Raw genomic sequence first — 171,425 nt, 5'->3', positions numbered from 1 at the left:
CGCTTGTGCTGCGCCTCGATGCGCCGTTCGCCGCCGCCCTTGCGCGCGCCCTCGCGCCGCGATTCGAGCTGTTCGAGAATATCCTTCATGGCGGCAGGCTCCCGGCGGGAAAAACGCGTCTCGAAAGCCGGCTTAAGCGGGGCTGCCGCGAGAGTCCATTGCGACATTTGCCGAAGCGTGCGAGGGCATCATGCCGCCGGCTCCGGAACTCCCAGGCGTTCAGCCCTTCGTCAGCAGCAGCACGGCCGCGTCGAATTCTCGCCGGCGAATGGCGCGGCGCTCGGCCGCTTCCTCATCCTGGCCCCAGATCCCGATCTGGTAGTCCTCATCGAGATGGGCGGCGTTCCAGGCGGCGTCAGGATCGATCAGCCCGTTGGCCAGCGCCAGGGTGAGGATGGCAGAACCCGTCAACGTCATGACGTTGTGCGCACCGGCGAGCGCCAGCGGAGAGGGGATCGTCCCGACGTGCCGGGCGACGGCTGCGAGCGTGCTTTCCGGCTGCTGCGCGAAGACGACGCCCTCTGCCAGCAGGAAGCGGGCGCCGATCAGCGCCTCGATGTCGCCGAGAATGGGCTGCCAGACGTCGTTCTGGCGCGCGATCAGAGCCTCGGGCTCGCCGGCGCGATAGCAGAGCGCGTCGGAGCCGGCATAGCGGACGATCTCGGCGCGCACGGCCTCCTCTTGATCCGCGACGCCGTCCAGCGCCGAATTGACGAGCCGGGTCAGCGGCATCTGTGCCGGGTCGATCCGTTCGGCCTGCCGTTCCCACTCGGCCGCGAGGGCCTCCGCGACATCGCGCGAGCCGACCGCGAGCGGCTTGCGGGCAGGGGTGCGGGCGGTCTTGCCGTCGAGCGCGACATGGAACAGGCCATCGCGCTCGATGACGCCCGCTTCCTTGTAGAACCGGGCCGGCAGGGGATTGCGCATCGCCTGCTGGGCGGCTGCGACGGGGTCGGGCTGGCTGGCGCCGGGCGAGCCGAAGCGGGCGAGGAAATCGTCGGTGGACATGGCGCTGCCATAACGCATTCGCGCCCGGCACGAAACCACGTGGCTCAGGCGGCGCGCACGCGCCCGAGGAACTGCGCCACCTCGGCATCGAGATGCGAGGATTGCAGGGAGAGTTCATCGGCCGACAGGGCGATGTGGCTGGCCGCCTCGTCCGTCTCGGCCGCGACGCGGCTGACGATGTCGATATGGCCAGCCGCGGTGACGGTTTCGTCCGCGGCCTGGCGGATATTCTCGGCGATGCCGGCCGTCGCCACGTTCTGCTGCTCGACGACGATGGCGACCGCCCCGGAAATCTGGTTGAGCGAGCCGATCGTCAGGTTCATCGCGTCGATCGCGGCGATGGCTTCCGAGCCGGATTGGTGGATGGCATCGATCTGCCCCTGGATCTCCTCGGTGGCCCGCCAGGTTTGTGTCGCCAGGGATTTGATCTCCTGCGCCACGATGGTGAAGCCGCCGCCCGAGCGGCCGAGCCGTGCCGCCTCGATCGAGGCATTCAGCGCGAGCAGGTTGGTGTGCTTGGCAATCGTCGAGATCACACCGGCGATATTGCCGATCTCGTCGGCCTTGCGCGACAGGTCGCCGACGGTATGGAGGACGTTGCCGGCCTGCAGGGTCGCGGCCCCGACGATGCGCGCGGTTTCCGCCACCTGCCGGTCGACCTCGGCGAAGGATTGGGCGAGCTCCGTGGTGACCTGGGTCACCGCCACCACATTGGCCGAGGTCTGGCGCGAGGATCGCGACGCGGCCGTCGAGCGCTGCAGCACTTCGACGGCACCATGCTTCATCTGCTGCGATGCGGCCCGGAGCGATTGCACCGACGCAATCACGTCATGGGCGATTCCGGCGATGGCGTTCTCGAAATCATTCGCGACGCCGTTCAGGATTCTCTGCCGCTCGCTGGCGGCCTTCGCGGTCGTCTCGGCGACGTGGCGGCGGGCCTCGTCGGCAATCTCGCGCGCGGCGTCGGCCTGTCGGCGCTCCGTTTCGGAGGTTTCGAGCGCTTGCCGCAGGGACCATACCAGCAAGCTCAGCGCGGCCGACTGCACGGAGACGATCGCGCCATGCAGGAGCACCCGGCCGGTGTCGCCGCCATTCGCGAAGACGCCGGCAGGCTGGAAAAGGCTAAGGGCGAGATGATGGGCCGCGATCGCGACGGTGGCCGGCAGGAAGATGCGCCAGTCCAGCCAGCCGGCCAGGACGGCCAGCATGGCGAAGAAATACATGTGCATGTCGGATTGGTAGGGATGCCCTGCGAAGGCATAGACCAGCAGCATGACCTGGCCGAGCGTCGCCATGCTGGTGATCTGCCGCGCGGGCCAGTCGATGCGGTAGAGATACAGTGCCAGCGTGCCGAGTATCGCCAGGCCAAATCCCGCCAGCATGAGCGTATGCCGGCCGAGCAGGGGCTGGGTGCCAGGTGTCAGACCCAGCAGCCCGGCATTGATCCAGAGAACGATGAGCAGCAGGCGGGCGAACTGCGCACGGAACCGCGCGACGTCGTTCATTGGCCGCTCCCTTTCGCAGAGCCCACGCAGAGGCGGGCGAGACTGGCATCGATCACGAGCCAGGCGCCGGCGCGATAGAGCGCCGTGACATAGCCGTCGTCCTCGCCCAGCGTGATGGTGACGGCGGATCCCGCGTTGATCTCGATCAGGCTGCCGCCGGCTTCGGCGATGGCGGCCGACATCGCGCGGGCCGAACTGCCCGCCGGAAAGAAGGCCGCGACGGGGCGTCCCTGGGCGGGCCAGGCCGCGATCAGGAAGGCACCCAGCGCCATGACGATGCCGAAGGCCAGGCCAAAGCCGATCTCACGCATCCTGCACCCCCCGGCCTCGCGGCCTTGCAGGCCCAAAGCTATCGCTCAGGTTGCAGGGTTTGCCTTGCGAATTCGTAAATTTGAAATGATTACTTTACGGTATGCCCGCCTCGGTTGCGCCGATCAGCCCCCGAAGCGGTCGTGCCAGGCCGGTTGCGCCCCGGGGAAGGGCAGCGCCGTCGCGGCATGGACGCCGCGCGCTACGGCCCGCGCCAGCACATCGGCGGCGGTGGCGCAGAGCTCGGTCAGTGCGAAGGCGTCGGAGGGGGCTCCGCTATGGCCGGTTGCAGCGGCGAAGACGATGTCGCCGTCGAGTGGCGCGTGGGCCGGGCGCAGCGACCGCGCCAGTCCGTCATGGGCGGCGAGCGCCATGCGCTTCGCCTGCGCCTTGGTGAGGACGGCGTCGGTCGCGACCAGCGCGATCGTGGTGTTCTGGCCGGTGCCGCCCTTGAAGCGCAGGGCCGTCTCTGCGGGCGTGATCGCGGCCGGCCAGCCGAGGCCGCCGAACTCGGCGCTGTGCTCATAGGGAGCGGCCCAGAAATGCGGGCCGCCGCCGATGGTGGCGCTGCCGACCGCGTTGACGGCGACGAGGGCGCCGACGATCTGGCCGGTCGCCGCGCGTGCGCTGGCCGAGCCGAGGCCGCCTTTCAGGTTGACCGTGGTGGCACCGAAGCCGGCACCGGCCGTGCCGAGCGCGAAATCGGCGCCGGCGGCCGCCGCTGCCTCCATGCCGAGGCGGCGATAGGGCGTTTCCCCGTCGCCGCGGGCCCAGGGCTTGTCGCCGCCATTGGCGAGGTCGAACAGGATCGCCTGCGGCACGATCGGGATGCGGAAGCCACCGGCCGGAAAACCGCGTCCGTGACCCGCAAGCCAGCTCATCACGCCGTCGGCCGCGCCCAGACCCCAGGCGGAGCCGCCGGAGAGGACGAGAGCGTCGACATGTTCGACGGTCATTTCCGGCTCGAGCAAGGCAGTGTCGCGCGTGCCGGGCGCGCCGCCGAGCACGGCCATGGAGGCGACGGTGGGGCGTTCGAACAGCGCCGCGGTCACGCCCGTCGCCGCCGCCGCGTCATGCGCGTGGCCAATGAGAACGCCCCGGACATCGGTGATCAGGTTGCGCATGGAGGTCGGCACCGAACTGAATCGCGTTGAACGCGTTGACGTCACATTACGATCTTTTCATCCGCGGGCCATCGCCGGTTCACCCACCGACAGCCACCGTGGTGACATCGCCAATCGGCTTCGAGACCCGCTGAGCGACACGTTACAGGACTGTTCGAGGAGAGCTTCATGAAACCCATCGTCCTCATCGCCGCATCGTCGATCGCCGCGCTCGCCAGCACCTTCGCCCTGGCGCAGCCGCAGCCCGTGCCGCCGGCCGGCGGCGACCAGAAGCAGCAGAGCGCGGAGACGCGCGACCAGCGGCGCGACGAGATGCGCCAGCGCCGCGCCGAGCAGGCCAAGGTCCGGATGGACCAGCGCTTCGCCAAGGTGCGCGAGGATCTCAAGCTGAAGCCCGAGCAGGTGCCGCTCTTCGACAAGGTCGAGGCTCTCATCAGGCAGCGCGCCGAGCAGGGGCGCGAGCGTTGGACTGCGATGCGCGAGGAGCGTGACCGGCTGCGCAGCGCCGATCTGATGGAGCGGATCGATGCGCGCGCCAAGCGCCTGGGCGAGCGCGCCGCCGCATCGAAGGAACTGGCCGATACGGTGAGGCCGCTCTGGGCGACGCTCAGCGACGAGCAGAAGACCGTGCTGCGCCGTTCGGTTCGCCAGGCCATGTCCGAGGGCCGCGAGCGCTTCCGCGAAATGCGCGAATGGCGGGGGCGGCGCGACGGCGGCGATCATGGGCCGCGCCGCTGGCAGGACAACCGCGATCGCGACGACGGCCAGGACGACGAGTGAATTCGGCACCCGCCGGCTATCCGGCCCGGCGCGCTGACAACCTCTGACGACGACGCGCCCCCGGCGGCTTGCCGGGGGCTATTCTTCATGTCAAGCACCGCTGCCCGCCACGCGAGCCAGCGGCCATGCGCTTCATCCAGACCTTCGAGCTTCTGCCTTTCCTCGACACGGCCGTCAGCCTGAGCGCGGCGTTCGTGCTGGGCATGCTGATCGGCGCCGAGCGCCAGTACCGGCAGCGCACGGCGGGATTGCGCACTACGGTCCTCGTCGCGCTGGGCGCCGCCGCCTTCGTCGATCTCGCCATGCGCCTGGAGGGCACGGCCGGCGCGATCCGGGTGATCGCCTATGTCGTCTCGGGCATCGGCTTCCTGGGCGCTGGCGTGATCATGAAGGAGGGCATGAACGTGCGCGGCCTCAACACGGCCGCCACCCTCTGGGGTTCCGCCGCGGTGGGCGCCTGCGCCGGTGCGGACATGATCGCCGAAGCGGCGCTCGTCGCGACCTTCGTCATATTCGGCAACACGTTGCTGAGGCCGCTCGTCAACGCGATAAACCGCATTCCGCTCGACGAGCGGGCGCTCGAAGCGACCTACGAGGTCGTCGTCACCACGCGGGCCGAGGCGCTCGCCGATATCCGCGACACGCTCGTCGAATATCTCGAGGCGGCGCAATATCCGCTCAGCGACATCACGACGATCGAGCGCGGCGAAGACACCGTCGAGATTGTCGCCAAGCTCATCAGCACGGCGATAGACCGCAAGGAACTCGACCATGTCGTCGACAAGCTCGGGCGCCTGCCCGCGGTGAGCCACGCGACCTGGGAGAGCAGCACCGCCGACTGAGCGGTCGGCACCGTCCCGGCGGTCGCATGGCGATGCCGTGCGGTGGCCGGGCGCGGCGACCTCTCAGCCGCTGGTGGCGTCCGAGACGCATTTCTTGGTGAAGCTCGCCTTGGCGGCGCCAGCAAGCTTCTTGTCGGCGGCCTGCTTGTCGCAGGAGGCGCCGGCATCCTTCTCGCACTTCGTCAGGAAGCTGGTCTTGGCGGCGCCGGCGAGCTTCTTGTCCGTCGCCTGGACGGCGCAGCTCTGGGCGTGGGCGAAGCTCGACGCGCAGGTCAGCGCGAGAGCGGTCAAAACAATGCGAATCATGGCGATCCCCTAGCTGTAGGCCGGGCGACGCTAGGGCATCCAACCGTGGAGGGAAACTGCCCCGGCCGCTTTACGCCTTGCTTTCGCCCGACTTGCTAACGTACGAGAGGAAAAGGACGATTTCGTGATTCACCATATCTGTTCAAGTTGGATTCACGGCTTTCCGTTTACGCTTTGTCAGTCAATGCGATGCGAGGGTGAGCCATGAATGGAACCTGGCTGACATGGGGAATGCGAGCCTTTATCGGCTCCGTCTTCGTTATGTGTCTGTTCGGACCTTATGCGCTGTCGATCCTGATCGGCTGCCTGAGTCTCGGCTGCTATTATTTCCGCGACGAGGTCGGCTCGCATCTGTAGAGCCGGCGCGCGGCCTGCTTCCTGAAGGGGCAAAGAAAAGGGGCGGCCTGCCGGGCCGCCCCTTTTCTTTGCGGCGCGCTCAGCGGATGCGGCGCAGGTGGCAGATTTTGACCTTTCCGCCGCGTCCGTCGGAGCGCCAGACGCAGCCGGGACGGCTGGGCGTGCGGTCATAGATATGAATTAGCGCGCGCCGATGGCGATTGAAGCTCTGGTTCGAGAAATCATGGCCGCCGACGCGAACGTTGCGGCCGAAGCGCACCTCGGCCATGGCCGGCGTCGAGACGCTGGCGGCGAGCTGCACGGCAAGGGGCAGCATGATCGCGGCCAAGCGGAAAAGGAGCGAAGGTCTCGGCACAGCGGGCTCTCGGTCTGACGTAAGGGGGGCGTCCGGTTCAGCCCGCCGTTGCCCTGCGCGTCTTCAAGGTCAGGGTCGGCGCCGGTGGGGCAGGCCAGATCTGCAGCCGGTAGAAATCGTCGCCGTCCAGGGCGTCATCGCTCAGGGTGTCGAGCCCGACATAGGAAACGCGCACCCGATAGCTGCCGGGCGGCAGCGAGAAGCGCGCGCGCTCCTGCGGCGTGCCTTCCGTGCAGCCGAGCACCATGACCCGGCCCGTGCGCACACGGAAGGAGCATTCGTTGACGAGCTCCCATTCGTGGAAATCCGCTTCGGGCGCATCGTCGTGCACGGCAATGGCGACCGGGACGGACATGTTTCGCATTGTCGCGATGCCGACGCTGCAGTCGCCCACGGCGAGCATCCGCTCAAGCGTCTCGTCCGTCCAGAAGGCGCCCCAATCCTCGTCGACGCCTTCGTCCTGCAGATAGAATTGGAAATAGTCGGCGAAAATGAAGAGTTCGGCGCTGTGCAATATCGTCATGCCCAGAAGCTCCCGCAGGATTGTGACGGGAATGGGTTCGCCGCCGCCATGGCGGCTACGGTGGCAAAGACGCTGTTCACTGCCAGGACGGGCATAAAAAAGGGGACGGCAAAGATGCCGTCCCCTGTGTTCCGATATCGGCGGCGGCCGGAAGCCGCCGTGACCGCATCAGCGCGAGTAGAACTCGATGACGAGGTTCGGTTCCATCTGCACCGCATAGGGCACGTCCGTCAGCGTGGGCGTGCGGGTGTAGGTGGCGGTGAACTTGGTGTGGTCGGCGTCGATGTAGTCGGGAACGTCGCGCTCGGCGAGGGCGGCGGACTCGATGACGATGGCCAGCTGCTTGGACGAGTCCTTGACCGCGATCACGTCGCCCGGCTTCACCTGATAGGAGGCGATGTTGACGCGCTTGCCGTTCACGGTGATGTGGCCGTGGTTGACGAACTGGCGGGCGGCGAAGACGGTCGGCACGAACTTGGCGCGGTAGATCACCGCGTCGAGGCGGCGCTCGAGCAGGCCGATCAGGTTCTCGCCCGAATCGCCCTTGAGGCGGATCGCCTCGGCGTAATAGCGGCGGAACTGCTTCTCGGAGATCGAGCCGTAATAGCCCTTCAGCTTCTGCTTGGCGCGCAGCTGCGTGCCGAAGTCAGACGGCTTGCCCTTGCGACGCTGGCCGTGCTGGCCGGGGCCGTATTCACGACGGTTGACCGGGGACTTCGGGCGGCCCCAGATGTTCTGACCGAGACGGCGGTCAATCTTGTATTTGGCCTCATGGCGCTTCGACATGTCGCGTGTCCTCTCAGGTTCGCGAGTTGAGGACCGCGCCCTCCTGCTCCCCTGCATTGGCTGGGGCGACAGATCCGGCTTCCGAAGGAAAGCGGATCACGGGTGCGGAAAAAGCCACGCGGCCCCGTGAGGAGCCGCGTGACGAAGGGCCGTATGACGGAAAGCCGGCTTCGAGTCAATTCCGGGCGGGCCGGAAACGGGCATCAGCGCCAGTGGCGATGATGCCGGTGGTGATGACGATAATGGTGATGGCGCGGGTGGTGCTTGTACCAGCCGTAATGATGGCCGCGATGCCAGCCGTAATGACGGCGCGGGCCATGACGATAGATGGCATGATGTCCGTGGCCCCTGTGCCAGCCATGGGGCTTCGCCTGCGCCTCGGAGCCGGCGCCGAAACCGGCGAAGGCGAAACCGATGGCGAGCGCCAGCAGCAACAGCAACTTTCTCATGAGCTTTCGTTCCTCGGTGAGGGTCGCCATCGCCGCAACGCGTGGAGTGCGGCGGAGTTCCGTCAGTTCGCCAGCGGCATCGGCTCGATGGCGACCTGCGCGAGGCCATAGCCGGCCAGCGCGATGCGCAGCGGCCCCGTCAGGCCGGAGCCGTCGGTGAAGACGGCCGTCGCGTCGAGGCCGACCGGGCTGCCGTCTCTCGCTGCGGGCAGGAGGTCGGCGACACGGCGCGCGATCGCCGGCGCCGGGTCGATCCATTCGACGGGCCAGGGCGCCAGCCGCTTCATCCGCTCGAGCAGCAAGGGATAATGCGTGCAGGAGAGTGTGACGATGTCGGTGCGGCGGCCGTCCGCCTCGACGAAGCAGGGGGCGATCTCGGCGCGCAGGACCGCGTCGTCGACGGTCTCGCCCTTGAGCGCCTGCTCGGCGAGGCCGGCGAGCCGCGTCGCGCCGACGAGCGTGACATGGTGCCCGGCGGCGTAGGTCTCGATCAGCTCGCGGGTGTAGTCGCGCGCCACGGTGCCGGGCGTCGCCAGCACCGAGATCAGACCGCTGCGGGTCGCCGCCGCAGCCGGCTTGATTGCCGGGACGGTGCCGACGAAGGGGATGGCGAAGCGGGCCCGGAGCGCCGGCAGCACCAGCGTCGAGGCGGTATTGCAGGCGATCACCGCGAGGTCGGGGTGAAAGCGCGCGACGAGGCGCTCCATGACGGCGAGGACGCGGGCGACGAGCTCCTCCTCGCTCAGGCGGCCATAGGGGAAACCGGCGTCGTCGGCGGCGTAGACGATATGCGCCGCCGGGCAGGCACGCGTGGCGCGTCCGAGCACGGTGAGACCGCCGAGCCCGGAATCGAAGACGAGGATGGTGGGTTGGGGGCGGGGGGCCACAAGCGGGCGATAACCCGTTCCGGCGAGAAGATCGACCTGCATGACTACGCCGCGAAACGTCAAAGCCCGATTCCGCCAGAGAGCCGTTAAGCGACAGTCAATGCCGCCTGAAGCGGCTGTTTCAAATTTAGTTGACTTTGTCCACTAAATTGACCTTCGCTCGCGGCGGGAGGATGCCATGACAGAGAGCGAAGCAGCGGCTGTCGCGGCCATTCGCCGGTTCGGCCGGTTTCATACGCGCTGGATCGGTGCGCTGGGCGGCAATCTGCATGGCTCGGGCTTCGCGCTGACCGAGGCGCGGGTGCTCTACGAATTGGCGCAGCGGGATGGTTGCCTCGCGGTCGAGCTGGCGCGCGACCTCGATCTCGATCCCGCCTATCTCTCGCGCATCCTGAAGCGCTTCGAGGCGCAGGGCTGGCTCGACCGACAGCGCTCGAACGCCGACGGGCGCGCCTTTCGCTTGCGGCTCACGCGGGCCGGGCAGGCCGCCTTTCGGCCCCTCGACGAAGCGTCGCAAGCGCAGGCCGAGGCGATCCTGGCGCGGCTCTCGCCAACGGAGTGCGGCAGGCTCGTCAGCGCGCTCGCCGATACGCAGGCGCTTCTGTCCGGCGAGAGGGCGACCAGGTCGCGGCCTGTGATCCGCGAACATCGCGCCGGGGATATCGGCTGGGTGGTTTCCGCCCATGGCCGGCTCTATGCCGAGGAGTACGGCTGGGACCTGAGTTTCGAGGCGCTGGTCGCCGAGATCGCCGCGCAATTCCTGCGCGAGTTCAAGCCGGGACGCGAGCGTTGCTTCATCGCCGAGCTCGATGGCGAGCCGGCCGGCTCGAGCTTCGTGGTCGCGGAGGATGCGGCGACCGCCAAGCTGAGGCTCGTGCTGGTGGAGAAGCGTGCGCAGGCGCTGGTGCGGGAGGCGATCGGCTTCGCCCGCGCGGCGGGATACCGGCGCATGGTGCTGTGGACGAACGATATCCTGCATGCGGCGCGGGCCATTTATATTGCCGAAGGCTTCAAGCTGGTCGCAGAGGAGCGGCACCATTCCTTCGGACAGGATCTGGTGGGGCAGAACTGGGAGCTGGCCCTTTAAGACCGTCCTGATCTTGGACAGAACCACGCCGTCATCCGGGCTTGACCCGGGATCCATGCCAGAGCGCTTCCGAGGAAGGTTCAGGCATGGATCCCGGCTCTCCGCTTCGCTTCGGCCGGGATGACCCGCGTTTCCTTGAAAGAGCAGCTTTCAGACCTTCAGCCGCGCCAGCGCCGTGGCCGCCGCGCGTCCTGCCAGCGTCGCGCCGCCGACCGTCATGGCGCCGCCGCCGGCCGTGGCCTCGCCGGCGATGAGGAGGCGTCCGCCGATCGGCTGGGCGAGGGCGTCGCGCGCCGCGTCGTGGCCGGGGTCGCAGACGGAGTAGGCGCCGCGCGCGAAGGGATCGGTCCACCAGGCGGGAAAGGAGACGGCCTTCACGGTCTTGCGGAACTCGGCCCCGATCATCGTCGCCAGCAGCTCCGTGGCATGGGCCTTGGCCTCGTCAGGCCCGGCCTGCGAGAGCTGGCGCGCGAAATCGCCGCCGCAATAGCCGATGACGAGATCTTTGCCGTCCGGATACATGTCGAAATTGATCATTCCCTCGGGCTTGCCGGATTCGAGGAAGCTCGCGCCCGGCGTGATGCCGAAGCGGTCTCCCTCGACCTTGAGGGCGATCTTGGTCAGGGCGCCCATATGGAGGCCGGCCAGCGCATCGCGGGTCGCAGCCGGCAAGGCGGGGGTGAAGCGGATCGTCTCCGCCTTGAGCACGCCGACCGGCACGGTGAGGATGCAGATCCTGGCCCTTAGCGTGCCCGAGCGGGAGGTGACCGTCACGCCGCTTCCGCTCCAATCGATGGCCTCGACCGGTTCGTTCAGGCGGATGTCGAGACCGGCGGCTGAACGCGCGACGAGATTGCCGTAGCCGGAAGGCACGACGAGGTCGTCGCCGGACCAGAGCCGCTGGTAATCCCGGGCCGAGATGCGGCTGGACTCCTCGCCGATCGAGAGCAGGAGGCCGGAGGTGGCGACCGGCGCCATGTCGGGGCCGAGATCGCCGAGCAATTCGGCGATGGAGAGGTCGCGGGCGCCGATATCGACCGTCTCCAGCCGGCGGTCGATCTGCCTGAAGGCATCGCGCCGGCGCCGCCGGTCGGCGTCGGGCATGGGGCGGCCGTCAGCGAAGACCCGGAAGCCGCCGCCCATGGGCTCGGGGGCCGTCTCGACGCCGAGCTCACGGGCGAGGTCGACCCAGGGATTGCGCTCGGCCCAATGGATGAACATCGCGCCGGCGTCGTAGCTGGGGCCGAGCGAGGCGTCGGTGTAAGCGCGCCCGCCGACCCGGCCGCGGGCCTCCAGCACGGTGACGCTGCGCCCGGCCGCCTTCACCGCCCGGGCAGCGGCGATGCCGGCCGCGCCGGCTCCGATCACGACGACGTCGGTGTCCGCCGCGCGGGCCCTGCCGCCGGCGATCGAGAACGCCGCCGCCATGGCGCTGCCTCCCGTCAAGAGCTTGCGTCGATCGAGCGTGGCGTAGCGAGCGTTCATGACACGAAGATGCGCGGCTTTTCGCAGGAGGCAATGACGCGCGGCGTCACAGTCCGCTCCTGCGCGATCACGAGATCGGGAGCCGAATTCGGCGCGGCCGCTGGCGCGCTGCAGTTCTACATTAGAATAGTTATTTATTGGATCGATTCTATAGTTTTGCTTTGTGATGCATAGTAATTGACAGAATCTTTTGCAAACAATATCCGGATTGAAGTCTTATCTTCTCGTAAGGCGCTGTTTATATTCATTTTAATCTGCCAATGACGGCCGGGACGGGCCAGGCAGGATGGGACTGGGCGATGGGCGTGTATTTCGGCAAGCTGCGCGGGGGCGTGGCCCTTGGAACCTTGGTGCTGGCGCTGGCGGCCTCGTCGGCAGAGGCGCAACAACAACGTCGTCAGCAGCAGGTGGCCGCGAATACGCAGCCGAATGCCGGCGATGCGCCCGTAGTGCTGGACCAGATCAATGTGCAGGGCGAGGGCGTGCCCGGCGGGGCGCTGCTCAACGGGCCGACGACGACCCGCGTGACGCGCCAGGAGCTCGATCGCGAGCAGGTCCAGAACCTTACCGACCTGGCGAACCGCGTCGAGGCCGGCATCACCTTCAACCGCCAGAACAACTCGCTCAACATCCGCGGCCTCGACGGGGCGCGCGTGCTGACGACGATCGACGGCATCCGCCAGCCCTTCCTGATCGACACGCGCATCAATCGCGGCGCCCAGAACGCCTTCGATTTCGACTCGCTTTCGACGCTGGACCTGCTGCGCGGCGGCAGCGGGGCGAGCACGCTCGGCAGCGGCGCGCTCGGCGGCGCGCTGGCGGTGCGCACGCTCGACCCGGAGGATCTGCTGCGCAATGGCCGCTCCTATGGCGCGCTCGCCAAGACCGGCTATGACAGCACCGACCGGGCCTGGTTCGGCAGCGCCGCGGCGGCGGCGCGGATGGGGAACACCTCCGTCCTGCTGCAGGGCGGCTTCCGCGACGGCCACGAGATCGACAACAAGGGCAACGTCAAGACGATCGGCGCGACGCGCACCGCGCCCAATCCGGGCGACTTCAACCAGTACAGCTTCCTCGGCAAGATCTATCAGGAAGTCGGCGAGCACCGCTTCGGCCTCACCGGCGAATTCTTCAAGCGCGCCGACCGTACCCAGATTCGCAACAACACCGTTTCGCTTACCGGCAACTTCCGCCCCGGCTCCTATGAATCGGGCGAGGATGTCGAGCGCAACCGCGTTTCGCTGAGCTACGACTACAAGCTGCCGGGAGCCTTTATCGACGAAGCGCATGCGACGCTCTACTGGCAGCGGCTGAAGCGCAACGACATCACAAACGCCTGGCGCTACACCAGCATCATCGGGCCCTATGCTCGCAACAACCAGAACGAAGAGAATTCCTACGGCTTCAACGGCTATCTGCTGAAGAACTTCCAGACCGGCATGGCGTCGCATCGCCTGATGCTCGGCACGGAATTGCGGATGTCCTCGCTCGAGCAATACTCGGCCGGCGTCGACAACTGCCCTGCCAGGCCGGCCTCGGGTGTCTTCACAGGGGCGCTGACCACCTGCAACAACCTCCACACCAATCAGGCCGACCAGCCGAAGGTCGACGGAAAGCTCGTCGGCCTCTACGCGCATGACGAGATCGGCCTCATCGACAACCGCCTGCGCATCACGCCCGGCGTCCGCTTCGACTGGTATGAGGAAGCGCCGCAGAACACCCCGGCCTACTTTGCGGGCGGCTCGCGGCCGACGAGTCTGCCGCCGTCCTCCAGCGATTCCGGCTGGTCGCCGCGCATCCGGCTCGAATACGACATCCTGAAGAACGCGCCCTGGGTGAAGGACGTCACCGTCTTCGCGCAATGGGCCAAGACCTTCCGTGCGCCGACGGCGGACGAACTCTATGGCCGCTTCGGCGGGCCCGCCACCTATCTGCGCACCGGCAACCCGAATCTGCGCCCTGAAATCGGCAACGGCATCGATGTCGGCATGCGCTTCGGCGACAAGCAGCTCGGCGGCTCGATCACCTATTTCCACACCAACTACCGCAACTTCATCGATACCTACCAGATTCAGGCGGCGGGCGTCGGTGGCCTCTATCAGCAGGGCGGCATCCAGGGCTACCGGAACATCAACCGCGCCGAGATCCAGGGCGTCGAGATCAACGGGCAATACGCCTTCGCGCCGAACTGGCTGGTGCGCGGCTCCTTCGCCTATACCCGCGGCCAGAACAAGGACGACGACAGCTTCCTGAACTCGATCCCGCCGGTGCAGGGCATCGTCGCCGTCGCCTATGGCACCGATCGCTGGGGCGCCGAGGTCTCGGCCAAGATGGCGGGCAAGCGCGACGACGTCTCGACGACCGCGACGACGCCGCCGACCACCGGCTTCAAGGCACCGGGCTATGCGCTGTTCAACGCCTCGGCCTGGTGGCGCCCGGCGCCCGAGATCGCGGATCTTGAATTCCAGATCGGCGTCTACAACATCTTCGATCGCAAATACTGGGATGCGGTCAACGTCCCGCTCTCGCGGCCCCAGGCGCGCGATTACTACAGCGAGCCGGGCCGCACCGTGAAGGCGACGATGAAGTATCAATTCTGACCGGGACGTTTCGAGACCCCCCGACCAGCAGGAGAGGCCGGCCCTTCGGGGCTGGCCTTTTTCGTTCAGGAGGCGTCATTCTCGGACGGAGCGAAGCGCAGATCCGAGAATCTTTTCCCGAAAGAGGCGCCGTTTCCGCTCGGAGATGCTCGGGTCAAGCCTGAGCATGACGGCGCTCGTCAGCTTTCGGACTGCTCCGGCTCGCTCGCCTGCCGGGCCAGCAACCGCGCTTTCTTTGGCCCCTCGACCAGCGACTTGAAGACGCCGCGCAGCGTCCGCGCCTCCTGCTCGGTCATGTCGAGGCGGTGGAGGATGTCGCGCAGATTGGCGGTCATGACCGGCTTCTTGCCGGGCGGAAAGAAACCGCTGATGTCGAGCTCGCCTTCGAGATAGTCGAACATCGAGAGGATCGTCTCCCGCTTGGCCGGCGGGGAGGGGTTGTTCTCGCGGAAGGGCGGTTCGCCGCCGGTGGTCTTGAACCATTCATAGCCGGTGAGCAGCACGGCCTGGGCGAGGTTGAGCGAGGCGAAGGCCGGGTTGACCGGGAAGGTCAGGATCGCGTCGGCGAAGCTGATCTCCTCATTGGTCAGGCCGATACGCTCGCGCCCGAACAGGATGCCGACGCGCTCGCCGCCGCCGACACGCCCGGCGATCTCCGGCATCGCCTCGGCGGGGGTCAGCACGCGCTTCATCTGGCCGCGCTCGCGGGCGGTGGTGGCGAGCACATGGTTGAGATCGGCGACCGCTTCCGCCGCGCTTGCATAGAGGCGGGCGTTCTCGAGGATATGGGTGGCGCCGGAGGCGGCGGCGGTCGCGCCCTTCTTCAGCCCGCCGCCGGTCGGCCAGCCGTCGCGCGGCGCGACAAGGCGCATTTCGGAGAGGCCGAAATTCGCCATGGCCCGCGCGCACATGCCGATGTTCTCGGCGAGCTGCGGCTCGACCAGGATGACGACGGGGGCGGGCGCCTGGTGGGCGGGGCGGGTGCGGTCGGTGCCGGAACCGGTCATGGGAGAATGAGATCTTGTCTTCGTGAGGCTCACGTCACGGCCAGGATCGGCGGGCGCGACGGCAAGCTCATACGTCATGCTCGCCCTTGTGGCGAGCATCCACGTCCTGCACAGGACCTTGGGTCAAGGAAGACGTGGATGGTCGGGACAAGCCCGACCATGACGTGAAGAGCGGCAATCTCAGTCGGCCTCAGCCTCGACCGCGCGCAACACCCGCAGCGTGTTGCCGCCGGCGAGCTTGGCCAGATTCTCCTCGGTCCAGCCGCGGCGGATCAGCTCGGCGATCACGTTCGGGAAGGTCGAGGTGTCCTCCAGCCCGTCCGGATTGACCCAGCCGAAGAAATCCGAACCGATGCCGACATGGTCGTGGCCGATGCGCTTGGCCAGGTAGTCGAGATGGTCGCAATATTGGGAGACCGTCGCCTGCGGGCGCGGTCCGGCTTTGGCGACGATCTCGGCCTCGACCTTGGCGTAGTCCATCGTGTCAGGGGTCTTGCCGTACTGGTCCTTCGCCGGGCGGTGCCAGTCGCGCGAGGCCTGGCTGATGAAATCCGGCACGAAGGTCGCCATGACGACGCCGCCATTGCCGGCGACCCGGTCGAGCACATCGTCGGGCACGTTGCGCGGATGGTCGCAAAGCGAGAAGGCATTGGAGTGCGACCAGAACACGGGCGCGCGCGTGACGTCGAGAACGTCATGCATCGCCTTCGGGGCGACATGGGCGAGGTCGACGACCATGCCCAGCCGGTTCATCCGCCGGACGACCCGCATGCCGAAGGAGGAGAGGCCGTCATGCCGCGGGGCGTCGGTGGCCGAGTCGCACCAGTCGGTCGTGTCGTTGTGGCAGAGCGTCATCAGGCGCACGCCGAGATCGTAATAGGCGTCGAGCGCGTCGAGCTCGTTCTCGAGCGCGGAACCGTTCTCGATCGTCATGAACAACGCGATGCGCCCCTCCGCCTTCGCCGCCTCGACATCATCGGCCGAGAGGCCGGGCCGGAAGACATCGTCGTGCTGCTTGAGGATACTGCGCATCAGCGCGATCTGGGCGAGCGCGAAACCGGCGGGGTTGGGCTGGTTCGGCGGGACATAGGCTGCGAAGAACTGGCCGGCGAGCTTGCCCGCCTGCATGCGCGGGATATCGGTGTCGACTTGCGGATGGACCTTATCGAGCCCATAGGCCGCGACATCGCCCTTGGCGTTGCGGTCCTTGCGGATGACATAGGGCAGATCGTTGTGCCCGTCGATCAGCGGCACGCGGTCGAGCAGGGCGAGCGCGGCAGTGTAGGCATTGTCCTGGACGGGCGGTTTCGCGAGGGCCATGGCGGGGTCTCGGAGGGAATCGGAAGCGCCATCGTGGCAGGCCGGCTCGCGGCAGGCGAGAGGGCAGGGCGCAGGGCAGTCATCCGCAAGGCGTCATGCTCGGGGTCCGACCCGAGCATCTCGAGCAGGAGAGGGGGCCTTTTCCGCGAAGAGCTTCTCGGGTCCGGCAAGTGCGGCCCCGAGAATGACGCCGGTCAGACGAACCGCGACGGCGCGAAGGGCGACGGATCGACGAACACCTTCTGCCCCGTCACCATCTCCGCCATCATGCGGCCGGTGACGGCGGCCAGCGTCAGCCCGTGATGGGCGTGGCCGAAGGAGAACCACAGGTTCTTGTGCTTCGGGGCCGGGCCGATGATCGGCATCATGTCGGGCGTGCAAGGCCGGCGCCCGAGCCAGGGCTCGGCATCGAGGCGCTCGCCCAGCGGGAACAGCGTCTTGGCGATCGGCTCGGCGCGGGCGAGCTGCACCGGCGTCTTGGGGGCGTCGCGGTCGGCGAATTCGGCGCCGGTGGTCAGGCGGATGCCCTGCAGCATCGGAGCCAGGAAATAGCCGCGCTCGGTGTCGAGGACGGGGTGGTTGAGCACGGCATTGCCCAGCGGCTTGTAGTGCATGTGGTAGCCGCGCTTGACGGCGAGCGGCAGGCGATAGCCGAGCTGGTTGGTCAGGACGTCGGCCCAGGGGCCGAGCGCGACGACGACATCCTTGGCGATGGCCTTGGTGCCGTCGGCGAGGGTGACGCTCCATTCGGCGCCGTTCTGCGCCAGGGTCGTGGCGTCGCCGATGGCGAGCTTGCCGCCGAGCTTCTCGAACAGCGCGACATAGGCCTTCGACAGCCCGAGCGGATCGACGACGGTGGTCGGGTCGGTCCAGTGCAGGCCGCCGATCAGGCTGTCATGGTCGAGATGCGGCTCTTCGGCCTTGAGCGTCGCCCTGTCGAGGGCGCGGTAGTTCAGGCCGAATTCGCGGTTCCAGCGGGCGGCCTCGGCAAGGCGGGTGTCACGCTCCTTCTCGGTGCGAAACACCTTCATCCAGCCGTCGCGGCGCAACAGGCCGGTGGCGCCGGCTTCCTGGGCGAGGGCGTCGTGCTCGGTGACGCAATGCTCGATCAGCTTCGCGTATTGATGGGCGATGGCCTCGTGCTGCGAGGCGCGCGAATGCATCCAGTAGGAGAACAGGAAGGGGGCGAGCTTCGGGATCGCGCTCCAATGATAGGATGCGTCGATGGTGTTGTTCATCGCGTAGCGGAAGAGCGCGCCGAAATCATGCGGGAAGCCGTAAGGGTAGACGCCTTCGCGCTGGATCAGGCCGGCATTGCCGTAGCTCGTCTCCTCGCCCGGCGCGCGCCGGTCGATCAACAGCGTGGAGCGGCCCGCCTTTTGCTGGTGGAGCGCCACCGAAATACCGACGATGCCCGCGCCGAGAACGATCGTATCCACACGCATGGCCTGCTCCCGCCAACCCCTGTTTCCAGCTCTTTGCCGAGCAAAATACTGCTTTGCGCCGGCTTGTCAGCGGCGTGGCGAATTTTTGCGGCATATCGGCTGATCTTTCGCAATTTCTGCGCCAACTTCCGCAATTCCATCGTTTCACCGGCCATTTTGGCGATGTCCTTGCAATTTCATGCCGACGCAAGGGGTGCCTGCAGGATTAGCGGATGACGCCGCGGCGCCGTTCGGCCACTGTGCGGCACGATTTGCGAATGATTCCAGCGCGGTGCCGATGAATCCAGCAACCCTTCCCGCCGCCGGGCTCGCCTGGCTCGGGCGTTACGGCACGCAAGGTTTCGCGCTCTCGATCTTTCTCGGCCTGGCCTTGCCGCAATTCTCTGCGGCGGCGCGGCCGGTGCTGCCGATCACGATCTTCTGCTTCACCACGGTCGTTTTCCTGCGCCTCGACCTTGCCGTCACGGCGAAGCTGCTCAGGCGCCCGGCGAAACTCGCCGCCGCCTGCCTGTGGCTGATCGCCGGGCCGGTGCTGCTGATCGGCGGGGCGCTGCTGCTGGTCGGGCGGGAAAGCCTCGATCCGGGCATCGTGCTGGGGCTCGCCATCATGGGCGCGGCGCCGCCGATCATGTCCTCGCCGGCGGTCGCGATCCTCTACGGTTTCGAGCCGTCTCTCATCATCGCGAGCGTGATCGCGGCGACGATCGCGAGCCCGATCATCGCCCCCTTCCTCGTCGAATTGCTGGCCGGTGCCGCCGTGCCGCTCGACCGCTGGGTGCTGGCGCTGCGTCTGCTGATCTTCATCGGCGGCGGCATGGCGGTCGCCTCGCTGCTGCGCTGGTGGCTCGGCTTCGCCAGGATCAAGGCGATGAAGGCCAATCTCGATGGCTTCGGCGTGCTGATGTATTTCATCTTCGCCATCGCCGCGATGGATGGCGTCACCCATGCCGCGATCGCCAATCCCAGGCTCGTGCTGTTCGTGCTGGCCTGCGTCTTCGCCGTCTCGGCCGCGGGGCTCATCAGTTCCTGGTTGGTGCTGCGACTGCTGCCGGGCTCGGAGCGCTTCATGATCGGCTATGGCAGCGGCCAGCGAAACATGGGCCTCATCGTCGCCGCGCTGGGGGCGGGCGTCTCGCCGACGACCTTCCTGTTCTTCGCGCTGGCGCAGTTCCCGATCTATCTGCTGCCCTGGCTGCTGCGCGGGCTGGCCGCCCGGATTCGGCGCCAGGAGGCTTAGAGGCTCTCAGTCGGGCTGCTGACGGGCGCTGACGCGCCGCCTTGCGAGGTTTTCGCCATCGCAGGAGTTCGCGCCATGATCACATTGTATTCCGGGCCGCTGAGCCTGTTCGCCCGCAAGGTCGAGATCGCCTTGAGGGAGAAGGGCCTCACCTTCGAGCGCGTCATGGTGCCGTTCAACCAGACGACGGGCTATGATCCGAAGCATCCGGAGGTTCTGGCGCTCAATCCGAAGGGCCAGGTGCCGGTGCTCAGCGATTGCGGGCTCGTGCTCTACGATTCCACCGTCATCCTCGAATATCTCGACGAGGCCTATCCCGAGCCTTCCTTGATGCCAGCCACGCCGGTGGAGCGGGCGCGCTGCCGGCTCGATGAGCTCTATGCCGACGAGATCATGCTGCAGGCGCTGAAGCCGCTGATGCATCGCACCGGGCCGCCATCACCCGACCGCGACCGCCGCATCGTGCAGGAGGCCGACGCGCTGATCGCGGAGGAGGCGCTGGCGCGGCATTACGAGGTACTGGAGCAGAAGCTGGCAGGGCGGGATTTCTTCGGCGGCAGGCTCTCGACCGCCGATATCGCGCTGTTCATGAGCGTGCTGTTTTCGCTTCGGCTCGGCGGGCCGCCGCTCGACGGCTATCCCGGTCTTTCCGCCTGGTTCGCGCGGCTGCGGCAGCGGCCGGCCTTCGTGCAGGTCGCTGCCGAGATCGCGGAAGCGGACAGGCGGCTGTCCTTTCCGGTGAAATCGCGCTTCGCCTGATTGCAGCGGGGCCGTAGCGGGGCAAGTTTTTTGGCTTGCCGCATCATTTTTGCGGAAAACCGGTTCCCACTTTTCCGCATGATGCGTTAAACCGCCCGCCATGACCCGCCCGATCCGCATTGCCCCTTCCATCCTCTCGGCCGATTTCGCCAAGCTGGGCGAGGAGGTGCGCGCGATCGATGCGGCCGGTGCCGACTGGATCCATTGCGATGTGATGGATGGGCATTTCGTGCCCAACATCACCTTCGGCCCCGACGTGCTGAAGGCGATCCGCCCGCACACCAAGAAGTTCTTCGACGTGCACCTCATGATCGCGCCCGTCGACCCCTATGTCGAAGCCTTCGCCAAGGCCGGCGCCGATCTGATCTCCTTCCATGTCGAGGCAGGGCCGCATCCGCACCGCACGCTGCAGGCGATCAAGGCGCAGGGCAAGCAGGCCGGCATCGTGCTCAACCCCGGCACGCCGGCGAGCGCCGTCGAGGCATTGATCCAGGATGTCGATCTCATCCTGCTGATGACCGTCAATCCGGGCTTCGGCGGGCAGAGCTTCATCCATTCCGTCGTCGAGAAGGTCGCGCAGGTGAAGGCGCTGATCGGCGACCGGCCGATCACACTGGAGATCGATGGCGGGGTGACGCCCGAGACCGCGCCGCTGGTCGTCAAGGCCGGCGCCGATACGCTGGTCGCGGGCTCGGCCGTGTTCAAGGGCGGGCCTTCGGCCTATGCCGGCAATATTGAAGCGATCCGCAAGGCGGCCGAGGCCGCGCGCGGCGATTGGGTTTAGTTGAGAGGTTTCCGTCATCCGGGCGGAGCGAAGCGCAGACCCGGAAGCCATCGTAGAGCGTTTTGCCCTATGATGGATTCCGGATCTGCGCCGCTTCGCGGCTTGTCCGGAATGACGGCGGTTTGAACGTGAAAGGCTTGCGATGATCCCGCGCTATTCCCGCCCCGAGATGGTCGCCATCTGGGAGCCGCAGACCCGGTTCCGCATCTGGTTCGAGATCGAGGCGCACGCCACCGACAAGCTCGCCGAGCTCGGTGTCGTGCCGAAGGAGGCCGCCGCGACGATCTGGGCCAAGGCGAAGGACGTCGAATTCGACGTCGCCCGCATCGACGAGATCGAGCGCGTCACCAAGCACGACGTCATCGCCTTCCTGACGCATCTGGCCGAGATCGTCGGGCCGGAGGCGCGCTTCGTCCACCAGGGCATGACCTCCTCGGACATCCTCGACACCACGCTCTCGGTCCAGCTCGCGCGGGCGACCGATCTCCTGATCGCCGATGTCGACGCGCTGCTCGCTGCGATCAGGCGCCGGGCCTTCGAGCACAAGCTCACCCCGACGATCGGCCGCTCGCACGGCATCCATGCCGAGCCGGTGACCTTCGGGCTCAAGCTCGCCCAGGCCTATGCCGAATTCGATCGCTGCCGGGCGCGGCTCGTGGCGGCGCGGGCGGAGATCGCGACCTGCGCCATCTCCGGTGCGGTCGGCACCTTCGCGAACATCAATCCGCAGGTCGAAGCCTATGTCGCGCAGAAGATGGGGCTGACGGTCGAGCCGGTCTCGACGCAGGTGATCCCGCGCGACCGGCATGCGATGTATTTCGCGACGCTCGGCGTCGTCGCCTCCTGCATCGAGCGGCTGGCCACGGAGATCCGCCATCTGCAGCGCACCGAAGTCTACGAGGCGGAGGAGTATTTCTCGCCGGGCCAGAAGGGCTCCTCGGCGATGCCGCACAAGCGCAATCCGGTGCTGACCGAGAACCTGACCGGCCTTGCCCGGCTCGTGCGCGGCATGGTCACGCCGGCGCTGGAGAACGTCGCGCTCTGGCACGAGCGCGACATCTCGCATTCCTCTGTCGAGCGCATGATCGGGCCCGATGCGACGGTGACGCTCGATTTCGCGCTGGCGCGCCTCACCGGCGTCGTCGACAAGCTGCTGATCTATCCGCAGAACATGCGCAAGAACCTCGACAAGCTCGGCGGCCTGCACAATTCACAGCGCGTGCTGCTGGCGCTGACCCAGGCCGGGGCGAGCCGCGAGGATTCCTATGCCATGGTCCAGCGCAACGCGATGCGCACCTGGGAGCATGGCGAGGACTTCCTGACCAACCTGCTCGCCGACAAGGATGTGGCGGAAAAGCTCTCGGCCTCCGAGCTCAAGGCGATGTTCGACGAGGGCTATCACTTCAAGCATGTCGACACGATCTTCCGGCGGGTGTTCGGGCAGGCCTGACGGTCTGGACTTCGGCAACGGCAGGGCTATCTAGGCCTCATGAAATCTTCCGACGTCGATATCCTCATCATCCCCGGCTGGTCGGGCTCGGGCTCCGACCATTGGCAGACCCGCTGGGAGACGCGCCTGCCGACGGCCAGGCGCGTCGAGCAGGAGGACTGGTACAAGCCCACGCGCGACGGCTGGTCCGACCGGATCGTCGCGGCCGTGCGGGGGGCGACGCGGCCGGTCGTGCTGGTCGCGCATTCGGCCGGCGTCAGCGCGGTCGCGCATGCGGCCGAGCATCTCAAGCATGGCGAGGTCGCCGGGGCCTTTCTGGTGGCGCCGGCCTCCGAGCGGGCCAAGCGCGCGGTCCCGGGCATGGGGGAGGATTTCATCCCGCATCGGCGCGAGAAGCTGCCCTTTCCCTCGGTACTGATCGCCAGCGCGACCGATCCCTATTGCACGCCGGAGGAGGCGAAGGCGCTCGCCGAGGCCTGGGGCTCCGAATTCGTCGATGCCGGCGACAGCGGCCATCTCAACAGCGAGTCCGGGCACGGGCCCTGGCCAGACGGACTGTTGCGTTTCGCGGGTTTTCTCAAGAGCTTGGGCGCGGTTCCGCAGAGAATGAATCATTGAGGAATTGCCCGGCTGCGGGCTTTCTCGACGATCAACGGTGCGTTGCCTCGACCATGCGCCGGCACTCGGGAGATGCCTCCGTATGATTGCTGCGACGGGACGGTTTTCGTTTCGCTGCAGGTCAGTGCTGCGGCGGATCGAGCCCGGCCCTCGCCACAAGATGATCACGAAATGGCCGGCTCGACTTCAGGCTACGACCCCATTTGGGCTGTCAAATTCGACGTTCATTCGCAACAGGTGGAAGGAAAACTCCATGCGCATGAACATGATCGCGACCGCGGCCGCCGCAATTCTGCTGGCGGGAGCTGCTCAGGCCCAGGCGCCAGCTCCGGCGCAAAAGCCGGCCCAGCCGCCGGCTTCCTCGACGCAGGATCAATCCTCGAAACCGGGGATCAGATCGATCAACGTGGTCGAGATCAACGAATTGTCCGACGCCACCAAATCGCAGGTGAACGATCTGGTCGGCAAGCGTACGGCCGATGAGCAGCAGCAGCTCCAGAAGGCGATCGAAAACGCTCCGATGGTGAAGTCGGCGGTCGAGGCGAAAGGGTTCAAGTCCAGCGACGTGCTCATCGCCCAGCTGAACAATGACGGTGTCCTGACGGTCGTCACCAAGCGGGCGGGCTGACCGGGTTTGCTGATTCCATGGATGCATGAAAGGCCCGGTCTCCGCGTGGAGACCGGGCCTTTTTTTGTCGTCGGTCGCCACCGCCCGGTTTCCGACGGTGCTTTGAGAACCGCGAGAAGCTGGCTATGGCCACTCCTTGAAGAACAAGGAGCGGCGCATGACGTGGTCCATCGTTGCGCAGGACGCGCGAACCGGGGCGTTTGGCGTCTTGTGCGCGTCGAAGGCGCTGGCGGTTGGGGCGATCGTCCCCTACGGAGCAGGCCGGACCGGCGCCATCGCGACGCAGGCCTTCGCAAATCCATTCTTCGGCGTCGACGGGCTGAGGATGCTTCAGGAAGGTTGCTCTGCACGCGACATCGTCTCGGCTCTGTCGGCGTCGGACGAAGGGCGCGATCACAGGCAGCTGCATGTGATCGATCGCGCGGGCGATGTGGCGGCTTATACCGGCCCGGCATGCATCGCATGGAGCGGCAGCGTTTGCGGTCCGCAGGTTTCCGTCGCGGGAAACATGTTGGCAGGACCGCAAGTCGTCGAGGAAACGCTCAAGGCCTATATGGCCGCGCCCACGCTCGATTTCGACGAGCGCCTGATCGTGGCCATGGAGGCTGGCGAGCGAGCGGGCGGCGACAGCCGGGGCCGTCAGTCCTGCGCCATTCGCATCTGGACCGAAGCCCCGTTTCCGAGCTTCGATCTGCGTGTCGACGACCATCCCGAGCCCCTGAACGAGCTCCGGCGGCTTTGGCGGCTGGCCCATCAGGGCTATGTGCCCTTTCAGACTGCCCTGCCGTCCCGCTCGCATCCGGCGGGCTTTACGGATCGAGATGCCGTCTATCGCAAATGCGCCGAATATGCCGAGGCGTGGAACGCTGGGCATCCCGAGTAGCCGCCGGTCCCATTTGCAGGATATTCCGCTGTCCGCCCGATAAAACCTCCGCTGCGCCGAGCCTCCCGCCCCATAGAAAAAGCCCGCCCCGGAAGGTCCGGGGCGGGCTCTTTTCCGCGAGGGTTGCGATCAGCCGTCGAGATCAGTTCTCGACATAGGTGATCTTGCCGTCGGCACCCTTCTTCCAGGTGTAGACGGTGTAGTCCGGACGGGTGATGTCGCCCTTCTTGTCGAAGCCGATGTCGCCGATCACGGTCTTGACCGGCTGGCCGCCATGCAGCGCGTCGGCGATCTTCTTCGGATCGACCGAGTTGGCGCGCTTGGCGCCCTCGGCCATGATCTGGACCGCGGCGTAGCTGTAGAGCGTGTAGGCTTCCGGCTTGAAGTTCTTGGCTTCGAACTTCTTGATGACGGCGGCCGCCTCCGGGCGCTTCTGCGGGTCCGGCGGGAAGGTCATCAGCGTGCCTTCGACGCCGGGGCCGCCGATCGTGGCGAACTCGTCGGTGGTGATGCCGTCACCCGAGACGAGCACGGTCTTCAGGCCCTGGTCGCGCATCTGGCGCACGATCAGGCCGCCTTCGGTGTGCAGGCCGCCCCAGTAGAGATAGTCGGCGCCGGCCGCCTTGATCTTCGAGACGAGGGCCGAGAAGTCCTTCTCGCCGGCGTTGACGCCTTCGTAGAGCACTTCCTTGACGCCGCCGGCGTTGAGCCCCTTCTTGGTCTCGTCGGCGAGGCCCTGGCCGTAGGTCGTCTTGTCGTGGACGATGGCGATCTTCTTGTCCTTGAAGTTCTTCAGCAGATAGGCCGAAGCGACAGCGCCCTGCTGGTCGTCCCGGCCGCAGGTCCGGAAGGTGTTCCAGAGGCCGCGCTCGGTGATCTTCGGATTGGTGGCCGAAGGCGAGATCATCAGGATGCCGTTCTCGGCATAGACTTCCGAGGCCGGCATGGTGACGCCGGAGTTGAAGTGCCCGACCACCCACTTGACGCCGTCGCCGACGAACTTGTTCGCGACGGAGACGCCCTGCTTCGGATCGGAGACGTCATCACCGGTGCTGACGGTGATCTTCTGGCCGAGGACGCCGCCGGCGGCGTTGATATCCTCGACCGCCTGCTCGGCGCCGTTCTTGAGCTGAGCGCCGAAAGCGGCGTTCGGACCGGTGATCGGGCCGCCGACGCCGAGCTTGATCTGAGCATTGGCCACGCCCGAGAAGGCGAGGACCGCGCCGAGCGCGATGCCGCCCAACAGCAGTTTCTTCATGAGATGCAACTCCCCTCTAAGGATCCGTTCAAACGGGCCAATCTCCTTAGGCCCGTCTCGGCGCGTTTTGCCGCTCCAAACCGCAGTCTTGCGCGTTTCGAGCAGCCTGTCACGCGACAAGCTCGTCAAACTTTCAGGTCAATTCCGGCTTGATCACGGCGCCCGGGCGGGGCTTCCAGCCGAAGGGGCCAGCGCGCTCGAACAGCCAATGATATTGCCGCGTCATCTGCTTGGCGCGGTTGTAGCGCCAGCCCGCGAAGCCGAAGACGAGCAGCACCACTACGTCGACCAGATAGTAATGGATCGTCAGCAGCGTCGCCTCGAACAGTGCGAAATGGATGAAGCGCACGAACAGGCCCAAGACCAACATGTAGACGACGAGCTGCCAGTTCGGCCGCCAGGTCAGCGCGATGGCGCGGCCCGACATCCAGGCGAGCCAGCCGCCCATTACCACCGTGACCAACAGGAAGAGCCAGATCGTCGGTTCTTCGTAGACGATGCCTTGCATCAGATGCTCCAGGCTTCACCGGGCTTCCAGAACCGCCGACATCACCCTAGCGATGGCATGGCGGGCAAGGAGCCGTCTCTCATCAAAAAGTTGCAGCAGAGACCATTCGGTTTCCGCTGCCGCGATCAGTGCCGTCCGCCTTCGAGATAGGCGGCGCGGACCTGCGGGTTGGCCAGCAGTTCCTTGCCCGTGCCGCTCATGGTGATGACGCCGTTGACCATGACATAGCCGCGATGGGCGAGCTTCAGGGCATGGAAGGCGTTCTGCTCGACCAGGAAGACGGTCAGGCCTTGCGTCCTGTTGAGCTCGCGGATCGCCTCGAAGATCTGCTTGACGATCAGCGGTGCCAGGCCGAGCGAGGGCTCGTCCAGCAGCAACAGCTTCGGCCGGGCCATCAGGGCGCGCGCGATGGCGACCATCTGCTGCTCGCCGCCCGACAGGGTGCCGCCGCGCTGCTGCAGCCGCTCCTTGATGCGCGGGAAGAGCACGCAGATCTTCTCGAGATCCTCGTCGAAATGCTCGAAATTGCGGACGGCCGCGCCCATCTGCAGGTTTTCGAACACCGTCATGCGCGGGAAGATGCGTCTTCCCTCGGGGGATTGCGCGATGCCCAGGCGTGCGATCTCGTGGCTCGGCAGCCGGGTGATGTCGCGGCCCTCATAGGTGATCGTGCCTTCGCGGGCCTGCGGATTGCCGAAGATCGTCATCATCAGCGTCGATTTGCCGGCGCCGTTGGCGCCGATCATCGTGACGATCTCGCCGGCATTGACGTCGATGTCGATGCCCTTCAACGCGATGATCTTGCCGTAATAGGTCTTGACGCCGCGGGCGGCGAGGAGAGGCTGGGTCATAGTCACGAGATGCCGACCTCCGCTCCGACCTCTTCGATCTCCTCGTCATCCACGCCGAGATAGGCGGCGATGACCTTCGGGTCGGCCTGCACCTCGGCCGGCGTGCCGTCGGCGATCTTGGTGCCGTAGTCGAGCACGACGACGTGGTCCGAGATTTCCATGACCACCGACATGTCGTGCTCGATCAGCAGCAGGGCGGTGCCGAGTTCGCTGCGGATCGATTGCAGCAGCGTGTTGAGATCGTGGCTCTCGCGCGGGTTCAGGCCGGCGGCCGGCTCGTCGAGGCAGAGCAGGACGGGGTCGGTGCACATGGCCCGCGCGATCTCGAGCCGGCGCTGATCGCCATAGGGCAGGTCGGCGGCGGGATCGTCGGCGCGTGCGGTCAGGTTGATCTTGTCGAGCCAGAACTTGGCCTTCTCGATCGCCTCCTTCTCGCGCGCCTTGTAGCCGCCGATGCCGAGCACGCCGAGGAAGGTGAAGCCCGATGCGATCATCAGCGGGTTGTGCTGGGCGACGAGCAGGTTCTCCAGAACCGTCATGCCGCCGAAGAGGCGGATGTTCTGGAAGGTGCGGGCGACCTTTGCCCTCCAGGAGATGCGGAAGTCCGGCATCCGCTCCAGCAGAAAGCTCGCGCCATCGTCCTGGGTCAGGGTGATCATGCCCTGCGTCGGCTTGTAGAAGCCGGTGATGCAGTTGAACACCGTGGTCTTGCCGGCGCCGTTGGGGCCGATCAGGGCGGTGATCTCGCCCTTGCGCGCCTCGAAGGAGAGGTCGTTGACGGCGGTCAGGCCGCCGAAGCGCATGGTGACGTGCTCGACCTCGAGGAGAGGGCGGCCGTGGGCTGCGGGAGCGCTGGCCATCAGCCGTGACCCTCCTGCACGAGGTCGGAGGAGATCGTCTTCTTCTCCTTCAGGAAGGCGGTGGGCTCGCGCACCGAGATCAGGCCGCGCGGCTTCCAGATCATGATGACGACCATGGCGAAACCGAAGATCAGCATGCGGTATTTGGTCGGGTCGAAATCGGCGCCGAAGATCGCCTTCATCCATTCCAGCTCGCGCAGCAGCTCGGTGCCGCCGATCATCGCGATCGCCGCGATGGCGCAGCCCCAGAGCGAGCCCATGCCGCCGAGCACGACGATGGCGAGGATCACCGCCGATTCCATGAAGGTGAAGGATTCAGGCGAGATGAAGCCCTGGCGCGCGGCGAAGAAGGAGCCGGCGAAGCCGCCGAACATGGCACCGATGGAAAAGGCGGTGAGCTTGGTGTTGGTGGTGTTGATGCCGAGCGAGCGGCAGGCGATCTCGTCCTCGCGCAGCGCTTCCCAGGCGCGCCCGACCGGTAAGCGGCGCAATCGCAGCGTCACGAAGGCCGTCAGCAAGGCCAGGCACAGGATCAGATAGTAGAGGAAGATCGTTCGGTACAATGGTGAGAATTCGAGTCCGAACACCGCGGCGAAGCCGTCATCATTCGCTGTGAAGGGGATGCCGAAGAAGCTGGGGCGCGGGATGCCGGAGATGCCGGCATAGCCGTTCGAGAAGCTCGTCCAGTTCACCAGGACGAGGCGGATGATCTCGCCGAAGGCCAGCGTCACGATGGCGAGATAGTCGCCGCGCAGGCGCAGCACGGGGAAGCCGAGCAGCATGCCCCAGAAGGCGGCGAGGAAGCCGGCGAGCGGCAGCAGGATCCAGAAGGACAGGCCGAAATTCTTGGCGAGCAGCGCGTAGGAATAGGCGCCGACGGCGTAGAAGGCGACGTAGCCGAGATCGAGCAGGCCGGCGAGGCCGACGACGATGTTCAGCCCCCAGCCGAGCATGACGTAGATCAGGATCTGGACGCCGAAATTGTCGATCCATTTCAGCGAGCCGCCCCAGCCGGTGAGGCCGATTGCGATCGCCGGGAAAGCGACGAGGAAACCGAGGCCGAAGAGCGAGAACAGGCGCGAATGGCGCTGGAAGAAGGCGATCGTGCCATGCGGCAGGAGGCGCACCGCCGGCTTGCCGGGGACCCGGCTCTGCTGGCGCAGCGCCACCAGGAAGCGGCCGATGAAGACGATGGCGACGGCCCAGGCGACAGCCTCCCAGCGCTGGTCGAGGACCAGCACGTTGTCCATGTTCTGGCGCGTGCCCCAGGCGATGATGGGAATGCACAGGCCGAAGGTGACGAGGGCGGCGAAGCCGGCCTCCTTCAGCGCGGCCTTGATATCGCGGCCCCGGGCCGGTGCGGCGGCCTGGCCGGTCTTGGTCTGGATCGTCGCCATGGCGTCAGACCTTCTCGACTTCCGGCCGGCCGAGGATGCCGGAGGGCATGAACACCAGCACGATGGCAAGGATGCAGAAAGCGGCGACGTCCTTGTAGTCGATGGTGAAATAGGCCGACCACATCACCTCGATCAGGCCGATCAGCAGGCCGCCGAGGACGGCGCCGGGCAGCGAGCCGATGCCGCCGAGCACCGCGGCCGTGAAGGCCTTGACGCCGGGCGTGAAGCCGTCGGCGAAATTCACCACGCCATAGAGCACGAGGTACATCACGCCGGCGACGGCTGCGAGCGCCGCGCCCATGATGAAGGTGATCGAGATGGTGCGGTCGACGTCGATGCCGAGCAGGGCGGCCATCTTGCGGTCCTGCTCGCAGGCGCGCTGGGCGCGGCCGAGCGGCGTCTTCTGGACGATGTACCAGAAGGCCAGCAGCAGCACCGCCGTCGTCACGATGATGACGATCTGCTTGTAGGAGATCTGGACCGAGTAGGTCGCGCTGTCGATCAGCGTGATCGACTTGTTCAGGATCGGCGGGATCGACTTGTTGCGCGGGCCCTGCGCCACCTGCACGAAATTCGACAGGAAGATCGACATGCCGATCGCCGAGATCAGCGGCGCGAGCCGGAAGGAGCCGCGCAGCGGCCGGTAGGCCACCCGCTCGATCGTCCAGTTCCACAGCGAGGTGAAGAACATTGCCAGGCCCAGCACGATGACCAGCGCCAGAAGCACCATCCCGGCGCTGGTGCCGAGGACCGCCGTCACGAGCATGAAGAAGATCAGCGCGATGAAGGCGGACAGCATGAAGATGTCGCCGTGGGCGAAGTTCACCATGCCGATGATGCCGAAAACCATCGTGTAGCCGATGGCGATGAGACCGTAGATCGATCCCAATGTCAGCCCATTGATGAGCTGCTGCAGAAATACTTCCATTGAAGACGCCGACCCCTCGAACCAGCTCCCGTTCTTGTCGTCAGCATGTCGCTGGCGCATGCGGGATGCGATTGCCGCGCAGAGCTACCAACGGCTTGCGCTGACGACAATCACTCCGGGCCGTATTTCTGTCAAAAGCAATCTCGCGCGAATTGCCTCGAGAATGTGCAGAACTCTCTGCGGCGCCGCGCGCATTTCACGCATGATGATTGTGCGCTGGGCGCGTGGATTTTGGCGTGCGATGAGCCGGGGACTGCGATTTTCGCCGCCCGGGGTCGCTTCACGGGTCTGGCGCCGGGACGACGACCGGACGCGAATCCATCTGACGCAAGCGTGATTGTGGCTCCTCCCTTCATGCGAAGGTATGATGCTGGGACGGATCCCCGGCCCATCCTGGCCGTCGAGGGCAGGAGAGCGTCGAGGTGGGCGCCGACTCGGGTGCGGGGCTGTGGCGGAGCCATGGTGGGCTCCGGCAGTGCCTCTCGGAAGAGCGGCTCTCCCTGCGGTGGCGCGACGGGCCGCGCGAGCCGGGCTCGTCTGGCAATCGCCGCTGCGAGCGGCTACATGGGCAGGGTTGCGCGCCAGTCGCAGCATGAGCCGCAGAGCTGATGACAAAGACCATCCAACCTCTCCCGCCGCTGGCGGAACCACTCACGGGACAGGCTTATCGCGATGCGATGGCGCAGGTCGCCAGCGCCGTGCATGTGGTGACCGCGCGGGGGCCGGCGGGCCGGCTCGGCATGACGGCGACCGCCGTCGCCTCGGTTTCGGACACGCCGCCGACCGTCCTCGTCTGCATCGAGCGCTCCAGCCGCACGCTGGCCGCGATCGAGGCGAGCGGCATCTTCTGCATCAACACGCTGCCGGCGCACGGCGTCGAGACCGCCGAGATCTTCGCCAGCCGGCGCGGCCTCCAGGGCGAGGAGCGGTTCGCGGCCGATCGCTGGACCGAGCTCGTCACCGGCGCTCCGGCCCTGCTCGATGCGCTCGCGGCCTTCGATTGCCGGCTCGTCTCCGTGCATGACATCGCCAGCCACCGTGTCCTGATCGGGGAGGTGGTCGGGCTCGGCGGCCGGGCGCCGGAGAACGATCTGGGCGGCAGCCTGATCTATCGTCGCCGCCGCTTCGAGGCGGTCTGAGTCGGCTACCCGCCGGACGTTTCACCATCGGCAGCGGCGAATGCGAGCCGCCCAGCTGCCGACAGCATGATTCTGCGGCCGGAGAGGGCCTTCTGTTCTTCCGCGGAGAGGCGGAAGGCGGGCGGCGTCGGCCAGCCCATCTCGCGGGCGACGATCAGGCCGAGCAGCAGGATGGCGTCGGGCTCATCCATCAGCAGGGCGGCCGGCGCCTTGCCGGCATGGACGAGCTCCAGCAGCACGGCGGAAGCGGAAGACGAGCCGATGGTGCCGGGCAGGGCCAGCACCGTGCCGGCGATGTTGCGGCCGCACTCGGGATGACGCGCATCGATGATGGTGCCGCTGCGCGGATCGACGCCACCCCAGAAGCTGATAGGCGCCGTAAGGGCGAGGCAGAGGCCGCTTGTCGGCGCGCCGGGGATGAGCGGCTCGGCGGTCAGCTCCATTGCCGCGGCTCCCTGACGAGACGGCCGGCGACGGCACTCTCGACGCATTCGCTGAGCGAGCCGTAGATCACGGCGTAGCCGGTGTTGCCGGGCGCGTAATGGGCGAACTTGCCGGAATTGGTCATCAGCACCGCGCCGTCGAGTTCTGGCAGGATCGGGGTGACGACGACGCAGGTATCGACGACGAAGACAATGCCGGCCTGCTCCAGTGCCTTGCGCCGGCCGGAGCGTTCGAGCGGTGCCAGCACGTGGCGGCCGGTATTGGCATAGAGCGGGAGCCTGAGCCGCCGGCCGGCGAGCAGCCGTTCGAGCTCGTCGACCTCGGCCGGCGAGAGATGGGGCGAGCCGATGGCGACCGCGTCGATGCGGCCGGTCCCGCCGGCGGTCGAGAGACCGGCGAGCGCAACGGCGACATCGCCCGGCGCCAGCACGATCCGCTCCCGTGGCGGCTCGCCGCCCAGCGCCGCCGCGACGTCCGGTGCCTCCGGCGTCACGCCGGCGACATGGAAGAGACCGACGCCGCCGGCCGATGCAGCCGCTGCGCCCAGCGCCTTCAGCCGGTCCTCGGTGGTGCAGTCCTGCAGGCCATCGAGGACGGCGACGGCGCTGCCGGCGCGGCGACCGAGGATCGTGCCGAGCACCGGATAGAACACGTCGGAACGGCGTAATTCCGGCGACAGCCCGGTCGTGTCGATCAGCAGCGATGCCAGGCGGTTCTGCCGCCGGTGCAGGCCGTAATCCGGCGCGCGCCCGCTGATGGCGCAGGCGATGTCGAGGAAGTCGCCGTAGCGGTTGGTGCGCGCGCCGAGCACCGAATTGCAGAAGACGACGGCATTGGATTCGCCCCAGGCGACGTCCGTGCCGGCGACGAGGCGGTGTCCGGCCTGATAGGGCGCGCAGGTCCAGCTCGGCTCGCAGCCCATGGCCTCGTAGGCGCGCATCATCCGCCGCGCCATCTCATGCTCATGCGGGGGCAGGCGGACGGCGGCGCAGCCCGCTGGCGTCAGCGCGCCGACATTCAGGCTCGCCCGCACCGCGACCCGCGCGCCGCCCTCCACCAGCCGCTCGGCGAAGAGCGTGCCGGAATCGCCATGGTAGAGCGCGCCGTCGATATGGGCGGATGCGATGGGGATGAGCCTGGGCGCGCCCATGAGGCGGGCGGCCTCGGCCACGATGCGCAGCGCCATCGCGGCACCTTCGCCGCGCTCTCCGGCGGCGACGGCGCGTTCATCGGCGGAGAGCTCGACCATCGAACCTCTTCAGCGGAAAGAGCGACCGGACGATGGCCGCCGATCTGGCCCTTGTGCAGGCAAGGGATTTTCGACCATGGATAGGGGACTGGATACCCTGCGAGCCGGGCCAGCCGCAACCGCTGCACCCGGCCGAAGCAATACGGAGACGCGCCATGGCGATGACGATGAGCGGCGAGGCGACCTTGCCGGCCAGCAAGGAGGTCGTCTGGGCGAAGCTCAACGATGCCGATGTGCTGAAGGCCTGCATCCCCGGCTGCGATCAACTCACCAAGGACGACGATACGCATATGTCGGCGGTGGTGAAGGTCAAGCTCGGCCCGGTGAAGGCGACCTTCAAGGGCAAGGTCGAGCTCACCGATCTCGACCCGCCCAACGGCTACCGCATCCAGGGGGAAGGCGAGGGCGGCATTGCCGGCTTCGCCAAGGGTGGCGCCAAGGTCATGCTCTCCGATGCCGAGGCCGGACAGACGCTGCTGCGCTACGAGGTCGAGGCGCAGGTCGGCGGCAAGCTGATGCAGCTCGGCTCGCGCCTGATCGATTCGGTGTCGAAGAAGCTCGCCGACGAGTTCTTCGCCAATTTCGCCAAGGCGGTGAGCGAGGGCTGAGGCGGCCGATCGCGGCCCTCAGGACGCCTTGCGCAGCGCTTCCAGCGCCTTGCTGACCGTGGCTTCCGCCGAGCCGACCTGCAGCGCGATGTCGGCCGCCGCGGCGTTGGCGCGCTCCAGGGTCCGGTGCGTCATGTCGAGGCTGTCATTGACGGCGGTGGCGCTGGCGATCGCCTCGTCCGAACTCTGTGCGACCATCGAAGCATCGCGCGCGATGCTGGCGGTCACCGTGCTCTGCAGGGAAACGGCCTCGGAGATCGCCTCCGAATCGTGGCGGATGGCATCGACCGTCGCCGCGATGGCGGCGGCGTGCGTGCTGCAGGCCTCGGCGCTCGCCGCCAGTTCCGCGATCTGACCGGCGATGTCCTGTGTGGCGCTGGCGGTCTGCGTCGCCAGCGACTTGACCTCGGAGGCGACCACGGAGAAGCCGCGCCCCGCCTCGCCGGCACGCGCGGCCTCGATGGTGGCGTTGAGCGCCAGCAGATTCGTCTGGGCGGCGATGTCGGCGATCATGCCGACGACCTTGCCGATGCTGCCCGTCACCTCGCGCAGGCGCTCGACGGCGTCATTCATCTGCGCGGTGTCGAGCACGGCCTGGTTGGTGATCGTCAGGTTCTTCAGGGCGCGCTGGCCGATATCGGCGAGGTTGGCCGACATCTCCTCCGTCGCGGCGGCGGTCTGGAACGACTTCTCCCGGACGGAGACCGAGGCCCGCGCCACCTTGCCGACCGTATCCTTGATGAAGGCGGTGGCGCGCCCGGTCTCGGAGGCGGTCGAGACGAACTGCTCGACCGCGCCGCTGATCGTGTCGTCGAGGCGGCCGATGCGGCTCTTGAGCGTTGCCGCCGTCTCGTCGAGCGCGATGCTCCGGCGGCGGGCTTCCTCGGCTTCGCTCTCCTGATTGATCGTCATCGCCGTGTTGACGTCGTAGGTCAGGACACGCTCGATGACGAAGAGATCCTCGGCGAATTGCCGTGGCGAGAGCAGAAAGCGGCGCCGGCTCTCCAGGCAGAGCTCCCGGAGCAGCGAGAAAGCGATGGAAGCGCGCGCCCGGGTCCGGACGTCGGCCTGCCGCTCGAGTTCGCAGAGCCGATTCATCGAAGCGATATAAGCTTCGTCGAACGTGCCCGCGAACAGCAGGCGGAAATGCTCCGCTTCGGCGGCGTGGAGGGCCTCGGAAACGGCGGCGACGCGGTCGCGAAGCGTGGCGTGGATGGCGAAGGCGCGCTCGAAATCGGCCGCCACGAGACCGTCGATCATGCGGTCGACGATGGGCCGGTAGAGCTGCAGCCGGCGGCGTTGGGGGTCGTTGAAGCCGATCGCGTTCAGCCGTCGCTGAATTTGGTCCATCATCAACGGCACGGTGCGGCTCGCTCAGGGGGCCGGTCATCCGGCACGACGAAACCAACCCTGCGCGAGACGCCTTAAGATTTTGCCAATGGCGCGTGGCAGGGCTACCGGCGCCTCATGCGCCCCCAATCGGCTGATTTTGGCAGAAAACAGCCTTAAACTCCCTCTTTCGATTGAGCGCCTCCGGCTTGACCCAGCAAAAACGCGGGTCCACACTCCGTTTTGATCCATTCCAAGGAAAAGCTGCCTGATGAGGCAAGCCGCTCCGGGAGGGGAGCCGGCTTCACCGAGGTGATCGCTCACAGGTGCGCCGGGGGAGGGTCACAGGAGATATGCTCATGACCACTGTTTCTCTGACGGTGAACGGCAAGGCCGTCTCCGCCAATGTCGATCCGCGCACTCTTCTGGTGCAATTGCTCCGGGAAAACCTGCGCCTGACCGGCACCCATGTCGGCTGCGACACCAGCCAGTGCGGCGCCTGCGTCGTGCATCTTGACGGCAAGGCGGTGAAATCCTGCACCACGCTCGCCGTAGCGGTCGACGGCGCCAGCGTGACCACGATCGAGGGCCTTGCCCATGACGGCGCGCTGCACCCGATGCAGGAGGCCTTCCGCGAGCATCACGGCCTGCAATGCGGCTTCTGCACGCCGGGCATGATCATGGCCGCCGTCGACATGGTGAACCGTCGCGGCCACACCCTCGATGAGAAGACGATCCGCGAGGATCTCGACGGCAATATCTGCCGCTGCACCGGCTACCATAACATCGTCAAGGCGATCGCCGCCGGGGCGGAGGCGATGGGCAAGGGCGCGGCGCCGGTGCGTCAGGCCGCCGAGTGAGTCTCGGCTCGCGCCGAGGCGCGGGCTTTTCGTCCTTCATGCGTTCCAGGCAGTGAGGCGCCCGCGAGAGGCGCCGTGCGAGGAGGGAACACCATGTCCGCCACCGGAATCGGCGCCGCAGTCCGCCGCAAGGAAGACCACCGCTTCATCACCGGCCAGGGCCGCTATACCGACGACATCAACCGGCCGGGCCAGGCCCATGCCTATTTCCTGCGCTCGCCGCATGCCCATGCGAAGATCAAGTCGATCGACACCAAGGCCGCGGCCGGCATGCCCGGCGTCATCGGCATCTTCACCGGCGCCGATCTCGCCACCGACAAGATCGGCGGCCTGATCTGCGGCTGGATGATCCACAACAAGGACGGCTCGCCGATGCGCGCCGGGCCGCATCCGGCGCTGGCCCAGGGCAAGGTCCGCTATGTCGGCGACCATGTCGCCGTGGTGGTGGCCGAGACTCTGGCGCAGGCGAAGGATGCCGCCGAGGCGATCGCGGTCGACTACCAGGAGCTGCCCGCCGTGGTCGATACGGCCAAAGCCGTCGGGGCCAAGACCGTGGTCCATGACGAGGCGCCCGATAACAGCGTGTTCAACTGGCATCTCGGCGACAAGGACGCGACCGAGAAGGCCTTCAAGGCGGCCAAGCACGTCACCAAGATCGACCTCGTCAACAATCGCCTCGTGCCGAACGCGATGGAGCCGCGCGCGGCGGTCGGCGACTATGATGACGGGGAGGGCATCTTCACCCTCTACACCACCAGCCAGAATCCGCATGTGGCGCGGCTCGTGCTCTCGGCCTTCATCGGCATCGCGCCGGAGAACAAACTGCGCGTGATCGCGCCGGATGTCGGTGGTGGCTTCGGCTCGAAGATCTTCATCTATGCCGAGGAGACGGTCTGCGTCTGGGCGGCGAAGAAGGTCGGGCGGCCGGTGAAGTGGACCGCCGATCGCACGGAGGCCTTCCTCTCCGACGCTCATGGCCGCGACCACGTCACCCATGCCGAGCTGGCGACCGATGACGAGGGCAAGATCCTCGGCATGAAGGTGCACACCACCGCCAATTTGGGCGCCTATCTCTCGACCTTCTCCTCCTCGGTGCCGACCTATCTCTATGCGCCGCTGCTGTCGGGCCAGTACGACATCCCGGCGATCTATTGCGAGGTCGACGCGGTCTATACCAACACCGCGCCGGTCGATGCCTATCGCGGCGCCGGGCGGCCGGAGGCGACCTTCGTGGTCGAGCGCCTGATCGAGATCACGGCGCGCCAGCTGGGCAAGGATCCGGCCAAGTTCCGGATGCAGAACTACATCAAGAAGTTCCCGCACCAGACGCCGGTCATCATGATGTACGATGCCGGCAATTACGGCGCCTCGCTGAAGAAGGCGCTGGAGATGATCGACTATAAGGGGCTCGGCAAGCGCAAGCGCGACTCCGCCCGCAACGGCAAGCTGCGCGGCATCGGCTTCTCCTCCTATATCGAGGCCTGCGGCATTGCGCCTTCGGCCGCGGTCGGCTCGCTCGGCGCCGGCGTCGGCTTGTGGGAATCGGCCGAGGTCCGGGTCAATCCGGTCGGCACGGTCGAGGTGCTCACGGGATCGCACAGCCACGGCCAGGGCCATGAGACGACCTTCGCCCAGCTTGTCAGCGACCGGCTCGGTATCCCCATCGACAACGTCTCGATCATCCATGGCGACACCGACAAGGTGCAGATGGGCATGGGCACCTATGGCTCGCGCTCGGGCGCGGTCGGCATGTCCGCGATCTTCAAGGCGATCGACAAGGTGATCGCCAAGGGCAAGAAGGTCGCCGCCCATGTGCTGGAGGCCGACGAGGCCGATATCGATTTCGCGGACGGGCATTTCGCGGTGAAGGGCACCGACCGCAAGCTCGATTTCGGCTCCTGCGCGCTGCAGGCCTATGTCGCGCACAAGTTCAACGGGCAGGAGCTGGAGCCGGGGCTGAAGGAGGGGGCGTTCTACGACCCGACCAACTTCACCTTCCCGGCTGGCGTCCATATCTGCGAGGTCGAGATCGATCCGCAGACCGGCGTGACGACGATCGAGCGCTGGGCGGCGGTCGACGATTTCGGCAACATCATCAACCCGATGATCGTCGAGGGGCAGGTCCATGGCGGCATCGCCCAGGGTGTGGGCCAGGCGCTGCTCGAAGGCGCGCGCTACAATGCCGACGGCCAGCTCGTGACCGCGAGCTTCATGGACTACACCATGCCGCGCGCCGACGATCTGCCCTCCTTCGATGTCGGGATGACGGTGACGCCATGCCCGTCGAACCCGCTCGGCATCAAGGGCTGCGGTGAGGCCGGGGCCATCGCCTCTCCGCCCGCCGTCATCAACGCCATCACCGACGCGCTCGGACATGAGGACATCGCGATGCCCGCCACGCCGCAGTCGGTGTGGCGCGCGGCGCAGAAGTCGATCAGCCGCATGGCGGCCGAGTGAGCTGAAAGGACAAGCCGATGTACGCTTTCACCTATCACAAGCCCACCAGCGCCCGGCAGGCGGCGACGCTGCTCGCCAAGAAGGAGGACGCCAAGCTCCTCGCCGGCGGCCATACCCTGCTGCCGACGATGAAGCAGCGGCTGGCCTCACCGTCGGCGCTGGTCGATCTCGGCGCCTGCGACGATCTCAAGGGCATCACCGTCAAGGGCCGCAACATCGTCATCGGCGCGATGACGACGCATGCGGAGGTCGCGGACTCGCCCGAGGTGCAGAGCGCGATCCCGGCTCTGGCCTATCTCGCCGGGCATATCGGCGACCCGCATGTGCGCCATCGCGGCACGATCGGCGGCTCGGTTGCCAATAACGATCCGGCGGCTGACTATCCGGCGGCGCTGCTGGCATTGGGCGCCACCGTCGTCACCAACAAGCGCAAGCTGACGGCCGAAGACTTCTTCACCGGACTCTACGAGACGGCTCTGGAGGAGGGCGAGATCATCACCAAGGTCTCGTTCCCGATCGCCTCCAAGGCGGGCTATGCCAAGTTCCGCAACCCGGCCTCGCGCTACGCTATGGTCGGCGTCTTCGTCGCCAAGCGCGGCAGCGAGATCCGCGTCGCGGTGACGGGGGCGGGCGATGGCGGGGTCTTCCGCTGGCCCGAAGCAGAAGCCGCGCTGAAGGCCCGCTTCGCGCCGAAATCTCTGGACGGGCTGAAGCATACGGCGAAGGGCATCAATGGCGACATCCATGCCGATGCCGAATACCGCGCCCATCTGATCGGCGTGATGGCCAAGCAGGCTGTGGCGCAGGCGACAGGAAAAGCCTGAGCTGGCCATCGCGCGTCATGCTCGGGCTTGACCCGAGCATCTCAGGCCGGGGAGGGCGCCAATCAGCGCCTTCTCGTCACGAGATTCCCGGGTCTGCGCTTTGCTTCGCCCGGGAATGACGCGAGGGCGTCAATAAAAGAAGCGTTCCTCGACGATCTTGCCGTCTCCGATCGTGTAGAGGCCGACTTCGTCCATGATCCGCCGTTCGCCGGTTTCCTTGACGGTGACGTCGACATGGAAGCGGACCGCGAACTGGTCGCCGTTGAGATAGGGGCCTTCGCTGCTGAAGTCGTGCATCTCGTGATGGGCGGCCCACCATTCGCCCTTCTGCCTGACCGCTTCCTTGCCGCGGCAGACCGCCATTGGCCCCGGCATGTTCTCGTAGCTGACGATATCCTCGGCGTTGAAGCGGCTGGCGGCCTCGTCGTGCTTGCCTTCCTTGAGGAGGGCGGTGAAATCCTTGGCGATCTGTTCGGTGCTCATGATCCGTGCTCCGTTGTCTTCGTGTCGGAAGGCCGGCGGCTGGAGGCTACAATTCCTGCCACCCCGCCATGTCAGCAGCATGGCTGTGCGCCGCCACGCCTTCCTTCGCCGGCGCTGCCGCGTTAGAGAACGAGCATGCTGAATTCCTCCCGCATCCCGGCTTCCATCGACGCCACGCTCTCGCTTCTGCAGGGGCAGGGTTATGTCGCCGACCGCGCGCTCGCGACCGTGCTGTTCCTGGCGCTCAGGATGAAGCGGCCTCTGCTGCTGGAGGGCGAGGCCGGCACCGGCAAGACCGAGATCGCCAAGGTGCTGGCGGCGGGGCTTGGGCGCCGGCTGATCCGGCTGCAGTGCTATGAGGGGCTCGACCTCGCCTCCGCCGTCTATGAGTGGAACTATGCCGGGCAGATGATGGCGATCCGGCTGGCGGAGGCGGGTGGTGCTGCCGGAGACCGCGAGCGGCTGGAAGGCGATATCTTCTCCGAGAAATATCTGGTCAAGCGGCCGCTGCTGCAGGCGCTGGAGCCGCAGGAGGGCGGGCCGCCGATCCTGCTGATCGACGAGCTCGACCGCACCGACGAAGCCTTCGAGGCCTTCCTGCTGGAAGTACTGGCCGATGCGCAGGTGACGATCCCCGAGCTCGGCACGGTCAAGGCGGCCGAGCCGCCGATCGTGATCCTGACCTCCAACCGCACGCGCGAGATCCATGACGCGCTGAAGCGTCGCTGCCTCTATCACTGGGTCGGCTATCCCGATGCGGTGCGCGAGCTCGCCATCCTGAAGGCGCGCGTGCCGGAGGCTCCGGGCAAGCTCTCGAAGCAGCTCGTCGCCTTCGTGCAGGCGATCCGGAAGGAAGAGCTGTTCAAGGCGCCGGGCGTCGCCGAGACGCTGGATTGGGCGACGGCGCTGGTCGAGCTCGATGCGGTTGCGCTCGATCCCGCGATCGTCTCCGATACGCTAGGCGCGCTGCTCAAGTATCAGGACGACATCCAGGCGATGCAGGGCTCGAAGGTGAAGGAGCTGCTGGATCAGGCGAAGGCCGAGGCGGGGCGCTGATCCTTCGCCCGCGGCAGCAGACCGATTGGCGAGGCGCGAGGGAGGCTGTCATGAATGCGGACATCAAGGCTGTCGAAGCCACGGTGCGGACCTATCTCGACGGGCTCTATGAGGGCAACGCCGAGAAGCTCGCCCATGTCTTCCATCCCACCAGCGCGCTGACCACGGCCCGCGAGGACGGCACGATCCAGATTCTGCCGTGCGATCAATGGCTCGAACTGGTGCGCAACCGGCCGTCGCCACAGGCGAGCGGGCTTCAGCGCGACGACCACATCCTGACCATCGATCTCGTCGGGCCGACGCTGGCGCTGGTCAAGGTCAAGTGCCAGATGCCGCCGCGCTACTTCACCGACCTTCTGTCCCTGCTGAAGATCGAGAGCCGCTGGCAGATCGTCCAGAAGGTGTTCATGACGGAGACGGTCGGGGCGTGAGCGGCAAGCTCGCCGAGAACGTCGCCTATTTCGCCCGTGCCTTGCGCGCGGCCGGCTTGCCGGTCGGGCCGGGGGCGGTCACCGAGGCCGTCGAGGCGCTGGCCGAGGGCGCGCTCGGCGTGCGCGAGGAGATGTACTGGGCGCTGCATGCGATCTTCGTGAAGAAGCATGAGGACAGCGCGGTCTACGACCAGGCCTTCCGGCTGTTCTGGCGCCGGCGCAACCTGATCGAGAAGATCATGGCGCAGATGTCGCCGGTCTCGCCCGGCGCCGAGCACCAGCCGGAGAAGGCCGAAGCCGGGGCGCTCAGGGTGGCGGAAGCCTTCGCCCCGCCGCCACGCGAGGACGAGCCGCCCGCGGAGCTCACCGAGCTCACGGCGCGACTCACCGTCTCCGATCGCGAGATGTTGAAGTCGCGCGACTTCGCCCAGATGAGCGCGGCGGAGATCGCGCGCGCCAAGCAGCTCATCGCCGAGCTCAGCCTGCCGGATGACAGCATTGAAACGCGTCGCTTCCGGGCGGCGGCGCGGGGCCTGCGCATCGATCCGCGCCGCACCTTCCGCCGCTCGCTGCGCGGCGGGGGCGGCTCGATCGACCTCGCCTTCCGCGAGCGGGGGCAGGTGCATCCGCCGGTCGTCGCGCTGGTCGATATCTCCGGCTCGATGGCGGAATATTCGCGCATCTTCCTGCATTTCCTGCATGCGCTGACCGAGAAGCGCCGGCGCGTGCATTCCTTCGTCTTCGGCACGCGGCTAACCAATGTCACCCGCATGCTGAAGGCGCGCGACCCCGACGAGGCGCTGGCGCTGGCCGGCAAGGCGGCGCCCGACTGGGAGGGCGGGACGCGCATCGCGACGGCGCTGCACACGTTCAACCGCGTCTGGTCGCGTCGGGTTCTGTCGGGCGGGGCGGTGGTGCTGCTCTTCACCGACGGGCTGGAGCGCCATCTCGACGACAGCCTCGCCTTCGAGATGGACCGGCTGCACCGCTCCTGCCGGCAACTGGTCTGGCTCAATCCGCTGCTGCGCTACGATGCCTTCGCGGCGCGCGCCAGCGGTATCAAGGCGATGCTGCCCCATGTCGACTCGTTCCGGCCGATCCACAATCTCGCAGCGATGGCCGATCTCTGCGCCGCGCTGTCGCGGGACGCAGAGCGGGAGAGCGATCCGCGGCTCTGGTTGAAGAAGACGGGTTGAGGCATGATCTTAGCGGAGCTAGCCCGCATCCTGGGGAGCGATCGCAGATCGCGTCTCGAAGGATGCTCCAGCCTGCTCTGGAACATCCTTCGAGACGCCGCTTCCGCGGCTCCTCAGGATGAGGGCTGAGGAGATTCGCATCATGATCAGCACCGAGACCGATATCCTGCGCGCTGCCGAGGAATGGGCGGCGGCCGGCCGTGGCGTCGCCATCGCGACCGTCGTCGAGACCTGGGGCTCGGCGCCGCGCCCGGTGGGCTCGCATCTCGTCATCGACGGGGAGGGGAATTTCCTCGGCTCCGTCTCGGGCGGCTGCGTCGAGGGGGCGGTGGTGGCCGAGGCCGCCGACGTCATCGCCGAGGGCAAGCCGCGGATCCTGGAATTCGGCGTCGCCGACGAGGCGGCCTGGAAGGTCGGGCTCTCCTGCGGCGGGCGCATCAAGGTCTATGTCGAGCCGGTCCGCAGCAAGGATAAGCACTGATGGCCTCCTGGGAGACCCTTGTCGCCTTCGCGACGGTGACCATCCTCGTCGCCTATTTTCCGGGGCCGGCGCTGCTCTACACCGCCGCCCAGACGATCAGCCATGGCCGCAGGGCGGGACTGATGGCGATGCTCGGCATCCATCTCGGCTGCTATGTCCATGTCTTCGCCGCGGCCTTCGGTCTGTCGGCCGTGTTCAAGCATGTGCCGGAGCTCTACATGGCGGTGAAGATCGCCGGTGCGATCTATCTGGTCTGGATCGGCATCGGCATGATCCGCTCGCGCCTGGGCGCGCCCGACCAGCCCATCGCGCCGCCGAAGACGGTGAAGCGGGCGCTGCTGGATTCCTTCATCGTCGAGATCCTGAACCCGAAGGTCGCGCTGTTCTTCATCGCGCTGTTGCCGCAATTCGTCGATCCGGCCGGTTCGCTGCCGGTCTGGGCGCAGTTCCTGATCCTCGGCATGGTGGTCAACTTCGCCTTCTCCTCGGCCGATCTCGTCACCGTCTTCGGCGCCTCGCTCGTCGTGGGAGCGATGAAGAAGACCAGGACAGGGTTCGCCTTCGGGCGCTGGATCGGCGGCTCGCTGATGATCGCGCTCGGCCTGAAGCTCGCGACCGACAGGGGCTGAACGGTGGATCTCGCCATCCTCTCCGCGCTCAATGACGAGCGCGCGGCGCGGCGCGCGGCGGTGCTGGTGACCGAACTCGCGAGCGGCGCGCAGCGGCTGGTGCGGCAGGGCGAGATCGCGGCCGATCCGCTGGCCGAACTCGTCGAGAAGCAGTTGCGCACCGGCAAGAGCGGCATGGTCGAGGCCGAGGGCGCTTCCTATTTCCTGACCGTGCAGGCGCCGCATCCGCGTATCGTCGTGACGGGCGCCGTCCATATCTCGCAGGCGATGGCGCCGATGGCGAAGGAACTCGATCTCGATCTCGTGATCATCGACCCGCGCACGGCCTTCGCCACACCGGAGCGCTTTCCGGGCGTGGCGCTGCTGCCGGAATGGCCCGAAGAGGTCCTGCCGCAGGTCGGGCTCGACGGCTACACCGCCTTCGTCGCGCTGACGCATGATCCGAAGATCGACGATCCCGCGCTCACGGCGGCGCTGCGCTCGGACTGCTTCTATATCGGGGCGCTGGGCAGCCGGAAGACGCATGGCAAGCGGCTGGAGCGGCTCGCTGCGGCAGGGTTCGGCGAGGAGGCGACACGGCGCATCCATGCCCCGATCGGGCTCGATATCGGCGCCGTCTCGCCAGCCGAGATCGCGCTCGCCATCCTGGCGGAGATCGTGAGCAGCCTGCGCGGCCCGCGCAGGAAGCCCGCCTGAAAGGGCACGCATCATGAAGTTCGGCCCCATCGCCATCGCCGATTCCGTCGGCTGCATCGCCGCCCATACGATCCGGGCGGGCGCGACGACGGTGAAGAAGGGCGCGCTGGTCACCGCTGAGATCGCAGCCGGGCTCGCCGAAGCCGGTATCGGCGAGATCGTCGCCGTGCGGTTGGAGCCCGGGGATGTCGCGGAGAACGAGGCTGCCTCGCGGCTTGCCGCGCGCCTGACCGGCAAGGGCATCGTCGCGGAAGCCCCCTTCACGGGGCGCGTCAACATGTTCGCGACGACGGCGGGCGTGCTCACGGTCGATGTCGCGGCGATCGACGCCTTCAACACCGTCGACGAGGCGATCACGGTGGCGACGCTGCCGGCACTCAAGGCGGTCGTCGCCGGCGAGCTCATCGCCACCGTCAAGATCATTCCCTATGCCGTCTCGGAAACGCGGGTCGAGCAGGCGCTCGCTGCACTCGGCCCGGAGCGGGCCATCGCGGTCGCGGCCTATCGCCCCTCGAAGGTCGGCGTGATCTCGACGATCCTGCCGGGGCTCAAGCCCAGCGTCGTCGACAAGACGATGCGCGTCATGATGGACCGGCTGGCGCCGGCGGCCGCGGTCCTTTCGGCCGACAGGCGCGTGCCGCATGAGACGACGCCGCTGGCGGAGAGCATCGGGGTGCTGGCGAAAGGCGACAGCGACATCATCGTCGTCTTCGGCGCCTCGGCGATCACCGACCGGCGCGACGTGATCCCGCAAGCGCTGATCGAGGCGGGCGGACGGGTCGAGCATCTCGGCATGCCGGTCGATCCCGGCAATCTGCTGATGCTCGGCGAGATCGACGGCAAGCCGGTGATCGGCGCGCCGGGCTGCGCGCGCTCGCCCAAGGAGAACAGCTTCGACTGGGTGCTGCAGCGCCATCTGGCGGGCATCCGCGTCGGCCGCGCCGATGTCCAGCGCATGGGCGTGGGCGGGCTCCTGATGGAGATCGTCTCGCGGCCGCAGCCGCGCGCGCCGGGGCAACATGGCCCCGGACATATTGCCGGGATCGTCCTGGCGGCCGGCCGCTCGACCCGGATGGGCGCCGACAACAAGCTCCTGCAGGAGCTGCGCGGCAAGCCGATCGTGCGTTATGCCGTCGAGGCGCAGCTCGAGGCCCGGCTCGATCCGGTGCTGGTCGTCACCGGCCATCAGAAGGAGGCGGTGGAGGCCGCTCTTTCCGACCTGCCGATCCGCTTCGTGCACAATCCCGATTATGCTTCGGGGCTGGCCGGCTCGGTTCGCGCCGGGGTGGCGGCGCTGCCGTCCGAGGTCGAAGCGGCGGTGATCTCGCTCGGCGACATGCCCAATGTGACGTCGCAGGTCATAGAGCGCCTGGCCGAAAGCCATCTCCAGCAGCCGGATTCGCTGGCCGTGGTGCCGACGCTGTTCGGCCATCGCGGCAACCCGGTGCTGCTGGCGCGGCCGATCTTCCCCGCGGTTTCGCTGCTGACCGGGGATCGCGGGGCTCGCCGCCTGCTTGACGAGGCCGGTAGCCGCGTCGTCGAGGTTCCCTTCGAGGATCCGGCCATCGCCATCGACGTCGATACGCCGGAAGCGCTCAGGGCGTTGCAGGGTTGACGGCTCGCCTGTAGCGGCCGTTTGTGCCCTGAGCCCCCATCCTGAGGAGCCATTCCCAAGGGATTGGCGTCTCGAAGAATGCCTCACGAGGCTCCGGAGCCATCTGGACCATCCTTCGAGACGCCGCTCCGCGGCTCCTCAGGATGAGGGTTCGCGCATTTTCGTCAGCGCTGCCAGTGCAGGCCGAGCGTCGCGTAAGCCTCGGAGGGCCGGTCGCTGGTGCGCTGCCAGCCGCCGGCGAGGCGCCATTCGAGGCCGAGCAGGCGCAGGCCCGTCAGATGCAGTCCAAGGCGCAGCTTGCGATAGTCCCGTTCGCGATAGGCTTCGACCTCCGGTCCGACATAGAAGCCGAGCGGCATCTGCCAGCCGGGAGCGGCACGCGCCCAGAGGCGCCGGTCCAGCGTCGAGGCATAGGCACTGGCCTGGAACATCATGCCCGGCAGCGGCGTGGACCAGAGATCGGCCTGCAATCGCGCACCGTAACGTGTCTCGATCAGCGACGGGCCGAGTGGCTCGTCGCGCCTCTCGCTCTGGACGTCGGAGCCGGCATAAAGGGCGACGAACGTGTCGCCGATGCGCCATTCATAGCCGAGCAGCGTCTGGGTCTCGGCCTTGTAGGTGGTGCCGCGCGGCGACTGGCGCCGCGTCTGTTCCTGCGATCCGCCAGCCTTCAGGAAGAGGCGGAAGCCGCTCTGGGCCAGGCCGCCGCCGATGGCGCGCTTCATTCCGACCGACAGGAAGGTCTTGGTCGGGCCGGCCTCCATCGAGCCGAAGATCACGGTCGAAAGCCGGGAACGCTCCTCATCCGCTTCATCGTCCTCGGCAAGGGCGGCCGAACAGACGGACAGGGGCAGGGCCGCGACGACCATCGCCAGCCTGGTCCGACCGGTTCTGCGGCTACCCCACGCCACGCATGCCCCCGGCCCGCCGAGCGTCCCCCTTGCGCCGCAGACGAGCCTAAGAATTGCAGCAGTTTGGGAGTAAGCTTGCAAGCTTTTGTTAACCAACCGGGCGCAGCCTCGACGCATCCGGCTAAGCTTTCAATCCCGCTGGGAGGGGAGGTGCAGATGGTTTCAGAGGACTTCATCAGGCAGCTCGAGGGCTATGGGCTGACGACGGCGACGATCCTGTATCGCATGCCCGATCATCTCAGTGTGCTGCAGACCTTCATCTGGCAGCAATACGACGTCGCTCCGCGCTTTCCCGTGCTGCATGAATTTCTGGATTTCTGGCGGCGCGAGCTCGACGGGCCGGTGCATTCCGTCACCGTCGCGCATTCGCGACTGATCCGGCCGGCGGAGATCCGCAGCGTCAACGGTGTGCTGACACTGCATTGAGCGCCTGCGTGGCGCGTGCTTGTTGCGGGTTGCCCCGCCGTGCTAGGCGGGCAGCTCAATCCGGCACGGCCTGGCTCTCTTGTCATCTCCCTTACGCACATCCGGACTTCTGAAGGCGCTGGCCGGTCTGCCCGGGGAGCGTGTCGAGGTCGGCACCATCATCGCGGCGCTGCAGGATCGCGCCTATGCGCTGCTTGTGGTGCTGCTCGGCCTGCCCAATTGCCTGCCGATGCCGCCGCCGATTCCGCTGGTCTGCGGGCTTGTCCTGGCCTTCGTCGCGCTGCAGATGCTGCCCGGCCGGAAGACGCCCTGGCTGCCGCAGGCGCTGCTCAGGCGTAGCATCGGCAAGCCGGAGCTCAACCGCGCCATCGAGCGGGCGCTGCCGCCCCTGATCTGGCTCGAGCGTTTCTCGCGGCCGCGGCTGACGATGCTCGGCGGTCCCTATGCGGTGCCGATCCTCGGGCTCGTCATCCTGATCCTGGCGCTGGGGCTGATCGTCGCGGCGCCGTTCATCGGGCAGATCCCCCTCGGGCTCGCCGTCTGCCTGGTCGGGCTCGGGATGGTCGAGCGCGACGGCGTGCTGATCATCGCGGGGGCGGTCATCGGGGCGATCGGGCTCGCGCTCAGTGCCGGTTTCGCCTATGCGATCTTCAGCGGCATCCAGGAGCTGCTGTTCTGATCGGGTGTCCGGTCAGGCAGCGAGCACTTCAGCAAAAGGGTTGTTCACCGCGAGCAGCCGGTCGATCTCCTCGGCGGGAACCGCCCGCGAGAAGAGGAAGCCCTGCAGTTCGTGGCAGCCGATGGCCTGGAGGAAGCGGTGCTGCTCGGCCGTCTCCACGCCCTCGGCGCAGACGCGCAGGCCGAGCGCGCGGCCGAGATGCGCCATCGAATGGACCAGGATCGCGGATTCGCCGGTTTCTTCCATGTATTCGAGGAAGGAGCGGTCGATCTTGATCTTGTCGAAGGCGAAGCGGCGCAGATAGATCAGGCTCGAATAGCCCGTGCCGAAATCGTCGAGAGCAAGTCCGACGCCATGGGCCCTGATGTCCATCATCGCGGTTTCGGCCGCGTCGGCATCCTCGATCAGCACGCCTTCGGTCAGTTCCAGTTCGAGCTGGCCGGGATCGAAATCCGTCTCCCCGATGATGCGGATGACGTTGGCGACGAAGTCCTTGTGGCGGAACTGGATCGGCGAGACGTTGACGGCGAGGCGGACGCCCTTCCAGCGCCTGGCTTCCTGGCAGGCGCGCCGCAGCACCCATTCGCTCAGCGGCACGATGAGCCCGCGCTCCTCGGCGATGGCGATGAACTCCGAAGGCGGGATCATGCCATGCTCCGGATGCGGCCAGCGCACGAGCGCCTCGACGCCGATGATGGTGGAGCCGTCGATCGAGACCTGAGGCTGGTAGTGCAGGGTCAGCTTGTCCTGCTCGATGGCGTTGCGCAGATCGTCCTCGACCATGCGCTTGACCTGGAGCGCGCGGTTCATCTGGGGCTCGAAGAAGGACCAGCGGTTGCGGCCGCTGTTCTTCGCCTCGTAGAGCGCGGTGTCGGCGAGCTTGAGCAGCGTCTCGCGCTTCGCGCCGTCGCGCGGTGCCAGGGCGATGCCGACCGAGCAGCCGATGGTGACCTCGACGCCCATGACGGTGAAGGGGGCGGTGAGAGCGGCCAGGATCCGCTCGCCCAGCGCCGCCGAGCCGGTTGGGGAGGCATGCGCCTGGATGACGCCGAATTCGTCGCCGCCCAGGCGCGCCACCGTATCGCCCGCCCGCACGGTGCCGAGGAGCCGGTTGGCGACCTGGCGGATGAGCTCGTCGCCGGCCGTATGGCCATAAGTGTCGTTGACGGCCTTGAAGCGATCGAGATCGATGAGAAACACCGCAAGCGCCGAGTCGCCGCGGTCGAGCCGGGCGAGTGCCTGGTCGAAGGTCAGGTCGAAGCTGCGCCGGTTGGGCAGCAGCGACAATTCGTCCTGGCCGGCCAGGCGCTGGATCTCCTGCTCGCGTAGCGTGATCTGCACGGCTGCCGCGCGCAGGCGCTGCACTACGAAGACGATGATACCGGAGAAAAGCACGCCGACCGAGATCAGGGCCCAGAGGAAGCGTTCCAGCATGACGTCGCCGGGGCGGTCCGGAGTCCAGGTCAGCCAGGTGCTGACCGATGCGTCCGGTGAGGGAATGGGCAGGCTCGACAGCGCGTCGGAGGGCTGTCGATCGACGAGGCGCATGCCGGCGACGCGGTAGCCATCCGCCAGCTCGGCCAGCATCGTACCGGACAACCGCCGATAGGCGACGAAGGACAGCCGCCCCAGCGACGGCGAGTGAACCGGCGTCGCGATGCGCGACAAGTCGATCACCATCAGCAGGATCGTGTCGCTGCCGTTGCTGGCGATGGTCGACCAGGCCGAGCCGCGATCGGAGGATAGGCTGCCGGCCACGGGCCGGGAGTTTCCTCCGGGAATGAAGCCGCTGAAATGTCGCAGGCCGTCATAGCCGGCCTGGCCGGCGGGCTCGCCCGCTTCGACGCCGGCGAGGACGGTTCCGGATGCCGATGCGATATAGGCTCCGTCGAAATCGGCGAGCTGGCCGCCCAGGCGGCTGAAGGCGTTCTGCAGTCCGGTATGGGGCTCCGGTCCGCGCAGCGTCTCCTGGAAGGCGCCCGCGATGGCCAGCCGTTCCAACCTGAGCTCGCTGGCGCGAATCTGATTGTTGAAGGCGGCTTCGATGCGCTCGCGCTGGCGTTGGGCTTCGAGCCGATTGGCCTCGCGCGTGATCGCGATCACCACGGCCGCACCGACGGCCAGCAGGAGCAGGAACGCGCAGCCCAGCGTCGCGACGGTGCTCGCGAACATGCGCGCGGATGAACCCGCGTTCGTCATCTTCGCGGTGGCAGGTTGCAGCATTGCACGTCCGGCATCGATCCTTCGATGCGAGCTAACCGCGTAAGTATTGACATCCCGTTGCCTTGGCGCCGGGATTTACCGCGAAAATGAGGCCGGCTTGACGAAGGGCCGGAGCCTTTACGGGGAGCTGGGCCCGTAGGGCGGGCGCGGAATCGCCATGTGGGCGGCCCGCAGCGCGGCGGACCAGCGCTCGCGCAGATCGTGGAAATAGGGTTCTCCGGCCTCGATGCGGCGGTTGAGCTCAAGGTCTTCGGCATCGCGGCGCATGACCAGCAGATCGATCGGCAGGCCGACGCCGAGATTGGAGCGCATCGTCGAATCCATCGAGATGAGCCCGACCTTGAGGGCATCGTAGAGATGGGTCTTGAAGGTGACGGCCCGGTCGAGGATCGGCTTGCCGTATTTGTGCTCGCCGATCTGCAGGAAGGGCGCGTCGATGCCGCATTCGATGAAGTTGCCGGCGCCGTAGATCATGAAGAGCCGCATCGGCTGGCCCTTGATCTGCCCGCCGAACAGCATGGACATCTCGAACTTGACGCCGGCCTCGTCGAGCGCCGGCCCGTCGATCTCCCGGACATGGCGGATGCAGCGGCCGACGAGCTGGGCCGCTCGGAACATGGTGGTCGCGTTCCGCAGCGTCTCGATCTCGCCGGTCTCGGGATGGGGCAGTCCCTCGTGCAGGAAGCTGATGACCGATTGCGTGATCGAGAGGTTGCCGGCCGTCGCCAGCCCGAAACTGCGGTCGCCCGGCCAGGAGAAGATGTGGAGCTTGCGGAAGGTCGAGATATCGTCGAGCCCGGCATTGGTGCGGGTGTCGGCGATCATCACCAGCCCGTCCTGCACGAGGATTCCGGCGCAATAGGTCAGGGTCGCGGTCCTTCGATCTCTTAAGTCCGTCAATCGCTTGTGGCCTGATCCGACCAAATCGAATCAACGTGGCCGGCTTAAGTTTCGGCCGCCAGCTACGGCTATTGATTGACCTGCCGACTGCCGGCTTCTTGTGCCGTGACGAGAACGTTGAGGTTCTCGCCTCCGCCGCCCTGGCGCGAGCCCCGGACAGGGGCGGCGTCGGCGAAATCCAGCCCTACCGCGACACGCACATGTGTGTCGATGGGGCACAGGCCATTCGCGCTGTCGAAGCCGATCCAGCCATAGCCATCGAGATAGACCTCGGCCCAGGCATGGGCGCCGCTGCCCAGGGGCAGATCGCCCGATCGCGCGACATAGCCGGAGACGTAGCGTGCCGGCTGCCCGAGATGGCGCGCGCAGGCCATGAAGACATGGGCGATATCCTGCGCGATCGCCTCGCCCGCCGCAAAGGCAGCCGGTGCGCCAACGCCGGTGTGTCCGCTGGCGTCGAGGCAGGTCATGCGCTCATGGACCGCGGCCATCAGCGCATGCATCTGCGAAAGCGGCGTGCCGGCGCCGGCGGCGGCTTCGTCGGTGAAGGCGCGCAGCGCATCGTCCTGCGCGGTCAGAAGGGTGTCGCGCCGATAGACGTCGCAAGGGACCCGCTCCAGCCCGCCACGGATGACACCGGCGAGATCGACGGTTTCGATCAGCCCGTCGACCTTGATCCCGAGCGCGGAGATCGGGCCGTCGGCGTAGAAGGTGTGAACGATATTGCCATGCGCATCCTGCGAAGCCCGCAGGCGCCCGTCGATGCTGGGCTCGATCCGCCACGACATGACGTGCTGGCCGTCATGGTCGCGTGGCGTCAGGCGCAGGATCTGCGCGATATGCCGGGCCGGCTCGGCATATTCGTAGCTGATCGTGTGGGAGATCCTGATCCGCATGGGTCTCGGCCGTTCCGGGCGTTTAGACCCTTTCCGCGTTTCCCTGAAGCGCGGAAAGGGTCTATCTCGTTGTTTTATCGCATTTTCTTCACGCGAACCGGTGACCACTTCGCTCGAAAATGCTCTGGATATCTGTCGTTCTACCTGCCGGTTCGCGGCGAGGCGAGCGGGTCACTGCAGGTATTGCTCGACGATCGTATTGCCGAGGCCGTTGTTTTCCGTGATGAAGTCCTCGATGAACTCGTGCAGCCCGTGCTGGAAGATGTTCTCGATGCGCGTGTTGCTGAGGTTCGCCAGAGTCCGGCGCGCCTGGCGCTGGGCCGCGCCCTGCCGGCCATAGGCGTCGCCGAGCGAGTCGAGGAAGCGCGAGATGTTTTCGTAGCAGGCGGCGAGAGAGCGCGGCATGCGCCGGTTCAGAATCAGCAGATCGGCGATGAGCACCGGCTTTACCGCCTCGCGATAGACCCAGTGATAGGCGGTCAGCGCCGAGACCTCGCGCAGCACCGTGGTCCACTGGAAATAGTCGAGCGAGCCGCCGATCTGCTCGTTGGCCGGCAGGAGGACGTGATACTTCACGTCGAGGATGCGGGCGGTGTTGTCGGCGCGCTCGAGATAGACGCCGAGCCGCGAGAACCAGTAGCCGTCGTCGCGCAGCATGGTGCGGTAGGCCGAGCCGTCGAAGACCAGCGAGACATTCTTCACCCAGTCGAGGAAGCGGGCGAATTCCTCGCGGTCCATGCGCTTCTTCTCGAAGCGTTGCAACTCGAGCCAGGCGCCGTTCAGCGCGTCCCACATCTCCGAGGTCAGCGCCGTGCGCACCGCCCGCGCGTTCGAGCGCGCCAAGGCGAGGCAGTTGCGGATCGAGGAGGGGTTGTCGGGGTTGAAGGTCAGGAAGTCGCAGACATTGCGTTCGTTCGCTTCGCTATAGGCCTGGGCGAAGGTGTCCTCGCAGCCGGCGGTCAGGACCGCGCTCTGCCACTCGGTGCCGGCGCCGCCATAGGTCGAAGGCAGGTTGGTGAGACGGGTCGTCGCATCGAGGATGCGGGCGAGGCATTCGGCCCGCTCGACATAGCGGGAAACCCAGTAGAGGCTGTCTGCGGTGCGGGAGAGCATGGTCAGCGAGGGCCTTTCCGCGGCGAGGCAGGCAGCATCCGGAAGGGAGCGTTGAGGCGATCGGGAGAGCGCGTCATGCGTCGAGCACCCAGGTGTCCTTGGTGCCGCCGCCCTGGCTGGAATTGACGACGAGCGAACCTTCCTTCAGCGCGACGCGGGTCAGCCCGCCCGGCACGCAGGAGATGCCGTTGGCGCCGGAGAGCACATAGGGCCGCAGGTCGACATGGCGCGGCGCCACGCCCGAGGCGACGAAGGTGGGGCAGGTCGAGAGCGCCAGCGTCGGCTGGGCGATGAAGCCTTCCGGGCTCGCCTTCAGCTTGCGGCGGAAGGTCTCGATCTGCGCCTTGTTGGCGTGCGGGCCGACGAGCATGCCGTAGCCACCCGAGCCGTTGACCTCCTTGACGACGAGCTTCTCCAGATTGTCGAGCACATAGGCGTTCGCCTCCGGCTCGCGGCAGCGGAAGGTCGGGACGTTCTTCAGGATCGGCTCCTCGCCGGTGAAGAACTTCACGATTTCAGGCATGTAGCTGTAGACCGCCTTGTCGTCGGCGACCCCGGTACCGACGGCGTTGGCCAGCGTGACGTTGCCGGCCTTGTAGGCGCCGATGATGCCGGGCACGCCGAGCACGGAATCGCCGCGGAAGACGAGCGGGTCGATGAAGTCGTCGTCGATGCGCCGGTAGATCACGTCGACACGCTTCGGCCCTTGCGTGGTGCGCATGTAGACCACGTCGTCCTTGACCAGCAGGTCCGAGCCCTCGACCAGCTCGACGCCGAGCTTGTCGGCGAGGAAGGAGTGCTCGTAGAAGGCCGAATTGTACTGGCCGGGCGTCAGCAGGCAGATCGTCGGGTCCGAAGGCGCGCTGCGCGGCGCGACCGAGCGCAGCGTCGCCAGGAGCTGGTCCGGGTAGTTGTCGACGGGGGCGACGCGGTGCATCGCGAAAAGCTCCGGGAAGAGCCTGAGCATCACCTCCCGGTTTTCCATCATGTAGGAGACGCCCGACGGCGTGCGGGCATTGTCCTCGAGCACATAGAATGTGTCTGCGTCGACCCGCACGACGTCGATGCCGGCGATGTGGCAATAGACGCCGTGCGGCACCTTGAAGTCGACCATTTCGAGCTGGTAGCAGGCGTTGCGATAGACCAGATCGGGCGGGATGATGCCGGCCTTCAGGCATTCCTTGGGTCCGTAGACATCGGCCAGGAACATGTTGAGCGCGGTGACGCGCTGGCGCAGCCCCGCTTCCAGCTTCGTCCACTCCGGCTTGGTGAGGACGCGCGGGATGATGTCGAAGGGGATCAGGCGCTCGGTCGATTCCTCGTCGCCATAGACTGCGAAGGTGATGCCGATGCGCCGGAAGAAGAGTTCCGCCTGCGAGCGCCTTAGCGCCAGCGTTTCGGCCGGAGCCTCCTTCAGCCAGCGGTCGAGCGCGTCATAGGCTGGCCTCAACTCCTGCCCCGAGCCGGTCATTTCATCGAACGCAACCATGCGGCCGTCATCCCCATTTTCGTCAGCCTATGCGCATTCGCAGGCGTTCGGGAAGAGGGGGGCAAGCCGGCCAAAGGGGCAAGCATGCCTATTCCTTGGGCAGAAGCGGGCGGGCCGGCTCGGCGAATAGTCTAAGACCCGCCGTTACGGAAGGCGCAGCCGCGATCAGCCGCTCGCCGGAGGATGCCCAACAAGCCACAGGCGCAGCGCTTCGGCGTTGTTGCGGGCCTCGTCCCTGGCGGCATAGAGCAGCGTCACCGGGCCGGCGGCGATCTTCTCGATCAGAATGGCAAGCGCGGCCTGTGCCGAAGCGCTGCCGAGCTCGGCCGCATAGGCCGCGCGGAAGGTTTCCCACTGATCCGGATGACCGTGAAATTCGTGCCGCAAGGCATCGCTCGGCGCGATGTCCTTGAGCCAGAGATCGATCCGCTCCTTCCTCACGCCGCGCGGCCAGAGCCGGTCGACCAGGATGCGAGTACCGTCCTCCGGGGAGGGGGGATCGTAGACGCGCTTGACCGATAATGGCGCCATAGCTGCCTCCGCGCTCAGCCCTCGATCAGCCCCAGGCTGCGGAAGCTCGCATGGCCGTCGCGGCCGACGATGATGTGGTCGTGGATCGCAATGCCGAGTGGCTTGGCGATATCGACCAGCTCGCGCGTCATCCGCATGTCGGCGCCGGAGGGAGTCGGGTCGCCCGAGGGGTGGTTATGGACGAGGATGATGGCCGAGGCCGAGAGCTCCAGCGCGCGGCGCATCACCTCGCGCGGATAGACCGGCGTATGATCGACCGTGCCGGTCTGCTGCACCTCGTCGGCGATCAGCGCGTTCTTCTTGTCGAGGAAGAGGATGCGGAACTGCTCGCGCTCGGCGAAGGCCATCGCCATGCGGCAATAGTCGAGGACGGAGGACCAGGAGGACAGGACCGTGCGCTTGGCGACGGCGCCCTTGGCCATGCGCTTCAGCGCGGCTTCGACGATCTTGAGATCGAGCGCCACGCCTTCGCCCACGCCCTTCACCTCGGTCAGGCGGGAGGCCGGCGCGGCGAGCACCTCGGCGAAGGAGCCGAAGCGCTGGACCAGCTCCTTGGCGAGCGGCTTGACGTCCCGCTGCGGGATCGAGCGGAAGAGCAAGAGCTCGAGCAATTCGTAATCAGGCAGCGCATCGGCGCCGGCCTCCTGGAAGCGGGCACGCAGGCGGTCGCGATGGCCGTGATAATGCGGGGTCGGCGGCGAGGCGGCAGCTTCGGCAAAGGCAGCAGGCGCGGGCGCCTTGCGTGATCCCTTGCCGATGCCGACGCTCATTTCGGGGCGAGCGGATTGTCGAGGCCGGCCGGCGAGAGCGTGAAGATCTCGCAACCCGTTTCGGTGACGCCGATCTGATGCTCGAACTGGGCGGAGAGCGAGCGGTCGCGCGTCACCGCCGTCCAGCCATCGGACAGCACCTTCACGCCCGGCTTTCCGAGATTGATCATCGGCTCGATGGTGAAGACCATGCCGGGCTTGAGCTCGATGCCTTCGCCCGGGCTGCCATAGTGCAGGATGTTCGGAGCGTCGTGAAAGAGCTGGCCGATGCCGTGGCCGCAGAAGTCGCGGACGACCGAGCAGCGCTCGCCCTCGGCATAGCGCTGGATGGCGAAGCCGATATCGCCGGTGGTGGCGCCGGCACGCACCGCCTTGATGCCGCGCAGCAGGCTTTCATAGGTGATCTCGACCAGCCTTTCGGCCTTTCGCGAGATCTCGCCGACGCCGTACATGCGGCTGGAATCGCCGTGCCAGCCATCGACGATCAGCGTGTAGTCGATATTGAGGACGTCGCCCTCGCGCAGCGGCTTGTCGTCGGGGATGCCGTGGCAGACGACATGGTTGATCGAGGTGCAGATCGACTTGGTGTAGCCGCGATAGAACAAGGTCGCCGGATAGGCGCCGTTGTCCATGGCGAACTGGAAAGCGAGATCGTCGAGGCGCTGCGTCGTGACGCCGGGCTTGACGTAGGCGCCGAGCATGTCGAGCCCGGCCGCCGTCAGCCGGCCGGCCTTGTGCATGGCGGCGAAGGCCTCGGGGCCGTGGATCTTGATGACGGGCTCGCGCGAACGCGAACGGCCGATGGTGTCTTCGAATGTCATTGCGCGCGGAGAACTCCTTGATCCCATATCTATTGCGTTTGCCGGCGGAGGCAAGCCGGAAGCGGCATTCGCGCTCCCGAATGGCTGGTGTTGCGCCGCCGCACGGTGTATCAGGCTGCCGCAATGGCCATGATCGAACCCAGCACGGCGGAAGAGCAGCCCTTCGGCGCCTTCGCACCGAAACCCTTCGTAGCGCGCATCATTTCCCGGACACGCGCTGCCCCGGATAATTTTTTCGGCCGGAAGAGCGCCTATGCGCTGCGCAGCATCGGCTTGCGCGCACTCGAGGGTGCGCCGGTCGACATCGAGGCGCTCGGCGCCAAGATGAGGCTCCATCCGAACGGCAATATCTGCGAGAAGCGGGTGCTGTTCACGCCGCAATATTTCGATCCGATCGAGCTGGAGATGCTGGCCTCGCGCCTGCGCGACGGCTTCACCTTCATCGATGTGGGCGCGAATATCGGCGCCTATTCGCTCTTCGTCGCCGCCCGCGCCGGGCGCAGCGCCCGCGTCCTGGCGGTCGAGCCGCAGCCGGACGTGTTCGCCCGCCTCGCCTATAACATCGCACAGAACCCGTTCGGCACGGTGAAGGCGGTGGCCTGCGCGCTGGCCGACAAGCCCGGCGAGCTGACACTGTTCATCGACCCGGCCAATCGCGGCGAATCGAGCGTACGCATTCTCAACTCGACCACGGCCAGTCCCGTGAAGGTGCCGGCGACGACGCTGCTCGCGCTCGTCGAAAGCGAGCATTACGAGCGCATCGATGCGATCAAGCTCGATGTGGAAGGGGCGGAGGATCTGATCCTCGAGCCCTTCCTGCGCGATGCGCCGCCCTCGCTCTGGCCCGGTTTCATCATCATCGAGGATTCGCGCCTGCGCTGGCAGAGCGACCTGGCCGGGCTGCTGAAGCGCAGCGGCTACCGGCTGCTCCGGCAGACCCGCATGAACATGCTGTTCGAGCGCGATCCGACCTGAGCACGCAGGGCCGGCATGGCCGGCGCGCAATCGGGGATGCTTGAGCAAAGCCTCGCGACGCCCTAGCTCTTGACCCTCAGGTCAGGAGCCGCGCCATGTCCGCAAGCCAAAGCAGCCAGCCGCCCGTCATCGTGACGGCGGCGATCCTCGTCATCGGCGACGAAATCCTGTCCGGGCGGACGAAGGACAAAAACATCGGCTATATCGCCGAGTACCTGACCAATATCGGCATCGAGCTGCGCGAGGTCAGGGTGGTGCCGGACGTCACCGACGAAATCGTGGCGGCGCTGAACGCGCTGCGCGTCCGCTACACCTATGTCTTCACGACCGGCGGCATCGGCCCGACCCATGACGACATCACCGCCGATGCGGTGGCGGCGGCCTTCGGCGTCTCGATCGACTACGATCCGCGGGCGGTCGCGATGATGCGCGAGCGCTTCGCCGCCGAGGATCTGAATGAGGCGCGGATGCGGATGACGCGCATCCCGGCCGGTGCGGAGCTGATCGCCAATTCGGTCTCGAAGGCGCCGGGCTTCAATATCGGCAATGTCTATGTGATGGCCGGCGTGCCCGCGATCATGCAGGCGATGCTCGACGTCGTCGCGCCGACGCTCACGACCGGCACGAAGATCCTCTCCGATACGGTTCAGGCCGGCCTGCGCGAGGGCGATATCGGCGGGCCGCTGGCGGAGGTCGCGAAGGCGCATCCCGACGTCTCGATCGGCTCCTATCCGTTCTGGTCCGAAACGGGGCCGGACACCAACATTGTGGTGAGGTCGCGTGATGCGGAGAAACTCCAGGTTGCAATGGCGGAGGTGAAAAAGATGATCCGCGAATACGGGCAGCGTGCTCGCTAAGGTTGTTGCGGTGTATACAACTTATGCGGGCATATATGCTGTGCCGGCTACTTGATCGTCCTGACGTAATGCGAATTTGAGCTTTTGCGGCTCTCGAATAGAAGTGATTATACTTATTCTTTCATTCTGTAGTACATGTCGACGTTATTTGGGGAAGATCATTCTCTTTTAAAGTATTCGTAAACCGTTTTATGTGATGACTATACCGCGGCTGGAGCGAATTCAGGCCGCGCCCGTGGCTGCGACCTGCTGCGGGCATTTTCCTTGACTTTCATCGTGACGACGGCCCGCGAACCGGAAGGCGTAGCGGCCTGTCCGGGGGGTATGGATGTCGCTCTTTTCCGGTCTTCTATCGAATCGCCGCATGGCGGAGCAGATCGCCGCAATCAATCGTTCGCAGGCGGTGATCGAGTTCGACCTCGACGGCAAGGTGCTCGATGCCAACGAAAACTTCCTCAGCGTGATGGGATATTCGCTGGCCGAGGTGAAGGGGCAGCATCACAGCCTGTTCGTGACGCCGGACGAGCGCGGCAGCGCGGCCTATAAGCAGTTCTGGGCTGATCTCGGCCGTGGCGAATTCTCGCGCGGGCAGTATCTGCGCGTCGGCAAGAGCGGCAAGGAGGTCTGGATCCAGGCGAGCTACAATCCGATCATGGGGTCAGGCGGCAAGCCGGTCGGCGTGATCAAATACGCCTATGACGTCACCGAGCAGAAGAACCTGCTTGCGGATCTCGAAGGCCAGCGCGCCGCGATCGACAAGGCGCAAGCCGTGATCGCGTTCGATCTCACAGGCAAGATCCTGCACGCCAACGAGAACTTCCTGACCGTTCTGGGCTATGCGCTGCCGGAGATCGCCGGGCAGCATCACCGCATGTTCGTCGATCCGACCGAGCGGGAATCGAGCGCGTACAAGGCGTTCTGGGAACGCCTCGGCCGCGGCGAGTACGATGCCGGCCAGTACCGGCGCATCGGCAAGGGCGGCAAGGAGGTCTGGATCCAGGCGAGCTACAACCCGATCCTCGACGCGCAGGGGCGCCCCTACAAGGTCGTGAAATTCGCCACCGACATCACCGCCACCTTCAAGGGCAAGCAACTCGAGGCAGCGGTGCAGGAAACCTCAGAGACGATCGCCCGCGCGAAGGCGAAAGATCTGACCGGCCGGGTGCCGCTCGAAGGCAAGAGCGGCGAGGTCGCGACCCTTTGCGCGGGCGTCAACGACCTGCTGGACACGCTTGCCGAGGTCATCGGCTCGGTGCGCGACATTTCCGTGCGGATCGACGGCGCATCGCTCAAGATCACCTCGGACAGCCAGCAGCTCGCGGAACGCACCGAGGCCAATGCCGCGAGCCTCCAGGAGACGGCGGCGACGACCGAGGAGCTCGCGGCTTCCGTCAAGCACAGCGCCGGCAACTCGAAAATGGCCGTGCAGCTCGGCAACGAGGCGAGCGATGTCGCTGCGCGCGGCGGCGCGATCGTGACCGAGGCGGTCGATGCGATGGGGCGGATCGAGAAGGCGTCCTCCGGAATCTCGGAAATCATCTCGATGATCGACGAGATCGCCTTCCAGACCAACCTGCTCGCGCTCAATGCGGCGGTTGAGGCCGCCCGTGCGGGCGATGCCGGGCGGGGCTTCGCCGTGGTGGCGACGGAGGTACGGGCGCTCGCTGCGCGCTGCAGCGAATCCGCCAACGGCGTCAAGGCTTTGATCGCGAATTCTGCGCAACAGATTCAAGCCGGTGTCGGGCTGGTCAAGGATGCCGGGGCGACGCTGCGCGAGATCGTCGATGCGGCCTCCAAGGTGGCGAGCACGGTCAACGAGATCTCGCAGGCGACGGTCGAACAGGCCAACGGCATCGACGAGATGGCCCGCACCGTCGCCCATATGGACGAGATGACCCAGCAGAATTCACTGCTGGCCGACCAGAGCGCGAAGGTCGCGCGCGACCTCCAGCAGGAGACGGAGGCGCTGAGCACGATGGTCTCGGCCTTCAAGCTCGACGGCCAGCGTCGGCAGTCCGGTCCGCACCTCGTCCATTCGGCAGCGCCTGTCGCGGTGAATGCGCGGCCGGCCGTGGTTCCCGCCAGACGCCTTGCCGCGGGCGGCGGCGCCGATGGCTGGGCGGAGTTCTGAAGCCGGCGAGGGCGCCCATAGCGGGCGCCATTGGGGATCGCCGCCGCCGGCCTCTTGCCAGCGGCGGCGCAATAGGGTTTTCGGTCTGCAGCAGGGCGCGTCTGGCGCCGCGATCAGCCCGGAGCGCTCCGCCATGGCCGAACCGACCTCGAACAAGGCCTTCCCGGTTTCCTGGGACCAGTTCCACCGCGATGCGCGCGCGCTCGCCTGGCGGCTGGCCGACAAGGGACCCTTCGAGGCGATGGTCTGCATCACGCGCGGCGGGCTGGTGCCGGCGGCGATCATCTGCCGCGAGCTGGGGCTTCGGCTGATCGATACGGTCTGCGTCGCGAGCTACCACGACTACAAGAACCAGTCCGAGCTCAAGGTCCTCAAGGACGTCGCGCCGAACATCAAGGCGATCGGCGACGGCAAGGGCAAGGGCGTGCTCGTCGTCGACGACCTGACCGATACCGGCAAGACGGCGCGCGTGGTGCGCGAGATGCTGCCCAACGCGCATTTCGCCACGGTCTACGCCAAGCCCGCCGGCGTGCCGACGGTCGATACCTTCGTCACCGAGGTCAGCCAGGATACCTGGATCTACTTTCCCTGGGACATGGCCCTCACCTATGTCGAGCCGATCGCCAAGGGCCATAAGGGCTGAGCCGGGCCAATCCGCTCAGGCGATGGCGCGCCGGATGAGTTCCGGGCCAGGGCCGTATTCGTGCTGGCGGCGGCGGTGGAAGGCGACGAACTCCCCGGCCGGGAGAGGCTTGGAGAACAGCCAGCCCTGACCGAACCGCACGCCGCGCTCGCGCAGATAGGCGAGCTGCTCCTCGGTTTCGATGCCTTCCGCGACGATGTGGAGGTCGAGCGTCTTCGCCATGTCAATGATGTGGCCGATCACCGGGCTCGTCGCCGCGTTCCGGCCGATGGTCTCGACGAAGGCCTTGTCGATCTTCAGCGCGTCGAGCGGCAGGCGCTGCAGATATTGCAGGCTGGAATAGCCGGTGCCGAAATCGTCGATGGCGACGGAGTGGCCGAGCCTGCGGGCCTCGATGATCGTCGCGCGGGCGGCCTCGACATCGATGAAGCCGCGCTCGGTCGCTTCGAGCCAGAGCTGCTCGGTCCGGATTCCCGTATCGGCGATGGCTTGTTGAATGAAGGCCAGGACGCGTCCGCTGACGAGATCCTCCGCGCTCAGATTGAGTGCGATATGCAGCGAGCGATCGGCGACGAGGACGGAGGCGAGGTCGCGGATCACCGCCTCCACCATCTGGTTGGTGAGCGCGCCGATCAGCCCGTTCTCCTCGGCGAGCGGGATGAAGAAATCGGGCCGGACCGCCGTCCCGTCCGGCCGGCGCCAGCGGGCGAGAGCCTCGGCGCCGACACAGATGCCGGTCTCGATGTCGATGATCGGCTGGTAATGCGCCACGAACTCGCGATTCCGGAGGGCGAGCTCGAGCTCCCCGAGCGGCGAGAGGCGTCGGCGTGCGAGCCAGGTGATCAGGGCCACGAGGCTGGCGGCCATCAGGCCGGCGACCGGCAGCAGCAGCCAGCGCTCCTCGCTCAGCGTCTGCGCGATCCGCTCCCGCGAGGAGATGGCGATCGCGGTCCAATCCTTGGAGCGGGCGGCGGCGAAGATGTGGTCGTCGTCGATGCCACTGCGGGGCTGCTTCAACAGCGAGTTCACGAGGTGGCCGTCGGGGTCGCCGTGTGCCGCGACCAAGACGCCGCCCTCGCTTGCAATCACGAGCTGGGTGTCGGTGTCGGTCGCGACATCGGCCAGCAGGGAGGGATCGACCAGGATGTTGTGGTCGCGAAAATGCAGCGCCATCATTGGCTTGACGTGTGACACGATGGGCTGCACCCGCACCGTGACTGCAATCCCGTCGGCCGTCTCATAGTCGACGGGCGCGCGGGTGACCGTCGTCGCGACCTGGCCCCAGGAGGAACAGACGAGCCGGCCGTCCTTGAAGTAGCCGATCTCGTTGATCGCGGTGTTGTTCATCACGATCTCGCGCATCAGCGCGATATGCTGTGTGGAGCAGGGGACAATCTCCGCCTTGGTCAAGGCGAGGAGCGCATCGCGCACTTCGTCGTAAAGGAGCTGGGCTCGCGAGCTTCCTTGCTCGGCGAAGGCCCGCAGGTTTCGCTCCTCGCGACGCAGGGCGCTGACCCAGGAAACATGCAGCATCAGCACGATGGGCAGAATCACCGCGACGGCGGCGAGAACAGCCGCCAGCACAATGATGTGAACGCGCTTTCGACCCATGCAGCCTGTCGGTGGGCGCCTGCGTCAGTCAGGCCTGCCCGCCAGCATGGCGCCTATCCGATAAATATTTGGTTTCGCAGGTGAATCGATTTCGGTGTGAGGGCCGGTTTTCGGGGCCGCATGACGATGCCTCCGAGCCGAGATCTCGATGCCGTCAATTCGCCGATGGCGAGCGGAACGCCAGCACCATCCCGGCGATGACGACCGCCATGCCGGCGATCTCGGTCGGCGAGGGGTATTCGGCGAGAAGCAGTGCGCTGCAGGCCGCGGTCACCACCGGCACCAGCGGCAGGAAGAGCGTGGCCTTCGCCGCTCCCAACATCGCGACGGTGCGGGCGTAGAGATAGAGCGCGACGACCCCGACCAGCACGCCCTGGTAGAGAGCCTGCAGGAGCACCTCGGCGAGCGGAACCTGCGCCATATGGACCGGCAGCGCGAGGGCGACGAGGCCGAGCAGCGGCAATGCCAGCACGCAGGACGCCACCGTGACCTCGACCGAGCTCGCGCCCCAGCGCCGCGCCAGCAGGCCGAAGACCGACCACATCGCGGCGATCAGGACGAAGAGCAGGTCGCCGATCCAGGCATCGGGCCGGGAGGGCGTCGCCATCAGCGCGTCGCGCGAGAAGATCGCGATGCCGAGGACGATGGTGCAGAGACCGGCGAGCCGCATCCGCCCGGCGCGCTCGCCGGTCACCAGGAAGACCAGCAGCGCTGTGAAGACGGGGATCAGTCCTGGCGAGATGATCGACGAGTGCAGGGCCGGCGCAAAATGGGCGCCGCCGACAAGGATCAGGCTGTAGAGCGGCCCGATGAGCAGCGCCATGAACCAGGCCCGCTTCCAGCCGAGCGACCCGACGGGAAAGGGGCGGATCCGCGTCGCCGCCCAGGGAATCAGCACGGCGGAGGCCGAGACGAAACGCAGGATGGTGACATCGGCCGGCGACAGGCCGGTCAGCATCGCATGGCGCGAAACCACGGACTGGACGCCCCAGATCAACGCTGTCGCGAGCCCGCACAGAATGCCGAACCACCGTGTGTGGGAACTCATGATGCGCTTCTGTCGAGGGGGCTAAAGGCAAAGGGTGCCGGCGGGCTATGCCTTTGGGTCCGTGCCGTGGCAATGGCGTTTCACGCAGCCCGTCCCGGCGTTCCGGCGATGGCGGTTTCGCCTGCTTCAGCCCGGAAGGGGGCGGGAGACGAGTGGCAGCAGCCGCGCATCCTCGACCGCGGCCGTGCGGTGGCCGATGCCGGCGAGATAGGCCGCGTTGCCGGCGAAGGCGATGAAATCCGCAACCGATCTCTGCCGGACCAGCATGGCGCGATCCCACCGTTCGCCCTGCGGGCCGATGAGGAAGGGGCCGCCCTCGGCCAGGAACAGCAGCGAGCCGCCGCTCGCTTCCAGATAAGGCCGCGTATGCGCGACGTAGCGGTCGAAGGCTTCCGCGCCGCTGATCGGCCGTTCGGGGGCGAGATCCGGGTGGGCCGCATAATCGGCAACGCTGCGCAGGCGCAGCAGGTTCAGCATCACCACTTCGCCGGCGATGCTGCGGGCGACGAGATCGCGCCCGGCTTCCCAACTCGGTTCGAGATAGGTCTGCATCGTCTCAGCCCTGGGTGAAGGCGTCGGCCGCGAGCCTTGCGGCATAGGCGCGGATATCCGCCGGCCAGTTCTGGCTCTGGTCGGCGAAACCTGCGGCATCTCCGGCGAAGAGGGCGCGCGACGCCTCCTCGAAACCCTCGCGGTTCCCGGCCTTGGCGGAGATGAAAGCGTAAGCCGCTTCCTGCGCCTGCCTCGCCCGGCTGCGGCCGCCATCGTTGCGGCGGGCATCCTCGACGAGGCGGCGCAGGGCCTGCGAGGCGCCGCCCGGCTGGGCCGAGAGCCACTCCCAATGGCGGGGCAGCAAGGTCACCTCGCGGGCGACGACGCCGAGCTTCGGCCGGCCGCGGCCACGCTCCGCCGGTGCGGCTCCGGGCTGGTCGGCGGGGCCGGTGGGAGCGGCCAGTCGCGCCGCGATTTCTGCTGCCGTGCCGCGCAGGTCGAGATCGACCACGCGGCCGGTCGCGTCGTCGAAGACGAGGATCGACGCTGCCGGCGCGGCTTCGAGCGTGGCCTTCACGGCGAGCGCGACATCGGCAAGCGGGCCGCTGCCGAGATGGGCGTCGTCCCGGAAAGCGGTGCAGGTTCGGGCAGCGAGATCGGACATGTCGGAGGCTCCTGGCGTTGCGGCCTTCTAGCGACATATCCGATTTCTGACAATATGACCCGGGTAAAATTAATCGAGCGAGGCGGGCTTGCCCTCCCAGGCAAGGGATGCTGCAATGCAGCAACGAAGGCGCGGCGTCGGTTCCGAAGCCTTGGCGGGAGGCGATTTACCGTGATCCAACCGGTTGAAACGGCGCCGATTCCCGCCATCGACATCGCCGCGCTTGCTGACGACCTTCAGGACAAGATCGAACAGGCACGGCTCGCCTCGCGCGACGACCCGTTCGGCAATCCCGTGCTGCGCGTCACGCTCTGGCTGACGCGCCTGATGGATTCGGGCGAGCTCACGACGGCGGCGGCCGGCGAGTTGGTGCGCCTGCTCGGGCGCCGGGCGCTGCGGCAGCGGGCGGGGCGCCTCGCGCGCTATGTCGGGTTGGAGCGGGACGAGACGGCGGCTTTCGCTGCACTGGCCCGGCAGCAGGCCGAAGCGGCGGGCAGTTTCTCGGCCTTCCGTGCGGCGGTGGAGCGGCCTCGTTTCGGGGCCGTCTTTACCGCGCATCCGACCTTCGGCATGACGCGCCGGCTGGCGCATGCGCTGGCCGATCTCGCCTCCGGCCATGCTGCCGCGACTGCGGTCATCGAGGAGCCGCAGCTCAGCTTCCGTCCCGACGGGCGCATCACCTTGCAGGACGAGTTCGAGCAGGCGCGCTTCGCCGTCCGGCATGCACGCGACGCGATCGACCGGCTCAACGCCGCCTTCCTGGACGAGGCGCGGCAGCGTTGGCCGCAGGACTGGACGCGGCTCGCGCCGCGGCCGGTCATCCTGGCCTCCTGGGTCGGCTGCGATACGGACGGGCGCACCGATATCGGCTGGTGGGACACGCTGCGCTACCGGCTGGAATCGAAGGACGGGCAGTTCGCCCGCATCCTCGAAAAGCTGCCCGAAGAACCCGCGACCGCGGCGTTGCGCAAGCTGGTCGACGATGCGTGCGCGGCCGTCGGGAGGCAGCTTGCGCTGGCGCCGCCGATCGGCACGCAGCCATCGCTGGAAGCGTTGCAGGCCTTCGCGCTGGCGCTCGTCCATGAGCGTGAGACGGCCTTGCCGGACTCGTCACGCCTGCTCGCGGTGCTCGACGAGGCGCTGGGTCTGGCCTCCGATGCGACGAAGCGCGTGCTGGCGCTGGTCCGGGCCGGCGTCGTCGCGCATGGCGTCTCGATCGCGCTGCCGCATTTCCGGCTCAACGCCTCGCAGCTCCATAATGCCCTGCGCGGCGTCATCCCCTCCGATGGCGAACCGGCGGAGCCGGCCGAGCGGCGGGCCTTCCTCGCCGCCGCCAATGCGGAGCTCGGCAAGGTCGAGCCGGTCGCCGTCGATTTCGGAGCGCTCGCGGCCGAGCGCGCCTCGGCCGCGCGGATGATGATGACGATCGCCCAGATCGTGAAGCATGTGGACGGCTCGCGGCCGGTGCGCTTCCTCATCGCCGAGACGGAAACCGGCTACACGCTGCTCTGCGCGCTGTGGCTGGCGAGCCGCTTCGGCATCGCCGACAAGGTCGAGATCTCGCCGCTGTTCGAGACCTCGGACGCGCTGGAGCAGGGGCCGCGCATCATCGACGAGGCGCTGCGCAGCCCGCATTTCCGCGACTATCTCAAGAGCCACGGCCGGCTCTGCATCCAGTTCGGCTATTCCGATTCCGGCCGCTATATCGGGCAGGTCGCCTCGACCTTCTGGGTCGAGCGTTTGCGCATTCGCATCTGCGAATTGCTCGCCCGCTACGAGCTCACCGACATCGAGCTCGTGATCTTCGACACGCATGGCGAGTCGGTCGGGCGCGGCGCCCATGCCGACAGCCTCGCCGACCGGCTGGCCTATCTCGACCCGCCCTTCGCCCGGCAGGCTTTCGCCAAGGCCGGCATCGCCACGGTGCGCGAGACCAGCTTCCAGGGCAGCGACGGCTATCTGCTGTTCGGCACGCCACAGCTCGCGGGCGCGACGGTCGGCCGGATCGCGGAAGCGGTGTTCGTGGCCCCCGAGGCCGCCGACGACCCGATCTATGACGAGCCCGACTTCGCCAGCGAGTTCTTCCAGACCGTGCGGGAGGAGATGAACGCGCTGGTCGACGATCCCGGCTATGCCGCGCTGATCGGCACCTTCGGTCCCTCGCTGCTCGACAAGACTGGCTCGCGTCCGGCGGCGCGGCAGACCGAAGGGGCGGGGCCGGCACGCATCCGGCATCCGCGCGAATTGCGGGCCATTCCCAACAACGCCATCCTCCAGCAGCTCGGCTGGATGGCGAACAGCCTGCATGGCATCGGCCACGGCGCGGCGCGCGCGCCCGACATCTTCCGCGCCATGCGCGAGCAGTCGGACCGCTTCGACCGCGCCTACAGGCTCGCCGCCCATGCGATGGGCCATAGCGACCTCGACGTGCTGAGGGCCTATCTCGACTCGCTCGACCCCGGCAGCTGGTTCGACCGGGCACGAAGGACGACGCGGGACGGGCGCCGGGAGGAATTGCTCGTCGTCGCCGAGGCACTGTCGCGGCTGGAACTCGCGCCCATGCTGCGGCGGCTGTTCTGGCGGCTCTCCGCGGATGCGCTGAAGCTCAGGGCCACGGCCGACGACGTGCCGCGCATGCCGGTGCGGCTCGCGGCGCTGCATGCGCTGAGGCTCGCGGCGATGCATCGCATCTGGCTGGCTGCAGCGCATATTCCCGATTTCCGGCCCCATGCCGGGTTGACGCGGGAGGCATTGTTCGAGCGGCTGCTCAGGCTCGACGTGCCGGCGTCGCTCGCGCTGCTCGCCGAGATCTTCCCGCGCGATCCCGATCCGACCATCGGGCTCGATTTCGGCGAGCCGCCCGGGCCGCGCGAGGGCGGCACCTATGAGGCGCTGCATCGCGACGTGCTGACGCCGATGCTGGAGCTCTTCGCGCTGATCCGCGAGATTTCCGGCGCGATCCAGCACGAGATCGGGGCGTTCGGGTAGCGCTGTCGCACTGCCGTCATGCTCGGACTTGACCCGAGCATCTCGTGACGCGAAGGCTCCCTATCTCCTTCGAGGCGAGATTCCCGGGTCGCCTTGCTGGCGCCCGAGAATGACGTGCGGCTGTCCGGACCGTTCACACATTGCAACGCGCTCCGATGCCACTACGTTGACGGCAGAGGGAAACGCCGACCGGGAGACGAGCCAGACATGGCCGCCACCACCTTCGACGCCGCCGGCGCGCGGATCACGATCTTTCGCGCGCTGCTCCAGGCCGTCGTGCGGCACGGCAAGAATCGTGTCGCGCTGGAGGATCCGGAGCGCCAGCCGATCACCTATGGCAGGCTCGTGCTGGGGGCGCTCGTGCTCGGCCGCAAGCTCGCGGCCCTGACGGGCGAGCGCGAGACTGTCGGCGTGCTGCTGCCGAACATGCAGGGCATGGCGGTGACGCTGTTCGCGCTCCTCGCCTATGGCCGGGTGCCGGCGATGCTGAACTTCACCGCGGGTGTGAAGAACCTGCGCGCGGCGGGCGAGCTGGCGCAGCTCAAGACCATCGTCACCTCGCGCCGCTTCGTCGAAAGGGGCGAGCTCGACAACGAGATCGCCGCGCTCGGGGAGGGCAGGCGGGTGATCTATCTCGAAGATATCCGCAAGCAGGTGACCAGCCTCGACAAAGCCTGGGGGGCGCTGCAGAGCCTCGCGCCGGGGCTGGTGCACAAGCGCTACGAGGCGGCGCCGGACGATCCGGCGGTGATTCTCTTCACCTCCGGCACGGAGGGGACGCCGAAGGGCGTGGTGTTGAGCCATGCCAATCTCGTCTCGAACGCCCGGCAGGTCTTCGCCCATGCCGCAGGGGCGATCTCGGAGCGGGACGTCTTCATGAACCCGCTGCCGGCCTTCCATTCCTTCGGGCTGACGGCGGGAATGCTGGTGCCGCTGCTGCACGGCATGAAGGTCGTGCTCTATCCGAGCCCGCTGCACTACAAGCAGGTGCCGAAGCTGATCGGCGACATGAAGGCGACCTTCCTGCTCGCCACCGACACGTTCCTGCAAGGGTATGCGCGCGCCGCGGACAAGGACGACCTGATGAGCGTGCGCTTCGTCGTCGCGGGGGCCGAGCGGGTCAAGCCCGAGACGAAGCGGATGTGGGAGCCCTATGGCACCACCATCCTCGAAGGCTATGGCTGCACCGAGTGCTCGCCCGTGCTCGCCGTCAACACGCCGCAGGCGATCCGCGAGGGCACGGTCGGCCAGCTCCTGCCCGGCATCGAGGCGAAGCTGGAGCCCGTCGAGGGCATTCATGAGGGCGGCCGCCTCACCGTGCGCGGGCCGAATGTCATGGCGGGCTATCTCGACCCGCAGCAACCCGGCAAGGTCGTGCCGCCGGAGGGGGGCTGGCACGACACCGGCGACATCGTCGTGATCGAGGACGGTTTCGTCGCGATTCGCGGCCGGGCCAAGCGCTTCGCCAAGCTCGGCGGCGAGATGGTCTCGCTGGCGGCGGTCGAAACGATGGTGGCCAAGCTCTGGCCGGACCAGAATCACGTCGTCGTCGGCCTGCCCGATCCGCGCAAGGGCGAACAGCTCATCCTCGTCACCGAGAAGGCCGATGCCGACCGCGCGGCTTTGCAGGAGGCGGCGAAACAGCAAGGCTTTCCCGAGCTCTGGGTGCCGCGCGCCATCCTGGTGACGCAGGCGATTCCCGTGCTCGGCAACGGCAAGATCGACTACGGCGCGACGCGGGAACTGGCCGCTTCGCGCCGGGCGCTGCTGTGAAATTGCCGGTTGAAATGCGTTCCGATGACCTTAGGCACTCTTAAGCCACAATCGTAACTATGTTGCGCCGCATGATGATCCCGGCCACTGCCCTCGCCGCCCTGCGCATCGCCACGCTCGCCCCGGCGCTCTCGCTGGCGAGCCCTTCCGATCTGGCGGCGCAGTCGCCCGGCGCGACCTATATCCGGCGCGACGAATGTATCGAGGCCGGCAAGCTGACGGCGGAGCAATGCGAATTCGCTTACCGCAACGCGCGGGCCGAGTTCCTGCAGAAGGCGCCGCGCTATGCCTCGCGCGCCGCCTGCGAGCGCGCCCATAAGCGCTGCGGCGCGCAGATGATCTCGGCGGGCGGCTGGGAATCCTTCGGCAAGGGTGGCGCGACCTATGTGCCGCGCTTCATCGGCGTGCGGGTGACGGGCGAGGGGGCGGCCAGGCGCGCCTTGCCGGTGGTGGAGGGGGCAACCGTGATCGCCTTCGCCGGACGGCCGATTTCCGAGTTGCAGGACAAGGTCGCGGGGCAGCGCGGCGTGGTCGGGCTCGTCAGCAATGTCGGGCGCGGGGCGCACCGGCATACCGGGCAATCCTCCGGGACCAGCGCCAAGAGCGGCGACCGCGACGACACGGTGCGCGTGCCGATGAAGGAAGAGTCGATCGGGGCCGATGTGCCACCCGGCCTCTATGTCGATCCCGATGGCGTCGAATGGTACAAGCCGGCGCGTCCGCACTGATCACGCGGATAGCGATGGCAACCGGCGCAAAGGCTGGTGCGGACGGCGGGGATCGAACCCGCATAGCCAAAGGCTGAGAGATTTTAAGTCTCTTGCGTCTACCAGTTTCGCCACGTCCGCGCGGTTCGAGCGGTAGCGGGCCGGCGCTCGCGATGCAAGCGCACGGTGACCGCCTCAGCGCTTGCGGAAGATCACGTTGAGATTGTTCGCCGGCATCTCGACGATCTCGGGCGCGCCGAAGCCGCTGGCCTGTGCGAGCGCGGTCACCTCACCGAGATCGCGCAGCCCCCATTCCGGATTGCGGCTGCGCAGGCTCTCATCGAAAGCGAGGTTGCCGGGCTCCAAGTCCCGGCCTGGGCGCCGGAACGGACCGTAGAGGCAAAGCGGCGCTCCGCCGGCAAGCAGGGCTCCGGCATGGCGGAACAGCCCTTCGGTCGCCTTCCGGGGCGCGATATGGATCATGTTGATGCAGAGGATAGCGGCCGGCGCGAGTGCGGGCCAGGCATCGCCGCTCGCGTCGATCTCGATCGGCGGCAGGATGTTGGCGAGGCCGCTTTCGGCGCTCCATGCGGCGATGCTGGCGCGCGCATCCGGGCTCGGATCGCTCGGCTGGAAGGTCAGAGACGGCAATGCCTGCGCGAAATGCAGCGCATGCTCGCCCGAGCCGCTGGCGATTTCGAGGACGAGGCCGTTCGCGGGGAGAACGTCCCGCAGCACGGCCAGGATCGCGTCGCGGTTGCGCTGGGCGGATGGCGCGCGCAGCCGCGCATCGCCTTCCGGGCGGGCGGTTTCGGCGGGATTCCAGAAGCTCGGCTTGGCGGTTGTCATGAGGCGGCCGCGATTCTCAGGGCACCCCCATCGCGTTGGAGGCGCAATACGCTATAAGGGGGCCGGAAGCTGGCCGCCAGATGTCGCGGCTTTGCAGGTCGCAGGCTGGTTTTGTTAACCGAAATCCTGATCGTCGTGGTGCTGACCGTGATCAACGGTCTGCTCTCCATGTCGGAACTCGCCGTCGTCTCATCGAGGCCGGCTCGGCTCAAGGTTCTCAGCGATCAGGGCAATAGGGGCGCGACGACCGCCCTGCGCCTCGCGTCCGATCCCGGCCGCTTCCTCTCGACGGTTCAGATCGGCATCACGCTGGTCGGCGTGCTCTCCGGCGCTTTCTCGGGCGCAACGCTCGGCACGCGCCTGTCGACGTGGCTCGGCACGCACGGATTCTCGCAATCGGTGTCCGACACGCTCGGCGTCGGCATCGTCGTCGTCGCCATCACCTATCTGTCGCTGATCCTCGGCGAGCTCGTGCCGAAGCAGGTTGCGCTGCGCGACCCCGAGCGTGTGGCGGCGCGCGTCGCGCCGGCCATGGCGTTCCTGTCCAAGATCGGCGCGCCGCTGGTCTTCCTGCTCGACATCTCCGGCAAGGCGGTGCTCGCGCTTCTCGGCCAGAAGGGCGAGTCCGAGGAGAGGGTGACCGAGGAGGAAGTGCGCACCATCATCGCGGAGGCCGAGACGGCCGGCGTGCTGGAACGCGACGAGCGCGAGATGATCACCGGCGTCATGCGCCTCGCCGACCGTTCGGCGCGGGCCCTGATGACACCGCGCCGCGAGGTCGAGGTCGTCGACCTCGCCGACAGCCCCGAGGAGATCTGCGCGCAGCTGCGGGCGACGCGCCGTTCGCGCCTGCCGGTGCAGGACGGCGAGTCGGATTCGATCGTCGGCGTCGTGGTGGTCAAGGACACGATCGATTTCCTCGGCAACGGTGACATGCAGGAATTGCGGGCGCTGGTGAACGAGGCGCCGGTGGTGATGGATACCGCGGACGCGCTGCATGTGCTGCGCGAAATCCGCTCGAGCCGGGTGCATATGGCGCTTGTCTTCGACGAATACGGTCATTTCGAGGGCATCATCACGCCGGGTGACGTGCTCGAGGCCATCATCGGCGTCTTCCAGGAGGAGGAGGAGAGCGAGCCTGCCGTGGTCGCGCGGCCGGACGGCTCCTATCTGGTCGCCGGCTGGATGCAGGCCGACGAGTTCTCGCAGGAGTTCGGCATCCCGATGCCGCGCGACGCGGACTTCCAGACCGTGGCCGGCTTCATCCTGGCCGAGATGAACCACCTGCCCAATGTCGGCGAGACCTTCGACAAGGATCGCTGGCGCTTCGAGGTGGTCGATCTCGACGGGCGCCGGATCGACAAGATCCTGCTCAGCCCGATCGTGTGATGCGGGCCGCCGGCATTGACGCCGGCGGAGCCTCCGTGGTGTAGTCGGGCCAAGGGGTTCATCGCGACGACCCCGTGAGGCCTCGGCCCAATGCTCGCGTCCAACTTCCTTGTTTCAGGATGGACGCATCATGTCTTCCAACGAACAGATCACGGTTGCGCAATTGTCCCGGCTCGTCGGCAGGCCCGACGCACCGGCGATCATCGATGTCCGGATCGACGAGGATTTCGCCGCCGATCCGGTTCTCCTGCCCACGGCGACGCGCCGCGACTACCGTGCGGTCGCGGATTGGGCATCGGACTATGCCGACCAGCAACAGGTCATCGTCGTCTGCCATCGGGGCCTCAAGCTGAGCGAAGGGGTCGCTGCCTGGCTGCGGCAAGCCGGCATCGCGGCGGAGAGCCTCGAAGGCGGGCATCTCGCCTGGCGACAGGCCGGCGGGCTCACGGTCTTGCCGGCGCATTTGCCCCCGGCCGGCCCCTCCGGCGGCAGCGTCTGGGTGACGCGGGCCCGGCCCAAGATCGACCGCATCGCCTGTCCCTGGCTCATCCGCCGCTTCGTCGATCGCAAGGCGGTGTTTCTCTTCGTGGCCGCCACGGAAGTCGAGGCGGTGGCGGAGCGCTTCGGCGCCACGCCCTTCGATGTCGAGGGCGTGTTCTGGAGCCATCGCGGACCGCGCTGCACCTTCGATGTGATGATCGAGGAGTTCGGCCTGGCCTCGCCGGCGCTCGACAGGCTCGCCCGGATCGTCAGGGCGGCCGATACCGCGACGCTGGACGCCGAACCGCAGGCCGCCGGCCTGCTGGCGGCTTCGCTCGGGCTGTCGCGCATGTTCAAGCACGATCTCGAGCAGCTCGACGCCGGCATGCTGCTCTACGATGCCTTCTATCGCTGGTGCCGGGACGCCAGCGAGGAAACCCATAACTGGCCTTCCGCGCGTCCGGTTTCGGAGCCCCGCTCATGACCGCCCTGCAATCGGACATGGCGGCCGGGCCGGCCGAGCGCATGCCGACGCTGGCCGAGGCGACGCGCGTCTGGGCGAAGATCGGTTGCCTCTCCTTCGGCGGCCCGGCCGGGCAGATCGCGCTGATGCATCGCGAGCTGGTCGAGGAGCGGCGCTGGGTCGGCGAGGAGCGCTTCCTGCATGCGCTCAACTACTGCATGCTGCTGCCGGGCCCCGAGGCGCAGCAGCTTGCGATCTATATCGGCTGGCTGATGCACCGGACGCTCGGCGGGCTGATCGCCGGGCTGCTCTTCATCCTGCCCGGCGCGCTGGTGATGCTGGGCCTGAGCGCGCTCTACGTCACCTGGCGCCATGTGCCGCTGGTCGACGGGCTGTTCTTCGGGATCAAGGCGGCTGTCCTCGCCATCGTGATCGAGGCCGGCTTCCGCATCAGCCGCCGCGCGCTGAAGACGCCGGCGATGCGGCTCGTGGCGCTGGCGGCCTTCCTCGCGCTCTTCCTGTTCAAGACGCCGTTTCCGCTCGTCATTCTCGCGGCGGCGTTCGTGGGCTGGGCCGGACATCGGCTGGCGCCGAACCTGTTCTCGACGGCGCAGCGCCATGCCGCGCTGGGTCCGCCCGTCACCGGGCTGGTCGATGAGCTGTTTGCGCGCGGGGAGCTGACGCATACGCGGCCCTCGCCGGGCAGGGCGCTGCGGGTGCTCGCGCTCTGGCTGCCCCTATGGCTGGCGCCGGTCGGGCTGCTCTGGCTGACGACCGGGGCCGGGAGCGTCTGGACGCAGATCGGCTCCTTCTTCAGCACGATGGCGGTCGTGACTTTCGGCGGCGCCTATGCGGTCTTGAGCTATGTCGCCCAGGCGGCGGTCGAGGGCTTCGGCTGGCTCGCTCCGGGCGAGATGCTGGATGGGCTCGGGCTCGCCGAGACGACGCCGGGGCCGCTCGTGCTGGTCCTGCAGTTCGTCGGCTTCCTGGCCGGCTTCCGGATGCCCGGCATGTTGCCGCCGCTGCTGGCCGGCAGCCTCGGCGCGGTCCTGACGCTGTGGGCGACCTTCGCGCCCTGCTTCCTCTGGATCTTCCTCGGAGCGCCCTATATCGAGGCGCTGCGCAGCAACGAGAGCCTCTCGGCGGCGCTGGCGGCGATCACGGCGGCTGTGGTCGGGGTGATCGCGAACCTCGCCTTGTGGTTCGGGCTGCATGTGCTGTTTCGCGAGCTGCGCAGCCTTGACCTCGTCTGGCTCTCGCCGGACGTGCCGGTGCTCTCGTCGCTGGACTGGCAGGCAGCGCTGCTGGCGGCCGGCGCCATCCTCGCGATTCTGCGGTTCCGCATCGGCATGATGCCGGTGCTCGCGGCCTGCGGGGCGGCAGGCATCGCCCTCAAGGGGCTGGGTTGAGGCTCAGCGCCGCGGCGGCTCGCCGGGCTCGATGATGCGGTACTCGGCGTCGATGATCTCGATGCGCTCGGCTGGCCGAGCCTGACCGCCGAAGGGATCGACCGCGCGGTCGAAGCCGGCGGCCTTGAGCTTGGCCTTCAGCCGCCAGACCGCGATGGCGCCGGCCACGGCGACGATGGGGATCAGGATCAGCGCAAGGCTCGCCGCCACGAGGAACAGCGTGATGCCGACGACGAAGCTTGCGGCCATGACGAGCCATGTCGCCCAGCGCGGCATCGAAGCCCCGCGACGGTTGAGCTGGTCGTAGAGATTGACGCGGATCATGTCGGTTCCACTCCTCCTCGGGCCAAGAGATAGGAACGAATTGCGGCGTTGGCGAGATGCCCTTTCGATCGGCGGCGCCCAGAGACCTTTTGACACAGGCCAAGCCGTTGGTGAGGGCCGAAAAGGAACTCAGCCCGCGTCGCGCCAGCCGTAGAGCCAGTCATAGCGCTTGCGCATCCCCTCCGGGCCGAGGCGCCGGAGCACGAGGTCGCGCCCGATGCTCCAGGGCCAGCCGAGATGGAAATTGCGGCTGTTCTCGCGGCTCGCCTCCTGCACGCGGGCGACGCGTTGCGCGCGGGCCGCGGCATAGGCGGCCATGGCAGCCTGGACGCCGGCAGCGCCCTCCCGCGCCAGATGTTCCGCCAGCAGGCGCGCGAGCACGCCAGCATCCTCGATGGCGAGCGAGGCGCCTTGGGCCAGGAAGGGCAGGACCGGGTGGGCGGCGTCGCCGAGCAGCGCGATCCGTCCCTTCGCCATGGCGGCCGGCTTGCGGTCGAACAGCGACCAGACCTGCCAGCCGGCGGCGGCGCCGGCGAGCTGTCGCAGAGCCGGTGAGGCGCCGGCGAGATGCTCGGTCAGGACGGCGCGGTCGCCTTCGCGGGTCCAGCCTTCGCGCGCCTCGCGCGCCTGGCGCAGGACGACGAGGTTGATCTGCCTCCCGCTCGATACGGGGTAATGGACGGCATGGCGTTGCGGGCCGAGATGCAAGGTCACGCGCGGCTTTTCACCCGCGATGCCGGGGGCTGCCGCCGTCGGCACCATGGCGCGCCAGGCCTCGTAGCCGGTGAATTCGGGCGCAGCCGCATCCCCCGTCAGGCCACGGATGCGCGACCACAGCCCGTCGGCGCCGATCAGGCCGAGGCCGTGCAAGGTTTCGCCGCCATTCTGACTGCCGAGCGTCGCGGTGACGCCGGCATCGTCCTGCCGCACATCCTCGACGCCGCGCCCGACCACGAAGCGGATATTGGGCATGGCGCGGGCAGCGTCGAGCAGGACGGTGTGCAGGTCGATGCGGCTCATCAGGCGAAAAGGCGTCGGCGCCCCCGCGGGATCCGCCGGCATCTCGACCACCGTCACGCCGTCGCGCCAGCGGCGGACGGCCAGCCCGTTCGAGGAAACGCCGACACGCTTCAACGGCAAGGCTAGGTCGAGCGCCTCGAGCACGCGGCCGGAATTCGGGGTGAGCTGCAGGCCGGCCCCGGTCTCGCCGAAGCCGGTGCGTTTCTCGACGACGGTCGAGGCGATGCCGCGCCGGGCCAGAGACAGAGCCGCCGCAAGGCCGCCGATGCCGGCGCCGGCGATGAGGATGTGAGGAGCGCTCAAGGCAGCCGCCTTCGATGGATCGACCGGTTGTCGCCGCAGGAGCGCAGGTGCCCCTCAGAACCTGCGCGGATGGATCGTCAGCCGCTCGGGCCGCGGCGCGAGCCTGCGGGCCGCGTCGCGGGAATCAGGCCGCCTTGGCGTCGTCGTGATACTCGCATTCCGGCGGATTCGACGCGCTGCCCTTCAGCGAGGGGTCGTATTTGAACAGCGTCGAGCAATAGGGGCAGACGATCTCGTTGTCCGAGCCCATGTCGAGGAAGACATGCGGATGGTCGAAGGGCGGCTTGGCACCGATGCACATGAATTCGTGCGCGCCGACATGGATCACGGCGACGCCTGCGTCGTTCTGGAAATGCGGGATGCCGGTCGCGGCCATGGCTCTTCGCTCTTCAAAGCTGGAATTCGCGCGCAACCTATCCCGACAGGGCGCGAGATGCCAGAGCCTGTTTAGGCTGCGGAACCGGCGCGTTTCGCCTTACGGACCGCGCAGGCAGGCTTGGGCGAGGCGGGTCATGCGGGTGCTTTCCTCGGAGGACAGCGTATCGCTGAGCGCCTTCTGCCAGAGGTTCTCGCGCTTGAGCCCGTCCACGGTGCAGGCGCAGACCTCCCGGCAGATCTGTTGCGAGTTCGAGGGCCCCGCGCAGCTTCGTTGGCATTCGGCCCGGAAGGCGCGCTCATCCGGCGAGGGCGGCGGGGCGATCTGCGTCGCCAGCATGATCAGCCCGATGAAGACCGGCTGGTGGACGAGATAGACCAGCAGGCTATGGCGGCCGCCCCAGCAGATGATTCGGGTTGGCCACGAACGCGGCCGCCAGCTCGCCGCGGCCGTCCCGTCGAGGCGGGGCAGGACGAGGCGCGCCAGCGCGATGCCGGTGAGCACGCAGCCGAACCAGGGGAAGACCGGGACGAAATCGGCCGTCTGGATCGGCGCATGCGAGAAGCCGAGCCAGACCGCCCAGGGCTGGTCGAGCAGGGGGCTCGCGACGAAGGCGGGCAGGGCGAAGGCGAGCGCCGCGGCGAGGATGACAGGGATCACCGGCAGGCGCAGGAACGGCAGGGCGAGCACGCTCGCCAGCGCGACATGGTGCAGGATGCCGAAGAAGATGAAGTTCTCGCGCATCGCGAAGAAGGTGCCGACCGTCACGAGAGCGGCAGCCGCGGCGACCATGGCCAGGCGTTTCAGAAAGGCGTTGCGATTCAGCCCCTTGCGCGTCGCCAGCACGAGGCTGACGCCGACCACGACCAGGAAGGAGCCGGCGATGCAGCGCGCGAACAGCCGCCAGCCCGGCTCGAAGGCGATATCGGTCTCGATCAATCCGAAATTCGAGAGATCATAGGCGAAATGGAAGACGAACATCGCCAGCAAGGCGATGCCACGCGCCAGATCGACGAGCTGGATTCGGCCGCCCTTCGATAGGGAGGCCGGGGTCGGCGCGGGCGAAGCGTTTGCGGCAGGCTCGGTCATGGCCGTCGTTCATAAGCAAGCGGCGCGCTGGCGGCTACCCAAAGTGGCTTGGGCATGGCAGGGAAGGCGACAGTCGAACGGACCTCCATGACGGAACCCATGCAGAGCTTTTCCTCCGACGGCGTGCGGATCGCCTATGTCGACCTCGCGCCCACCGGCGATGTGCCGAAGCACGAGACCGTGGTGCTCGTCCACGGCTTCGCCTCGAGCCATGTCATCAACTGGGTCAACACCCAGTGGACGAAGACGCTGACCCATGCCGGCTACCGCGTCGTCGCCCTCGACGATCGCGGCCATGGCGAAAGCGAGAAGCTCTACGACCCGGCGGCCTATTCCTCGCAGATCATGGCCGAGGATGTGCGCCGGCTGATGGACCATCTCGATATCCCGCGCGCGGCGGTGATGGGCTATTCGATGGGCGCGCGCATCTCGGCGCATCTGGCGCTGGCGCATCCGCAGCGGCTCAACGCGCTGCTGCTCGGCGGGCTCGGCATTCATCTGGTCGAAGGGGTGGGGCTGCCGATCGGCATCGCCGATGCGATGGAGGCGCCGTCGCTCGCTACCCTGACCGATCCGATGCAGCGCATGTTCCGCGCCTTCGCCGAACAGACCAAGAGCGACCTCAAGGCGCTGGCCGCCTGCATCCGCGGCTCGCGCCAGACGCTGACGGCCGGGCAGGTCGGCCAGATTTCGGTGCCCACCCTGATCAGCGTCGGCACGAAGGACGACGTCTCAGGCTCCGGCCCGGAGCTGGCGAAGCTCATTCCCGGTGCCGAGTCCTTCGATATCGTCGGGCGAGACCACAATCTCGCGGTGGGCGACAAGAGCCACAAGCAGGCCGTGCTCGACTTCCTCGCGCGGTTGTGAGATGGACGGCGTGCGAGCAGGTTCCTCCGAAATGCGGGCGAAACCAATGTGTTGTCGAAAACGGTTCACGCGCTGATTCCGCTGCCTTCCATATTGATTCAACCCCGCTCTGCGTTTGCCTTTGGCCTCTGGCCCCTTCCTGGTGCTAGTCTAGGCTTCTGCCGAACGGTTATCCCCGGAGAACGATCATGCCGTCAGGGCACTCCGCCGTAGACATCCGCGATGCCGCCAGCGGTCTCGACCGGGTCGATCCCGTCTGGTCGCGCCTGCGCCGCGAGGCCGAGGCCGCCGTCGCTGCCGAGCCGGCGCTCGGCACGCTCATCGTCGCCTCGGTGCTGAACCAGCCGAGCTTCGAAGGCGCCGTCGCGCATCGCGTGGCGGCCCGGCTCGGCCACCCGGCCGTGACGGCCGACCTGATCGAGCAGGCCTTCACCGAGGCGATGGCCGATGATGACACCATCGGCCCCGGCATGCGCGCCGACGTCATGGCCGTGCTCGACCGCGATCCGGCCTGCTACCGCGTGCTGGAGCCGGTGCTGTTCTTCAAGGGCTTCCACGCCCTGCAATGCCACCGGCTGGCGCATTGGCTGTGGATGCGGGACCGGCGCGATTTCGCGCTCTATCTTCAGGCGCGCTCCTCCGAAGTGTTCCAGACCGACATCAACCCGGCTGCCCGGATCGGCAAGGGCGTCTTCCTCGACCATGCGACCGGGCTCGTCGTCGGGGAGACGGCGGTGATCGAGGACAATGTCTCGATGCTGCACGGCGTCACGCTCGGCGGCACGGGCAAGCAGGGCGGTGATCGGCATCCCAAGATCCGCAAGGGTGTGCTGATCGGCGCCGGCGCCAAGATCCTCGGCAATATCGAGGTCGGCCAGTGCAGCCGCGTCGCGGCCGGTTCGGTCGTGCTCCAGCCGGTGCCGCGGAATAAGACCGTGGCGGGCGTGCCGGCCAAGGTCGTCGGGGAGGCCGGCTGTGCCGAGCCCTCGCGCTCGATGGACCAGATTCTTGGCGGCGATTGCGGCGCCTATATCTGAGCCGCTTCGTCGGCCGAGGCTGCAAGCCATTCCATGATCTCGACCCGGCGTGCATGCGCGCTGGAGCCCGTGGCTGGACTCAAGGTGAGCCTGTCCGGCGTCGGCATGGCCTGCCGGAAGGGCGCAGCCAGCCGGCCAGCGGCCAGAAGGGGTGCGACGAGGCTCATTCGGCCCATGAGCACGCCGGAGCCCGAGAGCGCTGCGTCCAGCGCCAGGGCATAGAGCGAGAAGGCCGGCCCGCGCCCTGAATCGACCTTGGCCTCCGGCGCGGCGAAGCCGAGCCAGCGCGCCCAGTCGCCGCGCCAGACGGCATCGTGCAGCAGGGTCTGCCGCGCCAGATCGGCGGGTGAAGCCAGCCGGGCGGCCAGCGCGGGCGTGCAGACGGGCAGGATCGCGTCGGGGCCGATCTGGATCGCGGACGGCTCCGCGACGGTGTCCCGATAGAACAGCGAGAGATCATAGGGGTCCCGTCGCGGGTCCGGCGGCTCCTCCATGGCCGCGACGGAAACCTGCAGTTCCGGAAAAGCCTGCTGCAACCGGCCCAGACGCGGCGAGAGCCAGAGCTGGGCGATGCAGGGCAGGGCGGCGATGGCGAGCGGCCGGTGCGGCTGCGCTTCGCGCAGGGCCTGCACCGCCTGGCCGAGCATGTCGAAGCCGCGTGTCAGCCTGGGCAGCGCCTCGCGCGCCGCGTCCGTCAGGGCGACGCCTTGCGGCAGCCGGCGAAACAGCGGGAAGCCGAGCCCGGTTTCGAGCTGCCGGATCTGCTGGGTGATCGCGCCGGCGGTGACGCCGATTTCCTCCGCCGCCTTGGCGAAGCTTTCCAGCCGCGCAGCTGCCTCGAAGGCCCGCAAGGCGGTGAGCGGGGGCAGGCGCGGGCGCGGCGGCTTGACGGGCAAGGGAAGCTCCGGGTCGAGGCTGAGATTTCCTCATCCTCCTGGCCATGAATACTCATTTGCGCGCGACGCGGCAAACCGATGAGATGGCTCAGGTCCCAAACAGGCACCGGGACAACAATCGCTGAAGTGGAGGATGGGGCATGATGGCTCTGGGCAGGCGCGATTGGGTGCCGCAGGCGAGCGAGGACTATATCCAGCGGATCGCCGGCGAGACGGCGGGCCAGCCGCTCGATGCCATCGCGGACAGGATTACGGCGCTGACCGCCGAGAACCGCGCCATCCACGAGCGCGATTGCGTCAACCTCAACCCTGCCACCAATGTGATGAACCCGAAGGCCGAGGCCCTGCTCTCGGCCGGGATCGGGGCGCGGCCCTCGCTCGGCTATCCCGGCGACAAATACGAGATGGGGCTGGAGGCGATCGAGCAGATCGAGGTGATCGCGGCCGAGCTCGCAGCCGAGGTTTTCGGCGCGACATATGCGGAGATCCGCGTGCCCTCCGGCGCCATCGCCAATCTCTACGCCTTCATGGTCGCGGCAAAGGCGGGCGACTGCATCATCGCGCCGCCGGGCGAGATCGGCGGGCATGTCACGCATCACGGCGCGGGCGCGGCCGGGCTCTACGGCATCGTCACCCATCCGGCGCCGATCGATCCGGTGAAGTACACGGTCGATGTCGAAAAGCTGCGCGCGGATGCGCTCAGGCTCCGCCCGAAGCTGATCTCGATCGGCGGCAGCCTCAATCTCTTCCCCCATCCGATCCGCGAGATCCGCGCCATCGCCGACGAGGTCGGTGCGCTCGTGCTGTTCGACGCGGCGCATATGTCCGGCATGATCGCCGGCCATGGCTGGCAGCAGCCGCTGGAGGAGGGTGCTCATCTGATGACGATGAGCACCTATAAGAGCCTCGGCGGGCCGCCTTCAGGGTTGATCGTCACCAACGATGCGGAGATCGCGAAAAAACTCGACGCCATCGCCTATCCCGGGCTGACGGCTAATTTCGACGCGGCGAAATCGGCTGCTCTGGCCGTCTCGCTGCTCGATTGGAAGGCGCATGGCCGCGCCTATGCGCAGGAGATGGCGAAGACGGCGAAGGCCTTGGCCGAGGCTCTGTCAGAGCGGCAGGTGCCGGTTTTCGCCCGCGACCGAGGCATGACGACCTCGCATCAGTTCGCCATCGAAGCCGCGCCCTATGGCGGTGGGCAGGCGGCAGCGAAGCGGCTTCGCGCGGTCAACATCCTGTCCTGTGGCATCGGCCTGCCGCTGCCGGCGGTGGAGGGCGATGTGAACGGGCTCAGGCTCGGCACGCCGGAGATCGTGCGCTTCGGCATGACGGCCGCCGACATGCCGGAGCTGGCGGGTTATATCGCCGAGGGGTTGAACGGCTCGCGTCCGGCCGAGGCGGTGGCGAAGGACGTGACGGCATTCCGCGGCCGCTTCCGCGAGCTGCATTTCATGCGCTGAACGGCCGCATCGTCATGCTCGGGCTTGACCCGAGCATCTCGTGACCGAGAGGCTCGGAAGTCCCTTCTCGCGAGAGATTCTCGGGTCTGCGCTTCGCTCCGCCCGAGAATGACGCTGTGTTGCAGTCAATAGGGTTCGGGCTCAAGCGTAGCGCGCTTGCCTCGGCTCTGCCGTTCAGCCCGGCAGATCCGCCTCGCCGATCCAGAAGACTTCCGCCTCGCTCTCCTCGGTGTCGAGCCAGGTGAAGGGCAGGTCGTATGCGGCTTCGAGCGCCTCGCGCCCGGTGCCGACCTCGCAGAGGAGCGCGCCGCCCGGATTCAAGTGGGCGCGGGCCTGCGCCAGAATGCAGTGCACGAGGTCGAGCCCGTCGTTGCCAGCGATATGGGCCATCTGCGGCTCGCTCGCATATTCCGGCGGGAAGGCGGCGACCTCCTCGGCGGTGACATAGGGCGGGTTGGCGATGATGAGGTCGTAACGCTGTCCATCGAGCGGGGCGAAGAGATCGCCCTGGAGCAGATGGACGCGATCGTCGAGATCGTAATCGGCGACATTGAGGCGGGCGACATCGAGCGCGTCCGGCGAGAGTTCGACGGCATCGACCTCGGCATTGGGAAAGCGTCCGGCGGCGATGATGGCGAGGCAGGCGGAGCCGGTGCAGAGGTCGAGCACGCGATCGACGGCTTCCGGCTCCGGGACGAGGCCGAGTCCTTCCGATTCGAGCACACCGCGCATCAGGAGTTCGCCGATATAGGAGCGCGGGACGATGACGCGCTCATCGACCCGGAAGCCGAGGCCGTGGATATAGGCGCGCCCGACGAGATAGGGCGCGGGCTTGCGCGTGGTGACCCGCGCCTCGATCAGGTCCAACAGGCGCGCTCGCTCGCTGCGGGTCAGGCGCGCATCGAGCCAGGGATTGATGTCGTCGACCGGGAGCTTGAGCGCCTCCAGGAGCAGGAAGGCGGCTTCGTCGAGCGCGTTGGTGGTGCCGTGGCCGAAGCTCAGCCCCGCCGCGTTGAAGCGCGAGACGGCATAGCGCAGCAGATCGCGCAGGGTGAGGAGGTCGTCGAGGGCGGTCATTGTCGGGGGCGGTTTGTCCGGGTGGCGTCGCCAGCCTCTTACAGGGCGGTGAAGGAAAGCGCCAAGCGGTCTCCTCCCGGGCGAGCCGCATGGCTTAGAGCATCGGCCCGAAAAGTGGCACGCGGTTTTCGGGAAAAGCCGATGTAAAAACAAAGAGCTACAGCATCGGACCGAATACAATGTTCGGTCCGATGCTGTAGCGCGTCGTCCGCGTCAGGAACTGCCGGCCGGGGCGAAGAAGCAGAGCAGATCTCCGGCATCGTCGATGCAGAGATGAAAGTGGCCGTCGGGCGATTCCTTGGCCTTGTCATAGGGGATTTCGAGGATCAACGGCTGGCGCCGTTCGGTCGGCCACATCGGGTGCGTGCCGGGCGCGACGGTGACGATGAAGCCACCATGGCCTTCGCGCACGGTCTCGGCCGCGATCGGGGCGCAGTCGGCGCCGGAGCAGCAGTAGAACGGATAGTCCCAGCCAGTTGGGGCCTGATGCGAAAGCGCCGGCGCCGCTCCCACAGCCAGGATAGCCACCATGGCGAATGAAGCGATCAAGCGCATCGGCCAGCCCTCACCCGCAAGTTTGCGGCGCGAAAGGCGGCGAATGCATGGCGGAGCACCCGGTTCCGGCTACCCCGTATGGATCGGTGTGCGTCGCAACGGCGTCAGCCGGCCGCCTTCTCGACATAGCGGGCGAGCATCTCGACCTTCATATCCTCCTCGCCGACGAAGCGGCCGCCGCCGAGCCAGACCGACTGCACCGCGTCGGCCTCGTCCCGCACCAGCCTGGCCGGTTCGCCCGGGCTGTTGAAGCCGGAGGCGCGTGTGATGCGGCCGTGATCCGGCGCATCGAGCGTGATTTCGCCGGCGTCGAGGAAGGGGGTGAACAGCGCGGGGTTGGCGATGAGGACGCGGTCGGACACTGGCACCAGATCGCCCGCGCCCCAGATGCACCAGCCCCGGCGATTCCAGTCTTCGGTCCCGGCCGGCGGTGCGCCGCGCTCGGAGAAGGTTTTCAGGATGTGGACGACGCCGTCGAGCCAGGGGTGGGCGAGCCCGTCGATGGCGTTGGTCAGGACGGACACCGTCAGGTTCTGCGCAGGAAAGACGCAGGTGCGGGTGATGAAGCCCTGGAAACCGCCGGAATGGCCGAACCAGCGCCAGGCGCCTTCGCCGCCCGAGATGGTGCCGAGCCCATAATGGCGGCCGAGGCTCGCCTCGTCGTCCGGCCAGAGCCGTCGCGTCATCTCGCGGCGGCTCAAGGGGGTGAGGATGCTGGTTTCAGCCTGCGGCGAGAGCTGGGCGAAATAGCGGGCGACATCGGCGGCGGTGGCGACGAAGCCCGCTGCCGAAACCATGGCCCGGCCGGGATTGTCGCCGGGGATGACGACGCGGTAACCCAGAGGCTGCGTGCCGCTGTGGCCCTTCGCCATCGGCCTATGGCCCCAGAGCTCGATATCGGCCTTGGTTTCGGTGAGGCCGACCTTCGCGACGACCTCGTCGGTGATCCATTCGCTGTAGCTCAGGCCAGTCACGGATTCGATGACGAGGCCGAGCAGGCCGAAGCCGTGGTTCGAGTATTTGAAGCGCTGCGAGGCTGGAAAGACCGGCGGCTCGGCGAGATCGTCGAGGAGTTCGGCCCTGTCGCAATAGGGCTTGCGGTCGAAGAACTGGCCGTTGTCCGGCCCGTCGCGCGTCAGCCCGGCGCTGTTGGAGAGCACCTGGCGGATCGTCACGGCGGCGATTTCGGGGTGCAAGCCGTCGATCAGGGAGCCGACCCTGTCGTCGAGCCGCAGCCGGCCGTCCTCGACGAGGCGCAGGATGCCGGCACCGGTGAAGCTCTTGGAATGGGAGGCGATGCGGAAGCCGTGGCGCGGCGTCAGCGCCTCGCCGGTCACGAGATCGGCGCTGCCGAAGGCGGCCTCGAGCGCGATCTCGCCGCCGTTCGCGACCGCGATGGCCACGCCCGGCTGGTCGTGCAGGCGGCGCTGGAAATCGAGCCAGCTCTCGACATAGGCGAGGGCGGAAGGGAGCCACGGCGTCATGAATGAGATCCGTCCTCGGGATGGGAGAGGCGCATGCTAAGGATCGCAGCCCGGGGTGCAAGCGGGGGGAAGATCGACGGAACGATGCCGGCTTTTGCTTGCCCTGTGCGGCCCGGCGTGGCATCGCTCCCGCCCAATCGAAAGGGACACAGACCGTGGACAAGACAGAACTCGCCAAGCTGCAGGACTATCTGCGCCGGACCTTCAGCAACACCAACATCTCCGTGCGGGCGCGGATGAAGAAGACCGATTCGGCCGAGGTCTATCTGGGTGAGGAATATATCGGCATCATCCATGTCGACGACGAGGACGGCGACCGTTCGTTCAACTTCACCATGGCGATCCTCGACGTCGATCTCGAGGGCTGATCCGCTTCCAGCCTCATCCTGAGGAACAAAAGCGGCTTGCGTCTCGAAGGATGCTCCGGAGGCTCGGAGCTTCCTGAAGCATCCTTCGGGACGCGCTCCTGGAGCGCTCCTCAGGATGGGGAATGGGCGAGCCGGCGCAGGCCCCTTCCGCTCATCGGATCAAACCGTCCAGCGTGCGGCGTACGCCGCCCAGCATCACGGCCCAGTCTGCGATGATGGCGCGTGGGAAGCGGATGTTCACATCCATGCCGCGGTGATGGAAGGTGACGCGGCAGGGCTCGTCGACAAGCCCGCCCACATTGATCGGGCAGCGCGCGGCGAAGCCCCGGCCGTCGGGAACCGAGACATAGAACTCGTCGCCCTCGAAGGGCGAGCCCTTGCGGAAGCCGCGCACCACCAGGCCACCGGGATTCGACCAGACCGTCGGCGTCAGGAAGCGGGCATAGGTGGCGAGCTGGCGCGCGGGCTCGTTGACCTTGTCGGGCGGGCTCAGGGTGATCAGCAGCTTGTAGCGGCTCTGAGACAAGGCCGGGCCGAGGCTCGGCCAGTCCAGCCGCAGGCGGGCCATGCCGACGAGCCGGCTCCTGTCGCGGTCGTCATCGTCGATGCCGGTCAGGTTCCGCGGGATCATCAGCGCCACATCGCCGACGCGGGCCGGTTGCAGCTCCACTGAGGGCTCGTCGCGCCGATGCGTCCAGTAGAGCGCGGTGGCGGTCGCGAGCGCTCCGGCCAGCAGGATCGCGAAGGCCGCCTTCAGCATGGCGCCGTCGGCGCGCGGCAAAGGCCGCGCCGGCCGCTGCAGGCGCATGCGGACCATCGAAGCCAGGGCGGCGCCCTGATGTCCGGGCAGGTGGTGGGGAAGCGACGCGGTCATGTCCGGTGTTCTCGGAACGGGTTGCGTCTTACTGAATCATTGCCGCCTTAACGGAGCGTAAACCATAAGCCGTTCAGCCGGCCGGAGCCTTCCGGAGCTCGCCGGCATTGCCGACGACGCGGTCGCGGCCGAGCCGCTTGGCCTCGTAGAGATGGGCGTCGGCATGGATCAGAAGGTCGCGAACGCTCGCGGCGTCGTCCGGATAGGTCGCGACGCCGATGCTGACCGTCGGAGCGGCGGCGAATTCCCGGGAAAGCGTGCCATGGACCGCGACCCGCATCCGTTCCGCATAGGCGAGGGCCGCGTTGTGCGGCATGTTCTCGCAGAGAATGACGAATTCCTCGCCGCCATAGCGAAAGATCCGGTCCTCGCTGCGGATTTCCGAGCGCAGGCATTCCACAACGCGGCGCAGCACCTCATCGCCGGTGACGTGGCCGTACCGATCGTTGATGCTCTTGAAGTGGTCGACGTCGAGGATCGCGAGGCTGAGCGGCTTTCGCGTGGCGGCAGCGCGCGTCGCCAAAGCGGGGGCGACGGTGTCGAAACGCTCGCGGGTGAGCGCGCCGGTCAGCGCATCATGCCCGCTCTTGCCGAGCAGATCCTCGTATTTGTGCCGATAGGTCAGCTTGTAGAAGATGTCGGCGAGGGGCTGCGGCGCGAGCTCCTGGGTGCTGCGCTCGAACAGCAGGAGGTAGAGGCCCATCAGCGCGCTGTAGACGACAGCCGCGCCCATCTTGGCGACCCAGCCGCCGAAAAGAGCGTCCCAGGGCGTGCCGGTGACCGCGTGGAGACCGGTGAAGAAGCAGATCTGGTCGAAGGTCAGGATCACCGCCAGGGTCAGGCAGGCCCGCAGCATGGTCGAGCGCGGCATCAGGCGGTGCAGCTTCTCGTACAGCAGGATCAGCGCGATCGAATCGATGAAGAGCAGCGTCGTGCCCCAGATCATCAGCGCGCCCATCTGGTCGATCAGCACGAGGTCGGGATTGTAGCCGGGCAGCGCGACCGGCGAGCCGTAGAGGCGCAGTGTCAGCACCAGCGCCACCATCAGGAAATTGCCGACCAGCAGCCCGTAGATCGGCTGGCGGACGGTTTCGGCGTCCTCGCGGATGTAGAACAGCAGGATGATCGCGAGCTTGCCGGAAAACAGCACCGTCGAGCCCGGCGAAAGCAGTCCGAATGGCAACTGGATGAAGAAGACCGCCGCCAGATAGGTCTCGAGGAAATGCATCACGCCGAGCGCGCAGAGAAACGCGCCGAGGCCCATGACATGCCGCAGACGGAACAGGAAGGCCATGACGCCGAAATAGATGAGCGCCTGAGCCAGGAGCAGGGTGATGCCTGACATCGGGAGAATCGCGTGGCTGCCAGCGCGTCTTACGGCATTCTTCCCGCAGGGCGGTCAACGGGGAAGGTCGCATGCCCCGCATTCGGCGGCTGACTGTGCCGCGGAAGGCACTGCGGTCGGCGCCGCTTCCGGCCCCGGTTCCGGGGAGGGGAAGCAGGGCGTAGTGCCGCTCGGCACGGCCACATTAACCATGCCGGTTTACTATCCGGTAAGGCTTTTCTTCACAGTTCGTAAACCATAAGCCAGTGTCCCGCGCATCGCTCCGAGGGGAAGCTGCGCGCCATGACGATCGAACCCGCCACGCTCGAGGCGTTGCAGTCGCTGATCCTCGGTTTTGCCTTCGCCGGCCTTCTCGCAAGCGCTTTCGAGCTGTTCACGGCGCAGCGCGCGGATTTCAAGCTGCTGCAGGCCGGCGGTCTCGCAGCGGTCGCCAGCGTGCCGGTGGTCATCTTCAGCGCGCCGTTCCTGATCCTGCGCAACACGGTTCGCGGCCGCCGGATCGAGGGGCGGCCCTTCCTGTTCGTGATGCTCGCCAGTATGATCGCGGCCGTCTGGAGCATGGCGTCGGGCCGCGTCGTCCTCGACCTGCTGCACGTCCTCGTGGCTTGACGCCAGCCCGCCGGCGCCCTCAAAGCTCGGCATCGACGCATCCTCCGGGAGAATCCGATGCCGCTCTATTCGCTCGATGGAACCAAGCCGGAGACGCCTCCGCAGGGACAATGGTGGCTGGCTCCCGATGCCCATGTGATCGGGCGCGTGAGGCTCGCCGCTGGGGTCGGGATCTGGTTCGGGGCGGTTCTGCGCGGCGACAATGAGTGGATCGAGATCGGCGAGGACAGCAATGTCCAGGAGGGCTGCGTCTTCCATACCGATATGGGCTTTCCGCTTACCGTCGGTCCCCGCTGCACCATCGGCCACCGTGCGATCCTGCATGGCTGCACCATCGGCGAGAATAGCCTGGTCGGCATGGGCGCGACCGTGCTGAACGGCGCGAAGATCGGCCGCAACAGCCTTGTCGGGGCCAATGCGCTGGTGACGGAGGGCAAGGAATTTCCCGACAATTCGCTGATCGTCGGCGCGCCGGCCCGGGCCGTCCGGACGCTCGACGACAAGGCCGCGGCCGGGATCACCGCCTCGGCGCAGGCCTATGCCCGGCGCTGGCGGCAATTCGCGGCGGGGCTCGAGCGGCTGGATTGAGCCGGTCGCCCGTCCGGGGAGCTCCAAAAAGGTCGGGCCGGCTTCCCGTTACGGAAAGCCGGCCCTGGGCGAAACCCGATCTTGGGGACGGGTGGGTGGGGACGTGACCGAGCCTCGCCTTTCCGAATGAGCCGCCCACCGAAGATCCGGGCGGCTCGGTAGATCAGTCTCCGGACCGCCGGGCACGGTGCCCGGCCGTTCCGCTCAGCGCTGGACCGAGGCGACGGTGGGGGTCTGCGCGCCGCCGAGCGAGGTCCAGCCGGTCTGGTACTGGGACTCCCGCTTGACGTAGACGTAGCCGGTCTGGCTCCAGGGCAGGATGGCGTTGCGCTTGTTGTCGAGGATGAAGTCGCCGCGATCGGTGCGGATCATCAGCACGGCGTGTCCGGCATTCTCCTCGTCGATGACCACCGTCACCAGCATGGCACGGCGCGGCAGGCCGGCCTCGGCCAGGCGCTTGCGCTTCAGCAGGACGTAGTCCTCGCAATCACCCTTGCCGTCGGTGGGAATGTCCCAGCGATCGACCACGCCCCAGTGATCCTGGTCGGTGACCGGCTCGATCTCGTGATTGGCGCGGTTGTTGACCGCGACGATGGTCTTCCAGAGCTTGGGCGTCAGCTCGACGCGCTCGGGCTCGCGGGTGTCGAGCCTGCATTCGGAGGGCATGCGCTTGCAGAAATCCGTCCAGGCATAAGGTGCGCGGGCGTCGCCGCTGGCGGAGGCCGGGGCACTCGCCACCGGGATACCCGCGCTCTGCGCTGCGACGCCTGAAGCGCCGGCGATGGCGAAAGCGGCCACGAAGGCGGTGCCGATCAGATTGCGATGAAGAGAAAACATGTCGTCCCCTTTCTGTCCCGGGGAGACGATGCGATCCGGTCGATGGATTTGGTTTGAAGTCGAAACGTACAAATTTATGTATTTCCGCCAGCAACCGCCTCAATGAATATCAGAGCCAATCTTGTTCAAAGTCGAAAGTAACGATTTGTGACGATGGTGAAACTTTCTTTTAACCGTTAATTGTGTGTTACACGGCAACGGCTCGTTAACTTACCTGATTGTTACCAGCGTGGAGAATGGGAGAGAGCGGCTTCGATCGCTGGTTTCCGTGACTCGCGGAGCGCGCCGATCACGCAATGCGCGCGTGGGAACTGCCGGATGCCGGCGGGCTCGCAGGCCGTCCTTCGTTGCGGCCGCAATTCGCGGCCGGACGATCGCGGTGCCGTGCCAGAGCACTGGGAGATGATCGTCGGCTGGGTCCGCCCCGCGAGACGGGCGCCCAATCCGCCTGTGTCAGCCCGGGGCGCCGCGCAGCGGCGAGGCCGCAGCCCGGACCCGGATGCGTGTCATGGAGAAGCGAGAGGCGGAGGGGCCCTTCCGGACCGTTCATCGGTCCGGGGTCCCAGGCTCATTGCCGGGCAATGTCCCGAAATGGCGGTGGCCCGGACACGCGTCGTCGCGGGAGGGGCGGCCGGTGGCCTGCCGTCAGAGCTCGAGATTCTCGTCGAGCAGGTCGGCGGAGAGCGGGAAGCTGAACTCGACGGCATAGCCGCCGTCGAACCGGCGCACGATCCGGCCCGGCGTCGTGCCGAGCCGCACGGGTGTGCCCGTCGGCAGGTCGAGATCACTGGAGATCGCGGCGCCGGAGAGCGAGATGTCGATGACGCGGACGGGATGCTCGGAGCCGTCGCTCATCGTCAGCATCGAGCGCGGATTGCGCGGAACGATGCGTTCGTGCCGGCGATCTTCCGGCAGGCCGAGCTCCTCGCGATTGGCGAGCCAGGTGAGCTGGGCGGTGAATTTCTCGCGCTTGCGGCTGGTCGCGGTGATCGTCATCGCGAACCCTTCCATCGTGGTCCGCACGCAAGTGCCCTCGATCCGACCGAGATGCTCGAGATAGACGATGACGCGCTCTCCCGGCGCGGCCTTGGCCGGCGCGGCGAGATGAACGCCGCCCGGCGAGATGTCGATCGTCTGGCAGGGATATTCCATCCGGTTGGGCAGCATATAACGGCCCAGCAGCACCACCTTCATCCGGTGATGCCTCCTGCGTTCGACCGGAACGGTCGCCGCCCGGGGCGTTTGGAGCGCGCTCAACATCAATGGACCAGCCTGGATTCGGGGCCGATCCTAGGCAGGAACGGTTAACGGAAGGTCAAGGTCAGGCGCGTCCGCCGGGCAGGACGACGAGGCGCGGCGGGGCGGAACGTTGCCGCTCAGCCGGGGCGGGGCGCGCGGACGTGGTGGGCCAGAGCATGCGCAGCGAGATCATCCGCATGGCGACCACGGTGTCGAGGCCGAGCCAATCCGGGGTGAGGGCGGGCGAAAGCGCGCCCAGGACCCGCGCATGGGTGCGGCCGCGATAGCGCAGCGGCAGCAGCAGCAGCTCCAGATAGATCGGCGCGCCGGTGCTGGTTTCGCCGGAAAGGCCGGCGACGGCACCGGCCGTCTCGTCCATCACCGTCTGGACCAGGCGGCGCATGTCGCCCTGCGCCTCGACCTCGGGCCAGATCGCGGCGAAGGGGCGGCCGCGCAATTCATGGCCGATCAGCGCGCAAAGCCGCGTGCCGGCCAGGCGGAAGACCGGGCCGATCGGCTCGTTCTCGAGAATGAACGTGTCCGCCAACGCATGGCGCAACGCTCCGGGTTCGATCTCGCCACGTTCGGGCGCCGCCCGCTCACCGCGCAGCGCGTCCCAGTAGTCGAAGACCAGACGTGTGCTCGTGTTTTTCATTCTGCGCCCATTCAGCGGTTGATCCGATCGGGGAATCGCGCGTCCAGCGATGACGCAGATCCGTCCGAAAGGGGGACGAGTCGGTCCCTGATAGGATCGAGGACGCACCCGCCATGCCGTCTTGCCATCCCGGGGTGAGTCGGGGGAGGCGCCGGGGCGGTTAGGGTTAACGAAGTCTTATCTTTGTGGAAGATGCCTAGAATGCGTATCAAATGCCATCGAATTCGCGGGCGGCAAGCCGCCGACGCAAACCGGGGTGGAGGGGGCGTGACACGTCGTCCGGCTGGTCCGGATGACGGCACAGCCGGCGGAAAAGGGGAGGGCGTCATGCCGCTCCCCTTTTTCGTGCGTGGATAAGGCCGGCACGCCTTGCGCGAGCCTGCCGCTTCGGCAAGTGTTGCGGCGCAATGGCTTCCCACGATCCCCGCCCGCCGGCGCGCGAGCCCGCCTTCAACCTGCCGTCCGTGATCGTCCAGCTCCTGGCGGTGCTGGCGCTGATCCAGGCCGGCCGCAGCCTGCTCTCGGACGAGAACGACTATCTGCTGATGTCGTGGCTGGCCTTCGTGCCGGCGCGGCTGACGCTGTGGCTGTCACCCGACAGGCTTGACGACGTCGTCGGGGCGCTGGCGCAATCGACCGTCGGGCAGGATGTCGGCGATCGGCTGCAGCTCGCCCGCCTCCTGCTGGCGGATGGCGGCGTCCGGCTCTGGACGCTGCTGACCTATGGCTTCCTGCACGGCTCCTGGCTGCATCTGGCCTCGAACGGCCTGTGGCTCGCTGCCTTCGGCAGCCCGGTGGCGCGACGGCTCGGACCTGGCCGCTTCCTCAATCTCCTGGCGCTGTCCACGATTGGCGGCGCGCTGCTGCACTGGTGGTCGCGCGATCTCGACCTGCTGCCGCTGGTCGGCGCCTCGGCGGGAATCTCGGGGGCGACGGCGGCCGCGATCCGCTTCGTCTTCGCGCCGGGCCTGCGCTTCGGCGAGCTCGGCAATGACGAGGTGGTGAAAGCGATCCCGGCCGAACCGCTCGGGCAGCTCTGGCGCAATTCGCGCGCCGTGCTGTTCACCGGCATCTGGTTCGTGACGAACATCCTGTTCGGCGCCGGGCTCGTGCCGATCTTCGGCGAGGCGACCAGCATCGCCTGGGAAGCGCATATCGGCGGCTTCCTCGTCGGGCTCCTGCTGTTCCCGCTGCTCGACCGTGGGCAGAAACGCAGCTGAACGGGCGCTCGCGCGCCTTGCCTGCGCCGCGGTCTTACCCCACACTCCCTGTCATTGCGAAGCACTCCTCGAGCCTGCCCGGCATCGTGAGTCCGCCGGCAGCCGTGGAGCGGCAGCGGAACCACGCGCCGGCCAACGGCGCGTCAGCAGGAGGAGCCTTCGATGAATGTCGAGCAGTTGCTGAGCGGCAAGGGCCGGGAGGTCATTTCGGTGCAGCCGCACCGGACCCTGGCGGAAGCGGTTCGCGTCCTGAGCGAGCGGCGAATCGGCGCCGTCGTGGTCATGGGCGCGGATGGCACGCTCGTCGGCATCCTGTCCGAGCGCGACATCGTCCGGGCGCTCGGTAAGGAAGGCGCTGCCGCGCTTGAGAGCGCGGTTTCGCGGGCGATGACCGCGAAGGTGGTGACCTGCCGCCCGCAGACCAGCGTCGACGAGCTGATGGAGATCATGACGACCGGGCGCTTCCGCCATGTGCCGGTCATCGAGAACGGCCGCGTCGCCGGCATCGTCTCGATCGGCGACGTGGTGAAGCATCGCGTCGCGGCGATCGAGGCCGAAAGCAAGGCGATGCGCGACTATATCGCGATGGCCTGAGCCAGAGCATTTTCGCGCGAAGCGGGTACCGGTTCGCGCGAAGACAATGCGGAAAACAATGTCCTAGCCGCCGACCGGGATATGGTTGGCGGCGACGACGGTCGCGATCTCGTCAAGGGCGCGGCGGGTCGCCACCCGGCCGAGTTCGATCGTTTCGTCGGCGCGGTGGAAGTCGAACAGGCCGACGCGGCCGAGGCGCGGGCCGATCATCACATCGGGCGGGTCGCCGGCGAGGCGCGAGCGCGAAATCCGGTCCTGCGTGATGTTGAAGGCGTCGATCATGACGCCGGCGAGGCCCGGACGGTTTTCGCTGGGGCGGCCGACGAGGTTGCGGACGCGCTTGGCCGCGACGGTAATGCCGTCGAACCAGCGCTGCGGGGGACGAAGCTCCCGCTCCGGCACAGTCTCTTCGGGTTCGGGGTCAGGGTCCGAGGCGTAGTTCTGGATCACCGTGCCGCGGCCGGCGAGGTCGTTGTTGAGGTTGACGCAGATCACGATGTCGGCGCCGAGCGCGCGGGCGGCGGTGACGGGCACCGGGTTGACCAGCGCGCCGTCCATCAGCCAGCGACCGCCGAGCTTCACCGGGTCGAAGATGCCGGGCAGGGCATAGGAGGCCCGCAGCGCCTCGATCAGCGGGCCGTGCGTCAGCCAGATCTCGTGGCCGGTGCCGAGTTCGGTCGCGATGGCGACGAAGCGTTGCTGAAGTTCCTCGATCCGCAGGCCCACGAGATCGCGCTCGAGCAGGCGCTTCAGCCGGCTGCCGGCGATCAGTCCGGCGCCACCGATGTGGAAATCCATCAGCCCGACGACGCGCCGCTTGGTGAGGCCGGTCGCGAATTCACTGAGCTGGGAGAGCCTGCCGGCGGCGTAGCAGCCGCCCACCACCGCTCCGATCGAGGTTCCGGCGATGACCTCCGGCGCGTAGCCCGCCTCGATCAGCACCTCCAGCGCGCCGATATGCGCCCAGCCGCGCGCCGCGCCGCCGCCGAGCGCCAGGCCAATCTTCGGCTTGCGCTTCCCGTTTCGCTCGGGCGCAGACGGCATTTCGTTCATGATGTTCCCACCTCCGCCGAGGCCGAAGGCTCTTCGCGCGGTGTTGTCCCACAACATGGATCCGTCCCTCCGCTGAAGGTCAGAATCCCAGAATGCGATGAGCGAAACGTGAACGGCATCTCGTCAGCGCATTATCCGCCGGATTTGACGGAATGGTGAAGGCGGTCCGAGGCAGGGCAGCCCCGCCTTCGGCTCACGCGAAGACGAGCGGCCCGCCGGCCTCGGCCCGCAGCGGCTGCGCGCGATAGAAGCAGGAATGGCGGCCGGTATGGCAGCAGCCGCCGTCGCCCGCGACGTTCACCTTGAGCCAGATCGCGTCCTGGTCGCAGTCGACGCGCATCTCGACAATGCTCTGGATCTGGCCGGAGGTCGCGCCCTTGTGCCAGAGTTCGTTGCGCGAGCGCGACCAGTACCAGGCCTCGCCGGTCTCGATCGAACGCCCGAGCGCCTCGGCATTCATATGCGCGACCATGAGCAGTTCGCCGGTCTTGGCGTCCGTCGTGACGCAGGTGACGAGGCCGTTCGCGTCGAAGCGCGGGCTCAGCACCGTACCCTCCTCGAGGGCGTGCTTGTCGGCCGGGGCAGGGAAGAGGCTCATGGCGACTCCGATGGGAGAGATCGTCTTATGACGTGGAACCCCGCCGTCATTCTCGGGCGAAGCGAAGCGTAGACCCGGGAATCTCCGGGGAGAGATGCTCGGATCAAGCCCGAGCATGACATGGGGTTCAGGGGCGAATGCTCCGGCTCGTCGAAGGATCCGGACCTACAGACCCGCCGATTTCACCATGGTGAAGAAGCGCACCTGCTCGGCCGGGTCGTCGCGGAAGAGGCCGCGATACTGCGTCGTCATCGTCGAGGAGCCCTGCTTCTGCACGCCGCGCATCGACATGCACATATGCTCGGCCTCGATGAGCACGGCGATGCCGCGCGGCTTCAGCGCCTCCTCGATGACGTCGGCGATCTGGGCGGTCATCGCCTCCTGCGTCTGCAGGCGGCGCGCATAGAGATCGACGATGCGGGCAAGCTTGGACAGCCCTACCACGCCCTGCGAAGGGTAGTAGCCGATATGCGCCTTGCCGACGAAGGGCACCATGTGGTGCTCGCAATGCGAATAGAACGGGATGTCGCGCACGAGGACCATGTCCTGGTAGCCGTCGACCTCCTCGAAGACACGGTCGAGGATCGCGTGGGGATCCTCGCCATAGCCCTTGTATAATTCCTTATAGGCTTTGACGACGCGTTGTGGCGTCTCGGCCAGCCCCTCGCGCGACGGATCGTCGCCGGCCCAGAGAATGAGCGTGCGGACAGCGGCCTCCGCTTCCTCCTGCGTCGGCTTGCCGACCAGGAACTTGTCTGCGGAGGGGGTGACGGCCCGCTCGACGGACAAGGACTTAACCACAGGGATCATGTGGTGCCTCCCGTTGGATCAAATGGCGCCGCGCGATCCAGGCCTTGCGGCCGCGGGCCGCGAGGCCGTTGCGACAAGTTCCCCCACTGCGGGCGGTGAGGCTCCAATGCCCTCCCGTTCGCGGCGGATCAACCCTATATTGTGTCCCGGTGCGGGCCCTTCCAGACCCGCGAGAGATTGAGCCATGCTGGACGAAGTCTACAACAAGCGCATTCTCGCGCTTGCCGCCAACATCCCCCTGCTCGAGCGGCTGCCATCTCCCGATGCCACCGCCAGGGCCCATTCGAAGCTATGCGGCTCGACAGTGACAGTCGATGTCACCATGGAAGGCGACGTCGTCACCGGCTTCGGCCATGAGGTCAAGGCCTGCGCGCTCGGCCAGGCGTCGTCCTCGATCATGGCCCGCCATGTCGTCGGCTCGACGGCAGACGAGCTGCGCCGGGTTCGGGAGCAGGCGCGGGCGATCCTCAAGGAGAATGCCGAGCCGCCGGAGGGCAAATGGGCTGATCTCGCCGTGCTGGTTCCGGTGCGCGACTACAAGGCCCGGCACGCCTCGACCATGCTGACCTTCGATGCGGTGGTCGACGCCATCGGCCAGATCGAGGCGAAGCGCAAAGACGCGGCAGCCTGATTACTTCAGGCCGAGCGCCACGCGGATTTCCGGCACCGTCTCGTCGAAGCGGGCCTTGAAGGCACGGTCGGCCAGCAGGGCCTTGGCGACGGCGCGGCCGACCTTGTCGCCGGCGACGAGGTCGCTCTCGTAATGGAAGCCGCAGACGAGACGACTTTCGCCATAGCTCTTGACCCGTTCCTCCAGCTTCTCGCCAAGTTCGGGGACGGCGGTCTTGAGCAGTTCGGCATAGAGGGCGGCGGTGGCCGCATGTGCCGAGGGGAAGGAGGTGCCTTCCGGCCGGGCGCCCGGGCAGGGCTTGATGCGGACCTTGTTCCAGACGCTGAAGGGGCGCGGCCGGCTGGTCAGGCGATGGACGCTCTTCAGCAGGATCGAGAGTTCGATCTGCGCCTCGCGGAACAGCAGCCGGACCTCGCGATGGGTGTTGTCGACATAGCTGTTGTCGATGCCGTCGAGGAAGTTGACAAGCGCCTGGCGCTGGTCGGCGATGGCGGCCTTCTCGCGCTCGGGCGTGCGGGCCTGCGAGATCTCCAGCACATGCTCGAATTCGGCCTTCGCCTCAGGCGAGTTCTGGGCCGGCGGCAGGCCGGCGATCTTGGCGATGTCGATCTTGGCGCCGTCGAGCCAGAGCAGATAGGCGCGCTGCTGAGCATCGGCGGCCGTGGCGAGGCCAAGACCGAGAAGGAGGCCGCAACCGGCCAGGGCATGGCGAAAATGTTTGGCGCGCATCATGTTATGAAATCGATCAAGGAAAGCGGTTCTGGTGGCGGATCGGCAAAACGAAGCAGACGAGCTATTTCAGCGTCTTTTTGTTAAACAAAGATGTTCGCTGTTGCACAAGGTCATCTATTGGCCGCGTAAGGCTGCACATATCGCGATTCGCGGCTATCAGCTCAGCTTTTCGATGCTGGTCGGCCGCCATTGCCGGCATTGGCCGAGCTGCTCGGCCTATACCGACGAGGCGATCCAGCGTTTCGGCCTGTGGCGCGGCGGCTGGATCGGGTTCGCGCGCATCTGCCGCTGCAACCCTTACGGCACCAGCGGCATCGATATGGTCTGCGAGGAATTGCCGCCGCGCTCGTCCTGGTATAGGCCGTGGTCCTATGGCCGCTGGCGCGGGACGAACGTGCCGGCGGCTATCGATTCCGGCGCCGATCCGGCTGCGGGCGACGGAACGTAAATCTCACATTCGTAGCCGGTCTGACTTACGGGGTTCGTATCCCCGAGTGAGCAGGAGCGCGATCGATGACGATCTCCCTGACATTTCCCGACGGCGCCAAGCGCGAGTTCCCCTCCGGCATCACCGGGGTCGAGATCGCCAAGGGCATTTCCCCCTCCCTCCTGAAGCGCACCGTCGCCATGGCGCTCGACGGCACGGTCGTCGACCTCGCCGACCCGATCGAGCGCGACGCCAGGATCGAGTTCCTGAACCGGGAAGACCCGCGTTCGCTGGAGCTGATCCGGCACGATACCGCCCACGTCCTCGCCGAAGCCGTGCAGGAGCTCTTTCCCGGCACGCAGGTGACGATCGGCCCCGTCATCGAGAACGGGTTCTTCTACGACTTCGCCCGCAACGAGCCCTTCACGCCTGAGGACTTCCCGGCGATCGAGAAGAAGATGCGCGAGATCATCGCGCGCGACAAACCCTTCACCAAGGAAGTCTGGAGCCGCGACAAGGCCAAGGATTTCTTCGCCAACAAGGGCGAGGCCTACAAGGTCGAGCTGGTCGATGCGATCCCCGCCGACCAGACGCTCAAGATGTACGCGCAGGGCGACTGGATCGATCTCTGCCGCGGCCCGCACATGACCTCGGTCGGCAAGGTCGGCAATGCCTTCAAGCTGATGAAGGTGGCCGGCGCCTATTGGCGCGGCGACTCGAACAACGCGATGCTGACGCGCATCTACGGCACCGCCTTCGCCAAGCAGGAGGAGCTCGACGCCTATCTCAAGCAGCTCGAGGAGGCGGAGAAGCGCGACCACCGCAAGCTCGGCCGGGAGATGGACCTGTTCCATTTCCAGGAGGAGGGGCCGGGCGTCGTGTTCTGGCACTCCAAGGGCTGGCGGATGTTCCAGGAGATCATCGCCTATATGCGCCGGCGCCTCGCCGCCGACTATGAGGAGGTGAATGCGCCGCAGATCCTCGACAAGTCGCTCTGGGAGACCTCGGGCCATTGGGGTTGGTACCAGGACAACATGTTCGCGGTGAAGTCTGCCTCGGCCTTCGAGAATCCGGAGGACAAGGAGCGCGACCACAAGGTCTTCGCGCTGAAGCCGATGAACTGCCCCGGCCATGTCCAGATCTTCAAGCATGGGCTGAAGAGCTATCGCGACCTGCCGATCCGGCTGGCCGAGTTCGGGGCGGTGCATCGCTACGAGCCGTCGGGCGCGCTGCACGGGCTGATGCGCGTGCGCGGCTTCACGCAGGACGATGCGCATATCTTCTGCACGGAGGATCAGCTCGCCGCCGAATGTCTGAAGATCAATGACCTGATCCTCTCGGTCTACGAGGATTTCGGCTTTACCGACGATCTCGTCATCAAGCTCTCGACGCGGCCCGAGAAGCGCGTCGGCTCCGATGCGGTCTGGGACCATGCCGAAGAGGTGATGGGCAAGGTGCTCGAACGGATCGCGGAGCAGTCCGGCAACCGGATCAAGACCGAGATCAATCCGGGCGAGGGCGCCTTCTACGGGCCGAAATTCGAGTATGTGCTGCGCGACGCCATCGGCCGCGACTGGCAATGCGGCACGACGCAGGTCGACTTCAACCTGCCGGAGCGTTTCGGCGCCTTCTATATCGGCGCCGATGGCGAGAAGAAGCAGCCGGTCATGGTCCACCGCGCCATTTGCGGCTCGCTGGAGCGCTTCACCGGCATCCTGATCGAGCACCATGCCGGGCATTTCCCGCTCTGGCTGGCGCCCGAGCAGGTCATCGTCGCGCCGATCACCTCGGATGCCGACGGTTATGCCGAGGAGGTGACGATGGCCTTGCTGGGCGAGGGCCTGCGCGCCCGCGCCGACCTGCGCAACGAGAAGATCTCGTACAAGGTGCGCGAGCATTCGCTTGCCAAGGTCCCGGTCATTATCGCCGTGGGCAAGCGCGAGGCGGAGGAGAAGACCGTGACGCTCCGCCGCCTCGGCAGCCAGGCGCAGACGGTGATGCCGTTGTCGGAGGCGATCGCCGTCTTGACGCAGGAAGCGCTGGCGCCGGATCTGGTGCGCAGGCAAAAGGCGCGGGCGGCCTGAGGCATTCTCGTCATGCTCGGGCTTGACCCGGGCATCTCGGGGCGGAAGGGCGTCTCATCCTGCGCGGGATTCTCGGGTCGAAGCTCTGCTTCGCCCGAGAATGACGATCCCGGAGAAATGACGGCTTGCCATGGCCGCCTCTGGTAAAAGCCTGCGGGCTCATGGCAGATAGCAGGCAATGCTGACCGGTTCCTACCGCAAACGACTCGAAGCCGACCTGATCCGCTGGGCTCACGAAGGCTGGATCACGCCCGACGGCGCCAGTGCCATCAGGCGCGACGTCGCCCGCGAACATGCGGGCTTCCGCCTGCCGGCCCTGCTTGGGCTGTTCGGCGGGCTCTTGATCGCCTCCTCCGTCGCCGCCTTCGTCGCGGCGAACTGGGAGGCGATTCCGCGCCTCGTGAAGCTCGCCATGATCCTCGCCGGCATCGCGGTCGCCTTCGCCGTCGCCTATCGCCTGCAGAAGGCCGGCTCGACCGGCGGGGCCGATGCCGCGACGACCTGCGGCGTGCTGATCTTCGGTGCCGGGCTCGCGCTCGTCGGGCAGATGTACCATCTGCCGGCGGACTGGCCGGGCGGCGCGATGCTGGTCGCGCTCGGCGCCTTGGTCGCGGCCTTCCTGATGCGCTCGAACGGGGCGCTGGCGATCGCCTTCGTCGCGCTCTGCGCCTGGAGCGGCGGGCGCTGGGACGAAGCGGCCAGCGGGATGCATTACGGCTTCTTCGCACTCTACCTGCCGGCGCTCTGGATCGCGCTCTCCCGCGGTAACCGGCTGGTGCACCACCTTGCCGTGCTCGCAGCGGCCTTCTGGCTCGGCATGGCGCCGGGACAGTGGCTCCTGAACTCCTTCGATTATGGCCTGCTGGCCTATGGGCTTGCGATCTCCGTCGCCTTCGTCGCCCTGGGCGCCCTTGCGCTTGACCGGGGCGGGCCGGCGCTTCTGACGGCCTGCCTGCCCTGGGGGCTGATCGGCCTCGTGATCGTGCTCAATAGCGAATTGGCCCGCATTCTCGATGCGAGCGAGGCGCGGGCGGGGCACGCCTTCCTGTTCGTGTTCTACGCCTATGCCGTGGCCGTTCCGTTGAGCGTCCTGCTGGGTGCGATCGCGCGCGAGCGGCGCTTCGCCTGGCCGCTGGCGGCGGGGCTGCTGCTGGCGCTTCTAGTGCCGGTGCTGTTCTGGAGCGACCGCGTCTCCGGCATGCCCGGCAAGATCGCGGTGGCGAGCCTCGTGCTCCTGGCGGCGACGGCGCTGGTCATCGCTGGCGCGGCCGGTGGCATCCGGCGGATTCTGACGGCGGGCTCGATCCTGTTCGGCGTCGCCATCCTGATCCTGCTCTGGCAGACCATCGGCACGCTGCTCGACCAATCGCTGTTCTTCCTGTTGGCCGGCGCCGCGCTGCTCGTCACAGCCTGGGGCGCGCGGCGGCTGTTCGCCAGGCTCAACGGCCCGACCGGGGAGGCCGCGTGATGCGTGCGCTCTCGGTCGATGCGATTGCCGCAAGGGTGCCACTGCTCTGGCGGGCCGTGGCGACCGCGCTGCTGCTGGCGCTCGGGCTGCTTGCGCTGGTGCAGCAGCGGGCCAGCATCCTGAGCAGCGGAACGGAAATCCGCCTGCGCACCGTGCCGGTCGATCCGCGCGACCTGTTCCGGGGCGACTATGTCGTGCTGGCCTATCCAATCAGCGTGGTCGACACCGGCAAGGACGGGGCCGGCTACACGCGCGGCGAGACCGTCTATGTCACGCTCAGGCGTGACGGCGAGGGCTTCGCGCGCGCCGCCGGCGTATCGCGTGACCGGCCCGCGACCAGCGGTGACACGGTTGTGATCGCCGGTCGCGTGACCTCGACGAGCGCCTGTGCGCTGAACGATGCCGGGGAGTTCGACTGCTCCGGCGACCGCCGGCGGCTGCGCATCGCCTATGGTATCGAGAGCTATTTCGTGCCGCAGGGCGAGGGCAAGGCGATCGAGACGACCGACAAGGCCCGCGTCGAGGTCGTCGCCGCCGTCTCGGCCTCGGGGCAAGCTGCGATCAAGCGGCTCCTGATCGACGGCAAGCCGGTCTATGCCGAACCGCCCTATTGAGGCGCCATAGCAGCGGACCGAAAGCCGGATCCGCCTTTCGGAAAGATCCCGCGCGACGGCGCAGCCGTGGTTGCTGCGATTGCGCCCGGCAGGGCGTGCGGTGACCTACGGCATCGTATTCAGTCCGATGCTGTAGGCTTTTGTTTTTGCTGCGTCTTTCTCCGAAAATCGCATTCCGCTTTTCTGGCCGATGCGCCACGCGATCCTCACAGTTTCTCGATCGCCATGTTCCAGCCGCAGAGATGCAATTTCCTGCGGCCGCCTGCTTCACACGGGGTTGTGACATTGCGCCGCGTGACGCCCGGCATGCCGAGTTATATGAACGGCAGATGAACGGATTCTGCAGATGACGTTCATCTTCCCGTCGGTGGGATGGAACCGGCCGCCTGGAGCGGGCGTTTCCCTTCCCGACCGACAGAGCCTGCCAGAGGACTGCCTTTCGTGTCCCTAGACTCGTCATTCAAGCGCTTCATGCTGTTCGGCCGTCCAGCCGAAGGCGGAGCGCTTCGTGCGGCGGGGCGCGATACACGGATCGACATGGTGCGCGGGCTCGCGCTGCTGATCATCTTCATCAACCACATGCCGGGGAACGTGGTTTCGGCCTATATGCCGAACAATTTCGGCTTCTCCGATGCGGCTGACGCCTTCGTGCTCCTGGCCGGCGTTTCCGCGACCTTCGCCTATGGCGGGTTGATCGAAACGCGCGGCTTCTCGATCGCGGCGCTGAAGCTCGGCGGCCGGCTCTGGACGCTCTACATCGCCCATCTGGCGGTGTTCATCCTCGTCTGCGGCGTGATCGCGGTCGCGGTGACGCAGACCCAGAACCCGCTCTACATCGAGGCGATCAACATCCAGCCCTTCTTCCGCGACACGGGAGAAGCGCTGATCGGCGCGCTGACGCTGACCTACCAGCCCTCCTATCTCGACATCCTTCCGCTCTACATCGTGTTGCTGGCCCTGTTTCCGGCGATCTATTACGGCGTGCGCCTCAGCCCGGCGCTGACGCTGTTCTGCTCGCTGGCGATCTGGCAGGTGGCGCTGGCGCTCGATCTGCATTTGCCGAATTCCGGCGGCCATTGGTTCTTCAACCCCTTCGCCTGGCAGGTGATCTTCACGCTCGGCGTCATTCTCGGCCGCTCGGTGCAGCTCGGGGTCACGATGCCGCGGCTGCGCTGGCTCGATGCCGCGGCCGTCGCCTTCCTCCTCTTCGCCTGGCTGGTGAAGATCCCGACGGGCAACCCGACGGGCATCGCCCTGCTGAACGACTGGTTCGATTCCGTTCAGCTCGGCTCCGACAAGACCAATCTCGCCTGGAGCCGACTTTTCCATCTCGGAGCTCTGGCCTGGCTCGTCATCCGCTGGCTGCCGGCCGGCGGCATGCTCACGCGCTCGGCCGTCGGGCGGGCGTTGGCTTGCTCGGGACGCAACTCGCTGCATGTCTTCTGCGTTGGTATCGTACTTGCGATCATCGGGCAGATCGTGCTGGCGGAAACGTCTTTTGCCCTGGACGTCCAGTTGCTGCTCTGCGCCGGTGGGGTTACACTCTTGACAGGGCTAGGGATTTTCCTGTCGTGGTACCGTTCGATCACGAGTCGCGATCAGCGCGCGGAGCCTGCCAAGGCTCCCGGCGTGGCATCCAGCGCACAGGCGCGGCTGCCATCTTTCTCCTCGCGCTGACCTCGCTCGCGCTGGCCGCCCCTCCCGTTTCGCCTGCCGTCGATATGCGCTGCCGCGCCGGCGCGATGCAGGCGTTCCAACCGGTGCTTCCGGCGGCCCGCAAGGCGATGCAGGAGACGGGACGGCTCACCGTCGTCGCGCTCGGCTCCTCCACCACGGCCGGCTCGGGCGCCAGCGCGGAGGACAGGAGCTATCCCTTCGTTCTGCAGACGGAACTGCGCCGGCGCCTGCCGGGAGCCGAAGTCCGGGTTCTCAACAAGGGCGTGGGCGGCCAGTCGGCCTATGACATGCTGTTGCGCATGGATACCGATGTGATCGAGGAAAAGCCCTCGATCGTGATCTGGCAGACGGTAGTCAACGACGCGATCCGCGACATCGGCACGGAAAAGCTGACCAAGATCCTGCGCAAGGGCATCGCCAAAGCCCGCGCCGCCGGCATCGATATGATCCTGATGGATCTGCCGTGGCTGCCGCGGGAAGAGCGCTATCCGCAACTCGACGATTATCGGGCCGTGCTGACGAAGACGGCGGAGCAGCAGGGAGCCGCCTTGTTCCCGCGCTATGCGATGATGAAGGGCTGGTCGCGCTCGAAGCAGTTCACGGAGGAGGAACTCGTCGGCATGGACGGGCTGCATCTCGTCGATGCCGGCTATCGCTGCCTCGCCTCGCGCATCGCCGACGGCATCGTCGCGGCCGTGGGGGACATTCGAATCCGCGCCGTCAGCAAGAAAGCGGAAACGGTCGACTGAGGGCGCGTTGCCTTTCGGGGGCGAAGTCGGCAGGTTCCGGCGGGCAACGGCAAGCGCGCTATTTGGCCAGCACCTCGATATCGCGATCGATGCCGGACTCGACCTTGAAATCGCGCGAATAGACCTGCCCCTCCTGCCGGGCGATCAGCACATAATCGCCCTCGGCGAGGATCACCTGCGGGAAGGCGCCGATCGCCTCGCGGATGACGTCGCCGCCCGGCGTCAGCACGCTGAAGGCGGTGCCGGCGAAGGCTTCTCCCCCTGCGGTTGCGACGAGCTTCAGCGTGACCTTGGCGGCGCGGTGATGCAGCGTCGCATCGGTGACCTTGCCGGTCTCGACGCGGACATCGGCGCGCTGGATGGCGTTGGAATCGCCATAGGTCGAGACGACGTGATAGGTGCCCTCGGGCAGGCGGATGAGGTCGCCGGCCTTGGCCTCGCCGGTCACGAGGCGTCCTTCCGAATTGCCCTGGAGGGGCACGAAGACCTGGAAGGAGAGCAGCCCGGCCGGAATCGGCGCGTCGCCGATCGAGCCGGCCAGCGTCAACGCGCCGGCGCTGATCTGGACCTGATCGTTGACGCCTTGGGAGCCGAGGCTGATCCGCTTGGTGCCGCTGGCGAAGCCGTAAGCCGCGTGGACGATGTAGTTGCCCGGCGGAAGCATGAAGTTCGGCGTGGCGTCGGCGGAACGCGCGACGATGCGCGGGGCCGAGCCGTCCGCCGTCTCGCTCAGGATGCGCCAGTTCAGGCCGGAGCGGATCGGCTTGCGATCGCTGGCAAACTGAGCGGAGACAGCGAGGCGGGCGACGGCGGCCTGCGCGCCGGGCTGGTCCTGCACGCTCTGGGCGGCCGGCGGGGGCATGGTGTCGACGGCGGGAGCCGGGGCCGGAGCCTGGGCCAAGGCTACCTGGGCGAAAGCGAGAGCAGGCACGAGCAAGGCCGCGAAGCGGCCGAGCCCGCCGATCTTGCGGCGGCCAGCTTCAAAGCCATCCAATTCAAACATGCTTTTCGTCCCTAGAGCCCTTGCGGCGATGTATGAGCAGGCTCGCTTGTCCTCATCATGGCGAAGGCATAGGTCTCGACCATCGCCATAGCCCGGATGTTTCATGACCGATACGCTCTCCCTGCTCAAGCTGCGTCGCTCGGTGCCGCCGCAGTTCCTCGCCGCTCCCGGACCCGAGGGGGCCGAACTCGGCGAGCTTCTCGCCATCGCCGCGCGGGTCCCCGACCATGGCAAGCTCGTGCCCTGGCGCTTCATCGTCTTCGCGGGCGAGGCGCGCGAGAAGGCGGCCGATGTCGTCGCGCGGGTCTTCCGCGAACGCAACCCGCAGGCCAGCGCGGACCAGGTCGAATTCGAGCGCAAGCGCCTGACCCATGCGCCGGTGATCGTCGCTGTGGTGTCGCGAGCGCGCGAGCACGCCAAGATCCCGCTCTGGGAGCAGGAATTGTCGGCCGGCGCCGTCTGCATGACCTTGCTCGTCGCCGCCTATGCCAAGGGCTATGCCGGCTCTTGGCTGACGAACTGGTTCTCGTTCGACCGCGAGGTGCTGACGGCATTCGGCCTCGCCGCGGACGAGCGCATGGCCGGTTTCGTCCATATCGGCACGCCGACGGCGCCGATCACCGATCGCGACCGGCCGGTGATGGCGGACATCATCAGCTATTACGGAGCCTGACGCGATGATCTACTCGGCGACGCGGGAGGATCTCGGCTTCGCGCATGATCCGTTCAAGGCCATCGTCGCGCCGCGGCCGATCGGCTGGATCACGGCGCTCAGCGGAAAGGGGGAGGTCAATCTCTCGCCCTACAGCTTCTTCAACGCGATCTCCTCGCGGCCGAACCTCGTGATGTTCTCCTCGGAGAACAAGAAGGACGCGGTGAGCTTCATCGAGGAAACGGGCGAGTTCACCTGCTCGCTCGTCTCGGGCGCGCTGATGCAGCAGATGAACCTGACCTCGGCGCCGCTGCCGCGTGGGCAGAGCGAATACCCTCATGCCGGGCTCGAGATGGCGCCGTCCCGCTTCGTCAAGCCGCCGCGGGTCGCGGGCACGCCGGCTGCGCTCGAATGCAGATCCGTCTCGATCCAGCAATTGCGCGACATCGACGGCAACGACGTGCCGCGCTGGATGGTGATCGGCCAGGTCCTCGGCATCTTCATCGACGATGCCTTCGTCAAGGACGGGCGCTTCGACACGGCCGGAGCCAATCCGATCGCGCGCTGTGGCTATGCCGACTATGCCGAGGTGACGAGCGTGTTCTCGCTCCAGCGGCCGGCAGGCGGGTAGGGCGGTCGTTGGGCTGCCGTCATTCTCGGATCGAGCCCGAGCATGACGCCTCGTGGCCGCCGGCTTCAGCCCGCCAGCGGTCCCTTGACCCGGTAGTCGCCGAGCTCGGCGAGCGCGCGATTGATCGTCTCGGCGTCGAGGCCGGCGCCTTGCGGGAGCGTCAGGCGCGGCGGCTCCAGCGTCACCGTCGCGCCGGGTGAAAGCGTCGTCGCCGCGCGCTGGACGCGCGAGGCGCAGCCGCCGCAATGCATGCCCGATACCTCGAAAACCTGAGTCATTGGAATCGCCTCCGGCACATCATTCAGCCAGTTTCTGAGCGCGGGCCTTCAGACGCTCCGCCCTGATAAGATGGGGACGATCCAGCATTTCGCCATCGAGCCCGATCACGCCGGCGCCTGGATTGGCGGCGAAGAGCGCGATGATCTGCTCGGCCCTGGCGAGCGCTTCGGGCGAGGGCGCGAAGACCTCGTTGATGGGGGCGACCTGCGCCGGGTGGATCGCCATCTTGCCGGTGAAGCCGTCGCGCCGTGCCGCGAGGCACTCGGCCCGCAATCCCGCATCGTCGCGGAAATTGGTGAAGACGGTATCGATCGCGTCGATCTGCGCGGCGCTGGCGCCGAACAGGGTGAGGGCGCGGGCGAGGCGGTAGGGATCGGTATAGCAGCCGTCCTGCAGCCTGTTGGTCTCGGCGCCGAGATCGGCGGAGAGGTCCTCGGCGCCCCAGGTCAGCGCCAGCAGGCGGTGCGAGGCGCGGGCATAGGTGCCGAGCCCGAAGATGCCCTTGCCGTTCTCGGTCGCGATCGGGAGGATGCCGGTCGCGCCGTCGGGCAGGTCGGCCTCTGCCTCACGCACCGCGATCCTGGCGGCGAGGTGGCCGACATCGACGCCGCCTTCCGATTTCGGCAGCATGATCGCATCCGGTACGCCGGGCATGACCGCATCGAGATCGGCGTCGCTCATGCCGCTGGCGAGGCCGTTGATCCGCACGATCAGCAAGGGGCGCTTCGGCAGGGCGCGGGCCGCCTGCAGGAAGTCGCGCGTGATGATGCGGGCCTGCGGCTTGGCGTCGAGCGCGACGGAGTCCTCGAGGTCGAGGATCAGCGCGTCGGCGCCGCTCTCCAGACCCTTCTGTTGCTTCTTCGGGCTGTCGCCCGGCACGAACAGGAGCGAGCGCATCCGCGTCAGACCGCGATCGTGGCGGGGGCGGGGCGCTTGCGCATGAAGGCCTGGCGGCGGCACTGCGCGACCAGCGTGCCGTCCTGCTTGTAGGCTTTGTGAAGAAACTCGACGATCCCGGCATCGGGGCGCGAGCGCGACTCGCGCTTGGCGGCGATCTCGGTGGTGCAGTTCACGGTGTCGCCCTCGAAGAGCGGGGCCGGGAAGGTGACGTCGGTCATGCCGAGATTGCCGATGGTGGTGCCGACGGTGGTGTCGTTCACGGAGATACCGATCATCAGCCCGAGCGTGAACAGCGAGTTCATCAGCGGCTTGCCCCACTCCGTTTCGGTCGCGCAGAAATGCGCATCGATATGAAGGGGTTGCGGGTTCAGCGTCATGTTGGAGAACAGCATGTTGTCCATCTGCGTGACGGTCCGCGTCAGGCGATGCTCGATGACAGCGCCGATCTGGAAGTCCTCGAAATAGATCCCGCCGCGCTTGTGACGCTCCAGTTCTGCCATCGACCTTCTCCGCATTCACAAAGCCAGCACTGAGCCGGCGCGAAAGTGGTAAAGCGCGTTCCGCGGAGAGGGAAGCGGAAAGCGGCGGCGTTAAGGAACGGCAGGCGGCCTTAACCCTTCGCTTACCATAATGGAGGCAATCTTGTGGCGCGTCCCCGCAGCCTCGCGGCGAGCCGCGCCCGAGACCTTCGATGTTCCTTTTCACCACGCCGCCGAGCCGCGAGACCCAGCCCGCCGCCAACCCGGTCGTCAGCGCCATTCGCGAGGGCGCGGATCGGACCGGCGCGGGCTTCGACTATCTGCTCAAGACGGCGCAGCGGGAATCGTCGCTGACGCCGGACGCCAAGGCGAAATCCTCGAGCGCGACCGGCCTGTTCCAGTTCATCGAGCAGACCTGGCTGTCGATGGTGAAGCAGGAGGGGCCGAAGCAGGGTCTGCAGAACTACGCCGACGCCATCAACGACAGTGGCGGCCGGCTGACCGTCGCCGATCCGGCGCTGCGCGAGAAGATCCTGCAATTGCGCAACGACCCCCAGGTTTCCGCCGTCATGGCGGGCGCGCTGACCCAGAAGAACCGCGACCAGCTCGCTGGCGCGCTCGGTCGCCAGCCGCAGGCGGGCGAGCTCTACATGGCCCATGTGCTGGGCGCGCGCGGCGCATCCGATCTGATCCGGGCGGCCGCGAGCGATCCGAGCCGCATTGCGGCGCGCGATTTCCCCGATGCGGCTGCGGCCAATCGCGGCATCTTCTATGACAAGGCCGGCCGGGCACGCAGCGTCCAGGAGGTCTATGGCGTGCTGGCGGCGAGCCATGCCAGCACCCAGCTCGCGGCCGCATCGACGACGAGCGGCAACGCGACCACGGAGGAGACGCCGGTGGCCGAGATCGCGGCGGCGCTCCAGCCCGGCCGCGCGCATGGGCTGATCGGGCTGTTTTCGACCGGGGGCTCGCGTGAGCCGGTCTCGAAGGCCGTCGCCAATCTCTGGACATCGCCGCGCGCCAATGCCACCCGCACGGCCGCGCTGGACAGCGGCGAGCGTTATTTCCCACGGGTCAAGAACGACGCAGCGCCCTCGGCTGCCGTGGACGGCGCGCGCTCCGGCGACGCCGGCGGTCAGGGCAGGGCGATGGCCGCGCCGCTGCCGCCCACCCGTCCGGCCGACCTCGCCTTGCCGTCGACGGGCTCCGCGCAGGCTGCCGGCAAGGCCAGGCGCGGGCCGCTCGACCTCTCGTCCTTCATGATCCAGCGGAGCGACGCATGATCGTTCGCCGCTTCCTGCTCTGGGCCCGCACGGCGCCCGCCGAGGCACGCGCCTCGGGCGCTGCCGCGCTCGCCGGCGCCTATCTGCGCTCCAGCCTCTCGCCGGAGGATCGCGCCGAGGCCGAGACGGCCCTGATCGCGCTGATCGACGATCCCTCGCCGTTGGTGCGGCGGGCCATCGCCGAGGAGATGGCGCCTTCGCCGCATACGCCGCGCAATCTCGCGCTCGGGCTGATCGCGGACCAGAGCGATGTCGCGGCCCTGATGCTGGCGCATTCCCCGGTGTTCACCGAGGCGGATCTCGTCGATGCGGCGGCCGTCGGTGACCTGCTCGCCCAGCGCGCCGTCGCCATGCGCCGTTGCCTGCCCGCGGGCGTGGCCGCGGCTCTGGCCGAGGTCGGCGGCGAGGAAGCCCTCCTGACGCTCGCCAATAACCGTACGGCCGAGATTCCCGATTTCTCCTTCGAGCGGATGATCGAGCGCTGCGGCAACAATGGCACCCTTCGCGAGGCGCTGCTGGAGCGGCCCGACCTGCCGCCCGGCCTGCGGCAGGTGATCGCTTCCAGGGTTTCCGATGTGCTGGCGCATTTCGTGTCCGGCTGCGGCTGGCTGACGCCGGAGCGCAGCGCACGGCTCGCACGCGAGGCGACCGAGCGCGTCGCGGTGGCGCTGGCGGCCGGTGGCGAGGCGACCGATGCGCCGGCGATCGTCGAAGTGCTGCGCGCGACCGGGCGGCTGACGCCCGGGCTGATGCTGCGCTCCCTCCTGAGCGGAGAACCGGCGCTGGCCGAAGCGGCCTTCGTCGCGCTGTCCGATCTGCCGCCGGGACGTGTCGCCGCGCTGCTGCGCGACCGGCGCGGGGCCGGCCTCAAGGCGCTCTGCCGCAAGGCGGGCTTGCCGCCCGCGCTGGAACTGGCCTTCGTCGCCGCCATCCTGGCGCTCAATGCGCGCGGCTTCGACGCGGGCGCGGCGCGCTGCGGCATCGACCGGGCGCTGCTGCGCGAGGTGCTTGCCGCCTGCGAGGCGATGGAGGGGCCGGAGGCCGACGCGCTCGTGGCGTTGCTGCGTCGCATGGACGCCGAGGCCGCGCGCGACGAGGCCCGGCTGATGGCGGATTCGCTGGCCGACGACGCGGCCTTCGCCTTGCTGGTCGAGGCCGATCCGTCCTTCCTGATCGAGCTCGAAAGCGGCGATCTGCGCGACGCGGCCTGAAGGCCCCTCAGTAGCCGAACTGCTCGCGCAGGATCCGCTCGTCCAGGCTGTGGCCGGGATCGTGTAGCATGACCAGATCGACCGTCCGGTCGATTTCGATCGAGACCGAGGAAACCTCGTCGATCTGTGTGTGGTCGGCCACCGCACTGACCGGGCGCTTGTCTGCCTCCAGCACGTCGATCGTCACCTGGGCATAGTCGGGCAGCAGCGCCCCGCGCCAGCGGCGTGGCCGGAAGGCGGAAATCGGCGTCAGGGCCAGGAGCGGCGCGTCGAGCGGCAGGATCGGGCCGTTGGCCGAGAGGTTGTAGGCGGTCGAGCCGGCCGGCGTCGCCAGCAGCACGCCATCCGCGATGAGCTCTGCGAGGCGAACCTGCCCGTCCACCGAAATCCGGAGCTTGGCGGCCTGATAGGAACGGCGCAGCAGCGAGACCTCGTTGATCGCCTTGGCCGCGACGCGGCCGCCTTGCCGGTCGACGGCCTGCATCGACAGCGGGTGGACGACGCTGCGCTGGGCCGCATCGAGCCGGCGGCTCAGGCCGCGTTCCTTGAACTCGTTCATCAGGAAGCCGACCGAGCCCCGGTTCATGCCGTAGATCGGCGTGCCGGTGCCGAGAAAGCGGTGCAGCGTCTGCAGCATCAGGCCATCACCCCCGAGCGCGACGATGACGTCCGCCTTGGCGGGGTCGGCATTGCCATAACGCTCCGCCAGCTTCACGAGGGCGGCCTCGGCTTCCGGAGTTTCGCTGGCGACGAAGGAAATCGCGCCGAATCGCTCGGTCATGACGGGTCCTGAAGCGGCGGGCCTTGCGGCGTCACTGCCGATCTAGCACGGGGCGGGCGAAAGGCGCGAGACAGCCGGGCGACAAAAAAGGCCGGGCGAGCCCGGCCTCCCGTCACGCGGCGATGCGGCATCGCTCAGATCGCGGGGCTCCACTGCACGGGCACCATCTCGAAGCCGTTGCCGTCCTTGGCGATGAAGCCCGTGGCCGGGAAGGGCGCGTGGTAGAAGGCAACCTGCATGCGATCGGCCGAGACCATGTCGAGCAGCTTGCGGCGGGTCGCGGCCGCTTGCGGGCCATCCATGTCGAAGACCGCCGACCAATCGGGATTGCGGACGAAGAGGGCGGGGTGGTTGGTCGTGTCGGACATGATCATCATCCGGCTGTCGCCGGAGGAGAGCGCGAAGACCGTGTGGCCGGGCGTATGGCCGGGCGCGGCGATCGGCGTGATGCCGGGCAGGATTTCCTTGCCGGGCTCGAACTGCCTGACATCCTTGGCAACGGGGCCGAAGACGCGTCGCACCCCGGCGAAGGCGCCCTTCATGGCGTCCGGCGCGGCATTCATCTTCGCATCGTCCATCCAGAAGGCCCATTCGGCCGATGGCACCATGGCTTCCGCGTTCGGGAAGACGGCGGTGCCGTTCTTGAGGCGGAAGCCGTTGATGTGGTCGCCGTGGAAATGGCTGAAGATGACGGTCGAGACATCCTTCGGGTCGAAGCCGGCGGCCCTGAAGTTCGCCATCCAGGTGCCGGAGGTCGGTGCACCGGAATCGCCGTTGCCGGTATCGATCAGCGTCAGCTTGCCGCCCTGCTGGATGGCGAGCGTGGTGAAGGTGATGTTGAGCGCGTCCTGCGGCAGGAAGGCCCCGGCCATCGCCTTCTTCACATCGCTCAGCTCCGCATTGCGCACGAAACCCTCGAGCGGGCGCTTGGCGAAGCCGTCGTTGATCGCGGTCAAGGTGATGTCGCCCACCTTGTAGCGATAGAAGCCCGGAGCCTGTCCGCTGGCAGGGGTTTGCGCCTGCGCGGGAGGCACGGCCGGGAGGCCGAGCGCCGCCGTGGCGGCAAGCGCGCCGGCGCCGGCCATGGTCTTCCGTCGCGATAACCGAATGCTCTGCATGATTTTTTCTCCCTCGGGACGCGGGGGAAGGTAGCGGCCCGGCCGATGCGTTCAACCGCCACCGGCCATCCGGGGGTCAAGTTTTCGTGAAGTCTGACAATGGCGGAGGGCTAGACCTGATCCTCGGCATCGGGGCGATGCCGTGCCAGGGCCCGCAGCATCGCGGCGCAGAGGGCGAGCGATCCCATCACGCCCTGCCCGGAGCACTCAGCCACAAGCGCCTGGAAGGCGAGACTGTCCTCGGAGGCGAAGCATTGCAGGCTCCAGCTCCAGCCCGGCGCCTTCTCGCGCAGCAGGGAGACGGCGATGTTGATGTCGGCGCTCACCGCGCCGAGCGATTTCCAGAAGCTGCCCTGCTGATAGATGCCACCGGCCGGGGTGCGCCGCGTGGCGAGCCGCGTCGGCTTGCGGCGGACCGTGAAACCCAGCGCCTCGTAGATCTCGGCGTCGAGCTCGCGATTCGGCTTGCTGGAAGCCTCGCAGCGCTCCGCCAGCGCCAGAAGATGATTCCGGTCGTCCATTCGTTCCGCGACGTCGGTTGACGGCATTCCGGCCTCCGCATGCGGCGGCCGGAACAGGTTGCTGCGGCATCCTACCGCATGGCGGGCGGCAGCGCCAAGCTGCGTCGGCACCGGGGCTTTACGACGTTCCGCCGGTTCCGCGGATCAGGGGCCGACGACGGCTCCTCGTGCCCTGCCACCGGGGACGCGGCAGGAACAGCCGATGCCGAGCGGCGCGCGCTCGTAGAGCGTGCACATCTTGACCGGGGTGCTGCAGCTTCCGCCCGTGCCGCCCGGCGCAACGGCATAGGCCGGGTAAGCCGGGTAGACGGGGTAAACAGGGTAACCGGGGTAGTAGTAGTCCGGATAGGCGGGGTAGGTCGCCAGCGCGCCAATCGTCGCCGCGGCCGCGCCCAGGCCCCAATAGGGGTAGCCGCCCCCGTACCGGTAACGCGGCCCGTAAGAGCCGCGCCAGCCAAAGCCGCCGCTCCGGAAAGCCGCGCCCGGATAAAATCCACGATGGACTCCGCGCCAGCCGCCCCCGCCGCGCCAGGCTCCGCCGTGCCAGCCGCCGGCGCGGAAGCCATGCCCGCCGAACTGTCGCTGGGCCAGCGCCTCGGTGCTGGCGGCAAAGAGCAGCGGCGTGACCGATGCCGCGATGAGAAGCAAGCGACGCATAGGCGCCTCCCGTACACACCTCACCCCGAAAGGAACAACTGCCGGCGCCCGCCGGAGTTCCTTCGACGTCACTGCGGTCAGTCTTCCCAGAACGGGCCGACCTTGCAGCGATAGCCGACGAAGCAGGCCGGCGTGTCGCGGCTCGGCACCCAGGCCGGGTCGATGAATTCGTCGAACTGGCAGAAGCTGCGATCCCGCACGAAGCGGTCATAGGTCTGCCCGCCGGTGCCGAGGACGATGGCGCCGCGCGAGAGCACATCCTGACGGCTTGCGGCGCAAAGGCGCGAGACGGTCGAAGGTCGCGATTGAGCGGCGGCGGCGTTCACGCTCAGGGCCAGGACGAGCATGGCTGCAAGGAACTTCATCGGGGCCTCCACGAGCGGCGCGAGGGATCGGTTCGCTGCCCGGCCGCCGTCCACCAGCATTATATCACCGCCCGGCGGCGCCGGCTTGTCTTCCGCACAGATCGAACCGTGGCGGAACGCGCAGTGCGCCTGACGGGGCGGGGGCAGTGGCGATAAGAAGAAGGACTGGTGCCGGCGGAGAGGATCGAACTCCCGACCTTCGGTTTACAAAACCGCTGCACTACCGCTGTGCTACGCCGGCAAAAACTTCAAAATCCCAATGCGTACCAGTTGGTTAGTCATCTCCCGGCACACGAAAAACCTACTTGCGTGTGTCGGATTTTGTGACGACGACCTTCTTGGCTGAAGCAAGGGCCACCGTCCTTATCCAAGATGACAGTGTGAGTCCAACCTCTTTTGTGGCGGCCTCGAACAGCGATTTCTCGCTGGGGGAGACGACCAGATTGATCCGCTCTGTCCTCCAACTCGGCATACTCAAAACTTACGCAACTTTGGCTCCCGCGGCGAGGGCAAGCAGGCCGTTGCGCGACGGAGCCCGGCGGTTCGCAAGGCAGGGTCGGCTATGCTACCCCAACGAGCATGGATGCGTTCTCAGACCAGCAGGCCGTCGCGCGCTATGCCGAAGGGCCGCCGCGCCTGGTGCCCGGTTTCGATAGTCTGCAGCGTATGGTCATGCTCCTTCTCGCGGAGCATGCGTCCGACGACGCGCGGATTCTGGTTCTCGGCGCTGGCGGGGGGCTCGAGATCAAGGTTCTTGCCGAGGCACGGCCCGGCTGGCGGTTCGACGGGGTCGATCCCTCCGCCGAGATGCTGAACCTCGCGAAGGTGACCCTTGGCTCGCTGGCGGACCGGGTCTGCCTGCATCACGGGCTGATCGATCGCGCGCCGGAAGGGCCGTTCGATGCCGCGACCTGCATTCTGACCTTACATTTCGTCGAGCGCGACGAGCGCCTGCGCACGCTCGGGGAGATCCGGCGGCGCCTGAAGCCCGGCGCCCCGCTCGCGGTCGCTCATTTCAGCTTCCCGCAAGGAGCCGGCGAGCGCGAGCTGTGGCTCGCGCGCTATGCCGCCTTCGCCGTCGCTTCCGGCGTCGAGCCGGCGCAGGCCGAGAAGGCGCGCGAGGCGATCGCAGGCCGCCTGCCGATCCTCGCTCCCGAGGAGGACGAGCAGCTCTTGCGCGAGGCCGGCTTCGGTGCGGTCAGTCAATTCTATATGGGCTTCGCGTTTCGCGGCTGGGTCGCCTACGCCTGAGCTGCAGTCACCCGCTGTTCGGCACGTCCGGCGTCGCGGAGCGTTCGGGTTCTTGCCTGGACGAAAAAAGCCCCGCCCTTGCGGGCGGGGCCTGAATCGTCGCCCTCAGGCGGCGTTCATTGCAGGATGTTGCGATCCTTGGTTTCCGGCAGGAAGAGCAGGCCGATCACGAAGGTGCCGAGCGCCACGATGATCGGATACCACAGGCCGGAGAAGATGTTGCCGCTTGCCGCCACGATGGCAAAGGCGGTCGGAGGCAGGAAGCCGCCGAACCAGCCATTGCCGATGTGGTAGGGCAGGGACATGCCGGAGTAGCGGATGCGGGTCGGGAAGAGTTCGACCAGCAGGGCCGCGATCGGCCCGTAGACCATCGTGACGAAGAGCACGAGGATGAACAGGATGCCGACGGCCTGGAGGGCGCGGCTGCTGGAGAGCAGCTCACCGATCGAGGGCGTCTTCAGGATGCTCGGATCGCCCGCCTTCGGATAGCCGGCAGCCTGGGCGGCGGCCGTGAGTTCGGCGGCTCCGCTTGGCACGTCCTTGCCGTTGATCGTCGCCTTGAGCGGCGAACCAGCCGGTCCGGGCACCAGATCGTAGTGGATCGAGTTGGTGGCCAGCGCGCGGCGCACGACGTCGCAGGGCTTGGTGAAGGTCCGCACGCCGACGGGGTCGAACAGCGTGCCACACTCGGCCGGATCGGCCGTGAGGACGAGCTTCACGTTCTCCGTCGCGTTGATCAGGTTCGGATTGGCCGTCTTCGCCAGCATGGTGAAGAGCGGGAAGTAGGTCAGTGCCGCGATCAGGCAGCCCGCGAGCAGGATGGGCTTGCGGCCGATCTTGTCCGAGAACCAGCCGAAGAAGATGAAGAACGGCGTGCCGAGCAGCAGGCCGAGCGCGATCAGCAGGTTGGCGGTCGTGCCGTCGATCTTCAGCGTCTGCGTCAGGAAGAACAGCGCGTAGAACTGGCCGGTGTACCAGACGACGGCCTGGCCGGCCGTGCCGCCGAACAGCGCGATGAGGCCGATCTTGGCGTTCTGCCAGTTGCCGAAAGCTTCCGAGAGCGGCGCCTTCGACTGCGTGCCCTCTTCCTTCATCTTCACGAAGGCCGGCGATTCAGCGAGCTGGAGGCGGATCCAGATCGAGAAGCCGAGCAGGATGATCGAGAGCAGGAACGGAACGCGCCAGCCCCAGGCCGCGAAGGCCTCCGGCGACATGCTGAGGCGCAGGCCGAGAATCACGATCAGAGACAGGAAGAGGCCGACCGTCGCGGTGGTCTGAATCCACGAGGTGTAGAAGCCGCGCCGTCCCATCGGGGCGTGTTCGGCGACATAGGTCGCGGCGCCACCGTATTCGCCGCCGAGCGCGAGGCCCTGCAGCAGGCGGCAGATGATGAAGGCCGTCGGCGCGAGATAGCCGATGGTCTGGAAGCTGGGCAGCAGGCCGACCACGAAGGTGGCGAGACCCATGACGGTCATCGTGACCAGGAAGGTGTATTTGCGGCCGATCATGTCGCCGAGACGGCCGAAGAACAGCGCACCGAAGGGGCGCACCGCGAAGCCGGCCGCGAAGCCGAACAGCACGAAGATGAACTTTGCCGTGTCGTTGTCGCCCGGCACGAAGGTCTGGGCGATGTTGGCGGCCAGCGAACCCGCCAGATAGAAGTCGTACCACTCGAAGACCGTGCCGGCCGACGAGGCGATGATGACCTTTCTTTCTTCCTTGGTCATCGGTCGAGGGGCGGCCCTCGAATCCGATGCTTGCGATGCCATGCTCATGGCGTTTGCCTCCCTTGGTGAATCCGCGTGCGGTCGGTTGTCCCGGCCGGTTCCTCGGGGCGCGGTCCGTCTTCGTTGGAGACGGTGTCCGCGCCGCCGGAATGGTCGAGAAACCCCGCCATTCCGGGTTGAATCAGAGGTTTGCGCGCGGAATGTCGCAGGTGCAATCAAGCACTTGGTCTTGCACCGTTCGTCTTAAGACTATCGGAGGAACGGTGCAGGGCGCCAAATCGAGGCGCGCATGGGCTGGTCAGGCACCACAGCGCGATTATACTGCGGAGGCGGAGGCTTGACGAGATGCGGATGAGGAGGCGCGCCATGGCGTTGCATGTCATCGGCCTGTCCTGCGGCCTGTTGCTGGCGGCCGGACTATCCGTCGGCGAAGCCAGCGCCGTGGGGCGAGGCGGCGGTTTCGGGGCGGCGCCAGGCCCAAAGGCGATGGGTTTCGTTCATCGCTCCGGCACGGATTCGGCGCGAATCGGGCGGCATGCCCGCATGGCCGGTCACGGCTTCCGCCACGGCTTGCATCGCCGCTGGTCCTGGGGCGGACCGGGCTATGCCGATCCATGGCTGTTCTATCCGGCGGACGACGCGGCGGTCGCGGTGATCGAGCGACCCACTGAGACGGTGAAGCCGGTCGACCCCGATTCCTTCGAGAACCTGACGGCGCGGGCCGGCATCCGCCGGGAGCCGACGCCCGAGCCGACGATCTATCGGCTGGAGGGATCGCGCCTGCGGCCCGTGGCGCGGGTCATTCGTATCGGCGAGGCCGAGCCGCAGGGCAGCCGGCGGACACGCTTCGCCCATGCCGAGACGGGCGCGCTGCTGCTGACCGTGCCGCGGCGCTGAACCGAATCAGCGGCGCCGGCTCGCCGCATAGAGGGCGATCGCCGTCGCGTTGGAGACGTTGAGGCTGGTGATCGCGCCGGGAACCTCGAGCCGCGCGACATGGTCGCAGAGCTCGCGGCTGCGCTGGCGCAGGCCCTTGCCCTCGGCGCCCATCACCATGACGAGCGGGCGGCGCAGCGCGACATCGTCGAGCGTGACGTCGCCGTCCGAATCGAAGCCGACACGCAGGAAGCCGCGTTTTCCCAGCGTATCCAGCGCGTCGCCGAGATTGCGCACGGCGATGAGCGGGACATGTTCCAGCGCGCCGGAGGCCGATTTCGCCAGCACGCCGGTCGCGGCCGGCGAATGGCGGATGGTGACGATCACCGCGGCGGCGGCGAAGGCGGCGGCCGAGCGCAGGATCGCTCCGACATTGTGCGGATCGGTGATCTGGTCGAGCGCGAGCACGACGGCATCGTCGGGCAGGCTGTCGAGATCGGGCGAGGGCAGGGGATCGCAGACGAGATAAAGGCCCTGATGCACCGAATCGGGCGTCAGCAGCCGGTCGATCTCCGAGGGGCGGACCAACTCGGCCTCGACCGGGAGTTCGCCGATCTCCTCGCGCAGGCGGCGTAGCGCGTTCTCAGTGGCGAGCAGCCGCCGGAAGCGCCGCTGCGGGTTGCGCAGGGCTTCGACGACCGGGTGGACGCCGTAAAGCACGGCTTCGTCAATCTCGCCGGGGCGGTGCGGCGGCGGGGCGCCGGTGCGGCGGGCAGGACCGCCGGGCCGCTTGCCGCCGGGCCAGGCCTGTTTGGGACGGAAGGGCGGGGCCATCGCTTTCTCCAGAATTCTTCCGCCTGCCGTGCCACGGCACGGCGCGCTTGACCAGCGCGGAACGCACCGCGCCCTCTTCCTCGACCATGAAAGGCCTGAACAATGGCAGATGCCAGCCATCGCTTCGTCGTCATCACCGGCGGCCCCGGCTCCGGCAAGACCACACTGATCGAGATGCTCGCGGCATCCGGACACGCCGTCACGCCGGAGGCGGGCCGGGCGGTCATCCGCGAGCAGATGGCCGCGGGCGGGAACGGGTTGCCCTGGGCCGATCGGACGCGCTTCGCCGAACTGATGCTGGCGCATGATCTGCGCAGCCATGCGGCGGCGAAAGACCAACCCGGCTTCGTCTTCTTCGACCGGGGCATTCCGGACATCGCCGGTTATCTCGGCCTGTGCGGGCTGCCGGTGCCCGAAACCATCGGGCGCGCCGCCGAGGCGTGCCGCTATCGCGAGACGGTGTTCATCGCTCCATTCTGGCGGGAGATCTTCACGCAGGATGCCGAGCGCAGGCAGGATCCGGCCGAGGCAAAGCGGACCTATGAGGCGATGGTGGCGACCTACCCGCGCTATGGCTACCGGCTGCTTGAGCTCCCGCGCGCCAGCGTTGCGGATCGCGCGGCGTTCGTGATGCGCCATCTGGCAGCGGAGGCATGAGCGAGCTTGCGCTTTCCGACAGGGAATTTGCGGCCGTGGCCTTTTTGCCGTTGACACGTCGCGGCCCGGTCACCATAAGTCCGGCCGCGCCTGCCGGTCGTCATGTGAGTGACATATCGGTGGCCCGCGGCTCTGAGAGCCGGTCATGGGCGCAGGCGGGGGAATGTCCCGAGCGGCAAAGGGGGCGGACTGTAAATCCGCTGGCTATGCCTTCGCAGGTTCGAGTCCTGCTTCCCCCACCACCTTTTTCCTAGGCAGTTGAATTCCCTTCTCTTTTAGCGGAGTTTCCTGCACCTGATGAGGTGCGGGAATAGACGTTCGATTTCGGTCCCGGAATCAGGAACGAAGCTGCCTCCTGCGGGAGCCGCGTGCGGTTCGCTTAGCTGGTGTAGAGCACCGCCATGCCGCGACCGCTCCAACCGAAATCGCGTCGAGCTGAGCGTCGGAAGCGTCATGGTTCGCGGCTCTCGTGACGCCCACCTTCCGCAGGCCATGAGCTCGACCGGGGACATCAGCCGCGACGCAGGCGTCGGCGAACCAGTTCCCAAATCCTTCCTTGCTCATTGCCGTGTCGCCAGCCCTCGCGCGCGGGGGCGTCAAAGCGCGATCTTTGCGCCTGACTGCCGGGTAAGGACTCGATCCGAAAATGACGGCCGGTTTTCGCAGAGCAAATCAGGTCTCTTGCGCGATCACGTTTGAATAGGCCTTGGCGGCCCGTAGGATGTGATCGCGCAGGATGCGACGGAGATCGTCCCGGCTGCCGGAGCTGAATGCCTCGACGATCTCGCGATGCTCCAGGAAGGACGTATCACGCTCCCAGGAGCGGTCGACGGACAGATGCGCACGCAGCGCCGCCACCTGCCAGGAGATGGTGGCGAAGGCATTCGCGACGAAAAGGTTGCCGCAATTGCGGAAAAAGACCGCGTGGAAATCCGTGTCGCTGCTGGCATAGGCTGTGCCGTCCTGCTCGCGATGCGCCGTTTCCATGATCGTCAGTACGGTTTTGAGCTCCGCCTCGGTATTGTCCGCGGCGCCGTCGAGGCAGAGCATGACCGCCTCGGTTTCCAGCATCAGCCGAAAGCCCGCGAGCTGCTTCACATCCTCTAGCGAGGGGTCGAAGACGAAGGCGCCGCGATTGGGCACGATGGTGACGAGGCCGAGCGCGGCAAGTCTTGCAAGCGCAGCCCGCAGCGGCGTGCGGCTGACGCCGAGCGCCAGCCCTGTCTCGTCCTCGGGTAGGGCATGGCCGAAGGGCAGCTCGGCGTTGACGATGGCGTCGCGCAGGCGCTGTTCGACCATTTCCGCGAGCGAGCGCGGATGCTCCAGCGCCGTGAGACCGGATGCGCGGTCGCTCGTTTGGGGACGGGGCTTGGTCGGGCGGCGGCTGGGATACATGGCTGGGCTCAGGCGTAGCGGCTCAGGCCGAGCACGCCTTCGTAGTCATGGATCGGCAAGAGCGCGTTGGCCCAGGCCGCCGTCGAGCCGTTCTGCTTGAGGTCCGAAGCGAAGCGCTGCATCAGCCGAGCATAGGCCAGCGTCGACGACAAGGGGAAGGCCAGCAGCTTGAAGCCGATCGATTCGAACGTTGCGGCGTCAAGCGGCGGCGTGCGTCCGTCGACGGAGTTGAACATCAGCGGTGCGTCGATGCTGCGCACGGCAAGACGCATCTCCTCCTCGCTCTGCAGCATCTCGATCAGGACAAGGTCGGCGCCGGCTTTCGCATAGGCCTGGCCCCGCGCGATCGCCTCGTCGAGCCCGAGCACAAGGCGGGAGTCGGTGCGGCCGATGATCAGCATGTCCGGATCGCGGCGCGTCTTCACGGCATGGCGGATCTTTTCGGCATGCTCCTCGGTGGAAACCAGAGAAAGCCCGCTCATGGCGCCGCATTTCTTCGGCGTCACCTGGTCTTCCAGGTGCAGCGCGGCGACGCCGGCCGCCTCGTATTCCGCGATGGTCCGCGCGACATTGTTGAGATTGCCGTAGCCGGTGTCGGCATCGGCAATCAGCGGCACCGAGATGCTGCCAGCGATCGCGCGGGCGCGGCTCGCCATCTCGGTCAAGGTCAGCAGGCCGAGATCCGGCGCGCCCAGCATCGCGGCGGAAAGCCCGTTTCCCGTCATGTAGACGGCCTCGAACCCGGCCTGTTCCAGAATTCGCGCCCCCAGCGCGTCATGACAGCCCGGAGCGACCACGATTCCGGGCCCGGCCAATTTCTGCCTAAGCGTCCGCATCCAATTTGTGTCCTGTGTCCTGTATACAATTGTTGCGACGATATGAAGCGCATGCTACGAGCCTGTCAACAACGGCGCTGAGCAAGCGCGTAAAGGAGGAAACAGGTCATGCTAGCGAGAGCGCAGCCGAGCGTTTCAGGCGGTCTGCCCCCCGCCCTTGCGGCGGCGCTGGAAGGGCTGCTCGGACGGCGCTTCACGACCTCCGCCGCCGACCGCGAGCATCATGGCCGCGGGGAATCCTATCATGCCGGCCTCGCTCCCGATGCGGTCTGTTATGCCGGGACGACCGAGGAGGTCGCGGCGATCGTGCGGCTCTGCGCCGTCCATCGCACTCCGATCGTGCCCTTCGGCGCTGGCACCTCGCTGGAGGGGCACGTGACGGCCGTCCGCGGCGGGGTCTGCATCGATCTCAGCCGCATGAATGCCGTGCTGTCCGTCCGGCCGGAGGATCTCGATGCGACCGTGCAGGCAGGCGTGACGCGCCAGCAGCTCAACAGCGATCTGCGCGATCTCGGCCTGTTCTTCCCGATCGATCCGGGCGGGGAAAGCACCATCGGCGGCATGGCGGCGACGCGTGCCTCGGGCACCAATGCCGTCCGCTACGGCACGATGCGCGAGAACGTCGTCTCGCTGACGGCCGTCACGGCCGAAGGCGAGATCATCCGCACCACGCGGCGCGCCCGCAAATCCTCGGCCGGCTACGACCTCACCCGCCTGCTCGTCGGCTCGGAAGGCACACTGGCCATCATCACCGAGGTGACGGTGCGGCTCTACGGCATTCCTGAGGCGATCAGCGCGGCGGTCTGTTCGTTTCCCTCTGTGTCGAACGCCGTCGATCTCGTCGTCGCGGTGATCCAGAGCGGCATCCCGGTCGCCCGTGTCGAACTGCTCGACAACACCACCGTGCGGGCCGTCAACCTGTACAGCAAGCTGGCGCTGAACGAGGCGCCGACGCTTTTCTTCGAGTTCCACGGCTCGCAGGCCGGAGTCTGCGAGCAGACGGAGACGGTGGAGGCGCTGGCGGCGGATTTCGGCGCGCTCGGCTTCGTCGCGGCGGCCGATGCCGACAGCCGCAACCGGTTGTGGAAGGCCCGGCACGACACCCATTATGCCGTTCAGGCCTTGCGCCCGAATGCCAAGCTCTGGAGCACCGATGTCTGCGTGCCGATTTCGGCGCTGGCGCCTTGCATCGCGCAGACGCAGGCGGATATCGCCGATGCTTCCTTCCCGATCAGCATGGTCGGCCATGTTGGCGACGGAAATTTCCATCTCGGTCTGCTGATCGACCCGTCAGATCCGCGGGAGCTGGCGGAAGCGGCCGCGATCAACGACCGGCTGGTGCGTCGCGCGCTGGAGCTCGACGGCACCTGCACCGGCGAGCACGGGGTCGGCAGCGGCAAGATCAAGTTCATGCGGCTCGAGCACGGGCCGGCCGTTGAGATGATGCGCAAGGTCAAGCAGGCGCTCGACCCGCTCGGCATCCTGAACCCGGGCAAGGTCCTGCCCGAAGACTAAGCCTTTCTCGAAACACAACGAGCCCGGCGCCAAGCCGGCCGAACACCATCAGCGGAGGAACATCATGAGCAGCTTCACCACCCGCCGGAGCTTCGTGGCCGGCGCGGCCGTCATTGGCATCTGCGCGCCCACCATTCTGCGTGCGGCCGCGCCGATCTCGCTGCGTGTCTCGTCCGCCGCGCCGGCCGACAAATTCGGCGCGCATTATCTCTGGTACAAGCCCTTCTCCGAGCAGATCGCCAAGCTCGCCGGCGATCGTATCAAGCTCGAATATTTCCCCAATGGCCAGCTCGGCAAGGAAGCCGACGTCGTCAACCAGGTGAAGGTCGGCTCGGTCGACATGATGCTGACCGGCGCCTCGATCTGGGCCACGGTCGTGCCCGAATTCGGCATGCTCGACCTCGGCTTCCTCTTCAACAGCTACGACCACTGCTCGAAGGCACTCGATGCCGGTGTCGGCCAGGCCTATGACAAGATGCTGGCCGACCGCACAGGCGTGAACATCCTGGGCTGGGGCTTTCAGGTCGGGGCGCGCAGCATCTACACCAAGAAGCCGATCGCCAGCGTCGCGGATCTCAAGGGCGTCAAGCTGCGGGTGCTGCCGACCAAGGCCTTCATCGACACTTTCAACATCATCGGCGCGACACCGACGCCGATCCCGATCAACGAGCTCTACACCGCCGTGCAGACCGGCGTCGTCGACGGTTTCGAGCACGATCCGGGCACGACCATCGCCTATAAGCTCTACGAGGTCACCAATCGTGGCTTCCTCACCCGGCACATCTACACGCCGATGCTCGCCTATATCGGCAAGCGCGGGCTGGCCAAGATCCCTGCCGATCTGATGCCTGCCTTCCGCCAGGCGGCGGACGAAGCGACGCGCATCTCGCGCATGGAGGTCAAGGACGTCGAGGCAGAGGCGTTCACCGATCTCAAGGCCAAGGGCATGGTCTATACCGAAGTGCCGCCGGCCGAGATCGCCGAACTCAAGCGGCGCATGGCGGACGAGCTCTACAAGCCGTATCTCGCGCAGTACCCATCCACCGCCCCGCTCTTCGAGAAGATCCAGGCCTCGGCCTGACGGCTCTTTCCGGCAACCAAGACCGCCGGCCACTGCCGGCTCTGTGGAGGATCAGCGCATGGACGCCGTCGCAACCGCCGGCAGCGCGCTCGAATCGCGCCTGCCGCAGGACCGCTTTGCCGCGCGGGTCCTGTTCTTCATCGAGCATCTCGGCGGCGCGATCCTCGCGATCGACGTCGCCGTCGTCTTCCTTTCGGTCGTCTTCCGCTACTTCCTGCATGCGCCCTTCGACTGGGCCGAGGAGGTGGCGGCGGGGTTGATGACGACGATGGTGTTCATCGGCGCTGGCAGTGTGCTCGCGCGCTCGCAGCATATCGGCATCGAGGTGCTCGTCCTGATGCTGCCGCCGAAAGGGCGCGCGATCGCCGCGGCGGCGGCCGCCTGGATCACGCTGCTAGTCTCGGCGACGCTGCTGGTTTCGAGCGCGCAGCTCTTCGAGGACACCGCCGGCCAGTTGACGCCGACCGGCCTGCCGCAATGGATCTTCCTTCTGCCGGTGCTGTTCGGTGGGTTCGTGATGGCGGCCTTCGCCGTCGCCAATGTGCTGAAGCTGCCGGCCGGGCCGCGCTGGGCCGCACTCGTCCCCTTGCTGGCCATCGGCGCGGTGATCGCCGGCTGGAACACGCTGCTGCCGCAGTTCGCCCTGGCGCCGATCCATCTGCTCACGCTGGCCGCCGTGGGCGGCCTGCTGATCGGCGTGCCGATCGCTTTCGCGCTCGCCTTCGGCGCCATGGCCTATTTCCTGGCCGATCCCTCGCTGCCCATGCTGATCTGGGCGCAACAGGTCGCCTCCGGCGCCAATCATTTCGTGCTGCTCGCCATTCCCTTCTTCGTGCTGGCCGGGCTGACGATGGAGAGCAACGGGATGTCGTCGCGCCTCATCGAGCTGCTGCTGCGGATGATGGGCCGGCTGAAAGGCGGCATGAACCTCATCGTTATCATTGCGACGGCGCTGTTCTCCGGCGTGTCGGGCTCCAAGCTCGCGGATATCGCGGCGGTCGGCGGCGTCATCATGCCGGCGATCCGCAAGACCGGTCAGGACGAGAACGAGACGGCCGGGCTGCTCGCCTGCACGGCCGTGATGGCCGAGACCATTCCCCCTTGCGTCAACCTCATCATCTTCGCCTTCGTCTCGAACATCTCGATCGGCGGGCTGTTCATGGCCGGCCTCGTTCCGGCCGGGCTGATGGCCGCGGCGCTCGCTGTCGTCGCGGTGATCTACGGCACCCGCGTCGATGTCGAGAAGGTCTTCGTCGGCGGCACCAAGCGGCCGATGCTGCCGCTGATCCTGGGCGCAGGCGTCACGCTGGCAATGATCCTCATGATCGGGCGCGGCGTCACCGCCGGCATCGCGACCTCGACGGAGATCTCCGCCTTCGCCGTGGTTTATGCCTTCCTGATCGGCGGGCTCGCCTTCCGCGAGCTGAGCTGGCGGCTGATCGTGCAGCTCTTCGTTCGCTCGGCAGCGATGACGGGAAGCATTCTCTTCATCGTCGCGGCGGCGTCGAGCCTGTCTTACGCCATCACCATCGAGCGCATCCCCGACCAGATCTCGACGCTGATGATCGGCGTCGGCCATGCGGTCGGTCCGATCGGCTTCATCCTGGTCAGCGTTGTCGTGATGGCCTTCTTCGGCATGATCCTGGAGGGGGCGCCCGCTCTCATCCTGTTCGGCCCGCTGCTGACGCCGATCGCGATCAAGCTCGGCATCAACCCGCTGCAGTTCGGCACGATCATGGTCGTCGCGATGGGGCTCGGCTTCTTCGCCCCGCCGATCGGCGTCGGCCTGTTCGCCACCGCGGCGATGACGGGCACCAAGGTCGAAAACGTCACACGCCCGATGATGAAGTACATCGCCGTGCTGATCGTTGCGCTGCTGGCCCTCGTGGTCTTCCCGGTCTTCTCGCTCTGGCTGCCGCGCTATCTGGGCATGACGGGTTGAGCCTTTGCAGCCGAAAAACGAGCCGCCCACTTGCGTTGGCGGCTGTCGAGAAGCGTCAGAAGCAGACTTCCAGCCAATGCCCGAAAGCTGCCATTCGTGTGGATAGCGCCCTCGACCTGCTACTCAGAGCGTGAACCATCACGCCGTTCGCCCGAGGCCAGACGGCGCCTGCACCATTCAGCTGCTGCAACGGTTTCTCGCCTCAGCGCTTGATCGCAGGGCAGGTGCTCTGGCTCAAGGGGCGGAACGCCTGATCACCGGGGATCGTGGCGACGAGGTCGTAGAGATCCCACTCGCTCTTCGACTCGGCAGGCTGCTTGGCACGGAAGACGTAGAAATCATGGACCATGCGGCCGTCCTCGCGCAGCTTGGCGTTGCGGACGACGTCGTCCTCGATTGGCAGTTCACGCATCTTGGTGATGACCGTCTTCGCCTCGTCTGACTTCGCGGCCGCCACCGCCTTGAGATAATGCCGCACGGAGGAGTAGATCCCGGCCTGGATCGCCGAGGGCACCGCGCCGTGCTTGGCCTTGAAGCGCTCCGAGAAGGCGCGGGTGCGGTCGTCGAGGTTCCAGTAGAAGCCCTCGGTCAGCACCGTGCCTTGCGCCGCGGCGAGGCCGACGCTCTTCACGTCCATCGCGGTCAGGAAGAAGGCGACGAGCTTCTGCTTGTCCTGACCGATGCCGAAATCGCGCGCCGTCTTGATGCCGGCGACGGTGTCGCCGCCGGCATTGGCGAGCGCGATATAGTCGGCACCCGAGCCCTGTGCCGTCAGCAGCTGCGAGGAGAGGTCGACGGCCGGAAAGGCGTGGCGGACGGAGCCGACATAGGTGCCGCCCTTGGCCGTGACCAGCGTCTTGGCATCGGCCTCGAGCTGGTGGCCCAGTGCATAGTCGGCCGTGACCAGGAACCATTTCGTGCCGGGCTTGGTCAGGTAGTTCGCGACGCCGGCGACCTGGACATAGGTGTCCCACATCCACTGGACGATATGGTCGGGCTGGCAGGCATCGCCGGTCAGGCGCGCCGTGCCGCCGGGAAACAGGCCGACCCGGTTCTTCTCCTTGAGGAGCGGCGGGATGGCGAGCTGCAACGAGGCGTTCGACATGTCGGCGAGGACGTCGACGCCTTGCCGGTCGATCCATTCGCGCGCGATGGTCGAACCGACATCCGGCTTGTTCTGATGGTCGGCCGAGACGACCTCGATCTTCATGCCGGCGCATTCCGCCTTCAGGCAATCGTCGACCGCCATTTGCGTCGCGACGATCGAACCCTTGCCGGTGATGTCGGAATAGACGCCGGACATGTCGGTGAGCACGCCGATCTTGACGGTGCCGCCGGAGATTTCGGCCTGGGCTGCGCCGGCCAGGCACAGCGCGGAGACGCCCGCCAATGCAGAGATGATGCGCTTCATGGTTCCTCCCGTATCGTTGTTGTGAGTGCAGTGGGCTTCGCGAAGCCGCACCGGACCTACCAATGCGCCATCGGCAGGCCGGCGACGGGTGAGCGGAAATACGGAATGCGCGAGCCCTTCAGGCTGCCGACATAGACCGTCTTCAGGTCCGGCCCGCCGAAGGTGATGCTGGCGCACCAGGGCGCGATCGTGCCGCCGCAGGCAAGCATCAGCTCCGGCGTCGCCTCGTCGCGGGCGAAGGCGTCGAGAAAGGCCTTGCCGGCGGCACTGCCGTGATCATCGTCGAGCAGGATGCGCAACTCGCCTTCCGGCGTGATCGCGAAGATCCGGTCGGTGAAGACATGGGTGCCCCAGAGATTGCCATGGGCGTCGAAGGCGATGCCGTCGATGCAGGCACCATGATCCTCCGGCCCGAAGGTCTCGCGGTCGGTCAGGCTGCCGTCCGGCAGGACGCGCAACCGCGTCACCTTCCGCGCGCAGGTCTCGGCGACGTAGAGCCATTTCTCGGCGGCATCGAGCCTGATCTCGTTGGTGAAGGCGAAGCCGTCGGCAACGATCCGCAGCCGTCCGCCGTCATAGAGGGCGACATAGCCGTCACGGACGTTCGGACTGATCGCCTTCATCCAGTTCTTCGTGCGGGTCGAGATCGTCAGCCAGATGCGATCCTGGCTGTCGCGCAGGACAAAATTGACCTTGCCGATCGGTGCGCCGTCGATGGTGTCGACCAGCACGCGAGTCTCGCCGCCGCGCGTCATGATCTCCAGCCGGTCGGTGCCGAAATTCGAGATCAGGATGTCGCCATTGTCCGCGAAGGCGAGGCCGTTCGGCAGCGTGCCCGAGACGAAGCGCGCCTCCTCGTCGGTCGCCTCGGCAAAGCCGCGGCTCGCCGTCTGGGTGATCAGGGTTTGCGAGCTGTCCGGCCTTATATGGACGACGCCGCCACGCGCATCGGCGCTCCAGAGCGAGCCGTCGCGCTCGGCCAGGATGCATTCCGGCCGCTGCAGGCCCTCGCCGATGTAGCGGATCGTGGTGGGATCGACGGTGAAGCCGTCGAGCGGGTTGGGGCGAGACGCCATGCCGGGCGCCTCAGAAATTCACCCGGTCGCCGCCCTTGAGGCCGAGCGTGGCACGGGCCTCCTCCGGGGTGGCGATCTCGTAGCCGAGTTCCTCGACGATGCGGCGGATCTTGGCGACCTGCTCGGCATTGGAGGTGGCGAGCTTGCCGCGACCGATGAACAGGCTGTCCTCCAGCCCGACGCGGACATTGCCGCCCATCATCGCGGCCTGCGTGCAGAAGGCCATCTGGTGGCGCCCGGCCGCCAGCACCGACCAGTGATAATCCTTGCCGAACAGCTTGTCGGCGGTGCGCTTCATGAACATCAGGTTGTCGAGATCGGCGCCGATGCCGCCGAGGATGCCGAAGATCAGCTGCAGGAAAACCGGTGGCCGGAACCAGCCGCGATCGAGGCAATGCGCGAGATTGTAGAGATGGCCGACATCGTAGCATTCATGCTCGAACTTGGTGCCGTGGCCCTCGCCAAGCATCTTGTAGATGCGCTCGATGTCGCCGAAGGTGTTGCGGAAGATGAAATCCTTGGTGCCGGCGAGATAGGGCTGCTCCCAGGGGTGCTTCCAGTCGCTGTACTTATCCGCCAGCGGATGCAGCGCGAAGTTCATCGAGCCCATGTTGAGCGAGCACATCTCGGGCGCTGCCTTGAGCGGGGCGGCAAGGCGCTCCTCGACGCTCATGTTGAGGCCGCCGCCTGTGGTGATGTTTACCACTGCGTCGGTCGCCTGCTTGATGCGCGGCAGGAACTCCATGAACACCGCCGGGTCCGGCGTCGGGCGGCCGTCCTTGGGGTCGCGGGCGTGGAGGTGGAGGATCGCGGCGCCGGCCTCGGCGGCGGCGATGGCCTGCTCCGCAATCTGGTCGGGGGTGATCGGCAGATGGTCGGACATGGTCGGCGTATGGATGCCGCCGGTGACCGCGCAGGTGATGATGACCTTGCTCATGCGCTTCTCCCTTGATTGTCGGTTCAGGCGGGCAGGATGGCGACGGCCCGCGTCCAGCCGGCAGAGCCGTTGCGGACCTTCACCGGCAGGCAACTGATCACGAAGCCGGTGGCGGGCAGGGCTTCGAGATTGTGCAGCTTCTCGATCTGGCAGTAACCGGCCTCGCGCCCGGCCTTGTGGCCCTCCCAGATGAGTGAGGCGTCGCCGGTCTCGGCGAAGCGGCGGGCGGTATGGCTGAAGGGCGCATCCCAGCTCCAGCCATCGGTGCCGACGACCTTGATGCCCTGGCGGACGAGATGCAGCGTCGCCTCGCGGCCGAAGCCGCAGCCGGTATCGATATAGTCGGTCTCGCCATAGCGGCTGCCGGCGCGGGTGTTGGCGACGACGATCTCGAGCGGGCTGAGCTTATGGCCGATACGCTCCAGCTCGGCATCGATCTCGCCGGGGGTGACGACATGGCCGTCGGGGAGGTGCCGGAAATCGAGCTTCACGCCGGGCTGCAGGAACCATTCGAGCGGGCATTCATCGATCTTGAGGGCAGGGGCGCCGCCGTCCTGCGTCGGATGGTAGTGCCAGGGCGCATCGACATGGGTGCCGTTATGGGTCGAGATCGTCGCGAGCTCGACGGCCCAGCCCATGCCCTCCGGCAGCTGTTCGGGCTTCAGGCCGGGGAATGCGGCGGCAATGTCCTTCGCGGTGCCCTCATGGGTACGGTAATCGATCCGAACCTTCTGGAAGGGCGGATCGGCGGGCACGTCGTTTTCGAGCGGGATCGAGAGATCGACGAGGCGCCCGGTCGGCATCATGCTGTTTCCTCCTGACGTCCCGCTATGCTCTGGCGGCACAAATTTGGACGAACGTCCGACCAATAGCGTAGAATACGCTTTCTGATAAGAGCCAAATCACGCAGGGCAGGGGCGCTGCTCAGGAGGGATTCGATGGCAGCGGCTCCGACGCGCGAGCGCATTCTCGACGCAGCCGAGCGGACATTCGCCGAGCGGGGCGGTGCCGACGGCGCTTCGATGCGCGATCTCGCCGCTGCGGCCGAGGTGCGGCTGTCGCAGCTCAGCTATTATTTCGGCTCTAAGGAGGCGCTGTACCGCGCCGTCTTCGCCCGCCGGGCCGATGCGTTGGCGCTGGCGCGCGGCACGGCGCTCGACGAGGCGATGGCCGCGCCGGCGCCCGATATCCGGGCCGTGGTCGAGGCCTTCATCGGCCCCTCGGTGAGGCAGCGCTTCGCAGAGGGCGTGCAAGGCGCGGCCTTCGCGATGATGACGGCGCGAGAGGCTGTCGATCCGCGCGAATCCGCGCGTGGCGTCCTTGCCGAGCATTTCGACCCGACGGCGACGGAGTTCCTGGCGGCCTTCGCGAAGCTCTACCCGCAGGCCTCGCGCGCGGCGATGGTGGATGCCTATCTGTTCATGGTCGGGGCGCTGGTCATGACGATGGCGGCTGGCGACCGCGCCATGCGCCTCGACGACGAACGTCAGGCGTTGTCCCCCGCCGGCCTTGCGGAGCTTCTGCTGGCGCGCCTGACCCGCTTCTGCGCCGCTGGCATCGATCGGCTGCTGGTCGAATAAGGTAGCAGTGCCAAGACGCGCCTATTCTGACTTCGCTCGCGGCGCCGCCGGATCTGGGAGGCCATCTCGCTCGTTATGACGATATGGAGCCTCGCAGCCGGAGTCGGGCGGGCTCTCAGGAGTGAAAGCGATGTCCGGACATGCTCTTCTGAACGCACAGACCGTCGAGGACTGCATCATCGACCAGGGCTGGGAGCACTACACCCCTGAGGACCACGCCATCTGGGGCGTGCTGTTCGAGCGCCAGCAGCGGACCCTGCGAGGCCATGTCTGCCAGGAATATCTCGATGGTCTCGCCGCGCTCGGCATCGGCCCCGAAGGCGTGCCGAATTTCGCGCGCATGAACGAGCGGCTGCGGCGGCTCACCGGCTGGGAGGTCGTGGCGGTTCCGGGGCTCATCCCGTCGCGCCCCTTCTTCCAGATGCTGGCCAACCGCCAGTTTCCGGCTGGCACCTTCATCCGCAGCCGCGAGCAGCTCGACTATCTGGAGGAGCCCGACATCTTCCATGATGTCTTCGGCCACGTGCCGCTGCTAACCAACCCCGCCTATGCCGACTACATGAACGAGTACGGCCGGATCGGGCTCGTCGCCGTCGAGACCAAGGGGGTGAAGTTCCTCGCCCGCCTCAACTGGTACACCATCGAATTCGGGCTGATCCGCAAGCCCGAGGGCATCCGCATCTATGGCGCGGGCATCGTCTCGTCCTTCGGCGAAGCGAAATATGTGGTGGACGACCCTTCCGCCCACCACCTGGCCTTCGATCTCGAGCGCGTGCTGCGCACCGGCTATTACATCGATGATTTCCAGGCGACCTATTTCGTCATCGATCGCTTCGAGGATCTGTTCGACCTGCTCAGGGGCAGCGATTTCACCACCCGTTTCGACGAATTGCGCGCCCTGCCGGCCCACACGCCCTTCGAGATCCTGCCGCAGGACGTGGTCATCCGGGAAGGCAGCGGCCATTTCTGGCGCGATTTCCCGGCCACGAAGACGAAGCTGAAGTGAGGTTCGTCTGCCGCCTGCCGTTCAGGATGCCGGCGAGGACCCCACACGGTTCGTGAACCGCCCAGCCCGGAACTCTTCGATGGATCCCGGGCCAAGCCCGGGATGACGGGGTGGTACCCAGAAGACCGAGCATGCTCTCAGAGGCGGACTTCTAATCGAGGATCGCCGCGCCAAAATTCCGCTGCGGGTCGATGTCGGCGACGAGCCTGCCGGTCGGCGTCGCGGCCGGGCCGCCTTTGCGCGGCAGCCAGCGGCCGGAGCCGGGCCTGGCATGCAGCGTCCCCTCGGCCACGACCTCTGCACCCCGCACGAGAACGCGCTCCGGCCAGCCGGTGACGCTGCGGCCGGCGAAGGGCGTGAAGCCGGTCAGGTCATGCATCGCCGCATCGGTGATGGTTACTTGCTTGCCCGGATCCCAGATCGCGATATCGGCGTCGTAGCCGGGCAGGAGTGCGCCCTTGCCCGGCAGGTTGTAGATCGCGGCCGGCGCCGTCGCCGTCAGGTCGACAAAGGCTTCGAGCCCGCGCCCGGCGAATTCCGGCCGCCCTTTCGAGACCAGCGCATCGAAGAGCAGGGGCAATCGCGTTTCCAGGCCCGGCAGGCCGTTGGCGATCTGCTTGAAGTTCGGGTTCGGGCCGGCCGAGAGCTTGCCGGTCTCGTCGAAGCGATAGGGCGCATGGTCCGAGGAGACCGTCTGGATGTCGCCGAGCGCCAGGGCCTGCCAGAGCGCCTCCTGATCGGACTCTTCGCGCGGTGGCGGCGAGCACATCCATTTCGCGCCTTCCAGGCCGGGCTTGTCGAGATCGTGGCGGGTCAGGAAGAGATATTGCGGGCAGGTCTCGGCGAAGACCTTGAGGCCGCGACCGCGCGCATCGCGGATCGCCTGCGCGCCCTCGGCGGTCGAGACATGGAAGATCATGATCGGCTGGTCGAGCAGTTCGGCCGCGGTGATCAGGCGGTTGAAGGCCTCGGCCTCGGAGCCGCGCGGATGGCTGATCGCGTGGTATTTCGGCGCGACATAGCCCTTCTCGACGAGCTTCTTGCCCATCCAGGAGATCATGCCGTGGTTCTCGGCGTGTACGCAGACCAGCGCGCGGTTCTGCCTGGCGGTCAGCAGCAGATCGAGCAGCGGCTCGTCGTCGACCTTGATCAGGTCATAGGTCATGAAGACCTTGATCGAGGCATGGCCCTCGCGGATCAGCGCCGGCAGATCCTGCTGGACCGTCTTGGCGTCGGGATTGGCGACGATGAGATGGAAGGCGTAGTCGATCAGCGCGCCACGCCGGGCCAGCGCCGCGTAGTCGTCGACAACCTTGCGCAGATCGAGGCCGCGATGCTGGGCGGCAAAAGAGATCAGCGTGGTGTTGCCGCCGAAGGCGGCCGAGGTCGTGGCGCTCTCGAAGGTGTCGGCGTTGAGCAACCCGCCGGCCGAGACCTGCTCGACATGGGCATGGGTATCGATGCCGCCCGGCAGGACGAGCTTGCCGGTCGCGTCGATCTCGCGGGCGCCCGCGCCAAGGCCGAGACCCAGAGCGGCGACCTTGCCGTCCTTGACCGCGACATCGGCGCGGAAGCTGCCGGTGGCGGAGCCGACCGTGCCGCCGCGAATGACCAGATCATAGTTCGCCGTCATCTACCCTCGTCCTCTTCAACGCACCATCAGCGTGCCGATCGCCATCGCGACCGCGGCCTGCGTCGGATCGATCACGGGGATGCCCAGCGCATCCTCCAGCGGCCGGCGATGGCGCGCCATCCCGGCGCAGCCCATCACGATGGCGCCGGCGCCGTCCAGATCCCTGAGCTCGGTGCCGATCGCGATCATGCGCTGGAGCGTGCCTTCGCCGGACGCGCTCTCGGCCACCGACATCTCCAGCGGTCGCTCGCCGGCGAGCCGGTCCATTAGCCCCATCTGACGGAGATAGCGGATATGGCGCGGGATCGAGCGCGACTTGATCGCGATCACGCCGAAACGGTCCGCCCGCGTCAGGGCCGTCAGCACGCCGCATTCGGCGATGCCGAAGATCGGGCTCGCCGTGCCCTCGCGGGCGACGTGCAGTCCCGGGTCCGAATAGCAGGCGATGACGAAGGCATCGACATCGTTGGCGGCCTCGACCCGGCGGCGCAAAGGCAGGGTGACGCTCTCGACATGCTCCTGCGTCTCGATGCCCGCCGGCCCCTCAGGCAGGCTCTCGCAAATAATTTCCGGCCCCTCTGCGAAGGCGAGCGGCACGAGCGCCTGCCGCAGCCCTTCCGTGATCGCTTCGTTGGAGTTGGGGTTGATGACGAGGATGCGGGGGCGGCGATTCATCGCGAAGGGTCCGATCTGACGGGTCTATGGTTCAGCATGGCATTGCCCGCCGATTCAGGCGACCTCTCGCACCACCCAATCCGCCAGGATGGTGCAAGCTGCCAGAAAGTCGTCGATCTCCATCGCCTCCAGCGGGTTATGGCTGCCATGTTCGTTGCGCACGAACAGCATGGCGATGGGCACGCCGGCGGCGGCGAAGGCGGCGGAATCATGGGAAGCGGGGCTACCCAGCGGCATCGTCGGAATGCCCTGCCGGTTCGCTGCCGCCTCCAGCCCCACGACGATGCCAGGATCGACCGGGCCGACCGCAGCGCTGGCGCGCGTGCCGAGCTCGAAGCTGACGCGCCGGCGCGCCTCGATCTCGCGGATTTTCGCCAGCATTTTCGCTTCGACGCGTTCCAGCACGGCGGGATCATAGGCGCGCACGTCCAGGCTGAAGGCGAAGCTGCCGGGAACCGTCGTCAGGCCGTGGACGGCGGGATCGGTGTGGAAGCGGCCGAGCGTGACGGCCATCGGGAAGCCGTTGGCCTCTTCCTCCTGCCAGAGCCGGTCGAGCATCACCGCGAATTCGGCACCGGCCATCGCGGCATCGCGGCGGAAGCGGCGGGGTGTGCCGACATGGTCGTGCCGTCCCACGATGCGCGCATCGGGATAGCGGAAATTGCCGGGCACGCCGGTGCAGATCGCGACCGGCAAACGGGATTCGACGAGGCTCGGCGCCTGCTCGATATGGACTTCGAGGAAGGCCCGGGTCGTGGCGGGATCGAGATGGCGCTCGCGCCGGCGGATCGCGGCGGAATCGCCGCCACTGGCATCGATGCTGGCAGCGAGCACGCGGCCATCGTCGATGCGCTTCGCTTCGAGCGCACCATCCGGCAGCGTGCCGAGCGCCGAGCGGCTGCCGATATAGGAGACCTGGAACCAGACGCTTTCCTCGGCGCGTACGCCCATCGCGGTGACGTTACAGCGCGGCGCGATGCCGAGCGTGCGCAAGGTCTCGATGACGACGAGCCCGGCGACGACACCCGCTGCGCCGTCGAAATTGCCGCCATGCGGCACGCTGTCGAGATGCGAGCCCATCAGGATGCGCGGGGCCGAGGCGTCGCGGCCTTGCAGGGTGACATAGCTGTTGGCAGCGAAGTCATGCGAGACGGCGAGCCCGCGCGCCTTGCCGTGTTCCGCCAGCAGGCGGTGGCCGAAATCCTCGCCTGCGCCGTAGGTGTCGCGCGTGACGCCGGGTTCGTCGCGGCTGCCGGCAGCCAGCCGATCGAAGAGGGCGGCCACCCATTCGCGTTGGGCGGCGACGGCCTGGGCGATCGCCGTATCAGCGTGGGGCGTCCTGGCTGTTGCAGTCATCTCGATCCGGCGGGCTGTGGTTTGCGGCCCCATCACGCGCCCAGCCGTGAAGCGGCGGTGATCGAGCCTGCGCGGTGTCTCATGATACGTGTCGCCGGCAGCCGGCACCAAACCTTGGGCCAGCGTGCCTGGCCAGACAATGGTGCCATCTATGCGGATTTCCGGGGTGTCATTCGTGCGTTGAATAGCACGCGCGCGCTCAGCCGGGGCCGAGCTTGGCTGCGGTTTCGGCGGCGATCAGCCTGACCTCGCGCAGGAAGGCATCGGCGGCGCGGGAGATCGGGCGCTTGCGCGAGCGTACGGCCGAGGCGGTCACCCGGGACGCGGGCGCGAAGGGTCGGATGGCGAGGTCGTAATGGCCGCTGAAGACCGGCGAGAGCGGATCGACCACGGCGACACCGACGCCGCTTTCCGCCAGCACGCAAGCCGTGTTGCAGTAGCGGACCTCGACGGAGAAGCGGTGGGGCACATCGGCCTGGGCAAAGGCCCGGCGGACGATGGTGCCCATGCGGGTGCCCTGTTCGAGTGCGATATAGGGCACCTCGCGCAAATCCTCCGGGGTGACCGTGGCCTTGGCCGCCATGGGATGCTCGGGCCGCATGACGCAAACCATGTCGCCGGTGAAGAAGGTCTCGGCATCGAGCCCGCGATCGTCGTCCATGCCCATGACGAAGCCGAGCTCGGCCGTTCCGTTCTCGACGCTTTCCAGCACATGCTCGAAGCGCCGGACGTCGAAGGAGACCCTGACCTTCGGTCGCTTGACCAGGAAATGGCGCAGCGCTGCCGGCAGCACGCCATAGCCCAGAGGCGGCGTCGCGATGATGCGAATATGGCCGGCGCGATTCTCCTTGATGTCCTGCACCCTCGCCTCGAGGGCCGCGTGCAGGGTGAAGATCGGCTCGGATTCCTCGTAGAGCGTGCGCGCCTCGGCTGTGGGGAACAGGCGGTTGTTGACGCGCTCGAACAGCGGGAAGCCGACCTGGCTTTCGAGATGCTTGATCGCGTTGCTGACGGCCGGCTGCGACAGCCCCAGTTCCTGCGCAGCACGAACCGTCGTCTCGCAGCGGACGACCGCCCGCAGAAGCTCGATCTGGCGAAGGTTCATATGATCGGTCCAAATAGAGTGTGCCCACACTATTCGGTCAGCAAATCATATGCCAGCTTTCTGACTCGTGAGAGGTGCTCAGGCCCAGCGCAGGCTCGGCGGCGAGAGCTCGTCGACCGAGCGCCCGGCCCAGTCGAGCGAGGAGGCCTTGGCCAGCGCCCGGCGCTGCGCCTGTTCCAGCCCGTCGGAGGCGGCCTGATAGTCCATGGTCAGGACCTTGCTGCCAGCGACCACCTGCTTGCCCTGCACGAAGACATGGGAGACGGCCCGGTCGGCAGCCGCGTTGATCAGGCTCTTTAGCGGGTCGCGGGTCGGGCGCATCATCGGGTGGGTGAGGTCGACCATGACGAGGTCGGCCTGGGCGCCCTTGGCGAGGCGGCCGATATCGTCGCGGCCGAGCAGCTTGGCGCCGCCCAGCGTCGCGGCGCGGAAGACCTGTCCGGTCGTCACCACGGCATGGCTTTCGCCGGTGATGCGGGCATAGACGCCCGCATGGCGCAGTTCCTCCAGCATGTTGTGCGGGAAGGTGTCGGTGCCGATGCCGATGTTGACGCCGGCCTTCAGATAGCGGCCGAGGTCACGCAGCGTGAAGCCGCGCCGGCCGAAGACGGTCGGGCAATGCGCCACCGACGTGCCGGTCTCGGCGAGGCGCGCGAGATCGGTCCGGGTCGGCCAGCGCACCCAGGGATGGTCGTCGAGGAAGATCGCATGGGCGATCGAGGCGTTCGGCGCGAGGAAGCCGACGCTGTCCAGCCACTGGATCGGCGAGAGCCCGCTGCGGCGGACCATCTCGTGGAACTCGCTGATCGACTGGCCGGCATGGGTCTGGATCGGAATCTTGCGCTCGTTGGCAGCCGCGATCGAGGCACGGAACAGCTCCTCCGTGCAGGTGTCGATCTGGGCCGGGCAGGCGAGGCCGGAAAGCCGGCCGGATTCATGGGCGAGCGCGGCGTCGATGACCTTGAAGGCGTCTTCCATCGCCTTGCGGCCGGCGGCATCGTCGAGCTCGTATTCGACCTGATAGCCGTTGCGGGTGAACCAGCGGCCGTTGCGGTACATCGGCGCCATGACCATGCGCAGGCCGGAGGCCGCTGCGCGGTCGAGCCAGCCCTCGCTCGGGAATGAGAGGTCGACCAGCGTGGTCGTGCCGGACATCAGCAGTTCCGACCAGGCGACGTGGTTCAGATGCGGGATGCCCTCGGCATCGGCACGGAAGAGCCAGAGGAACTCGTAGAGCGACGAGTTGTAGAGCTTCGGCGTGCCGACCTCGTCGGTCATGCCCTTGTTGCCGGGCTCGCTCGATGGGTGCGAGTGGATGTCGACGAGACCGGGCATGACCATGAAGCCAGCGCCGTCGATCTCGCGCGCGACCGCGCCGGTGAAGCCACCGCCGAGATGCAGGATGCCGCTTTCGTCGAAGACGACATCGAGATTGCGGCGATAGACATGGTCGTCGGCCGCCGGATCATAGGCGATGACGATGTCGGCGTTGCGGATGCGGGTGATCATGATGCGGTCGCTGGTCCTGCTCATCGAGGTCATCCCGGACAAGCCGCGTCAGCGGCGCCGATCCGGGATCCATGCCTGAGCCGTTCCGGCATGGATCCCGGGTCTCCGCTTCGCTCCGCCCGGGATGACGGCGGAGCGAGAATGGCCGGGCTCAGCCGGCTTTCTTTTCCTGCGCGAGGAAATGCTCGGCGATCTCCTTGCCAGTGGCGATCCAGACATCGCCGTAGCCGCGGGCCCGCGCCAGGAAGTCGCGCATGATGCCGATGCGCATCGGGCGGCCGGAAACCTGCGGGTGCATCACCATCGAGACGAGACCGCCCCATTCGCGGGTCTGGTCGAGCTCGTCGTTCCAGATCGAGAGCACATGCTCCTTCGGGAACATCGGACGCGGGCTGAAGCGCTGCGACAGGCCGTAGAGCCAGTCATCGAAGGACATGTTGACCGGCAATTCGACCGGGCCCTTCGAGCCGTCGCGCAGCTTGTGGCGATAGGGCCGGATGTCGTCGCGGAAGGAGGAGGAGTAGACGATGCCCTTCTCGCGGAGATAGCCGAGCAATTCGTCATAGTTCTCGCCCGAGGGCGCGCGGTAGCCGACCGGCGTGACGCCGAGGATGCGCTTAAAGATATCGAGCGTCTTGTCGATCTCCTCCTTGTCGACGGCGAAGTCAGCGGGGTCGGGCCGCTTATGCGAGTAGCCGTGATGGCCGACCTCGTGCCCGTCCTTGACGATGGCCTCGCACATCCCGGGATGGACCTCGACGACCCAGCCGGGGATGAAGAAGGTCGCCTTGATCTCCATCGCGCGGAGCTGATCGAGGATCTTGGGCACGCCGACCCGCTCCTCGTAGCCGCCGAAGGAGAGCGTCACGAGCCGGTCGGTGTTCTTGGCGTCGTATTGCAGCCAGGCCGTCTCGGCGTCGACGTCGAAGGCGGGGAACACCGCGCATCGGTAGCCGGCCGGCCAGGGATAGTCCGGGGCCGGGTCCGAGAGATTGGCGATGCGGTGGGGGAAATCGGTCAGCATGACAGGCGTCTTTCGCGAGAAAGCGCCCCGCCTCGGAGCGGGGCGCGATGGGAGCGGTTGGTACTCGGGTTCAGTTCTTGGTTTCGCCGTTGATCATGAGCTTGTCGACCTTGGCGTCGGCCAGCTCCCATTTCTTCAGCACGGCGGCATAGCTGCCATCGGCGAGCATTTTGGCGAAGGCCTTGGCGACGGCGTCACGCAATTCGGTGTCCTTCTTGGCGAAGGCGAGGCCCTGATAGACGGTGGTGAAGGGCGTCCCCAGGATCGCGTAGTTCCCCGGCTCCTGGCCCATCAGATAGGGCAGAGTCTCGCTGCCCTGGACGGCGGCGTCGAGCCGCTTCTGCCGGAGCTGGGTGCGTGCGTCGGCCGAGCCTTCCGTGCCGACGATCTGCAGTGCAGGCTTGCCCTTGGCCTCGCAGTTTTCCTTGCTCCAGCCTTCCATCTCCTTCGGGAAGGAGGTGCGGCGGCTGGCGCCGACCTTCTTGCCGCAGAGGTCCGCGAGGTTCTTGAACTCGTCCTTGCGGTCGGCATTGGTGTAGAACTGCGCGCCGGAGGCGAGATAATCGACGAAGTCGAGCGTTTCGCGACGGCTCGGCAGGTCGCTCATCCCCGACAGGATCATGTCGACGCGGCCTGTGGTCAGTGCCGGGATCATGCCCTCGAAGCTGATTTCCTCCCATTTGATGGTGATGCCGAGCTTTTTGGCCAGCGCGTTACCGAGATCGATGTCGAGGCCGGTCAGCGTGCCGGTCTTGGGGTCCTTGAACTCCAGCGGCGGGTAGTTCGGCACATTGGCGACGGAGAGCGTCTTCTTCTCGAGGATGCGTGCCGGCAGGCTCTGGGCCTGGGCGAGGCCCGTCGCGGCGCAGAGCGCGATGGCCGACAGGCCGAGCAGGATGGATGTCTTCGACATGGCTTTCCCCTTTTTGATCAGTGTCTGACGGCGTTGATGAAGGCTTTGGTGCGCGTTTCCTTCGGATCGACCAGGACCGAGCGGGGATCGCCGAGCTCGACGATCTGGCCCTGGTCCATGAACGCGACGCGGTGGCCGACATCCCGGGCGAAGCCGAGCTCATGGGTGACGCAGATCATGGTCATCCCGGTCTCCGCGAGGTCGCGCATCACCTTGAGCACCTCCGAGACCAGTTCCGGATCGAGCGCCGAGGTCGGCTCGTCGAAGAGCAGCAGCTCGGGGCGCATCGCGAGCGAACGGGCGATCGCGACGCGCTGTTGCTGGCCGCCGGAAAGCTGCGAGGGATAGGCGTCACGCTTGTCAGCGAGGCCGACGCGCTCAAGCAGGGCGAGCGCCCGGGCGGTCGCCTCCCTGGCCGGCTCGCCCAGCACCTGCACCGGTCCCTCGATGATGTTCTGCAGGGCTGTCAGATGCGGGAACAGGTTGAAGCGCTGGAACACCATGCCGATCGAGCGGCGCTGGCGGGCGATGGCGGCATCGTCAAGCTCATAAAGCTTGTTGCCCTCGCGGTGGTAGCCGACGCGCTCGCCGGAGACCCAGAGCGCGCCGCCATCGATGCGTTCGAGCTGGTTGATGCAGCGCAGGAAGGTGCTCTTGCCCGAACCGGAGGGGCCGATGATGCAGAGCACCTCGCCCTTGGGGATCGCAAGGTCGATGCCCTTCAGCACCTTAAGTGTGCCGAACTGCTTCTCGACCTTCTGGGCGAGGACGAGAGGGGCGCCGGCGAGATGGTCGGGGTCGACCGTCCGGACTTCGGAGAGGGCGGTCTGGGTCGGGATGTCGGTCATCGTGCCAGCCCTCAGCGCTGCGCCGGGGCGGCGACGCCGCGGGCGTAATAGGCCTCGATCCGACCCTGGATCAGGCTGAGGACGGTGACGACGACCAGGTACCAGATCGCGGCGACGATCAGCAGCTCGATGACCCGCGAATTGGCGTAGTAGATGTTCTGCGCGCTGTGCAGGATCTCGGCGAACTGGATGACGCTCGCCAGCGAGGTGAGCTTCACCATGCCGATGAACTCGTTGCCGATCGGCGGCACGATCACGCGCATGGCCTGTGGCATGATGATCCGCCGCAGCAGCTTGAGCCGCGTCATGCCGAGCGTCTGGGCCGCTTCGTACTGGCCGTTGTCGACGGAGAGCAGGCCGGCGCGCACCACCTCCGCGGTGAAGGCGCCCTGCTGGATGCCGAGGCCGAGCAGTGCCGCGACGAAGGGCGTCATCACCTCGACGGTCTTGAACGAGAACAGGCCGGGTATGCCGATGGTCGGGAAGACCAGCGCGAGATTGAACCAGAGCAGCAGCTGCAACAGGGCCGGCACGGCCCGGAAGAACCAGATATAGCCGACCGCCGTCATCGAGAGCACGGGATTGGCTGACAACCGCATCACCGCGAAGACGACGCCGAGCGCGATGCCGAGCAGCATCGCCAGGATCGCCATGACGATGGTGTTGACGAGGCCGGTCATGATGGCCTGGACGGTCAGGAACTCGGCGACATAGTTCCACTCGATCTGCCCGACCGCGAAGGCGCGCACGATCGCGGCCAGCGCGAGGCAAACCACGGCGGCGCCGATGATCCTGCCGAAATGCCGGCGGGGAACGATGATGAGGTTGTCGGATTCAGCGATCATCTTGCCTCGATGGCTTCAGGTCGTCGGAAGGCGATGAGCGGGCGCGGGCGTGCCGGGGCGCTGTCCGATCTTACCGGAGGGGAACCGGCTTGCGAGGCGGCTCCCCATGGCGCGTCTATGATTTATCCCGCTGCTGTATTCGCCTGGCTTATAAGCGGAGCCTGCGACGGCCTTCACGGGCCGTCGCCCAAGAGCCCGCATCACTGCCCGGCGTCGATGGCGGGTTCGGGAAGGGCCTGCCGCTCGAGGCCGAACTTCTTCAAGGCCTGCTGGTAGGCGCCGTTCTTCATGACGGCCGCAGTCGCCTTGGCGACGGCGTCGCGCAATTCGGTGTTCTTCTTCTCGAAGGCGAGGCCGAAGAGCGTCTTGTTCAGCGGCTCGCCGACGAAGGCATAGGTGTTCGGCTCATCCGCCATGAGATAGGCGACGTATTCGGGTCCGAGCACGGCGGCGTCGAGCCTGCCCTGCTTGAGATCGAGCCTCGTCGCCGTGGCGCCCGCCGTGCCGTTCACGGTGATCGCCGGCTTGCCCGCGGCGGCGCAGTTTTTCTCGCTCCACGCCACCGTGACCGGCATGTAGCTCGTGGTGCGCGGAGCCCCAACGGTTTTGCCGCAGAGATCGACATTGCCCTTCAACTCGCCCGCCTTGGCCGCCAGCGCGAAAGGCTGGGCGCCGGTGGCGAGGTAGTCGACGAAGGTGAGCTTGTCGCGGCGGGAGGGCAGATCGCTGATCGCGGTGCCGATCATGTCGATGCGGCCGGTGGTCAGTGAGGTCATGAGCTGCTCGAAGCTCATCTCCTCCCATTTGACCGGGACGCCGAGCTCCTTGGCGATCGCGTTGACGAGCTCGACATTGAAGCCGATGCGCTCGCTCGTCTTCGGGTCCTTGTAGGCCATGGGCGGATAGGTGCTCTCGATGCCGACCACGATGTGCCCGGCCGATTTGAGCGCGGCGGGCAGCGCGATGCCGGCTTGCTGAGCGGCGGCCGGCACCGCGGCCGCGAGGCTGAGCGCCGCTGCCAGGGCGGTTGCCGGAAGATGTCGGTTCACTGAAATCCAGGCGGTCATCGTCGTTCCCCGTTTTGTCGGCTTGCGAGATCGCCGGCCGCGAAGGCAGAACGATCCGCAGGCGGGCGCCGTTGTGGCGCCGCGGCGATCTTAGCGGGAGCGTTTCGGAACGGGGCGCGAGCCGGTGGCGTCGGGCTATGATTTATGTCCGGCCGCTATTCGGCGCGCTTATATGACGCGGCGGGCCCCTGAGGCGCGCCGGCCCCCAAGGGCCGGATAAATCGAGGAGATCGGAGAGCTGGAGCGGGTACCGGGAATCGAACCCGGGTATTCAGCTTGGAAGGCTGCTGCTCTACCATTGAGCTACACCCGCGACCGGCGCCAAATTCCCCATCATGGCAGTGGAAGTCAAGCGTTCAGCTCGCGCGTTCCAGCTCTCGGACCGGCTTCTGCACCTGTATGGCGTGCCGGGGCCGAAGAACGGCCGCCAGTGGCCGGAACGGATATGTTGCAGGAAAACGCAACCGCGGCTGGGCAGGCAGCGTCAGATGTGCCCGTCGAGCTGGGATCGGTCGCTTTGAAGAGCCGGCGAACCGCCTGATGCAGGCCTCGCCTCAGTGCCGGCCATCGCTTTGTTCACGACGATCAGCCGCAAATAGGGAGCTTTCGGAGGCATCCGATCCCGTGACGTCTCCGTGACGGCGTTCGCACGCCTGATCCTGGCACGCCGAAGTGCTGCAGAAAGCTTGCTTCCGGGTTTCATTCACTTGATTTCCAGCGCCGCGCCTGAAGCGTTTCAGAACGGATGGCGGAAAACATCCCCTATTTGGAGGAGAGGCGCGAAATGATTCGCAGGATCGCCGGGCTGGATCAACCAAACCGGCGCATGCCCAAGAGTCGCCTGGATAAGGATCGTCTGGATCGAGCATGAGCCGGCGTTCTGGTCATCCAGGCGGCGCTGACGGCATGAATGTGCTTGCCGCTGCGGCCCCGCCCCGCCCACGACGGAGAGGCAGGGGAGTGCAGCTTGGCTCGCGCTCGCTCAGAAGCCGAAGTTGAAGCCGGCCTTGAGGATATCGCCCGTCGTGCGGCTGCGCATGGATGCATATTGGCCGGGCGCCAGCCCCGTGAAGTCTCGCAGGGGAAGCTTCTGGTTGCCAAGGTCGTAGTGGGTGTAGTCCAGCCGGATCGTCGTGCCGGGCAGGATCGCATATTCGACGCCGCCGCCGACGGCCCAGCCACTGGCCAGCGGCGAGCGTGAGCCGGCCGCGCCCGAGACTGCGGCCGGATTGTCCGGCGTGATCAAGCCCTTCTGGTCCAGGAGGCCGTAGGCATAGCCGCCGGTGCCGTAGATCAGGAAATCGCCGAGCACGAAGCCGGCGCGGGCCCGGACGGTGCCGAGCATCGAGAGCTCGGTTTCCGCGCGGGTCGTGAAGCGCGTGCCGCCCGGATTGGCGGAAGCGTTCTGGCTTCCGCCCAGACGGGTGGCGGAGAGGTCGGTCTCGGCGCCGATCACCACGGCGCCGATCTGGTAGTTGAAGCCGAACTGCGCGCCGCCGACCATGCCATTGCCGTCCGGCGACAGCCGGCCGGGCAGCGCTGCCGGATCGATGGCGCTGGGAGCAGGAACCGGGGCGCCGAAGACGGTCGTGTTCGTGATGACGGTCGTATTCGTGACGGTGGTCTGCGTCGTCGGGAAGGAGTTGGTCGGAAGATTGGTGGTCGTTGTTGTTGTCGCTGTCGTTGTCGCAGTTGTCGTCGTGTTCGTGCTCGGTATCACCGTCGGGCTGCCATAGGGGCCGGCGACCGAGGTTCGCCCGTTCTGGCGCCCGGCGCCGAGGGAGCCACCGACATAGAAACCGGTCCAGCGCGGCCGTTCCGGCAGGAGCATCGGCACGGCCGGCGCCATCGCCTGCTGCTGTGCCGGGGGAAGCGGCGGCGTGTAGGGCGGCGCCCGGCGCGGGAAGCTGTGGGCCGGGGCGACGCCGCGCGGTGTGTAATCGGCGCGGCGCGTGCGGGGCTGCGCGGGCAGGGCAGGGCAGACCGGGCAGGTCTGGGCGACCTGGACGCGGTTGCGGCTCGGGGCCGTTTCAGCGAGCCGGATGGCGGCCTGGACATGCGACGACACCGGATAGAGCCGCGCATAGAGCTTGAAGGCTTCGGCGTCGCCGGCCAGCACCGTCTCGGCCCAGGCCCGTTCCTCGGTCCGCTGGGAGAGGATGCGCTGCAGGCGCAGGGCGCTCTGGTCGTCGAGATTGGCGGCGAGCACCGTCCCATAGATGTCCGGCCGGTCCCAGGCGATGGCGGTCCGCGTGGCGTCGGCCGGCGACATCCCGCGCAGCGAGGCTGGCGTCGGGCGTGCCGCGAGCGGCACGTTGCCGGCCATGGCTGTCTGCGCCGGCGCCATGCCGGCCTGACGCGGGAAGAAGGCGAATTCGGTGATGAGCGAGGAGGTGTCCCAGGGAATCTGGACGCCGTTGGTCGTGTCATAGACCGCCAGGCGGATGCGCCGGAAGATCTGCTCGACCGGCAGGCCGGGCTCGCGGGCCTCTTTCAGGAAGGCCGTGGTGAAGGGGCTGTTGGGCCCGGTGCCGTCAGCCGCGGCGGAGCCTGGCGAGGTGGCGAAGGCGACGAAGGTGCCGCTGCCGGAATCGACGCGGGCGAGGCCGGCCTCGCTACGGGCGCCGTCATTGGCTCCGTCGACGATCTGGAGGGCGAGGCCGCGGGAGAGCTCCCGTCCTGCGAAGGGATTGTCGCGACAGGCGTCGAGGATAGCGATCTTGGACTTGGCGCCGGCGCCATCGAGGCGGCGCAGGATCTCGCTCAGAGACAGCGCCTGGCTCGGGATATTGGCTGAGGTTTCGGGGCGGATATCCGTGGGAAGGATATAATTGGCGCCGTCGAGCTGGACGGCATGCCCTGCATAATAGACCAGCGCCGTCGTGTCGGGACCGCTCTTCCTGACCTTGTCGATGAAGACGTCGAGCGCGCCGCGCAGGCCGGCGAGCGACAGGTCGAGAGCGGGCGTGATGTCGAAACCGGCATCCTGCAGCATGGCGCGGGTGGCGCTGGCGTCGTTGAGGGCGTTGGGGAGCTTGGTGACGTTGGCATAGGCGCCGTTGCCGATCACGAAGGCGTAGCGCTTCTGCTGTGCGAAGGCCGGGGTCGCGCCCAGGCCGAAGGCAGCGAAGGCCATCGCCGCCATGACGCAGAGAAACGCGTGAGCCCAGGCCTGGATCCGCATCCTCGTGTCCTTTGTGGTGTCAGCGAAACGACTCGCAAGGACTTGTGTGGCGTCTGCGATTCCCGACGGCATCCGCCATATGATGGAGCTTGCGCTCCACTGCAGGCGAAGCAAGCCGAAACAAGGCCGGGCAGAGGCTCGTTGCTATTCGCTGCTGGCTGGATATTGCCGAGTGTTTCCGGAAGCTTGGTCTTTGACCCTAGGGCATTGTCTCAACCGAAGGCGGCGTATTGTGACGTTTTTGCCATAGGCCTGCGCCTTGCTTGGCCTCGCCTTGGGAGATGGCGCCGGACGCTCCTTCAAATGGATGAAGCGCCGCGCGCGGCCATAGGCTGCAATGCGGGTCGCGATGACGAGCGATCCAGCGATCAACCCTTACGACGCGGTGGCCTATCCGGCGCATTCCTTTGCGCAGACGCACCCGTCGCGCCTGGCGACGATCGCGCATTTCCACGGGATGCAGCCGGCGTCGCCAAGGGCGATGCGCGTGCTGGAGCTGGGCTGCGGGCGCGGCGGCAACCTGATCCCGATGGCGGTGCAACATCCCGGAAGCCGCTTCCTCGGCATCGACCTGAGCGGGGATTCGATCCGGCAGGCGAATGCCGGGGCAGCCGAGCTCGCGCTGTCGAACATCGCCTTCGAGCAGCGCGACATCCTCGCTGTCACGGCCGAGATCGGCGCCTTCGATTACATCATCGTCCACGGCGTCTATTCCTGGGTGCCGGACCCGGTGCGCGAGCGGATCATCGCCCTGTTCGGCGAGCTGCTGGCGCCGCAAGGGGTTGCCTATGTCAGCTACAACGCGCTGCCGGGCTGCCGCTTCCGCGATATGGCGCGCGACATCATGCTGTTCGAGACGCGCCATATCGCCGATCCGCGCGAGCGGGTGCGGGTCGCGCGGGCGGCGCTCAAGGCCTATGCCGAGGCCAGCGATCCGGAGAACTATCACGGCGCCATTCTGCGCCAGCGGCTGCAGCAGATCGAAGAACTCGCCGACAACGTGCTCTACCACGACGATCTCAATCCGATCGCGCGGGCTTTCGCCTTGCACGAGGTGCTCGATGCCGGCGCGCGGCACGGCCTGCAATTCCTGGCGGAGGCCTCATTTCCCAACCTGTACGGCGCCTCGAAGGGGCCGGCGCAGCGGATGCTGGCGGAGATCCCCCTCGATCAGCCGCTGCGGCGCGAGCAGACCATCGACCTGCTGATCGGCCGGCCCTTCCGCGAGACGTTGCTGTGCCGGGCGCAGGTGCCGCTGCGCCGGGGCGTCAGGGCGGATTCGTTACGGCCCTATTGCCTTGCCGCGGATGTCCAGCCGGTGCAGGAGGGCGCGGAGGAGCAAGGGCCGGGCGTCGAGCGCTTCGCTTTTGCGGAAGGCGTCAAGCTCTCTGTGGATCTGCCGGCGTGCAAGGCGGCCTTGAGAATCCTGGGAGCGGCCTGGCCGGCGAACATGGCCTATGCCGATCTCGTCGCGCAGGCGCTGGACGTTGCCGCCGCCGAGGCGGGAGCGGGTTTCGATCGCGATCGCGAGACCGCGCGGCTGGAAGAGGCACTGACCGCGATCTTCAAGGCTGGGCTGCTCGATATCAGGCTCGAACCGCCTCCGCTCACGACCATCATCACCGAAAGGCCGCAGGCGAGCCGGGTCGCGCGCTGGCAGGCCGCGAACGCGGCCGAGGTGACCGATCTGCGCCACCGCACCGTGCTGCTCGACAGTGCCGTGGTGCGGAAATTCATCTGCCTGCTCGATGGCTCGCGCGACCAGCGCATGCTGCTCGCCGACATGAATGCCTTCTTCGGCGAGGCGCGTGCAGCGAGCATCGTCGAGCCGGGCCTGCCCGAGCGGGCGACGGCGGAAGAGGTTGCGATGCATCTCAAGGACGTGGCGCGGCTCGGGCTGCTCCATGGCTGACGATTGTCGCGCGCAGCGGTGCGGCGTAACCTTGGGTCAATGTGAGGTGGAGCGCGGATCGTCGGGATGAGCGAGCGCTTCCGGCAGTTCCAGGTCGCGTTTCCGGAGGAAGCCTGCCTCGCAGCGCTGATGCGCCTGCGCCATGGCGGCACGACCATGGCCTGTCCGGCCTGCGGCCGGCCGGCGACCTTCGAGCCGCGCCCGAAGCTGCGCGGCTTTTCCTGCAACCATTGCAACTACATGATCCATCCGGCGGCCGGTACGCCGCTGGAAAGCCGGCGCATCTCCCTGCAGCGCTGGTTCTTCGCCGTGAAGCTGATGGCCGAGCCATCGGCGAAGGCGGCTGTCACGGCCTTGACCCGCGAGGCGGGCCTGCCCCAGCTCGCAGCCAAGCGCCTCGTCGATGAATTGACCGCACTCGGCGAAAAGGGCGGTCCCTCCTGGCTCCTCGCCTTGCGCGAACTTGTGACCGGCAAGGGCGAGCCGCAAGCCGCTTCTGCCGCCGCCCGGCCGATGCCGCCGCAGGCGCCGGAACGGCCTGTCCCTCGGCCGCCAGCCCCGCCGCCGCTGCCCCGTCCGGTCGCCGAGGCCAATGTTCCGCGTGCGCCACCGCTGCCGCGCGAACCGGCGATGCCGAAGGCGCCGCAGCCGTCATCACCATCTCCGTCGCCTGCGCCACGGACAGCGCGACCGGAGCCCGAGGCTCCCGCTGCCGCTCCGAAGAAGGCGTTCTCGGGCCGCATGGCGATGGCGGGCATTGCGGCGGGCGTCGTCTGCGTCGTCGCGGCCATCGTGGGGCTGGCCTATGCAAGGCTGCAGCAGCAGGACAGGCCGCCGGACAATACCGAATTCGCTTCGGAGCAGGGGATCCCGGCGCTGAAGGACGCCCCGGCGCGGCCGTCCTTGATCCTCTCCTCCGTCGAGCAGGATCTGGAGGGCGCGCGGCAGGCGGCCCAGTTCGCGCTCGACAACGATCCTTCGCTCGCCAACATCAAGGCGCAGGACGACGCGCCGACGCAGCAGATCCCGGTCAACCAGTTGCAGTTGCCGTCCAACATCCTCCTGGTGCCGCCCAAGGCGCAGGGCAGTGTGTCGGCGCCGGCGGGGCCGGCCTCGCCAAGCGGAGCGCCGCAGCCGCCGCCGGTGATCTCCAGCGGCGACCCGGACCAGGTCCTGACCTTCGGGCCGATCAAGATCCGCCGTCATCTCGTCGACACCATCGTGCGCGCGAGCAAGGTCGTCGGTGCCGATCCGACGCTCTTGATGGCTGTCGCGGACAAGGAATCTTCGTTCTCGACGGCGGTGAAGGCGCAGACTTCCTCGGCGACCGGGCTCTACCAGTTCATCGAGCAGACCTGGCTCGGCGTGATCTACGAATTCGGCGCGAAGCACGGGCTCGCGGCGGAAACCAAGCTGATCGGCAAGTCCGGCCGGCAGTTCGTCGTCACCGATTCCTCGCAGCGCCAGCGCATCCTCGACATGCGGCGCGAACCCTATATCTCGGCGCTGCTGGCGGCAGAGATGCTCAAGCGCGACACGTTGCGGCTCGAGCGGGCGCTCGGCCGCCATCTCACCGGCGGCGAGATCTACCTGATCCATTTCCTTGGGCCCGATGCCGCGCAGACCTTCATCGAGACGATGGAGGAGACGCCGGGCGTCAAGGCCGCGGAGCTCCTGCCGAAGCCGGCGCAGGCCAACCGGCCGATCTTCTACGTCGATGCCGGCGGCGAGACCAAGACGCTCTCGGTCTCCGAGGTCCACAAGAAGTTCAACGATATGATCAAGATCAGGCTCGACCGCTACAGCGCGGTCAGGCCGACGATGGGGGCGGGCGTCGCCCGGCCGCAGCCGAAGAAGTGATGGCCTTGATCGCGTGCCTCTCGCCGCGGGCAATCCCGCGCGCGGCGTTTCATTCCCCGCGGGGCCGGGGCTCGGGAAGGAGTGATGACCATGGCCGGCAATCGTTTCGAACAGGTCGACGGGCCGCAGGCCGATGCGATCACGCTCAGCCTGTCGGAGCGCGGCGGCGAGGCTTTCGGCCGGGTCCATTGCCCGGCGGAGCTGGCGGCGGGCCATCTCGTCAACGATTTCGTCAGCGACGAGATGGCTGCCAAGGACGCCTATCGCACCGCGATCCGCCTGGCCAACGAGATCAGGGCTCCGATCGTGGTCGAGGACGTGGCGGGCGTCTGGCAGGACGAGTGGGGCGTGCTCTACCGGGAGATGTGAGGGCGCCGGTCGCGCACCCCTGTCATTGCTCCGCTTGGCTCGCAATGACGGGGCCGCGCTCCTCACTCGATGCGGAAATACTTGACCCCGAGGCCGAGCTTGCCGGTCTGGCGGGCGAGGTCGAGCTTGAGATTCCCGAAGAAGTCACCGGCAGGCGAGGGGTTGGGACCGGAAAGTGCCGGCAGCGGCTCCTGGCTGACGAGGGCGAGCACCGTCTGCGGGCGGGCCGCGCCGCCGGTCGATTCGAGCTTCAGGTTGAAGCTCACCTTGTCGCCCTCGCGCTTCATGAAGCTCGCGAGATTGTAGACGAGGCCGTCATCGCCGATCAGCACGACATCGAGATTGAGGCCGCCGCCGGCCTCGACCGAGCCGTTGAGTACCTCGCCGCTCTTCATGTTGAACGAGCCGATCTGCAGCTTCACGTTGCGATCGATCGCGAGGCCGGGCTGGCGCAGGAAATCGGCCATGGGGCACTGCGCCTTGGTCAGCGGGCGCAGGTTGATCTGTGCCTCGAAGCCCTGCGCCGCCTTGAAGGCGCTGTCGAAGGCGACGAAAGGCTCGGTGCCGCTGCCGAAGCCTTCGAGCACGGCCTTGCGATCGCCGATATCGATCGGCCAGAGGAAGAAACAGGAGCCGCCGTCATAGTCGCGGACGAAGCGTTCGATCCGCTCTGCCGGCGTGCGCGCATCGGGTTCCTTCACGATCGGCGGAGACTGCTGGGGATTCGTATTTTCGCCGGGAGGCTTCTGCGTGTTGATGGCGACCGGCGATTTCACCGGGGGCTTGGTGTCGACACCGGGCGGCGTGAGAGGCGGGGGCGTGATCGCGGGCGGCCTTACGGGAGGCGCCACCGGTGGCGTGGGCGGAAGCTGCGTGCCGTTTTCGGCATCGACAGCAAGCTGGCCATCGGCCGGCTTCTGCTGCGTCGTCTGCGGGGGCGAGGAGAGTGGCGGGCTCGCATTGTCCGGCGTGGCCTTGGGGCCACCGGAATCGCTCCGTCCCGAAGCCGCGGTTTCGGGCTTGGTCTCGGTCAGAGCCGGCGGGTTGCCTCCGGGGGACTCGGTTCGGCCGGAAGGTGGCGGTTCGGAGAGCGGGGGCGGGGAATTGGCCGGAAGGCGTGCGGTCTGGCTGGTTTCGGCCGGCCTCAGGGCCGTCCAGGCATAGAAGCCGCCGCCGGCCAGCAGGGCGAGCGCGGCGATGCCGGCGACCAGCGGCAGCGGTGAACGCGCCTGCTTGCCGGCTGATCGGCTGGCGGCCGCTGCGGCCTTCTTGCCGACCGGCTGCGGCTGCCAGGCGGCGATTTCGGCCATGTCGGCCGGACGGTTTTGCGGGTCGGGTGCCAGCATCCGCACCAGCAGAGGGCGCAAGCTGGCGGTGACCTGCGAGAGATCGGGCAGGCGGCGGCGCTTGTCGAGGATGTCGGCCTGGCTGCCGCCCATGTCGATGGCGTGTCCGGTCACCGCCTGCGCCAGCACGAGCGCGAAGGAATACATGTCCGAGCGGCCCGAGACATCGCCGCCATAGAGGCCGAGCTGCTCGGGCGAGACATAGTTGTATTTGCCGGCGAAGCCGGAGCCGATCACCGTGCCCTCGCCGAGGATGCTGGAGCGGGCGATCCCGAAATCGATGATCTTGGCGCGCGAAGGATCGCCGCCCGGCAGGATGATGTTGTCGGGCGAGATGTCGCGGTGGATGATGCCGAGCCGGTGCGCGGCATGCAGGCCCGGCGCGACGCGCTGGCGCAGGATGTCGGCTTCCTCGATCGTCAGCGGCCGCTCCTTGATGCGCTCGGAAAGCGGCTGGCCATCGACGAACTCCATCGCGAGATAGGGCGATTCCGTCACCGGATCGATGGTGAAGACGTAATAGCGGACGATGGCCTCGTTATAGAGGTTGTGCAGGGCCGCCGCCTCGCGCCGGAATAGGGCGAGGGCCGCCTCGTCGCGGGCCATCTCGGGCCGGATCATCTTGATCGCGACCGCATCGCCGGTCTGGATTGCGCGGCCGCGATAGACCTCACCCATGCCGCCGACCGCGATCAGGCTCTCGATCTCGTAGATGCCGTTGAGCTTCGTGCCGATGCGGGCATTGGCACGGGGCGCGATGACGGTGCGCTCGGAGTCGTCGCTCATGGCGTGTTACTCCCTGGCGTGCTGCTCCCTGCCATGCGCCGGTTCGGCATCCAGCGTGTCCGTTCGGCCTGGCCTTGTCGATAGCGGACGATGATGATCGTGACGTTGTCGCGCGCGCCGCGTTCGAGCGTCAGGGCGAGCAGGGCGTCGCAGGCGGTCTGGGCGCTCTCGGTCTCGACGGCGCGCAGGATCTCGGTATCCGCGACATGTTCGGTCAGCCCGTCCGAGCAGAGGAGGAAGGTGTCGCCATCGGCGATTTCGCCGCTCTCGATATCGAGCTCGGGCGTCTCGTGCACGCCGATGGCATGGGTGATGACGTGCCGGCGCGGCGAGCGCTTCGCCTCCTCGGCGGTGAGCAGCCCGCGGTCGACCATGTCCTGGACCTCGGTGTGGTCGCGCGAGATCTGGGTGATTTGCCCGGAGCGGACGAGATAGATGCGGCTGTCGCCCGACCAGACGCAGGCGAAATGGCGCCGGTGGACGAGCAGCACCACCAGCGTCGCGCCCATGGTAGCGCCGCGCTTGCGGATCTCCTCGCGCAGCGTCTCGTTGGCGCCGAGCACGCTGTCTTCCAGCATCGCCAGCAGATCGGGCGCCGAGCCCGCGGCGCCCACCGCTTCGAGCGCGGCGACCACGGTCGCGCTGGCAAGCGCGCCGTTCTCGTGCCCGCCCATACCGTCGGCGACCGCCCAGAGGCCGATTTCCGGCCGCAGGATGAAGTTGTCCTCGTTCGCCTTGCGCACCTTGCCGGTATGGCTGATGCAGCCGGTTTCGAAGTCTGAGGCCTCGCGTGGGGCTTCGTTCATGGCGCAACCCTCATGAGCTGACGCGCTTGGGTTCGAGATGGGCATCGAAACGACCCGTCAACAGGCCGGAGAAGAGGTAAGGGTCCGGCAATGCCTGACCGGTCAGCGCCAGCGGTTCGAAATTCGGCCCGCCGATTGTCCAGAGATAGGAGGCATGAGCATAGGCACGGGCATGATCCTCGACGCGCAGGGCCGCCAGCCGCTCGGGGAAGCCGGCAGCGGTCGCGGCGCTGACGATGGTGCCATCCGAAAGGCGCACCATGTCCTGCGGCGGGGCGGCGAGGAGGTGGTCATTGGGGACGGGCAGGGCGGTCAGTCTTTGCGCCACGGCCTCGTAGCTCGCTCCCGGATCGAGTGCTTGCAGCAGAAAATCCTCGACCGCCTCGAACCATGGGTCCTGCGGGTCGAGTTCCGGCGGCGGGATCGCTGCGCCGGGGCCGGCGGCGGCAAGGACGGTCAGCGGGAAATAGCGGCCGACGCCGTCGACCGAGGGCATGAAGGCGCCCGCGACCGTCTGCCCGCCGGCCTGCGCGCCGCCCAGCCAGAAGCGCCAGATCGGAGCGTTGAGATAGGCCTCCTGCCAGCGATTGCCGAGTTCGAGCCGGCTCGCGGTCAGCCCGCCCTGCAGCCATTTCTCGTAAGGCCCGAGGAAGCCGGAGGGGGCGTTCAGCGCGATGAAGTCGCGCTTGGCCGGAAGCTTGCCGAAAAGGCCGCAGCTCAAGGCTCAAATCCCGGATGGGCAGCGGATTTCCCGCAGCGCCGGCAGGATCAAGGGGTTCTTGAGCGAGCCGACGCCGAAGGAATAGCCGACCTGCCGGCCGCCGGCATTGAGCGTGAAGCCGACATTGTCGCCCTGCTTCAGCACGGAGCCGGCATCGAGCAGACGGAAGAAGGACCAGGTGCCGTCCTTCTCGAAGAGCTTGGCCTCGCCCTGGGCAGCGTTGCCGCTCTGTGAGCCCGAAGAGAAGAAGCCGCCGCCGAACATGCCGCCCGAGGCGTTGCCACTGGCCCCGCCGAGCGTCAGCGTCACCGCCGTCTTGCCGACGCCGCCGCCCGGCCACATCACCGGGGCCGGCGTGTTGACGCCCTGCTGGCTGGTCACGGTGAAGCCGTTGATTTCCAGCTTGGCGCTCGAAGCGTCCGCCGAGAGCGCGGTCGGCGTCACCACCATCTGGAAGGAGGGCAGGTTGCCGCCGGTCGGGAAGAAGGCCTCCTTGATCTCGCTGGCGCGCTGGAATTCGCGCAAGGTCGTAGGCGATAGGGCGCGCGCGACGCGGCTGTCGACGCGCCAGCTCCATTGCGGCTTCGAGGTATCGACGAAGGGTTCCAGCCGCTCCTTGTAGAACTTGTCCATGATCTGGCCGGGGGCGAAGAGCCGGGCGAAATCGGCGAGCGGCACGTCGCGGGCGCTGGCCTTGGTGAAGGGATAGCGGTTGGTGACGATCTCGTTGCAGACGCCGGTCACCTGTTCCGCCAGTGCCTGCCTGAGCAGGGCGACGGTGGCGCCGGTGGCATCGCCCTCGAAATCGTTGACCGCCTGCACGATCATGCCGTCGAAGGGCGCGGGGTAGCGCGAGGAATTGGCGCGCAAGGTTGCGATCAGCGGCACGAGCGCCGCATTCGCCGCCGCCGACTGGGACGGATTGGTCGCGGCGATGGCGAGGTTCTGGCTGATCTCCGAGAAGGTCTGGAGGAGCTGGTCGACCGGCCGGCGGCCGAGATCGCCGTCGACGAGGACGTGGTAGGGCTTGAACTGGGCCTCGATATCGGCGCCGAGCGAGACGTCGTTGCTGCCGGCGAGCACGCGGTCGACGCCGGCCGAGGCCATCGGCAGGTTGGCGCCGAGACGGCCGAGCGCCTGGCTGGCGCGCTCGTCCAGCGTCTGCGCCGCGTTCTTCGCGGCGGTCTGCGCGACGGCCTTCTTCGCGTTCGGGCGCTCCTTGGTGAGTTGCGTCTCGTCGCGCAGGGATTCCAGCACCTGCTTGAAGGGCGATGTCGCCGCCGAGATGGCGCTGAGCGCGACATAGCGCGGTTTATCGGCATTGAGCGGCCGGAGCTTCAACCGCCGCAGCGTCTTCTGCCAGGTCGCGACATAGTCACGGCTGTAGAGCTTCATCAGGTCCTGGAACAGCGTCGCGTATTGCGCGGTGATCGCCTGCTGGTCGACATTCTCGCCCAGTACCCAGCGCTCCTTCTCGATGCGGTCGCCGATATCGCCGAGCCGGCCGATGAAGGCGCTCTGGAAGCCGTCATAGGTGTAGAAATACGGCACGCGGACCTGGTCGAGATCCTCGCCGCCAACACCTTCGAAGACCAGCCGGACATCGGAGCCGCCGCGCTGCGAGACGACCCAGTCCTTGGCGCTGTCGCTGCGGGATTGCGTGCGCAGGAGCTCATAGGCGCGCTCGGCGATGCTGAGGCGGCGCAGCGTCCGCTGGCTCTGCTCGATCAGCGACTGGTTGAGCTTTACCATCGGCTCGCCCGTGCCCTCGTCGAGGTCGAGCATGGCGGTCAGGTGCTCCTCCAGCGCCTCGCGGCCCTTGGCGTTGGCCGGGCCTGGGAAGAGGTTCTCGGCCCAGTCCAGCCGCATCCAGGAGGTGACGAGGTCGCGGTCCAGCTTCGCCTGGCCGCCGATCATCATGTAGACCTTGAGCGCCTCGTAGACGAAGCCGGGATTGTTGGCCTGCTGTTCGAGCTGCTCCTCCAGGCGGAAGATGATGCGGGGCCGCAGCATCCGCTCCAGACCCTGCTGGTAGGTGATCTCGCTCGCGTTCTGGAGGCGCTCGCGCTGGCTGAGCCCGAAGGTGGCCAGCGTCGGCGTCGGCTCGGCTTGCGTGGCGTAGCCGGCCGGCATGTTCCGGAGCTTGTGCAGCAGCGGCAGGACACGGCTGAAATTGCGGTCGGAGATCGTGGTCTCCTGCAGCACCGGAGCTGCGGCGCTGCGATAATCCGAGAGGCCGTAATTGGTCGCGGTAATCAGGTCGCTGTTGCGCGAAAAACTCGTCCACCACAGGCCGAGCGCGGCGAGCGACAGCAGCGCGACCGTTGCGAAGCCGGCGATGCGCAGGGCGGTCGTGCGTCGCGCGGCGCCGAGATCGGTCGAGACCCAGCCGGATTCGCCGATCACCACCTTCTGGATCAATTCGGTGAGGAAATAGCTCTTGCCCTTGCCGGAGAAGGAGGCCGCGCCGGCATGGTCCGAGCCGAAATTGCGCGAGAGCGCGCCGATCAACTGGTCGATCGGCGTTCCCTCCTGCGTGCCCGAGGTGAAATAGAAGCCGCGCAAAGTCGCATTGGCGTGGTAGCGCGTCGGTTCGAAGACGCGGGTCAGGAACTCGACGATCGAACGCTTCAGCGTCGCCATCTGGCTGGGGCAGCCGAAGATCTGGGCGCGCGCGGTCGGGTTGTGCTCGTCCTGCAAACGATCGGGCAGGCGCTCGTTCAGCCGCTCGATCAGCGCGTCATATTCCGGCGGCACGTCGCCGATCATGTTGCGGGTCTTGTCGGCGGTCTGGAAGGTGTGGCCCCAGACCATGCGCCGCTGCGGCTCGGTCAACTGGCCGAAGAACTCGTTGAAGCCGGCGATCAGGTCGGCCTTGGTGAAGATCGCATAGACCGGGAAATCGACCTTCAGCCGCTCGTGCAGTTCGAGCAGGCGGGCGCGGATCGCGTCGGCATGGGCTGCGATCTCCTCAGGCGAAGAGGTCAACAGGTCCTCGACGCTGATCGCGACGAGCACGCCGTTGATCGGCTGGCGCGGGCGGTTGGTCTTGAGCAGGTCGAGGAAGGCAAACCAGCTCGACTTCTCGGCCTTGGTGTCGGTGTCCTGCGTGGTGTAGCGGCCGGCGGTGTCGATCAGCACCGCATCCTCGGCGAACCACCAGTCGCAATAGCGCGTGCCGCCGGAGCCGGCGACGGCGGCCGGCGTCGCGCCGCGCGCCAGCGGGAACTTCAGCCCGGAATTGACCAGAGCGGTGGTCTTGCCGGCGCCGGGCGGACCGATGATGACATACCAGGGCAGGTCGTAGAGATAGTCGCCGCCCTTGCCGCGGGCGCTTTTCAGCGTCGCCAGCGCATCCTTCATCGCGCTGGAGAGCGCCGCGCCGTCGCCGGTCGATTCTTCCTTTTCCAGAGCCTCGGTTAGCGCGGCGGTCGCCTTGCGGCGGCGGATGACGATGACGGCGATCCAGATGAGCGCGCCGACAAGAAGCAGCACGGCGACGGGCATCCGGACCCAGAAGGATTCGAATGGGCGCACCTCGCCGAAAGCGACGAAGGGGCCGCCGAACCAGATCAGCGCGGCCAATGCGAGCGCGCCGATCAGGATCGCGATGATGCGCAGCCAGGTGGCGAGATTCATAGCTTCGCCCTCCTAGTTCTGACGCTGGATCAGGATTTCGACGCGCCGGTTCTGGGCGCGGCCGGCGGGGGTGGCATTCGGCGCGATCGGCGTGTCCGCGCCCTTACCCTCGAAGCTGATGCGATCGGGCTTGGTCAGCTTGGTCTTCAGCATGTCGCCGACCGCCTTGGCACGGGCCTGCGAGAGCTCGACATTGGAGGGGAAACGGGCGGTGCGGATCGGTACATTGTCGGTATGGCCGACGACCTTGACCGCGCCTCCCTCCTGCTCCAGCACAGCGGCGATGCGCTCGATCAGCGGCTGGAACTCGGCGCGCACGGCAGCCTGTCCCGGCTCGAACAGGGTGATACCGGCGAGGCGCACGATGACGACGTTCGGCGTCACCAGGCAGACGATCGGCGGCTGCACCGCGGCGCAGACCTTGGGGGGCTGTGCCGGTGGAGGCGGTGGAGGCGGCGGGGCCGAGAAGACCTTGCGCATGATCCCGACCTCGCCCTTGGGATGGACCGAGAGCAGGGCGGTCGAGGCCGCCTCGGCATTGCCGGCAAGCAGGGCGCGGAAGACGAAATAGACGCCGAGCAGGGCGACGGCCGTGATCGCCGCCACCGACCAGACGGGCACCTTGAAGCCGGTCACGGCCTGCGCGATGGCCTGCCCGCGCCAGCGAGGCGAGAGCTCCGGGTCGGGCTGCTTCACCCGGCGCAGCGTCTCGAACAGGTTGCGCTGGATCATCTGGAGATTGTTGGCGCCGCCCGCCGACGTCCGGTGGATGCCCTGGAAGCCGAGCGCGAGGCAGGCATGCATCAGTTCGAGCAGGTCATAATTGACCGACGGATCGGCCTTGGCCTTGTCGAGCATCTCGAAGAAGCGCACGCCGCCGATGCGCTCGCCGAAGAAGCGCGAGAGCATGCTGTACTGGGTCCAGACATGACGGTCGTCGCCGGGAATATTCTGGACGATGTCGTCGGCGCTGGCAGCGATGACGTATTTCGCCGTCTGCGCGGTTTCGTGCGAGACGCCGGCGGCGCGGACCTCATGCTCGAAGGCCTCGATGGATTCGCCGACCTGGCCGAGAAGCTGCGCGAAGGGCGCGTTGGAGAGGTTGGCGCGCATCCGCCCGAGCAGGAGCAGGAGCGGACCCGCGGCACGCAGAAGCGGGTTGGCGTTCGGCGTCAGGAGCTGGTCGCGGCGCGGCAGGGCTTGGCCGCCGCCAGAGGGCGGCGGGGCCTGCTGCTGGCGCGGCGGGATCGGCGCCGGGTTCGACATCCATTCGTCGCCGGTGCCGGGCACGCCGGGCGAAGGCACTTGCGGTGGCTGATAGGGCTGGGGCGCCTGCGGGGCAGCCGGGGTTGGTGCGGCAGGAGCGGGCGGCAGGGGCGCGCGGCGCCCGCCGGGGTTCGGCCTGATGATCGTTCGCTCGGAGCGGCCGAACGGATCTGAGGGCGAACCCGGATCGCTCATCGTCTGCCCTCCAGAACGGCCCAGAGCTCGAGTTCGAGATCGGGCCAGTCACCGGAAAAATGCATGCCGATCGAACTCGCCGTCGAGAACTCGGGCCAGAGCGGCGAGGTGCGGTCGAGATAGAAGTATACATGATCCGTGAGCGCGCGGATCTGCGGCGGCGGCGTCGGCAGGTGGACGAGATTGATGCCCGGCAGATTGGCATGGACGATCTCGTTCATCTTGGTGTTGGGGCCGACCTTGAAGAGCTGCGGGAACTGCGCCTGGATCTCGGTCAGCGGGCGGCGGGCCGCCACTTCCAGCACCAGCGTCGCGTTGCGCACGAGGCTGCGGTCGCGGATCGTCGACATGAAGGCGTTCTGCGCGCGCTCGACGATTTCCAGCCGGATGGCGCGGCGGCCGAGATTGGCCGAAAGGAAGTCCTGGATGTCGCGCACCACCGGAGCGAAGCAATTCTCCAGATCGTCGTGATCGTAAGCGGGGTAGTCGCGGGCGCGGCGTTCGGCCGTGGTGAAGGTCGCAAGCTCGCCGGCCAGCGCGAGGAAGGTCGAGAACAGCCGCTCGGGATGGACGAAGCGCGAGCGGCGCATGTGCTTGAGCACGGGGATGCTGCGGTTGAGGAGCTGGAGCACGAAATAGTCCGCGCTCTGCAGGCCGCCGCCGGCGGTCGGATCGGCGGCGTAGCGGGCAAGCTCCTCCAGCTTGTTGTCGATCCAGCCGATGACGCGGTCGAGCCAGCCCTCGATGACCGGATAGGCCGAGCAGACCAGCACGGGCGGGGCGAATTTCTCGTCGAAGAGCACGGCGCGGTCGCGCACTTCGAGGATGCGGCCGAGCGCGAGGCCGACATAGTCGGCCTTCGAGGTCTTGCGCAGCTCCAGGGTCAGGCGCGGATGGGCGACGTCGATCTCCTCTTCCGTGCGCAGCGAGGCTGTGGAATCGATCAGCATCTCGGTCGCGGGGAGATAGCGGCTCGCGGAGCCGGTCTGTGCGTCCTCGACCTCGCGGGTGTTGGCGGCCGAGAGCGGCAGGGAGAGCCAGACGATCTGGCCCGCCGCATTCTCCGGGACCTCGATCGCGGCCGGGAGCGGGCTGTTGTCGGGCATGGCGAAGGGCGTTCCGTCCGGCATTACCCCGACGGCGCGGCGCAAGCCGATGCGGCTTTGCTGGGCGAGGTCGCGGTCGATCTCCAGCACCGAGAAGCCCCACGGATAGGGCGTGATGGCCCTGACCCGGCTTTCCAGCAGGTTCTCAAGATAGCGGTCGCTCTGCTGGAAATGATGCGGCCTGAGGAACAGCCCTTCCGACCAGACGACCTTGCTGTACCACGACATTCCGGTCTCGCTCACTCGAAGGCAGGCATGGCGAGCTTATCCGGGGCTTGCCCCAGCGTCACCTAACGAAATGCTAGCGCTTCGCGCGCGAGGCGCCGTCATTGACTTGAAGGATGCGGCGGACAGAGTTTGAGGGCAGTCCTGAAAGGAACGAATCCGTTCGAGAACGGGAGGCGACGATGCCGAAAGGCCCTGCCGCACGCATCACCGACCCGGTGATCCACCCGTTGCCGGGCATTCTGCAGCCGGGGCCGGGCAGTCCGAACGTGCTGATCGGCAGCCTGCCGGCCTGGCGAGGAGTTCCAGCTGCGGCCGCCGCGGCGATCCAGGGCGCCAAAGCCGCGGCCGATGCGACGGTTCAGGCGGCGGAGGCCGCGACGCTGGCTGCCGCCGGAACGCCCGGTGCGCCGGCAGCGCTCGCGGCCGAAATCGCGACGAAGAACGCCGTCTCCGCCAGCATGGGCTCGATGATCACCGGCGCCTCCGGCGGGGCCGATATCCATAACTGCCTGACGCCCGTGCCGCCGCCCGTGCCGCATGGACTCGGCGTCGTCATCGACGGTTCGCAGACCGTGCTGATCAACAACCTGCCGGCCTGCCGGATGGGCGATACTGTCCTCGAAGCGCTGGGGCCGCCCAACAAAATCATCATGGGCCTGCCGACAGTCATCATCGGCGGATGATGCCGGGTTGATTCAACAATTCCGCGCAAGTCACTGATATTGGATCGTTTTCCGTGCCGTGGGTCGCCGGGGTGCCGATCCTCCGGCTTGACCGGAGGTCTCGAGCTCGCCAAGCGGGTTCTCTCAATCCCATTTCGGAGGACCTGCCGTGACCATCGAACGCATCGGGCTGACCGCCCGCTGGTGCGACGCCGCCATCTTCAACGGCATCGTCTTCCTCGCCGGCCATGTGCCGGAGAAGACGGAAGGGCGCTCGCTGACCGAGCAGACGCAAGAGGTGCTGGCGCTGCTGGAGGAAACGCTCGCGGATGCCGGCAGCGGCAAGGACCGCATCCTCAGCGTGCAGATCTTCCTGACCGATATCGGCAAGATCGGCGAGATGAATGCGGTCTGGGACAAATGGGTGGCGCCGGGCCACGCGCCGGCGCGCGCGACCGTCGAGGCGAAGCTGGCATCACCCGGCTACGGCATCGAGATCACGGCGGTGGCTGCGAAGCGGTAGGATTGAAGAGGGCGTCATTCTCGGGCGCAGCGCAGCGGAGACCCGAGAATCTCCGGACAGAAGGGCACTGGAGCCTCATTCTGCATGAGATGCTCGGGGCGAGCCCGAGCATGACGGCCGTAGGGAACGGCCGTCACTTCCCGCCGCGGTCGTAGCACTCGGCGAAATAGATCATGAAGGTGTCGACGAGACCGTCCTCATAAGGGGCGGTCTTGGCCTCCCAGCGTGCGACATAAGTCTCCCACATCTTCGCCTTGCGCGAGCCGATCAGCCCGCCGATCCCGCCTTCCGGCGTGGTCGCTTCGGCGATCGCTTGCGGATCGAGATCCTCGACCAGCATCCGCAGCGCGTGCTGCATGGCGGAGTAAGTCTTGATCTGATGGGCCTTGAGGTCGCGGAAGCTCTCGTCGAAGGCGCGCTTCGCGTCGAGATAGCCGCTGCGCGGCTGGCCGAAGATCAGCTGCAGCGCGTCGTCCACCGTCGGCGAGAATTTCAGCGGGTTGTTGTCCTGCGCCTGGATCATCGTCTGGCTGGTGCTGCGGGCGATGCGCTTGCTCTCGGCGCGGGCGGCGAGCAGGCCCTTCAGCTCCTCCGCGATCAAGCGCATCAGCCCGCCGAGCTGCTCGGCGAAGGCGCCCGGATCCTGCGTGGACAGGGCTTGCGGCGAGACGCCGGCCCCCTTGGCGAAGCGCTGCATGAACTCGCCCATCGAGATCGCGGCAGGGCCGCTCATGGGGACGGGGTCCCGCGTGACGGCGGCTGCGGACACCGGCGTGGTTGCGGGCGCAGGCATCTGCTCGGCATCGGGCTCCGGTTCGGCCGTGGCCGGCTCGTCCCAGGGGTTCGCGGAGGCCGGGCCGCTTGCCGTCGGACGGCGCGGCGTGGGGATCGGCGCCAGCGGCTCCGCCTGGGGGACGGGGGCGGCCTGCAAGGGCGCCCAGGCGAAATCGTCGCCTTGCGGTGGCTGGGCAGACCGGCCCGGTGGAGGGGCTGGCGGCGCCGGCCCGGCGGCCGGTGTCGGAATGTCGGTGGCCCAGTCGATGAAGCTTGCATGCACCGGCTTGGCGTGGCCGGGCGGCATCAGATCGCGACGCGAGATCGGCGGCGCGGCATCCGTGCTGGGCGTCCAGAGCGCTTCCGGGTCGGCGACATAGGATGGGGGAGGAGAGGCCGCCTGCGCCGCCGCCTGCCCGGCCTCCTCGTCGATGGCGACCGCGATGATGTAGTGGCCGATCTCGAGCCGATCGCCGTGCTGGAGGCGGTAGGGCGACTGCACGCGATGCTCGCCGCCATTGACGAAGGTTCCGTTGGTCGAGATGTCGCGCAGCCACCAGCCGCCGTCGCGGAAGCGGATCTCGCAATGGCGGCCGGAGACGGCGCGCGAGGGATCGGGCAGCGCCCAGTCGAGATGCTGGTCACGGCCGATATCGAGGCCGCGCCCGCCGCTGGCGGTCACGCTGAGCGGGCCGCCATCGGGCAGCGAGGCCTGGTTCTCGATCGTCAGTGTCAGCGCCATCGCGGACATCCCGTTCCGAGCTGCGCGAGAAGATCAGCGTTTGCCGGCATCGTCTTCGGCCAAACGAATGCATGCTTCGACACAGGCGCGCAATGCGGCTTCGCGCTCGCGGGCCGGCAGACGGTTGATCGCATTGAGCACGGCGATGCGGGCCATCTTGGCGGTCAGGTCCGGCGGGGTGGGGATGGCGTGGCTTTCCGACATGCTGCCGCCGGAATAGCCGGCCGCCCAGGCCACGAAGGTGCCGGGCCGCGCGCGATCTCCGGCCTGGGCATGGCGCAGCGCTTCGAAGCGGGTCTTGTCGCCGGGCTCCCGGACCCAGGCCTCGGCGGCGGCAAGGCCGGGGTCCTGCGTGCCGGGCGGCTGCAACGCGCGCACCGCCTGCAGGGCCCACCATACCGTTTCACGCCTCGGCAGGAGGAAGGCGCAGAAGCCGGCGGCTTCCATTGGCGCCGGCCCCTTGACCAGGCGCGCGAGGAAAGCCAGCGGAGGCTCCGCCGTCGGCGGCATGGTGACGGCCTGGGAGGCCGAGGGATAGGTCTCGAACACTTCGCGGGCGGTGCTGAAGCGCAGGCGTGACATGATGGCTCCGGCTAGTTGATCGTCACCATCGGGGCCTTGACGACGAGGGCGCCGTCGCTCTTGACCTCCGTCAGGGCCTGGCTGTGGATCGTGATGGTCGGCGATTTGATCTCGATGCTGCCGGGCGTCATCTTGATCGTGCTCTCGCCGACCTTGAGATTGATCTCGGTCAGCGCCTCGACGTCGAGCTTGCCGTTCTGGATGTCGAGCTTGTCGTTGCCGAGCTTCAGCGTGGTCTCGCGCGAATAGTTGCTGCCCTGGAAGCGCTCGCCGATCTCGCGGGTCTCGATATTGTTGACCGTGACCTTGTGGTCCTTTTCGGCCCGCATCTCGAGAACCTCGCTGTCCTTGAGGTCCTCGAACTTGATCTCGTTATAGGTGCCGGGGAAGCCTGCATGGTCGGTCGATTCCGATTTGAGGCCGGATTGCGTCTTGTTCGCCGGCAATTCGTAGGGCGGCTTGTGCTGATCGTTGACGACGGCGCCGACGACGAGCGGCAGGTCCGGGTTGCCCTCGATATACTCGACGATCACCTCCTGGCCGATGCGCGGGATGATCTGGCCGCCCCAGTTCTTGCCGGCCCACATCTGCGCGACGCGGGTGCGGCAGGAGGTGGAGCCGTCCTCGCGGTCCCAATGGAAGCGCAGCCAGATGCGGCCGTACTCGTCGACGTCGATGTCGCCTTCCTCGCCCTGGTTCTTCTCGCCGACGACCTTGGCGGTGTGTGGCCCGTAGACCTTCGGGCGCGGCGTGACGAGGGGCGCGCGGAAGCGCCGGTCGCTCTTCTGCAGTTCGAAGGAGCCGGTGTAGAGCGCCTCGTCCTGCTGGCCGGAACGGTAGCTCTGGGCGCCGAGCGCATGCGTGGCGCGCACCACGAGATATTCGATGTTCTCGGCGCCCGAAGGGTGCTCGCCGAGCTTCATCAGCGCGCCCGGATAGAGGCTCGGCGCCTCGCCGGCCGTGTAGCGCCGGTCGTCCTTGGCTTGTTGCGCCTGCGCCCGGACCCGGGCGAAATGCTCGCCCTGGTCGCGCTGGGTGTAGCTCGCCGGATAGTCGTAGGCCTCATAGGACTTGGCCTTTGGGAAGCCTTCCTCGGCGCGCGCCGTGAGGTCGGAGCCCGATTTCTCGAAATCATAGTCCTTCAGCTCGACCTTGCCGGTGCGCAGGCGCCGCACCGTCGACCATTGGGTGAGATGCTCGACATCCGCGCGCGGGAAGCGGCTGCCCGGCGCCACGAAGGCGAAGATCGAGCTGTCGCCCGTGAAGTTCGCCTCGGCGCTCGGCATCACCTGGTCATGGCCCGAGCGGGAGTCGCAGAGCACCAGCTTGTGGTCCCCGTCGCTGTGCTTGAAGTAGTAATAGATGCCGTACTGCTCCATCAGACGCAGCACGAAGTCGAGATCGGTCTCGCGATATTGCACGCAGTAGTCGATCGGCTGCAGCGTCTCGCTGGTGCGGTCATCGAAGCTCGCCGCGTTCTCCTTCTTGAAGATCTCCTTGATGATGTCGAGCGCGGTCTTGTTCTTGAAGATCCGGCAGTCTGCGCGCTGCGAGAGCAGCCAGAGCCAGGGCCTCAGCGTGAATCGGTAGACATAGAGGTCGTCCTGCTTGCCGAGCCATTGAGCATCGACGAGCGTGCCGTTGAGAACCCGCTCGCTCTTGTTCTTCAACGTGAACTTGATTGAGCACTTCTCGCTCATGATGCTTTGCAGGTCGGCATTCTCAGTTTTGCTGATTGCCTCGATGTTATAAGTAAATAATTCGCTTAAAGATTCATCGGCTTCAAACCGGATAAGTGAAAACTCGTCCTTTCCGGCTGGAGTCGTAAAGGACGCAATTCTTTGTTCTTGTCCAGGGTTCGATGGCATCAACGAAACCTTTCGACGATTGAACCTAAATTCGACTTGACGTAACTAACTCTCAGAGTCATCGTCGGATCCGCAAGTTTTCATCCGCCGATTGGCGTGACACATTGGGAGGTTCCCATGCGCAAGCAATCCGCATTCAAGGTATTCGTCGCTCTGGCGGGCTCGATGGTTCTCACCATGGCGACAGGCGCCATGGCGCAGACCTACAAGGCGGACGACATCGTCAAGCATTTCCAGCCCGGCGTTGTCGCGCCGAAGCCGGCGGGCGTCACGCGCGGGCTGTGCATCGGCACCGAGGCCGAATGCGCGAAGGCCGGCCATGCGGTCGAGGTCGCCAAGCCGCCGAGCGCCTTCGATCTCGTGGTGAAGTTCAAGTACAATTCCGACGTGCTGGAGCCCGAGGCCAAGGGCAATCTCGACGAATTCGCCAAGGCCCTGAAGACGCCCCAGCTTTCCAGCCAGACCTTCATGGTCGAGGGGCACACGGATGCCGCCGGCAATCCGAGCTACAACATGAGCCTGTCCGAGCGCCGCGCGGAGGCGGTGGTCCGCTATCTCGGCGAGAAGGGCGTCAACACCGGCAAGCTCGTCGCCAAGGGCTATGGCCAGAGCCAGCCGGTGGTCGCCGACCCCTTCTCCGGCGACAACCGCCGCGTCGAGACGCGCTTGCGCGCCGCGAATTGAGCGCACGGTCGATCTGTTCACGGCGGTTCGTGGGGCTTCCGGGCCGCCGCGTTGCCGGGCGGGAAGAGGCATTCTGGGGAGAGGCATGGCCGCGCTGAATTTCGCCGAACTGTCGAAGCCGATGGCCGATGACGGGCCCTGCGGGCCGGACCTCGAGGACGACACCGACTTCATGAATGTCACGGCGCGGCTCGAGGTCGTGCTTCCGGTGGCGTATTTCCGCCGCGACGACGACGGCAGGCAGGTCGCCTTCGACCGCTCGAGCATCGAGTTCCCCGCCGCCTTCGCCGATCTCGGCAATCTGATGGCCCGCTCGCAGGACCTCCGGCTCTTCGTGCTCGCGGCGAAGCTCTCGATCCTCAATCGCGACATCGCCGGCTTTGCCGCCTGTCTCTCAGCCATGGCGGAGATCCTCGGCGAGCATTGGGAGGAGGTGCATCCGCGCGCGTTGGATGGCGACTTCATCATGCGCGAGGTCACGCTGCAGGGGCTGGACGATTTGCCGACCGTGGTTCTGCCGTTGCAGCACGCCCCGCTGTTCGTGAGCCGCCGCATCGGCGCCTTCGCCTTCCGCAGCCAGCTTGTCGCCAGCGGCGAGACAAAGCTGGTCGAGGGCGAGCAGCATCCCGATGCGGGCGCGATCCAGGCAGCGCTGGGGGAGGTCGAGGTCGATGCCCTGACGGCGACCCTCGGCCATATCAACGCCGCGCGCGAAGGGCTCGCGCGCCTGCGTGCGATCTGGATCGAGAGAGTAGGCGTCGATCATCCGCTCGGCTTTCCGCGCCTCGTGGCACTTCTGGACCAGATCGCCGGCTTTCTGGACATGGCGGTCGCGCGGCGCGTTCCGGGGCATCAGCCCTCGGCGACGGCTGCGGCGACCGACGCGCAGATGCCGGCAACTAGCGCTGCAACCTTCAATCCGGGCGGCCTTTCGAGCATCCTCCAAGTGAAGGATACGCTGGCGGCCTGCCTCGGCTACTTTCGCAAAACGGAGCCGTCGAGCCCGGCTGTCCTGCTGATCGGGCAGGCGCAGCAGCTCATCGGCAAGTCGCTGATCGAGGTCATCCAGATCATGTTTCCGGAGCACGTCGACAAGGCGGTTCTCGAGATCGGCGAAGTGCGCCGGTTCAGGCTGCCGCTCGAGCGTCTTCCGGTGCCGGACGGCCATGATTCCGAGGCGGGGGAGGACAGTTACGACAGCGCCTCCGTCGAAAGCGATGACGGCGACGGCCATGATAACGGCGTGGCGGAAGAGTCCGAGGCCTTGGCCGAGGACGGAGAGGCGGATTCCGGTGTGGCGGAGGCTCCGTCCCACGTGCCGCCGCCGGCCGCCGCCATGGCGGAGATCGCCATCGGCAACCGCGCCGATGCGGTCAACGCGATGAGCGCCGTCGCATCCTTCTACCGGCAGGTGGAGCCTTCGCATCCGACGCCGCTCCTGATGGACAAGGCCTGCGCTCTGGCGCAGCATGATTTCATGTCGCTGCTCGGCAATATCCTGCCCGAGGTTGCGCAGATGCCGGATGCCGACAGCTAGGGAAGTTTTTCGGTTTCGATTTGAACCTCTCGTCGCGATGATGAGACTATATCGATGAATTCCGAAGTTCTATACAGTATCACGCTACGTCAGCGTGGTCCGGTTAGCAAAAGGGGCATGCGTCATGGCCGGAGATTCAGGGCAGAAGTTCATTCGCCGCAACAGGCCGCCTCGGGTGCACATCACCTATGAGGACCCCTACAACGCCGAGCAGAAGATCGAGCTGCCCTTCGTGATGGGCGTGCTGGCCGATCTCTCGGGCAACGCCTCGGCGGTCGAGAAGCCGGAGATCTCGCAGCGCAAGTTCCTTGACGTCGACATGGACAATTTCGACCAGCGCATGGCCGCGATCGAGCCGGGCCTTGCTTTCAACGTGTCCAACAAGCTCGGCGAGGACGAAAGCGAGAAGCTCTCCGTCGCGTTGAAGTTCACCAAGTTCGAGGATTTCAACCCCGCGGCCGTCGCCCGCCAGATCCCGGCGACCGCCAAGCTGCTGGAGGCGCGCGAGCAGCTCGCCAACCTGCTGCGCTACATGGACGGCAAGATGGCGGCGAGCGACCAGATCAAGGCGCTGCTGGCCGATCCGCAGCTGATGACAGCCCTCAAGGACAGGCTCGGCAAGAACGGGAAGCCCGAGGGCGAGGCGCAGAACTGAGGCAGGGCGCGGGCCCTCTTTCCGGGTCGGCAGGCGGTTAAGCGAGCGAGGCGGCAATGGCAGCGGAAGCACAAACCCAACAGCCCGGCGGGGCGGCAGTCGAGACGCGCGAGATCGACGATTTCTCGGCGATCCTGAAGCAGAGTTTCAAACCCAGAACGGAACGCGCGGCGACGGAAGTCGAGAACGCGGTCGCGACCCTCGTCAATCAGGCGTTGGCGGATTCGACCGTGATCAAGGGCGACGTCATCGACACGATCGAGGAGATGATCGCGCGGCTCGACGCCAAGTTGACCGAGCAGATCAACGAGGTGCTGCACGCTCCCGAATACCAGAAGCTGGAAAGCGCCTGGCGTGGCCTCAACTACCTCGTCTTCAACTCCGAGACCGATGCTCAGTTGAAGATCAAGGTGATGAACGTCTCGAAGAACGAGCTCTACCGCAACCTGAAGACCTATCCCGGCGCGCGCTGGGACCAGAGCCCGCTCTTCAAGCAGGTCTATGAGCAGGAGTTCGGCCAGCTCGGCGGCCAGCCCTTCGGTTGCCTCGTCGGCGATTATCACTTCAGCCACACGGCCACGGACGTCCAGCTTCTGCGCGACCTCTCGAAGATCGCCGCGGCGGCGCATGCTCCCTTCTTCGCCGGCGCCGATCCGATGCTGATGCGCATGGATGCCTGGACGGAGCTCTCCGATCCGCGCGATCTCAGCAAGGTCTTCGATACGCCTGACTATGCGGCCTGGAAGGGCCTGCGCGACGCTGCCGACTCCCGCTATGTCGGCCTGTGCCTGCCGCGCGTGCTCGCCCGGGTGCCCTATGGCGCCAAATCCGAGCCCGTCGAGGAATTCGCCTTCGAGGAGGATACCGACGGCCACAAGGGCGAGAAATACGCCTGGATGAACGCCGCCTATGCCATGGCGGTGAACATCAACCGCGCCTTCAAGGAATATGGCTGGTGCACCCGCATCCGCGGCGTCCAGTCCGGCGGCGAGGTTCTCAACCTGCCGACCCACACCTTCCCGACCGACGATGGCGGCGTGGATCTGAAATGCCCGACCGAGATCGCGATCAGCGACCGGCGCGAGGCGGAGCTGGCGAAATCCGGCCTGATCCCGCTGATCCATCGCAAGAACACCGACAAGGCGGCCTTCATCGGCGCACAGTCGCTCTACAAGCCCAAGGCCTTCTCCGGGCCCGACGGCGTGGCGGCGACGGCGTCCGACAACCTGTCCTCGCGGCTGCCCTACATGTTCGCGGTCTCGCGCTTCGCGCACTACCTGAAGTGCATGGTTCGCGACAAGATCGGCTCCTACAAGGAAAAGGAGCCGCTGCGACGCTGGCTGCAGGAGTGGATCACCGAATATGTCGACGGCGATCCGGTCAATTCCAGCGAAGAGACGAAGGCGCGGCGCCCCCTCTCGGATGCACGCATCGACGTCTTCGAGGACGAGGAGAACCCTGGCTATTACTCGGCCAAGTTCTATCTGCGGCCGCACTTCCAGCTCGAAGGCATGGATATCGGCCTGAGCCTGGTCTCGCGACTGCCAGCTCCCAAGCAGTGACCGCCACCTGATCGGCAGGTGACGGAAGCACGAAGACCCTTCGACGCGCTGACCCGATGCGGGTGCGCGATCGGAGAGATGCGTCCATCAGCGCGCTCGCGCATCCGAGCAATCCGACGACCCTACTTTGGAGGTAAACATGGCTGCCGACTTTCTGCTCAAGATCGACGAGATCAAGGGCGAGGCCCAGGACAAAACCCACAAGGATACGATCGCGGTCGATTCCTTTTCCTGGGGCATCAGCAACCCCGGCTCCTACGCCCATGGCGGCGGCGGCGGCGCGGGCAAGGCGAACTTCCAGGACATGCATTTCACCGCGCAGGTCAGCAAGGCTTCGGCAAACCTCGCCCTGTATTGCGCCAGCGGCAAATACATCAAGAAGGCGGTGCTCTACGTCCGAAAGCAGGGCGAAAAGCCGCAGGAATACTACACGGTGACGCTCGAGGACCTGATCGTGTCGAGCTACCAGTCCGGCGATGCCGCCGGCGGTTCGAGCGTCCCGACCGACCAGTTTGCGCTGAACTATGCCAAGGTCGAGTTCCAATATCGGCCGCAGAAGTCGGACCAGACGCTCGACTCGGCGATCGAGATGAAGTGGGATCTCAAGGGTAACGCCAAGAGCTGAGCCGCGCGCACCGGCTCCGGCTGAGCCGGAGCCGGTTCGTCGCCCGCCCCGGACGCGATGTCATGGCCGACCCCCTTTCG

General features: G+C 67.1%; 166 protein-coding genes and 4 tRNA genes. 74 read left to right on the top strand and 96 right to left on the bottom strand.

The window, feature by feature from the left end:
- Positions 1-219: 219 nt before the first annotated feature.
- The 4 genes from AB6806_RS22405 to AB6806_RS22390 all read right to left on the bottom strand — a co-directional run bounded on the left by AB6806_RS22405 (position 220) and on the right by AB6806_RS22390 (position 3,946).
- Positions 220-1,008 (bottom strand): ATP12 family chaperone protein, encoded by a 789-nt coding sequence (locus tag AB6806_RS22405; RefSeq protein ID WP_142022494.1) that lies wholly within the window; start codon positions 1,006-1,008, stop codon positions 220-222.
- Positions 1,009-1,052: 44 nt separating this feature from the next.
- The gene (locus AB6806_RS22400; protein ID WP_370955582.1) at positions 1,053-2,513 is read right to left on the bottom strand and encodes a methyl-accepting chemotaxis protein; all 1,461 of its coding nucleotides are present in this window, start codon (positions 2,511-2,513) and stop codon (positions 1,053-1,055) included.
- A complete protein-coding gene (locus AB6806_RS22395) occupies positions 2,510-2,824 on the bottom strand; it encodes a hypothetical protein (protein WP_112764515.1) in 315 nt (104 codons plus the stop codon). Before AB6806_RS22395 ends, AB6806_RS22400 begins: the two co-directional genes overlap by 4 nt.
- A gap of 123 nt (positions 2,825-2,947) precedes the next feature.
- Positions 2,948-3,946: a P1 family peptidase gene (locus AB6806_RS22390; protein ID WP_133563769.1), complete on the bottom strand. Its 999-nt coding sequence runs from the start codon at positions 3,944-3,946 to the stop codon at positions 2,948-2,950.
- A 168-nt stretch (positions 3,947-4,114) separates the two neighbouring features.
- On the opposite strand from AB6806_RS22390, the gene AB6806_RS22385 reads away from it, so the two are divergent.
- Complete coding sequence (locus AB6806_RS22385; protein WP_038358600.1) at positions 4,115-4,726, top strand: Spy/CpxP family protein refolding chaperone; 612 nt, start codon at positions 4,115-4,117, stop codon at positions 4,724-4,726.
- Positions 4,727-4,851: 125 nt separating this feature from the next.
- Positions 4,852-5,568 (top strand): MgtC/SapB family protein, encoded by a 717-nt coding sequence (locus AB6806_RS22380; RefSeq protein WP_142022495.1) that lies wholly within the window; start codon positions 4,852-4,854, stop codon positions 5,566-5,568.
- 63 nt (positions 5,569-5,631) lie between these two features.
- Here the strand turns inward: AB6806_RS22380 and AB6806_RS22375 are convergent, their stop codons facing one another.
- Positions 5,632-5,874: a hypothetical protein gene (locus AB6806_RS22375; protein ID WP_112764518.1), complete on the bottom strand. Its 243-nt coding sequence runs from the start codon at positions 5,872-5,874 to the stop codon at positions 5,632-5,634.
- A gap of 231 nt (positions 5,875-6,105) precedes the next feature.
- On the opposite strand from AB6806_RS22375, the gene AB6806_RS22370 reads away from it, so the two are divergent.
- Positions 6,106-6,231: a hypothetical protein gene (locus tag AB6806_RS22370; RefSeq protein ID WP_260368351.1), complete on the top strand. Its 126-nt coding sequence runs from the start codon at positions 6,106-6,108 to the stop codon at positions 6,229-6,231.
- A 79-nt stretch (positions 6,232-6,310) separates the two neighbouring features.
- Here the strand turns inward: AB6806_RS22370 and AB6806_RS22365 are convergent, their stop codons facing one another.
- The 5 genes from AB6806_RS22365 to murI form a co-directional block, all read right to left on the bottom strand.
- Positions 6,311-6,547, bottom strand: coding sequence for a hypothetical protein (locus tag AB6806_RS22365; protein ID WP_142022496.1), 237 nt, complete (start codon positions 6,545-6,547; stop codon positions 6,311-6,313).
- A gap of 76 nt (positions 6,548-6,623) precedes the next feature.
- Complete coding sequence (locus AB6806_RS22360; RefSeq protein WP_142022497.1) at positions 6,624-7,109, bottom strand: hypothetical protein; 486 nt, start codon at positions 7,107-7,109, stop codon at positions 6,624-6,626.
- Positions 7,110-7,277: 168 nt separating this feature from the next.
- Positions 7,278-7,895, bottom strand: coding sequence for a 30S ribosomal protein S4 (rpsD, locus tag AB6806_RS22355; protein WP_038358568.1), 618 nt, complete (start codon positions 7,893-7,895; stop codon positions 7,278-7,280).
- A 203-nt stretch (positions 7,896-8,098) separates the two neighbouring features.
- On the bottom strand, positions 8,099-8,344 hold the full coding sequence (locus AB6806_RS22350; protein WP_038358566.1) for a hypothetical protein: 246 nt from the start codon (positions 8,342-8,344) through the stop codon (positions 8,099-8,101).
- A 62-nt stretch (positions 8,345-8,406) separates the two neighbouring features.
- Positions 8,407-9,273 (bottom strand): glutamate racemase, encoded by an 867-nt coding sequence (gene murI, locus AB6806_RS22345; RefSeq protein ID WP_142022498.1) that lies wholly within the window; start codon positions 9,271-9,273, stop codon positions 8,407-8,409.
- Between the two features lie 136 nt (positions 9,274-9,409).
- Here murI and AB6806_RS22340 point away from each other — a divergent pair, with 136 nt between their 5' ends.
- Entirely contained in the window at positions 9,410-10,318 is a 909-nt protein-coding gene (locus tag AB6806_RS22340) for a bifunctional helix-turn-helix transcriptional regulator/GNAT family N-acetyltransferase (RefSeq protein ID WP_370955581.1), read from the top strand.
- A 150-nt stretch (positions 10,319-10,468) separates the two neighbouring features.
- Here AB6806_RS22340 and AB6806_RS22335 read toward each other — a convergent pair whose 3' ends face one another.
- The gene (locus tag AB6806_RS22335; protein ID WP_142022500.1) at positions 10,469-11,803 is read right to left on the bottom strand and encodes a flavin monoamine oxidase family protein; all 1,335 of its coding nucleotides are present in this window, start codon (positions 11,801-11,803) and stop codon (positions 10,469-10,471) included.
- A 299-nt stretch (positions 11,804-12,102) separates the two neighbouring features.
- Here AB6806_RS22335 and AB6806_RS22330 point away from each other — a divergent pair, with 299 nt between their 5' ends.
- Positions 12,103-14,403, top strand: coding sequence for a TonB-dependent hemoglobin/transferrin/lactoferrin family receptor (locus AB6806_RS22330; protein WP_370955580.1), 2,301 nt, complete (start codon positions 12,103-12,105; stop codon positions 14,401-14,403).
- Positions 14,404-14,582: 179 nt separating this feature from the next.
- On the opposite strand, the gene AB6806_RS22325 is transcribed toward AB6806_RS22330, so the two are convergent.
- From AB6806_RS22325 to AB6806_RS22315, 3 genes are all read right to left on the bottom strand, one after another.
- Entirely contained in the window at positions 14,583-15,410 is an 828-nt protein-coding gene (locus tag AB6806_RS22325; RefSeq protein WP_038358554.1) for an RNA methyltransferase, read from the bottom strand.
- 180 nt (positions 15,411-15,590) lie between these two features.
- On the bottom strand, positions 15,591-16,730 hold the full coding sequence (locus tag AB6806_RS22320; RefSeq protein ID WP_370955579.1) for a dipeptidase: 1,140 nt from the start codon (positions 16,728-16,730) through the stop codon (positions 15,591-15,593).
- A 194-nt stretch (positions 16,731-16,924) separates the two neighbouring features.
- Positions 16,925-18,175, bottom strand: coding sequence for an NAD(P)/FAD-dependent oxidoreductase (locus AB6806_RS22315; RefSeq protein ID WP_038358553.1), 1,251 nt, complete (start codon positions 18,173-18,175; stop codon positions 16,925-16,927).
- Between the two features lie 277 nt (positions 18,176-18,452).
- Between AB6806_RS22315 and AB6806_RS22310 the strand changes: the two genes are divergently transcribed.
- The 7 genes from AB6806_RS22310 (at position 18,453) to AB6806_RS22280 (ending at position 24,534) form a co-directional block, all read left to right on the top strand.
- A complete protein-coding gene (locus AB6806_RS22310) occupies positions 18,453-19,412 on the top strand; it encodes a hypothetical protein (RefSeq protein WP_038358550.1) in 960 nt (319 codons plus the stop codon).
- A gap of 75 nt (positions 19,413-19,487) precedes the next feature.
- On the top strand, positions 19,488-20,171 hold the full coding sequence (locus tag AB6806_RS22305) for a glutathione S-transferase family protein (protein WP_370955578.1): 684 nt from the start codon (positions 19,488-19,490) through the stop codon (positions 20,169-20,171).
- A 100-nt stretch (positions 20,172-20,271) separates the two neighbouring features.
- Complete coding sequence (gene rpe / locus AB6806_RS22300; protein ID WP_142022504.1) at positions 20,272-20,955, top strand: ribulose-phosphate 3-epimerase; 684 nt, start codon at positions 20,272-20,274, stop codon at positions 20,953-20,955.
- 142 nt (positions 20,956-21,097) lie between these two features.
- A complete protein-coding gene (purB, locus tag AB6806_RS22295; protein WP_112764529.1) occupies positions 21,098-22,405 on the top strand; it encodes an adenylosuccinate lyase in 1,308 nt (435 codons plus the stop codon).
- Between the two features lie 39 nt (positions 22,406-22,444).
- Entirely contained in the window at positions 22,445-23,023 is a 579-nt protein-coding gene (locus AB6806_RS22290) for an RBBP9/YdeN family alpha/beta hydrolase (protein ID WP_112764530.1), read from the top strand.
- Positions 23,024-23,105: 82 nt separating this feature from the next.
- Positions 23,106-23,651, top strand: a complete 546-nt coding sequence (locus AB6806_RS22285) for a hypothetical protein (protein ID WP_142022505.1) — start codon at positions 23,106-23,108, stop codon at positions 23,649-23,651.
- A 136-nt stretch (positions 23,652-23,787) separates the two neighbouring features.
- Entirely contained in the window at positions 23,788-24,534 is a 747-nt protein-coding gene (locus AB6806_RS22280; RefSeq protein WP_370955577.1) for a DUF1028 domain-containing protein, read from the top strand.
- 142 nt (positions 24,535-24,676) lie between these two features.
- On the opposite strand, the gene AB6806_RS22275 is transcribed toward AB6806_RS22280, so the two are convergent.
- The 6 genes from AB6806_RS22275 to AB6806_RS22250 all read right to left on the bottom strand — a co-directional run bounded on the left by AB6806_RS22275 (position 24,677) and on the right by AB6806_RS22250 (position 30,336).
- Positions 24,677-25,792: a branched-chain amino acid ABC transporter substrate-binding protein gene (locus AB6806_RS22275; RefSeq protein WP_038359919.1), complete on the bottom strand. Its 1,116-nt coding sequence runs from the start codon at positions 25,790-25,792 to the stop codon at positions 24,677-24,679.
- Positions 25,793-25,925: 133 nt separating this feature from the next.
- Entirely contained in the window at positions 25,926-26,300 is a 375-nt protein-coding gene (locus AB6806_RS22270) for a DUF6867 family protein (RefSeq protein WP_038358536.1), read from the bottom strand.
- Between the two features lie 125 nt (positions 26,301-26,425).
- Positions 26,426-27,151: an ABC transporter ATP-binding protein gene (locus AB6806_RS22265; RefSeq protein ID WP_038358534.1), complete on the bottom strand. Its 726-nt coding sequence runs from the start codon at positions 27,149-27,151 to the stop codon at positions 26,426-26,428.
- 2 nt (positions 27,152-27,153) lie between these two features.
- Positions 27,154-28,011, bottom strand: coding sequence for an ABC transporter ATP-binding protein (locus AB6806_RS22260; protein ID WP_142022506.1), 858 nt, complete (start codon positions 28,009-28,011; stop codon positions 27,154-27,156).
- Positions 28,011-29,399 carry a high-affinity branched-chain amino acid ABC transporter permease LivM gene (livM, locus tag AB6806_RS22255; protein ID WP_370955586.1) on the bottom strand — a complete coding sequence of 463 codons (1,389 nt, stop codon included), beginning with the start codon at positions 29,397-29,399 and terminating at the stop codon, positions 28,011-28,013. Before livM ends, AB6806_RS22260 begins: the two co-directional genes overlap by 1 nt.
- A gap of 13 nt (positions 29,400-29,412) precedes the next feature.
- On the bottom strand, positions 29,413-30,336 hold the full coding sequence (locus tag AB6806_RS22250; RefSeq protein WP_038358524.1) for an ABC transporter permease subunit: 924 nt from the start codon (positions 30,334-30,336) through the stop codon (positions 29,413-29,415).
- A 608-nt stretch (positions 30,337-30,944) separates the two neighbouring features.
- On the opposite strand from AB6806_RS22250, the gene AB6806_RS22245 reads away from it, so the two are divergent.
- The gene (locus AB6806_RS22245) at positions 30,945-31,475 is read left to right on the top strand and encodes a flavin reductase family protein (protein WP_051987458.1); all 531 of its coding nucleotides are present in this window, start codon (positions 30,945-30,947) and stop codon (positions 31,473-31,475) included.
- Between the two features lie 5 nt (positions 31,476-31,480).
- Here AB6806_RS22245 and AB6806_RS22240 read toward each other — a convergent pair whose 3' ends face one another.
- Both AB6806_RS22240 and AB6806_RS22235 read right to left on the bottom strand, forming a co-directional pair.
- Positions 31,481-31,918, bottom strand: coding sequence for an aconitase X swivel domain-containing protein (locus AB6806_RS22240; RefSeq protein ID WP_142022508.1), 438 nt, complete (start codon positions 31,916-31,918; stop codon positions 31,481-31,483).
- Complete coding sequence (locus AB6806_RS22235) at positions 31,909-33,168, bottom strand: aconitase X (protein ID WP_370955576.1); 1,260 nt, start codon at positions 33,166-33,168, stop codon at positions 31,909-31,911. Before AB6806_RS22235 ends, AB6806_RS22240 begins: the two co-directional genes overlap by 10 nt.
- 155 nt (positions 33,169-33,323) lie before the next feature.
- On the opposite strand from AB6806_RS22235, the gene AB6806_RS22230 reads away from it, so the two are divergent.
- Positions 33,324-33,776: an SRPBCC family protein gene (locus AB6806_RS22230; protein WP_038358522.1), complete on the top strand. Its 453-nt coding sequence runs from the start codon at positions 33,324-33,326 to the stop codon at positions 33,774-33,776.
- 18 nt (positions 33,777-33,794) lie between these two features.
- Here the strand turns inward: AB6806_RS22230 and AB6806_RS22225 are convergent, their stop codons facing one another.
- Positions 33,795-35,129: a methyl-accepting chemotaxis protein gene (locus AB6806_RS22225; protein WP_113255175.1), complete on the bottom strand. Its 1,335-nt coding sequence runs from the start codon at positions 35,127-35,129 to the stop codon at positions 33,795-33,797.
- 335 nt (positions 35,130-35,464) lie between these two features.
- Between AB6806_RS22225 and AB6806_RS22220 the strand changes: the two genes are divergently transcribed.
- The 3 genes from AB6806_RS22220 to AB6806_RS22210 all read left to right on the top strand — a co-directional run bounded on the left by AB6806_RS22220 (position 35,465) and on the right by AB6806_RS22210 (position 39,246).
- On the top strand, positions 35,465-35,965 hold the full coding sequence (locus AB6806_RS22220; RefSeq protein ID WP_370955575.1) for a (2Fe-2S)-binding protein: 501 nt from the start codon (positions 35,465-35,467) through the stop codon (positions 35,963-35,965).
- Positions 35,966-36,058: 93 nt separating this feature from the next.
- Positions 36,059-38,422, top strand: a complete 2,364-nt coding sequence (locus AB6806_RS22215) for a xanthine dehydrogenase family protein molybdopterin-binding subunit (RefSeq protein ID WP_370955574.1) — start codon at positions 36,059-36,061, stop codon at positions 38,420-38,422.
- Positions 38,423-38,439: 17 nt separating this feature from the next.
- Positions 38,440-39,246, top strand: coding sequence for an FAD binding domain-containing protein (locus AB6806_RS22210; protein WP_370955573.1), 807 nt, complete (start codon positions 38,440-38,442; stop codon positions 39,244-39,246).
- Between the two features lie 129 nt (positions 39,247-39,375).
- Here AB6806_RS22210 and AB6806_RS22205 read toward each other — a convergent pair whose 3' ends face one another.
- Entirely contained in the window at positions 39,376-39,729 is a 354-nt protein-coding gene (locus tag AB6806_RS22205) for a nuclear transport factor 2 family protein (RefSeq protein ID WP_038358516.1), read from the bottom strand.
- 135 nt (positions 39,730-39,864) lie between these two features.
- Here AB6806_RS22205 and AB6806_RS22200 point away from each other — a divergent pair, with 135 nt between their 5' ends.
- From AB6806_RS22200 to AB6806_RS22170, 7 genes are all read left to right on the top strand, one after another.
- On the top strand, positions 39,865-40,785 hold the full coding sequence (locus tag AB6806_RS22200; RefSeq protein ID WP_113254883.1) for an AAA family ATPase: 921 nt from the start codon (positions 39,865-39,867) through the stop codon (positions 40,783-40,785).
- A gap of 50 nt (positions 40,786-40,835) precedes the next feature.
- Complete coding sequence (locus AB6806_RS22195; protein ID WP_038358512.1) at positions 40,836-41,216, top strand: nuclear transport factor 2 family protein; 381 nt, start codon at positions 40,836-40,838, stop codon at positions 41,214-41,216.
- A complete protein-coding gene (locus tag AB6806_RS22190; protein ID WP_370955572.1) occupies positions 41,213-42,412 on the top strand; it encodes a vWA domain-containing protein in 1,200 nt (399 codons plus the stop codon). Before AB6806_RS22195 ends, AB6806_RS22190 begins: the two co-directional genes overlap by 4 nt.
- 142 nt (positions 42,413-42,554) lie before the next feature.
- Positions 42,555-42,893 carry an XdhC family protein gene (locus AB6806_RS22185; RefSeq protein ID WP_133563351.1) on the top strand — a complete coding sequence of 113 codons (339 nt, stop codon included), beginning with the start codon at positions 42,555-42,557 and terminating at the stop codon, positions 42,891-42,893.
- Positions 42,893-43,522 carry a LysE family translocator gene (locus AB6806_RS22180; RefSeq protein WP_113254881.1) on the top strand — a complete coding sequence of 210 codons (630 nt, stop codon included), beginning with the start codon at positions 42,893-42,895 and terminating at the stop codon, positions 43,520-43,522. Before AB6806_RS22185 ends, AB6806_RS22180 begins: the two co-directional genes overlap by 1 nt.
- Positions 43,523-43,525: 3 nt before the next feature.
- Positions 43,526-44,218 (top strand): XdhC family protein, encoded by a 693-nt coding sequence (locus tag AB6806_RS22175; RefSeq protein ID WP_142022513.1) that lies wholly within the window; start codon positions 43,526-43,528, stop codon positions 44,216-44,218.
- A gap of 13 nt (positions 44,219-44,231) precedes the next feature.
- Positions 44,232-45,833: an NTP transferase domain-containing protein gene (locus AB6806_RS22170; RefSeq protein WP_370955571.1), complete on the top strand. Its 1,602-nt coding sequence runs from the start codon at positions 44,232-44,234 to the stop codon at positions 45,831-45,833.
- Positions 45,834-45,997: 164 nt separating this feature from the next.
- Here the strand turns inward: AB6806_RS22170 and bcsS are convergent, their stop codons facing one another.
- Positions 45,998-46,702 (bottom strand): cellulose biosynthesis protein BcsS, encoded by a 705-nt coding sequence (bcsS, locus tag AB6806_RS22165; RefSeq protein ID WP_162738004.1) that lies wholly within the window; start codon positions 46,700-46,702, stop codon positions 45,998-46,000.
- Positions 46,703-46,900: 198 nt separating this feature from the next.
- Here bcsS and AB6806_RS22160 point away from each other — a divergent pair, with 198 nt between their 5' ends.
- Both AB6806_RS22160 and AB6806_RS22155 read left to right on the top strand, forming a co-directional pair.
- Positions 46,901-47,170 (top strand): usg protein, encoded by a 270-nt coding sequence (locus tag AB6806_RS22160; RefSeq protein ID WP_038358499.1) that lies wholly within the window; start codon positions 46,901-46,903, stop codon positions 47,168-47,170.
- 79 nt (positions 47,171-47,249) lie between these two features.
- Positions 47,250-47,849 (top strand): exopolysaccharide biosynthesis protein, encoded by a 600-nt coding sequence (locus AB6806_RS22155; RefSeq protein WP_112764548.1) that lies wholly within the window; start codon positions 47,250-47,252, stop codon positions 47,847-47,849.
- Positions 47,850-47,861: 12 nt separating this feature from the next.
- Here AB6806_RS22155 and AB6806_RS22150 read toward each other — a convergent pair whose 3' ends face one another.
- The 8 genes from AB6806_RS22150 to map form a co-directional block, all read right to left on the bottom strand.
- Positions 47,862-50,021, bottom strand: coding sequence for a putative bifunctional diguanylate cyclase/phosphodiesterase (locus AB6806_RS22150; RefSeq protein WP_162720212.1), 2,160 nt, complete (start codon positions 50,019-50,021; stop codon positions 47,862-47,864).
- Between the two features lie 168 nt (positions 50,022-50,189).
- Entirely contained in the window at positions 50,190-50,939 is a 750-nt protein-coding gene (locus AB6806_RS22145) for a proteasome-type protease (protein WP_112764549.1), read from the bottom strand.
- A gap of 101 nt (positions 50,940-51,040) precedes the next feature.
- Positions 51,041-51,868 carry a transglutaminase family protein gene (locus tag AB6806_RS22140; RefSeq protein ID WP_142022516.1) on the bottom strand — a complete coding sequence of 276 codons (828 nt, stop codon included), beginning with the start codon at positions 51,866-51,868 and terminating at the stop codon, positions 51,041-51,043.
- A gap of 171 nt (positions 51,869-52,039) precedes the next feature.
- Complete coding sequence (locus AB6806_RS22135; protein WP_038358495.1) at positions 52,040-52,981, bottom strand: alpha-E domain-containing protein; 942 nt, start codon at positions 52,979-52,981, stop codon at positions 52,040-52,042.
- Between the two features lie 73 nt (positions 52,982-53,054).
- Positions 53,055-54,470 (bottom strand): circularly permuted type 2 ATP-grasp protein, encoded by a 1,416-nt coding sequence (locus tag AB6806_RS22130; protein WP_038358494.1) that lies wholly within the window; start codon positions 54,468-54,470, stop codon positions 53,055-53,057.
- A gap of 165 nt (positions 54,471-54,635) precedes the next feature.
- Complete coding sequence (locus AB6806_RS22125; protein WP_142022517.1) at positions 54,636-55,001, bottom strand: DUF488 domain-containing protein; 366 nt, start codon at positions 54,999-55,001, stop codon at positions 54,636-54,638.
- A gap of 14 nt (positions 55,002-55,015) precedes the next feature.
- Entirely contained in the window at positions 55,016-55,771 is a 756-nt protein-coding gene (gene radC, locus AB6806_RS22120; RefSeq protein WP_112764552.1) for a RadC family protein, read from the bottom strand.
- Positions 55,768-56,592, bottom strand: coding sequence for a type I methionyl aminopeptidase (gene map, locus AB6806_RS22115; RefSeq protein WP_038358488.1), 825 nt, complete (start codon positions 56,590-56,592; stop codon positions 55,768-55,770). The genes radC and map overlap by 4 nt, the downstream gene beginning before the upstream one ends.
- 129 nt (positions 56,593-56,721) lie before the next feature.
- On the opposite strand from map, the gene AB6806_RS22110 reads away from it, so the two are divergent.
- The 4 genes from AB6806_RS22110 to gpt all read left to right on the top strand — a co-directional run bounded on the left by AB6806_RS22110 (position 56,722) and on the right by gpt (position 61,198).
- Positions 56,722-57,567 carry an FkbM family methyltransferase gene (locus tag AB6806_RS22110; RefSeq protein ID WP_185747990.1) on the top strand — a complete coding sequence of 282 codons (846 nt, stop codon included), beginning with the start codon at positions 56,722-56,724 and terminating at the stop codon, positions 57,565-57,567.
- Positions 57,568-57,662: 95 nt separating this feature from the next.
- Complete coding sequence (locus AB6806_RS22105) at positions 57,663-58,424, top strand: competence/damage-inducible protein A (protein ID WP_038358487.1); 762 nt, start codon at positions 57,663-57,665, stop codon at positions 58,422-58,424.
- A 364-nt stretch (positions 58,425-58,788) separates the two neighbouring features.
- The gene (locus AB6806_RS22100) at positions 58,789-60,555 is read left to right on the top strand and encodes a methyl-accepting chemotaxis protein (protein ID WP_185747991.1); all 1,767 of its coding nucleotides are present in this window, start codon (positions 58,789-58,791) and stop codon (positions 60,553-60,555) included.
- 133 nt (positions 60,556-60,688) lie between these two features.
- Complete coding sequence (gpt, locus tag AB6806_RS22095) at positions 60,689-61,198, top strand: xanthine phosphoribosyltransferase (RefSeq protein WP_038358485.1); 510 nt, start codon at positions 60,689-60,691, stop codon at positions 61,196-61,198.
- A 15-nt stretch (positions 61,199-61,213) separates the two neighbouring features.
- On the opposite strand, the gene AB6806_RS22090 is transcribed toward gpt, so the two are convergent.
- The 4 genes from AB6806_RS22090 to AB6806_RS22075 all read right to left on the bottom strand — a co-directional run bounded on the left by AB6806_RS22090 (position 61,214) and on the right by AB6806_RS22075 (position 65,013).
- Positions 61,214-62,809 carry an EAL domain-containing protein gene (locus AB6806_RS22090; RefSeq protein WP_370955570.1) on the bottom strand — a complete coding sequence of 532 codons (1,596 nt, stop codon included), beginning with the start codon at positions 62,807-62,809 and terminating at the stop codon, positions 61,214-61,216.
- A gap of 154 nt (positions 62,810-62,963) precedes the next feature.
- A complete protein-coding gene (locus AB6806_RS22085; protein WP_142022521.1) occupies positions 62,964-63,857 on the bottom strand; it encodes a DMT family transporter in 894 nt (297 codons plus the stop codon).
- A gap of 126 nt (positions 63,858-63,983) precedes the next feature.
- Positions 63,984-64,409, bottom strand: coding sequence for a DUF1330 domain-containing protein (locus AB6806_RS22080; protein WP_142022522.1), 426 nt, complete (start codon positions 64,407-64,409; stop codon positions 63,984-63,986).
- A 4-nt stretch (positions 64,410-64,413) separates the two neighbouring features.
- Positions 64,414-65,013, bottom strand: a complete 600-nt coding sequence (locus tag AB6806_RS22075; RefSeq protein WP_370955569.1) for a DUF2239 family protein — start codon at positions 65,011-65,013, stop codon at positions 64,414-64,416.
- 171 nt (positions 65,014-65,184) lie between these two features.
- On the opposite strand from AB6806_RS22075, the gene AB6806_RS22070 reads away from it, so the two are divergent.
- The 3 genes from AB6806_RS22070 (at position 65,185) to AB6806_RS22060 (ending at position 70,502) form a co-directional block, all read left to right on the top strand.
- The gene (locus AB6806_RS22070) at positions 65,185-68,001 is read left to right on the top strand and encodes a phosphoenolpyruvate carboxylase (protein ID WP_370955568.1); all 2,817 of its coding nucleotides are present in this window, start codon (positions 65,185-65,187) and stop codon (positions 67,999-68,001) included.
- Between the two features lie 207 nt (positions 68,002-68,208).
- Entirely contained in the window at positions 68,209-69,774 is a 1,566-nt protein-coding gene (locus AB6806_RS22065; protein ID WP_133563371.1) for an AMP-binding protein, read from the top strand.
- Positions 69,775-69,845: 71 nt separating this feature from the next.
- Positions 69,846-70,502, top strand: a complete 657-nt coding sequence (locus AB6806_RS22060; protein WP_248311080.1) for a DUF1190 domain-containing protein — start codon at positions 69,846-69,848, stop codon at positions 70,500-70,502.
- Positions 70,503-70,536: 34 nt separating this feature from the next.
- Here the strand turns inward: AB6806_RS22060 and AB6806_RS22055 are convergent.
- Positions 70,537-70,622 (bottom strand) — tRNA-Leu (locus tag AB6806_RS22055).
- 54 nt (positions 70,623-70,676) lie between these two features.
- Complete coding sequence (locus AB6806_RS22050) at positions 70,677-71,330, bottom strand: DUF938 domain-containing protein (RefSeq protein ID WP_370955567.1); 654 nt, start codon at positions 71,328-71,330, stop codon at positions 70,677-70,679.
- A 126-nt stretch (positions 71,331-71,456) separates the two neighbouring features.
- On the opposite strand from AB6806_RS22050, the gene AB6806_RS22045 reads away from it, so the two are divergent.
- From AB6806_RS22045 to chrA, 3 genes are all read left to right on the top strand, one after another.
- Positions 71,457-72,719: a hemolysin family protein gene (locus tag AB6806_RS22045; RefSeq protein WP_370955585.1), complete on the top strand. Its 1,263-nt coding sequence runs from the start codon at positions 71,457-71,459 to the stop codon at positions 72,717-72,719.
- A 130-nt stretch (positions 72,720-72,849) separates the two neighbouring features.
- The gene (locus tag AB6806_RS22040; RefSeq protein ID WP_370955566.1) at positions 72,850-73,683 is read left to right on the top strand and encodes a chromate resistance protein ChrB domain-containing protein; all 834 of its coding nucleotides are present in this window, start codon (positions 72,850-72,852) and stop codon (positions 73,681-73,683) included.
- Positions 73,680-75,071, top strand: coding sequence for a chromate efflux transporter (gene chrA, locus AB6806_RS22035; RefSeq protein ID WP_370955565.1), 1,392 nt, complete (start codon positions 73,680-73,682; stop codon positions 75,069-75,071). Before AB6806_RS22040 ends, chrA begins: the two co-directional genes overlap by 4 nt.
- A gap of 3 nt (positions 75,072-75,074) precedes the next feature.
- On the opposite strand, the gene AB6806_RS22030 is transcribed toward chrA, so the two are convergent.
- The 4 genes from AB6806_RS22030 to AB6806_RS22015 all read right to left on the bottom strand — a co-directional run bounded on the left by AB6806_RS22030 (position 75,075) and on the right by AB6806_RS22015 (position 78,183).
- Positions 75,075-75,395 carry a hypothetical protein gene (locus tag AB6806_RS22030; protein ID WP_370955564.1) on the bottom strand — a complete coding sequence of 107 codons (321 nt, stop codon included), beginning with the start codon at positions 75,393-75,395 and terminating at the stop codon, positions 75,075-75,077.
- A 129-nt stretch (positions 75,396-75,524) separates the two neighbouring features.
- A complete protein-coding gene (locus AB6806_RS22025; protein WP_370955563.1) occupies positions 75,525-76,718 on the bottom strand; it encodes an FAD-dependent monooxygenase in 1,194 nt (397 codons plus the stop codon).
- Between the two features lie 124 nt (positions 76,719-76,842).
- Complete coding sequence (locus AB6806_RS22020) at positions 76,843-77,094, bottom strand: zinc-finger domain-containing protein (protein ID WP_038358462.1); 252 nt, start codon at positions 77,092-77,094, stop codon at positions 76,843-76,845.
- Positions 77,095-77,193: 99 nt separating this feature from the next.
- The gene (locus AB6806_RS22015; RefSeq protein WP_370955562.1) at positions 77,194-78,183 is read right to left on the bottom strand and encodes an acetyltransferase domain-containing protein; all 990 of its coding nucleotides are present in this window, start codon (positions 78,181-78,183) and stop codon (positions 77,194-77,196) included.
- 99 nt (positions 78,184-78,282) lie between these two features.
- Between AB6806_RS22015 and AB6806_RS22010 the strand changes: the two genes are divergently transcribed.
- A complete protein-coding gene (locus AB6806_RS22010) occupies positions 78,283-79,050 on the top strand; it encodes an alpha/beta fold hydrolase (protein WP_038359891.1) in 768 nt (255 codons plus the stop codon).
- Between the two features lie 188 nt (positions 79,051-79,238).
- Positions 79,239-80,087 carry a serine O-acetyltransferase gene (gene cysE, locus AB6806_RS22005; protein WP_112764569.1) on the top strand — a complete coding sequence of 283 codons (849 nt, stop codon included), beginning with the start codon at positions 79,239-79,241 and terminating at the stop codon, positions 80,085-80,087.
- Here cysE and AB6806_RS22000 read toward each other — a convergent pair.
- On the bottom strand, positions 80,078-80,983 hold the full coding sequence (locus AB6806_RS22000) for a LysR family transcriptional regulator (protein ID WP_370955561.1): 906 nt from the start codon (positions 80,981-80,983) through the stop codon (positions 80,078-80,080). The genes cysE and AB6806_RS22000 overlap by 10 nt on opposite strands.
- Before the next feature lie 140 nt (positions 80,984-81,123).
- Between AB6806_RS22000 and AB6806_RS21995 the strand changes: the two genes are divergently transcribed.
- On the top strand, positions 81,124-82,446 hold the full coding sequence (locus AB6806_RS21995) for a serine hydroxymethyltransferase (protein WP_210245682.1): 1,323 nt from the start codon (positions 81,124-81,126) through the stop codon (positions 82,444-82,446).
- A gap of 174 nt (positions 82,447-82,620) precedes the next feature.
- Here the strand turns inward: AB6806_RS21995 and prmB are convergent, their stop codons facing one another.
- The 3 genes from prmB to AB6806_RS21980 form a co-directional block, all read right to left on the bottom strand.
- Positions 82,621-83,523, bottom strand: a complete 903-nt coding sequence (gene prmB / locus AB6806_RS21990; RefSeq protein WP_142022533.1) for a 50S ribosomal protein L3 N(5)-glutamine methyltransferase — start codon at positions 83,521-83,523, stop codon at positions 82,621-82,623.
- A 213-nt stretch (positions 83,524-83,736) separates the two neighbouring features.
- Positions 83,737-84,078, bottom strand: coding sequence for a hypothetical protein (locus tag AB6806_RS21985; RefSeq protein ID WP_112764573.1), 342 nt, complete (start codon positions 84,076-84,078; stop codon positions 83,737-83,739).
- Positions 84,079-84,182: 104 nt separating this feature from the next.
- The gene (locus AB6806_RS21980) at positions 84,183-85,562 is read right to left on the bottom strand and encodes a serine hydrolase domain-containing protein (protein ID WP_370955560.1); all 1,380 of its coding nucleotides are present in this window, start codon (positions 85,560-85,562) and stop codon (positions 84,183-84,185) included.
- A 155-nt stretch (positions 85,563-85,717) separates the two neighbouring features.
- Between AB6806_RS21980 and AB6806_RS21975 the strand changes: the two genes are divergently transcribed.
- Positions 85,718-85,930 carry a DUF3126 family protein gene (locus AB6806_RS21975; RefSeq protein ID WP_038358447.1) on the top strand — a complete coding sequence of 71 codons (213 nt, stop codon included), beginning with the start codon at positions 85,718-85,720 and terminating at the stop codon, positions 85,928-85,930.
- Between the two features lie 151 nt (positions 85,931-86,081).
- Here AB6806_RS21975 and AB6806_RS21970 read toward each other — a convergent pair whose 3' ends face one another.
- Entirely contained in the window at positions 86,082-86,804 is a 723-nt protein-coding gene (locus AB6806_RS21970; RefSeq protein WP_370955559.1) for a hypothetical protein, read from the bottom strand.
- 73 nt (positions 86,805-86,877) lie between these two features.
- Positions 86,878-88,149 carry a GGDEF domain-containing protein gene (locus AB6806_RS21965; protein WP_191125654.1) on the bottom strand — a complete coding sequence of 424 codons (1,272 nt, stop codon included), beginning with the start codon at positions 88,147-88,149 and terminating at the stop codon, positions 86,878-86,880.
- Positions 88,150-88,431: 282 nt separating this feature from the next.
- Here AB6806_RS21965 and AB6806_RS21960 point away from each other — a divergent pair, with 282 nt between their 5' ends.
- Both AB6806_RS21960 and AB6806_RS21955 read left to right on the top strand, forming a co-directional pair.
- Entirely contained in the window at positions 88,432-88,758 is a 327-nt protein-coding gene (locus AB6806_RS21960; protein WP_038358441.1) for a DUF6949 family protein, read from the top strand.
- A 57-nt stretch (positions 88,759-88,815) separates the two neighbouring features.
- Positions 88,816-89,346, top strand: coding sequence for a gamma carbonic anhydrase family protein (locus AB6806_RS21955; RefSeq protein WP_038358438.1), 531 nt, complete (start codon positions 88,816-88,818; stop codon positions 89,344-89,346).
- A gap of 204 nt (positions 89,347-89,550) precedes the next feature.
- On the opposite strand, the gene AB6806_RS21950 is transcribed toward AB6806_RS21955, so the two are convergent.
- The 3 genes from AB6806_RS21950 to AB6806_RS21940 all read right to left on the bottom strand — a co-directional run bounded on the left by AB6806_RS21950 (position 89,551) and on the right by AB6806_RS21940 (position 92,077).
- Complete coding sequence (locus tag AB6806_RS21950; protein WP_112764578.1) at positions 89,551-90,183, bottom strand: transglutaminase-like cysteine peptidase; 633 nt, start codon at positions 90,181-90,183, stop codon at positions 89,551-89,553.
- A 645-nt stretch (positions 90,184-90,828) separates the two neighbouring features.
- Complete coding sequence (locus tag AB6806_RS21945) at positions 90,829-91,443, bottom strand: PilZ domain-containing protein (RefSeq protein WP_038358437.1); 615 nt, start codon at positions 91,441-91,443, stop codon at positions 90,829-90,831.
- 61 nt (positions 91,444-91,504) lie between these two features.
- On the bottom strand, positions 91,505-92,077 hold the full coding sequence (locus AB6806_RS21940) for a PAS domain-containing protein (RefSeq protein ID WP_038358436.1): 573 nt from the start codon (positions 92,075-92,077) through the stop codon (positions 91,505-91,507).
- A gap of 407 nt (positions 92,078-92,484) precedes the next feature.
- On the opposite strand from AB6806_RS21940, the gene AB6806_RS21935 reads away from it, so the two are divergent.
- Both AB6806_RS21935 and AB6806_RS21930 read left to right on the top strand, forming a co-directional pair.
- Positions 92,485-93,297: a rhomboid family intramembrane serine protease gene (locus tag AB6806_RS21935; RefSeq protein ID WP_112764579.1), complete on the top strand. Its 813-nt coding sequence runs from the start codon at positions 92,485-92,487 to the stop codon at positions 93,295-93,297.
- A gap of 162 nt (positions 93,298-93,459) precedes the next feature.
- Entirely contained in the window at positions 93,460-93,891 is a 432-nt protein-coding gene (locus AB6806_RS21930; protein WP_038358434.1) for a CBS domain-containing protein, read from the top strand.
- A gap of 63 nt (positions 93,892-93,954) precedes the next feature.
- On the opposite strand, the gene AB6806_RS21925 is transcribed toward AB6806_RS21930, so the two are convergent.
- The 3 genes from AB6806_RS21925 to folE all read right to left on the bottom strand — a co-directional run bounded on the left by AB6806_RS21925 (position 93,955) and on the right by folE (position 96,352).
- A complete protein-coding gene (locus AB6806_RS21925; RefSeq protein ID WP_248311079.1) occupies positions 93,955-94,944 on the bottom strand; it encodes a patatin-like phospholipase family protein in 990 nt (329 codons plus the stop codon).
- 193 nt (positions 94,945-95,137) lie between these two features.
- Entirely contained in the window at positions 95,138-95,542 is a 405-nt protein-coding gene (gene hisI, locus AB6806_RS21920; RefSeq protein WP_142022537.1) for a phosphoribosyl-AMP cyclohydrolase, read from the bottom strand.
- 165 nt (positions 95,543-95,707) lie between these two features.
- Positions 95,708-96,352 (bottom strand): GTP cyclohydrolase I FolE, encoded by a 645-nt coding sequence (folE, locus tag AB6806_RS21915; RefSeq protein WP_142022538.1) that lies wholly within the window; start codon positions 96,350-96,352, stop codon positions 95,708-95,710.
- Positions 96,353-96,536: 184 nt separating this feature from the next.
- Between folE and AB6806_RS21910 the strand changes: the two genes are divergently transcribed.
- Positions 96,537-96,983: an iron-sulfur cluster assembly scaffold protein gene (locus AB6806_RS21910; protein WP_112764581.1), complete on the top strand. Its 447-nt coding sequence runs from the start codon at positions 96,537-96,539 to the stop codon at positions 96,981-96,983.
- Here the strand turns inward: AB6806_RS21910 and AB6806_RS21905 are convergent, their stop codons facing one another.
- Positions 96,984-97,715, bottom strand: coding sequence for a phosphatase PAP2 family protein (locus tag AB6806_RS21905; protein ID WP_112764582.1), 732 nt, complete (start codon positions 97,713-97,715; stop codon positions 96,984-96,986). It abuts the gene before it with no gap.
- Positions 97,716-97,827: 112 nt separating this feature from the next.
- Between AB6806_RS21905 and yidD the strand changes: the two genes are divergently transcribed.
- The 6 genes from yidD (at position 97,828) to AB6806_RS21875 (ending at position 104,734) form a co-directional block, all read left to right on the top strand.
- Complete coding sequence (gene yidD / locus AB6806_RS21900) at positions 97,828-98,163, top strand: membrane protein insertion efficiency factor YidD (protein WP_112764638.1); 336 nt, start codon at positions 97,828-97,830, stop codon at positions 98,161-98,163.
- 65 nt (positions 98,164-98,228) lie between these two features.
- The gene (gene thrS, locus AB6806_RS21895; RefSeq protein ID WP_142022539.1) at positions 98,229-100,226 is read left to right on the top strand and encodes a threonine--tRNA ligase; all 1,998 of its coding nucleotides are present in this window, start codon (positions 98,229-98,231) and stop codon (positions 100,224-100,226) included.
- Positions 100,227-100,404: 178 nt separating this feature from the next.
- Positions 100,405-101,694, top strand: coding sequence for a DUF2157 domain-containing protein (locus tag AB6806_RS21890; RefSeq protein WP_133563411.1), 1,290 nt, complete (start codon positions 100,405-100,407; stop codon positions 101,692-101,694).
- Positions 101,694-102,308: a GDYXXLXY domain-containing protein gene (locus tag AB6806_RS21885; protein ID WP_191125346.1), complete on the top strand. Its 615-nt coding sequence runs from the start codon at positions 101,694-101,696 to the stop codon at positions 102,306-102,308. Before AB6806_RS21890 ends, AB6806_RS21885 begins: the two co-directional genes overlap by 1 nt.
- A gap of 441 nt (positions 102,309-102,749) precedes the next feature.
- The gene (locus AB6806_RS21880) at positions 102,750-103,985 is read left to right on the top strand and encodes an OpgC family protein (protein WP_370955558.1); all 1,236 of its coding nucleotides are present in this window, start codon (positions 102,750-102,752) and stop codon (positions 103,983-103,985) included.
- 65 nt (positions 103,986-104,050) lie between these two features.
- The gene (locus AB6806_RS21875; RefSeq protein ID WP_370955557.1) at positions 104,051-104,734 is read left to right on the top strand and encodes an SGNH/GDSL hydrolase family protein; all 684 of its coding nucleotides are present in this window, start codon (positions 104,051-104,053) and stop codon (positions 104,732-104,734) included.
- A 58-nt stretch (positions 104,735-104,792) separates the two neighbouring features.
- Here AB6806_RS21875 and AB6806_RS21870 read toward each other — a convergent pair whose 3' ends face one another.
- Positions 104,793-105,737: a hypothetical protein gene (locus tag AB6806_RS21870; protein WP_370955556.1), complete on the bottom strand. Its 945-nt coding sequence runs from the start codon at positions 105,735-105,737 to the stop codon at positions 104,793-104,795.
- 103 nt (positions 105,738-105,840) lie between these two features.
- Here AB6806_RS21870 and AB6806_RS21865 point away from each other — a divergent pair, with 103 nt between their 5' ends.
- Together AB6806_RS21865 and AB6806_RS21860 are read left to right on the top strand one after the other, a co-directional pair.
- Positions 105,841-106,410 carry a nitroreductase family protein gene (locus AB6806_RS21865; protein WP_038358413.1) on the top strand — a complete coding sequence of 190 codons (570 nt, stop codon included), beginning with the start codon at positions 105,841-105,843 and terminating at the stop codon, positions 106,408-106,410.
- A gap of 4 nt (positions 106,411-106,414) precedes the next feature.
- Entirely contained in the window at positions 106,415-107,020 is a 606-nt protein-coding gene (locus AB6806_RS21860; RefSeq protein ID WP_370955555.1) for a flavin reductase family protein, read from the top strand.
- Positions 107,021-107,085: 65 nt separating this feature from the next.
- Here the strand turns inward: AB6806_RS21860 and AB6806_RS21855 are convergent, their stop codons facing one another.
- From AB6806_RS21855 to AB6806_RS21845, 3 genes are read right to left on the bottom strand one after another with little or no spacing between them, the layout of a single operon-like run.
- Positions 107,086-107,298, bottom strand: a complete 213-nt coding sequence (locus AB6806_RS21855) for a heavy-metal-associated domain-containing protein (protein ID WP_370955554.1) — start codon at positions 107,296-107,298, stop codon at positions 107,086-107,088.
- A gap of 19 nt (positions 107,299-107,317) precedes the next feature.
- Positions 107,318-108,196, bottom strand: coding sequence for an HpcH/HpaI aldolase/citrate lyase family protein (locus AB6806_RS21850; RefSeq protein ID WP_370955553.1), 879 nt, complete (start codon positions 108,194-108,196; stop codon positions 107,318-107,320).
- A gap of 5 nt (positions 108,197-108,201) precedes the next feature.
- Entirely contained in the window at positions 108,202-108,699 is a 498-nt protein-coding gene (locus tag AB6806_RS21845) for a MaoC family dehydratase (RefSeq protein WP_038358405.1), read from the bottom strand.
- Positions 108,700-108,890: 191 nt separating this feature from the next.
- On the opposite strand from AB6806_RS21845, the gene AB6806_RS21840 reads away from it, so the two are divergent.
- Complete coding sequence (locus AB6806_RS21840; protein ID WP_142022546.1) at positions 108,891-109,961, top strand: lytic transglycosylase domain-containing protein; 1,071 nt, start codon at positions 108,891-108,893, stop codon at positions 109,959-109,961.
- Positions 109,958-111,172, top strand: coding sequence for a DUF2336 domain-containing protein (locus AB6806_RS21835; protein WP_142022547.1), 1,215 nt, complete (start codon positions 109,958-109,960; stop codon positions 111,170-111,172). The genes AB6806_RS21840 and AB6806_RS21835 overlap by 4 nt, the downstream gene beginning before the upstream one ends.
- A 7-nt stretch (positions 111,173-111,179) precedes the next feature.
- Here the strand turns inward: AB6806_RS21835 and AB6806_RS21830 are convergent, their stop codons facing one another.
- The 7 genes from AB6806_RS21830 to AB6806_RS21800 form a co-directional block, all read right to left on the bottom strand.
- A complete protein-coding gene (locus tag AB6806_RS21830) occupies positions 111,180-111,953 on the bottom strand; it encodes an NAD kinase (protein ID WP_038358403.1) in 774 nt (257 codons plus the stop codon).
- A 134-nt stretch (positions 111,954-112,087) separates the two neighbouring features.
- Complete coding sequence (locus AB6806_RS21825) at positions 112,088-113,071, bottom strand: MBL fold metallo-hydrolase (RefSeq protein WP_142022548.1); 984 nt, start codon at positions 113,069-113,071, stop codon at positions 112,088-112,090.
- Between the two features lie 110 nt (positions 113,072-113,181).
- Positions 113,182-113,619, bottom strand: a complete 438-nt coding sequence (locus AB6806_RS21820) for a hypothetical protein (protein ID WP_133563429.1) — start codon at positions 113,617-113,619, stop codon at positions 113,182-113,184.
- Positions 113,620-113,736: 117 nt separating this feature from the next.
- The gene (locus tag AB6806_RS21815) at positions 113,737-114,249 is read right to left on the bottom strand and encodes a hypothetical protein (RefSeq protein WP_142022549.1); all 513 of its coding nucleotides are present in this window, start codon (positions 114,247-114,249) and stop codon (positions 113,737-113,739) included.
- 77 nt (positions 114,250-114,326) lie between these two features.
- A complete protein-coding gene (locus AB6806_RS21810; RefSeq protein WP_370955552.1) occupies positions 114,327-114,614 on the bottom strand; it encodes a hypothetical protein in 288 nt (95 codons plus the stop codon).
- Between the two features lie 166 nt (positions 114,615-114,780).
- Positions 114,781-114,855 (bottom strand) — tRNA-Thr (locus AB6806_RS21805).
- A gap of 60 nt (positions 114,856-114,915) precedes the next feature.
- Positions 114,916-115,086, bottom strand: coding sequence for a plasmid mobilization protein (locus tag AB6806_RS21800; protein ID WP_370955584.1), 171 nt, complete (start codon positions 115,084-115,086; stop codon positions 114,916-114,918).
- Positions 115,087-115,193: 107 nt separating this feature from the next.
- Here AB6806_RS21800 and AB6806_RS21795 point away from each other — a divergent pair, with 107 nt between their 5' ends.
- Positions 115,194-115,865 carry a class I SAM-dependent methyltransferase gene (locus tag AB6806_RS21795; RefSeq protein ID WP_038358398.1) on the top strand — a complete coding sequence of 224 codons (672 nt, stop codon included), beginning with the start codon at positions 115,194-115,196 and terminating at the stop codon, positions 115,863-115,865.
- 116 nt (positions 115,866-115,981) lie between these two features.
- Here the strand turns inward: AB6806_RS21795 and AB6806_RS21790 are convergent, their stop codons facing one another.
- Positions 115,982-117,592, bottom strand: a complete 1,611-nt coding sequence (locus AB6806_RS21790; RefSeq protein WP_248312697.1) for an MFS transporter — start codon at positions 117,590-117,592, stop codon at positions 115,982-115,984.
- A gap of 366 nt (positions 117,593-117,958) precedes the next feature.
- Between AB6806_RS21790 and AB6806_RS21785 the strand changes: the two genes are divergently transcribed.
- Entirely contained in the window at positions 117,959-118,489 is a 531-nt protein-coding gene (locus tag AB6806_RS21785; RefSeq protein WP_370955551.1) for a hypothetical protein, read from the top strand.
- Between the two features lie 6 nt (positions 118,490-118,495).
- Here the strand turns inward: AB6806_RS21785 and rlmB are convergent, their stop codons facing one another.
- The gene (gene rlmB, locus AB6806_RS21780; RefSeq protein WP_038358395.1) at positions 118,496-119,302 is read right to left on the bottom strand and encodes a 23S rRNA (guanosine(2251)-2'-O)-methyltransferase RlmB; all 807 of its coding nucleotides are present in this window, start codon (positions 119,300-119,302) and stop codon (positions 118,496-118,498) included.
- A 102-nt stretch (positions 119,303-119,404) separates the two neighbouring features.
- Between rlmB and AB6806_RS21775 the strand changes: the two genes are divergently transcribed.
- Together AB6806_RS21775 and AB6806_RS21770 are read left to right on the top strand one after the other, a co-directional pair.
- Positions 119,405-119,959: an AAA family ATPase gene (locus AB6806_RS21775; RefSeq protein ID WP_142022553.1), complete on the top strand. Its 555-nt coding sequence runs from the start codon at positions 119,405-119,407 to the stop codon at positions 119,957-119,959.
- A 157-nt stretch (positions 119,960-120,116) separates the two neighbouring features.
- A tRNA-Tyr gene (locus AB6806_RS21770) sits at positions 120,117-120,201 on the top strand.
- 430 nt (positions 120,202-120,631) lie between these two features.
- On the opposite strand, the gene AB6806_RS21765 is transcribed toward AB6806_RS21770, so the two are convergent.
- Together AB6806_RS21765 and AB6806_RS21760 are read right to left on the bottom strand one after the other, a co-directional pair.
- Positions 120,632-121,354 (bottom strand): GntR family transcriptional regulator, encoded by a 723-nt coding sequence (locus tag AB6806_RS21765; RefSeq protein ID WP_051987442.1) that lies wholly within the window; start codon positions 121,352-121,354, stop codon positions 120,632-120,634.
- An 8-nt stretch (positions 121,355-121,362) separates the two neighbouring features.
- Complete coding sequence (locus AB6806_RS21760) at positions 121,363-122,190, bottom strand: isocitrate lyase/PEP mutase family protein (RefSeq protein ID WP_142022555.1); 828 nt, start codon at positions 122,188-122,190, stop codon at positions 121,363-121,365.
- Between the two features lie 108 nt (positions 122,191-122,298).
- Here AB6806_RS21760 and AB6806_RS21755 point away from each other — a divergent pair, with 108 nt between their 5' ends.
- The 3 genes from AB6806_RS21755 to AB6806_RS21745 all read left to right on the top strand — a co-directional run bounded on the left by AB6806_RS21755 (position 122,299) and on the right by AB6806_RS21745 (position 126,728).
- Positions 122,299-123,705: an FAD-binding oxidoreductase gene (locus AB6806_RS21755; RefSeq protein WP_142022556.1), complete on the top strand. Its 1,407-nt coding sequence runs from the start codon at positions 122,299-122,301 to the stop codon at positions 123,703-123,705.
- A 64-nt stretch (positions 123,706-123,769) separates the two neighbouring features.
- On the top strand, positions 123,770-124,786 hold the full coding sequence (locus AB6806_RS21750) for a TRAP transporter substrate-binding protein (RefSeq protein WP_142022557.1): 1,017 nt from the start codon (positions 123,770-123,772) through the stop codon (positions 124,784-124,786).
- A 58-nt stretch (positions 124,787-124,844) separates the two neighbouring features.
- A complete protein-coding gene (locus AB6806_RS21745) occupies positions 124,845-126,728 on the top strand; it encodes a TRAP transporter large permease (protein WP_370955550.1) in 1,884 nt (627 codons plus the stop codon).
- A 202-nt stretch (positions 126,729-126,930) separates the two neighbouring features.
- Here AB6806_RS21745 and AB6806_RS21740 read toward each other — a convergent pair whose 3' ends face one another.
- The 4 genes from AB6806_RS21740 to AB6806_RS21725 are packed head-to-tail and all read right to left on the bottom strand — an operon-like array spanning position 126,931 to position 130,958.
- Positions 126,931-128,139, bottom strand: a complete 1,209-nt coding sequence (locus tag AB6806_RS21740; protein WP_370955549.1) for an ABC transporter substrate-binding protein — start codon at positions 128,137-128,139, stop codon at positions 126,931-126,933.
- A 56-nt stretch (positions 128,140-128,195) separates the two neighbouring features.
- A complete protein-coding gene (locus AB6806_RS21735) occupies positions 128,196-129,215 on the bottom strand; it encodes an SMP-30/gluconolactonase/LRE family protein (protein ID WP_370955548.1) in 1,020 nt (339 codons plus the stop codon).
- A gap of 10 nt (positions 129,216-129,225) precedes the next feature.
- Positions 129,226-130,152: a 3,5-dioxohexanoate:acetyl-CoA acetone transferase gene (gene kce, locus AB6806_RS21730; RefSeq protein WP_038358383.1), complete on the bottom strand. Its 927-nt coding sequence runs from the start codon at positions 130,150-130,152 to the stop codon at positions 129,226-129,228.
- A gap of 23 nt (positions 130,153-130,175) precedes the next feature.
- Positions 130,176-130,958 (bottom strand): cyclase family protein, encoded by a 783-nt coding sequence (locus tag AB6806_RS21725; RefSeq protein ID WP_038358381.1) that lies wholly within the window; start codon positions 130,956-130,958, stop codon positions 130,176-130,178.
- 132 nt (positions 130,959-131,090) lie between these two features.
- Between AB6806_RS21725 and AB6806_RS21720 the strand changes: the two genes are divergently transcribed.
- On the top strand, positions 131,091-131,732 hold the full coding sequence (locus AB6806_RS21720; protein WP_142022562.1) for a TetR/AcrR family transcriptional regulator: 642 nt from the start codon (positions 131,091-131,093) through the stop codon (positions 131,730-131,732).
- Between the two features lie 130 nt (positions 131,733-131,862).
- The gene (gene phhA, locus AB6806_RS21715) at positions 131,863-132,738 is read left to right on the top strand and encodes a phenylalanine 4-monooxygenase (protein WP_051987434.1); all 876 of its coding nucleotides are present in this window, start codon (positions 131,863-131,865) and stop codon (positions 132,736-132,738) included.
- Positions 132,739-132,889: 151 nt separating this feature from the next.
- Here phhA and hydA read toward each other — a convergent pair whose 3' ends face one another.
- The 12 genes from hydA to AB6806_RS21655 form a co-directional block, all read right to left on the bottom strand.
- A complete protein-coding gene (gene hydA / locus AB6806_RS21710; protein ID WP_142022564.1) occupies positions 132,890-134,371 on the bottom strand; it encodes a dihydropyrimidinase in 1,482 nt (493 codons plus the stop codon).
- A gap of 15 nt (positions 134,372-134,386) precedes the next feature.
- On the bottom strand, positions 134,387-135,046 hold the full coding sequence (locus AB6806_RS21705; RefSeq protein WP_142022565.1) for an aspartate/glutamate racemase family protein: 660 nt from the start codon (positions 135,044-135,046) through the stop codon (positions 134,387-134,389).
- Between the two features lie 54 nt (positions 135,047-135,100).
- The gene (locus AB6806_RS21700; protein WP_142022566.1) at positions 135,101-136,402 is read right to left on the bottom strand and encodes a Zn-dependent hydrolase; all 1,302 of its coding nucleotides are present in this window, start codon (positions 136,400-136,402) and stop codon (positions 135,101-135,103) included.
- Between the two features lie 199 nt (positions 136,403-136,601).
- Positions 136,602-137,507 (bottom strand): LysR family transcriptional regulator, encoded by a 906-nt coding sequence (locus AB6806_RS21695; RefSeq protein ID WP_142022567.1) that lies wholly within the window; start codon positions 137,505-137,507, stop codon positions 136,602-136,604.
- A gap of 78 nt (positions 137,508-137,585) precedes the next feature.
- Complete coding sequence (locus AB6806_RS21690; RefSeq protein WP_185747994.1) at positions 137,586-139,040, bottom strand: amidohydrolase family protein; 1,455 nt, start codon at positions 139,038-139,040, stop codon at positions 137,586-137,588.
- A gap of 127 nt (positions 139,041-139,167) precedes the next feature.
- Positions 139,168-140,040, bottom strand: coding sequence for a polysaccharide deacetylase family protein (locus AB6806_RS21685; RefSeq protein ID WP_142022568.1), 873 nt, complete (start codon positions 140,038-140,040; stop codon positions 139,168-139,170).
- Between the two features lie 70 nt (positions 140,041-140,110).
- Entirely contained in the window at positions 140,111-140,953 is an 843-nt protein-coding gene (locus AB6806_RS21680) for an ABC transporter substrate-binding protein (protein WP_142022569.1), read from the bottom strand.
- A 17-nt stretch (positions 140,954-140,970) separates the two neighbouring features.
- Entirely contained in the window at positions 140,971-141,801 is an 831-nt protein-coding gene (locus AB6806_RS21675) for an amino acid ABC transporter ATP-binding protein (protein ID WP_142022570.1), read from the bottom strand.
- A gap of 11 nt (positions 141,802-141,812) precedes the next feature.
- A complete protein-coding gene (locus tag AB6806_RS21670) occupies positions 141,813-142,646 on the bottom strand; it encodes an amino acid ABC transporter permease (RefSeq protein WP_038358332.1) in 834 nt (277 codons plus the stop codon).
- A gap of 200 nt (positions 142,647-142,846) precedes the next feature.
- On the bottom strand, positions 142,847-143,713 hold the full coding sequence (locus AB6806_RS21665) for an ABC transporter substrate-binding protein (RefSeq protein ID WP_133563461.1): 867 nt from the start codon (positions 143,711-143,713) through the stop codon (positions 142,847-142,849).
- A gap of 239 nt (positions 143,714-143,952) precedes the next feature.
- A tRNA-Gly gene (locus tag AB6806_RS21660) sits at positions 143,953-144,026 on the bottom strand.
- A gap of 669 nt (positions 144,027-144,695) precedes the next feature.
- On the bottom strand, positions 144,696-146,897 hold the full coding sequence (locus tag AB6806_RS21655; protein WP_185747995.1) for a caspase family protein: 2,202 nt from the start codon (positions 146,895-146,897) through the stop codon (positions 144,696-144,698).
- Positions 146,898-147,246: 349 nt separating this feature from the next.
- On the opposite strand from AB6806_RS21655, the gene AB6806_RS21650 reads away from it, so the two are divergent.
- From AB6806_RS21650 to AB6806_RS21640, 3 genes are all read left to right on the top strand, one after another.
- A complete protein-coding gene (locus AB6806_RS21650) occupies positions 147,247-148,809 on the top strand; it encodes a methyltransferase domain-containing protein (RefSeq protein ID WP_185747996.1) in 1,563 nt (520 codons plus the stop codon).
- Between the two features lie 66 nt (positions 148,810-148,875).
- The gene (locus tag AB6806_RS21645) at positions 148,876-150,669 is read left to right on the top strand and encodes a transglycosylase SLT domain-containing protein (RefSeq protein WP_142022573.1); all 1,794 of its coding nucleotides are present in this window, start codon (positions 148,876-148,878) and stop codon (positions 150,667-150,669) included.
- A 90-nt stretch (positions 150,670-150,759) separates the two neighbouring features.
- Positions 150,760-151,038, top strand: a complete 279-nt coding sequence (locus AB6806_RS21640) for a hypothetical protein (protein WP_038359850.1) — start codon at positions 150,760-150,762, stop codon at positions 151,036-151,038.
- Between the two features lie 62 nt (positions 151,039-151,100).
- Here AB6806_RS21640 and AB6806_RS21635 read toward each other — a convergent pair whose 3' ends face one another.
- Genes AB6806_RS21635 through tssK form a run of 6 tightly spaced genes read right to left on the bottom strand, consistent with a single transcriptional unit; the run spans position 151,101 to position 161,131 of the window.
- On the bottom strand, positions 151,101-153,170 hold the full coding sequence (locus AB6806_RS21635) for a protein kinase domain-containing protein (RefSeq protein ID WP_370955547.1): 2,070 nt from the start codon (positions 153,168-153,170) through the stop codon (positions 151,101-151,103).
- A complete protein-coding gene (locus tag AB6806_RS21630; protein ID WP_142022575.1) occupies positions 153,167-153,976 on the bottom strand; it encodes a PP2C family protein-serine/threonine phosphatase in 810 nt (269 codons plus the stop codon). Before AB6806_RS21630 ends, AB6806_RS21635 begins: the two co-directional genes overlap by 4 nt.
- A gap of 10 nt (positions 153,977-153,986) precedes the next feature.
- Positions 153,987-154,697 (bottom strand): type VI secretion system-associated protein TagF, encoded by a 711-nt coding sequence (tagF, locus tag AB6806_RS21625; protein WP_142022576.1) that lies wholly within the window; start codon positions 154,695-154,697, stop codon positions 153,987-153,989.
- 3 nt (positions 154,698-154,700) lie between these two features.
- A complete protein-coding gene (tssM, locus tag AB6806_RS21620) occupies positions 154,701-158,336 on the bottom strand; it encodes a type VI secretion system membrane subunit TssM (RefSeq protein WP_370955546.1) in 3,636 nt (1,211 codons plus the stop codon).
- Positions 158,337-158,348: 12 nt separating this feature from the next.
- Positions 158,349-159,797, bottom strand: a complete 1,449-nt coding sequence (gene tssL, locus AB6806_RS21615) for a type VI secretion system protein TssL, long form (RefSeq protein WP_142022578.1) — start codon at positions 159,795-159,797, stop codon at positions 158,349-158,351.
- On the bottom strand, positions 159,794-161,131 hold the full coding sequence (gene tssK, locus AB6806_RS21610; RefSeq protein WP_370955545.1) for a type VI secretion system baseplate subunit TssK: 1,338 nt from the start codon (positions 161,129-161,131) through the stop codon (positions 159,794-159,796). The genes tssL and tssK overlap by 4 nt, the downstream gene beginning before the upstream one ends.
- Before the next feature lie 179 nt (positions 161,132-161,310).
- On the opposite strand from tssK, the gene AB6806_RS21605 reads away from it, so the two are divergent.
- On the top strand, positions 161,311-161,814 hold the full coding sequence (locus tag AB6806_RS21605; protein WP_038358320.1) for a PAAR domain-containing protein: 504 nt from the start codon (positions 161,311-161,313) through the stop codon (positions 161,812-161,814).
- Between the two features lie 148 nt (positions 161,815-161,962).
- Positions 161,963-162,316 (top strand): RidA family protein, encoded by a 354-nt coding sequence (locus AB6806_RS21600; protein ID WP_142022580.1) that lies wholly within the window; start codon positions 161,963-161,965, stop codon positions 162,314-162,316.
- A gap of 133 nt (positions 162,317-162,449) precedes the next feature.
- Here AB6806_RS21600 and tagH read toward each other — a convergent pair whose 3' ends face one another.
- Genes tagH through AB6806_RS21585 form a run of 3 tightly spaced genes read right to left on the bottom strand, consistent with a single transcriptional unit; the run spans position 162,450 to position 166,282 of the window.
- The gene (gene tagH / locus AB6806_RS21595; protein WP_185747997.1) at positions 162,450-163,832 is read right to left on the bottom strand and encodes a type VI secretion system-associated FHA domain protein TagH; all 1,383 of its coding nucleotides are present in this window, start codon (positions 163,830-163,832) and stop codon (positions 162,450-162,452) included.
- Positions 163,833-163,865: 33 nt separating this feature from the next.
- The gene (locus AB6806_RS21590; protein WP_038358316.1) at positions 163,866-164,414 is read right to left on the bottom strand and encodes a DUF6931 family protein; all 549 of its coding nucleotides are present in this window, start codon (positions 164,412-164,414) and stop codon (positions 163,866-163,868) included.
- A gap of 11 nt (positions 164,415-164,425) precedes the next feature.
- Positions 164,426-166,282: a type VI secretion system Vgr family protein gene (locus AB6806_RS21585; RefSeq protein ID WP_142022582.1), complete on the bottom strand. Its 1,857-nt coding sequence runs from the start codon at positions 166,280-166,282 to the stop codon at positions 164,426-164,428.
- Positions 166,283-166,399: 117 nt separating this feature from the next.
- Between AB6806_RS21585 and AB6806_RS21580 the strand changes: the two genes are divergently transcribed.
- The 5 genes from AB6806_RS21580 to AB6806_RS21560 all read left to right on the top strand — a co-directional run bounded on the left by AB6806_RS21580 (position 166,400) and on the right by AB6806_RS21560 (position 171,345).
- A complete protein-coding gene (locus AB6806_RS21580; protein ID WP_113254798.1) occupies positions 166,400-166,966 on the top strand; it encodes an OmpA family protein in 567 nt (188 codons plus the stop codon).
- Positions 166,967-167,051: 85 nt separating this feature from the next.
- Complete coding sequence (locus tag AB6806_RS21575; RefSeq protein ID WP_370955544.1) at positions 167,052-168,503, top strand: type VI secretion system protein TssA; 1,452 nt, start codon at positions 167,052-167,054, stop codon at positions 168,501-168,503.
- 124 nt (positions 168,504-168,627) lie between these two features.
- Positions 168,628-169,158, top strand: a complete 531-nt coding sequence (gene tssB, locus AB6806_RS21570; protein ID WP_081925067.1) for a type VI secretion system contractile sheath small subunit — start codon at positions 168,628-168,630, stop codon at positions 169,156-169,158.
- Between the two features lie 56 nt (positions 169,159-169,214).
- Positions 169,215-170,720, top strand: a complete 1,506-nt coding sequence (tssC, locus tag AB6806_RS21565) for a type VI secretion system contractile sheath large subunit (protein ID WP_038358310.1) — start codon at positions 169,215-169,217, stop codon at positions 170,718-170,720.
- Positions 170,721-170,859: 139 nt separating this feature from the next.
- Positions 170,860-171,345 carry an Hcp family type VI secretion system effector gene (locus tag AB6806_RS21560; protein WP_038358308.1) on the top strand — a complete coding sequence of 162 codons (486 nt, stop codon included), beginning with the start codon at positions 170,860-170,862 and terminating at the stop codon, positions 171,343-171,345.
- Positions 171,346-171,425: the final 80 nt, after the last annotated feature.

It is taken from the genome of Allobosea sp. RCC_152_1 (assembly GCF_041360765.1).
GTDB lineage: Bacteria > Pseudomonadota > Alphaproteobacteria > Rhizobiales > Beijerinckiaceae > Allobosea > Allobosea spartocytisi.
The sequence above is the reverse complement of the archived record's forward strand: the minus strand, read 5'-3'. Positions and strand labels throughout refer to the sequence as shown.

Bases quoted from the DNA above. Each gene is read 5' to 3' on its own strand.
- AB6806_RS22030 (WP_370955564.1), bottom strand. From the start codon at position 75,395: ATGATCCGCGTCAATCTCTACGACCAGCTCAACCGTCGCGGGGCTTCG.
- prmB (WP_142022533.1), bottom strand. From the start codon at position 83,523: ATGACCGCCCTCGACGACCTCCTCACCCTGCGCGATCTGCTGCGCTAT.
- AB6806_RS22395 (WP_112764515.1), bottom strand. From the start codon at position 2,824: ATGCGTGAGATCGGCTTTGGCCTGGCCTTCGGCATCGTCATGGCGCTG.
- purB (WP_112764529.1), top strand. From the start codon at position 21,098: ATGATCCCGCGCTATTCCCGCCCCGAGATGGTCGCCATCTGGGAGCCG.
- AB6806_RS22135 (WP_038358495.1), bottom strand. From the start codon at position 52,981: ATGCTCTCCCGCACCGCAGACAGCCTCTACTGGGTTTCCCGCTATGTC.
- AB6806_RS21690 (WP_185747994.1), bottom strand. From the start codon at position 139,040: ATGAGCAGGACCAGCGACCGCATCATGATCACCCGCATCCGCAACGCC.
- AB6806_RS22265 (WP_038358534.1), bottom strand. From the start codon at position 27,151: ATGACCCAGCCTCTCCTCGCCGCCCGCGGCGTCAAGACCTATTACGGC.
- AB6806_RS21790 (WP_248312697.1), bottom strand. From the start codon at position 117,592: ATGACCAAGGAAGAAAGAAAGGTCATCATCGCCTCGTCGGCCGGCACG.
- AB6806_RS21830 (WP_038358403.1), bottom strand. From the start codon at position 111,953: ATGACCGAGCGATTCGGCGCGATTTCCTTCGTCGCCAGCGAAACTCCG.
- AB6806_RS22235 (WP_370955576.1), bottom strand. From the start codon at position 33,168: ATGGTCGAGCTCTCCGCCGATGAACGCGCCGTCGCCGCCGGAGAGCGC.
- AB6806_RS22390 (WP_133563769.1), bottom strand. From the start codon at position 3,946: ATGCGCAACCTGATCACCGATGTCCGGGGCGTTCTCATTGGCCACGCG.
- folE (WP_142022538.1), bottom strand. From the start codon at position 96,352: ATGATCCCTGTGGTTAAGTCCTTGTCCGTCGAGCGGGCCGTCACCCCC.
- AB6806_RS22195 (WP_038358512.1), top strand. From the start codon at position 40,836: ATGAATGCGGACATCAAGGCTGTCGAAGCCACGGTGCGGACCTATCTC.
- AB6806_RS22100 (WP_185747991.1), top strand. From the start codon at position 58,789: ATGGCGGAGCAGATCGCCGCAATCAATCGTTCGCAGGCGGTGATCGAG.
- AB6806_RS22140 (WP_142022516.1), bottom strand. From the start codon at position 51,868: ATGCGGATCAGGATCTCCCACACGATCAGCTACGAATATGCCGAGCCG.
- AB6806_RS21950 (WP_112764578.1), bottom strand. From the start codon at position 90,183: ATGTTTTCTCTTCATCGCAATCTGATCGGCACCGCCTTCGTGGCCGCT.
- AB6806_RS21800 (WP_370955584.1), bottom strand. From the start codon at position 115,086: ATGCCGAGTTGGAGGACAGAGCGGATCAATCTGGTCGTCTCCCCCAGC.
- AB6806_RS21640 (WP_038359850.1), top strand. From the start codon at position 150,760: ATGGCCGGCAATCGTTTCGAACAGGTCGACGGGCCGCAGGCCGATGCG.
- map (WP_038358488.1), bottom strand. From the start codon at position 56,592: ATGACATTCGAAGACACCATCGGCCGTTCGCGTTCGCGCGAGCCCGTC.
- AB6806_RS21995 (WP_210245682.1), top strand. From the start codon at position 81,124: ATGATGGCTCTGGGCAGGCGCGATTGGGTGCCGCAGGCGAGCGAGGAC.
- AB6806_RS21820 (WP_133563429.1), bottom strand. From the start codon at position 113,619: ATGCCGTCAACCGACGTCGCGGAACGAATGGACGACCGGAATCATCTT.
- AB6806_RS22315 (WP_038358553.1), bottom strand. From the start codon at position 18,175: ATGCGTGTGGATACGATCGTTCTCGGCGCGGGCATCGTCGGTATTTCG.
- AB6806_RS22050 (WP_370955567.1), bottom strand. From the start codon at position 71,330: ATGACAACCGCCAAGCCGAGCTTCTGGAATCCCGCCGAAACCGCCCGC.
- AB6806_RS22375 (WP_112764518.1), bottom strand. From the start codon at position 5,874: ATGATTCGCATTGTTTTGACCGCTCTCGCGCTGACCTGCGCGTCGAGC.
- AB6806_RS22110 (WP_185747990.1), top strand. From the start codon at position 56,722: ATGATCGAACCCAGCACGGCGGAAGAGCAGCCCTTCGGCGCCTTCGCA.
- AB6806_RS22150 (WP_162720212.1), bottom strand. From the start codon at position 50,021: ATGTTCGCGAGCACCGTCGCGACGCTGGGCTGCGCGTTCCTGCTCCTG.
- AB6806_RS22260 (WP_142022506.1), bottom strand. From the start codon at position 28,011: ATGGCCAGCGCTCCCGCAGCCCACGGCCGCCCTCTCCTCGAGGTCGAG.
- AB6806_RS22270 (WP_038358536.1), bottom strand. From the start codon at position 26,300: ATGCAAGGCATCGTCTACGAAGAACCGACGATCTGGCTCTTCCTGTTG.
- phhA (WP_051987434.1), top strand. From the start codon at position 131,863: ATGTCCGGACATGCTCTTCTGAACGCACAGACCGTCGAGGACTGCATC.
- AB6806_RS22250 (WP_038358524.1), bottom strand. From the start codon at position 30,336: ATGGAAGTATTTCTGCAGCAGCTCATCAATGGGCTGACATTGGGATCG.
- AB6806_RS21655 (WP_185747995.1), bottom strand. From the start codon at position 146,897: ATGCGGATCCAGGCCTGGGCTCACGCGTTTCTCTGCGTCATGGCGGCG.
- tssK (WP_370955545.1), bottom strand. From the start codon at position 161,131: ATGTCGTGGTACAGCAAGGTCGTCTGGTCGGAAGGGCTGTTCCTCAGG.
- AB6806_RS21650 (WP_185747996.1), top strand. From the start codon at position 147,247: ATGACGAGCGATCCAGCGATCAACCCTTACGACGCGGTGGCCTATCCG.
- AB6806_RS22240 (WP_142022508.1), bottom strand. From the start codon at position 31,918: ATGGAGCTGACCGCCGAGCCGCTCATCCCCGGCGCGCCGACAAGCGGC.
- AB6806_RS21630 (WP_142022575.1), bottom strand. From the start codon at position 153,976: ATGAACGAAGCCCCACGCGAGGCCTCAGACTTCGAAACCGGCTGCATC.
- AB6806_RS21665 (WP_133563461.1), bottom strand. From the start codon at position 143,713: ATGACCGCCTGGATTTCAGTGAACCGACATCTTCCGGCAACCGCCCTG.
- AB6806_RS21860 (WP_370955555.1), top strand. From the start codon at position 106,415: ATGATCTACTCGGCGACGCGGGAGGATCTCGGCTTCGCGCATGATCCG.
- AB6806_RS21810 (WP_370955552.1), bottom strand. From the start codon at position 114,614: ATGAAGTTCCTTGCAGCCATGCTCGTCCTGGCCCTGAGCGTGAACGCC.
- AB6806_RS22015 (WP_370955562.1), bottom strand. From the start codon at position 78,183: ATGACCGAGCCTGCCGCAAACGCTTCGCCCGCGCCGACCCCGGCCTCC.
- AB6806_RS22275 (WP_038359919.1), bottom strand. From the start codon at position 25,792: ATGAAGAAACTGCTGTTGGGCGGCATCGCGCTCGGCGCGGTCCTCGCC.
- AB6806_RS21935 (WP_112764579.1), top strand. From the start codon at position 92,485: ATGGCTTCCCACGATCCCCGCCCGCCGGCGCGCGAGCCCGCCTTCAAC.
- AB6806_RS21855 (WP_370955554.1), bottom strand. From the start codon at position 107,298: ATGACTCAGGTTTTCGAGGTATCGGGCATGCATTGCGGCGGCTGCGCC.
- AB6806_RS21815 (WP_142022549.1), bottom strand. From the start codon at position 114,249: ATGCGTCGCTTGCTTCTCATCGCGGCATCGGTCACGCCGCTGCTCTTT.
- AB6806_RS21875 (WP_370955557.1), top strand. From the start codon at position 104,051: ATGCAGGCGTTCCAACCGGTGCTTCCGGCGGCCCGCAAGGCGATGCAG.
- AB6806_RS21955 (WP_038358438.1), top strand. From the start codon at position 88,816: ATGCCGCTCTATTCGCTCGATGGAACCAAGCCGGAGACGCCTCCGCAG.
- thrS (WP_142022539.1), top strand. From the start codon at position 98,229: ATGACGATCTCCCTGACATTTCCCGACGGCGCCAAGCGCGAGTTCCCC.
- AB6806_RS22340 (WP_370955581.1), top strand. From the start codon at position 9,410: ATGACAGAGAGCGAAGCAGCGGCTGTCGCGGCCATTCGCCGGTTCGGC.
- radC (WP_112764552.1), bottom strand. From the start codon at position 55,771: ATGAGCGTCGGCATCGGCAAGGGATCACGCAAGGCGCCCGCGCCTGCT.
- AB6806_RS21945 (WP_038358437.1), bottom strand. From the start codon at position 91,443: ATGTTGAGCGCGCTCCAAACGCCCCGGGCGGCGACCGTTCCGGTCGAA.
- AB6806_RS22085 (WP_142022521.1), bottom strand. From the start codon at position 63,857: ATGAGTTCCCACACACGGTGGTTCGGCATTCTGTGCGGGCTCGCGACA.
- AB6806_RS21675 (WP_142022570.1), bottom strand. From the start codon at position 141,801: ATGACCGACATCCCGACCCAGACCGCCCTCTCCGAAGTCCGGACGGTC.
- AB6806_RS21775 (WP_142022553.1), top strand. From the start codon at position 119,405: ATGGCAGATGCCAGCCATCGCTTCGTCGTCATCACCGGCGGCCCCGGC.
- rpsD (WP_038358568.1), bottom strand. From the start codon at position 7,895: ATGTCGAAGCGCCATGAGGCCAAATACAAGATTGACCGCCGTCTCGGT.
- AB6806_RS22205 (WP_038358516.1), bottom strand. From the start codon at position 39,729: ATGAGCACCGAACAGATCGCCAAGGATTTCACCGCCCTCCTCAAGGAA.
- AB6806_RS21835 (WP_142022547.1), top strand. From the start codon at position 109,958: ATGATCGTTCGCCGCTTCCTGCTCTGGGCCCGCACGGCGCCCGCCGAG.
- AB6806_RS21795 (WP_038358398.1), top strand. From the start codon at position 115,194: ATGGATGCGTTCTCAGACCAGCAGGCCGTCGCGCGCTATGCCGAAGGG.
- AB6806_RS22350 (WP_038358566.1), bottom strand. From the start codon at position 8,344: ATGAGAAAGTTGCTGTTGCTGCTGGCGCTCGCCATCGGTTTCGCCTTC.
- AB6806_RS21865 (WP_038358413.1), top strand. From the start codon at position 105,841: ATGACCGATACGCTCTCCCTGCTCAAGCTGCGTCGCTCGGTGCCGCCG.
- AB6806_RS21735 (WP_370955548.1), bottom strand. From the start codon at position 129,215: ATGGCGTCTCGCCCCAACCCGCTCGACGGCTTCACCGTCGATCCCACC.
- AB6806_RS22385 (WP_038358600.1), top strand. From the start codon at position 4,115: ATGAAACCCATCGTCCTCATCGCCGCATCGTCGATCGCCGCGCTCGCC.
- AB6806_RS21840 (WP_142022546.1), top strand. From the start codon at position 108,891: ATGTTCCTTTTCACCACGCCGCCGAGCCGCGAGACCCAGCCCGCCGCC.
- AB6806_RS21590 (WP_038358316.1), bottom strand. From the start codon at position 164,414: ATGTCACGCCTGCGCTTCAGCACCGCCCGCGAAGTGTTCGAGACCTAT.
- AB6806_RS21825 (WP_142022548.1), bottom strand. From the start codon at position 113,071: ATGCAGAGCATTCGGTTATCGCGACGGAAGACCATGGCCGGCGCCGGC.
- AB6806_RS22010 (WP_038359891.1), top strand. From the start codon at position 78,283: ATGCAGAGCTTTTCCTCCGACGGCGTGCGGATCGCCTATGTCGACCTC.
- AB6806_RS21705 (WP_142022565.1), bottom strand. From the start codon at position 135,046: ATGAATCGCCGCCCCCGCATCCTCGTCATCAACCCCAACTCCAACGAA.
- AB6806_RS21635 (WP_370955547.1), bottom strand. From the start codon at position 153,170: ATGAGCGACGACTCCGAGCGCACCGTCATCGCGCCCCGTGCCAATGCC.
- AB6806_RS22365 (WP_142022496.1), bottom strand. From the start codon at position 6,547: ATGCTGCCCCTTGCCGTGCAGCTCGCCGCCAGCGTCTCGACGCCGGCC.
- AB6806_RS22125 (WP_142022517.1), bottom strand. From the start codon at position 55,001: ATGGCGCCATTATCGGTCAAGCGCGTCTACGATCCCCCCTCCCCGGAG.
- AB6806_RS21605 (WP_038358320.1), top strand. From the start codon at position 161,311: ATGCCGAAAGGCCCTGCCGCACGCATCACCGACCCGGTGATCCACCCG.
- rlmB (WP_038358395.1), bottom strand. From the start codon at position 119,302: ATGGCCCCGCCCTTCCGTCCCAAACAGGCCTGGCCCGGCGGCAAGCGG.
- AB6806_RS22325 (WP_038358554.1), bottom strand. From the start codon at position 15,410: ATGACCGGTTCCGGCACCGACCGCACCCGCCCCGCCCACCAGGCGCCC.
- chrA (WP_370955565.1), top strand. From the start codon at position 73,680: ATGACCGCCCTGCAATCGGACATGGCGGCCGGGCCGGCCGAGCGCATG.
- AB6806_RS22405 (WP_142022494.1), bottom strand. From the start codon at position 1,008: ATGTCCACCGACGATTTCCTCGCCCGCTTCGGCTCGCCCGGCGCCAGC.
- AB6806_RS22075 (WP_370955569.1), bottom strand. From the start codon at position 65,013: ATGTCCGATCTCGCTGCCCGAACCTGCACCGCTTTCCGGGACGACGCC.
- AB6806_RS22370 (WP_260368351.1), top strand. From the start codon at position 6,106: ATGCGAGCCTTTATCGGCTCCGTCTTCGTTATGTGTCTGTTCGGACCT.
- AB6806_RS21870 (WP_370955556.1), bottom strand. From the start codon at position 105,737: ATGTTTGAATTGGATGGCTTTGAAGCTGGCCGCCGCAAGATCGGCGGG.
- AB6806_RS21960 (WP_038358441.1), top strand. From the start codon at position 88,432: ATGACGATCGAACCCGCCACGCTCGAGGCGTTGCAGTCGCTGATCCTC.
- AB6806_RS21695 (WP_142022567.1), bottom strand. From the start codon at position 137,507: ATGAACCTTCGCCAGATCGAGCTTCTGCGGGCGGTCGTCCGCTGCGAG.
- AB6806_RS21985 (WP_112764573.1), bottom strand. From the start codon at position 84,078: ATGCGCTTGATCGCTTCATTCGCCATGGTGGCTATCCTGGCTGTGGGA.
- AB6806_RS21930 (WP_038358434.1), top strand. From the start codon at position 93,460: ATGAATGTCGAGCAGTTGCTGAGCGGCAAGGGCCGGGAGGTCATTTCG.
- rpe (WP_142022504.1), top strand. From the start codon at position 20,272: ATGACCCGCCCGATCCGCATTGCCCCTTCCATCCTCTCGGCCGATTTC.
- AB6806_RS22290 (WP_112764530.1), top strand. From the start codon at position 22,445: ATGAAATCTTCCGACGTCGATATCCTCATCATCCCCGGCTGGTCGGGC.
- AB6806_RS22360 (WP_142022497.1), bottom strand. From the start codon at position 7,109: ATGACGATATTGCACAGCGCCGAACTCTTCATTTTCGCCGACTATTTC.
- hydA (WP_142022564.1), bottom strand. From the start codon at position 134,371: ATGACGGCGAACTATGATCTGGTCATTCGCGGCGGCACGGTCGGCTCC.
- AB6806_RS21760 (WP_142022555.1), bottom strand. From the start codon at position 122,190: ATGCGGACGCTTAGGCAGAAATTGGCCGGGCCCGGAATCGTGGTCGCT.
- AB6806_RS21890 (WP_133563411.1), top strand. From the start codon at position 100,405: ATGCTGACCGGTTCCTACCGCAAACGACTCGAAGCCGACCTGATCCGC.
- AB6806_RS21645 (WP_142022573.1), top strand. From the start codon at position 148,876: ATGAGCGAGCGCTTCCGGCAGTTCCAGGTCGCGTTTCCGGAGGAAGCC.
- AB6806_RS21700 (WP_142022566.1), bottom strand. From the start codon at position 136,402: ATGACTGCAACAGCCAGGACGCCCCACGCTGATACGGCGATCGCCCAG.
- AB6806_RS22230 (WP_038358522.1), top strand. From the start codon at position 33,324: ATGGCGATGACGATGAGCGGCGAGGCGACCTTGCCGGCCAGCAAGGAG.
- AB6806_RS22400 (WP_370955582.1), bottom strand. From the start codon at position 2,513: ATGAACGACGTCGCGCGGTTCCGTGCGCAGTTCGCCCGCCTGCTGCTC.
- AB6806_RS22215 (WP_370955574.1), top strand. From the start codon at position 36,059: ATGTCCGCCACCGGAATCGGCGCCGCAGTCCGCCGCAAGGAAGACCAC.
- AB6806_RS22285 (WP_142022505.1), top strand. From the start codon at position 23,106: ATGATTGCTGCGACGGGACGGTTTTCGTTTCGCTGCAGGTCAGTGCTG.
- AB6806_RS22180 (WP_113254881.1), top strand. From the start codon at position 42,893: ATGGCCTCCTGGGAGACCCTTGTCGCCTTCGCGACGGTGACCATCCTC.
- AB6806_RS21905 (WP_112764582.1), bottom strand. From the start codon at position 97,715: ATGATGCGCGCCAAACATTTTCGCCATGCCCTGGCCGGTTGCGGCCTC.
- AB6806_RS22185 (WP_133563351.1), top strand. From the start codon at position 42,555: ATGATCAGCACCGAGACCGATATCCTGCGCGCTGCCGAGGAATGGGCG.
- AB6806_RS21685 (WP_142022568.1), bottom strand. From the start codon at position 140,040: ATGCTGACCGATTTCCCCCACCGCATCGCCAATCTCTCGGACCCGGCC.
- tssL (WP_142022578.1), bottom strand. From the start codon at position 159,797: ATGAGCGATCCGGGTTCGCCCTCAGATCCGTTCGGCCGCTCCGAGCGA.
- AB6806_RS22130 (WP_038358494.1), bottom strand. From the start codon at position 54,470: ATGGTTGCGTTCGATGAAATGACCGGCTCGGGGCAGGAGTTGAGGCCA.
- AB6806_RS21745 (WP_370955550.1), top strand. From the start codon at position 124,845: ATGGACGCCGTCGCAACCGCCGGCAGCGCGCTCGAATCGCGCCTGCCG.
- AB6806_RS22020 (WP_038358462.1), bottom strand. From the start codon at position 77,094: ATGGCCGCGACCGGCATCCCGCATTTCCAGAACGACGCAGGCGTCGCC.
- AB6806_RS21720 (WP_142022562.1), top strand. From the start codon at position 131,091: ATGGCAGCGGCTCCGACGCGCGAGCGCATTCTCGACGCAGCCGAGCGG.
- hisI (WP_142022537.1), bottom strand. From the start codon at position 95,542: ATGAGCCTCTTCCCTGCCCCGGCCGACAAGCACGCCCTCGAGGAGGGT.
- AB6806_RS22040 (WP_370955566.1), top strand. From the start codon at position 72,850: ATGTCTTCCAACGAACAGATCACGGTTGCGCAATTGTCCCGGCTCGTC.
- tssM (WP_370955546.1), bottom strand. From the start codon at position 158,336: ATGAATCTCGCCACCTGGCTGCGCATCATCGCGATCCTGATCGGCGCG.
- AB6806_RS22200 (WP_113254883.1), top strand. From the start codon at position 39,865: ATGCTGAATTCCTCCCGCATCCCGGCTTCCATCGACGCCACGCTCTCG.
- AB6806_RS21750 (WP_142022557.1), top strand. From the start codon at position 123,770: ATGAGCAGCTTCACCACCCGCCGGAGCTTCGTGGCCGGCGCGGCCGTC.
- AB6806_RS22245 (WP_051987458.1), top strand. From the start codon at position 30,945: ATGACAAAGACCATCCAACCTCTCCCGCCGCTGGCGGAACCACTCACG.
- tagH (WP_185747997.1), bottom strand. From the start codon at position 163,832: ATGGCGCTGACACTGACGATCGAGAACCAGGCCTCGCTGCCCGATGGC.
- AB6806_RS21850 (WP_370955553.1), bottom strand. From the start codon at position 108,196: ATGCGCTCGCTCCTGTTCGTGCCGGGCGACAGCCCGAAGAAGCAACAG.
- AB6806_RS21980 (WP_370955560.1), bottom strand. From the start codon at position 85,562: ATGACGCCGTGGCTCCCTTCCGCCCTCGCCTATGTCGAGAGCTGGCTC.
- AB6806_RS21940 (WP_038358436.1), bottom strand. From the start codon at position 92,077: ATGAAAAACACGAGCACACGTCTGGTCTTCGACTACTGGGACGCGCTG.
- AB6806_RS22225 (WP_113255175.1), bottom strand. From the start codon at position 35,129: ATGATGGACCAAATTCAGCGACGGCTGAACGCGATCGGCTTCAACGAC.
- AB6806_RS21560 (WP_038358308.1), top strand. From the start codon at position 170,860: ATGGCTGCCGACTTTCTGCTCAAGATCGACGAGATCAAGGGCGAGGCC.
- bcsS (WP_162738004.1), bottom strand. From the start codon at position 46,702: ATGGTCGTCGCGGCCCTGCCCCTGTCCGTCTGTTCGGCCGCCCTTGCC.
- AB6806_RS22160 (WP_038358499.1), top strand. From the start codon at position 46,901: ATGGTTTCAGAGGACTTCATCAGGCAGCTCGAGGGCTATGGGCTGACG.
- AB6806_RS22105 (WP_038358487.1), top strand. From the start codon at position 57,663: ATGTCCGCAAGCCAAAGCAGCCAGCCGCCCGTCATCGTGACGGCGGCG.
- tssC (WP_038358310.1), top strand. From the start codon at position 169,215: ATGGCAGCGGAAGCACAAACCCAACAGCCCGGCGGGGCGGCAGTCGAG.
- tssB (WP_081925067.1), top strand. From the start codon at position 168,628: ATGGCCGGAGATTCAGGGCAGAAGTTCATTCGCCGCAACAGGCCGCCT.
- AB6806_RS21670 (WP_038358332.1), bottom strand. From the start codon at position 142,646: ATGATCGCTGAATCCGACAACCTCATCATCGTTCCCCGCCGGCATTTC.
- kce (WP_038358383.1), bottom strand. From the start codon at position 130,152: ATGAGCAAGGTCATCATCACCTGCGCGGTCACCGGCGGCATCCATACG.
- cysE (WP_112764569.1), top strand. From the start codon at position 79,239: ATGCCGTCAGGGCACTCCGCCGTAGACATCCGCGATGCCGCCAGCGGT.
- AB6806_RS22380 (WP_142022495.1), top strand. From the start codon at position 4,852: ATGCGCTTCATCCAGACCTTCGAGCTTCTGCCTTTCCTCGACACGGCC.
- AB6806_RS22210 (WP_370955573.1), top strand. From the start codon at position 38,440: ATGTACGCTTTCACCTATCACAAGCCCACCAGCGCCCGGCAGGCGGCG.
- AB6806_RS22060 (WP_248311080.1), top strand. From the start codon at position 69,846: ATGATGATCCCGGCCACTGCCCTCGCCGCCCTGCGCATCGCCACGCTC.
- AB6806_RS22090 (WP_370955570.1), bottom strand. From the start codon at position 62,809: ATGGGTCGAAAGCGCGTTCACATCATTGTGCTGGCGGCTGTTCTCGCC.
- AB6806_RS22220 (WP_370955575.1), top strand. From the start codon at position 35,465: ATGACCACTGTTTCTCTGACGGTGAACGGCAAGGCCGTCTCCGCCAAT.
- AB6806_RS21755 (WP_142022556.1), top strand. From the start codon at position 122,299: ATGCTAGCGAGAGCGCAGCCGAGCGTTTCAGGCGGTCTGCCCCCCGCC.
- AB6806_RS21885 (WP_191125346.1), top strand. From the start codon at position 101,694: ATGCGTGCGCTCTCGGTCGATGCGATTGCCGCAAGGGTGCCACTGCTC.
- AB6806_RS22170 (WP_370955571.1), top strand. From the start codon at position 44,232: ATGAAGTTCGGCCCCATCGCCATCGCCGATTCCGTCGGCTGCATCGCC.
- AB6806_RS21925 (WP_248311079.1), bottom strand. From the start codon at position 94,944: ATGAACGAAATGCCGTCTGCGCCCGAGCGAAACGGGAAGCGCAAGCCG.
- AB6806_RS21740 (WP_370955549.1), bottom strand. From the start codon at position 128,139: ATGAAGCGCATCATCTCTGCATTGGCGGGCGTCTCCGCGCTGTGCCTG.
- AB6806_RS21845 (WP_038358405.1), bottom strand. From the start codon at position 108,699: ATGGCAGAACTGGAGCGTCACAAGCGCGGCGGGATCTATTTCGAGGAC.
- AB6806_RS22310 (WP_038358550.1), top strand. From the start codon at position 18,453: ATGAATCCAGCAACCCTTCCCGCCGCCGGGCTCGCCTGGCTCGGGCGT.
- AB6806_RS21785 (WP_370955551.1), top strand. From the start codon at position 117,959: ATGGCGTTGCATGTCATCGGCCTGTCCTGCGGCCTGTTGCTGGCGGCC.
- AB6806_RS22330 (WP_370955580.1), top strand. From the start codon at position 12,103: ATGGGCGTGTATTTCGGCAAGCTGCGCGGGGGCGTGGCCCTTGGAACC.
- AB6806_RS21585 (WP_142022582.1), bottom strand. From the start codon at position 166,282: ATGCCATCGAACCCTGGACAAGAACAAAGAATTGCGTCCTTTACGACT.
- AB6806_RS21580 (WP_113254798.1), top strand. From the start codon at position 166,400: ATGCGCAAGCAATCCGCATTCAAGGTATTCGTCGCTCTGGCGGGCTCG.
- gpt (WP_038358485.1), top strand. From the start codon at position 60,689: ATGGCCGAACCGACCTCGAACAAGGCCTTCCCGGTTTCCTGGGACCAG.
- AB6806_RS22320 (WP_370955579.1), bottom strand. From the start codon at position 16,730: ATGGCCCTCGCGAAACCGCCCGTCCAGGACAATGCCTACACTGCCGCG.
- AB6806_RS22065 (WP_133563371.1), top strand. From the start codon at position 68,209: ATGGCCGCCACCACCTTCGACGCCGCCGGCGCGCGGATCACGATCTTT.
- AB6806_RS21970 (WP_370955559.1), bottom strand. From the start codon at position 86,804: ATGACCGCGTCGCTTCCCCACCACCTGCCCGGACATCAGGGCGCCGCC.
- murI (WP_142022498.1), bottom strand. From the start codon at position 9,273: ATGCAGGTCGATCTTCTCGCCGGAACGGGTTATCGCCCGCTTGTGGCC.
- AB6806_RS21910 (WP_112764581.1), top strand. From the start codon at position 96,537: ATGCTGGACGAAGTCTACAACAAGCGCATTCTCGCGCTTGCCGCCAAC.
- AB6806_RS21965 (WP_191125654.1), bottom strand. From the start codon at position 88,149: ATGTCAGGCATCACCCTGCTCCTGGCTCAGGCGCTCATCTATTTCGGC.
- AB6806_RS21765 (WP_051987442.1), bottom strand. From the start codon at position 121,354: ATGTATCCCAGCCGCCGCCCGACCAAGCCCCGTCCCCAAACGAGCGAC.
- AB6806_RS22080 (WP_142022522.1), bottom strand. From the start codon at position 64,409: ATGCAGACCTATCTCGAACCGAGTTGGGAAGCCGGGCGCGATCTCGTC.
- AB6806_RS21575 (WP_370955544.1), top strand. From the start codon at position 167,052: ATGGCCGCGCTGAATTTCGCCGAACTGTCGAAGCCGATGGCCGATGAC.
- AB6806_RS22305 (WP_370955578.1), top strand. From the start codon at position 19,488: ATGATCACATTGTATTCCGGGCCGCTGAGCCTGTTCGCCCGCAAGGTC.
- AB6806_RS21725 (WP_038358381.1), bottom strand. From the start codon at position 130,958: ATGATGCCGACCGGGCGCCTCGTCGATCTCTCGATCCCGCTCGAAAAC.
- AB6806_RS22335 (WP_142022500.1), bottom strand. From the start codon at position 11,803: ATGAACGCTCGCTACGCCACGCTCGATCGACGCAAGCTCTTGACGGGA.
- AB6806_RS21680 (WP_142022569.1), bottom strand. From the start codon at position 140,953: ATGTCGAAGACATCCATCCTGCTCGGCCTGTCGGCCATCGCGCTCTGC.